205 protein-coding genes, 2 tRNA genes and 3 riboswitches (1 of these 210 running past the window's edge) are annotated in these 205,131 nt (G+C 70.4%); of the genes, 110 read left to right on the top strand and 97 right to left on the bottom strand.

Going from position 1 to position 205,131, the window contains the following annotated elements:
* Positions 1-542 precede the first annotated feature (542 nt).
* Positions 543-2,186, top strand: a complete 1,644-nt coding sequence (locus VGN45_RS03250; protein WP_327459250.1) for a M28 family peptidase — start codon at positions 543-545, stop codon at positions 2,184-2,186.
* Positions 2,187-2,193: 7 nt separating this feature from the next.
* On the top strand, positions 2,194-2,586 hold the full coding sequence (locus VGN45_RS03245; RefSeq protein ID WP_327459248.1) for a RidA family protein: 393 nt from the start codon (positions 2,194-2,196) through the stop codon (positions 2,584-2,586).
* Here VGN45_RS03245 and VGN45_RS03240 read toward each other — a convergent pair.
* From VGN45_RS03240 to VGN45_RS03220, 5 genes are all read right to left on the bottom strand, one after another.
* Positions 2,583-3,506 (bottom strand): hypothetical protein, encoded by a 924-nt coding sequence (locus VGN45_RS03240; protein ID WP_327459246.1) that lies wholly within the window; start codon positions 3,504-3,506, stop codon positions 2,583-2,585. The genes VGN45_RS03245 and VGN45_RS03240 overlap by 4 nt on opposite strands.
* Positions 3,506-4,681 carry a cystathionine gamma-synthase gene (gene metB, locus VGN45_RS03235; protein WP_327459244.1) on the bottom strand — a complete coding sequence of 392 codons (1,176 nt, stop codon included), beginning with the start codon at positions 4,679-4,681 and terminating at the stop codon, positions 3,506-3,508. The genes VGN45_RS03240 and metB overlap by 1 nt, the downstream gene beginning before the upstream one ends.
* On the bottom strand, positions 4,678-5,634 hold the full coding sequence (gene metX, locus VGN45_RS03230; RefSeq protein WP_327459242.1) for a homoserine O-succinyltransferase MetX: 957 nt from the start codon (positions 5,632-5,634) through the stop codon (positions 4,678-4,680). Before metX ends, metB begins: the two co-directional genes overlap by 4 nt.
* Before the next feature lie 86 nt (positions 5,635-5,720).
* Positions 5,721-5,855: riboswitch (SAM riboswitch) on the bottom strand.
* A 52-nt stretch (positions 5,856-5,907) separates the two neighbouring features.
* Complete coding sequence (locus VGN45_RS03225; protein ID WP_327459238.1) at positions 5,908-6,879, bottom strand: DUF6607 family protein; 972 nt, start codon at positions 6,877-6,879, stop codon at positions 5,908-5,910.
* A 65-nt stretch (positions 6,880-6,944) separates the two neighbouring features.
* A complete protein-coding gene (locus VGN45_RS03220; protein WP_327459236.1) occupies positions 6,945-9,140 on the bottom strand; it encodes a TonB-dependent hemoglobin/transferrin/lactoferrin family receptor in 2,196 nt (731 codons plus the stop codon).
* A 119-nt stretch (positions 9,141-9,259) separates the two neighbouring features.
* Here VGN45_RS03220 and VGN45_RS03215 point away from each other — a divergent pair, with 119 nt between their 5' ends.
* On the top strand, positions 9,260-9,730 hold the full coding sequence (locus tag VGN45_RS03215; RefSeq protein WP_327459234.1) for a hypothetical protein: 471 nt from the start codon (positions 9,260-9,262) through the stop codon (positions 9,728-9,730).
* Between the two features lie 75 nt (positions 9,731-9,805).
* Here the strand turns inward: VGN45_RS03215 and ychF are convergent, their stop codons facing one another.
* The 8 genes from ychF to VGN45_RS03175 all read right to left on the bottom strand — a co-directional run bounded on the left by ychF (position 9,806) and on the right by VGN45_RS03175 (position 15,414).
* Positions 9,806-10,903, bottom strand: coding sequence for a redox-regulated ATPase YchF (ychF, locus tag VGN45_RS03210; RefSeq protein WP_327459232.1), 1,098 nt, complete (start codon positions 10,901-10,903; stop codon positions 9,806-9,808).
* A gap of 55 nt (positions 10,904-10,958) precedes the next feature.
* A complete protein-coding gene (locus VGN45_RS03205; RefSeq protein WP_327459229.1) occupies positions 10,959-11,342 on the bottom strand; it encodes a hypothetical protein in 384 nt (127 codons plus the stop codon).
* A 65-nt stretch (positions 11,343-11,407) separates the two neighbouring features.
* The gene (locus tag VGN45_RS03200; RefSeq protein ID WP_327459227.1) at positions 11,408-11,881 is read right to left on the bottom strand and encodes a copper chaperone PCu(A)C; all 474 of its coding nucleotides are present in this window, start codon (positions 11,879-11,881) and stop codon (positions 11,408-11,410) included.
* An 11-nt stretch (positions 11,882-11,892) separates the two neighbouring features.
* Positions 11,893-13,194 (bottom strand): PepSY domain-containing protein, encoded by a 1,302-nt coding sequence (locus VGN45_RS03195; RefSeq protein WP_327459224.1) that lies wholly within the window; start codon positions 13,192-13,194, stop codon positions 11,893-11,895.
* 98 nt (positions 13,195-13,292) lie between these two features.
* On the bottom strand, positions 13,293-13,679 hold the full coding sequence (locus tag VGN45_RS03190; protein ID WP_327459222.1) for a DUF2946 family protein: 387 nt from the start codon (positions 13,677-13,679) through the stop codon (positions 13,293-13,295).
* Positions 13,680-13,725: 46 nt separating this feature from the next.
* Positions 13,726-14,160, bottom strand: a complete 435-nt coding sequence (locus VGN45_RS03185) for a hypothetical protein (RefSeq protein ID WP_327459220.1) — start codon at positions 14,158-14,160, stop codon at positions 13,726-13,728.
* Positions 14,161-14,203: 43 nt separating this feature from the next.
* A complete protein-coding gene (locus VGN45_RS03180; protein ID WP_327459218.1) occupies positions 14,204-14,986 on the bottom strand; it encodes a hypothetical protein in 783 nt (260 codons plus the stop codon).
* The gene (locus VGN45_RS03175; protein WP_327459216.1) at positions 14,983-15,414 is read right to left on the bottom strand and encodes a hypothetical protein; all 432 of its coding nucleotides are present in this window, start codon (positions 15,412-15,414) and stop codon (positions 14,983-14,985) included. Before VGN45_RS03175 ends, VGN45_RS03180 begins: the two co-directional genes overlap by 4 nt.
* A 233-nt stretch (positions 15,415-15,647) precedes the next feature.
* Here VGN45_RS03175 and VGN45_RS03170 point away from each other — a divergent pair, with 233 nt between their 5' ends.
* Positions 15,648-17,036 carry a DUF4139 domain-containing protein gene (locus tag VGN45_RS03170; RefSeq protein WP_327459214.1) on the top strand — a complete coding sequence of 463 codons (1,389 nt, stop codon included), beginning with the start codon at positions 15,648-15,650 and terminating at the stop codon, positions 17,034-17,036.
* Between the two features lies 1 nt (position 17,037).
* Positions 17,038-18,669 (top strand): hypothetical protein, encoded by a 1,632-nt coding sequence (locus VGN45_RS03165; protein ID WP_327459212.1) that lies wholly within the window; start codon positions 17,038-17,040, stop codon positions 18,667-18,669.
* Between the two features lie 156 nt (positions 18,670-18,825).
* Here the strand turns inward: VGN45_RS03165 and pth are convergent, their stop codons facing one another.
* The 4 genes from pth to VGN45_RS03145 all read right to left on the bottom strand — a co-directional run bounded on the left by pth (position 18,826) and on the right by VGN45_RS03145 (position 22,446).
* Positions 18,826-19,428 carry an aminoacyl-tRNA hydrolase gene (gene pth, locus VGN45_RS03160; RefSeq protein WP_327459209.1) on the bottom strand — a complete coding sequence of 201 codons (603 nt, stop codon included), beginning with the start codon at positions 19,426-19,428 and terminating at the stop codon, positions 18,826-18,828.
* Positions 19,429-19,504: 76 nt separating this feature from the next.
* On the bottom strand, positions 19,505-20,194 hold the full coding sequence (locus tag VGN45_RS03155; RefSeq protein ID WP_414643382.1) for a 50S ribosomal protein L25/general stress protein Ctc: 690 nt from the start codon (positions 20,192-20,194) through the stop codon (positions 19,505-19,507).
* A gap of 139 nt (positions 20,195-20,333) precedes the next feature.
* Positions 20,334-21,419 (bottom strand): hypothetical protein, encoded by a 1,086-nt coding sequence (locus VGN45_RS03150; protein ID WP_327459207.1) that lies wholly within the window; start codon positions 21,417-21,419, stop codon positions 20,334-20,336.
* Between the two features lie 91 nt (positions 21,420-21,510).
* Positions 21,511-22,446, bottom strand: coding sequence for a ribose-phosphate pyrophosphokinase (locus VGN45_RS03145; protein ID WP_327459204.1), 936 nt, complete (start codon positions 22,444-22,446; stop codon positions 21,511-21,513).
* 192 nt (positions 22,447-22,638) lie between these two features.
* Between VGN45_RS03145 and VGN45_RS03140 the strand changes: the two genes are divergently transcribed.
* From VGN45_RS03140 to VGN45_RS03110, 7 genes are all read left to right on the top strand, one after another.
* Positions 22,639-23,481 (top strand): outer membrane protein assembly factor BamD, encoded by an 843-nt coding sequence (locus VGN45_RS03140; RefSeq protein WP_327459202.1) that lies wholly within the window; start codon positions 22,639-22,641, stop codon positions 23,479-23,481.
* A gap of 51 nt (positions 23,482-23,532) precedes the next feature.
* The gene (recN, locus tag VGN45_RS03135) at positions 23,533-25,233 is read left to right on the top strand and encodes a DNA repair protein RecN (RefSeq protein ID WP_327459200.1); all 1,701 of its coding nucleotides are present in this window, start codon (positions 23,533-23,535) and stop codon (positions 25,231-25,233) included.
* 141 nt (positions 25,234-25,374) lie between these two features.
* Positions 25,375-25,731 carry an AtpZ/AtpI family protein gene (locus VGN45_RS03130; RefSeq protein WP_327459198.1) on the top strand — a complete coding sequence of 119 codons (357 nt, stop codon included), beginning with the start codon at positions 25,375-25,377 and terminating at the stop codon, positions 25,729-25,731.
* A 7-nt stretch (positions 25,732-25,738) separates the two neighbouring features.
* Positions 25,739-26,512: a F0F1 ATP synthase subunit A gene (locus VGN45_RS03125; protein ID WP_327459196.1), complete on the top strand. Its 774-nt coding sequence runs from the start codon at positions 25,739-25,741 to the stop codon at positions 26,510-26,512.
* 51 nt (positions 26,513-26,563) lie between these two features.
* Positions 26,564-26,794: a F0F1 ATP synthase subunit C gene (locus tag VGN45_RS03120; RefSeq protein WP_125256645.1), complete on the top strand. Its 231-nt coding sequence runs from the start codon at positions 26,564-26,566 to the stop codon at positions 26,792-26,794.
* Positions 26,795-26,870: 76 nt separating this feature from the next.
* Entirely contained in the window at positions 26,871-27,464 is a 594-nt protein-coding gene (locus VGN45_RS03115) for a hypothetical protein (protein ID WP_327459193.1), read from the top strand.
* Positions 27,464-27,976 carry a F0F1 ATP synthase subunit B gene (locus VGN45_RS03110; RefSeq protein WP_327459191.1) on the top strand — a complete coding sequence of 171 codons (513 nt, stop codon included), beginning with the start codon at positions 27,464-27,466 and terminating at the stop codon, positions 27,974-27,976. The genes VGN45_RS03115 and VGN45_RS03110 overlap by 1 nt, the downstream gene beginning before the upstream one ends.
* 68 nt (positions 27,977-28,044) lie before the next feature.
* On the opposite strand, the gene VGN45_RS03105 is transcribed toward VGN45_RS03110, so the two are convergent.
* Complete coding sequence (locus VGN45_RS03105) at positions 28,045-28,518, bottom strand: DUF6789 family protein (RefSeq protein WP_327459189.1); 474 nt, start codon at positions 28,516-28,518, stop codon at positions 28,045-28,047.
* A 114-nt stretch (positions 28,519-28,632) separates the two neighbouring features.
* A complete protein-coding gene (locus tag VGN45_RS03100) occupies positions 28,633-29,559 on the bottom strand; it encodes an SDR family oxidoreductase (protein WP_327459187.1) in 927 nt (308 codons plus the stop codon).
* A gap of 80 nt (positions 29,560-29,639) precedes the next feature.
* Here VGN45_RS03100 and VGN45_RS03095 point away from each other — a divergent pair, with 80 nt between their 5' ends.
* Positions 29,640-30,233, top strand: coding sequence for a TetR family transcriptional regulator (locus tag VGN45_RS03095; protein ID WP_414643381.1), 594 nt, complete (start codon positions 29,640-29,642; stop codon positions 30,231-30,233).
* Between the two features lie 4 nt (positions 30,234-30,237).
* Here the strand turns inward: VGN45_RS03095 and gcvPB are convergent, their stop codons facing one another.
* The 5 genes from gcvPB to VGN45_RS03070 form a co-directional block, all read right to left on the bottom strand.
* Entirely contained in the window at positions 30,238-31,809 is a 1,572-nt protein-coding gene (gcvPB, locus tag VGN45_RS03090) for an aminomethyl-transferring glycine dehydrogenase subunit GcvPB (RefSeq protein WP_414643380.1), read from the bottom strand.
* On the bottom strand, positions 31,810-33,150 hold the full coding sequence (gene gcvPA, locus VGN45_RS03085) for an aminomethyl-transferring glycine dehydrogenase subunit GcvPA (protein ID WP_327459183.1): 1,341 nt from the start codon (positions 33,148-33,150) through the stop codon (positions 31,810-31,812).
* A 143-nt stretch (positions 33,151-33,293) separates the two neighbouring features.
* Entirely contained in the window at positions 33,294-33,659 is a 366-nt protein-coding gene (gene gcvH, locus VGN45_RS03080) for a glycine cleavage system protein GcvH (protein ID WP_327459181.1), read from the bottom strand.
* Between the two features lie 9 nt (positions 33,660-33,668).
* The gene (gene gcvT, locus VGN45_RS03075) at positions 33,669-34,784 is read right to left on the bottom strand and encodes a glycine cleavage system aminomethyltransferase GcvT (RefSeq protein ID WP_327459179.1); all 1,116 of its coding nucleotides are present in this window, start codon (positions 34,782-34,784) and stop codon (positions 33,669-33,671) included.
* A 44-nt stretch (positions 34,785-34,828) separates the two neighbouring features.
* Positions 34,829-34,912, bottom strand: a riboswitch (glycine riboswitch).
* Between the two features lie 3 nt (positions 34,913-34,915).
* Positions 34,916-35,012, bottom strand: a riboswitch (glycine riboswitch).
* Between the two features lie 39 nt (positions 35,013-35,051).
* A complete protein-coding gene (locus VGN45_RS03070; RefSeq protein ID WP_327459177.1) occupies positions 35,052-36,338 on the bottom strand; it encodes a type VI secretion protein ImpB in 1,287 nt (428 codons plus the stop codon).
* Positions 36,339-36,443: 105 nt separating this feature from the next.
* Between VGN45_RS03070 and acs the strand changes: the two genes are divergently transcribed.
* On the top strand, positions 36,444-38,390 hold the full coding sequence (gene acs / locus VGN45_RS03065) for an acetate--CoA ligase (protein WP_327459175.1): 1,947 nt from the start codon (positions 36,444-36,446) through the stop codon (positions 38,388-38,390).
* Here the strand turns inward: acs and VGN45_RS03060 are convergent.
* From VGN45_RS03060 to VGN45_RS03050, 3 genes are all read right to left on the bottom strand, one after another.
* Complete coding sequence (locus VGN45_RS03060; protein ID WP_327459173.1) at positions 38,387-38,977, bottom strand: mobile mystery protein B; 591 nt, start codon at positions 38,975-38,977, stop codon at positions 38,387-38,389. The genes acs and VGN45_RS03060 overlap by 4 nt on opposite strands.
* Entirely contained in the window at positions 38,974-39,447 is a 474-nt protein-coding gene (locus VGN45_RS03055) for a mobile mystery protein A (RefSeq protein WP_327459171.1), read from the bottom strand. The genes VGN45_RS03060 and VGN45_RS03055 overlap by 4 nt, the downstream gene beginning before the upstream one ends.
* A 124-nt stretch (positions 39,448-39,571) precedes the next feature.
* Positions 39,572-40,369, bottom strand: a complete 798-nt coding sequence (locus tag VGN45_RS03050) for a folate-binding protein (RefSeq protein WP_327459168.1) — start codon at positions 40,367-40,369, stop codon at positions 39,572-39,574.
* A 63-nt stretch (positions 40,370-40,432) separates the two neighbouring features.
* On the opposite strand from VGN45_RS03050, the gene VGN45_RS03045 reads away from it, so the two are divergent.
* Both VGN45_RS03045 and VGN45_RS03040 read left to right on the top strand, forming a co-directional pair.
* Positions 40,433-41,380, top strand: a complete 948-nt coding sequence (locus VGN45_RS03045) for a glycosyltransferase family 9 protein (RefSeq protein ID WP_327459166.1) — start codon at positions 40,433-40,435, stop codon at positions 41,378-41,380.
* The gene (locus tag VGN45_RS03040; protein ID WP_327459164.1) at positions 41,377-42,711 is read left to right on the top strand and encodes a dihydroorotase; all 1,335 of its coding nucleotides are present in this window, start codon (positions 41,377-41,379) and stop codon (positions 42,709-42,711) included. The genes VGN45_RS03045 and VGN45_RS03040 overlap by 4 nt, the downstream gene beginning before the upstream one ends.
* A 48-nt stretch (positions 42,712-42,759) precedes the next feature.
* Here the strand turns inward: VGN45_RS03040 and VGN45_RS03035 are convergent, their stop codons facing one another.
* Genes VGN45_RS03035 through erpA form a run of 3 tightly spaced genes read right to left on the bottom strand, consistent with a single transcriptional unit; the run spans position 42,760 to position 44,570 of the window.
* Positions 42,760-43,698, bottom strand: a complete 939-nt coding sequence (locus tag VGN45_RS03035; protein ID WP_327459162.1) for an alpha/beta hydrolase — start codon at positions 43,696-43,698, stop codon at positions 42,760-42,762.
* A gap of 16 nt (positions 43,699-43,714) precedes the next feature.
* Positions 43,715-44,188: a hypothetical protein gene (locus VGN45_RS03030; protein ID WP_327459160.1), complete on the bottom strand. Its 474-nt coding sequence runs from the start codon at positions 44,186-44,188 to the stop codon at positions 43,715-43,717.
* 4 nt (positions 44,189-44,192) lie between these two features.
* Positions 44,193-44,570: an iron-sulfur cluster insertion protein ErpA gene (erpA, locus tag VGN45_RS03025; protein ID WP_327459159.1), complete on the bottom strand. Its 378-nt coding sequence runs from the start codon at positions 44,568-44,570 to the stop codon at positions 44,193-44,195.
* 62 nt (positions 44,571-44,632) lie between these two features.
* Here erpA and VGN45_RS03020 point away from each other — a divergent pair, with 62 nt between their 5' ends.
* The 6 genes from VGN45_RS03020 (at position 44,633) to scpB (ending at position 49,639) form a co-directional block, all read left to right on the top strand.
* Positions 44,633-45,829, top strand: coding sequence for a deoxyguanosinetriphosphate triphosphohydrolase (locus VGN45_RS03020; protein ID WP_327459157.1), 1,197 nt, complete (start codon positions 44,633-44,635; stop codon positions 45,827-45,829).
* Positions 45,830-45,903: 74 nt separating this feature from the next.
* Positions 45,904-46,608, top strand: coding sequence for an SPOR domain-containing protein (locus VGN45_RS03015; RefSeq protein WP_327459155.1), 705 nt, complete (start codon positions 45,904-45,906; stop codon positions 46,606-46,608).
* 40 nt (positions 46,609-46,648) lie between these two features.
* Complete coding sequence (nagZ, locus tag VGN45_RS03010; protein ID WP_327459153.1) at positions 46,649-47,695, top strand: beta-N-acetylhexosaminidase; 1,047 nt, start codon at positions 46,649-46,651, stop codon at positions 47,693-47,695.
* An 11-nt stretch (positions 47,696-47,706) separates the two neighbouring features.
* Positions 47,707-48,159, top strand: coding sequence for a hypothetical protein (locus tag VGN45_RS03005; protein WP_327459151.1), 453 nt, complete (start codon positions 47,707-47,709; stop codon positions 48,157-48,159).
* On the top strand, positions 48,156-48,983 hold the full coding sequence (locus tag VGN45_RS03000; protein WP_327459149.1) for a ScpA family protein: 828 nt from the start codon (positions 48,156-48,158) through the stop codon (positions 48,981-48,983). The genes VGN45_RS03005 and VGN45_RS03000 overlap by 4 nt, the downstream gene beginning before the upstream one ends.
* Before the next feature lie 32 nt (positions 48,984-49,015).
* Positions 49,016-49,639 carry an SMC-Scp complex subunit ScpB gene (gene scpB / locus VGN45_RS02995; protein ID WP_327459272.1) on the top strand — a complete coding sequence of 208 codons (624 nt, stop codon included), beginning with the start codon at positions 49,016-49,018 and terminating at the stop codon, positions 49,637-49,639.
* Positions 49,640-49,813: 174 nt separating this feature from the next.
* Here the strand turns inward: scpB and VGN45_RS02990 are convergent, their stop codons facing one another.
* The 4 genes from VGN45_RS02990 to VGN45_RS02975 form a co-directional block, all read right to left on the bottom strand.
* Positions 49,814-50,719 carry a cobalamin biosynthesis protein CbiG gene (locus VGN45_RS02990; RefSeq protein ID WP_327459146.1) on the bottom strand — a complete coding sequence of 302 codons (906 nt, stop codon included), beginning with the start codon at positions 50,717-50,719 and terminating at the stop codon, positions 49,814-49,816.
* Positions 50,720-50,780: 61 nt separating this feature from the next.
* Positions 50,781-51,296: a hypothetical protein gene (locus VGN45_RS02985; RefSeq protein ID WP_327459144.1), complete on the bottom strand. Its 516-nt coding sequence runs from the start codon at positions 51,294-51,296 to the stop codon at positions 50,781-50,783.
* A 3-nt stretch (positions 51,297-51,299) separates the two neighbouring features.
* A complete protein-coding gene (gene xth / locus VGN45_RS02980; protein WP_327459142.1) occupies positions 51,300-52,097 on the bottom strand; it encodes an exodeoxyribonuclease III in 798 nt (265 codons plus the stop codon).
* A 57-nt stretch (positions 52,098-52,154) separates the two neighbouring features.
* Positions 52,155-53,171, bottom strand: coding sequence for a hypothetical protein (locus tag VGN45_RS02975; protein WP_327459140.1), 1,017 nt, complete (start codon positions 53,169-53,171; stop codon positions 52,155-52,157).
* Positions 53,172-53,428: 257 nt separating this feature from the next.
* On the opposite strand from VGN45_RS02975, the gene VGN45_RS02970 reads away from it, so the two are divergent.
* From VGN45_RS02970 to VGN45_RS02945, 6 genes are read left to right on the top strand one after another with little or no spacing between them, the layout of a single operon-like run.
* On the top strand, positions 53,429-54,388 hold the full coding sequence (locus VGN45_RS02970) for an MBL fold metallo-hydrolase (RefSeq protein ID WP_327459138.1): 960 nt from the start codon (positions 53,429-53,431) through the stop codon (positions 54,386-54,388).
* Positions 54,385-55,161, top strand: a complete 777-nt coding sequence (locus VGN45_RS02965) for an enoyl-CoA hydratase (protein WP_327459136.1) — start codon at positions 54,385-54,387, stop codon at positions 55,159-55,161. The genes VGN45_RS02970 and VGN45_RS02965 overlap by 4 nt, the downstream gene beginning before the upstream one ends.
* A gap of 34 nt (positions 55,162-55,195) precedes the next feature.
* Positions 55,196-55,693: an N-acetyltransferase gene (locus VGN45_RS02960; protein ID WP_327459134.1), complete on the top strand. Its 498-nt coding sequence runs from the start codon at positions 55,196-55,198 to the stop codon at positions 55,691-55,693.
* Between the two features lie 38 nt (positions 55,694-55,731).
* Positions 55,732-56,283 carry a DUF1285 domain-containing protein gene (locus tag VGN45_RS02955; RefSeq protein ID WP_327459132.1) on the top strand — a complete coding sequence of 184 codons (552 nt, stop codon included), beginning with the start codon at positions 55,732-55,734 and terminating at the stop codon, positions 56,281-56,283.
* Positions 56,280-56,903: a CoA pyrophosphatase gene (locus VGN45_RS02950; RefSeq protein ID WP_327459130.1), complete on the top strand. Its 624-nt coding sequence runs from the start codon at positions 56,280-56,282 to the stop codon at positions 56,901-56,903. Before VGN45_RS02955 ends, VGN45_RS02950 begins: the two co-directional genes overlap by 4 nt.
* A complete protein-coding gene (locus VGN45_RS02945; RefSeq protein WP_327459128.1) occupies positions 56,900-58,102 on the top strand; it encodes a CCA tRNA nucleotidyltransferase in 1,203 nt (400 codons plus the stop codon). Before VGN45_RS02950 ends, VGN45_RS02945 begins: the two co-directional genes overlap by 4 nt.
* Here the strand turns inward: VGN45_RS02945 and VGN45_RS02940 are convergent.
* Positions 58,074-59,036 carry an endonuclease/exonuclease/phosphatase family protein gene (locus VGN45_RS02940; RefSeq protein ID WP_327459126.1) on the bottom strand — a complete coding sequence of 321 codons (963 nt, stop codon included), beginning with the start codon at positions 59,034-59,036 and terminating at the stop codon, positions 58,074-58,076. The two genes, VGN45_RS02945 and VGN45_RS02940, sit on opposite strands and share 29 nt — an antisense overlap.
* A gap of 56 nt (positions 59,037-59,092) precedes the next feature.
* Between VGN45_RS02940 and VGN45_RS02935 the strand changes: the two genes are divergently transcribed.
* From VGN45_RS02935 to VGN45_RS02890, 10 genes are all read left to right on the top strand, one after another.
* Entirely contained in the window at positions 59,093-59,554 is a 462-nt protein-coding gene (locus VGN45_RS02935; RefSeq protein WP_327459124.1) for a DUF4112 domain-containing protein, read from the top strand.
* 62 nt (positions 59,555-59,616) lie between these two features.
* Positions 59,617-60,174, top strand: a complete 558-nt coding sequence (locus VGN45_RS02930; protein WP_327459122.1) for a sigma-70 family RNA polymerase sigma factor — start codon at positions 59,617-59,619, stop codon at positions 60,172-60,174.
* The gene (locus tag VGN45_RS02925; protein WP_327459120.1) at positions 60,171-60,893 is read left to right on the top strand and encodes an anti-sigma factor; all 723 of its coding nucleotides are present in this window, start codon (positions 60,171-60,173) and stop codon (positions 60,891-60,893) included. Before VGN45_RS02930 ends, VGN45_RS02925 begins: the two co-directional genes overlap by 4 nt.
* Before the next feature lie 175 nt (positions 60,894-61,068).
* Positions 61,069-62,538, top strand: a complete 1,470-nt coding sequence (locus VGN45_RS02920; protein ID WP_327459117.1) for a DUF2793 domain-containing protein — start codon at positions 61,069-61,071, stop codon at positions 62,536-62,538.
* A 2-nt stretch (positions 62,539-62,540) separates the two neighbouring features.
* Positions 62,541-62,687: a hypothetical protein gene (locus VGN45_RS02915; RefSeq protein ID WP_327459115.1), complete on the top strand. Its 147-nt coding sequence runs from the start codon at positions 62,541-62,543 to the stop codon at positions 62,685-62,687.
* Positions 62,684-62,935, top strand: coding sequence for a hypothetical protein (locus VGN45_RS02910; protein WP_327459113.1), 252 nt, complete (start codon positions 62,684-62,686; stop codon positions 62,933-62,935). Before VGN45_RS02915 ends, VGN45_RS02910 begins: the two co-directional genes overlap by 4 nt.
* Positions 62,932-63,315, top strand: coding sequence for a M15 family metallopeptidase (locus VGN45_RS02905; protein ID WP_327459111.1), 384 nt, complete (start codon positions 62,932-62,934; stop codon positions 63,313-63,315). Before VGN45_RS02910 ends, VGN45_RS02905 begins: the two co-directional genes overlap by 4 nt.
* A 335-nt stretch (positions 63,316-63,650) precedes the next feature.
* Entirely contained in the window at positions 63,651-64,484 is an 834-nt protein-coding gene (locus tag VGN45_RS02900; RefSeq protein WP_327459109.1) for a flagellin, read from the top strand.
* 112 nt (positions 64,485-64,596) lie between these two features.
* Positions 64,597-64,878 carry a hypothetical protein gene (locus tag VGN45_RS02895; RefSeq protein WP_327459107.1) on the top strand — a complete coding sequence of 94 codons (282 nt, stop codon included), beginning with the start codon at positions 64,597-64,599 and terminating at the stop codon, positions 64,876-64,878.
* A gap of 134 nt (positions 64,879-65,012) precedes the next feature.
* Positions 65,013-65,846, top strand: a complete 834-nt coding sequence (locus VGN45_RS02890; RefSeq protein ID WP_327459105.1) for a flagellin — start codon at positions 65,013-65,015, stop codon at positions 65,844-65,846.
* Positions 65,847-65,853: 7 nt separating this feature from the next.
* On the opposite strand, the gene VGN45_RS02885 is transcribed toward VGN45_RS02890, so the two are convergent.
* Positions 65,854-65,991 carry a hypothetical protein gene (locus VGN45_RS02885; RefSeq protein WP_327459103.1) on the bottom strand — a complete coding sequence of 46 codons (138 nt, stop codon included), beginning with the start codon at positions 65,989-65,991 and terminating at the stop codon, positions 65,854-65,856.
* 127 nt (positions 65,992-66,118) lie between these two features.
* Here VGN45_RS02885 and VGN45_RS02880 point away from each other — a divergent pair, with 127 nt between their 5' ends.
* The 8 genes from VGN45_RS02880 (at position 66,119) to VGN45_RS02845 (ending at position 73,749) form a co-directional block, all read left to right on the top strand.
* Complete coding sequence (locus tag VGN45_RS02880; protein ID WP_327459101.1) at positions 66,119-68,833, top strand: transcriptional regulator; 2,715 nt, start codon at positions 66,119-66,121, stop codon at positions 68,831-68,833.
* 79 nt (positions 68,834-68,912) lie between these two features.
* Positions 68,913-69,578 carry a hypothetical protein gene (locus VGN45_RS02875; RefSeq protein WP_327459099.1) on the top strand — a complete coding sequence of 222 codons (666 nt, stop codon included), beginning with the start codon at positions 68,913-68,915 and terminating at the stop codon, positions 69,576-69,578.
* A complete protein-coding gene (locus VGN45_RS02870; protein ID WP_327459097.1) occupies positions 69,578-70,021 on the top strand; it encodes a hypothetical protein in 444 nt (147 codons plus the stop codon). Before VGN45_RS02875 ends, VGN45_RS02870 begins: the two co-directional genes overlap by 1 nt.
* 72 nt (positions 70,022-70,093) lie before the next feature.
* Positions 70,094-70,564: a single-stranded DNA-binding protein gene (ssb, locus tag VGN45_RS02865; protein WP_327459095.1), complete on the top strand. Its 471-nt coding sequence runs from the start codon at positions 70,094-70,096 to the stop codon at positions 70,562-70,564.
* A 7-nt stretch (positions 70,565-70,571) separates the two neighbouring features.
* Positions 70,572-71,027 (top strand): thiol-disulfide oxidoreductase DCC family protein, encoded by a 456-nt coding sequence (locus VGN45_RS02860; protein WP_327459093.1) that lies wholly within the window; start codon positions 70,572-70,574, stop codon positions 71,025-71,027.
* On the top strand, positions 70,976-72,313 hold the full coding sequence (locus VGN45_RS02855) for an SDR family oxidoreductase (RefSeq protein ID WP_327459092.1): 1,338 nt from the start codon (positions 70,976-70,978) through the stop codon (positions 72,311-72,313). The genes VGN45_RS02860 and VGN45_RS02855 overlap by 52 nt, the downstream gene beginning before the upstream one ends.
* Entirely contained in the window at positions 72,313-72,780 is a 468-nt protein-coding gene (locus VGN45_RS02850; RefSeq protein WP_327459091.1) for a DUF2269 domain-containing protein, read from the top strand. Before VGN45_RS02855 ends, VGN45_RS02850 begins: the two co-directional genes overlap by 1 nt.
* A 63-nt stretch (positions 72,781-72,843) precedes the next feature.
* A complete protein-coding gene (locus VGN45_RS02845) occupies positions 72,844-73,749 on the top strand; it encodes a DMT family transporter (RefSeq protein WP_327459089.1) in 906 nt (301 codons plus the stop codon).
* Positions 73,750-73,805: 56 nt separating this feature from the next.
* Here the strand turns inward: VGN45_RS02845 and VGN45_RS02840 are convergent, their stop codons facing one another.
* On the bottom strand, positions 73,806-74,360 hold the full coding sequence (locus VGN45_RS02840; RefSeq protein ID WP_327459086.1) for a superoxide dismutase family protein: 555 nt from the start codon (positions 74,358-74,360) through the stop codon (positions 73,806-73,808).
* Between the two features lie 122 nt (positions 74,361-74,482).
* Here VGN45_RS02840 and gyrA point away from each other — a divergent pair, with 122 nt between their 5' ends.
* Positions 74,483-77,236 carry a DNA gyrase subunit A gene (gene gyrA, locus VGN45_RS02835; RefSeq protein ID WP_327459084.1) on the top strand — a complete coding sequence of 918 codons (2,754 nt, stop codon included), beginning with the start codon at positions 74,483-74,485 and terminating at the stop codon, positions 77,234-77,236.
* Between the two features lie 3 nt (positions 77,237-77,239).
* On the opposite strand, the gene VGN45_RS02830 is transcribed toward gyrA, so the two are convergent.
* Both VGN45_RS02830 and VGN45_RS02825 read right to left on the bottom strand, forming a co-directional pair.
* A complete protein-coding gene (locus VGN45_RS02830) occupies positions 77,240-77,656 on the bottom strand; it encodes a type II toxin-antitoxin system VapC family toxin (RefSeq protein ID WP_327459082.1) in 417 nt (138 codons plus the stop codon).
* Complete coding sequence (locus tag VGN45_RS02825) at positions 77,646-78,128, bottom strand: DUF7662 domain-containing protein (RefSeq protein WP_327459080.1); 483 nt, start codon at positions 78,126-78,128, stop codon at positions 77,646-77,648. Before VGN45_RS02825 ends, VGN45_RS02830 begins: the two co-directional genes overlap by 11 nt.
* A 51-nt stretch (positions 78,129-78,179) precedes the next feature.
* Here VGN45_RS02825 and VGN45_RS02820 point away from each other — a divergent pair, with 51 nt between their 5' ends.
* The 4 genes from VGN45_RS02820 to VGN45_RS02805 all read left to right on the top strand — a co-directional run bounded on the left by VGN45_RS02820 (position 78,180) and on the right by VGN45_RS02805 (position 81,393).
* Positions 78,180-78,968 carry an aminotransferase class IV gene (locus VGN45_RS02820; protein ID WP_327459078.1) on the top strand — a complete coding sequence of 263 codons (789 nt, stop codon included), beginning with the start codon at positions 78,180-78,182 and terminating at the stop codon, positions 78,966-78,968.
* A 192-nt stretch (positions 78,969-79,160) separates the two neighbouring features.
* On the top strand, positions 79,161-79,643 hold the full coding sequence (gene coaD, locus VGN45_RS02815; RefSeq protein ID WP_327459076.1) for a pantetheine-phosphate adenylyltransferase: 483 nt from the start codon (positions 79,161-79,163) through the stop codon (positions 79,641-79,643).
* Between the two features lie 2 nt (positions 79,644-79,645).
* Positions 79,646-80,485 (top strand): peptidylprolyl isomerase, encoded by an 840-nt coding sequence (locus VGN45_RS02810; protein ID WP_327459074.1) that lies wholly within the window; start codon positions 79,646-79,648, stop codon positions 80,483-80,485.
* A complete protein-coding gene (locus VGN45_RS02805) occupies positions 80,482-81,393 on the top strand; it encodes a peptidylprolyl isomerase (RefSeq protein ID WP_327459072.1) in 912 nt (303 codons plus the stop codon). Before VGN45_RS02810 ends, VGN45_RS02805 begins: the two co-directional genes overlap by 4 nt.
* Here the strand turns inward: VGN45_RS02805 and VGN45_RS02800 are convergent.
* Entirely contained in the window at positions 81,351-82,466 is a 1,116-nt protein-coding gene (locus VGN45_RS02800; RefSeq protein WP_327459070.1) for a Ppx/GppA phosphatase family protein, read from the bottom strand. The genes VGN45_RS02805 and VGN45_RS02800 overlap by 43 nt on opposite strands.
* A 145-nt stretch (positions 82,467-82,611) precedes the next feature.
* On the opposite strand from VGN45_RS02800, the gene hspQ reads away from it, so the two are divergent.
* The 3 genes from hspQ to VGN45_RS02785 all read left to right on the top strand — a co-directional run bounded on the left by hspQ (position 82,612) and on the right by VGN45_RS02785 (position 84,332).
* Positions 82,612-82,917: a heat shock protein HspQ gene (hspQ, locus tag VGN45_RS02795; RefSeq protein ID WP_327459068.1), complete on the top strand. Its 306-nt coding sequence runs from the start codon at positions 82,612-82,614 to the stop codon at positions 82,915-82,917.
* A 79-nt stretch (positions 82,918-82,996) separates the two neighbouring features.
* A complete protein-coding gene (gene phhA, locus VGN45_RS02790; RefSeq protein ID WP_327459066.1) occupies positions 82,997-83,872 on the top strand; it encodes a phenylalanine 4-monooxygenase in 876 nt (291 codons plus the stop codon).
* 10 nt (positions 83,873-83,882) lie between these two features.
* Complete coding sequence (locus tag VGN45_RS02785) at positions 83,883-84,332, top strand: GFA family protein (protein WP_327459064.1); 450 nt, start codon at positions 83,883-83,885, stop codon at positions 84,330-84,332.
* Between the two features lie 7 nt (positions 84,333-84,339).
* Here the strand turns inward: VGN45_RS02785 and astB are convergent, their stop codons facing one another.
* The 4 genes from astB to VGN45_RS02765 are packed head-to-tail and all read right to left on the bottom strand — an operon-like array spanning position 84,340 to position 89,363.
* Positions 84,340-85,680 carry an N-succinylarginine dihydrolase gene (gene astB, locus VGN45_RS02780; RefSeq protein WP_327459062.1) on the bottom strand — a complete coding sequence of 447 codons (1,341 nt, stop codon included), beginning with the start codon at positions 85,678-85,680 and terminating at the stop codon, positions 84,340-84,342.
* Positions 85,677-87,095, bottom strand: a complete 1,419-nt coding sequence (gene astD, locus VGN45_RS02775) for a succinylglutamate-semialdehyde dehydrogenase (protein WP_327459060.1) — start codon at positions 87,093-87,095, stop codon at positions 85,677-85,679. The genes astB and astD overlap by 4 nt, the downstream gene beginning before the upstream one ends.
* A 4-nt stretch (positions 87,096-87,099) precedes the next feature.
* Positions 87,100-88,107: an arginine N-succinyltransferase gene (locus VGN45_RS02770; RefSeq protein WP_327459058.1), complete on the bottom strand. Its 1,008-nt coding sequence runs from the start codon at positions 88,105-88,107 to the stop codon at positions 87,100-87,102.
* A 5-nt stretch (positions 88,108-88,112) separates the two neighbouring features.
* Positions 88,113-89,363: a hydrolase gene (locus tag VGN45_RS02765; RefSeq protein WP_327459056.1), complete on the bottom strand. Its 1,251-nt coding sequence runs from the start codon at positions 89,361-89,363 to the stop codon at positions 88,113-88,115.
* Positions 89,364-89,471: 108 nt separating this feature from the next.
* Between VGN45_RS02765 and VGN45_RS02760 the strand changes: the two genes are divergently transcribed.
* Positions 89,472-89,993, top strand: a complete 522-nt coding sequence (locus VGN45_RS02760; protein WP_327459054.1) for a hypothetical protein — start codon at positions 89,472-89,474, stop codon at positions 89,991-89,993.
* Here VGN45_RS02760 and VGN45_RS02755 read toward each other — a convergent pair whose 3' ends face one another.
* Genes VGN45_RS02755 through VGN45_RS02745 form a run of 3 tightly spaced genes read right to left on the bottom strand, consistent with a single transcriptional unit; the run spans position 89,994 to position 96,318 of the window.
* Entirely contained in the window at positions 89,994-94,235 is a 4,242-nt protein-coding gene (locus tag VGN45_RS02755) for a translocation/assembly module TamB domain-containing protein (RefSeq protein ID WP_327459052.1), read from the bottom strand.
* Positions 94,235-96,025, bottom strand: a complete 1,791-nt coding sequence (locus tag VGN45_RS02750; protein WP_327459050.1) for an autotransporter assembly complex family protein — start codon at positions 96,023-96,025, stop codon at positions 94,235-94,237. Before VGN45_RS02750 ends, VGN45_RS02755 begins: the two co-directional genes overlap by 1 nt.
* Before the next feature lie 41 nt (positions 96,026-96,066).
* Complete coding sequence (locus VGN45_RS02745; RefSeq protein WP_327459048.1) at positions 96,067-96,318, bottom strand: hypothetical protein; 252 nt, start codon at positions 96,316-96,318, stop codon at positions 96,067-96,069.
* Between the two features lie 116 nt (positions 96,319-96,434).
* Here VGN45_RS02745 and VGN45_RS02740 point away from each other — a divergent pair, with 116 nt between their 5' ends.
* Positions 96,435-98,189 (top strand): ATP-binding protein, encoded by a 1,755-nt coding sequence (locus tag VGN45_RS02740; protein ID WP_327459046.1) that lies wholly within the window; start codon positions 96,435-96,437, stop codon positions 98,187-98,189.
* A gap of 10 nt (positions 98,190-98,199) precedes the next feature.
* On the opposite strand, the gene VGN45_RS02735 is transcribed toward VGN45_RS02740, so the two are convergent.
* Genes VGN45_RS02735 through VGN45_RS02725 form a run of 3 tightly spaced genes read right to left on the bottom strand, consistent with a single transcriptional unit; the run spans position 98,200 to position 100,141 of the window.
* Positions 98,200-99,291, bottom strand: coding sequence for a CaiB/BaiF CoA-transferase family protein (locus VGN45_RS02735; RefSeq protein ID WP_327459044.1), 1,092 nt, complete (start codon positions 99,289-99,291; stop codon positions 98,200-98,202).
* A gap of 2 nt (positions 99,292-99,293) precedes the next feature.
* Positions 99,294-99,662 carry a PaaI family thioesterase gene (locus VGN45_RS02730; RefSeq protein WP_327459270.1) on the bottom strand — a complete coding sequence of 123 codons (369 nt, stop codon included), beginning with the start codon at positions 99,660-99,662 and terminating at the stop codon, positions 99,294-99,296.
* 14 nt (positions 99,663-99,676) lie between these two features.
* A complete protein-coding gene (locus VGN45_RS02725; protein ID WP_327459042.1) occupies positions 99,677-100,141 on the bottom strand; it encodes a PaaI family thioesterase in 465 nt (154 codons plus the stop codon).
* A 45-nt stretch (positions 100,142-100,186) separates the two neighbouring features.
* Here VGN45_RS02725 and VGN45_RS02720 point away from each other — a divergent pair, with 45 nt between their 5' ends.
* Complete coding sequence (locus VGN45_RS02720; RefSeq protein ID WP_327459040.1) at positions 100,187-101,215, top strand: ligase-associated DNA damage response exonuclease; 1,029 nt, start codon at positions 100,187-100,189, stop codon at positions 101,213-101,215.
* Here VGN45_RS02720 and VGN45_RS02715 read toward each other — a convergent pair.
* Positions 101,212-102,873: a response regulator gene (locus VGN45_RS02715; protein ID WP_327459038.1), complete on the bottom strand. Its 1,662-nt coding sequence runs from the start codon at positions 102,871-102,873 to the stop codon at positions 101,212-101,214. The two genes, VGN45_RS02720 and VGN45_RS02715, sit on opposite strands and share 4 nt — an antisense overlap.
* Before the next feature lie 147 nt (positions 102,874-103,020).
* On the opposite strand from VGN45_RS02715, the gene queC reads away from it, so the two are divergent.
* From queC to VGN45_RS02695, 4 genes are all read left to right on the top strand, one after another.
* Positions 103,021-103,746, top strand: coding sequence for a 7-cyano-7-deazaguanine synthase QueC (queC, locus tag VGN45_RS02710; RefSeq protein WP_327459268.1), 726 nt, complete (start codon positions 103,021-103,023; stop codon positions 103,744-103,746).
* Positions 103,743-104,375, top strand: coding sequence for a 7-carboxy-7-deazaguanine synthase (gene queE / locus VGN45_RS02705; protein ID WP_327459036.1), 633 nt, complete (start codon positions 103,743-103,745; stop codon positions 104,373-104,375). The genes queC and queE overlap by 4 nt, the downstream gene beginning before the upstream one ends.
* A complete protein-coding gene (locus VGN45_RS02700) occupies positions 104,372-104,752 on the top strand; it encodes a 6-carboxytetrahydropterin synthase (protein ID WP_327459032.1) in 381 nt (126 codons plus the stop codon). The genes queE and VGN45_RS02700 overlap by 4 nt, the downstream gene beginning before the upstream one ends.
* Positions 104,753-104,935: 183 nt before the next feature.
* Complete coding sequence (locus tag VGN45_RS02695; RefSeq protein ID WP_327459030.1) at positions 104,936-105,676, top strand: DNA/RNA non-specific endonuclease; 741 nt, start codon at positions 104,936-104,938, stop codon at positions 105,674-105,676.
* 6 nt (positions 105,677-105,682) lie between these two features.
* On the opposite strand, the gene VGN45_RS02690 is transcribed toward VGN45_RS02695, so the two are convergent.
* From VGN45_RS02690 to VGN45_RS02680, 3 genes are all read right to left on the bottom strand, one after another.
* A complete protein-coding gene (locus tag VGN45_RS02690; protein WP_327459028.1) occupies positions 105,683-105,952 on the bottom strand; it encodes a hypothetical protein in 270 nt (89 codons plus the stop codon).
* A 132-nt stretch (positions 105,953-106,084) separates the two neighbouring features.
* A complete protein-coding gene (locus VGN45_RS02685) occupies positions 106,085-107,347 on the bottom strand; it encodes a hypothetical protein (protein WP_327459026.1) in 1,263 nt (420 codons plus the stop codon).
* Positions 107,348-107,427: 80 nt separating this feature from the next.
* A complete protein-coding gene (locus VGN45_RS02680) occupies positions 107,428-108,123 on the bottom strand; it encodes a pirin family protein (RefSeq protein ID WP_327459024.1) in 696 nt (231 codons plus the stop codon).
* Between the two features lie 345 nt (positions 108,124-108,468).
* Here VGN45_RS02680 and VGN45_RS02675 point away from each other — a divergent pair, with 345 nt between their 5' ends.
* Both VGN45_RS02675 and VGN45_RS02670 read left to right on the top strand, forming a co-directional pair.
* Positions 108,469-109,185: a hypothetical protein gene (locus tag VGN45_RS02675; RefSeq protein WP_327459022.1), complete on the top strand. Its 717-nt coding sequence runs from the start codon at positions 108,469-108,471 to the stop codon at positions 109,183-109,185.
* An 89-nt stretch (positions 109,186-109,274) separates the two neighbouring features.
* The gene (locus tag VGN45_RS02670; protein WP_327459020.1) at positions 109,275-110,234 is read left to right on the top strand and encodes a ferritin-like domain-containing protein; all 960 of its coding nucleotides are present in this window, start codon (positions 109,275-109,277) and stop codon (positions 110,232-110,234) included.
* 145 nt (positions 110,235-110,379) lie between these two features.
* Here the strand turns inward: VGN45_RS02670 and VGN45_RS02665 are convergent, their stop codons facing one another.
* Positions 110,380-111,222, bottom strand: coding sequence for an outer membrane protein (locus tag VGN45_RS02665; protein ID WP_327459018.1), 843 nt, complete (start codon positions 111,220-111,222; stop codon positions 110,380-110,382).
* Between the two features lie 198 nt (positions 111,223-111,420).
* Here VGN45_RS02665 and VGN45_RS02660 point away from each other — a divergent pair, with 198 nt between their 5' ends.
* Positions 111,421-111,966, top strand: a complete 546-nt coding sequence (locus VGN45_RS02660) for a sigma-70 family RNA polymerase sigma factor (protein ID WP_327459017.1) — start codon at positions 111,421-111,423, stop codon at positions 111,964-111,966.
* A 24-nt stretch (positions 111,967-111,990) separates the two neighbouring features.
* Here VGN45_RS02660 and gspD read toward each other — a convergent pair whose 3' ends face one another.
* Genes gspD through gspG form a run of 5 tightly spaced genes read right to left on the bottom strand, consistent with a single transcriptional unit; the run spans position 111,991 to position 116,129 of the window.
* Entirely contained in the window at positions 111,991-113,976 is a 1,986-nt protein-coding gene (gene gspD / locus VGN45_RS02655; RefSeq protein WP_327459015.1) for a type II secretion system secretin GspD, read from the bottom strand.
* Positions 113,977-113,985: 9 nt separating this feature from the next.
* The gene (locus VGN45_RS02650; protein ID WP_327459013.1) at positions 113,986-114,864 is read right to left on the bottom strand and encodes a type II secretion system protein N; all 879 of its coding nucleotides are present in this window, start codon (positions 114,862-114,864) and stop codon (positions 113,986-113,988) included.
* Positions 114,861-115,214 carry a type II secretion system minor pseudopilin GspI gene (gspI, locus tag VGN45_RS02645; RefSeq protein ID WP_327459010.1) on the bottom strand — a complete coding sequence of 118 codons (354 nt, stop codon included), beginning with the start codon at positions 115,212-115,214 and terminating at the stop codon, positions 114,861-114,863. Before gspI ends, VGN45_RS02650 begins: the two co-directional genes overlap by 4 nt.
* Positions 115,214-115,678, bottom strand: a complete 465-nt coding sequence (locus VGN45_RS02640; protein ID WP_327459008.1) for a GspH/FimT family pseudopilin — start codon at positions 115,676-115,678, stop codon at positions 115,214-115,216. The genes gspI and VGN45_RS02640 overlap by 1 nt, the downstream gene beginning before the upstream one ends.
* A 4-nt stretch (positions 115,679-115,682) precedes the next feature.
* A complete protein-coding gene (gene gspG, locus VGN45_RS02635; RefSeq protein ID WP_327459006.1) occupies positions 115,683-116,129 on the bottom strand; it encodes a type II secretion system major pseudopilin GspG in 447 nt (148 codons plus the stop codon).
* A 118-nt stretch (positions 116,130-116,247) separates the two neighbouring features.
* On the opposite strand from gspG, the gene gspL reads away from it, so the two are divergent.
* Genes gspL through VGN45_RS02615 form a run of 4 tightly spaced genes read left to right on the top strand, consistent with a single transcriptional unit; the run spans position 116,248 to position 120,570 of the window.
* A complete protein-coding gene (gspL, locus tag VGN45_RS02630; RefSeq protein WP_327459004.1) occupies positions 116,248-117,381 on the top strand; it encodes a type II secretion system protein GspL in 1,134 nt (377 codons plus the stop codon).
* A complete protein-coding gene (gene gspM / locus VGN45_RS02625) occupies positions 117,378-117,866 on the top strand; it encodes a type II secretion system protein GspM (protein ID WP_327459001.1) in 489 nt (162 codons plus the stop codon). The genes gspL and gspM overlap by 4 nt, the downstream gene beginning before the upstream one ends.
* Positions 117,863-119,353, top strand: a complete 1,491-nt coding sequence (locus VGN45_RS02620) for a GspE/PulE family protein (RefSeq protein WP_327458999.1) — start codon at positions 117,863-117,865, stop codon at positions 119,351-119,353. The genes gspM and VGN45_RS02620 overlap by 4 nt, the downstream gene beginning before the upstream one ends.
* Entirely contained in the window at positions 119,353-120,570 is a 1,218-nt protein-coding gene (locus tag VGN45_RS02615) for a type II secretion system F family protein (RefSeq protein WP_327458997.1), read from the top strand. Before VGN45_RS02620 ends, VGN45_RS02615 begins: the two co-directional genes overlap by 1 nt.
* Before the next feature lie 10 nt (positions 120,571-120,580).
* Here VGN45_RS02615 and VGN45_RS02610 read toward each other — a convergent pair whose 3' ends face one another.
* Positions 120,581-121,312: a hypothetical protein gene (locus VGN45_RS02610; protein ID WP_327458995.1), complete on the bottom strand. Its 732-nt coding sequence runs from the start codon at positions 121,310-121,312 to the stop codon at positions 120,581-120,583.
* A 32-nt stretch (positions 121,313-121,344) separates the two neighbouring features.
* Between VGN45_RS02610 and VGN45_RS02605 the strand changes: the two genes are divergently transcribed.
* The 3 genes from VGN45_RS02605 to VGN45_RS02595 all read left to right on the top strand — a co-directional run bounded on the left by VGN45_RS02605 (position 121,345) and on the right by VGN45_RS02595 (position 122,910).
* Positions 121,345-121,923 (top strand): prepilin-type N-terminal cleavage/methylation domain-containing protein, encoded by a 579-nt coding sequence (locus tag VGN45_RS02605; RefSeq protein ID WP_327458993.1) that lies wholly within the window; start codon positions 121,345-121,347, stop codon positions 121,921-121,923.
* The gene (locus VGN45_RS02600) at positions 121,920-122,762 is read left to right on the top strand and encodes a hypothetical protein (protein ID WP_327458991.1); all 843 of its coding nucleotides are present in this window, start codon (positions 121,920-121,922) and stop codon (positions 122,760-122,762) included. Before VGN45_RS02605 ends, VGN45_RS02600 begins: the two co-directional genes overlap by 4 nt.
* Positions 122,763-122,833: 71 nt before the next feature.
* Positions 122,834-122,910 (top strand) — tRNA-Lys (locus VGN45_RS02595).
* A 57-nt stretch (positions 122,911-122,967) separates the two neighbouring features.
* On the opposite strand, the gene VGN45_RS02590 is transcribed toward VGN45_RS02595, so the two are convergent.
* The 3 genes from VGN45_RS02590 to VGN45_RS02580 all read right to left on the bottom strand — a co-directional run bounded on the left by VGN45_RS02590 (position 122,968) and on the right by VGN45_RS02580 (position 128,913).
* Positions 122,968-124,524, bottom strand: a complete 1,557-nt coding sequence (locus tag VGN45_RS02590) for a DUF1501 domain-containing protein (protein WP_327458989.1) — start codon at positions 124,522-124,524, stop codon at positions 122,968-122,970.
* A 10-nt stretch (positions 124,525-124,534) separates the two neighbouring features.
* Entirely contained in the window at positions 124,535-126,250 is a 1,716-nt protein-coding gene (locus VGN45_RS02585) for a DUF1800 domain-containing protein (protein WP_327458987.1), read from the bottom strand.
* A gap of 341 nt (positions 126,251-126,591) precedes the next feature.
* On the bottom strand, positions 126,592-128,913 hold the full coding sequence (locus tag VGN45_RS02580; protein WP_327458985.1) for a M1 family metallopeptidase: 2,322 nt from the start codon (positions 128,911-128,913) through the stop codon (positions 126,592-126,594).
* A gap of 154 nt (positions 128,914-129,067) precedes the next feature.
* On the opposite strand from VGN45_RS02580, the gene VGN45_RS02575 reads away from it, so the two are divergent.
* From VGN45_RS02575 to VGN45_RS02535, 9 genes are all read left to right on the top strand, one after another.
* On the top strand, positions 129,068-129,385 hold the full coding sequence (locus VGN45_RS02575; RefSeq protein WP_327458983.1) for a YerC/YecD family TrpR-related protein: 318 nt from the start codon (positions 129,068-129,070) through the stop codon (positions 129,383-129,385).
* Between the two features lie 10 nt (positions 129,386-129,395).
* Positions 129,396-130,277 carry an ATP phosphoribosyltransferase gene (gene hisG / locus VGN45_RS02570; protein ID WP_327458981.1) on the top strand — a complete coding sequence of 294 codons (882 nt, stop codon included), beginning with the start codon at positions 129,396-129,398 and terminating at the stop codon, positions 130,275-130,277.
* Positions 130,277-131,584, top strand: coding sequence for a histidinol dehydrogenase (gene hisD, locus VGN45_RS02565; protein WP_327458979.1), 1,308 nt, complete (start codon positions 130,277-130,279; stop codon positions 131,582-131,584). The genes hisG and hisD overlap by 1 nt, the downstream gene beginning before the upstream one ends.
* The gene (gene hisB, locus VGN45_RS02560; RefSeq protein WP_327458976.1) at positions 131,581-133,011 is read left to right on the top strand and encodes an imidazoleglycerol-phosphate dehydratase HisB; all 1,431 of its coding nucleotides are present in this window, start codon (positions 131,581-131,583) and stop codon (positions 133,009-133,011) included. Before hisD ends, hisB begins: the two co-directional genes overlap by 4 nt.
* Positions 133,008-133,607, top strand: coding sequence for an imidazole glycerol phosphate synthase subunit HisH (gene hisH / locus VGN45_RS02555; RefSeq protein WP_327458974.1), 600 nt, complete (start codon positions 133,008-133,010; stop codon positions 133,605-133,607). Before hisB ends, hisH begins: the two co-directional genes overlap by 4 nt.
* A complete protein-coding gene (gene hisA, locus VGN45_RS02550; RefSeq protein WP_327458972.1) occupies positions 133,604-134,335 on the top strand; it encodes a 1-(5-phosphoribosyl)-5-[(5-phosphoribosylamino)methylideneamino]imidazole-4-carboxamide isomerase in 732 nt (243 codons plus the stop codon). Before hisH ends, hisA begins: the two co-directional genes overlap by 4 nt.
* Positions 134,332-135,099, top strand: a complete 768-nt coding sequence (gene hisF, locus VGN45_RS02545; RefSeq protein WP_327458970.1) for an imidazole glycerol phosphate synthase subunit HisF — start codon at positions 134,332-134,334, stop codon at positions 135,097-135,099. The genes hisA and hisF overlap by 4 nt, the downstream gene beginning before the upstream one ends.
* A complete protein-coding gene (gene hisIE / locus VGN45_RS02540) occupies positions 135,096-135,707 on the top strand; it encodes a bifunctional phosphoribosyl-AMP cyclohydrolase/phosphoribosyl-ATP diphosphatase HisIE (RefSeq protein ID WP_327458968.1) in 612 nt (203 codons plus the stop codon). Before hisF ends, hisIE begins: the two co-directional genes overlap by 4 nt.
* 145 nt (positions 135,708-135,852) lie before the next feature.
* Entirely contained in the window at positions 135,853-138,069 is a 2,217-nt protein-coding gene (locus tag VGN45_RS02535; protein ID WP_327458966.1) for a TonB-dependent receptor domain-containing protein, read from the top strand.
* A gap of 6 nt (positions 138,070-138,075) precedes the next feature.
* Here the strand turns inward: VGN45_RS02535 and VGN45_RS02530 are convergent, their stop codons facing one another.
* Genes VGN45_RS02530 through VGN45_RS02515 form a run of 4 tightly spaced genes read right to left on the bottom strand, consistent with a single transcriptional unit; the run spans position 138,076 to position 142,253 of the window.
* Positions 138,076-139,428, bottom strand: coding sequence for a TolC family protein (locus VGN45_RS02530; RefSeq protein WP_327458964.1), 1,353 nt, complete (start codon positions 139,426-139,428; stop codon positions 138,076-138,078).
* Positions 139,425-140,390: an efflux RND transporter periplasmic adaptor subunit gene (locus tag VGN45_RS02525; protein WP_327458962.1), complete on the bottom strand. Its 966-nt coding sequence runs from the start codon at positions 140,388-140,390 to the stop codon at positions 139,425-139,427. Before VGN45_RS02525 ends, VGN45_RS02530 begins: the two co-directional genes overlap by 4 nt.
* Positions 140,371-141,102, bottom strand: coding sequence for an ABC transporter ATP-binding protein (locus VGN45_RS02520; RefSeq protein ID WP_327458960.1), 732 nt, complete (start codon positions 141,100-141,102; stop codon positions 140,371-140,373). The genes VGN45_RS02525 and VGN45_RS02520 overlap by 20 nt, the downstream gene beginning before the upstream one ends.
* A gap of 5 nt (positions 141,103-141,107) precedes the next feature.
* Positions 141,108-142,253, bottom strand: a complete 1,146-nt coding sequence (locus tag VGN45_RS02515) for an ABC transporter permease (RefSeq protein ID WP_327458957.1) — start codon at positions 142,251-142,253, stop codon at positions 141,108-141,110.
* A gap of 115 nt (positions 142,254-142,368) precedes the next feature.
* On the opposite strand from VGN45_RS02515, the gene VGN45_RS02510 reads away from it, so the two are divergent.
* Positions 142,369-143,007 carry a TetR/AcrR family transcriptional regulator gene (locus VGN45_RS02510; protein ID WP_327458955.1) on the top strand — a complete coding sequence of 213 codons (639 nt, stop codon included), beginning with the start codon at positions 142,369-142,371 and terminating at the stop codon, positions 143,005-143,007.
* A 21-nt stretch (positions 143,008-143,028) separates the two neighbouring features.
* Here VGN45_RS02510 and hemA read toward each other — a convergent pair whose 3' ends face one another.
* The 14 genes from hemA to bchF are packed head-to-tail and all read right to left on the bottom strand — an operon-like array spanning position 143,029 to position 158,660.
* Complete coding sequence (hemA, locus tag VGN45_RS02505) at positions 143,029-144,297, bottom strand: 5-aminolevulinate synthase (RefSeq protein ID WP_414643379.1); 1,269 nt, start codon at positions 144,295-144,297, stop codon at positions 143,029-143,031.
* Complete coding sequence (gene puhE, locus VGN45_RS02500) at positions 144,294-145,076, bottom strand: putative photosynthetic complex assembly protein PuhE (RefSeq protein ID WP_327458953.1); 783 nt, start codon at positions 145,074-145,076, stop codon at positions 144,294-144,296. The genes hemA and puhE overlap by 4 nt, the downstream gene beginning before the upstream one ends.
* Positions 145,073-146,185 carry a magnesium-protoporphyrin IX monomethyl ester (oxidative) cyclase gene (gene acsF, locus VGN45_RS02495; RefSeq protein ID WP_327458951.1) on the bottom strand — a complete coding sequence of 371 codons (1,113 nt, stop codon included), beginning with the start codon at positions 146,183-146,185 and terminating at the stop codon, positions 145,073-145,075. The genes puhE and acsF overlap by 4 nt, the downstream gene beginning before the upstream one ends.
* Complete coding sequence (locus tag VGN45_RS02490) at positions 146,182-146,469, bottom strand: hypothetical protein (RefSeq protein WP_327458948.1); 288 nt, start codon at positions 146,467-146,469, stop codon at positions 146,182-146,184. Before VGN45_RS02490 ends, acsF begins: the two co-directional genes overlap by 4 nt.
* The gene (puhC, locus tag VGN45_RS02485) at positions 146,469-146,921 is read right to left on the bottom strand and encodes a photosynthetic complex assembly protein PuhC (RefSeq protein ID WP_327458946.1); all 453 of its coding nucleotides are present in this window, start codon (positions 146,919-146,921) and stop codon (positions 146,469-146,471) included. The genes VGN45_RS02490 and puhC overlap by 1 nt, the downstream gene beginning before the upstream one ends.
* An 11-nt stretch (positions 146,922-146,932) precedes the next feature.
* A complete protein-coding gene (puhB, locus tag VGN45_RS02480; protein ID WP_327458944.1) occupies positions 146,933-147,607 on the bottom strand; it encodes a photosynthetic complex putative assembly protein PuhB in 675 nt (224 codons plus the stop codon).
* Positions 147,604-148,380, bottom strand: coding sequence for a photosynthetic reaction center subunit H (gene puhA, locus VGN45_RS02475; protein ID WP_327458942.1), 777 nt, complete (start codon positions 148,378-148,380; stop codon positions 147,604-147,606). Before puhA ends, puhB begins: the two co-directional genes overlap by 4 nt.
* Positions 148,381-148,401: 21 nt before the next feature.
* A complete protein-coding gene (locus VGN45_RS02470) occupies positions 148,402-149,859 on the bottom strand; it encodes a BCD family MFS transporter (protein ID WP_327458940.1) in 1,458 nt (485 codons plus the stop codon).
* On the bottom strand, positions 149,856-150,572 hold the full coding sequence (gene bchM / locus VGN45_RS02465; protein WP_327458938.1) for a magnesium protoporphyrin IX methyltransferase: 717 nt from the start codon (positions 150,570-150,572) through the stop codon (positions 149,856-149,858). Before bchM ends, VGN45_RS02470 begins: the two co-directional genes overlap by 4 nt.
* Positions 150,572-151,477, bottom strand: coding sequence for a ferredoxin:protochlorophyllide reductase (ATP-dependent) iron-sulfur ATP-binding protein (gene bchL / locus VGN45_RS02460; protein ID WP_327458936.1), 906 nt, complete (start codon positions 151,475-151,477; stop codon positions 150,572-150,574). Before bchL ends, bchM begins: the two co-directional genes overlap by 1 nt.
* Positions 151,474-155,142, bottom strand: coding sequence for a magnesium chelatase subunit H (locus tag VGN45_RS02455; RefSeq protein WP_327458934.1), 3,669 nt, complete (start codon positions 155,140-155,142; stop codon positions 151,474-151,476). Before VGN45_RS02455 ends, bchL begins: the two co-directional genes overlap by 4 nt.
* 22 nt (positions 155,143-155,164) lie before the next feature.
* Positions 155,165-156,703 (bottom strand): ferredoxin:protochlorophyllide reductase (ATP-dependent) subunit B, encoded by a 1,539-nt coding sequence (gene bchB, locus VGN45_RS02450; protein WP_327458932.1) that lies wholly within the window; start codon positions 156,701-156,703, stop codon positions 155,165-155,167.
* The gene (locus tag VGN45_RS02445) at positions 156,703-158,034 is read right to left on the bottom strand and encodes a ferredoxin:protochlorophyllide reductase (ATP-dependent) subunit N (protein ID WP_327458930.1); all 1,332 of its coding nucleotides are present in this window, start codon (positions 158,032-158,034) and stop codon (positions 156,703-156,705) included. Before VGN45_RS02445 ends, bchB begins: the two co-directional genes overlap by 1 nt.
* Positions 158,031-158,660, bottom strand: a complete 630-nt coding sequence (gene bchF, locus VGN45_RS02440; protein WP_327458928.1) for a 2-vinyl bacteriochlorophyllide hydratase — start codon at positions 158,658-158,660, stop codon at positions 158,031-158,033. The genes VGN45_RS02445 and bchF overlap by 4 nt, the downstream gene beginning before the upstream one ends.
* Positions 158,661-158,948: 288 nt before the next feature.
* Between bchF and VGN45_RS02435 the strand changes: the two genes are divergently transcribed.
* The 6 genes from VGN45_RS02435 (at position 158,949) to VGN45_RS02410 (ending at position 164,962) form a co-directional block, all read left to right on the top strand.
* Positions 158,949-159,806, top strand: coding sequence for a cobalamin B12-binding domain-containing protein (locus VGN45_RS02435; RefSeq protein ID WP_327458926.1), 858 nt, complete (start codon positions 158,949-158,951; stop codon positions 159,804-159,806).
* A gap of 31 nt (positions 159,807-159,837) precedes the next feature.
* A complete protein-coding gene (gene ppsR / locus VGN45_RS02430; RefSeq protein WP_327458923.1) occupies positions 159,838-161,268 on the top strand; it encodes a transcriptional regulator PpsR in 1,431 nt (476 codons plus the stop codon).
* A 68-nt stretch (positions 161,269-161,336) separates the two neighbouring features.
* On the top strand, positions 161,337-162,245 hold the full coding sequence (chlG, locus tag VGN45_RS02425) for a chlorophyll synthase ChlG (RefSeq protein ID WP_327458921.1): 909 nt from the start codon (positions 161,337-161,339) through the stop codon (positions 162,243-162,245).
* Complete coding sequence (locus VGN45_RS02420) at positions 162,242-163,555, top strand: BCD family MFS transporter (protein ID WP_327458919.1); 1,314 nt, start codon at positions 162,242-162,244, stop codon at positions 163,553-163,555. Before chlG ends, VGN45_RS02420 begins: the two co-directional genes overlap by 4 nt.
* Positions 163,542-164,735, top strand: coding sequence for a geranylgeranyl diphosphate reductase (locus VGN45_RS02415; protein WP_327458917.1), 1,194 nt, complete (start codon positions 163,542-163,544; stop codon positions 164,733-164,735). Before VGN45_RS02420 ends, VGN45_RS02415 begins: the two co-directional genes overlap by 14 nt.
* The gene (locus VGN45_RS02410) at positions 164,732-164,962 is read left to right on the top strand and encodes a hypothetical protein (RefSeq protein WP_327458915.1); all 231 of its coding nucleotides are present in this window, start codon (positions 164,732-164,734) and stop codon (positions 164,960-164,962) included. The genes VGN45_RS02415 and VGN45_RS02410 overlap by 4 nt, the downstream gene beginning before the upstream one ends.
* Before the next feature lie 54 nt (positions 164,963-165,016).
* Here VGN45_RS02410 and VGN45_RS02405 read toward each other — a convergent pair whose 3' ends face one another.
* A complete protein-coding gene (locus VGN45_RS02405) occupies positions 165,017-165,550 on the bottom strand; it encodes a cytochrome c family protein (RefSeq protein WP_327458913.1) in 534 nt (177 codons plus the stop codon).
* A gap of 80 nt (positions 165,551-165,630) precedes the next feature.
* The gene (locus VGN45_RS02400) at positions 165,631-166,923 is read right to left on the bottom strand and encodes a DUF3422 domain-containing protein (protein ID WP_327458911.1); all 1,293 of its coding nucleotides are present in this window, start codon (positions 166,921-166,923) and stop codon (positions 165,631-165,633) included.
* A 145-nt stretch (positions 166,924-167,068) separates the two neighbouring features.
* Between VGN45_RS02400 and bchI the strand changes: the two genes are divergently transcribed.
* Positions 167,069-168,094 carry a magnesium chelatase ATPase subunit I gene (gene bchI / locus VGN45_RS02395; RefSeq protein WP_327458908.1) on the top strand — a complete coding sequence of 342 codons (1,026 nt, stop codon included), beginning with the start codon at positions 167,069-167,071 and terminating at the stop codon, positions 168,092-168,094.
* Positions 168,091-169,815 carry a magnesium chelatase subunit D gene (locus VGN45_RS02390; protein WP_327458906.1) on the top strand — a complete coding sequence of 575 codons (1,725 nt, stop codon included), beginning with the start codon at positions 168,091-168,093 and terminating at the stop codon, positions 169,813-169,815. The genes bchI and VGN45_RS02390 overlap by 4 nt, the downstream gene beginning before the upstream one ends.
* A gap of 8 nt (positions 169,816-169,823) precedes the next feature.
* Here VGN45_RS02390 and VGN45_RS02385 read toward each other — a convergent pair whose 3' ends face one another.
* Positions 169,824-169,994 (bottom strand): hypothetical protein, encoded by a 171-nt coding sequence (locus VGN45_RS02385; RefSeq protein ID WP_327458903.1) that lies wholly within the window; start codon positions 169,992-169,994, stop codon positions 169,824-169,826.
* A 29-nt stretch (positions 169,995-170,023) separates the two neighbouring features.
* Here VGN45_RS02385 and bchO point away from each other — a divergent pair, with 29 nt between their 5' ends.
* Positions 170,024-170,956: an alpha/beta fold hydrolase BchO gene (bchO, locus tag VGN45_RS02380; protein ID WP_327458901.1), complete on the top strand. Its 933-nt coding sequence runs from the start codon at positions 170,024-170,026 to the stop codon at positions 170,954-170,956.
* Positions 170,957-171,045: 89 nt separating this feature from the next.
* Here the strand turns inward: bchO and VGN45_RS02375 are convergent, their stop codons facing one another.
* Both VGN45_RS02375 and crtD read right to left on the bottom strand, forming a co-directional pair.
* Positions 171,046-171,897, bottom strand: coding sequence for a hydratase (locus VGN45_RS02375; protein WP_327458899.1), 852 nt, complete (start codon positions 171,895-171,897; stop codon positions 171,046-171,048).
* A gap of 23 nt (positions 171,898-171,920) precedes the next feature.
* Complete coding sequence (gene crtD / locus VGN45_RS02370; protein ID WP_327458897.1) at positions 171,921-173,477, bottom strand: 1-hydroxycarotenoid 3,4-desaturase CrtD; 1,557 nt, start codon at positions 173,475-173,477, stop codon at positions 171,921-171,923.
* Between the two features lie 89 nt (positions 173,478-173,566).
* Here crtD and VGN45_RS02365 point away from each other — a divergent pair, with 89 nt between their 5' ends.
* From VGN45_RS02365 to pufM, 9 genes are all read left to right on the top strand, one after another.
* Positions 173,567-174,664: a methyltransferase gene (locus tag VGN45_RS02365; protein ID WP_327458895.1), complete on the top strand. Its 1,098-nt coding sequence runs from the start codon at positions 173,567-173,569 to the stop codon at positions 174,662-174,664.
* Between the two features lie 102 nt (positions 174,665-174,766).
* Positions 174,767-175,693 carry a chlorophyll synthesis pathway protein BchC gene (bchC, locus tag VGN45_RS02360; RefSeq protein ID WP_327458893.1) on the top strand — a complete coding sequence of 309 codons (927 nt, stop codon included), beginning with the start codon at positions 174,767-174,769 and terminating at the stop codon, positions 175,691-175,693.
* Positions 175,690-176,682, top strand: a complete 993-nt coding sequence (locus VGN45_RS02355; protein WP_327458891.1) for a chlorophyllide a reductase iron protein subunit X — start codon at positions 175,690-175,692, stop codon at positions 176,680-176,682. The genes bchC and VGN45_RS02355 overlap by 4 nt, the downstream gene beginning before the upstream one ends.
* 3 nt (positions 176,683-176,685) lie before the next feature.
* Positions 176,686-178,206 (top strand): chlorophyllide a reductase subunit Y, encoded by a 1,521-nt coding sequence (gene bchY, locus VGN45_RS02350; protein WP_327458889.1) that lies wholly within the window; start codon positions 176,686-176,688, stop codon positions 178,204-178,206.
* On the top strand, positions 178,203-179,672 hold the full coding sequence (bchZ, locus tag VGN45_RS02345) for a chlorophyllide a reductase subunit Z (RefSeq protein WP_327458887.1): 1,470 nt from the start codon (positions 178,203-178,205) through the stop codon (positions 179,670-179,672). Before bchY ends, bchZ begins: the two co-directional genes overlap by 4 nt.
* Positions 179,673-179,808: 136 nt before the next feature.
* Positions 179,809-179,970: a light-harvesting antenna LH1, beta subunit gene (gene pufB / locus VGN45_RS02340; RefSeq protein WP_327458885.1), complete on the top strand. Its 162-nt coding sequence runs from the start codon at positions 179,809-179,811 to the stop codon at positions 179,968-179,970.
* Between the two features lie 83 nt (positions 179,971-180,053).
* Positions 180,054-180,227 (top strand): light-harvesting antenna LH1, alpha subunit, encoded by a 174-nt coding sequence (gene pufA, locus VGN45_RS02335; protein WP_327458883.1) that lies wholly within the window; start codon positions 180,054-180,056, stop codon positions 180,225-180,227.
* A gap of 117 nt (positions 180,228-180,344) precedes the next feature.
* Positions 180,345-181,169, top strand: a complete 825-nt coding sequence (gene pufL / locus VGN45_RS02330; RefSeq protein WP_327458881.1) for a photosynthetic reaction center subunit L — start codon at positions 180,345-180,347, stop codon at positions 181,167-181,169.
* Positions 181,170-181,186: 17 nt separating this feature from the next.
* Positions 181,187-182,107 carry a photosynthetic reaction center subunit M gene (gene pufM / locus VGN45_RS02325; RefSeq protein WP_327458879.1) on the top strand — a complete coding sequence of 307 codons (921 nt, stop codon included), beginning with the start codon at positions 181,187-181,189 and terminating at the stop codon, positions 182,105-182,107.
* 55 nt (positions 182,108-182,162) lie between these two features.
* On the opposite strand, the gene VGN45_RS02320 is transcribed toward pufM, so the two are convergent.
* Positions 182,163-182,633: a TspO/MBR family protein gene (locus VGN45_RS02320; RefSeq protein WP_327458876.1), complete on the bottom strand. Its 471-nt coding sequence runs from the start codon at positions 182,631-182,633 to the stop codon at positions 182,163-182,165.
* 160 nt (positions 182,634-182,793) lie between these two features.
* Between VGN45_RS02320 and VGN45_RS02315 the strand changes: the two genes are divergently transcribed.
* On the top strand, positions 182,794-183,690 hold the full coding sequence (locus VGN45_RS02315) for an SDR family NAD(P)-dependent oxidoreductase (protein ID WP_327458874.1): 897 nt from the start codon (positions 182,794-182,796) through the stop codon (positions 183,688-183,690).
* Here the strand turns inward: VGN45_RS02315 and VGN45_RS02310 are convergent.
* Positions 183,681-183,756, bottom strand: a tRNA-Lys gene (locus VGN45_RS02310). The two genes, VGN45_RS02315 and VGN45_RS02310, sit on opposite strands and share 10 nt — an antisense overlap.
* A 153-nt stretch (positions 183,757-183,909) precedes the next feature.
* Between VGN45_RS02310 and VGN45_RS02305 the strand changes: the two genes are divergently transcribed.
* From VGN45_RS02305 to VGN45_RS02295, 3 genes are read left to right on the top strand one after another with little or no spacing between them, the layout of a single operon-like run.
* Positions 183,910-185,361: an amino acid permease gene (locus VGN45_RS02305; protein ID WP_327458872.1), complete on the top strand. Its 1,452-nt coding sequence runs from the start codon at positions 183,910-183,912 to the stop codon at positions 185,359-185,361.
* Entirely contained in the window at positions 185,361-185,714 is a 354-nt protein-coding gene (locus tag VGN45_RS02300) for an Hpt domain-containing protein (RefSeq protein WP_327458870.1), read from the top strand. Before VGN45_RS02305 ends, VGN45_RS02300 begins: the two co-directional genes overlap by 1 nt.
* Before the next feature lie 45 nt (positions 185,715-185,759).
* Complete coding sequence (locus VGN45_RS02295) at positions 185,760-185,933, top strand: hypothetical protein (protein WP_327458868.1); 174 nt, start codon at positions 185,760-185,762, stop codon at positions 185,931-185,933.
* On the opposite strand, the gene VGN45_RS02290 is transcribed toward VGN45_RS02295, so the two are convergent.
* From VGN45_RS02290 to VGN45_RS02280, 3 genes are read right to left on the bottom strand one after another with little or no spacing between them, the layout of a single operon-like run.
* Positions 185,934-186,206, bottom strand: coding sequence for a chorismate mutase (locus VGN45_RS02290; protein ID WP_327459263.1), 273 nt, complete (start codon positions 186,204-186,206; stop codon positions 185,934-185,936).
* 43 nt (positions 186,207-186,249) lie between these two features.
* Positions 186,250-187,056 (bottom strand): ferredoxin--NADP reductase, encoded by an 807-nt coding sequence (locus VGN45_RS02285; protein WP_327458866.1) that lies wholly within the window; start codon positions 187,054-187,056, stop codon positions 186,250-186,252.
* Positions 187,057-187,113: 57 nt separating this feature from the next.
* On the bottom strand, positions 187,114-187,767 hold the full coding sequence (locus tag VGN45_RS02280; protein ID WP_327458863.1) for a TorF family putative porin: 654 nt from the start codon (positions 187,765-187,767) through the stop codon (positions 187,114-187,116).
* An 87-nt stretch (positions 187,768-187,854) separates the two neighbouring features.
* On the opposite strand from VGN45_RS02280, the gene VGN45_RS02275 reads away from it, so the two are divergent.
* From VGN45_RS02275 to VGN45_RS02265, 3 genes are all read left to right on the top strand, one after another.
* Positions 187,855-189,495: a sensor histidine kinase gene (locus VGN45_RS02275; RefSeq protein ID WP_327458861.1), complete on the top strand. Its 1,641-nt coding sequence runs from the start codon at positions 187,855-187,857 to the stop codon at positions 189,493-189,495.
* A gap of 54 nt (positions 189,496-189,549) precedes the next feature.
* The gene (locus tag VGN45_RS02270) at positions 189,550-191,802 is read left to right on the top strand and encodes a S9 family peptidase (protein WP_327458859.1); all 2,253 of its coding nucleotides are present in this window, start codon (positions 189,550-189,552) and stop codon (positions 191,800-191,802) included.
* 353 nt (positions 191,803-192,155) lie between these two features.
* Complete coding sequence (locus VGN45_RS02265) at positions 192,156-193,469, top strand: amidase (RefSeq protein WP_327458857.1); 1,314 nt, start codon at positions 192,156-192,158, stop codon at positions 193,467-193,469.
* Between the two features lie 117 nt (positions 193,470-193,586).
* Here VGN45_RS02265 and VGN45_RS02260 read toward each other — a convergent pair whose 3' ends face one another.
* Positions 193,587-194,372, bottom strand: coding sequence for a DUF2189 domain-containing protein (locus tag VGN45_RS02260; protein WP_327458855.1), 786 nt, complete (start codon positions 194,370-194,372; stop codon positions 193,587-193,589).
* Between the two features lie 171 nt (positions 194,373-194,543).
* Here VGN45_RS02260 and VGN45_RS02255 point away from each other — a divergent pair, with 171 nt between their 5' ends.
* Complete coding sequence (locus tag VGN45_RS02255; RefSeq protein WP_327458853.1) at positions 194,544-194,855, top strand: EF-hand domain-containing protein; 312 nt, start codon at positions 194,544-194,546, stop codon at positions 194,853-194,855.
* A gap of 99 nt (positions 194,856-194,954) precedes the next feature.
* On the opposite strand, the gene lepB is transcribed toward VGN45_RS02255, so the two are convergent.
* The 3 genes from lepB to VGN45_RS02240 all read right to left on the bottom strand — a co-directional run bounded on the left by lepB (position 194,955) and on the right by VGN45_RS02240 (position 198,902).
* On the bottom strand, positions 194,955-195,698 hold the full coding sequence (gene lepB, locus VGN45_RS02250) for a signal peptidase I (RefSeq protein ID WP_327458851.1): 744 nt from the start codon (positions 195,696-195,698) through the stop codon (positions 194,955-194,957).
* Positions 195,699-195,777: 79 nt separating this feature from the next.
* Positions 195,778-197,109 (bottom strand): sigma-54 dependent transcriptional regulator, encoded by a 1,332-nt coding sequence (locus VGN45_RS02245; RefSeq protein WP_327458849.1) that lies wholly within the window; start codon positions 197,107-197,109, stop codon positions 195,778-195,780.
* Positions 197,106-198,902 (bottom strand): sensor histidine kinase, encoded by a 1,797-nt coding sequence (locus VGN45_RS02240; protein WP_327458847.1) that lies wholly within the window; start codon positions 198,900-198,902, stop codon positions 197,106-197,108. Before VGN45_RS02240 ends, VGN45_RS02245 begins: the two co-directional genes overlap by 4 nt.
* 246 nt (positions 198,903-199,148) lie before the next feature.
* Between VGN45_RS02240 and VGN45_RS02235 the strand changes: the two genes are divergently transcribed.
* The 3 genes from VGN45_RS02235 to VGN45_RS02225 are packed head-to-tail and all read left to right on the top strand — an operon-like array spanning position 199,149 to position 204,896.
* Positions 199,149-200,501, top strand: coding sequence for a dicarboxylate/amino acid:cation symporter (locus VGN45_RS02235; RefSeq protein ID WP_414643384.1), 1,353 nt, complete (start codon positions 199,149-199,151; stop codon positions 200,499-200,501).
* Positions 200,502-200,536: 35 nt separating this feature from the next.
* Complete coding sequence (locus tag VGN45_RS02230; protein ID WP_327458845.1) at positions 200,537-203,590, top strand: TonB-dependent receptor domain-containing protein; 3,054 nt, start codon at positions 200,537-200,539, stop codon at positions 203,588-203,590.
* A 7-nt stretch (positions 203,591-203,597) separates the two neighbouring features.
* Positions 203,598-204,896: a hypothetical protein gene (locus tag VGN45_RS02225; RefSeq protein WP_327458843.1), complete on the top strand. Its 1,299-nt coding sequence runs from the start codon at positions 203,598-203,600 to the stop codon at positions 204,894-204,896.
* A 7-nt stretch (positions 204,897-204,903) separates the two neighbouring features.
* Here the strand turns inward: VGN45_RS02225 and VGN45_RS02220 are convergent, their stop codons facing one another.
* On the bottom strand, positions 204,904-205,131 hold the 3' portion of the coding sequence (locus tag VGN45_RS02220) for a glucan 1,4-alpha-glucosidase (RefSeq protein ID WP_327458841.1). It continues 2,142 nt past the right edge of the window; only the last 228 of its 2,370 coding nucleotides appear in the window; its start codon lies off the right edge, out of view; the stop codon is at positions 204,904-204,906.

The following is a 205,131-nucleotide window of genomic DNA, read 5'->3' as shown; positions in this document are numbered from 1 at the left end:
GAAGGCGCGCGTCCGGGTCCGGGGTTCGCAAGTCTCCCGCCCGCCCGCCAGGGGCGCGTCCGTTAGTCGCCAAGCAGCGGCCCTATGCGGTGGTTCCGGCCACCTCGGACAGCTCCTGATCAGACGAACCGCGCGGAGCGTCGTCGCGAAGCCGAAACGGTAAACTCAATCCTCATCCGGGCTCCGCGCCCGGCGCTCCGCCCGCCCGCCCCAACTCCGCGCGAAAGCGACGGAGCGTTTCCGCGCGCCTGCCGCCCCCCGAAACCTGAAGGAGCCATCCCCTGTCCCGATCGAAGACATCTAGCCCTGCGCCTGACCTCCCGGCCGATCTGGAGGAGTATGAGAGGGACGGGGCCGAACTCCTCGCGCGGATCACGCGCCTCCGAGCGACCATCGAGCGCCAGCGCCGCCGGGGCTGGGACTTCAACCCTCGACTTCCGCTCACCGCTCCGGAGACCGCACATGACGAAAACGTAACCTGCGTCCTCGCGCGCCCTCGCTAAGGTCCGCGCCGACGAACGATCCGCCTTCGGAGCCCCTGCATGACCTCCCGCCTTCTCGCCGGCGTCGCCGCCCTCAGCCTGCTGCTCGGCGCGGCCTGCGCCACCGCCCCGACCCCGGCCCCTCAGCCCGAGATCTCGGCCCAGCGCCTGTCCGACAGCATCCGCACCATCTCGGCAGACGAATATCAGGGCCGCTATCCGGGCACGGAAGGCGAGCGGATGACCCTGGCCTGGCTTCAGGCCCAGTACGAAGCCATGGGCCTTCAGCCCGGCGGCCCGAACGGCCAGTGGCTGCAGCGGGTCGAGCTGAAGCGCTACACCCCGGACGGCGCCGCGACGGTCGGCTGGACCGGGCCGGACGGCCAGACCCGCGCCCTTGAGCCCGGCAAGGACATTCTGGTCCGGGCCGCCACCAACGACGGCCGCGCGGACGTTCAGGGCGCGCCGGTGGTCTTCGCCGGTTACGGCATCGTCGCGCCCGAACGCGGCTGGGACGACTACGGAAACATGGACCTGCGCGGCAAGGTCGTCATCGTCATGGCCGGAGAGCCGGACGGAGAGGTCTTCAACGGCGCCTACACCACCCACCACGCCTCCGGCGCGGCCAAGGCGGATCAGGCCTTCGCCCGCGGGGCCGTCGGCGTGATCACGATGAACCCCGTCGCCGCGACGGACGAGGCCTGGGCTCGCGCCGGCCAGCAGAACGGCCGCACCCGCGGCTTCACCCCCGGCGCCGCGAACGTCGAGTTCACCGGCTCCATCAACATGGACACCGCGCACGCGATGGTCACCGCCGCCGGCCTCGACCATTCCGCTTTCGCCGACTACGCCTCGGGCTCGTTCAAGGCCGTCGAGCTGCGCGGCGTGAAGCTGAACGTGCGGGCGTCCGAAACCGTCACCACCCTGGTCACGCACAACCTCCTGGCCAAGATCGAGGGGACCGAGCGCCCGGACGAGGTCATCGTCTATTCCGCCCACTGGGACCACGTCGGCGGCGAGGCCCAGCATCCGGACGCCGAGGGCGGGGACAAGATCTGGAACGGCGCCTGGGACAACGCCTCGGGCACCGTCGGCGTCGTCGAGGTGGCCCGCGCCTTCGCCGCCGGGCCGCGCCCGGAACGCACCGTCGTCTTCGCCCACATGGCGGCCGAGGAGATGGGCCTGCTCGGCGCCTACGCCTACGTCGCCGACCCGGTCTATCCGCTGGCGAAGACCGTCGCCGACCTCAACATCGACATGCTGCCCCTGTCGCCGCCGACCCGCGACGTCGCCATCTTCGGCAAGGGCCAGAACGAGCTTGAAGACCGTCTCGCCGTCCTGGCCGAGGCCGAGGGCCGCTACGTCACCGACGACCGGCAGCCGGAGCAGGGCTTCTACTACCGCTCCGACCACTTCCCCTTCGCCCGCGCCGGCGTGCCCGCCCTGATGCCGTGGCACGGCGTCGACTGGGACGAAGGCGGCGTCCCCGTCGGTCGCGCCGCTTGGGACGCCCGCTTCGAGGCCGACTATCACCAGCCGTCGGACGAATGGCGGCCCGACCTCGACTTCCGCTCGGCGGTCGAGAACCTGGAGTTGCTCCATCGCCTGGGCCTCGACCTCGCCAATTCGAACGACTGGCCGGGCTGGAAGCCGTCGTCGGAGTTCGGCGCCGTGCGCGCCCGCACCGACGCGGCCCGCCAATGAGTCGGGGATGGTGACGGCGACCCTGCGGCCCCTGACCGGCGACGGCTCGCCGCCGGTCCAGGGCTCGTATCCCCAGGCCGTGGAGGTCACCGGCGCGACCCGCTGGCTCTTCGTGTCCGGCCAGGTTCCGACGCGGCCCGACGGCGGTCTGGCCGACGACTTCCGCGGTCAGTGCGAACAGGTCTGGGACAATCTGGAGACCCAGCTGCGGGCCGCCGGCATGACGCTGGACGATCTGGTGAAGGTCACGACCTTCCTCGCCGACCGCGCCCACGCCGCGGAGAACCGCGCCGTCCGCCTCGACCGCCTTCAGGGCCGCCAGCCCGCCCTGACCGTCATCGTCACCGGCATCTTCGACGAAAGCTGGCGGGTCGAGATCGAGGCCGTGGCCGCCGCCTAGAGCAGGGTCAGCAGGTCTCCCAGCACGCTGTCCGTCGTCGGTTCCCGCCCGGCGCCCGGCCCGGTGCAGGTGAACGTCCGGCCGTCCGCGCAGGTGACGCGCAGCGCGTTGGTCTCGCCCGGCAGGTCCGCGAACAGCGGATCGTGCTCGACCTCCACCAGCCGCACCGACGCGGCGTCCGGCGCCGCCCGCGCCAGCTGCCGCACCGCGCTTCCCGGCGTGACCCCCGCCGTCAGCGGCTGCACCACCCCGGGCCTGGGCCCCTGCGGCCCGAACGCCTCGGCCGCCAGGATCGCCAGCTTCGCCGCCGCGTCCCGGCCCGACAGGTCCGCCGCCGGATCCGCCTCGGCCAGCCCCAGCGCCTGCGCCTCCACCACCGCCGCCGCGAACGGCACGCCTTGCGCCAGCCGGTTCAGCAGGAAGTTCACCGTCCCGTTCAGCACCGCCTCGATCGCCACGATCGGCGCATGAGCCCGCGCCGCCCGCACCGTCTCGATCATCGGCGCCCCGCCGCCGACGCAGGCCGCGATGCCCAGCCGCACGCCGCTGCGATGTGCCTGACGCGCCAGTGGAAACAAGTCCTCGACCACCGCCTGCTTGTTCGCGCTGGCCACGTGCACCCCGCGCGACAGCGCCGCCCGCGTCAGGGCCAGCCCGGTCGACGGGTCCGACAGCGCGTCCACCAGCACGTCCGGCTCCCGCGCCAGAAGCGCCGCGGGATCGGTCACCAGCAGGCGCGGATCGGGCGCCGGATCGCGCGGCTTGGCGGCGTCGCGCACCAGCACGCCGACGACCTCGAAGCGTGGGTCTCCCGTCAGCCGCTTCAGCACCCCGCCGCCGACCACGCCGCATCCCGCCAGCGCCACCCGCAGCGTCCGCGTCGCCGCCTCGACCGAGCGCTCGAGCTCCAGCACGCCCATCACGCCGCCTCCGCCGGCTGCAGCGCGGCCACCGCCCGCAGCCCACGCTCCAGATCGGCCCACAGATCGTCCGGATGCTCCAGCCCGACCGACAGCCGGATCAGCCCGTCGCCGATCCCCGCGGTTTTGCGCGCCTCCGGCGTCATGGCGGCATGGGTCATCAGGGCCGGATGGGCGATCAGGCTCTCCACTCCGCCCAGCGACTCCGCCAGGGTGAACACCCCCAGCGGCTCCACGAACGCCCGCACCGCCTCGATGCCGCTCTCCAGCTCCACGCTCAACATGGAGCCGAACCCCTTCTGCTGCCGCGCCGCCAGCGCATGCCCTGGATGGCTCTCCAGCCCCGGGTGGTGCACCGCCTTCACCCCCGGCGCCCGCTCCAGCCGCCGGGCGATCTCCAAAGCGCTCGCCTGCTGCCGCTCGACTCGGACGAACAGGGTTCTCAGGCCTCGCAGCGTCAGCCAGGCGTCGAACGGCGCGCCCGTCACCCCCGTCGCATTGGCCCACCAGGCGGTCTCGGCGTGCACCTCGGCCTCGGCGCTGATCACCGCGCCTCCCACGACGTCGGAGTGGCCGTTCACGAACTTGGTGGTCGAATGCACCACCACGTCGGCGCCCAGGGCGATCGGGGTTTGCAGCGCGGGCGACAGGAAGGTGTTGTCCACCACCGACCGCGCGCCGACCGCCCGGGCGCGTCTACAGATGTCCGCGACGTCCACCACCCTCATCAGCGGGTTCGACGGCGTCTCGATCAGCACCAGCTTGGGCCGAAGGGCCAGGGCGCGGTCCAGCGCCTCGGCGTCGCCCTGATCGACGAACGCCACGTCGAAATGCCCCTTCTTGGCGCGAGCGCACAGCAGCCGGTGCGTCCCGCCGTAAAGGTCGTGCGGCGCGATCAGCAGGTCGCCGGGGTTCAGCGGGCTCAGCGCCAGATCCAGCGCCGCCATGCCGCTGGACGTCACCACGCAGCCGGCTCCGCCCTCCAGCTCCGCCAGAGCCCCGGCCAGCAGGTCGCGCGTCGGATTGCCCGAGCGGGTGTAGTCGTGCGCCCGCTTCCCCTCCAGACCGTCGAAGCTGAAGTTGGCCGACAGGCAGATCGGCGGGATCACCGCGCCGTGGGCCGCGTCGCGATCGACGCCGGCGCGCACGCAGGCGGTTTCGGGGGACTGGGTCATGCGGCGATCTCCGAACAGATGGCCAGGGGGAGGAGGGCGGTCCGAAGCGCGCGGCCGACCACCTCGCGCTCCTTCAGAAAGGCGTCGTGGCCGAACACCGACGGGGCCTCGACGAACCGGCACAGGTTTGCCGCGCGACCGGCCAGCTCGCGCAGGTCCTCGATCGGAACCAGCCGGTCGTCGGTGAAGCCGACCACGGTCAGGGGGCAGGTCACGCGCTCCGGCTCGACCGCATGCCGGTCCAGCGAGTCGGTCAGCACGATCTGCCGCCGCGCATCGGCGCCCGCCGCATGCGCCTCGCCCCGCGCGATCAGCCAGTCGCAGACGGGATGCGGTGCGTTCAGCGCGGCCGGGGCGGGCGCCCCGCCGAAGCGCAGGCCCAGCTCCTCGGTCGTGCGATAGGTCGTCATGGCCAGCTGGCGGGCGAGGCTCAGCGCCTCGGCCTCACGGCCGGCGTCGACGCCCAGCTCCAGAATGCGCCGCTGCACGCCGCGCCAGGCCGTCGCCGTGGGGTGCGCCCGATGCGGCGCAGAGATCGCCACCAGCCGCCCGATCCGCTCCAGGAACAGCTCCGCAAAGGCCAGGCCGACGCAGCCGCCGTAGGACGCGCCGACGAAGGCGTCCGCGACCGGCCGGTTCAGCGCGTCCAGCGCTGCGGCGACGGCCCGCGCTTGATCCTGGGTGGTCGTCGGCCGATCCGCGGCTTCTCCGGCGACCGGCAGCCAATCGATCGCCAGTACCGCGAACCGGTCCACGTCCACCGACGCGCCGGGCCCCACCGCCCAGTCCCACCAGCCTCGCCGTGCGGCGTCGCCCGCCGGCGCCCGGTCGGCCGAAATGCCGCCGGCCACCACGACCAGCGGGCCGTCGGCGCGGCCCGTCAGACGGGCGCGCACGCTCCCGCCGCCGGGCAGGGCGACGTCGAAGTCTCGAAATTCAGGATGTCTCGCCAAGGTCTCGCACGGTCCCGCTCATCGAGCACCCGTGCGGATGGAGAAGACCCGTGAAGTCGCCGGGCCGCGCAAGGCGGCCGTCGCTTCACTCATCTCTCGCGGACTGCCCCTTCGAAAAGGAGGCGGGTCCCCGCAGGAGTTGGCACCGTGTCGGACCTGGGTGGGTCCGGTCGGTTGCCCCGGCGTCAAAGGGCCTATCCCTCAGCCGGTCTTGATGAGTGCCCTTACGCTGGCGGACGATGCCGGGGGCCGTCAAGCCCCCAGCCGAAAGATTCAACGCGAAGTCGCTTCCCGGATCAGCGCCTCGGCCCGCGCGACGGCGTCAACCTCGCTGACGTCGCCGGCCTGAACGCTCTCGGCCAGGCTCATCAGTTCCGGCCCGGTGACGGCGCCGGCCTGCGGCTCTTCCTGCAGGTGAATGCCGTTCCCACGGGCGATGGCGTCGTCCCAGGCGTCGCGCACGGCCGCCCAGTACCCCTGCGTCGCCGACCAATAGTCGTCGCCCGGCTTCGGATCGAACCCGTCGAACCGGCGGTAGCTGTTGACCACGTCCTCGTGCACCACGACGGTCGGATCGCCCTCGGCGCCCTGCGCAGCCTGCATCTTCTGATTGTCCTGCAGGTGCACCCAGCCCCACGGCGTCACGGCATGGCGGTTGGTGCCGAGGTAGCGGTCGTAGACGGGGCTGCGGATGGCGTCGCGTCGCGCCAGCGGCCGCCAGGACGGCGCAGAGGTCCATTCGGCCATGCCGTTGGCGTGGCTCCATTTACCCACGCCGCCGTATCGCGGGGAGTCGTCCGTCTGCCACACGGTCTGCGACCATGCCCCGGCGCGCTCCGCCGCCGACACCGGCGTCAGCGCCCAGGTGTTCGGCCCGGCATAGGTCAGCACGGTCGCCGGCTGATAGGTCCAGTCCTGGCGCCAGTGCTTGATGACTATGGTCTGGCCCTCGTGCTCCATGACCAGGATGTGCTGAAGGCTGATCTCGTCGCCGGTGTCGTGGATCACCCGCACGATCTCGTGCCCGCCCGAGGTCTTGGGCGCCAGAGGCTCATACCCCTCGATGAAGTTCACCGTCTCGCGCATGTCGAAACGGACGTCGTAGTCGCCCACCTGGCTCAGGATCGCCTCTCGGTCCTGCTCATAGGCGGCGTGCTCGGCCGTGTTGGCGGCGGGCGCCTGGGCGACGGCGAGGGCGGGGATGGCTGTGGTGGCCAGGCAGGCGGCGATCAGCAGGGCGCGCATGGGGCGTCTCCAAGAATGCGAGTCAGTCGCGTTATCAGGCGATGTTCGGGAAAGCGCAAGCGGGATCACAGACGGAAGGTCAGCGAGACCCCGACGTTGCGCCCCGGCTGGGTGTAGGCGTCCTTGACGGCCGAGGTGGACGACACTCCTCGCACGTCGCTCCACCAGCCGTACTTTTCATCCGTCACATTGAACACGCCGGCCCGCAGCGTGGCGTGGTCGGTGACGTGCAGCCAGGCCGTCAGGTCCAGCAAGGTGAAGCTTTTGCCCGCGTAACAGTTCGGCGCGCAGGCCAATCCCGCCAGATCTTCCGCCTCCTTGGCGTCCGACCAGGTCACGATCGCCTGGCCGCCCCAGGCGCCCGACGGATCGTCCCAGCCCAGACCGCCGACCACCTTGACCGGATCGACGGTGGTCAGCGGCACGGTCACGCCCCCCGACGTCTGGTCGCCGTCGGCATAGGCGGCCGAGAATCGGGCGCTCAGGCCGTTGTCCCAGCGCATGTCGACCCGCGCCTCGACGCCCGACACCTCCACCTCGGTGAAGTTCACGAACTGAAACACCGCCGGGTCCGCCGGGGTGAACGACCCCGACACCACCTGCTGGCTGATGAAGTCCTCATAGTCCGATTTGAACGCCACGATCTGGCCGGCCAGGCGCCCGCCGAACAGGTCCACGTCGCGCACGCGCGCGCCCAGCTCCAGGCTGGTGCTGGTCTCCGGCCCCAGGTCGGGGTTCGGCACGGAGACGTAGCCGAAGGCGGCGTTCGAGAAGCCGTTGTTCACCTGCGACGGCGTCGGCGCCTTGAACCCTGCGCCATAGCTGCCGAACAGGCCGAAGGTGTCGCTGGCCCACCAGACCACGCCCAGCTTGGGCGAAAGCCGCTCGTCCGACTGATCGGCCCGGGCGCCGACATAGAGGGGATCGTCCTTGGTGGTCAGCTCGTAGGAATCGAACCGCAGCGCCGGGATGATCCGCAGGTCGCCGCCCAGCAGCAGGATCTCGTCCTGAACGAAGACCCCCGACAGGCGGTAGTCGGTCTCCGGGAAGGGGCTTGACGGGAAGGTTTCGCCGGCGGGCGGCACGGTCCCGTCGCGGATGCCGATCTGGGTCGTCTCCGACCAGTCGCCGCCGAAGGTCAGACGGTGCGTCGTGCCGCCCAAGTCGACCGTCTTCACGCCTTCCGCGCCGACCCCGACCACCTCGTTGTCGAAGCGGTTGTCGCGCGTGCGGTCCGCCGCGGGGTTGCGGTTCTCGAAGGTGAACTGCCGCGTCTCGGACGTCTGGCGATAGGCGGTGACCTGACCGCGATCGAGACCCAGGACGCCGTCGAAGCGCCAGTCGGCGGCGATCCGCTCGCGGCGGGTCTCGTCGTCCGCACGCAGGTCCAGCACGGTCGTGCTGCGCCCGCTCAGCACGTTCGCCGACACGTCGGACTCATGGGCGTCGTACGTCAGCCGCAGGCGATGCCCGGGCGCCACGTCCCAGACCGCCTTGGCCAGCAAGGATTCGGAAGACAGGCTCTGCGGATTGGCCGTGGTGCGCAGCGCGCCCGAAACGTCGTTGGTTCCGGCGGTCTCCGTCTCCGAGGCGTCGCGCGTCGTATAGGCGATCAGTCCGGAGACCGCGCCGAAGCGGCCGGCCGTCGACAGGCCGTACGTCCGACCGTCGTCGGCGGAATTGTAGCCGAGCCGCCCCCGCACCGCGAAGTCACGCCCGCCCATCAGCAGGTCGGACGGGTCCTTCGTCGTGAACACCACCGCGCCGGCCACGCCGTCCGAGCCGTACAGCGCCGAGGCCGGTCCGCGCAGGATCTCCACCGACTTCATCAGCTCCAGATCGGCATAGCCACCGCGCCCCACGCTTTGCGCCCCGAAGACGAAGCCGTCGGCCATCCGCACGCCGTCGACGACCATCAGCACCCGGTCGCCGCCCAGGCCGCGGACGACGAAGCCTTCGTTCCCCGCTCGGCCCGTGGTCCCCAGCGCCGCGCCGAACCGCGCCGGCTGGCTGGGCACGCTGACGCCCGGTTCGAACCGGACCAGGTCCTTGATGTCGGTGTACAGATTGGCCTCGATCTCGCGGTCGGTGATGACGCTGACCGTCGCCGGCGCCTCGTCCACGCGGGTGGCGGTGCGGGTGGCGCTGACGGTGATGGGGGCCACTTCGGTGACCGGCGGCTCCTGTGCCTGGGCAAGCGCCAAGCCCGGCAGATAAGCGGAAGCCAGCACGGCGGTTGTGGTGAGAAGACGGATGTTCATGTGCGACGCCCCTGTGCGAGTGGATCCAAGGCGGCGGCAATTACTGCGAACGATTATCAGGATCAATCGCAATTTGAATCCATGTCGAACCGATCCCCACAGCGACGCGTTGTCGCGCCATGACCCGTCTACTGATCCTGTCCGCCTGGTTCGCCGTCGCCGCCTGCTCGCCGGGCGAAGAAGCCACCGCACCGTCCGCGCCCCCGCCTGTGCCGCCGGTGGACGGCGAAACGGCCATGCCCGGCCCCGACGCCGGCAATTTCGTCGGCTCTTGGGCGGCTCAGGCGGCATGGTGCGCGAACACCACGGGCCCGGAGCGCCCGATCCGCATCACCACCACGACGTTCGAAGGCTATGAGAACAGCTGCCGCATCTCCCAGGTGCGTCAGGTCAACACCGCCTATGAGGCGGTGCTGGACTGCACGGCCGAGGGCACGACGACCCAGGAGCGCGTGCGCATGCGAGTCGTCGAGGACCGCCTGACCCTCAGCTGGCTGGACCGCGCGGGATCGAGCTCGACGGATTTCGTGCGCTGTCCCGCCGCCCAGCCGGCGCCGGTCCCCATTCCAGCGCCTGAGCCGACGGGTTGAAGGAGAGCGGACTTCCAGGTCCGCAAACTTCGACGACCGCAAGAGCGGATCTGGAGGTTCGCGCTCCAAACATCTTCAGCTGAACAGGAAGTTCATCACGTCGCCGTCCTTGACGACGTAGCTCTTGCCCTCGGCCCTCAGCTTGCCCGCCTCGCGCGCCTTCGCCTCACCCTTCAGAGCGACGTAGTCGTCATAGGCGACGGTTTCGGCGCGGATGAAGCCCTTCTCGAAGTCGGTGTGGATCACGCCTGCGGCTTGCGGGGCGGTGTCGCCGACGTGGATGGTCCAGGCGCGCGCCTCCTTCGGCCCCACCGTGAAATAGGACTGCAGCCCCAGCAGGGCATAGGCCTCGCGGATCAGCCGGTTCAGACCGGGCTCGGCCAGGCCCAGTTCCTGCAGAAACTCCATCTGCTCGGCCTCGTCGAGCACGGCCAGCTCGCTGTCGATCTTGGCGGAGATCACGACGGTGTTCGCGCCGTCCGCCTTGGCGCGCTCGGCGACCTTGTCGGACAGCTCATTGCCCTTGTCGGCTGATCCCTCGTCCACGTTGGCGACGTACAGTGCCGGCAGAGCGGTCAGCAGCTGCAGCATGTCCCACGCCTTCTTGTCCTCCCTGGACACCTCGGCCGTGCGCGCAGGCTTGCCGGCGTTCAGCTGGGCCAGCGCCAGGTCGACCAGCTTCAGCGTCAGCGCGGCCTCCTTGTCGCCAGAGGACTTGGCGCGCTTCTCCAGCTGCGGCCGGCGCCGCTCCAGGCTCTCCAGGTCGGCCAGCATGAGTTCGGTCTCGATGATCTCCAGATCGGCGACCGGATCGATGCGGTTCTCCACGTGGGTGATGTCGTCGTCGATGAAGCAGCGGGCGACGAAGGCCACGGCGTCGCAGTCGCGGATGTTGGCCAGGAACTGGTTGCCCAACCCCTCGCCCTTCGACGCCCCGCGCACCAGACCGGCCACGTCCACGAAGGTGATGCGCGCCGGGATGATCTCCTTCGAGCCCGCGATCTCGGCCAGCACCTTCAGGCGCGGCTCGGGCACGGCCACGTCGCCGGTGTTCGGCTCGATGGTGCAGAACGGATAGTTGGCGGCCTGGGCCGCCGCCGTCTTGGTCAGGGCGTTGAACAGGGTGGACTTGCCGACGTTCGGCAGGCCGACGATCGCGACTTTCAGGGCCATGGCGCTCTTGGGGGAGAAGGGAAGCGCGAGGCTTTAGACCGTTAGAACCGGAATGTCAGTCCACCACGGCCGTGAACGGCCGAACCTCGCAGTGCGCGCTGCCGTAATCCATGCCGGGCTCGCCCACTTTGCGGATGTTCTGCACCAGCCACCTCGTCGAGGGATCGTACAGCCGGAACATCTGATAGTCGTGATGCCCGTCGCTGAAGGCGTAGCTGAGTTCCAGGAACCGGCCCTGGCGCACGATGTCCCAGCACCGGTTGTTGCGCTCGCGGCAGACCGTCATCGTCTCCAGATCGATCGAGAAGTGGTGATCCATGACGGTGCTCAAACTGCCGCCGTCCTCGACCTCCTGGCAGTAGAGGTTGAACCGGGTCGCCTCCTGCCCCACCGCGGGGGTCGCGGCGAGAAGGGTGAGAGCGGCGATCGTCTGGCGCATGGGAACCACCTCCACCCGCATCGGATCACGCCCACGGGTCGCCGGTAAAGCCACGGTTCCTGACGTCAGCCCTCCGCCGCCGTCCGCACCGGAACCTCCATCGTGACGTCGGTCGCCTGGTCGAAGTCGAGCGTCAGCGTCACCCGCTCGCCGGCGACCAGCGGACCCGCCAGACCCATCAGCATCACGTGCGTCCCGCCGGGCGCCAGGGTGACTTCCGCGTTCTCCGGCAGGGGAAGGCCGCCCGCCATCTCGCCCATCCGCATCATGCCGCCCTCGGTGCGCATCTCGTGCACCTGCACGGTCTCGGCCGCCGTCGTGGCGACGCCGACCAGCCGGTCGTCGCGGCCGGTCGCGCGCAGGGTGGCGTAGCAGGCCCCGGCCCGCGCCCCGTTCGGCGTGGCCCGGCACCAGGCGTCGGTCACCTGGACGCCGACGCTGTCGCCGTCGATGGTCTTGGTGACCCTGGCCGAGGACGACGGCTCGCCGCACGCCGCCAGCGCGGCGAGGGCAAGGGCGATCAGCAGGGGTCGGATCATCTGTGCGTCCTTCACGTCGCGGCCCTCCGCCGGGTCAGGCGCCACAGCCGGTCTGCCGCCAGCGCCGCCAGCAGGCTGAGCCCCGTCAGCGGATAGACGATGCAGAAGGGAATCACGATCCCCAGCACCGCGGCACGAACGCGCGGCCCCGGCGGGGCGGTCGGCGCGCCCAGCCGTCCTTTCGGCCGCCGCTTCCACCACATCGTCAGCGCCGAGATCCCCAGCACCCAGACCGCAACGCAGGCCGCCAGCATGATCCAGCGGTTCGCCTGTCCGTACTGCCGTCCCTCGTGCACGGCGATGCCCCATTCGAAGGCGCGGGCGCCGGCGCCGAACTGATCGGCCTTGACGTCGGCCAGCACGTCGCCGTCCGGCCGCAGATAGATCAGCCGCGCGTCCTCGGCCCGGCGGTTCTGCACCGCCGCCGTGATCGCCCGATCCGGCGAGGCGGGCAGGCCGATCAGATAGGGCCGGGCCAGCCCGGCGCCCTCCACCGTCGCCACGACGGCGTTCAGGTCGGCCGCGGCGGGCGGCGCGTGCAGCGTGGCGTGCTCCATCGCCCAGCCGGCGCCCGGAGGCGCGTCGCCGTGCTCGGCGTGCAGCCAGTCGGCCGTCGGCGCGGCCGGGCGTCCCAACCCCGCCTCGCGCACCGCGCCCATGAAGCCGTCTCCCCACACCGCCGACCACGGCATCCCGGTGAAGGCCAGGAAGAAGATCACCCCGCCGGCGTACAGCCCCGTCACCGCGTGCACGTCGCGCCACAGGGGGCGGCCCGCCTTGCCCTTGATCGTGACCACGCCCGCCTCGCGCTTGCGCGGCCACCACAGGAAGATGCCCGTCGCCACCAGGATCATCGTCCAGCCGGCCACGATCTCGACGATCAGGTTCATCTGCGGCCCGGCTATGACGAGGGAGTGCAGACGCTTCACCGTCTCCGAAATCCCGCCCTCGGGCCGGTCGCCGGTCACGCGCGCGTCCTTCGGATCGACGAAGACGACGCGGCGCGCGCCGTCGGCCGTCTCCACCGTCACCTGCACGGCGCGGTCGGTCCGCTCCGGAACCAGCACCGTCGCCGCCCGGCCCGGCACGGCGGCGATGGCCGCCGCGACCCAGTCGGCGGGGGCCGAGGCGACCGGCCCAAGCTGGACCCGTGCCACCGACCGCGTTTGCCAGTCGTCGATCTCGGCCTTGAACAGATAGATGCCCCCCGTCAGCGCCATCAGCATGAGGAAGGGCAGCACCAGCAGCCCGGCGTAGAAATGCCAGCACCAGACGGCGCGATAGGCGCCGGAAAGTGGGGGGAGCGGAGGCACGGCTCCGCCGAAATACGATGTGGTCATGGGAATCCCGAAGACGGAGTCACGGACGCGCGCGGCCGTTCAGGCCGGGCGCGGGGCTTGCGTGAGGGTCTTCAGGCGTGGGGTGGAGCGGTGGACGGCGGTCGCGGAGGCGCACGGGCCGGCGGCAGGCGCAGGGACGCGCGGGCCGGCGCCGGCATGACGGTGGGGGCCACGACCGGGGCGGCGGGCGCTTCCGGCGCGGGCGGCAGGACGGCGACCGGCGGGATGACGCAGGCGGCGCAGGATGGGGCATCAGAAGTCTGCTCGACCTGGCCGGTCTCCGGATCGACGACGACGGTCTTGGGCCCTTCGACCGAGCACAGCACCAGCGGCTGGCCTGGCCGGGCCGCCGCCTGGGCCGCATAGGGGAACAGGGCGCCCCACACGACCGCGAAGGTCGCCGCCAGAATGGCGACGGCCTGCAGGCCGGTCAGGTTCCGAAAGGCGCGGGTTCCCACGGGGCGGCCATAACCCGCTCACGCCTGACCGGCAACACGCCGCGCGTCAGCGGGCGTGGAAGAACATCTCGATTCGATAGGTGTCCGCCGAGATCAGCTCGCCCTCCCATCGGATCCATTCCGCATAGCGGAGACGGAAGGTGTCCGCGACGTAGCCCGGCGTCCCGTTCAGCAATTCGCAGGTCAGGACCACGTCGCTTCCGTCGTCGCGTCCGTCACAGGATTGCAGCGACCACGAGCGGCGTTGCGTCGAGCCGTCGTCGATCCTCTCCATCGTAGAGAGCGACACATGATAGCGGCCATCCCCGTTCGGCCGAACCTCCATCACGCCGGAGATCTGCCCCAGGGCGCCGCTGTTCATGCGCGTCATGGGGGACCCGAAAAGATAGGTCCCGTTCAGCTCGGACGCGGGCTGAGCGAGCGCGGACCCGCACGCGAGGGCGGCTGCGGCGAATACGCCGGCGGGCATCAGGGTCTTCATACGTCGGCTCCGGGGCGGATTTGTACAAGGCAAGGCAGGGTGGTCACCATGGCGGAATCGCCGCCATGCGCCAGATCAGGTCCACGGCCACTTCCCGGCGGGCGGCGTCGGGATCGACGCGCTGATCGTCCGGCGCGATCCAGTCGACGTAGTAGGGCCCCTCCACGAGGGCGTTCACCAGGGTTTCGGCCGCAAGGTCTTCGCCGGGGCTCCAGGGATCGGCGTAGATGTCGATGTTGGTCGTCTCGCCACCGAACGGCGGGATGGTGGCGATCAGCGGAAGCGCGACGTCCGGCCTCAGCTCGGGCTCAAGCAGGAGCAGGGCGTCGTAGGCGCCGGGTCGTCGAAGCGCGCCGCGCAGGGCGTCCACGCCCTCCGCACCCCAGGCGATCAGCAGGGTGTCGTCAGGTTCGATCTCGGCGAACAACCACTTGGGCAGGTCGTCTGCCAGGAACTCTGCGGTCGCGGCGGCGGGGTCCGGGCGTCGTGCGGCCAGCCCGGTCACTTCGGCAGGGTCGATGGAAACTACGGTGATGCGATGGGCCGGCGTGGCGAATCCGCAAGCTTCCTGGTCCGCCCCGCAGCGATTGAGGCCGTCGGTCAGCGCCTGCGCCTCGGCGGGGTCCAGGAACATTACGACGGTGGGGCGCTCTTCGGCGGCCGTCACGTCGCCGGCTTGGGCGACGCGCAGCGTGACCTCACCGTCCAGGGACACGGCCCGGAAGGTGCGGACCTGACTTGAATCGGCGGCCTCCTGCTGGGCGTGCGCTGCGCCGCACACGGCCGTCGACAGGCTCAGCACAAGAGCGAATGCCGCGCCTCTCACGACGCGGGTCTCCGGAAGAACGGGCTGAAGGCCTCGCACTTGAGGCGGTCGTCCCTCTCGGCGAGGTCGCAATCCTCGGTGAGGCCCTTGCAGAGCCAATGGTCGGACCGGTCGACCAGATTGCAGTTCGACTGCGTCATGCCGCTGCAGAACCAGTAATCGCTCTGGTTCACCAGATTGCAATTCCGCTCCGTCAGGCCCCGACACAGCCAGTAGTCCGACCGTTCCGCCAGATTGCAATTGGACGCCTCCAGGGCCTTGCAGAGCCAGTATTGTGCGTCCTTCACGAAGTTGCAGTCGGCGGTCGCGGCGGCGAAGGTCGCAGCCTTGAGCGATGCGGCCTGCGCGATGGTGGCCGGCGCGCTGACGCCCCACAGGCCGATCAGACATCCTGCCGCCGCCGCCAAGGCCGCTTTTCGCTCGCGCATCGAACCCGACTCCGTTCTCGAGGCGACGCTTGCGCGGACCGGTTGGCGCGTCAATCCGTGGGCCCCATCCCATCAGCTTCGGTAAGGCGAGGTCAGTTTTGGAAAGGCGGCGACCCTCCTGCTTCTCTCTACGGTCCCTTGGGTCGGACAGCAGGTCCGGCGGTCGCGGACGGCTCGACTTCGCGGAAGACGCGTGGGACGGTGCCGCTTCGCAGTCAGTGGGAGTGACGGGGATGATGATGCGACGGACCTTGTTGGCGGGCGCGGCCTTCGCGCTGATCGCGGGCGCCGCGGCGGCCCAGGAAGCCCAGATCGACACCCGGCCCGGCGGGCCCGAGCGGGTCGACCTGACCATCTATCAGGGCAACGTCACCCTGGTGGAGGACATACGCGGCCTGACCATCCCCGCCGGCCGGTCGCGCCAGGAGTTCCCCGGCGTCTCCGCCTCCATCCGCCCCGAGACCGTCAGCCTGGCGGGCCGCGGGCTGGAGGTGGTGGAACAGAATTTCGACTACGACCTGCTGACCCCCGACAAGCTGATGCAGAGCGCCGTGGGCCAGGAGATCGGCCTGGTCCGGATCAACCCCGGCACGGGCCGCGAGGAGACCCAGCGCGCGACGGTGCTGGCGGCCAATGAGGGCGTGGTCCTGCGCATCGGCGGCAATGTGGAGGTGCTGCGCGACGACGGCGTGCCGACCCGCGTCATCTTCGACGAGGTGCCGGCCAACCTGCGGCCCCGCCCGACGCTCAGCGTGACGATGGATGCCGAAGGCGCCGGCCGCCGCGACGTGACCCTGACCTATCTGACCTCGGGCCTCAGCTGGACCGCCGACTACGTCATGCGCGTGGACGAGCAGGCCTCGACGCTGGACCTTCTGGGGTGGGTGACCATCTCCAACCGCTCGGGCGCCACCTTCACCGACGCGGAAACGCGCGTCGTCGCGGGCGACGTCTCGGCGGGCGGCAGCTATCGCGGCAACGGGATCGCGGCCTCGGACGACCAGTCGCTGGGCGACTATTACGTCTATCCGCTGCCCGAACGCGTGACCGTCGCCAACAACCAGAACAAGCAGGTCGGCCTGCTGGACGTGTCGGGCGTCGCCACCACCAAGCGCTATCGCTGGGAGACCTACGGCTTCTCCACCCAGCCCCAGCCGCAGGCGGTCGAGGTCGCCTACCTGTTCGCCAACGGGCCCATCAACGGCCAGAACCGGTCCCTGCCGGCCGGCACGATCCGCGTCTACATCAACGACGCGAACGGAGAGCCGCGCTTCATCGGCGAGGACTCGATCAGCCACACCCCGGCCGGTTCCGACCTGGCCATCACCACCGGCGAGGCCTTCGACGTGACGGTGCAGCCGCGCCTGGTCACGGAGGAGCGGGTGTCGACCCGCATCGTCGACTATTTCCGCACCCGCCGCTCGGTCGAATACACCCTGCGCAACGCCCGGCCCGAGCCGGTCACCATCGAGGTCCGTCAGGGTGGTCTCGGACGCGACACCGAGATCCAGGCGCAGAGCCACCCCGGCGTGCTGGAGGATTCGCGCACCGTCGTCTGGAAGGTGCAGGTGCCGGCCAACGGCGAGGTCAAGCTGACCGCCACCATCGAGACGGGCGGCTGAGATGCGCGCCGCCCTGACGGCGGCGACGGCGCTGATCAGCCTGCTGGCCGCGCCGGCGCTCGCCCAGACCGTGACGACCTCGGCCAAGGCCGACACGGCCACGGTGGTCATCTACCGCGACCAGCCGGTCGACACCGTCGAGCTGATGGAGCGCTCGCGCCAGTCGTGGAATCGGCTGGACCGCGAGGGCCTGGCCCTGATCGTCGAGACGCGCACCGTCGACGTGCCCGCCGGCGACGCCGTGATCCGCTTCGAGGGCGTCTCCACCGGCATCGTGCCCCAGAGCGTGACCATCGAGGGCCTGCCCTCGGCCGTGCTGGAGCAGAACGCCGACTTCGACCTGCTGACGCCCGGCTCGCTGCTGGACAAGTCGATCGGCGACACAGTCCAGGTGGTCCGCACCAATCCGGCGAACGGCCGGCAGGAGGTCCGCACCGCCGTGGTCCGCTCCGGCGGCGCCGGCGCTGTGCTGGAGATCGAGGGCAAGTACGAGGCCCTGTCCTGCTCGGGCATGATCGAGCGGGTCATCTTCGAGGACGTGCCGGAGGGCCTGTCCGACCAGCCGACCCTGTCGATCCGCACTCGCGCCCCGGCGGCGGGCCGCTACACGGTGACGCTCGCCTATCTGTCGACCGGCCTGCAGTGGTCGACCGACTACGTCGCCCGCCTGTCGCCCGACGGCCGGACCCTGGACCTGACCGGCTGGCTGACCCTCGCCAACTTCGGCGGCACCAGCTTCCCCGACGCGCCCGTGCAGGTCGTCGCCGGCGACCTTCAGACCACGGGCCGCAGCGTCCCCGTCGACCCCGTCGTCCGGCGCCGCAGCCCCGGCTGCTGGCCTCAGGACACGACCACCAACGGCGTGAACCCGGACACGCGGGACGACTGGTATCCGCCCGTCGCGCCGCCGCCCCCCATGGCCCCGCCGCCGCCTGCGGCCATGCGGCCGGAGTACGAGGACATCGTCGTGACCGGCAGCCGCGTTCAGAGGCTGGCCAGTCAGGCGGAGCTTGGCGACTACAAGATCTACACCCTGCCGTCCCCGACCACCGTCGCCGCGCGCCAGACCAAACAGGTGCGGTTCCTCGAGCGCACGGCCGTCCCCTATGACCGGGTGAACCGCCAGTGGGTCGGCGCCGGCTGGATGGACGCCGACGACGAGGCTGAGGAATCGACGCCCCAGGTCGTCTTCCGCCTGCGCAACACCGAGGCCGGCGGACTCGGCATCGCTTTGCCCGGCGGCAATTGGAGCCTGCGTCAGATCACGCCGGAGGGCCGCTCGGTCCTGGCAGGCGAGGCCGAGACGCAGGACCGCCCCGTCGGTCTGCCGCTGGAGCTGGAGCGCGGCGAGGCGTCCGACGTCCGGGTCCGCACCCGCGTCACCGCGGACGGCGCCCGCACGCGCGGCGCCCTGACCACGGCCTGGCGCGAGGTCGAGGTCATCGTCTCCAACCTGGGCGGCGACGCAGAGACGGTCGAACTGATCCCACAGGAGTTCAATCAGACCGGCTTTCGCCTCACGCGCCAGAGCGTCCGCAGCGCCGTCACCGAAAGCGGCTGGCCCGCCTGGACCTTGACCGTTCCCCCCGGCGAGAGCGTGACGCTGACCTATCGGTACGAGGTGACGGAGTAGTTTCCTTCCCCGCTCGCCGGGGAAGGTGGCTCGCGGAGCGAGACGGATGGGGTCGCTCGTGCTGCCTCGCTCATCTGCGGACGGTCAGCGGGCTGCGACAGCCACCCCATCCGACCGCCTTCGGCGCCCACCTTCCCCGGCGAGCGGGGAAGGCTGTCACTCCTGCGCCGCCTGCCGGGGGCTGAACTTCGGCGCGGGCGCCAGGCGCAGCACCTCGGCCTGATACCGTTCGTCGTTGCCGGCCACGAGGAAGGGCAACGCGTCGGCGCAGGCGGTCAGCAGCGCCTCCAGCCACGGCTTGTCCGCCTTGTGGAAGTCGCTCAGCACGTGGCCGTGCACCAGCTCCGGCCGTCCCGGATGCCCCACGCCCATGCGCGCCCGCCGGAAGTCGGGACCCAGCTGGCTGATCAGGCTGCGGACCCCGTTCTGGCCCGCCGCCCCGCCGCCGGTCTTCATGCGGAACCGGCCCGGCGCCAGGTCGATCTCGTCGTGGAAGACGACCACGTTCGACGGCGGGACCTTGTAGAACCGCGCCGCCTCGCCGACCGCGCGGCCGCTCTCGTTCATGTAGGTCTGGGGCTTCATCAGAAGCACCTTCACCCCTTCGACCTCGCCCTCGGCGATCACCGACTGGAACTTCGCCCGCTCGGCCCCGAACCGCCAGCGGCGCGCGATCTCGTCGGCGGCCATGAAGCCGATGTTGTGGCGGTTGCCTTCGTACTTGGCGCCTGGATTGCCCAGGCCGGCGAGGATCAGCATGTCGCGTCGTCCGCAAAAGGAAACGGCCCCGCCGTCGCCGGTGGGGCCGTCCTGATTACCAGATCGGGGCCGAAGATCAGCCTTCCGAGGCGTCCTCGTCCGACTTCTGCTCGGTGGCCGGAACCTCGTCGGCGGCGACCTCGTCGGCGGCGGCGGCCTGTTCCTCGGCGATGGCCTCTTCGATCTCGTCGGCGGCCTTGGCGGCCGACGAGGTCTTTATCGAGGCGATCACGAAGTCGCGGTCGGTGATGGTGGCTTCGACGTCAGACGGCTTCTTCACGTCCGACCAGCGGATGGTGTCGCCCAGCTTGTGGCCGGCCAGATCGACGATCAGGTCTTCCGGAATGTGGTCGGCGCGGACCAGGATCTCGACCGCGTGACGCACGATCTCCAGCGAGCCGCCCTGACGGAAGGCCTTGCACTGGTCCTCGTTGATGAAGTGCACCGGCACCTCGATCTTGATGGTCTGCTTCTCGTCGACGCGCATCAGGTCGAAGTGCAGCGGGCGATCCGACACCGGGTCGAACTGCACGTCCTTGGCGATGACCGGCTGGGTCTCCTTGCCGTACTTCAGCGTCACCAGGTGGCCCAGCAGCTTGCCGGTGTACAGGTTCTTGCGGAAGTCCTTCTCGTTCACCGAGATGGCCACGGGGGCCTTGCCGCCGCCGTACAGGATGCCCGGCACCTGGTTGGCGCGACGGGCCGCGCGGGCGCCGCCGGTGCCCGTGCCTTCGCGCACGTCGACGTTCAGAATGATCTCAGCCATCTGGCTAGCCTCAATGACGAACGCCGCGCCGACTGTCCGGCCCGCGCGGCGGGGAACTGATCCCTCGAATTCAAGAGCGCGGGCTAATACACGCACCCGTGGCCCGGCGCAACCGGCCAAGCAGCGTGGACCGAAAGCCTTACTGACGCCCGGCGTTCTGCGCCTGATCGGCTGCCGCCACGGCCCCCGCGGCGGTCGTCGGGGGCGGCGGAGCCTCTACCAGAGTGGGCGCCGGCACGATCTGCGGGCTCATCGGACCGGTGTTGGCCGAGGTGCACTGGGCGATGTCCGACACGATGTGCTGGCCCACGCAGAACATGTCCTCATAGTTCGGGCGCGCTGCGGCCAGACACTGGAACAGGTTCAGCTTCGACATGTTGAAACAGAACTCGCTGTTCGATTCGACGATCAGCGCCTCGGTGTAGGCTCGACGGTCCTCGCCGCCCGCCCCCAGCGCCGCCAGTGCGGCGATCGCCAGGCTGTGGACAACGGCGGGGGTGTAGGGCGGGCCTTGGCGCGCCGCCGACAGGTTCAGACCCGTGCCGGCATGCGCCGCGCCGAACAGCCTCTGGCTCTCGGCCGGAGAGGGCAGCATGCGCGTGGCCGACAGCGTCTTGACGCTGTCGATGCGCGCCGGGCGTCCGACGGCCGGCGTGGTGGCCCACCGACGACGCGGGTCGTTGCGGCCCTGGATCGTGTAGGCGTCTTCCTTGATGGCGTCGCCGATCGAGGCGAGGGCCACGATGTCGGCGCCCAGCGTCGTCACGATAAGGCCGGCGGCATGCTCTGCCCCCGGCAGGGTGGCGGCATAGGCCGGATCGGCGATGATGCGGTTGACGATCTCTTCGCGCTGGGCCGGATCGACCGCGTACTGTCGCACGCCTTCCACGAATTCCGGCGACTGCAGGGCCAGAACGGCGCCGTAGGCGATCATGCCGCGCGACAGCTGAGTCGGCTCATAGGCGGCGCCCTTCAGGATCGCGGCCTGGATGCCCTCGGGGCTGGAGAAGCTGCGCTCGATCGTCCCGACCTCGCGGATGAAGGTCACATAGATCGAGGCTGCGTCGGTGATGCCGCTGTTCAAGGCCAGGGCCGGGGGGGGCGGCGGCGGCGGGGGAGGCGGCGGCGGCGGGGCTTCCGGTTCCGGTTGTGCGCAGGCGGCCAGAACGGCCGAGGCGGCGACGGCCGCGAGCGACAGGTGACGACGCGAGAAGGCCCAGGCCATCGACGACTACTCCCCAGGGTCTGGAACGACGCCGCGGTTCGGTCGCGACGTCGAAGGCGCTTATAGCGCGCCGCAACCCGTTTTCCGACAGTTAATCGAACAGTTTGGAGACGGACTCCTCATTGGCGATTCGCCGGATGGCCTCGCCTATGAGGGGAGCGACCGAGACGCTGCGGATCTTGGCGCAGGCGGCCACCTCGTGCGGCTGTTCGATCGAATCCGTGATCACCAGTTCCTTCAGCGGGCCGTCGGTGATCCGCTGCACCGCCGGACCCGACAGCACGCCATGACTGATGTAGGCGGAAACTTCGGTGGCCCCGTGTTCGATCAGCGCCTTGGCCGCGTTCACCAGGGTGCCGCCGGAGTCCACGATGTCGTCGAACAGGATGCAGCGCCGCCCCTCGACGTCGCCGATGATGTTCATGACCTCGCTCTCGCCCGCCTTGGGCCGGCGCTTGTCGACGATCGCCAGGTCGCCGTTCAGCCGGCTGGCCAGCGACCGCGCGCGCACAACGCCGCCGACGTCGGGCGAGACGATCATCAGGTCGTCGGCCCCGGCGTAGCGATCCTTGATGTCCTGGGCCAGCACCGGCGTGGCGACCAGATTGTCGGTCGGAATGTCGAAGAAGCCTTGGATCTGGCCGGCGTGCAGATCCATCGTCAGCACGCGGTTCGCGCCGGCGCGCGTGATGAGATTGGCCACAAGCTTCGCCGAGATGGGCGTGCGGCCGCCAGTCTTCCGATCCTGCCGGGCATAGCCGAAATAGGGCATCACCGCCGTGATCCGCCGCGCCGACGCCCGCACCAGGGCGTCGGTCATGATCAACAGCTCCATCAGGTTGTCGTTGGCCGGATAGCTGGTGGACTGCAGGATGAAGACGTCCTCGCCGCGCACGTTCTCCTCGATGACGGCGAACACCTCATTGTCCGCGAACCGCTTCACCGTCGCCTTGGTCAGCGGCGCGTCCAAATGGGCGGCGATGGCCTGGGACAGCGACCGATTGGCGTTGCCGGACAGCAGCTTCATGACGCGTCATCCTTTCGCCGTGATCGCCCCGGCAAGAAGAACGCGGGGCTCCGGCGCGCCTCTTTGACAGTGGGCGAGGGGCGCATCAAGCCGTCCCTGCCCGATCCGATTGGCGCGCCCGGAGGTGTGGTGTAGAACCGCCGCCTCGCTCGCCGTCGGCGCGCGGGTTGGGATTCGTCGAGAGGTCGCTTCGTGTCAGTTTCCAGGTCCCGTGCGGCGGTCGCCCTGACCGCGGTCCTGATTCTCGGGCTGGGCCTGTCGGCCTGCAGCAATCGGCCTCGCACACGCCTGGCGTATGAAGAGCGTCCCGTCGAACTGCTTTACAACACCGGTTATGACCGTCTTGAGCGCAAGCGCTGGCGCGACGCGGTCGACTACTTCCAGGAGGTGGAGCGCCAGCATCCGTATTCGGAGTGGGCGCGTCACGCCATCCTGATGCAGATCTACGCCCACTATCAGGACGGCCAGTACGCGGAGGCGATTTCGTCTTCCGAACGCTTCATACAGCTGTTCCCCGGCAATCCGTCGGCGGCCTACGCCTTCTACATGCGCGCCATCTGCTACTTCGAGCAGATCGTCGACGTGGGCCGGGATCAGGCCCTGGCCGAGCAGGCCCTGGCCGGCTTGCGCGAGGTCGTCCGCCGCTTCCCCGGCACCCCTTACGCCACCGACGCCCTGGTCAAGATCGACATGGTCAACGACCAACTGGCCGGCAAGGAAATGAGCATCGGCCGCTACTACCAGCGCGCCGACCAGCCGTTGGCGGCGATGAACCGCTATCGCGTGGTCGTCGACAATCCGGACTTCCAGCGCACCTCGCACGTGGCCGAGGCGCTGTATCGCATGGTCGAGGTCAACCTGATGCTGGGCCTGACCGACGAGGCCACGCGCAACGCCTCGGTGCTGGGCCACAACTATCCGGGCAGCGCCTGGTACGCCGAGGCCTACGCCCTGCTGACCGAACGCGGCGCCCAACCGGACCAGGCGCCGGAAGGCAAGCGCGAGAACTGGCTGCAGCGCCTGATCCCGGGCTGAGCCTCGCGCCTGGCCGTGCCATTATGCGGCCATGACGAATCGCTCCCGCCCATGCTGACCGGCCTGTCCATCCGCGACGTGGTGCTGGTCGAGGCGCTGGACCTGGACGTCGGCGCGGGCCTGACCGTGCTGACGGGCGAGACGGGGGCGGGGAAGTCGATCATCCTCGACGCCCTGGGCCTGGCCATGGGCGCGCGCGCCGAGGCGGGCCTCGTGCGCGCGGGCGCCGAGCGGGCCAGCGCCGTGGCCACCTTCACCGCGCCCTTCGCCGCCGATCTGACCGCCCTGCTGGACGAAAAGGGCGTCGACGTGCCGTCGGGCGACGACCTGATCCTGCGCCGCGTACTGGGAGCCGACGGCCGCAGCCGCGCCTTCGTCAACGATCAGGCGGTGGGCGTCACCGCCCTGCGCGAGATCGGCGCCGCCCTGGTCGAGGTGCACGGCCAGCACGAAACCGTCGGCCTGCTGGACTGGCGTACCCACCGCGGCCTGCTGGACGGCTTCGGCGGCCTGGCGCGAGAGGTCGAGGCCGTGCGCGCCGCCTCCGACGCTCTGCGTGCCGCCGAAGCGCGCCTGGCCGATCTCCAGGCCGCCGCCGCCGACGCCGAGGCCCGTCGCGAGGAACTGGCCCGCGACCTCGCCGAACTGGACCAGCTGGACCCCCGCGCCGACGAGGAGGAGGCCCTGTCCGGGGAGCGCGCCGTCCTCGGCGCCGCCGAAAAAGCGCTTGAAGACCTGTCCGACGCCCGCGCGGCTCTGGGCGGCGACAAGCTCAGCCAGAAGCTCGCCTCGGCCCTGCGCGCCGTCGACCACGCCGGCCGTCGCGCCCGGCAGGCGGGGGTCGGGGAGGGGCATCCGGTCCTGCTGCGCCTCACCGCCGCGGCGGAGGCCATCGACCGCACCCTGATCGAGGCGGCCGAGGCAGTGGCCCAGGTCGACGCCGCCGCCGACGCCTTCGACTTCGAGCCCGGCCGTCTGGACAAGGCGGAAGAACGCCTGTTCGCCCTGCGCGCCGCCGCCCGCCGTCTGCGCGCCACGGTGGATCAGCTGCCGGCGCTGCGCGTGGAGTTCCGCGAGAAGCTGGCCCTGCTGGAAGGCGATGCCGACGCCCTGACCCAGGGCCGCCGCGCCGCCTCCGCCGCGCGGGAGGCGTATGACGCCGCCGCCTCCGCCCTGTCCGCCGCCCGCGCCGCCGCCGCGCGCCGACTCGAGGCCGCGGTCGCGTCGGAGCTGGTGCCGCTGAAGCTGGAGCGCGCCCAGTTCCGCGTCGTTCTGGATCCCGTCGCCGACGACCGCCGCGGCCCGAACGGGCGCGAGACGGTGCGGTTCGAGGTCGCCACCAACGCCGGCCAGCCGTTCGGCCCGCTGGATTCGGTCGCGTCCGGCGGCGAACTGGCGCGCTTCGCCTTGGCCATGAAGGCGGCGCTGGCCGCTCGCGCCGACGGCGATCAGCCGGTCATGATCTTCGACGAGGTGGACCAGGGCGTGGGCGGCGCGGTGGCCGAGGCCGTGGGCCGCCGTCTGCGCCGCCTGGCCGAGGGGGCGCAGGTGATCGTGGTCACCCACAGCCCCCAGGTCGCCGCCATGGGCCAGGCGCACTGGAAGGTCGGCAAGGCTGAGGCCGGCGGCCAGGTCCGCACCTCCGTCGCCGTGCTGGACGCCGCCCGGCGCGACGAGGAGATCGCCCGCATGTTGTCCGGGGCCGTGGTCACCGACGAAGCCCGCGCCGCCGCCCGCGCCCTTCGCGCCTGAATGCCGCATGCCAGATTTATCCAGCGTTTTCAGATATCTGTCTGCGACCGTCCGCGCCTTGACCTTCCGGGGTCGCCCCTATAGGTTCCGCGCCGAATTCAGACCCCCTTCGGCGCTCGCGTCGAAGCGCTGAGGCCACCCATGTCCACGCCCCCGGAATCGCGCGAAGAGGCGATCGCTCGTCTCAACAAAAGCGCATCCGATCTGGAGGCGCGGACGGCGCCGCCGCTCTCCCACGAGCTGGCGGGGCAGAGGGCGGCCGGCCAGGCGTGGCGGATTCTCGCCGATCTTCTCGGCGGGGTGTTCGTCGGACTGGCGCTCGGTCTGCTTCTCGACCGGTTCGCCGGAACGGAACCGTGGGGAACGATCGGCGGCGTCCTGCTGGGCTTCGCCGTCTCGGTTTGGATGGCGTGGCGGACCTCGCAACGCATCATGGCCGAGGCCAAAGCATCCGGGGAAACGCCTCAGGCGATCCCCTTCGAAGACGAAGGAGTCTGATCGACCGATGGCCGATCCGCTGCATCAGTTTCAGATCCAGAAGTACGTCGATCTTCCCGACGCCACCCTTCCGGTCGTCGGCTACGTCGATTTCGCGATCACCAACTCGCACGTCGCGATGACCATCGCCTTCTTCGCCGTGGTGCTGTTCCTCCAAGCTGTGACGTCGGGCGCCAAGGTGGTGCCGGGTCGATTCCAGGCGGCGGGCGAGACGCTGTTCGGCATGATCGACGGCATGACCGAGTCCATCATAGGTCACGACGGGAAGAAGTACTTTCCGTTCGTGTTCGCCATCTTCACCTTCATTCTGGCGATGAACATGCTCGGCATGTTCCTCAGCTTCACCGTCACCTCCCAGCTGGCGATCACCGCGACGTTCGGCGTCATCGCTTTCGCGGTCGTGGTCGTGATCGGCTTCATGAAGAACGGATTGGGCTTCTTCAAACTGTTCTGGCCGACCGGCGCGCCGCTGGTCATGCGCCCGATCGTCGGGCTGATCGAGTTCTTCTCCTTCCTGCTTCGCCCGCTGACCCTGACGCTCCGTCTGTTCGGCAACATGCTGGGCGGGCACGTGGCGCTGAAGGTCTTCGCGGGCTTCGTCGCCACCGCCGCCGTGGGCGCCGCCGGCTGGCTGGGCCTGCTGATCGCGCCGCTGGCCATGGGCATGACCATCGGCCTGACGGCTCTGGAGTTCCTCGTGGCCTTCCTTCAGGCCTTCGTCTTCGCCGTTCTGACCTGCATCTACCTGAACGATGTGGTCAACCTGGACCACGCCCACTAAAGGGCCGGTCCAGCAATCCCTTCCAACCCACCCAACTAGGACTAGAGAAACATGGAAGTAGAAGCCGCCAAGGCCATCGGGGCCGGTCTCGCGATGACGGGCATGATCGGCGCCGGCATCGGCGTCGGCAACATCTTCGGCAACTTCCTGGCGGGCGCCCTGCGCAACCCGTCGGCCGCCGCCTCGCAAGTCGGCAACCTGTTCGTCGGCGCGGCCCTGGCCGAAGCCCTGGGCATCCTGGCGTTCGTGATCGGCTTCCTGCTGTACTCGGGCGCCAACTGATCCCGTCGTCGTTTCGCGGGGGCGGCTCTGGCCGGCCCCGCGACGCGTGACCCGAGAATTCTCCCAAGGCCGACGAATGTCCGAAGAAACCGCCCACGCCGTGCCCGTCGACGCGCCCCCCGGGACCGCGATCGCCGACACGCACGCCTCGACCGAACACGCCGCCGACGCCGAGCACGCCTCGGGCGGTCTGCCGCAGTTCGAGTTCCAGCACTGGTTCGGGCAGATCGTCTATCTGATCTTTCTGTTCGTCGTCCTGTACTTCCTGATTTCCAAGGTCTTCGCCCCGCGCATGCGCCGGGTGTTCGACGAGCGCGCGGGCACCATCTCCGGCGCCGTCGAGGCCGCCCGTCGGGTTCAGGCCGAGGCCGCCGGCCAGGCCGAGGCCGCCAAGCGTGAGGTCGAGGACGCCCGCGCCCAGGCCCGCGTCACGGCCCAGGCCGCCAAGGACCGCGTCACCACAGAGGCCAAGGCCCGCGCCGACGCCGAGGAAGCCGCCGTCGCCGCGCGCATCGCCGAGGCCGAGGGCGCCATCGCCAAGACGCGCGAAGCCGCCATGGCCAACGTCTCCACCGTCGCGGCCGACGCCGCCTCGGCCATGGTCCAGCGTCTGACCGGGAAGGCACCCACCGCCGCCGAGCTCACGTCCGTTTCGGGGGGCGCCGCCTGATGGAATTCTTCAATCCTCATCTCTACGACCTGTCGAACCCGGAACTGTGGGTCGCCGTCGGCCTGTTCCTGTTCTTCGCCATCGTCGTCTTCGCCGGCGTGCCCAAGCTGATCGCCGGCGTGCTGGACGCCAAGGCCGCCAAGATCCAGGCCGAGCTCGACGAGGCCGCGCGCCTGCGCGCCGAGGCCGAGGCCCTGCTGGCCCAGATCCGTCAGGAGAAGGCCGAGGCCGAAGCCCAGGCCGCCGAGATGCTGAAGGCGGCCGAGGCCGAGGCCCGCCGCATGGAGGCCGAGACCAAGGCGAAGCTGGAAGAGTCGCTGGCACGCCGTCAGCAGCTTGCCGAACGCCGCATCGCCCAGGCCGAGGCGCAGGCCACCGCCGACGTGAAGGCCGCCGCCGTCGAACAGGCCGCCCGCGCCGCCGAATCCATCCTGGCCGCTCGTCTGGCCGCCGGCGCCCCCGACCCGGTCCTGGACCAGGCTGTGGCCCAGATCGGCGACCGCCTGAACTGACCGTCCGCTTCCTGCGGACGTGAAGAAGGCCCCGGGCGTCGCTCGGGGCCTTCTTGGTTTCGGCCGCGTCAGTGCGCCAGGTGGATGTCGTCCCGTACGTGGTGAACCCGCCAGTCGCGGCCCACCAGCCGCCCGTAGACCGCGCCCATCACCGCGCCGAACACGGCGTGCGTCAGGATCAGCCAGGCCAGACTGGGGAAGCCGGCCCTCAGGCCGAACAGGCCGATCCCGCCCTCCGGCGCGATGGTCAGCCCCATCAGCACGAAGGCGCCGATGGCGAAGGCCATGCCCTTGGCTTCCGGCGTCTCGCCCGGCATGCGCGGACAGAGGATGCCGAACAAAGGACCCAGGACCAAGGTTCCGACGGCGAAGTGGGCGGCCCAGCCGGTCCAGACCACGCTCTCGGTTCCCATGATCACGGTCAGCAATCGTGGAAAGCTGACGACCCACGGCCCGGCCCACAACTGGACCGCCTCAAGTGCGCCGACGGCCACGGCTGCCGCGAAGCCGGCGATCATTCCCTTGGTTACGCGTGACATCATGACCCTGGCGCCTCCCAACGCTCGTTTTGGTTCTGATTACGCGTCGGGAAGCATACGCCGATCTTGACGACTGCGGTTCACATCTCCGTGCTTCGCAGGTGCGAACGTGGGGCGTCAGCCGAAACGCACGCCCGTCAGTCGCTCGGCCGACTCCCACAGCGCCGCGGCGGTGACCTCGTCGCGCGCATGCGGCTTCATCCCCACCGGCCCCGCCGGCCCCTTCAGCTCCTTGCCGGTCGTCGGTCCGTAGTATCCGCCAGGCGACACGTCAGGCGCCGTCGCGGCCATCAGGATGGGGAGGGCGCCGTCCGCCGCCGAATGGCTGATCAGCGGCTCGATGAAGGGCCGGTAGACCACCGAGAACATGAACCGCGACACCGGCCGGCTTCCCAGCGGACCCGCGCCGATCAGCCCGGTCCGGGCATAGCCGGGGTGGGCCGCCACGCTGGTCACGCCCCAGCCGTTCGCCCGGCTGCGGCGGTCCAGCTCCAGCGCGAACATCAGCATGGCCAACTTGGACTGGTCATAGGCCTTCCAGTCGCCATAGCCGCGCTCCAGGTTCAGATCGTCCAAGTGGATGCGCCCGCTGCGGTGCTTGATCGACGACAGCTGCACCGTCCGCCCGCCCTTCAGCAGCGGCAGCAGCCGGGCCGTCAGGGCGAAATGGCCCAAAAAGTTGGTCGCCAGCTGCAGCTCATGCCCGTCGGCCGAGGCCTGCCGCTTCGGCAGGGCCATGATCCCGGCGTTGTTGATCAGCACGTCGATGCGCCGCCCCTCGGCCCGCCGCGCCTCGGCGAAGCGCGCCACGTCGGCCTGGCTGGACAGGTCCAGCCGTTCGAACCGCACCTGGGCGCCGGGCGTCATGCGCCGGATCTCCTGCACCGCACGCTCGCCCTTTTTCGCGTCCCGCGCGGCGATCAGAACCTCGGCGCCCTTGGTGGCCAGCACCTTGGCCGTCTCGAACCCGGTCCCGCCGTTGCCGCCGGTGACGATCACGAACCTGCCGGTCTGGTCCGGCACGTCGGCGGGGGAATAGCGCATGGGGATTTCCTGATCGGGCGAAACGGGGCAGCTTCTTCAGCTGGGTGACAATATCTGCACCCAATGCAAAAATGCAAGCCGTGCAAATCGAAGACGACCTTTCTCACCGGGACCAGAAGCGCGCCCGCACCCATGCCCGCATCCAGCAGGAGGGACTGCGCCTGTTTCTGGAACGCGGCTTCGACGCGGTGACGCTGGACGACGTCGCCGCCGCCGCCGACGTCTCGCGCCGCACCCTGTTCCACTATTTCCCGTCGAAGGAGGCCATCGCCCTAGGTTTCAAGGCGGACCTCGGCCCCCGCATCGCCGCCGCCGTCGCCCGCCGCCCGGACGGCGAGGGTCTGCTGGAAATGTGCGAACACGCCCTGACCGACATGGCCGGCGACTATCAGTCGGCTCAGGCCAAGGCCCTGGCCAAACTGGTCCACGACACCCCAGCCCTGCGCGGCGGCGACCACGCCAAATACGAGGAGATGGAACGGATGCTGGCCGACGCCCTGGCGCGTCGTGGGGGCCTTTCCGTCGACCCCGAGCAGGCGCACGTCGTCGCCGTCGCCGCGATCGGCGTCCTGCGGCAGGCGACCGAAGCGTGGCTGGCCTCGGGCGAACCCGAGGGCCCGGAGGTTCACGGGAAACGGCTGTTCACCGCCCTCCGTCGCGCGGCGGGCGGCTGACGTCTCACTCCGCCGCCAGGTTCGACCCTTCCGGCGCGGTCCAGCGCAGCTTGGGCGCGCGGGCGGCGCGGGTTTCGTCCAGGCGCTTCATCGGCGCGTGGAAGGGGGCGCCCTTGAACCGGTCCACGTCGCCGGCCTTGGCCGCCGTCGCCAGCGCACGCATCGCCTCGATGAAGCGGTCCAGCTCGGCCTTCGACTCCGTCTCGGTGGGCTCGATCAGCATCGCCCCGTGCACGACCAGCGGGAAATACATGGTCATCGGGTGGAAGCCCTCGTCGATCATCGCCTTGGCGAAGTCGAGCGTGGTCACGTCCGTGCCCTTCAGCCATTCGTCGTCGAACAGCGCCTCGTGCATGCACGGCCCGTCGGGGAAGGCCGCGCTCATCAGGTCCGACAAGCGGGCCTTGATGTAGTTGGCGTTCAACACCGCGTCCTCGGCGACCTGACGCAGGCCGTCCGAGCCGTGGCTCATCATGTAGCTGAGCGCCCGCACATACATGCCCATCTGGCCCTGGAAGGCGCACAGGCGGCCGAAGGCCTGGGCCGCCTCGTCCTCCTCGCGCTCGATAAGCCTGAAGCCGCCCTCGTCGGCCACAACCCACGGGGCCGGGGCGAACGGCGCGAGCGCCTCCGACAGCACCACCGGACCCGCGCCCGGGCCGCCGCCGCCGTGCGGCGTGGAGAAGGTCTTGTGCAGGTTGATGTGCATGGCGTCGACGCCCAGATCGCCCGGGCGCACCCGGCCGACGATGGCGTTGAAGTTGGCGCCGTCGCAGTAGAAATAGGCCCCCGCCTCGTGCGTCAGGCGGCTGATCTCCAGGATGTCGCGCTCGAACAGGCCGCAGGTGTTCGGATTGGTCACCATGATGGCGGCCACGTCGTCGCCCAGCTTGGACGCCAGGTCCGCCACGTCCACGCGGCCGTCGTCCGTCTGCGCCACCTCGACCACCGTGTAGCCGACGAAGGCCGCCGTCGCCGGATTGGTCCCGTGGGCCGAGGTCGGCACCAGAACCTTGCGGCGCTTCTCATGCTGTCCGCTGGCCTCGTGCGCCGCGCGGATGGCCATCAGGCCGCACAGCTCGCCGTGGGCCCCGGCCTTGGGCGACAGGGCGACGGCCGGCATTCCCGTCAGCGTCTTCAGCCAGTGCGCCAGCTGATCCATCAGCTCCAGCGCGCCCTGTACCGTCGATTGCGGCTGCAGCGGGTGGATGTCCGAGAAGCCCGGCAGACGCGCCATCTTCTCGTTCAGGCGCGGGTTGTGCTTCATCGTGCACGAGCCCAGCGGATAGATGGCCAGGTCGATGGCGTGGTTCTTCTGGCTCAGCCGCACATAGTGGCGCATGGCCTCCGGCTCGCTCAGCCCTGGCAGGCCGATGGGATCCTTGCGGACCAGATCGCCCAGATCGGACGCGTCGCCCCTGGGCTCCGGCAGATCGACCCCGGTCTTGCCCCAGCCGTCGCCCTCGAAGATCAGGGCCTCGTTCTGCAGCAGGCCGCGCCCGCCGGTCAGGGTGGCGGGCTTGGTCAGGACGGCGTTCGGCGTGGTCGGGCGACCGACGGTGTTCATGGTGCTCATTTACAGAACCTCCGCCAGGGCGGCTTTCAGGGCCGCGACGTCCGCGTCCGTGGTGATCTCGGTGGCGGCGACCAGCAGGACGTCGGCCATGCCGGCCTCGGGGGCCAGGCGGCTGTAGGGCACGCCCGCCAGGATGCGCTTTTCCGCCAGCCGCTCCACCACCTCGGCGGCGGGCTTGGGCAGCCGCACCGCGAACTCGTTGAAGAAGCGCGGGGTCAGCACCTCCACGCCCGGGATCGCGGCCAAGGCGTCGCGCGTCTTCACCGCCGCCTCGTGGTTCAGCAGGGCCAGCTTCCGCAGTCCCGTCTCGCCCAGCAGGCTCATGTGGATGGTGAAGGCCAGGGTGCACAGGCCCGAGTTGGTGCAGATGTTCGAGGTCGCCTTGTCGCGGCGGATGTGCTGCTCGCGCGTCGACAGGGTGAGCACGAAGCCGCGCTCGCCGTCCGCGTCCACCGTCTCGCCGGTCAGGCGGCCCGGCATCTGCCGGATCAGCTTTTCGCGGCAGGCGAACAGGCCGACGTAGGGGCCGCCGAAGTTCAAGGCGTTGCCGATCGACTGGCCCTCGGCGGCGACGATGTCGGCGCCCATCTCGCCGGGCGACTTGAGCAGGCCCATCGACACGGCTTCGGTCACCACCACGATCAGCAGGGCGCCCGCCGCGTGCGCGGCCTCGGCGATCTTCGTCACGTCGGTCGTCGTGCCGAACACGTTCGGCGTCTGCACGACCACGCAGGCCGTGTCCGGCCCGATCTGGGCGATCACGTCGGCCTCTGCGTCAACGGCGGCGGGCAGGACCTGGGTCTCGACGCCCACGGCGTGCACCACGGTCTCGGTCGCGGCGACGTAGTGCGGATGCACCCCGCCCGAGATGACCGCCTTGTTCCGCCGCGTGACCCGCGTGGCCATCAGCACGCCCTCGGCCATGGCGGTCGAGCCGTCATAGAGGCTGGCGTTGGCCACCGGCATGCCGGTCAGGTTCGCGACCTGGGTCTGGAACTCGTACAGGTACTGCAGCGTGCCCTGCGCGATTTCCGGCTGATAGGGCGTGTAGCTGGTCAGGAACTCGGACCGCTGGATCACGTGGTCCACCGTCGCCGGCACGTGGTGCTTGTAGGCCCCGGCCCCGCAGAAGAAGGGCACGGTCCCGGCCGTGGCGTTCTTGCCCGCCAGCGCCCCCAGCGCCCGCTCAACCTCCAGCTCGCCCGCCACGCGCGGCAGATCCACCGGCCCATCCAGCCGCGCCTTTTCGGGAACGTGCACGAACAGGTCGTCGATCGATTTGGCCCCGATGGCGGCGAGCATCGCGGTACGGTCGTCGGGCGTCAGGGGGAGGTAGCGCATTCTTTTATCCGCTCATCCCCGCGAAGGCGGGGATCCAGTGCTTTGGGCGATGACTTTCGCCGGGGAGGACGAACCGCTCGTCCCAGTCACGCCATTTCATGACGGAACTGGATCCCCGCCTTCGCGGGGGTGAGCGGGAATGATCAGAGCGTGGTCAGGTACTGGTCGTACGCCGCACGATCCATCAGGGCGTCGAGCTGCGCGCCGTCCGAGACCTTGATCTTGGCGAACCAGCCGTCGCCTTCCGGGTCGGCGTTGACGGTTTCGGGATTGGTGCCCAGGGCCGCGTTGCCCTCGACCACTTCGCCGTCGACGGGGGCATAGACGTCGGACGCCGCCTTGACGCTCTCGACCACGGCGAAGCCGTCGCCCTTGGTCACGGCCTTGCCGGCGTCAGGGACTTCCACGAACACCACGTCGCCCAGCTGGTCGGCGGCGTGCTTGGTGATGCCGACGACGGCGACGTCGCCTTCGAGGCGCACCCACTCGTGATCCTTGGTGAACTTCATGGCCGATCCTCAGGCTTTGGGTTTGCGGTGATAGCGTTGGGCGACGAAGGGCAGGGCGACGACCTCGGCCGCGGCGGGCTTGCCCCGCACCACGACCTTCAGCTCGGTCCCCAGCTCCGCGAACTGCGGCGGCACATAGCCCATGGCGACGTTCTTGCCGAGGGTGGGCGACGGCCCGCCCGAGGTGACCTTGCCGATCAGGTTCCCGTCCGCGTCGGCGATCTCCGCCCCCTCGCGCGCCGGGGCGCCCTCCTTGACGATCAGGGCCACGCGCACCCGCTCCGTCCCGTCCGCCAGCTGGCGGTTGATCACGTCCGCGCCGGCGAAGTCCGCCCGCTCCTTGCGCGACTTCGACAGGGCGAAGGTCAGCCCCGCCTCCACCGGCGTCGTCTCCGCGTCGATGTCGTGCCCATGCAGCGGCAGACCGGCCTCCAGCCGAAGCGAATCCCGCGCGCCCAGGCCGATCGGCTTCACCCGCGCGTCTTCCAGCAGCAGGTCCCAGATCCGGTCCGCGTCCGCCGCCGGCACCGAGATCTCGTATCCGTCCTCGCCGGTGTAGCCCGAGCGCGAGACGTAGCAGTCGACGCTGAAGATCATCAGCCGCGCCGAGTCCATGAAGCCCATTTCGGCCAGCACCGGCTCATGCTTCGCCATCACTTCGGCGGCTTCCGGCCCCTGGATCGCCAGCAGCGCCCGGTCGTCCAGCACCGTCAGCTTCGCGTCGCCCGCCAGATTGGCCTTCAGATGCGCGAAGTCCGCGTCCTTGTTGCCGGCGTTCACGACCACATACAGGCCGTCGTGATCCGGCTTGCCCGCCATCAGGTCGTCCAGGATCCCGCCCCGGTCGTTCAGCAACAGCGAATACTTCTGCTTGCCCGCCTTCAGCGCCTGATAGTCGCCGGGAACGAACCGTTCGAACTGGGCGATGGCGTCGGCGCCCGTGATCTTGGCCTGGCCCATATGCGACACGTCGAACAGGCCGGCGTGCTCGCGCGTCCAGCGATGCTCGGCCAGCACCCCTTCATACTGCACCGGCATGTCATAGCCGCCGAAGCCGACCATGCGCGCGCCGCGCCGGCGGTGGTTGGCGTTCAGCGGCGTGGTCTTCAGGGTCTCGTCGGTCATCGGCGTCGGGTCTCCGGCCCGGGCGATCCGCCCGCTGGAGCCCCCGCTGTCCTGAAGCCTGAGAGATTCCGGCGCCGATAGGATGGCGCCTTGCTCCGTCGGCGAACCCGGCCGGGTTCTTTCCAGCGTCCGTGCGCTTCGCGGTCCTTTTGCCTGAGCGTTTCCGGGGCGGTTGCGCCTTCGGCGTCGGGACTGAAACGGCGCCCCGATCTCTCCCGCGAGAGCGCCGCCCAAAGGCCCGGACTCGGGTGCGAAGTCAAGCGTGGCCTATTCCCAGAATTCCTCCAGGTCGGGGATGCGGTTGAAGGCGATCTTGGCCCCGACATAGTCCCCGATCCTGGCGCGCGGGCCGATGCTGACGGTGTCCTTGCCGTATTTCCGGTTCAGGGCGTCCAGCGCCTGCGACAGCTTCAGGGACGGCGCCTGGCCGCCCTGGTCGGGCCCGGGTTCGAACAAATCGATCTCGAAGGCGTCGCGTGGCCTCAGCCCCTGGATTCCCACCCCGACGTAGCGGATGTGGCCGGCGCGCAGTTCGGGCTCGATCCGACGCCACAGGGCATCGACGGCCTTCAGCAGCACGAAGGTGTCCGACGTCGCCGAAACCGATCGATGCAGGCCGGAGCTTTCCCAGCCCGAAGGCCCCTCGGCGCCGTTCATGTCGACGAACAGGCTGACGCCGGATCCCGTCAGCCCCAGACGCCGCAGCCGCGCCCCGCACTTGACCACCAGACGCCGCGCCACCGCCCGCGCGCCTTCCGGGGTGCGCATCTCCTTGGCCAGGACATGGCTGTGGCTGATGGTCGCGCGGGGCTTCTCGGGGGGCTCGGCGCTGTCCAGCCCATGCAGACCGCGCTGGATGCGCTCGCCCTCGATGCCGTTCCAGATGGCCCGCGCCCGTTTGGCGTCCAGGGCCCAGAACCCCGCCACGTCCACGATCCCCGCCGCGGCCAGCCGCTTGACCATGCGTGGGCCCACCCCCGGAAATTTCGACAGCGGCAGGTTCAACAGCGGCCCCGGCAGCGCGTCGGCGCGCAGCACGGTCAACCCCTCGGGCTTCTTCATCCCGCAGGCGGTCTTGGCCAGGAATCGGCTGGGGGCCAGGCCGATCGACGACCGCAGGCACTCCCCGACTTCCTCCTTGATTCCGGCCTGGATGCGTCGCGCCAGGGCCACCGCTTCGCTTTCCACGCGTTGACGGCCGGTCAGGCGACAGGACGCCTCGTCGATCGAGCCCACCTTCCAGACGGGAACATGGCGGTCGATCTCCGTCATGATGAGATGGTGAATCTTGACGTAAAGGTCGGGTCGCGCCTCGGCGACGATCAAGCCAGGGCACAGTCGGCGCGCGTCGGCGACCCGGGTTCCTGTCTTGATGCCGAAATTCTTGGCTTCATAGCTGGCGGCGATGGCGCAGGTGTGCTCGCTGGACGCCGGACGTACGATCACGGGCCGTCCGCGCCATTTGGGGTTCATTTGCTGCTCGACGCTGGCGAAATAGCTGTTCAGGTCGATGAACAGCCATCTCAGGCCGGCGGGGTCGGCGTCTGTGTCCATGAATGGAACATAACAAGAACATCAACCGATGAGAACCCGCCTCTCCAGGGTCCGCACTGTCGCCGCGCCCGCAGGTGGTCTAGCCAAGCGAGAAGGAGAAGCGCCATGTCCGAAGCCAAGGAAGTCTACCCGGTCGACCCCGCCTTCGCGGCCGATGCCCGTATGGACCGCGCGGCCTACGACGCCGCCTGCGCCGCCGTCGCCGCCGACCCGCAGGCCTTTTGGGCCGAGAAGGCGATGCGCCTGGACTGGATCAAGGCTCCAACCCGGATCAAGGACGTTTCCTTCGCCAAGGAAGACTTTCGCATCCGCTGGTTCGAGGACGGCGTGCTGAACGCCTGCTTCAACTGCGTCGACCGCCACCTGCCGGCCCGCGCCGACCAGCGCGCCATCATCTGGGAGGGCGACGACCCCGCCCAATCCGGCTGGCTGACCTATGCCGAGCTGCACCGCGAGGTGTGCCGCATGGCCAATGTTCTGAAGTCGCTGCGCGTGACCAAGGGCGACCGCGTCACGATCTACCTGCCGATGATCCCCGCCGCCGCCGTGGCCATGCTGGCCTGCGCCCGCATCGGCGCGGTCCACTCCGTCGTCTTCGGCGGCTTCTCGCCCGACAGCCTGGCCGGCCGCATCGAGGATTGCGGCTCGAAGGTCGTCATCACCGCCGACGAGGGGCTGCGCGGGGGCAAGAGGGTGCCGCTGAAGGCCAACGTCGACGCGGCGCTGGAAAAGGTCGCGGTCGAGAAGGTTCTGCTCATCTCCCACACCAACGCCGACGTGCCGATCGTGGACGGTCGCGACGTCCGCTACGGCGAGGCCAAGCACGGCGTCTCCGACGACTGCCCGTGCGAGCCCATGTCGGCCGAGGATCCGCTGTTCATCCTCTACACCTCGGGCTCGACCGGAAAGCCCAAGGGCGTGCTGCATACCACCGGCGGCTACCTGTTCTGGGCCTCCTGGACGCACGAGATCGTCTTCGATCACCGGCCGGGCGAGGTCTACTGGTGCACCGCCGACGTCGGCTGGGTCACCGGCCACAGCTACGGCGTCTACGGCCCGCTGGCCAACGGCGCGACCACGCTCATGTTCGAGGGCGTGCCCAACTGGCCCGACCACGGCCGCTTCTGGCAGGTGGTGGACAAGCATCAGGTCGCGACCTTCTACACCGCCCCCACCGCGCTGCGGGCCCTGATGCGCGAGGGCGACGGTCCCGTGAACGCCACCAGCCGCGCTTCCCTGCGCCTGCTCGGCACGGTCGGCGAACCCATCAACCCCGAGGCGTGGCGCTGGTACCATCAGGTGGTGGGGCAGGGGCACCTGCCCATCGTCGACACCTGGTGGCAGACCGAGACCGGCGGCATCCTGATCTCGCCCCTGCCGGGCGCGACCGATCTGAAACCCGGCTCCGCCACCCTGCCGCTGCCCGGCGTCCAGCCCATTCTGGTGGACGCCGAGGGCACGGAGCTGCACGGCGCCGTCAGCGGAAACCTGTGCCTCGCCGACAGCTGGCCGGGCCAGATGCGCACCGTCTATGGCGACCCCCAGCGCTTCTTCGACACCTATTTCTCGACCTATCCCGGCCGCTACTTCACCGGCGACGGCGCGCGGCGCGACGAGGACGGCTACTTCTGGATAACCGGCCGCGTGGACGACGTCATCAATGTGTCGGGCCACCGCATGGGCACCGCCGAGGTCGAGAGCGCGCTCGTGCTCCACGACGACGTGGCCGAGGCTGCGGTCGTCGGCTTCCCCCACGACGTGAAGGGCCAGGGCATCTGGGCCTACGTCACGCTGAACGCCGGCGTCGAACCGACCGACGCGCTGAAGGCCGAACTGGTCGCCCACGTCCGCAAGATCATAGGCCCCATTGCCGCCCCCGACGCCCTGCAATGGGCTCCCGGGCTGCCCAAGACCCGCTCGGGCAAGATCATGCGCCGCATCCTGCGCAAGATCGCCGAGGGCGAAACCGGCGCCCTGGGCGACACCTCCACCCTGGCCGACCCGGCGGTGGTCGACGACCTGATCGAGGGGGCGAGGACGGCGCGGCGCTAGGCTCGCACGAAGGCCAGCAGGGGGCGGAGGTCGTGGGCATCCGCCGCCCGCAGCGCCGCCACATAGTCGTCGCGCATCGCCGAGGTCGTGGTCAGGGCCGTGCCGCCCCAAGTGAACGGCACCCCTTCAAGGGCAACCAACAGAAGATCGCTGGCGAGACGTGCGTGTCGACCGTTGCCGTTCGGAAACGGATGAATGCGGGTCAAGGCATGATGAAATCGGGCCGCGATCTCGTCCGTCGGATAGGACTGATGCTGAATCCAATACCGGACATCGTCGACCAGAGCGTAGAGGGCGGGCTCGATCAGGTGCCGATCCAGGCCGATGCGGCGATCGACCTCCTGGCTGAAGGTGCCGGCCCAGGCCCAGACTTTTCCGAACATCCGCTTGTGCAGTCGGCGCAGGAAGATGACGTCCAGCACGTCTCGCTCGCGCTGAAACGCCCAACGATCGGCGTCGCTGATGTTGGCCTGCTCGGCGTCGTTGAGTTCGGTGCGAGTGGTAATGTAGGTCGGCAGCAGGCCGGCGCGCTCTTCGGCGGACAAGGGCGTGTTCGCTTCGCCGTGGGCGTCGAACAGGTCCGTCACCGGTCGTCCCAGAGCCTGCGCGGGTCGCCGCGCATGAACTCGTCGATGAGGCGACGACGTTCGACGGCGAGATCCCCGGGCGGCAGAGCCTGATTTTCAAGGCCCATGGTCTTGTTCACCCTGGCAAGGTGGGCGTCGACCGCATGCTCCGCACGTTCCCGCACAGCTTCTTCCAGGGACGATTTCGGCACTAGCAGGTACACCAGAGTGCAATCCAGCGCTTCGGCCGCCTGCCGAAGCGATTTCAACGACAGCGTGGCTTGGACTTCGCCCTTCTCGAGAGCGCTCACGGCTTGTCGGGACACCCCCAGTCGGTTGGCGAGCTGTTGAGCCGTCATGCCCAATCCGTCTCGTATGGCGCGAATCCAGCCGTATCGAGGCATGCCTATCTCGCGCAGCCTATCTGTCCCGGCCAACTTCTTGTCGAGTTGACTGCGCGCGCGCGGGTCGAGTGCGGATCGATGAACCATTCGGTTTGGTAATCTATGGATTGCCTAAAGTCAAGATTTAAGCAAATCACAACTTGCCAAAGCGGCAAGATTTGGCAATTCATAGCTTGTCAAGCTGCGCCAGTTTGACAGTCTACGACCTGCTTTATCGTGCCCTCGTCGTCATCCACTCCGGCCGTTTCACCCGCACCGAGCGGCCATGCACTGTCAGGGGGGCGTCGATGCGGTCCAGCCGCAGCAGGGCCATGGCCCTGCCGTCGTGCCCGGTCAGCACCTGCCCGGCTCGAAGGTCCGCCTCGGTCAGCACCTCGGCGCCCTCGCCGGGCGGCGGGCCGTCGAAAGCGATCGGCATCATCCGGGTCTTGATCGCGCTGCGGCGCTTCATGCGCGAGGTCGTCTCCTGTCCGACGAAACAGCCCTTCTGGAAGTCGATGCCGTTCAGCAGGTCGAAGTTGGCCTCGATCGGATAGGTCCGATCCATGCCGCAGTCTCGGTCTGGGTCCGGCACGCCCAGCGCGAGCCGGTGCGCCTGCCAGTCGTCCGCCGAGGCGTTCGTCTCCGCATCGCCCAATCGCCGGCCACCCAGCCCCTCCAGCCGGGGATCCGGCAGGAATCCGTCGGCCAGGCCGTCCCAGCAGACGAAGACCGGCATCGCCTCGGCTGCGATCGCGACCTGCGCCCTCAGGCGGTGCATCGTCAGCTTCGTCACCAGCGCGTCGCGCCGGTCCGCCGCTGCGTCCAGCCGCACGCCGTCCTCGGCGCCCCACAGGAACAGGTCCCACATCAGCCGGCCGGGCGGCGAGAGGAAGGCCCCGAAGCGGACCTCGCCCGGCGCCAAAGTCAGCACGTCCTGCGTCAGCAGTCCGTGAAGGAACGACCGCGCGTCCGGACCCGTCACGGCGACGACGGCGCGGTCCTCAAGGCGGGCGATCCGGGGGCTCATGCGTCCCCAGATAGTCGCTCCCCCGCTCCCGTGAAACCGCGAGAATCCGTATACGGTCGGCAAATGGCGAGCTTTCCGATCCTCTACGTCGCCGAGGCCGACCCGACCGAAGCCGTGATGTCCTCCGGCGCCCTGGCGCACGTCGTCGAGGCCATGCCGGGCGCCCGCGTCACCGTGGTCGGCTCGCCGCAGTCCGCGCCCCTGTTCGCCGACCTGCCCGGGCTGGAGCGGCTGATCGTGCTGGAGCGGGAAGGGCGCCTGGACTGGCTGAAGCTGTGGACCCAGGTGCGCGACCGCCGTTGGGGCCTGGTGGTCGACATGCGCGGCACCGAGCTCTCGGCCAGGCTGAAGCGCCAGAAGCGCGCCGTCCGCGTGAAGCCCGAGCCGGGCGAGCACGCCGCCGCGACCGCCGCCCGCACGCTCCAGCTGGACGAGACCCCCCGGCCGCGGCTTTTCCTCAGCGACGAAACCCGCGCCGCCGTCGACGCCCTGCTGGCCAAGGGGGAGGGACCCATCCTCGCCGTCGCGCCGACCGCCGACTGGATCGGCAAGGTCTGGCCCACCGACCGCTATGTGAAGGTCGCCACCCGCCTCTTGGCCGACGACGGGCCTCTCCCGGGCGGCCGCCTGCTGATCGTCGGCGACGATGTGGACGGCGAGACGCGCACGGCGCTGCGCATGGCCGCGCCGCTGAAGCGCACCATGGAGACCCGCCACCTGACCCGGCTCCAGACCTGCGCGGCCCTGTCCCGCGCCGCGCTGGTGCTCGGCGGCGACAGTCTCTGGACTCAGCTGGCCGTCGCCGCCGGGGCGCCGGTCGTCGCGGTCTTCGGCCCGTCCGACGACGCCGTTCGCGGCCCCTTCGGAGAGGTCGTCTGCCGCGGCCCGCGCACCATGGACGAATATCGCGCCATCGACCCCCGCCTCGACCAGGCGATCCAGCATCTGCTGGACCTGCCCGCCGACAGGGTGTTCAAGGCCGCCGTGAAGCGGCTGGAGCGGACCCCATGACCCAGACCTACGACCTGATCGTCCGCGGCGGAGAGGTCGCGAACCACGCCGGGCGCGGCCCCGCCGACGTCGGCGTTCGCGACGGACGGATCGCCTTCATCGGCGACCTGTCCCAGGCCTCGGCGGGCGAGGTGGTGGACGCCACCGGCCTGACCGTCCTGCCCGGCGTCATCGACACCCAGGTCCACTTCCGCGAGCCGGGGCTGGAGTGGAAGGAAGACCTCGAGACCGGATCCCGCGCCGCGGCGCTGGGCGGCGTCGTGGCCGTGTTCGAGATGCCGAACACAAACCCGAACACGACCGACCCGGACACCCTGGCCGACAAGCTGGCCCGGGCGCGGGACCGGATGTGGACCGACCACGCCTTCTACGTCGGCGGCACCCACGCCAACGCCGACCATCTGAACGAGCTGGAGCGCCTGCCCGGCTGCTGCGGGGTCAAGGTCTTCATGGGCGCCTCGACCGGCGACCTCCTGATCGCGGACGACGAGGGCGTGCGGAAGGTCCTGTCCAACGTGAACCGTCGCGCCACCTTCCATTCCGAAGACGAATACCGTCTTGCCGAACGCCGCGAACTGGCCCGCACCGGCGACTGGACCAGCCACCCGGAGGTGCGCGACGCCCAGTCCGCCATCCAGTCGACCGAGCGCCTCGTCCGCCTGGCGCGGGAGACCGGCGCCCGCATCCACGTTCTGCACGTCTCGACCGCGCAGGAGATCGAGTTCCTCGCCCACCACCGCGACGTCGCCACCGTCGAGGTCACGCCCCAGCACCTGACGATCGACGGCGACGAGGCTTACGCGCGGCTGAAGGCCCTGGCCCAGATGAACCCGCCGATCCGCAACCGCCCGCACATCGACGGCCTGTGGCGCGGCGTCCAGCAGGGCGTCGTCGACGTCCTCGGCTCCGACCACGCGCCGCACACGCTGGAAGAAAAGGCCCGGCCCTATCCCGCCTCGCCGTCGGGCATGCCGGGGGTGCAGACGCTGGTGCCGGTCATGCTGACCCACGTCGCCGAGGGGCGGATGACGCTGGAGCGGTTCATCGATTTGACCAGCGCCGGCGCCCAGCGCGTCTTCGGCACGGCCCGCAAGGGCCGCATGGCCGAGGGCTACGACGCCGACCTGACCCTGGTCGATCTGAACGCCCGCCGCACCATAACCCACGACCAGCAGGCCAGCCGCTGCGGCTGGACTCCCTTCGACGGCTTCGAAGCCAAGGGCTGGCCCATGGCCACGATCGTCCGCGGCCGTCAGGTCATGCGCGACGGCGAACTGCTGGGCACGGCCCACGGCCGCCCCGTGCGCTTCATGGAGACGCTTTCCGCCTAGGCTGCGACCTTGTCATCCCGGCCGGAGCGCAGCGCAGAGCCGGGACTCTCAGCGCGGGCTGAGGATGAAGCCCGCCACGTCCTCGACCACCTCATCCGCCAAGGGCAGGTCGGGGTTCGAATAGGTGGCGATGTTGGCCGCCCGCTCGGCCGGCGCGACCTTCAGCAGGTGGTTGACGCCGGGCCAGAGGATCAGCGTCGCCGCCGGCTGCGCGGCCGCCAGGGTCCGGGCGTCGTCCACGGTCGTCTGGAAATCGGTCTCGCCCTGGCCGATCAGCACCGGGCCTCCATAACCCGCGATCAGCGACGCCGGGTCCAGCGACAGCATGCCGATCAGATACGGCTGAACCGACGGCCGCAGCAGCGCCGCCAGCGCCGGCGGCGGGTTCGCCACCAGATCTCCGGCCTCCAGCCGAGCCAGGGCGTCGAAGGCCTGGGTCCGCAGCGGCTCCTGCAACTGGGCGCCCAACTGCTCTTCCAGAATGACCCGCGGGCGCCGCCCCATGCCGGACAGCAGCACCAGGCCGCAGATGCCGTCCGGGCTCCGCGCCGCCGCCATCTGCGCGATGCCCGCGCCCTCGCTGTGCCCGATCAGCCAGACGCACGGCTGCCCCGTCCGCGCCCGCGCCTCCGCCGCGAAGGCCAGGGCATCGTCGACCATGTCCTCGAACCGCAGGTCGGCCTCGTCGCCCAGCGCGAACAGACTCTGGCCCACGCCCCGCTTGTCGTACCGCACGGTCGCCACGCCTTGCTCCGCCAGCCCCTCGGCCAGCAATCGGTACGTGCCGGCCGACACGCCCAGCGGGCTGTTGCCGTCGCGGTCGGTGGGCCCGGACCCGGCGATGATCACCGCCGCGGCGCGGGTCCCGCCTTCGGGCGTCAGCAGCGTGCCCAGCACCGGAGCCTTGGGCGTGGCGATCTGGACGGGCGTGGCCGTCGGATCTCCGAAGGTCAGAAGGGCGGCGGCTGCGGCGGCGAGAAACGTCATGGCGAGCTCCCGAGGGTCAGTCGCGCGAGGGACCGCTCCCTCTGTGCCACGCCCGCAGGCCTCGCGCCAAACGGACCAGCAGGGCGGCGACCAGCAGGCCCGCCGTCGCCAGTATCGCCAGCGGCAGCGGCCGGGCCAGATCGACGACGCCATTCAACCCGGCAAGGGCCCACAGGCCGACGACGAGAGCACAGACCACCACCAGGCCGATCTGCCCGACCCGCAAACCCCGCCCGGCCGCCGGATCCGCCGCCGTGCGCGCCGCCATTCCCAGACCGACCCCGATCAGACCGATCAGAACCGCCGCGCCGATCAGCATCAGCCCGACCGTCTCGCGGGGCGCAAAGCCGGTCGCCCCACCGTCCAGGCCCCAGCCGACGGGCAGGGACCGGGTCGGTCCGATCGTCGCCGCCAGGGCCCCGGCGACGAGCATGCCGAAGACGACCCACGCCGTCGCCAGATCGGCGGAATGGACGCGGCGCCCGGCCACGGGCTCAAATCGAGAAGCTGACGCCGCAGCCGCAGCTGCTGGCCGCGTTCGGATTGCGCACCACGAACTGCGCCCCGCCGATGTCGTCGACGAAATCGACCACCGATCCCACCAGGAAGGGCAGGGACACCGGATCGATCAGAGCGGCCCGTCCGTCCGTCTCGATCCGCAGGTCGTCGGCCTCGGCCGTCTCGACCAGTTCGAACCGGTACTGAAAGCCCGAGCAGCCGCCGCCGTCCACGGCGACGCGCAGCATCAGATCGCGTCCCTGATCCGCCGACAGCTTCGCCAGCCGCGCGGCGGCAGCGGCGGTCAGGCTGACCTCCGGCCCGGCGGCCCGGCCCGCGTCGACGCGGAATTCCGTGGATTGGACGCTGCTCACGGCTGTCTATATGAGGCGCGGGCGGGCGTTCGGAAAGGCCCGCCGTCATCGGCGCAGACCCCTTGAGCATCTCAGACCGTCGCCTGGCCCCCTATGCCGAGACCGTGGCCGCCTCGCGAGGCCGATTGGTCCCGGAGCCCATCAGTCGCACCCGCACCGCCTTCGCCCGCGACCGCGACCGCATCATCCACTGCACGGCCTTCCGCCGCCTGAAGGAAAAGACCCAGGTCTTCGTCGCGCATGAGGGCGACCACTACCGGACCCGCCTGACCCACTCGCTGGAGGTCGCCCAGATCGCGCGGTCGCTGGCCCATGCGCTGAAGCTGGACGTGGACCTGGCCGAGACCGTCGCCCTGGCCCACGACCTGGGCCACCCGCCCTTCGGCCATGCCGGAGAGGACGAGCTGCAGGCCTGCATGGCCGGGTTCGGCGGCTTCGATCACAACGTCCAGACCTTCCGCGTCGTGACCAAGCTGGAAGAGCGCTATCCCGCCTTCAAGGGCCTGAACCTGTCGTGGGAGACCGTCGAGGGCGTCATCAAGCACAACGGCCCCATCGCCCATAGGCTGGACGAGCCGGCCTGGGCGCCGATCCGCGACTATCATCAGGCGTGGGACGTGCAGCCCGGCGGCTTCGCCTCGCTGGAGGCCCAGGCCGCCGCCATCGCCGACGACATCGCCTACAACAACCACGACGTGGACGACGGCGTGCAGGCCGGCCTGCTCAGCCTGGCCGAGCTGGAGACCGTGCCGCTGATCGGGCCGCAGCTGCTGGCCACGCGCCGCGACTGGCCCGATCTGGACGACCGCATGGTCCGGCTGGAGGCCGTGCGCCGCATGATCGGCGTCATGGTCGAGGACGTTCTGGCCGAGACCGAGGCCCGGCTGACGGCCGACGGCATAGAGACGGTGGGCGACATCCGCGCGGCCAGACGCATGCTGGTCGCCTTTTCCGCCGACATGCAGGCCGATCTCGCGGTGCTGCGGAAACACCTTTTCGAGCGGATGTACCGCCACTATCGCGTCAACCGCACGCGCAGTCAGGCTCGGCGCATCCTGTCGGAGATGTTCGCCCTGTTCATGGCCGAGCCCGACGTCATGCCGCCCGAGTGGTCGGGAAAGGCCCAAGGTTCGGGATTGGGCGGGGACGAGGCGAAGAAGGCGCGCGCCGTTTGCGACTACATCGCCGGCATGACCGACCGCTATGCGATCGAGGAACACAAACGGCTGTTCAGCCTCGATCTGGCCCTCGATCTGTGATGCGAAAGACGACCGCGCGGCGCTAGGATAGGAGCCCGCGGATTCGATTCGCCCGGACCGCCAGCGAGGCCGCCATGTCGCACGAAGATCCGCACCGCCAGGACCGGGGGGCCTACACCCCGCCCACCGACGACGACCTGGCCTTCCGCCGCGGCGGCTACGATCCGCGCGGTCGTGCCGGTGGAGGAGGGGGCAAGGCCCCGCCCGTGACCCTGCTGGTCAGCGCCGGCGTCCTGCTGGTCCTGATCGTGGCGGTGATCCTGTACTATCGCGCCGGCCCGCGCGGGTCCGAGGACGCGCCGCCGACCGTCGGCACGCCCGTCGGCGACCTGAAGGTCGAGGCCCCGGCGGACGCCCAGCCGATCGACCCGGCCGAGGGCATCGACGTCTATGACGAGGCGATCCCGCCCGAGACCGCGCCGACCTATGCCCCGCCGCCGGAGACGGTCCGCCCCCGCCCGGAGCCCAAGACCGAGACGCCGCCTCCGGCCAAGGAGGTCCCGCCCGCCAAGACCGAGACCCCGTCGCCGGCGGCCGGCGGCTCGGCCAGCGTCCAGATCGGCGCCTTCTCCACGCCCGGTCAGGCCGACCAGCAGTGGGCCGCGACCGTCGCCCGCTATCCCCAGCTGACCGGCGGCGCCGGCAAGCGGGTGCAGGAGGTGACGTCGTCCGGCGGCTCGACCCTGTACCGGACCTCGATCACCGGACTGACGACCGAGAACGCCCGCGCCCTGTGCGGCGGCATCCGCGCCGCCGGCGGCGACTGCATCGTGCGCTGAGGTTCCAGCTGAGCGCGCGCGCCATTCCGGGGAGACGGGCATGAGCACCGCCATGGTCCTCGGCTGCGCCGGGACGGAGCTGGGGCGCGACGAGGCGGCCTTCTTCTCGGACGCCGATCCGTGGGGCTTCATCCTGTTCCGGCGCAACGTCGAGTCGCCGGAACAGGTGCGCCGCCTGACCGACGCCCTGCGCGAGGCCGTGGGTTGGGAGGCGCCGATCCTGATCGATCAGGAGGGCGGCCGGGTCCAGCGCATGGGGCCGCCGCACTGGCAGAAGTATCCGCCGGGCGAGGCCTATCTGAAGGCGACCAACGACCCGCTGGCGGCCCGCGAACTGGCCCGCCTGGGCGCGCGGCTGATGGCGCACGATCTGAAGGCCGTGGGCGTCAACGTCGACTGCGTGCCGGTGCTGGACGTGCCCGTGCCCGGCGCTCACGACATCATCGGCGACCGCGCCTATGCCCGCGATCCCGCGACCGTGACCCAGCTGGGCCGCGCGGCGGCCGAGGGCCTGCTGGCCGGCGGCGTCCTGCCGGTCATCAAGCACATGCCCGGCCACGGCCGCGCCTTCGCCGACAGCCACAAGGAACTTCCGACCGTCCACGCCGACTTCGACACCCTGGACGCCTGGGACTTCGCCCCGTTCAAGGCTCTTTCGGACATGCCGATCGCCATGTCGGCCCACGTCGTCTTCACCGCCATCGACAAAAAACGCCCGGCCACCACGTCGAAGAAGGCCGTGAAGCTGATGCGCCAACATCTGGGTTTCCAGGGCCTGCTGCTGTCCGACGACCTGGTCATGAACGCCCTGTCCGGCACGCTCACTGAGCGAGCCGGGGCGGCGCTGAAGGCCGGCTGCGACGCCGTGGTCCACTGGAACGGCGACATGGCCGAGATGAAGCAGGTCGCCGCCGGCGTCGGCAAGCTGGGGGGCAAGGCGGCCAAACGCGCCGCCGCCGCCCTGGCCCGCATCGTCCACACGCCCGAACCTCTGGACGAGCGCGAGGCCCGAACGCGATTCGCCGCCCTTCTGGAAGGCAGGCTGGACGCGGCCAAGGGCCCGGACGTGGGGGAGGCGCAGGCGTGAAAGCGGCGTGGTTGCTCTTCGCGATCGCGGTCTTCGGCTCGCTAGGCGCCTGCGTGTCTTGCGAGGTGACGGGGAGCTGTCCGCCGGCTTCGAGTGCCTATGCGTCCATCAAGTCGCTGCCCCCTGAAGACCAGGAACGTGCCCTTCTGAGCCTGCCCATCACGGATCGTCTGGACGCCTATCATGACGTGTACATCCGGTCGGGGCATCCGCGCACGATCCTGACCGAGGCGTTCGTGGGTACGGGCGCGGAAGGCTTCGATCTCACGCTTGAGCGGATGACCGACCCGCGCTCGTTCATCGAGCATTTCTGGATCATCCAGGCGATGGGCCTGCGGCGGGAGATCGATGTCTGCGCCCCTCGATTCATGGGCCCGCTAGCCGCCAAGCTGGCGGAACATCACAAAGTCGATCCCGACCATCCGGTCGTTGTCGAGTTTGACGGCTGCGAGCTCGTGATTTGACCGAAGCCTTCCAGCCCAATCTGGACTTCTCCGCCGTCGAACAGGCTGACGCGGCCGACTCTTTCGTGGTCGACCTCGAAGGCTATGAAGGCCCCCTGCACGTCCTGCTGGCGCTGGCGCGGGCGCAGAAGGTCGATCTACTCAAGCTGTCGATCACCACCCTGGCCGAGCAGTACCTGGCCTTCGTGCACGAGGCGCGTCGGCGCAACTTTGCCCTCGCCGCCGACTACCTCGTCATGGCCAGCTGGTTGGCCTTCCTGAAATCCAAGCTGCTGATCCCGCGAGCTGAGAAGGAGAAGGACGGGGAGGTTCCGGCCGAGGATCTGGCTGCGGCCCTGGCCTTTCGGCTCCGCAAGCTGGAGGCCATGCGCAAGGCAGGCGAGACCCTGACCCAACGGCCTGTGCTCGGCCGCGAGGTCTTCGTGCGCGGCGATCCCGAGGCCACCGTGGTGATCCCGTCCGATCGCATCGAGACGGACCTGTACGGCCTGATGGCGGCCTACGTCTCCCAGCGTCGCCGCGAGGCGCGACGGCAGTACGCGCCGGGCCAGCGCATTGAGGCTTTTCCGCTGGAGGCCGCACGCGATTGGCTCCGCGCACGGTTGCCGATGGTCCAGACCTGGACCCCTCTGTCCGCCGTAGCCCCCGACGCCGATCCGGACGATCCCGAGGGCCCCAGCCGCGCCAGCTACCTCGCCTCGACCCTGTCGGCCGGGCTGGAGCTGGTGAAGGAGGGGGCCATGGACGTGCGGCAGGAGGCCATCTTCGCCGACCTCTACGTGAAGCGCCGCGGCCGCGGCCTTCCGCTGGAACTCATCCCGTGACCGATCTGAAGTTTCAGCCCGACGAGACGGAGATGGAACGGCGGGTGGAGGCCCTGCTGTTCGCGGCCGCTGCGCCCCTGTCGGCCGCCGATCTGGCCCGCCGCCTGCCGGAAGGGGCCGACGTCGGCGCTGCGCTGATGGCGCTGAAGGACCGCTACGTCGACCGCGGCGTCCGACTGGAATGCGTCGCCGACCGCTGGCGTTTCGCCACGGCGCCCGACCTCGGCTTCCTGATGACGGAAGAGCGCAACGAGCCGCGCAAGCTGTCCCGCGCCGCGCTGGAGACGCTGGCGATCATTGCCTACCACCAGCCCTGCACGCGCGCCGAGATCGAAAGCGTGCGTGGCGTCTCCCTGTCGAAGGGGACGCTGGACCTGCTGCTGGAGATGGGCTTCGTCCGCCTGCGCGGCCGTCGCCGCACGCCCGGCCGCCCGGTCACCTACGGCACCGCCGACCGCTTCCTGGAGCATTTCGGTCTGGCCAGCCTGGCCGACCTGCCGGGCCTTCAGGACATGAAGGCGGCCGGCCTGCTCGACTTCGCCATCCCCGCCGGCTTCGAGGTGCCGCAGCCCGGAGCGAGCGAGGACGGCGAGGACCTGCTTGATCTCGACGACGTGGCCCCGGAGTTCGCGCAGGATTTCGTGCGGGAGGATTGACCCGGCTTCCCTCTCCCGGCGGGAGAGGGCTTGAGGCTCGGCGAGCGTTGCGAGCCGTAAGCCGAAAGGGCGAGGGGTTACGGTTCAGAACCGTTGACTGCCGAACCCCTCACCCTTTCGCGTTTCCAATCGCTTCGCTCTTGGACGCACAAGCCCTCTCCCGCCGGGAGAGGGTCACTGAACTCCCAATATCCAGCCCTCTTCCCCTTCGACCTTGGCGATCATCTCATCCGTCGCGGCCTTCGGCGGGGCGAAGGCGGACGACAGCGTGCCGGCCTCGTCCATACGTGCCAGCGCCTCGGCGGTGACCCGCACCTGGGCCTGATCCCTGAACTCGCCGGGCTCGGGCTTCGCGTCCCACATCGACGGCCAGACCTCGACGATCAGGGTCGACAGAGGCTCCACGTCCGCGACGTCGAGCTTCCGCCAGCCCGTGCCGAACGGCCAGACGGCAGCGCTTTCGCCCAGCTTCTCCATCAGCCGGCGCACCGCCGCGATGCCCACCAGGGTCTGGCCGCCCACCGCGCCCGCGCCGTGCATCTGCCAGACGCTCTTGGGCTGCAGCCGGCCCTTACGGACCGCCAGCTCCGTCGCCCGGAACTCCGGCATGTCGCCTGATCCCTCCGGCGGCTTGGTGGCGGTCAGCCAGCGCTGCGTCTGCTTGGCCGGCGCGCCCCAGAACGGCCAGGCGGCGTCGGTCATCAGCCGGTTCATCTTGGCCGCGACCTGATAGCGGTTGTTGGTGTTGTCGGCCTTGTCCACGACGTTCGACGCCACGAACTTCCACATCGCCGACCAAGGCGTCCCGTCCAGGCCCAGCCGCCTCGCCGTGCCCGCGGGATAGCCCAGGTTGAAGTCGAACCCCAGCAGCACGCGGTCGCCGCGCTTGCGGTGGTCCGCCAGCAGGTCGGCGATCAGCTTCTCGCCCTCGGCGCGCGTCGCGACGTTGTGCGTTTCGGAATACAGGCGGAAGCGCACGTCGCGCTTGGCGACCCCGATCCAGACGGAGTTGTCGCCCAGCTTCTTGCCCTCGGCGGCGGTCCAGTCGGCGATGATGTAGGCGTCGAACAGACGGGCCACGGGAAATCTCGGCAGGGGAGGCGGAAGAGAAGCGCGCTTCTAACGCCCGCCGTTCCCCCGCTCAACCGCGCAGCAGCGCCTCCAGGTGCGACAGCCAGCGTCGGCCCAGCCGCAGCGCCTCGGCCGGCGACCCCGTCTGCGTCGGCGAAGTCACGTTCCACAGGTCCAGCTCGAACTCCGGATGGCGGGCGTCGGCGAACATGAGGCGCAGCACGACCTGTTCAGCGTCGGGGGCCAGCACGTCCAGCGACTTGCGCGCCTCGCCGCGGCGCACGCGGGCCAGCACGTGCCCGTCCACGATCACCTCGCCGCCCTCGATCTCCTCGAAGGCATAGACCAGTCCCGATCCGCCCCGGTCCCACAGCACCGCGATCTGCCCGCCCTCGAAGTCCAGCCCGGCGGCGCGGCCCTCGGCGGCGGAATAGGCCTCGGTCTCGGCCGGCGCGCCCAGCGACTTCAGCATGGCGCGCCGCATGCGACGCTCGGGTTCCATCCACCAGGCGAAACCCAGCACGATCGTGGTCCCCGCAGCCGCGACCACCGCGACGAGCAGAAAGACCCGGATCGCCTCGGCCACCCGTCAGTCCTCCAACTCGACGACCACCGGCACGTGGTCCGACGGCTTGTCCATGTCGCGCGCGTCGCGGTGCGTCTCCACGCCCCGGAACCGGTCCGCCGCCTGGGGCGACAGCAGGTGGAAGTCGATGCGGATGCCATGGTCGCGCTGCCAGGCGCCGGCCTGATAGTCCCAGAAGGTGTAGGTCCCGGGCGGCTGGCGGCCCAGTTCGCCGGCGTCGTAGAGGCCCAGCCCCTTCAGCGCCCGGAACGCCGCCCGGCTCTCGGGCTGGAACAGGGCGTCGGTCAGCCATGCCGTCGGGTTCTTCGCGTCGTCAGGCGTGGGAATGACGTTGTAGTCGCCCATCAGGGTGAAGGCCTCTTCCTGCTTCAGCAGGTCGGCGGCATGGGCGTGCAGGCGTCCGAACCAGTCCAGCTTGTAGGCGAACTTCGGCGTGTCGACCGGATTGCCGTTGGGCAGATAGAGGCAGCCGACGCGCACCGGGCGCGGGGCCTCGATCAGCGCCTCGACATAGCGCGACTGCGGCCCGTCGACCTCCACCCCAGACCCGTCCTCGCCCGGCAGGCCGCGCCGCACGTCCGACATCGGGAATTTCGAGAGCAGGGCGACGCCGTTGTACGTTTTCTGCCCATGGGTCTCGACGTTGTAGCCCAGGCTCTCGAAGGCCTCGCGCGGGAACTTCTCGTCCAGGCATTTGATCTCCTGGAAGCCGACGACGTCGGGCTGCGCGGCCTCCAGCCACGCCAGCACGGTGGGCAGGCGGGCGTTGACCGAGTTCACGTTCCAGGTGGCGATGCGCATGGGGCCCGACGCTAATGCGCGTCGGGCCCCACCGGAAGCGTCAATCGTGGCCTGGGATCAGGCGCGACCGCCGGTCGGCGCCGGAGCCGCAGCCGGGGCTGCGACCGTGGTCAGGGAGCACGGCTTGCGGAAGATCTGCGGCGCGTCGATGCAGGAGTAGGTCTGCTGGCCGGCTCCATCCTTGAAGCGCACCACGATGCCCTCTCCCGACGCGCAGCGCACCTCATAGAAGGAGCCGCGATCGGCGTTGTCGCCCATCCAGGCCACGTCTTCGACGCGACAGGCCGCGGCGTCCGTTCCGGCCACCAGCTTCGGCCATTCCGCCTCCGCCTCTTCATCGGTGGAGTACCGGCAGGAAATGTCGGTCCTCAGTCCCAGCTCCCAGCAGGAAGTCACCCGCCACGCATCCGCCCGCCGCTCCAGACGCCAGCCGTCCCGGTCCGAACAGCCGATCTCGTAGGCGTCGATGGCGGTCGCCACGGCCTGATCGACCTGACACTGGACGCCGGCTTCAGAGCCATAAGCGGTGATCACCGCGACGGGGTTCTGGTTTCCGGCCAGCGCGCACTGAAGGCCGACGTCGGCGGCGGGATCGGCTTCGCGGGCGAGCTGACCATAGCTCCACTGCTGGACGCAGTCGCTGACCTTCGGCGGGGTTTCCGCGTCGTCGCGGTTCTCCATGATGTAGCCGGGGCCCGAGGCGCAGGCGACTTCGAAGATCTTGGATCCGTCCTCGCGCATGCCGATGAAGCCCGTTTCCGTGACCGAGCAGGACGGCACGCCGACGGCGGCCATGGCGGTCGCCTGGCGGGCCACGTCCGCCGTTGTCGGGGCCGTTTGTGGTTGGCGACGCCGACGCTCGCGGTCGTCATCGTCGCTGCGCAGGCGGCTGGCTGCCACGGTCTCCATGGGCGCCGAGGGCGCCGCAGTGTTGCCGTTCGGGTTCTGAAAGGCCCCGCCGGGACGAAAGCCTGGACCCGCCACGGGATTTTCAGTCGTGGCCTGGGCAGAAACGGCACCGGCGGCGGCCAGGGCGACGCAGCCTGACAGGCCGGCCAGAAGGAAGCGGTTCATGGGCAACTCCTGCGCGTGGTTCGGCGGACCCTGACCTTCCACTGCGGCGGGGTCAAGGCGGGCGGCGACGGTCGTCCCGTCGCATGGGGTGGACGAAACCCCGACGGAACGCTTATCTGTCTCGGTTGTTTTAGGAGACGGACTTGGCCGACGGCGTGGGCGATCCTCCGACGAGTGCCGCGCGCGGACTCAAGCATCCCTGCGGGCCACCGCCCGGTGCCGGACAGGCCGTGGAAGTGGCGCCGGGCGTTCTGTGGATGCGTCTCCCGCTGCCGATGGCCCTGGATCACGTCAACGTCTGGGCACTTGCCGACGGGGACGGCTGGACGATCGTGGACACGGGGCTGCGCACGCCCGCATCGATCGACGGATGGAAAGCGGCCTTCGTCGGTCCCTTGGGCGGACGGCCGGCGGTGCGGGTCATCTGCACGCACATGCACCCCGATCACATCGGGTTGGCCGGCTGGCTCTGCGAGCGGTTCGACGCGCCGTTGATGATGTCGCGCCTGGAATATGTGACCGGCCGCATGCTGATCGCCGACGTGGGGCCGGCCCCGGACGCCGGCGCCCGGTTTTATCGCCGTGCCGGATGGTCCGATGGGCAGATCGAGAGCTGGATCAAGGGATACGGCCGGTTCGGGTCTGCGGTCGCTCCTCTGCCCCCCACCTATGCGCGTCTGAGCGCAGGCGACGTCGTGCATATCGGAGGGAAGGAATGGGAGGTCGTGATCGGCGACGGCCACAGTCCGGAGCATGTCTGTCTGTGGCGGCGGGAAGACGGAATTTTCCTGGCCGGCGATCAAATCCTTCCGAAGATTTCGTCCAATGTGTCCGTCTGGCCGACGGAGCCGGCCGCCGATCCCCTCGGCGACTGGATGGAGTCTCTCGACCGGCTCAGGGCGACCCTGCCGGACGACCTGCTGGTGCTGCCCTCGCACGGAGAGCCGTTCCGCGGCGTGCACGCGCGACTGGAAGCCTTGCGACGTGGCCATGAGACGTCCCTGCGGCGGCTCGAACGCCGGCTTTCTGAGCCGGCGCGGTCGGTGGACGTGTTTTCGACCCTCTTCGGGCGCCCCATCGGCGAAGGGCTTCTGGGAATGGCCACCGGCGAAGCCCTGGCTCACCTCAATTATCTGGAGCGTCGCGGTCGCGCACAGCGGTCGCTGGGACCGGACGGCGCCGACCTCTGGACCTCATCGAACGGAGCCCACGCATGACCGATCACATCCGCACGGACCTCTCGGAAGGCGTCCTGACGGTCATCCTGGCGCGGCCAGACAAGAAGAACGCCATCACCCAAGCCATGTACGCCGCCTTGGCCGAGGCGACGCGGCGCGCGAAGGAGGATGCCACCGTGCGCGTCCTGATGTTCCGGGGCGAGGGCGACGCTTTCTCGGCGGGCAACGACATCGCCGATTTCATCGCCATCGGAACCCAGGGCGGGGGTCAGATGACGGACGCGCCGGTCTTCCACTTCCTCAGGTCTTTGGCCGAGCTGGACAAGCCGGCGGTGGCCGCCGTGCGCGGCCGCGCCGTCGGCATCGGCCTGACCCTGTTGCTGCACTGCGACATGGTGGTGGTCGCCGAAGACGCCCTGCTGTCCGCGCCCTTCGTCAACCTGGCCTTGGCGCCTGAGGCGGCGTCGTCGCTGCTTCTGCCTCAGGTGCTGGGCCACCAGCGCGCCTTCGAGGTCTTCGCCCTGGGCGAGCCGATCGACGGTCGGACCGCGCAGGCCTGGGGCTTGGCCAATCGCGCCGTCCCCGCCGATCAGGTGGAAGCCGTCGCTGCCGACCTGGCCGCGAAGCTCGCGGCGCGTGCTCCCAACTCCCTGCGCAAGACCAAGGCCCTGATGCGGGACGCGGAACGTCTTTGGGCGCTGATGCTGCGCGAGGGCGAGGCCTTCGGCAGCCAGATGTCCAGTCCCGAAGCGATGGAGGCCTTCATGGCCTTCAGCCAGAAGCGTGCGCCGGATTTCTCGAAAGTCGGTTGAAGCGGCGCGGGCGGGGGCGTAAAGCGCCGCGCCCATGTCCGCCCAGCCCCTCTCCGCAGCCCCGATTTCGGTCCAGCCGGAAATCGACGTCGACGCCGACCAGGTGATGGCCCTCATCGACGCCGCCTTCGGTCCCGGCCGATTGGCCAAGACGGCGGAGCGGGTGCGTGAGGCCTCATCCCCCGTTTGCGGTCTGGTCGTGCGCGAGGGCGGTCGGGTGGTCGGGTCGGTCAGGTTGTGGCGCATCGCCGTGGGCGACGCCCCGGCGCTGTTTCTAGGGCCCATCGCCGTGGACGCCGACGCGCGCCGATCGGGCGTCGGGGCGGCGCTCGTCGAGGCGGCGCTGAGCTGCGCCCTGGGCCAGGCCGTGGTCGGCGTCTTGCTGGTCGGCGATCTGCCCTACTTCGGGCGCTTCGGCTTCACGGCTCTGGAGAGCGTGCGGATGCCCGGGCCGGTCGATCCGCGGCGTCTGCTCTGGCGCGCGTCTGGTGTGACCCTCCCTGCCGGCGACGTCGTCGGCGTCCGAGACTGACGGTTTGCATGGGCGGCGACAGCGCCTAGCTTTCCCCCATGACGGACGGTCGATCTTCCGACGCTCTCAGCCGCATCGCCGAAGCGGCCGCGCCGCGCGGCCTGCCGCCCGTGCACCTCTGGAACCCGCCCCACTGCGGGCGCATCGACATCGTGGTCGGCGCCGACGGAACCTGGCGCCACGAGGGTTCGCCGATCCGGCGTCCTGAGCTGGTCCGCCTGTTTTCCACGGTCCTCCGCAAGGATCCGGACGGGTACTGCCTGGTCACCCCGGTGGAGAAGCTGACCATCGAGGTCGAGGATCTGCCCTTTCGCGCCGTGGCGGTGGACGGCGTCGCCGAGGGAGCCCCCGTCTTCACCACCGACATGGGCGATGCAGTCCCTCTCGACGCTGAGCATCCCCTGATCGTGGGCGTGGACGAAGACGGGGCGCCGGCCCCGCGCGTTCATGTGCGGGCCGACCTCTGGGCTCGGGTCGTTCGGCCCGTATTCTATGAGTTGGTCGAGGCCGCGCGTCTGCGCGAGGGGCGCCTGGTCCTCGACACGGCGTACGGGTCCGTCGATCTGGGCGCGGCTGAGGAGAAGGCATGACGCCCGACCTCATGGCCACGGCGCTGGCGCCGATCGTGTCCTGGCGCGCCGCCGAGCCGGCGGTCCGGTCGGACTTCGACTTGAACCCCGACATGACGCCGCCCGGCGGAGATGTGGTGGAGGCCGCGGTGCTGGTGGTCCTGGCCCAGGCTGCGGCGGGACCGGAGGTGATCCTGACCCGCCGCGCCGACACCCTGGCGCGCCACACCGGCCAGATCGCCTTTCCCGGCGGACGGCTCGATCCCGGAGAGACCGCCGTCGAGGCGGCCCTGCGCGAGGCGTGGGAGGAGGTCGGGCTCTCGCCCGACGACGTCAGCCTTCTGGGCCTGGGCGACCGCTATCGGACCGGGACCGGCTATCTGGTGACCCCCGTGGTGGCCTGGGCCGACGCGCCGCCCCGACTGACGCCCTCGCCGGCCGAGGTGGCCGAAATCTTCGCGGTTCCGTGGGCGCATCTGGTCGATCCCGCCAACCGACGCCGGGATCACTATGAGCTGGAGGGCGTCCGGCGGCATTTCTGGTCGATCGACTGGCGGAATCGCGTCATCTGGGGCGCCACGGCGGGCATGATCGTGGCGCTGGCGGACCGCCTGGCCGGTCGGGCGGAGCGCGCGGCGTGACGCGGATTGCCCCCGCTTGGCTGAGCGACCCGGGGACTCGCGCCGTCATGGACGCGCTGGCGACCCGGGGCGGCGACGACTGCGCCAGGTTCGTCGGCGGTTGCGTGCGTGACGCCCTGCTGGGGCGCGAGGCGCTGGACGTCGACGTCGCCACGCGCCTGCATCCCGCCCAGGTCGTCGAGGCGCTGTCGGCGGCAGGGCTGAAGGCCGTGCCGACCGGGATCGATCACGGCACTGTGACGGCCGTCAGCCGGGGTCGGCCGGTCGAGATCACGACCCTGCGCCGCGACGTGGCGACCGACGGCCGCCGCGCCGTCGTGGCCTTCACCGACGACTGGGCCGAGGATGCGGCCCGGCGCGACTTCCACCTGAATGCCCTGTACGCCGAAGCCTCGGGAAAGGTGTTCGACCCGACCGGTCGCGGAATCGACGACGTCCTGGCCGGACGCGTCGTCTTCGTCGGCGACCCGGACCGCCGCATCGCCGAGGATCACCTGCGCATCCTGCGCTTCTTCCGCTTTTTCGCCTGGTTCGGGCGCGGAGAGCCGCACGCCGCCGGTCTGGCCGCCTGCGCGGCGTCGGCTGAAGGCGTGGACCGGCTGTCTGCCGAGCGCCTGTCGGCGGAAATGATCAAGCTGCTCTCCGCCCCCGACCCGGCCGCCGCGCTGCGGGCAATGGCCGGGGCAGGCGTTCTGGAGCGGGTGCTGGGGCGCCCCGGCGATGTGGATCGGCTGGCCTTGGTCGCGCCCCGCAGCGACGATCCTCTCGTGCGGCTGTCGGCGCTGTGGCCCGACGATCCCGACTTCGTCGCGGCGGCCGCGCGCCGCCTGCGTCTGCCGCGCGCCGCTTGGGCCAGACTGGAGGCCGCGGCCGTTCTTCTTGCGCTGGAAGGCGAGGTGGATCGCGCCGCGCGACGGCTGATCTATGAAGTCGGCGCAGAGACGGCTCGTGATCAGGCGCTGAAATCCCCCGACCGCGCGGCGTCGGAGGCGGTGCTCGCCATGGCCGCCCGTTGGACGCCGCCACGCCTGCCCGTGGGGGGGCGCGACGTCGCGCGGCTGGGCATCCCCACGGGCCCGCAAACCGGCGCGGTGTTGAAGGCCTTCGAGTCCGAATGGGTCGCGGACGACTTTCCTACTGAAGGCGTCGCCGAAAGGCTGTCCGCAGCCGTCAGTCGCGTGCGCGGGTCAGAACCGTGACCACCGGCCGGTGATCCGAACCGTTGCGCGCGCCGATGCGCCGTTCGATCACGGTCAGATCACGACTGACCCAGACGTTGTCGATCCCCAGGCCCAGCGCGGCGGGCAGTCTTGCGGGCCAGGTTCCGGGAAACGCCGGCGCCGGCGTCAGCCCACTGCGTTCCGCGAACAGGCGGCCGATGCGGGCGTCCGTCACGCTGTTGAAGTCGCCGGCGACGACGCGTGACGTTTCCGGATCGACCGTCACGGCGCGCGCCAGGGCTTCGGTCTGCCGGATCTGCTCCCACTGGATCTGATAGGGCCAAGGCCGCGTCAGGTGCGCCCCCGTCAGCCGCAGCGGACCCAGTGGGGAGCGCACGACCGTGGTCTGGGCGTGAAGGCCCGCCTCTTCGCGCAGTGGCGTCAGCGGCCATCGGGACGCGATCACGGTTCGCGCTCCCCGGCCCAGCCAGTCGATTCTTGGCGAAGCGGTGCGATGCGGAAACGCGTCGAGCAGATCGTCGAGCGCGGCATAGGCGGCGTCGCTGGTCTCGATCAGGATCACGACGTCCGCCCGCGCCTCGTCGATGCTGCGGCCGATCGCGACGACGTCGTCGTTCCGGACATGAAGATTGGCCGAGTACAGCCGGACGGTGGGAGAGTCCGCAGCCGCCGGCCGGGTCTCCGGAAACGCTTGGGGCGCGGCCGCGACCGCACAGAGCGCCGCAACCAAAGTTCCGGCCAGGATCGCCGCCCGACGACGCAGGGCCACGAACACCAGGGTCACGGCCAAGGCCGCCACCGTGGCTGGGGCCGAAAACTGGGCCGCCAGGTCGAACCATCGGTGGCCGACCCCGCTCAGGTCGGCCAAGACGATCGCCAAGGGGAAGGCCAGCACGAGGCCGACGGCGAAGACCTCCCACACCGTCTGCGCGCGCGGTCGAAATCGTGGCATGGTGAACGGCGCTCGAACTTGGGCGTTGGGAACGGCGGGCAGGGGAGGGGCAACGCATGGCGCGCCGCAGCATCGCCGATATCGAGAAGATCTGGCTGAATGTCGATGGTCTGAAACGCCTTTCGGACCGAGTGATCGGCATCGGACCGTTCGGTCTGGGTCTCGACGCCGTTCTGACCTGGGTGCCGGTGGTCGGCACGGTCTACAGCGTCGGCGTCGGCGGCTGGCTGATCGGGCAGGCGGTGAGGGTCCGGGCCGACGCCGGAACGATCCTGAGGATGGTCGGCTATCTGGCGGTCGACGTGACGACCGGCGAGGTTCCGGTCGTCGGCGACGCCGTCGACGCCCTTTTCCCCGGGCACCTCATGGCCGCCAAGGCCCTGCAGAAGCACATCGAGACCACGCACTGGGTCGAAGGCGCCTATGCCGCCGCCCGCGCGAACGGGGACCACGATCGTCACGTCGAGAAGGTCCGAGCCGACCCGAAGTTGAAGCGCATCGTCTATCTGCACGACTGACTTGCCTTGACGCGGCCGGGACCACGCGGCCAAGTCGCGCCATAACTTTTGCGTGGGGCCGCATGAACGTGGTTTTGACCCGGGACGAGTTGAGCGAGGCCTTGGCTTGCGCGGGGCGCGGCGACCGTGCCGCGTTTCGTCGCGTCTATGAGGCCACCTCGGCGAAGCTGATGGGCGTCTGCCTGCGTATCTTGGCTGATCGGCAACTGGCCGAGGACGTGCTGCAGGAAACCTACGTCACCGTGTGGAGAAAGGCCGAGACCTTCGATGCGACCCGCGCCAGCCCCATCACCTGGCTGGTGACGATCGCGCGCAACCGGTCCATCGACCGGCTCCGCTCGGGCGCAGTCTCGCGCCGGTCGACGCCGATCGAGGCGGCCTTCGACCTCGCGGACGACGCCTCACCTGCCGACGACCTTGTCGTGGTCAAGGATGAGGCCCGTAGACTGAACGGCTGCTTGGAGGAATTGGACGACCGCACCTCGCGCGCGATCCGCACGGCCTTCTTCGACGGCGCCACCTATGAGCAGTTGGCCGATGCCGAGGGCGCGCCATTGGGCACGATGAAGAGCTGGATCCGCAGGGGGCTGCTGAAACTGAGAAGCTGTCTGGAACGATGACCGACCCCCGCCCCGCCCCCGAAGAGACCGACGATGCCCTGGCGGCCGAATTGTCGTTGCGCGTCCTGCCTCCGGCGGAAGAGGCTCGTGCCCGTGCTCGGGTCGAAGCCGATCCCGACTTCGCACGTCGGGTCGAGGCGTGGGACGAGCGTCTGGCCCGCCTTGCGGACGAGATAGCCCCGGCGCCGCCGCCGTCGCTGGGTTGGTCGCGCATCGACGCCGCCACGTCCGCGGCCAACGACGATGGCGAGCGCGTGCGTTTCTGGCGCAGTTGGGCTCTGGGCGCCACCGGGCTTCTGGCCGCCAGCGTCGTCGCCGTCGTGGTCCTGGCCGTCCGTCCGGGGCCGGAGGCGCCCTCCGTCGAAGCCATGCAGACCCCGCTCACCCGCGTCGCCACCCTGACCTTGGAAGACGGGGCGGTGGCCATGACCCTGGTCTACGACCCCGCCACGGGCGAACTGTACCTCGCGCCGACCGACAAGATGGAGGGCGATGCCCGTGTGCCGCACCTCTGGCTGCTCATGCCGGAGGGCGGGGTGCGCCTGGTCGGCGCCATCGACGGCTCCGCGACGTCGCGGCAGACGCTGTCGGGCGCCCTGTCGGCGATGGCGGGTCAGGCCGCCCAGGTGGCGGTGTCCATGGAAGAGCCGGGCCATACTCCGTCCGCCGACGCTCCCGACGGCCCCGTCGTCGCGACCGGCAGCCTGCAGCGCCTCTGAATCCTCGTGACTGTTCCGCCGGTTCGGCGATGCGTCGACTTGGGCGCCGAAGTCGCGACGATTTCTCTCAGTTTTTTCAGTATTTTCTGAATACTGCTTGATTTCAGAAGCCTGATTCCGACGGCGGTTTCCCGCCGCGCCAGCCTCTCCATTCCAACGGAATGGAGAGGCGAGAATGACTGACGAGACTTCCCCGCGGCTGGCGCTGCCCCTGCTGACAGGGGGCCAGATGCAGAAACATGTGACGGTGAACGAGGCGCTGTGCCGTCTGGACGCGCTGGTCCAGATCGCGGTCGTCAGCCGGACCCGTGCCGATCAGCCCACCGATGCATATGACGGCCAAGCCTGGATCGTTCCCGCCGTCGCGACCGGGGCGGACTGGAGCACGATGACCCCCGGCACGCTGGCCGTTCGCCAGGATGGGGCTTGGCTCGGGGTCCACGTTCCGCAAGGCACGACCGCCTTGGTGACGGACGAAGGCCAACTGGTGGTGCGCACCGGCGACGGCTGGACGCCGCTCGGCGCGCTTCTGAAGCGGATCGAGTCTCTGGAAGGTCTGGGCGTCGGAACCACACCCGATCCGACCAATCCCATCTCCGCCCGGCTGAACGCGGCGCTTCTGGCGGCTCGGCCGGCGAGTGAAGGCGGCACGGGCGACGTACGTCTGTCCTTGAGTAAGGAAACGTCCGCCGACGTCGCCTCCGTCATGTTCCAGACGGCCTTCGGTGGACGGGCCGAGGTCGGCCTCGTCGGCGACGACGCTCTGACGATCAAGGTCAGCCCGGATGGCGCGGCGTGGCGCGAGGCTGTGAAGATCGATCCCGAAACCGGTCGGGCCTTGTTCTTGGCTGGCGCACTCCGCCGCGAGACGACCGTCGTCACGAACTCCGGCGCCTATTCGCCGCCGTCCTGGGCGCGGACCCTGCGAGTCTCCCTGCTCGGAGGCGGCGGGGGCGGCGCCGGGGGGCAAGGCGGGCCCTCCGGAACCCTGCGCCTCGGCGGCGGCGGCGGCGGCGCCGGCGGCCGGACGGAACGCGTCTGGTCGACGTCCGACCTCGATCCGGAACTGATCGTGACCGTAGGGATGGGCGGCGGCGGCGGCACTGCGGACTCGGTCGGCGGAGACGGGGGCACGACCTCTCTGAGTCAAGGCGGCGACGTCCTCGCTCTGGCATGGGGCGGAGAGGGCGGCCATCCCTCCGGAGCCGGAGGAAGCGGCGGCGTCGCGCTTTTCGCCGGCAACGAAGGCGGTCACGGCGCGGGCGACTCGCCAGGCGGTGACGGAGGTCAGACGATCGATCCCTGCGGCCCCGGTGGCGGTGGCGCGGGCGGAAGCGTCACGGCGTCGGACGTGGCCCAGTCGGCGGGCTCCGGCGGCAGCGGCGGCTCGTGCGGTTTGCTCGCGCCCGGAGGGTTGGGGGGATCGGAAACCGGCTCCGCCGGCGAAGACTCGGGCGCGCCCGGTCTTTCCACCGGCGGCGGCGGCGGATCGGGCGGCGGCGGGTCCACATCCGGTCCCGGTCATGACGGCGGGAATGGGGGCGACTGGGGCGCGGGCGGCGGCGGGGGCGGGGCGGGCCTGACCACCGGTGGCGCGGGCGGGGCGGGCGCGCCCGGCGTCGTGGTCGTCGTGGCGGAGGGCTGACCATGCCTCATGACGCGCCCGAAGACCGCATCCCGGACGTCGAGTCCTGGGATCTGCCCGACCGCCTGACCTGGAAGGAATGCCTGGACGAGACGGCCTTTCCCGGCCGGCCCGGGTCCGCCCGTCACAACCCGGAGGACGAAGAATGACCGACCTTCACTCTCCCCTCGCCGAAGGCCGCTGGCTGTGGCGACGCCTGTTCGTCTTCCTGTCGGCGGCGGGTCTGCAGGTCCTGCTGGCGCGCTCGATCGATCGCGCGGCCCCCGAGCAGGCCGCGCGCGCGACAGACGGCCTGCTGACCCTCCTGGGCCTGACGCTGGTCATCTATCTGGTCGCGCCCACCGCCCAGCAGCTTGCCGCCCTTTTCGCCCACCTCAAGCTGGGAGGCCGCGCATGACCTTCCGCCTGTCCGAACGTTCGCGGCGCAACCTGAAGGGCGTGCATCCCCACCTCGTCGGCGTCGTCGAGGAGGCGCTGGCGCTCAGCCCCATCGACTTCATGGTCACAGAAGGGCTGCGCACGCCGCGCCGGCAACAGGCGCTGGTCCACGCGGGGGCCAGCCGCACGATGAACTCGCGCCATCTGACCGGCCACGCCGTCGATCTGGCCGCGTTCGTGGACGGCAAGGTCCGCTGGGATTGGCCGCTGTATCCGCGCATCGCCGAGGCTATGAAGGCCGCCGCCCGGCGGAGAGGTGTCGCCCTGATCTGGGGCGGCGACTGGCCGCGTCTGCGCGACGGGCCGCACTTCGAACTGGACCGCAAGGTCCATCCATGAGCGCGACGTCCAGCGCCGAGGGGTTCTGCCGTTCACCGCCGTGACGGCGCCCGACGCCTGCCGTCGATGCGCGGCGGGGTGAGCGGCCGGCGTCCGGCCGTTCACCCGGCACATCGTGCCGCCCTACCCGGCAAGAACTGCCCGCCGTGACGCCGCACCCGGTAAAAAATGCCGTGAAGGCACGTGGTAAATCAGAAGTACCGTAATAATATCAAAGATGTGACCAACAGACGGCGTCGCTGCCTCTGGCCCCATCCTTGCTGCCGCATCTGCCGAGCAAAACGCTCCCGGCAGCCAAAATGGCGTCGGACACCTTGAAAGAAGGACTACGTGCCATGGCGCTGAACAGCGTTAACACGAACGTGGGCGCGATGATCGCCCTGCAGAACCTGCAGACCACCAACGCCGAACTGGGCGTGGTCCAGGGCCGCATCAACACCGGCAAGAAGATCGCGACCGCCAAGGACAACGGCGCCATCTGGGCCATCGCCCAGGGCCAGCGTTCGGAAATCGGCGCCCTGAACGCCGTCAAGGACAGCCTGCAGCGCGGCCAGTCGGCCGCGGACGTGGCCATCGCCGCCGGCGAATCGGTCTCGGACCTGCTGGTCCAGCTCAAGGAAAAGGCCCTGTCGGCCAGCGACACGTCGCTGACCACCTCGGCCCGTCGCGCGCTGAACGAAGACTTCAAGGCCATCCGCGACCAGATCGCGACCGTGGTTTCGAACGCCTCGTTCAACGGCGTCAACCTGCTGAACGGCTCGACCGGCACGAACGGCTACAAGGCTCTGTCGAACGCCTCGGGCTCGACCATCAAGGTCGCGCCGGAAAACCTGTCGCTGGGCGGCGCGAACGTGACCCTGGCCGCCACGGCGACCATCGGCACCTCGACCCTGGCCTCCACGGCCCTGACGACGATCAACACCTCGATCAACAACGTCTCGGCCGCCCTGGCTCGCCTGGGCACCGGCTCGAACTCCCTGGGCACTCACCTCAAGTTCGTGAGCAAGCTGCAGGACACGATCGAAGCCGGCGTGGGCAACCTGGTCGACGCCGACCTGGCCAAGGAAAGCGCTCGACTCCAGGCGCTGCAGACGAAGCAGCAGCTGGGCGTGCAGGCGCTCTCGATCGCCAACTCCTCGACGTCGATCCTGCTCGGACTCTTCCGCTAAGGGCCGATGGACGGAAACGGCGGGCGTCTCTCCTTCGGGAAGGGCGCCCGCCCGCTCGTCCGGCAAGCCCTCCACTCAGGAGGCGCCGGCCCAGAAAGGCCGGTAAGGAGACATGGAACCCAATGCCAAGATAGCCCGCATCGCCCCGGTCGCCGCCCCTTCGGGCTCCGCGACGTCGGGGTCGTTCGACCGCTCGCCCGGCTCACGTGAAGCCGAGGAGGCGGCCCGCTACCGTCTCGTGATCGAAGAGGGGCCCAGCGCGGGCTCCTACGTCTACAAGACGCTGGATAGGGTCACCGGCGAGGTCGTGCGGCAGTTGCCGCGCGAACAGGTCGTCCAACTGATGCAGGGCGGTGACTATGCCTCGGGATCGGTCATCGACACCAGCGCCTGACCGGCTCTCCGGATCGTCTTCCTCCGCCGCGCCGTCCTCGGACAGCGCGGGTTTCGTCGTGGTGAATCGGCGTTAACCATACGCACACGACTCGCCCCATAGCCTCGACGTGACTTCAAAGAGGCACGAGCCGGATGACGAACAGCGTCCACACCAACAGCGCCGCCCAGGTCGCGCTTCAGAACCTCACCCGGACGAACGACCGCCTGTTCGACGTTCAGGGTCGGGTCTCCACCGGCCTGAAGGTCCAAGGCGCCAAGGACAACGCCGCCATCTGGGCGATCGCTCAGGGCCAGCGGGCGGACATTTCGTCCCTGGGCGCAGTAAAGCAAAGCCTCGACCGCGCGACCTCCATCGCCGATGTCGCGCTCGCCGCCGGCGAATCCATCTCGGACCTTCTGAATCAGCTTCGGGAGAAGGTGGTCGCCGCCAAGGACCAGTCGCTCGGGACGCAGTCGCGCCAGCTCCTGAACAACGACTTCCAAGCCCTGCTGCGGGCCATCGGCTCGGCCATCCAGAACGCCACGTTCGACGGGGCCAACATCTTCAACGGGTCGGTCACGCCGGGCATCCGTTTTCTCGCCAACTCCGACGCCACCCAGACGGTGACGCTGTCCGCCAAGAACTTGACCCTCGGCGGCGCGATCATCGAGGTGTCGTTGGCCAACTCGCTGCTGACGGTGACCGGCGCGACGTCGGCCCTGAACCGGCTGGACGATTCCATCACTCAGCTGAACTCGGCCCTCGGCGACATCGGCGCCCAGGCCAAGCAGATCTCGGCGCACTCCAAGTTCGTCAGCAAGCTGGCGGACACGCTGGAGTCCGGCGTGGGCAACCTCGTCGACGCCGACCTCGCCAAGGAAAGTGCGCGACTTCAGGCGCTCCAGGTCCAGCAGCAGCTGGGCGCCCAGGCGCTGTCGATCGCCAATCAGGCGCCTCAGGTCATCCTGTCGCTCTTCCGCGGTTAAGCGAGGCCTAGCCGCGTCGGGCCAGCCTCAGGCCGACCGGCCGGACGCCGATCTGCACCGGGGCGGGCTTCATGCGCGGGCCCGGTTTGGCGGCCAGCCCATAGAGGGACAGGAAGGCGGCGAAAAGAGAACGCGTACGGATCATCGCATCAAACCTTTCGGCGGTGGCGGCGGATCGACGGCGCATTAACGAATCGGTGCGAACACCGTTCCGAGGTCGGACGTTAACCCGGCGTAAGCGCCGATCGAAGACCCTGTTTTCAGGCGTCCACATGATCGACAACAGCTATCTTCTCGGCCTGTTCGGCGGGACGTCCCTGTCCTCCGGCTTCAGCGCGTCCTCAGCGCTGGCCGCTACGAAACGTCAGCCGACGCCGCCCTGGTCCTCCTCCGCCGTCGTGGCCCCTGCCGACGATCGCGTCCGCGCCGCGCTCGGCGGCCGCCGCATCATCGACGAAGACGCCGCCCGTCCTGACGCCGCCGACGCCTCCGGCGACTACCGCCGTCTCTTCGCCCTCTATCAAGGGCTGGAGACCCTGAACTCCCTCTCCAACCGCGCCGCCACCAAGGGCGTGTCCTCGACGGAACTGTCGCTGCTGCAGCGCCGCTTCGACCAGGGGCTGGCCGAGGTCGGGACCTGGCTGGGCGCCACCGAGTTCCAGGACGTCCGCATGGTCCAGGGCACGACGTCGGCCCTGTCCAAGACGACCGCGGCCGTGCGGCGCGATTCCGCCGTCTCCATCACCGCGCCGATCCATGAAGGCGCCCCCGAAGCCGTCGTCGCCGCCTTCCAGGGCGACGTGGCCTTCTCGATCGGCGTCCGCACTTCGCTCGGCACGACCCAGGTCGCCGTCGACTTCGCCGACATGGGCGCGACCCCGCGCACGCTCGACGCCGTGGTCAAACACGTCAACGACCAGCTTCAGGCCGCGGGCGTCCAGACCCGGCTGGGCCGCGAGCAGATCAAGGCCGAGCCCAAGACGGTGACTGTCTCCGGCAAAACCGTCACCCTGCCGCCGGGGCCCGACCGCTGGGCTTTGGCCGTCCGCGGCGCCTCGACCGAGACAGTGTCGTTCTCCGAGGCGGCGCCGCGCGACGCCGTCTACGTCGTCCAGGCCGCCGGAAAGGCCGGTGCGCACGAGGTGCTGAAGTTCCAGTCGGACCAGGACGGCCCGGCCCCCGCCACCGCCGCCCGCGTCGGCGAGACCCAGTGGGTCGACGGCCGCGTGTCGCAGACCGCCCTGCCGCAGGGCTATTCCGCCGTCCGCGCCTCCGCCGCCACCGCCGACGGCGGCCTGTGGCTGGTCGCCGACGTCGACGGTCCGGTCGCCGATCAGGCGATCAAGGGCGCGTCCGACGTGGCCCTGGTTCGCCTCGATTCCGCCGGACGCGTCGTCTCGACCCGCACGCTGGGCGCGGCGAACCAGGCCGGCGGCTATGCCTTGTCGATCGCCGCCGACGGCCGCGTGGCCGTGGCCGGCTCCGTCGTCGGCGCGCTGGAGCCCGGCAAGTCCGGCGACGTGGCGACCGAGGTCGATTCCTTCGTCGCCGTCTTCGACGCGGCGGGTCAGGAGCAGTGGCTCCAGCGGCGCGGCGCCCGCGCGGCGGACGAGGCCACCTCCGTCTCCTTCGCGGCCGACGGCACGGTGGTGGTTGCAGGCCGCGCCCGCTCGGCCATGACCGGCGCCTCCTCCCAGGGCGGCTGGGACGGCTACGTCCAGACCTTCCGCGCCTCCCAGATCTATCCCGGCGCGCCGTGGACGGTCACGGCCCCGGGCGTGGCCCAGTTCGGGTCCGGCGGCGACGACGGCGTCTCGGCCGTCGCCGCCGTGGGACAGGAGGTCTGGACCACGGGCGTCGAGAACGGCCGGCTGATGGTCCGCCGCTGGGGCCTGGACCCCGACGGCCGCCCGACACTGACCGGCCAGCGCGACCTGGGACTTGCGGGCGGCGAGCCCGCCGGCATCGCGGTCCAGAACGGCCGCGTCGTCCTCTCAGGGACCAGCCATAACGCGGCTCTCGAGGCCGGCACCACGACCCGCGCCCACTCCGGCGGCACGGACGCCTATATCATCGCCCTGAACGCCGACCTCTCCGCCTCTCCGGACGACCGCCTGACCTGGCTGGGCGGGGCCGGCAACGACGACGTGGCGGACGTGAAGCTGCACGACGGCAAGGTCTGGATCACCGGCGTGTCCAACCGCCCGGTGGACGCCAAGGAGGGCGATCCCACCCGCGGCTACCTGACCCGGCTCGACCCCCTGACCGGCGCCGTCGAATGGACCCGCGACTGGGCCGGCGACGGCGATCAGGCGCGGCCCGCGACCCTGGCCGTGGCCTCGAACGCCGCCGGCGTGCTGGATCGTCTCGGGCTGCCGAGCGGCGAGATCGCCCAGACCGACTCTCGCCGCCTGGTGGACGCCACTTCGCTGCGCCCCGGCGACCGGTTCTTCATCACTCCGCCGGGCGGCGGCCGCCCCGTCGCTGTGACGATCGACGCCCGCGACACGCTCCAGAGCCTCGCCCGCAAGATCGAGGGCGCCTCTCTCGGCCGTCTGCGCGTCACCGTCGCCGCCGAAGGGGCCAAGGCCGACGCGGATTCGGCGCTGGACTCGACCTTCGCGGGGCTCCAGCGCCTGTCGATCGCGGCCCGCGACGGGCGCGAGGGCGCGGTCCTGACCTCCGGCGAGCCCGGCCGCGACGCCCTGGCCGGCCTGGGCCTGTCCGCCGGCTTCATCGGACCCACGGCGGGGGAGGGGGAGGCGAAGACCTTCGGCCTCGGCCTGCCGCGCAATCTGACCCTCGCGAACGCCGACGCCGTCAAGGCCTCCGGCGAGCGCCTGCAGGCCGCCATGAAGTCGATCCGCGACGCCTATCGCGCGCTCAACCCGGTCGATCCCGCCGCCTCGGCCACGGGCGCGGCGCCCGCCTATCTGACCGCCCAGATCGCCAACTATCAGGCCGCCCTGGCGCGCCTCGGCGGCTGACCGCCGGTTTCCGGCTTCGCGGTTGACGCCCGGCGCGTCGGCAGGTCATTGAGGGGAAAGCCTCTGTGAGCGATCCCCCATGGCCACGCCGTCCGACAACAAAGTCTTCCTGATCGCCGGCGGCGCCGCCGCGATCGTCGTGGCCGTGGCCCTGGCCCTGTGGTTCGGACGGGGCGCAGCCCCCACCGAGCCCCCGCCCGCGTCCAAGGGCGGGCTGACGGTCGACGTGGCCGAGGCTCCGTCGCTGGAAAGCACGCGGGAACTGCGCTGCTTCGTCGCCGGCCGGTTCGTCGGCATGGCCACCTTGACCCAATGCGCCGAGCGCAACGGCCTGGCCACCGACGCCCTGGACGTCGGCATCGACGAGACGGGCGCCCTGGCCGCCGCGCCGACCGCGTCGCTGGCGCCCCCGCCCACCGAGCCGATCGAGATGGTCGAGGCCGAACCCCTGCCGGACATGCCGCCGGCGACGGACGCGGGTCAGCCCGTGGCCGCGCCGGGCGAGACCTGCCTGCGCCACGTCGGCGGCGACTGGCGCCAGGTTTCCGGCTCCATGTCCCTGTCGGCCTGCATCCAGGCCCTCTATTCCGGCACCTGCGTGCGGCCCGGCGACGCTCTGTACGGCCGCTGGGGCAACACGACCCTGCGTCTCGTCCCTGGCCGCGTCGAGCGTTCGGAGAACAACGCCGACTTCCGCACGTTGGTGGAGCAGGACCGCCGCTGCAACCTGGGCCCCGTCAACTGATGCGCTTCCTCGCTCTCGCCGGCGTCCTCGCCGCCGCCGGTTTCGTTTCCGCCTGTTCCCAAGGTGTCGAGGCCCCGTTCGACCGCGGCGTCTGCTACTATGTCGTGCCCGACGAGACGGCCGAGGACGGCATCAAGCTGAACGTCGTGGCCCGCGACCAGCCCCAGATCGAGTTCTGCGCGGCGCGTCTGGAGGAAATGCGCCTGCGCTTCCTCGGCATGGGCGGCTCGAACCGCGAGATCGTCGGCGCCTACCAGGGCAAGTTCATCTTCATCGACGCGACGGGCGTGCTGGTCGGCGACACCCTGACCGGTGGCCGCTACTTCTTCCTGGCGCGCACCGGCGACGGCCGCCTGGCGATCCCGGGCGCCATCCAGCGCGAGATCGACGGCCGCCCGGTGGGGGTCATCGCCGCGCCCGAAGCTCCCGCTCCCGCGGGCTGAGTAAGAACAAATCTGGAACATCCGATCGAGATCGGTTAAGGGTTCCGCACATCTGAGAACAAGGAGCCTGCAATGGCCGGAAGCGTGAACAAGGTGATCCTGGTCGGAAACCTCGGGAAAGACCCGGAAATCCGCTCGCTGAACAACGGCGACCGGGTCGCCAACCTGTCGCTCGCCACGTCCGAGACCTGGCGCGACAAGTCCTCGGGCGAGCGCAAGGAGAAGACCGAGTGGCACCGGGTGGTGATCTTCAACGACAACATCGTGAAGGTCTGCGAGAACTACCTGAAGAAGGGTTCGACCGTTTATGTCGAGGGCTCGCTCCAGACCCGCAAGTACGAACAGAACGGCGTCGAGAAGTACACGACCGAGGTCGTGATCCAGCGTTTCAACGGCAATCTGACCATGCTGGGCGGCCGCGGCGACGGCGCCTCGTCCGGCGGCGGCCGCTCCGACGACGACTACGGCTTCTCCGGCGGCCCGGCCCCCAAGTCCTCGGGGCCGAAGGAAAGCTACGACCTGAACGACGACATTCCGTTCTGATCTGAAAGTGGGGCAGGGGGCCTACAGCTGGCGCGACGACCCGTCCGTGCCGCCGTTCCCCGACGACCGCCCGTTGGTCTTGTTCGACGGCGACTGCGCGCTTTGTTCGGGCTGGGCGCGGACGGTTCTGACGCGGGACCGGGCGCGGCTGTTTCGTCTTGCGCCGGTCCAGTCGCCGCTCGGGCGCGCCCTGATGGTCCACCATGGCCTGGACCCGGAAGACCCGTCGACCATGTTGCTGCTCGAGAACGGCAGGGCCTTCGGCAAGACCGAGGGCTCCATCCGCGTGGCGTCGCGCCTCGGCTGGCCGCATCGCGCCACGATCCTGCTGCGTCTGATACCGAGCGGACTGCGGGACGCAGTCTACGACCAGATCGCTCGCCGACGTCGCCTGATCCCCGGCCGACGCTGGTGCGCCATGCCCGGGCCCGATCTCGACCTCGCCGATCGGGTGCTGGGCTGACCCGCCGCGTCCTGATCCTCGGCGCGGGCGGCTTCATCGGCGCCCAGGTCGCCGCCGCCTTCGACCGAGCCGGCTGGGCGGTGCGCGCCGCCGCCCGCCGTCCGGCCGCCTCGGCCCGCCGGGCGCCCGGCTTCGACTGGGTCGCCCTCGACTTCGCGGACGCCCAGGCCGACTGGGCCGGGGCGCTGGCGGGCGTGGACGCCGTCGTCAACTGCGTCGGCGCCCTTCAGGACGGGGCGGAGGACAGTCTGACCGCGGCCCACGTCGACGGTCCGCGCCGGATGATCGCCGCCCTGCAGGCCGCCGGCGTGCGCCGGCTGGTGCACCTGTCAGCCGTCGGCGCCGACGACGCGGCCGGCACCGACTATGCGCGCAGCAAGGCGGAGACCGAGCGGATGATCGCCGCCTCCGGCCTTGACTGGGTCATCCTGCGGCCTTCGCTGGTCATCGGCCGCGGCGCCTTCGGCGGCACGGGCCTGATCCGCGCGCTGGCGTCCTTCCCTTTCGTCATTCCCATGGTCGGCGGCGACCAGGTTTTCCGCCCGATCTTCGCCGAGGATCTGGCGGGGGCCGTCGTCGCCGCCGTCGACGCCCCGCCGGGGGTGACCGCCGACCTCGGCGGGCCCCAAGCCGTGACCCAGTCCGACCTCCTGCAGAAGTACCGCGCCTGGTTGGGCCTGCCGCCGGCGCCCGTTCTGCGCCTGCCGCTCGCCGTCGCGCGGCCGGCCCTGGCCGTCGGCGACGTTCTGGGCCACCTCGGCTGGCCCTCGCCGCTGCGCACCACCTCGCTGCAGCAGATGAACCATGACGTCGCGGGCCGCGACGAACCGTGGCCCGCCGCGCTGGGCGCACCGCCGCGCGGGTTCGACGCCGTCCTGCGTCAGGTCCCGGCCTCGGTTCAGGACGTGCACCATGCCCGGCTGTGGTTCGTCCGGCCGCTGGCGATCGCGACGCTCAGCCTGTTCTGGATCGCGACCGGGATCATCACCCTGCGGTGGGGCTGGAACGCATCGGTGGCCACGCTTCAGGCCGGCGGCTTCGGCGCACTGTCGCCCTGGATCGCGGGGGGAGGGGCCGTGGTCGACCTCCTCCTCGGCATGGCGATCCTGAAGCGGTCGTGGACCGCCCGCGCCGCCGTCGGCATGGCCCTGGTCTCCGTCGGCTACCTGATCGCGGGGACCTTCAGCCTGCCGCAGCTTTGGTTCGACCCGCTGGGCCCATGGCTCAAGGTCCTGCCGGGCGTCGTGCTCGCCCTCTACGTCGCCGCCACCGAGGCGCGCCGCTGATGGACCTCTACGTCGCGGTCAAGATGATCCACATCCTGTCCGGAGCGGTCCTGTTCGGCACGGGCATGGGCATCGCCTTCTTCATGGTCTGGGCCAATCGCGGCCGGGACCCCGCCGCCGTCGCCCACGTCGCCGGCACGGTGGTGGTCGCGGACGCGCTGTTCACCGCCGTCGCCGTGATCGTCCAGCCGCTCAGCGGCCTGGCCCTGATCCACCTCCAGGGATACGCCCTGACTGAGCCCTGGCTGCTGTGGGCCTATGACCTCTACGTCCTGACCGGCGCCTGCTGGCTGCCGGTCGTCGCCATCCAGATCCGCCTGCGCGATCTCGCCCGCGCCGCCGCTGCGACCGGCGCGCCGCTGCCGGATCGGTACGACCGCCTCTACCGCGTCTGGCTGGCCCTCGGCTTTCCCGCGTTCGCGGCCGTCCTGGCCATTTACTGGTTGATGATCGCCAAACCGGCGTGAGGCGTAACCCTTCGTCACCCGGTGTGACGCGCGCCGCCGCCCGGCGCGTGCCATAGCCGGGCGGTGACCCAGCCCGCCGCGCCGCCGCATCGCCTGACCGCCCTCGAGATCGCCGCCCTGATCGCCGTGGTCGTGATCTGGGGCGTCAACAACGCCGCGGCCAAGGTGGCGACCGAAGAGCTTCCGCCCATGCTGACGGCGGCTCTGCGCTTCGCCCTGGCCGGCGTCTGCCTGATCCCCTTCGTGCGGCCCCCGTTCCCGGACCGGCGCAGCCTGCTGATCATCGTCCTGATGGGCGGGCCCATCCACTACGGCCTGATCTATCTCGGCTTCTGGCTGGCGAACGACGTCAGCCCGGCATCCGTCGCCGCTCAACTGTGGATTCCGTTCACAGCCCTGTTCGCTTTTCTGATCCTGGGCGAGCGCCTGTCGCGAATGGCGCTGCTGGGCCTGGTCGTCGCCTTCGTCGGCGTCGCCTGGATGGCGGCGGATCCGCATGCGCTGGAGGACTGGAAGGCCATCGTCGTCGTCGGCATGGCCAGCGCCGCCTGGGCCCTGACGACCGTCATCGCCCGCCGCACGACGTCCATCCCTCCGCTGAAGATGCAGGGCCTGCTGGCGCTGACCGCCTTGCCCACGCTCGCCGCCGCCTCGGCCTTCTGGGAGCGGGGCCAGCTGCCCGCCATGGCCGCCGCGTCGCCGCTGACCTGGGCGGCGGTGCTGTGGTCGGGTCTGGCGTCGTCGATCGTCGCCACCAGCCTGATGTTCTGGTTGGTCCAGCGGCGCGAGGCGGGCCGCGTCACGCCCTATCTGCTGGCCACGCCGGTGGTGTCGATCCTGATCGGCGCGGTCTTCCTGGACGACGTCCTGACCGCCCAGATCCTGACCGGCGCGGCCCTGACCATGGGCGGCGTCGCCGTGGTCGCCCTGGCCGAGCGCGGCCTCAGAGCCGGCGCGGCGAAAGCGTGACGCGGGCCTCAAGCAGCGAGCGACCGCGTCGCGAGCGTTAGGCCAGCTTAAAGACCCTATCCCGCCGCCACGATCCCGCACGCCACGCGGTCGCCCGCGCCGCCGATCGGCTGGGTCGTGTGGTCGTCGGCCCCGGCGTGGACCACGATGGCCGAGCCGTCCGCGTCCAGCAACCAGGAGCCCGGCCCGGTCGCGGCGATGCGCGCGCGCGGGGTGAACACTTCGGCCATCACCCGGCCGCCCGCGTCGGCGTGCACGTTGGGCAGGTCGCCGTCGTCGGGCCCGTCGGCGTTCAGCAGGCCGTGCGGCTTGCCGCCCTCGCCGCCGTGGATGTGTCCGCCCGCGCTGGTGAAGGCTCCCTCGCACGTGCCGGTCTGGTGCAGGTGGACGCCGTGCCAGCCGGGCGTCAGGCCTGTCGCCTCGACCCGGATCAGCAGGCCCGTCGGTCCCTGCGTCAACACCGCGCGGCCCACCCGCGCACCCTCGGCGTTCACCAGCGTCGCCTCGCCGAAATCGCCCAGCGGGGCCCGATCCCCCACGCCCATGGAGGCGCAGGCGCCCAGCGGCAGCGTCATCGAAACGGCGACGGCGGCGAGGGTTCGGCGGCGCATGATCTTCTCCGTGGACGGCGGGTTCCGGACGGCCCCCGCGGCTTGGCCCCAAAGGCCGATGAATGCTAGAAACCGGGGGCGCGGAACACGTTCCGATTCCGCCGGACGAAAGCCCGAAATCCTTGACCGATCTGACCCCCGAAAACGGCGCTCCCCGGGGCGGCGACGTGGCCTCCATCACCATCGAAGACGAACTGCGCAAGTCGTACCTCGACTATGCGATGAGCGTCATCGTCAGCCGAGCCTTGCCGGACGCGCGCGACGGCCTCAAGCCGGTGCATCGCCGCATCCTGTATTCGATGCATGACCTGGGAATGGAGCCGTCGAAGTCCTATTCCAAGTGCGCGCGCGTGGTCGGCGACGTGCTGGGCCGCTTCCACCCGCACGGCGACGCCTCTGTCTACATGGCGCTGGTGCGCATGGCCCAGCCGTTCTCGATGGGGCTGATGCTGGTCGACGGCCAGGGCAACTTCGGCTCGGTGGACGGGGACATGCCCGCCTCCATGCGATATACCGAGTGCCGCATGGCCACGGCCGCCACGGCCCTGATGGCCGACATCGACAAGGACACCGTCGACTTCCAGCCGAACTATGACGAGAAGGAGCTGGAGCCGGTCGTCCTGCCGACCCGCATCCCCAATCTTCTGGTCAACGGCGCCGGCGGCATCGCGGTCGGCATGGCCACCAACATCCCGCCGCACAATCTGGGCGAGGTGATCGACGCCTGCCTGGCCCTGTTGGACGATCCGGAAATCGGCGACGACGCCTTGCTGGACGTCGTGCCGGGCCCCGACTTCCCCACCGGCGGCGAGATCATGGGCCGCACCGCACCCCGCGTCGCCCTGCGCGACGGCCGCGGTTCCGTGGTGGTGCGCGGCAAGGCCTCGATCGAGACCATCCGCAAGGACCGCGAAGCGATCGTGGTCACCGAGCTGCCCTATCAGGTCAACAAGCAGACCCTGATCGAGCGCATCGCCGAACTGGTGCGCGAGAAGAAGATCGAGGGCATCTCCGACGTCCGCGACGAATCCGACCGCCACGGCATGCGCATGGTGGTGGAGCTGAAGCGCGACGCGTCCGGCGACGTCGTCCTCAACCAGCTGTGGCGCTTCACCGCCATGCAGAGCTCGTTCGGGGTCAACATGCTGGCCCTGAACCACGGCCGTCCCGAGCAGATGGGACTGCGCGCCCTGCTCGAGGCCTTCCTCGAGTTCCGAGAGGAAGTGGTCGTCCGCCGCATCAAGTTCGAGCTGGCCAAGGCCCGCGACCGCGGCCACGTGTTGGTCGGACTGGCCGTCGCCGTCGCCAACATCGACGAGGTCATCCACATCATCCGCTCCTCGGCCGATCCGTCCGAGGCGCGCGAGCGGCTGCAGGCAAAGTCCTGGCCGGTCGGCGACATGATGGCCCTGATCGAACTGATCGCCGATCCGCGCTCGGCTTTGGTCGACGGCGACAAGCTGAACCTGACCGACGAACAGGCCCGCGCCATTCTGGCCCTGACCCTGTCGCGCCTGACCGGCCTCGGCCGCGACGACATCTTCGGCGAGGCGCACGAGCTGGCCGGCACGATCCAGGGCCACCTGACCCTGCTCAGCGACCGCGCCAACATCCTGGGCGTCATCCGCGAGGAGTTGCAGGAGGTGAGGGACCGCTTCGCCGTCCCGCGCCGCACCCTGATCGGAGAAGGCGACGGCGAGATGGAGGACGAGGACCTGATCCCGCGCGAGGACATGGTCGTCACCGTCACCCACGGCGGCTACGTCAAGCGCGTGGCGCTGAACGCCTATCGGACCCAGCACCGCGGCGGCAAGGGCCGCAGCGGCGTGGCGATGAAGGAGGACGACGCCGTCGTCGGCGTCTTCTCCGCCTCGACCCATACCCCGGTCCTGTTCTTCGCCACCAACGGCAAGGCCTACAAGCTGAAGACCTGGCGCCTGCCGCTGGGCAATCCCCAGTCGCGCGGCAAGGCCTTCGTGAACCTGCTGCCGATCGAGCCCGGCGACACCATCATGAACGTCCTGCCCCTGCCGGAGGACGAGGCGACCTGGGGCGACCTCGACGTCATGTTCGCCACGGCGTCAGGCGACGTGCGCCGCAACAAGCTGTCGGACTTCGCCACGGTCAATCGCGCCGGCAAGATCGCCATGAAGCTGGAGGAGGGCGACCACATGGTCGGCGTCGCCCTGTGCACCGGCGAGGACGACGTGCTGCTGACCACGGCCCTGGGCCAGGCCATCCGCTTCAAGGCCGACGACGTGCGCGTGTTCAAGGGCCGGGACTCCACCGGCGTGCGCGGCGTGCGCCTGGCCGAGGGCGACGAGGTCATCTCCATGGCCATCCTCGGCCGCGTCGACGCCACCCCGGAAGAGCGCGCGGCCTACGTCAAGCACGCCAACGCCATGCGCAAGGCGGCGAACGGCGACGGCGAGGACGAGACGCCGGTCGAGGCCGATGAAGATGCCGTCGCCGACGCCGTCCTGTCGGTCGAACGCATCGCCGAACTGGGCGCCGCGGAACAGTTCATCTTGACCGTCACCGAAACGGGCTTCGGCAAGCGCTCCTCGGCCTATGAGTACCGACGCACCGGCCGCGGCGGCAAAGGCCTGACCGCCCATGGCCTGGGCGGTCGCGCGGGCGACCGCCTCGCCGCCGCCTTCCCGGTCGAGGAGACCGACGACCTTCTGCTGGTCACCTCCGGCGGCCAGATGATCCGCACCCGCATGGACCAGGTCCGCATCGTCGGCCGCGCCAGCCAGGGGGTGACGATCTTCAAGACCGCCGAGGGCGAGAAGGTGGTGTCCGTGGAACGGTTGCCGGATTCGGGTGGGGATGACGGGGACGCGATCAACGCGGCGGACTCCACCGAGTCCTGAGGCCTATCGGACCTCTTCCACAAGATGTCCCAGACCGACGTCCGCCGCACGGCGCACCAGCTTCTCGTCCAGCGTCACGACCACACAAGCGCGACGCTCGGCGAGGGCCAGGTAGCTCGCGTCATAGGCCGAAAACCGATGACGTGCCGCCAGTTCGAAGGCCCGCGCCGCCAAGGGTTCGATGTCGATCGTCTCCGGCACGAGGGTCAGGGCTTCATCCACCGCTCTGGCCCCAATTTCCACGTCGGCTTCGCCTCTCCAGACCTTTTTCGCGGCGAGGCTCGCGATCTCCAGCGTCAGGAGGCTGGGGGCCAGGAGTTCGTGATCGCCCGCCAGGAATCGCCGCGCGACGTCGGACTTCGTTTCCTCGAACAGCGCGGCGCCGAGCAGCGAGGCATCGACGATCCGCTCACCGGGCATCGCGATCCTCCCGGATCAGATCCGCGCTGGACACCGAGGAGAGTTTGGAGCGACCGACGAAGCCGTCGAGGATGGATTTCCTACGTTCGCGCGCCGCTTCGTTGAGAAGCTGTGCCGCCGCTTCGGGCACGTCGATGCCGTACTCGCGGGCGGTGGAGGTCAGCAGTTGGCGTGCGGCTCCAGTCAACGCCGAGTCGGCTATCGTCAGTTGCTGACTGTGAGGTCGCTCTTCTCGGACGAACATGACCGCGTTCGCGGCGGCATCCAGCTTCGCTTTGCGCCCAGCCGACAGCCACGCGCGCGCCTGACTGTGAGTGTCGGTGTTGGCCCACCACTGGCGCTTGATCTTTTCGTCGTACGCCGAAGGCGGCAGGCGTCGGCCGAGCAGGCGCTCGATGTCCGCAAACGACAGGCGGACGACCGATTGGTTCGTGGAGGCTAGCTGCCTTTGCAAGGGTGCGTATACTGACATTGAGGTCTCCAAGATATTTTCTAGGTATATACCTCAATACGAAGGTATCCAATGTCTCTCTTCATCGACGGAGCTCCGGCCACCGCCGACGATCTGGCCCATCCGGCGCTGGTCAACCATGGCGCCTACACCTCGTTCCGCGTCGAGCACGGCGCCGCTCGAGGGCTGGACTTGCATCTGGTCCGGCTGGAGACCGCCTCCGTCGAACTGTTCGGACAGACCGTGGGCGAAGACCGCCTGCGCGAGCTCATGCGCGCCGCGCTCGGCGATCGTCGCGACGCCTGGCTGCGGGTCAGCCTGTTCTCGCCCGAGATTTCCCATCGGCAGGTCGCTTGGGTCGGTCGTCCCCGCGTCATGATCGGCGTCTTCGACCCGCCCTTGCCCCTCGGACCGCGTCGAGTCATGCCCGTCGCCTACCTGCGCGAAGCCCCGCATCTGAAGCACGTGGCCACCATGGGGCTGATCCGCGCCCGCCGCGCGGCGTCCCAGGCCGGCTTCGACGACGCCCTGTTCACCGACGCCGACGGCCGCATTCTGGAAGGCACGCTGTGGAACGTCGGCTTCGTCAAGGGCGACGAGGTCGTCTGGCCGGAAGGGCCCAAGCTCGAAGGCGTCGCCCAGGCCCTGATCCGGCGAAATCTCGCCGCCGTCGGCCTGATCCAGAACCATGCCGTCGTCCGTCTGTCCGACCTGCCGACGTTCCACCACGCCTTCCTGTGCAACAGCGCCACTCCCGCCGCCGCCCTGACCGCCGTCGGCGACCACGTCTTCGATCCGGCGCCGGAGGTCGTCGCCCGACTCGCCGCAGCCTGGTCGGCGGCCCCGCCGGAAAAAATCTGAGACCTTTTCCCGACGGCGTCCGCGAACCGGGTTATGATGTCGAACGCGGGTTCGCACGCCCGCCGGAATGTGCACCTTGTGCACTCGTCTTTTCTCGGGGACGCGTCTTTCGTTGGGGTCGATGGACTCTGTGGACTCAACGGACTCTGTTTTTTCGGTCGACCCGGCCCCCGGGCGGCACAGGGGAACCCCATGCGAATCGGGCTCTATCCCGGCACCTTCGATCCGATCACCAACGGTCACATGGACATCATCGGTCGGGCGGTGAAGCTGGTGGACCGTCTGGTCATCGGCGTGGCCCGCAACGACGACAAGGGTCCGCTGTTCAGCACCGACGAGCGCGTCGCCATGGTTGGCGCCGAGGTCGCCCATCTGGGAGCCGCGGTCGAGGTCCGGCCGTTCGACACCCTGCTGATGCATTTTGCCGAATCGCTGAACGCCGCGGTGATCGTGCGGGGCCTGCGCGCCGTGGCCGACTTCGAGTACGAGTTTCAGATGACGGCGATGAATCAGCGCCTGAATGCGGACATAGAGACGGTCTTTCTGATGGCGGACCCGCGTCACCAGGCCGTCGCCAGCCGTCTGGTCAAGGAGATCGCGCGTCTGGACGGCGCGATCGACAGTTTCGTCAGCCCCGGCGTCGCCGCCGCCGTCCGGGCCCGCGTGAAGAGGTGAGGATGAAGGTTTCGGCGTGGTTCATGGGGGCGGTCGCCGCCCTGACTCTGGGCGGGCCGGCCTCGGCGCAGGACGTCTGGCGCACCGTCGAGCCGGCGAACCTGCTGGTCATCGACACCGTGCATGGACGCATCCTGGTGGAGCTTGAGCCCCGCATGGCGCCGAATCATGTGGAGCGGGTGCGTACGCTCGCGGATCGCGGCTTCTATGACGGCGTGCCTTTCCACCGCGTCATACCGGGCTTCATGGCCCAGACGGGCGACCCGACCGGCACCGGCGCGGGCGGCAGCGACCTGCTCGACGTCAAGGCCGAGTTCGCCTTCCGCCGGGGCGCTCAGGACGGCTTCGTCCCCGTGCCGAACGCGGGCCCCGGCCTCGTCGGCCTCATGGGCGTCATGCCGGTTTCCAGCCAGCCGGACGCCCAGATGATGTTCACCGTGGATAAGAAGACTCCGGCCCAGGGTCTGTTCTGCCCCGCGACCGTCGGAATGGCCCGGTCCGGCCCGGTCGACAGCGCCAACAGCCAGTTCTACCTCATGACGGGCCGCAACGACCGGCTGAATGGAACCTACACGCCTTTCGGCCGGGTGGTTCAGGGCATGGAGGCCGTGCGCGCCATCAAGGCGGGCGAAGACGCCATGGACGGCGCCGTGCAGGGCGAGCCGGACCGCATGGTCCGCGTCCGCACCGCCGCAGCGATGCCGGCCGGTGAACGACCGACCGTGCGCGTGATGGATCCCTCAAGCCCGACCTATCAGGCCTCGATCGAGACGACGCGCGCCGCGCGCGGCGCCGCCTTCAACGTCTGCGACCTCATGCCCCTCGTGGAGGTGACGCCGTGAAGCGCCTGACCGCATCGCTGATCGCCCTCGGCGCGGCTTTGGCCGCCGGCCACGCCGCCGCTCAGGACCCCCGCCTCGGCGTCGTGCCTGGCGCGCCGGCCGTCGCAGTGGACGAGGCCGGGTGGCGCCGCGTGGCCCCCGAGAACCTGCTGCTGATCGACACGACCAAGGGCCGGATCATCCTGGAGCTGCTGCCCGAGGCCGCGCCCCTGCACGTGGAGCGCATCCGCCTGCTGTCGCGCCTCGGCGTCTACGACGGTCTCGTCTGGCACCGGGTCATCGACTGGTTCATGGCCCAGACGGGCGACCCGCTCGGCACCGGCGAGGGACAGAGCGCCTATCCGGACCTGGTCGGGGAGTTCACCTTCCGTCGTGGCCCCGATCTGGCCTTCACGCCCGTGGCGTCGCCGGCCGGCGCGGTCGTCGGCTTCCTGAACAGCCTGCCGGTTCAGACCCAGCCCGACGCCCTGATGCCCCTGACCTCGGACGGCAAGGTGCATGCCTGGGGGCTCTACTGCCCCGGCGTCGCGGGCATGGCGCGGGACGAGGATCCCGACACCGCCAACAGCCAGTTCTTCATCATGCGCCAGCCCTATCCGGCGCTCGACAAGCGCTACACCATCTGGGGCATGACGCTGGAGGGGCTGGACGTCGTCCGTGCGCTCAAGCCCGGGACCGACCCTTCCGGACAGGTCACCGAGCCGGACAGGATGGTCCGCGTTCGCGTCGCCGCCGATCTGCCTGAGGCCGAGCGTCCGGTGGTCCACGTCATGCGGGCCCAGGCCCCGGCGTTCATTGAAACGGTGGCCCAAACCCGCGCGGCGCGGGGAGCGGATTTCTCCGTCTGCGACCTCAGCCTGCCGGTTCAGGTCTCGCCCCCGCCCCCACCTCCGCCGCCGGGGGGCTGACCGCCGCGTCGCCGCCTCCGGCGTCGCCGAGACGGGGACGCCTGCCTTTCCTCGCGCATCTTCTGCAAAAGCAGCCCCTCGCGCAGGCCGCGGTCGGCCACGCGCACGCGCTCGCTGGGCCAGCCGCGCTGAACCGCTTCCAGGATCGCCGCGCCGGCCATCACCAGATCGGCCCGCTCCTGCCCGATGCAGCTGTCGGCGGCCCGCCCTTTGGGCCCCAGGTGCAGCAGCCGCGACGCCGCCGCCTCGCATTCCGTGCGCGTCATCCACAGCCCGTCCACCTGGTCGCGCCGGTATCGCTTCAGGCCCAGATGAACCCCGGCCAGGCTGGTGATGGCTCCCGACGTCCCGACCAGATGCCCCCGCCCGGCATGGAACAGGGCGGTCAGGTCCGGTGGACATTCCGCCGTCTCCAGCGCCCGCGTCATCGTCCCGACCATGGCCTCGAACCACGCCTCCAGCCCGTCGTCCGGCTCCGGATGGGCCTCGGCCAGGGTCACCACCCCGACCGGCGCGCTCATCCAGGCCACGGTCCGGAATCCCCGCCCGTCGCCGCGCATCCACGACAGCTCGGTCGAGCCGCCGCCCACGTCGATCACCAGCGCCGCCTCGGTGCGCGCGTCCAGCAGGTTGCGGCACCCCTCGACCGACAAGGCGGCTTCCTCCTCCGGCCCGATGATCCGCAGCTTCAGCCCCGTGCCGGCCCGAACCCGCTCGACGAACGCCGCGCCGTTCTCCGCCTGCCGGCACGCCTGGGTCGCCACGGCGCTGATCCGGGCGCCCTCGATGCCGCGCCGCGCCAAACGCTCGGCGCACAGATCCAGCGCCTCATAGGCCCGGTCCATGGCGGCGTCGTCCAGCCGGCCGCTGCGCGACACCCCCTCGCCCAGCCGCACGATCCGGCTGAAGCTGTCGATCACGCGAAAGCCTTCCCGCGCCGGGCGCGCGATCAGCAGGCGGCAATTGTTGGTCCCCAGATCGAGCGCGCCGTACAGGGGCGCCTCTCGACCGTCGCCGTCGCGGCGGGGGGACCGGGCGTCGCGCCGCGCGGGCGCGCCGTCGATCTCCGGCATGGCCGAACTTTCTTTGGGCGGTCCGAAGGCGACCCCCGTCGCCGACGACGATAGCGCGACGCACCGTCCGCGCAATGCCGACCCTGTCAGGAAGATGAACGACGCGCTCGGACGCGGCTCAGGCTTGGCCGTTCAGGATGCGACCATGACCGATGTTCCCACCGCCCGCTTCCGCCTCGGCCAGGCCGTCCGGCACCGGGATCACGCCTTTGCCGGCGTGATCGTCGACGTGGACGCCGCCTATGCCGGCCGTCCCGCCGACGTCGGGGACGTCGATGCGGCCCAGCCCTTCTACCGCGTGCTCGCCACCGGCGACGACGGCGGCTTCGTCGCCTATGCGGCCGAGGACGTTCTGACGGCCGCCGGCTCCCAGCTCATCGAACTGCCGGCCGGCTGGCTGCGCAAGGACGTGTCCGGCCGCCTGACGCCGGCCGCGCATCGCCTCCAGTGACGCTGGCGTCCGCCCGTCCGGACGCCTAGGTTCGCGGTCAGCGCGCCGCAGAGCGCGGAACGGCAGGAAAGAGCGTCCCATGTCCGACTTCGAACACGTTTTCGAGACGCCGCCCGAAGGCGCCGCCGAGGACTGGACGATCCCCCAGAACTGGGGCGCCTACAGCCCGGTCGAGCACGAGACCTGGAACACCCTCTACGCCCGGCAGATGAAGATCCTGCCCGGCCGCGCCGCCGACGTCTTCCTGAAGGGGCTGGACGCGCTGGACCTGAACACGGGCGGCATCCCGGACTTCGAGGTCATGAACCCCAAGCTGCAGGCGCTCACCGGCTGGACCGTGGTCTGCGTCCCGGGCCTGGTGCCCGACGAGGTCTTCTTCGACCACCTGGCCAACCGCCGCTTCCCCTCGGGCCAGTTCATCCGCAAGCCGGACCAGCTGGACTATCTGCAGGAGCCGGACATCTTCCACGATGTCTTCGGCCACGTGCCGATGCTGACGGATCCGGACTTCGCCGACTACATGGAGGCCTACGGCAAGGGCGGCCAACGCGCGGCCTCGCTGGGAATGCTCCCCAATCTGGCGCGTCTGTACTGGTACACGGTCGAGTTCGGTCTGATGCAGGACCCGGGCGGTCTGCGCATCTACGGCGCCGGCATCGTGTCTTCAGCGACCGAGAGCGTCTTCGCCGTCGAGGACCCGTCGCCCAACCGGATCGGCTTCGATCTGGAGCGCGTGATGCGCACCCTCTACCGCATCGACGATTTCCAGCAGGTCTACTTCGTCATCGATTCCATTGAGCGCCTGAAGCGCGAGACCCTGCAGGACTTCGGCCCGATCTACGCCCGGCTGAAGGACGCCGACACGATCCCGATCGACGCCGTTCTCCCAACCGATCAGGTCTTCACCCACGGCACCCAGGCCTATGCCGCGAGAGGCGGACGCTTCGCGGCGTAAGGAAACCCACATGTATCAGACCCGAACCGGTGCCTGCCATTGCGGCGCCGTGCGATTTGAGTGCGAAATCGATCTCGCCCCGGAAGGACGGCGTTCGGCTCAGATGCGGCCGGGGTCCTGGTACGCCTCGACCCTCAGGTGCAACTGCTCGTTCTGCGCCAAGACCCGGATTTGGAAGAGCCATGTGCCCGCCGAAGCGTTCCGACTCCTCCAGGGCGATGACCAGCTGACCCACTACCGCTTTGGCGAAGGCGGCATAGATCACACCTTTTGCAGGACGTGCGGAGTCTACGCCTTCGTATCGGCCTCGGAGGAGGTGATGGGCGGCGACTTCTACTGCGTGAACGTCGCCTGCCTGGAGGGCGTCACGCCCGAGGAGCTGGCGGAAGCACCGGTGCGCCACGAAAACGGCGCAGAGGACGATTGGGGCTCGGCGCCGGCGATCACGTCCTACATGTGACCTCCGCTCAGGTCCGCTGGTACGGATAGAAGTTCGACCCCAGCTCCAGGATTCCGGTAAGCTCGTCCAGCGCTGCGCGGCTCTCGGTCAGCAGGTCGGGATCGGCCAGGTCGCGCGCGACCAGTTCGTCGCGATAGTGCCGCTCGGCCCAGGCGATCAAGCGGTCGTGCAGGTCGGGCGTCAGCCGCATCGCCGGATTGGTCGCCGCCAACTCCGCCTCCGTCAGCACGACGCGCAGGCGCAGGCAGGCGGGGCCGCCGCCGTTGCGCATGGACTGGCGCACGTCGACGAACCGGACCTCTCCGATCGGACCGTTGGAGGCGATCAGCCGCTCCGTGACCGCACGGCTGGCCGGGTTCTCCTGCGTCTCGGTCGGGCAGACCAGCGTCAGCCGGTCCTGGCCCGGAACCTGGATCAGCATGGAGTTGAACAGATAGCTGGCGATGGCGTCGCCCAGCGGCAGGTCGGCGTTGGAGACCTCCACGAACACCGGCTCGAACCGGCCGTCTGCGGCGCGCCGGATGGCTTCATGCGTCGCGGCCGTGTCCTCGAACGCCAGCTCGTGATGGAACAGCACGTTCAGCGCGCCGACGCAGACCACGTCGTTGTGGAAGGTGCCGCCCGCGATGGCGTCGCGCGACTGGCGCGCCAGCACCGCGCCGCCGGCCCCGTGCCGGCGCATGACGGCGTCGGAGGCCTCGCGGGTCTGCCGGGCCGGGAACAGGCCGGTCCAGCCCTCCCACGCCTCGCGTCCCCAAACCATCAGGTTGACGCCCGGCGCTCCGTGCTCTGCGCACAGGCGCACGTGGTTGGCCGCGCCCTCGTCGGCCAGATGGGCGACGGGGGGCAGGGCGTCGTGAACGGCGAAACGGTCCGGATCGGGGAACAGGGCGTCCAGCGCCCGCGTCGTCTGCCGATGCTCCAGCGAGCGGTGGAGGTTGGTCACCAGATTGGCCGGGGTGAAGTGCACCCGTCCGTCGGCGCTGTCCGCGCTGGGCGTCACCGTCGCCGCGTTGGCGGCCCACATGGCCGAGGCGGAGCAGGCGGCGGCGGCGAAGGCGGGGGCGTCGCGCCACGCGTCCTCCAGCACCCGCGCATCCGACCCGACGAAGCCCAGCGATCTGAGAAACGGGATGTCCGGCCGCTCCTGCGGCGGCAGCACGAACTGCGGCAGGCCCAGATCGGCCAGCAGCCGCATCTTCTGCAGCCCCTGCAACACCGCCGCCTTCGGATTGGACGCCAGCCCCCGGTTCCGATCCGACGCCAGGTTCCCCGGCGACAGCCCCGCATAGGAATGCGTCGGCCCGATCAGTCCGTCGGCGTTGGCCTCGACGGCGTGTGTGGTCACGCCCGCAGACCCTTCATCTCGCCCTCGATGTTGCGGACCTCGCCGGCCTCGAAGCTGGCCACAGGATAGGCGCAGTAGTCGGCCGCGTAGTAGGCGCTGGGCCGGTGGTTGCCGCTCTGGCCCAGGCCGCCGAAGGGCATGTCGCCCGCCGCGCCGGTGGTCGGGCGGTTGAAGTTCACCACGCCGGCGCGGATGCGGTTGACGAACCGGTCCCACTTCGCCGGATCGTCGCTGACCAGACCGGCGGACAGGCCGTACTTCGTCCGGTTCGCCGCCGCGATCGCCTCGTCGAAGATCGGCACGCGCTGGACCGACAGGAAGGGGGCGAAGATCTCCTCATCCGGAACCTGCACGTCGGTGACGTCGATCAGGGCCGGTCTGACGAAGGCGTCGGACAGGCCCTCGACGGGCCCGGTGTCGCGGATCACCCGCGCCCCTAGGTCGATGCGCGCCTGCAAGGCCTCGCGCGCCTGCGACGCCGCGCGGGCCGAGATCAGGGGCCCGCCGAACGGCTCGGGTGAGCTGTTCCAAGGCGCATAGGTCAGCCGGTCCATGATGGCGGCCACGGCCTCGATCACGGCGTCGCCCTTCGATCCCGCCTCGACGATCAGCCGCCGCGCGCAGGAGCAGCGCTGGCCGGTGGTGACGAAGGCGCTCATCGCCACGATGCCGGCCACCGCCTCGGCGTCCTTGGCGTCCCAGACCACCAGCGGATTGTTGCCGCCCAGTTCCAGCGCCAGGATGACGTGCGGGTTCTCGGCGAACTGGCGCTTGAAGTGCGCGCCCGCGGCGCCCGAGCCGGTGAACATCAGGGCGTCGATGTCCTGGCTCAGCAGGGCCTGCCCCAGCTCGCGCCCGCCCTGCACGACGTTGACCACGCCCTCGGGCAGGTCGGCTTCGCGCAGGCACTCCAGCATCAGCTGCCCGGTCAGGGGCGCTTCCTCGGACGGCTTGAACACAACGGTGTCGCCGGCCAGCAGCGCCGGCACGATGTGGCCGTTGGGCAGGTGACCCGGAAAGTTGAACGGCCCCAACACCGCCGCCACGCCGTGCGGCCGGTGCCGCAGCACGGCGCGGCCGAAGCCGGTCGCGGTCTCGCGCTCGCCGGTCCGCTCGTCATAGGCGCGGATGGAGATGTCCACCTTGCCCTGCATGGCCGCCAGCTCGGCGGTGCTCTCCCACAGGGCCTTGCCGGTCTCGCGGCTGATGGCCTCGGCGATCTCCGGCGCGCGCGCCTTCAGCGCCGCCTGGTATCGCTTCAGGGCGTCGATGCGGAACTGCCGCGGCCGGTCGGCCCAGTCACGGAAGGCACGTCGCGCCATCACCGCCGCGCGCTCGACCTCGCCGAGAGAAGTGGCGTCGCCTTCCCAGACGACGTCGCCGGTCGCGGGGTCGGTGGAGATCAGTCGGGTCATCGGGTCAGCTCTTCACGCGGATCATGTCGCCGTCGCGCACCTTCAGCGCGGCGGCGGTTTCGGCGTCGATATGGGCATGGTCGCCCTCGATCGCCGCCTTCTGCCGCACGGCGCGGAAGCCGGCGACGCTGGCGGTGGAGATCAGGGCTGGCAGTTCGGCGTCGACCTGATCCACGATCCGCGCCGTCAGGGCCCGCGCGTCGCGCACCGTGCGGATGTCGTCGCGGCGGCAGGTGACGGTGGGACCGGCGTCGAAGATGTCGACCAGGCCGTTGGGCCGGAACCCTTCGGATTCCAGCAGGGCCATCGCCGGCACGCCCTGCGGATGCACCTTGCCGATCACGGCTCGCGCCGGCTCGGGCAGCAGTTCGACGTAGATCGGCTCGCGCGGGGCCAGATCGAGGATGAACTGCTTGTCGGTCGAGCCGGTCATCCGGTCGGCCTCGTCGAACTCCATGGGGAAGAACTTGTGCGCCACATGGTCCCAGAAGGGGCAGGCGCCGTCGGGCGTGAACACGCCGCGCAGCTCGGCCAGAACGGTCTCTGCGAACAGATCGGGCTGGGCCCCGATCAGCATGTAGCGCGACTGGCTGAGCAGCCGTCCCGCGCCGCCTTTCCTCCGGTCCGCCTTCAGGAACAGGGACCCGACCTCGGTCCAGCCGGTGCATTCGTTGACCAGCTTCAGCGTCTGATGCTCCAGCCGCACGCCCAGGCTGGGCGACGACTGCGTCGTGTTCTGGACCCGAAAGCTGAAGAAGGGCCGCTTCAACCCCACCGTCGCCTTGACCGAGCCCACGCCGTCGACGTCGCCGGTGTCGGTCTCCTCCAGCATCAGCGTGTACCAGGCCTGCTCGCGCGGCACGGCGCCCGCGAAGCTGTCGCGGCACAGGTCCAGCCGCTCCGACAACTGGTCCGGATCCTCCGGCAGGCTGGTGAAGCCGGGCCCGGACAGGATGGCCAGCTCCAGCAGGAAGTCGAGGTCGGCGGGGCCGGCGGGACGGACGACGAGCATGCGGGTTACGCGGTCTCCAGACGAAGGCGTTTCAGGCGGGCGGCGTCGATCTCTCCGGACGCGACGCGGCACAGGATCAGGGCGCTTAGCCGGGCCCGTTCGGCGAAGCTGTCCGGCCAGGCGAACTCCTGGTCCGAATGGATGTCGCCGCCGACGACGCCAAGTGTGTCGACGTTGGGCAGGCCGGCGGCGTGCAGGTTGTTGCCCTCGCACACCCCGCCCGACGGCTTCCAGGCGATCTTCTGGCCCAGCAGGGCGCCGGTCGCGCGGACGGCTTCGAACAGCTCGGTCTGGGCCGCGTCCATGGGCTTCGGCGCGCGCGTCATGCCGCCATGCAGGTGCAGCGACAGGCCGGGCAGGGGAGGGGCGCCCGCGATCTCGCCGATCGCGTCCGTCACCCAGGCCGCGGACTGGCTGTCGGGAACGCGCACGTTGAACCGCACCACGGCCCGATCGGCAATGACGTTCAGCGCGCCGCCTCCGGAAATCTTCGCCACATTGACGGTCACGCCCTCGCGCCGACCGTTCAGCTCGTGCAGGCGCGCCGCGACGAGCGCCGCGCCGGCCACGGCGTTGGCTCCCTCATGGAAGGCCCGCCCCGCATGCGCCGCCTTGCCGTGGACCACCAGATGGAAGTTGCCGCTGCCCTTGCGCGCGCCCGCCAACGTGCCGTCCGGCAGGGACGGTTCGTAGGTCAGGCCCAGATGCCCCCGCGCCCCCAGTTCGGCCAGCAGCGGCGCCGAGCCGGGCGAACCGATCTCCTCGTCCGGCGACAGCAGCACGGTCCAGCCGACTCTCTCTCGCCCCGGATGGGTCTCGAACGCCTCCAGCGCCCCCAGCATGACGGAGATTCCGCCCTTCATGTCGGCGATCCCCGGCCCGTTCAGGGCGCCGTCCGCACGGCGCGCCACGGACTGGAACGGGGACTCGGCGGGGAAGACGGTGTCGTAATGGCCGGTCAGCACGATCTGGATGGGCGCAGCCGGCCGACAGGCCAGCTTCAGCGCCGGCGCGTGCGGCCGCGCCACCACCTCGCCCTGTTCACCGACCGTGACGGAATCGGCCGTCGCCACTCGTTCGACGGCGCAGGGCAGCCGCGCCGCCTCGGCCTCCAGCAGGTCCAGCATCCGCGCCAGCCCCGCCGCATGGCCGCTGCCGGAGTTCACCTCGGCCCAGCTCACCGCGCGCGCCACCAGCCGCTCGGCGTCGGCCGTCGCCCGGTCGAGCACGGCCTGTTCGAATGGGGAAAACGACATGCCAGGGGCTTAGCCGTCCCGGCGGCAAAGGTGAAGCGAAGCCGCTTCGCGCGAGACGCCGCAGGGCGTAGCATCCTCGGGGAATCGCGGGTGGGGGAGAGCGCGGCGATGACTCAGTGGATCCACATGATCAATCCATTTGCGCCCTTGCGCGGGGAGGGCGAGGCGCGCGCGGCGGCGGGCGCCTCCAGCTTCGCCCTGGTGATCTCCGGCGCCATGTCCGCTTTCGGCGCCGTGCTCATGAGCCAGAACATGGGCGCCATGCGCATGGCGGCGGCGGAAGAGGCCCGACGGTTCGCCGAACAGTCCCCGCAGACGGCCGCCATCCTCCAGGGGATGGTCGAGAACGGCATGATCGAGATGGGCGTCGCTCTGGCTGCCGGCTGGGCGGCGTTCCAGATCATCCTGGCGGCCTGGCACTGGCGGCGGCGCGGCACCGTGATCCCGATCATCTTCCTGGTTCTGCTGGTCTATCGTCTTGGCGACCGGGCGATCGACCTGGCCTTGCGGCCGGCCGAGGCGACCGGCTGGACCTTGCTCAGCGTCGTTCTTCTGGCTCTGTGCGTCCTGCTGCACGCCGTCGCGTTGAGGGGCGCCTCCCGCGTGGCGGAGCTGCGGCGGGCCGCCTGATCAGTTGCGGTTGGGCCGTCGGTCCTCGCGTCCGTCCGTCCGTCCGCTTTCACGCCGCCAGCGGATCGACAGGCTGGCCTCGCCCTGGCCGCCGAACTTCGACTGGATCGCCAGGTTGCGTCGCGGCTGCCATTCGACGCTGACCGCCGCGCCGCCTTCGCCGCCGCCGATGATCTCCAGATAGACGTCGTCGGAGATGTAGCGCCCGCCCGCGACCGTCAGGCCGGACGCTTCCGCGCCGAAGGAAAGCCTGTCCAGACCGGCCAGTTCCCTCAGGCTGCCGAACACGTCGAACCCGCCGCCGCCCGCCAGAGACGCGACGCCCGAGGCCAGTTGCGCCGCTTCCACCGGGGACAGCTGCGAGGCGGATCGGCCGAACAGAACCTGCGACAGGATCTCGTCCTGGGGCAGGGCGGGGGTCGAGGTCAGGGCGATGACCGGCCGCGCGGCCGTGCCGGTCACGCGGATCGTGGCCGTCAGCGCCGGGTCGTCGCGCGTCGCCTCCAGGTTCAGCCGGATCTGCGCCGGATCGGTCGACAGGATGACCCGGCCGTCCTCGTCGAACACAAAGCGCTTGCCCGCGAACTCGTAATCGCCGCGCACCACCCGAGCCACTCCGCTGAGGGTCGGCCGCGTCAGGGTGCCGCCGACGTCGGCGGTGACGTTCATCTCGACGTTCAGGCCCCGGCCGACGACGCGGATGTCCCCGCCGGGGGAACGGATCTGGATCGCCAGGCGGATCAGGGGGCCCTGCGGCCCGCGCGTTTCCTGCTCCTCGTCGTCCGGCACGTCGCCGGGCCGGTTCACCTCGACCACGTCCATGCGCACGATGCCGTTCGAGCCTGGAAGATTCGGCTCGATCCTCGCCTCGTCGACGTCCAGTCGACCGGCCAGGGTAATGGCGCCGTCGGTTCGGCGCTCGACGGTGATCGGACCGGACGCGCGCGCCACCGCCAGGTCGTTGTCGATGACGCGGAAGCGGTTCAGATCCAGTCTGAAACTGGAAGCCCCGCCCTGGCGCAGGCCCAGGCGACCGTCGCCGCCCACCGTGCCGCCTTCGCCGTCGGTGGCGGAGAAGGTCTCGATCAGCGCGGTCTCGTCGTCGAACCGCACCGCGAGCCGCAGAGCCTCCAGCCTCAGACCCGACGTCGAGTCGCGGAACGTCCCCTGCGCCAGATCCAGCCGGCCGGTCAGACGCGGCTCGTTCCAGCTGCCGCCCAAGGTGGCGTCGGCCTGGACCTGTCCGGACAGGCTGCGGTCGCCGCCGACGAACAGATCCCAGATCGGCTGGATCTGGCCTTGCGCCGACACCTGCCCCGACATCGTGCGCGTCCGGTCGATCGCCAGCCGCAGCGGGCTGGCCGAGGCCACGACGGGCAGGGTGACGTCGGCCGAGGCCTCCACCGCGCCTTCGTCGCGCGCTTGGGCGACCAGCCGCAGGCGGTCGTCGATCAGGGTGGCGTTCAGCGTGCCGTCCACCGCCATGCCGCGCGGCGCGTCGATGCTGCGGACGTTCTCCAGCGTCAGCTGGGCGGATCCGGTCAGGTCGCTCCCGGTCCCGCGCATCGACACCGTGCCCGTCGCCCGACCGCGCAGGTCGCCGGCCAGAGAGCCCAGTTCCACGCTGGTCAGGTCCGCCTGGATGAAGGTCGCCCGGCTGTCGGACCGATAGTCGGCGATCAGCACGCCCCCGCCGACGGCCAAGTCCGCCCGCGCGACGCGTCCGTCGTCGGCCATGGCGAAGACCAGGGGGCGGCGCGTGGTGAAGGCGATCTCGCGCACCCGCCCGTCGCCGTTCAGGGTCACCGTCTGGGCTTCGGACGTCCGGGAATACACGCCGTCGCCCTGGAACTGCACCGGCGTGCCGCCGCCCATGTCGACCGAGGCCGTGAAGGGCAGGTTCGACAGCGATCCCGACCCCCTCAGTTCCAGCGTCCGGATCGACAGCGTCGAGCCGGCGAAGGTCACGTTCCGCCCTGAGACGTTCAGCACCGCGCTCTCGTTCGCTGCGCCGTCGGTCAGCCGTACCCGTCCGTCCAGCGTGCCGGAGCGCAGAAACGCCCCCGGTCGCGCGGTGAAGGTCAGGTCCGCGCTGGACGGGAAGCCGCGCGACAGGGTCACGTCCCCCTGCGCCACCACTCCGCCGGCGTTGAGATCCACGCCCGTCAGCCGGGTTCGGTTCGGCCCCAGGGCGAAGGCGGCGACCGCTCGGGCGGGACCGTAGGGCGATCCGGCCGTCACCGCGATCCGGCCGTCGGTCTCGTTCGGTCCCCGCGCGAAGGTCAGGGTCATCCGAGCCTCGGTCAGCGCCAGGGCGCCGACCTCGATGCGGTCGAAAGCGGCGCGCAGGTCGGCCTGCGGCCGGGCGAAGGTGCCGGTCAGGCCGCCGTCGCCGCGCATGGCGCCGGCGATCTCCACCGGTCCCACGCCGAACGGCCCCTCGGCCGTCCAGGCCAGCGCCAGCCGCATCGAGCCGTCGAAGCCCAGGATGCCCTTGGCCGTCGCCGAGGCGCCCTGGCCCGCCAGCGCCGCCTGATCGATCAGGATGCGCGATCCGTCCAGCATGCCCGTCGCCTGCAGCCGCGGCTGCGGCCCCAGCAGGCGGTCCGCCTCGCCGACCCCGGTCTTCAGTCCGCGTCCCCGCCCGTCGAAGGCGATTCTCCACTGGCTGCCCACGTCGGGCGCAGTCGCCGTCAGGGGCCCTCCGAAGGCGCCCGACCCTCCCGGCCGGATGCGCGAGACGTCGGTGATCTCGGCGCGGCCGCGGAACGCCAGGGCGCCGGTCAGCCCGCGCGATCCCTGGCCCTCGACCTTCAGCCCCCGACCCGTCAGGTCCAGCCGGCGCAAAAGGACGGCCCCGCCGACCTCGCGCACCGCATCCACTTCGACATAGGCGTCCCGACCCAGAAGCCCGCCGACCACGCCCTCGCTGGATCCGCCGGTCGCGGTCAGCCGGCTCTCGAGCGTGGCCCGGCCGCCCGCCATGTTCAGCGTCACCGGTCCCGCCAGCCGCGCGGCGCGCCAGCTGGCCACCTCGGCGTTCAGCACGCTCACCTGGCCGTCGAATGTCCAATCGTCCGGCGTGCCGGAGTAACGGCCCAGCAGCGCCGCCCCGCCGCCCAGCGACGTTCCCGTCAGCCGCGCCAGGTTCGGCGTGGTCACGCGGACGTCCAGACCGTCGGGCACGGCTTGGTCCCTCAACCTCACATAGCCCCGCGCCTGACTGGAGACGTTCTCGGCGCGGAAGTCCCAGGCGACCGCATGCACCCCGTTCCGATCCCGGTCGGGCACGCTGGCGACGCCGAACCGCGCGGTCCGCCCCAGCCTCTGCGCGAACGGGGCCAGCAGGTCCGACTGGCCGAAGTTCACATATCCGGCGGCCCGGGATCCCTCTTCGGCGAAGCGGCCCCGGATGCGCAGCGGTTCGAACGCGCCGGTCCGCACACGGGCGTCCACGACCGACCCGGTCACCACCGCCACGGCGCTGAACGGTCGGTCGGTGGAGTAGCCCAGGGCCCCCGCCAGCGGCCCGCCCTGCGCCTCCTCGGCCCTCAGGTTGAGCCGCAGGTCCGACAGGGCGTCGCCCAGGGTGAAGCGCGCGTTCAGGAAGTCGCCGGGCCTCGACAGGCTGACCGCCGCCAGCGTGCCCTCTTTGCTCCCCACGCGCGGGACCGCCGCATTGCCCGACAGTCGCCAGCGGCCGTATTCCTTACCGAAGCCCTCCAGCAGTTCGACCTCGGCCGAAAAGGCGTCGACGTCGACGTCCAGCGGCAGGGGGCGGGGCGGATCGGTGGACGGCTCGACCTGCGGCCGGCGCAGCAGGCGCACCCGCCGGGCCCGGATCTCGTCGGCGTGGAAGCGGCGCGTGATCAGCGGCAGATAGCTCCAGTCGACGCGCACCTCCGTCGCCTCCAGCCAGACGCCTTGCGCATCCGTCACGGTGACCCGGCCGATGGTGAAGTCGTCGAACAGGTCGCCGCGCACGTCGTAGACGTTGATGCGCCCGTACCGGCCGATCTTCTTGCCGGCGACGAAGCTGGTCACCAGTTCGCGCCCGGGGCCCGAGAGAAGGTACAGCCGGCCGCCGACCAGGGCGACGATCATCAGGGCCGCCAGCGCCGCCAACGCCATGCCGCCGAAGAAGGCGAAGGCCTGCAGCCGCGTGCGTTTCCTCTTCGCCTCGGCGACGGCGGGCGGCTCATCGGCCTTGGGGGCCTCGGGCGTCTCGGGCGCATCGACCATCAGAAGGCCTGGCCGATGCTGACGTAGATCTGGAAGCTGGCGTCGCCGTCGCGGCGGTCCAGCGGAAACGCGACGTCCGCCCGGATCGGGCCGAACGGCAGATCGTAGCGGACGCCGATGCCCGCGCCGAAGCGCACGTCTCCGAAGTCCGGATATTCCTCGAAGCCCACGGCGCCCGCGTCGACGAAAGCCGCGATCCCCAGCGCACCGCGCAGGCGATGCCGGACTTCCACGGACGTCTCGAACAGGGATATGCCTCCGCGCGGCGTGTTGTCGGGCAGGCGCGGCCCGACGCCCTGAAAGGCGTAACCCCGCACCGACCCGCCGCCGCCGGAATAGAACAGGCGGTCCGACGGCACCGTCAGTTCGTCGCCGCCCAGGATGCTGCCGATCCTCACACGCCCCGCCAGCACCGTCTTGGCCTCGTCCTGCAGCGGCAGATAGGCGCTGACCTGGGCCTCCGCCCGCACGAACACCACCGTGTCCTCGCCCGCCACGGCGGTGGGCTGGGCCGAGACGAACAGCCGCCACCCGCGCGTCGGGTCCAGCGGGTCGTTCGAAGCGTCGGTGTACGCACTTCCACGGCCCGTCAGGATGATCAGGTCGCGGTCGAAGTCGATCGGCAGCTGAGTCACCGGGTCGAACCGGCTCTCCTGATACTGGCCCGCGTCCAGCCCGATCCCATAGGTGAAATAGGACGTCCGCCCGATCCGCTGGCGAAGGTCGGCCGAGGCCGTCAGCGCGGTGCGGACGTAGGCGTCGGTGTCCTCGTTCACGACGGCGCCCGACAGGGTCAACGTCCGGCCTGGACGTCGCCAGTGCGGCAGGCTCAGGTCCACGCCGATCCGGCTGTCGATGTTGGCGATGCGTGCCTGATAGCGCAGCGTGTCCGCCCGGCCGAAGCGGTTGTAGTGGGTCCAGACCGCGTCCACGCCCGCGCCTTCGCCCGTCGACACCGTGGCGCCGATCTCCAGGATGCGGCGAGGCCGGTCGGTCAGGGTCACGATCACCGGCCGGTCGCCGCCGGGCGTGGCCTGCTCCGCCGGCGCCAAGGCCACGCCCACGCCGTCATAGACGCCCGTCTCCAGCAGCCGCCGCTCCAGTTCGGCCACCTGCTCGGGATCATAGACGTCGCCCTCGACCCAGGGACGCAGATAGTCGACCCAGCCCTCCCGGGTGCGTCCACGCGTTTCCAGCACGACGCCGTTCAAGGTGACCAGGGGGCCCGCGTCGATCCGGTATTCCGGCGCCACCGTCTGGGTGGCGTGATCCACCACCACCCGGCGCGGCGCGGCGCGGGCGTCGGCATGCCCCCTCCGGCTCAGTGCGGCCACCAGCCGTCCCTCCGCGGCGATGACGTCTATGGCGCGACCGGGCTCGCCCCGGTTCAGTCTCAGCTCGCCGCGCGCCGCGGCGTCGATCTCGGGCGACGGCACCTCGTCGGTCCAGGTCACCGTGGGCGTGGCCAGGCCGAAGCGCGGTCCCGGAACGACGACGACGATCGCGACGGGGGTCTCGTCGCCTTCGACCTCATCCTCGACGATCGCCTGGTAATAGCCCTCGGACCGCAGCAGGGCGGTCGCGTCCTCTGCGGCCGACCGGGCACGCCGTCGGGCCTCGAACCGGTTGCCCGCCGGACCGTCGCTGTCGCCCACCGCCTGAACCAGCTGGGCGCGCAGCTCGTCGGGCATGTCCCCGCGGATCAGCGCCGTCGGATCGGCCTGGGCCGCGAAGGCGCAGACGGCCCAGGCCGCCAGACCCAGGCCGAGCCTCTGCAGGACAGGTTTCAAACGGTCGCCTCGGGCGACGCCGACCTCGCGGCGCCGGACATTCAGTAGAACAGGGTTTCGCTTTCCGGCTGTACCGTCTCTTCGGACGAGCGCTTGTCGTCGGGCAGGGCGGTGGTGTCGGTAGGCGGCGTCGGCGCGGGCGTTTCGGTCGGAACGGGCGCAGGCTCGACCGGGGGCGGCGCGGCCTCGATCGGCGGCGTCGGCTCCAGGCCCTCGTCGTCACGCTCCGGCTCGCCGCATGCGCCCAGCGCCAGACCGGCCCCGATGGCCGCAAGGGTCAGAAATCGTTTCATGGTTCGGTTCCCCCGCTGTCAATCTCCCGGCCGAACGTCCGGCCGGCCATGCCGTTCCATACCTGCGTTCAGGCGAGGCGTCACGGGCAACGCTTCGTTCGCTTTTTCGCGTCAGGATGACGCGGGAAGAGGGCTCCGTCATGACGGCATCGGGTTTCGTGCAGGTCGCGCGCGTGCGACGCAAGGAGCTGCCGACGCGCCTCGCTATGGCGGCGTTCATCGGTCTGACGGCCTGGGCGATCACGGGCACGCTCTGGCCCCTGGCATGGTTCGGCGCCGTGCTGGTCAGCCAGACGCTCGACTGGGCCGTGTTCCGCCGTCTGACCCGCGACGACGCGACCGATCCCCAGGGCGCCTACCGCCTGCTGTGCCTTGCGTCGGCGACCCAGACGACCGCGATCTACTCTTCGATCGCCGCCTTCCTGTGGTTCCAGGGCGGGACGCTGGGCCAGCTGTTCGCCATGGTCCAGGTCGCCGGCGCGCTGCTGCACGTCAGCCTGCACATGCACCATCAGCGGTCGCTGCTGATCGCGGCGGTGGCGCCGCATGGCCTCTATTTCCTGGGTCTTCCGGTATTTGGGGCTGTGCAGAGCGGAGATTGGACGGAACTGCTGGTCGCCGTCGCCTGCCTTCTCTACGTCGCCCACCTCGTCGCGGCGGTCAGGCAGACGTCCTCATCGACGAAGGCCTTGCAGGACGCCGGTCGGGTGGCCGAGCGGGAGCGCGCCCGCGCCGAGGTGGCCAGCGCGGCCAAGTCCGACTTCCTGGCCGTGATCAGTCACGAAATCCGCACGCCCATGAACGCCGTCCTGTCGGCGGCCAACCTGCTGCGCCGGACGCGTCTGGACCGCGACCAACGCGAGCACGTCGACATGCTTCTGGACGCCGGCGACGTGCTGATGGGCCTGCTGAACGACGTGCTGGACTTCTCCAAGATCGAGGCCGGCAAGATGGAGCTGGAGCGCGCCGACATGTCCGTGCGCGACCGCGTCGCCGCCTTGTCGCGCCTGTGGGGGCCCAAGGCCATGGCTCAGGGCCTGCGGCTGCGCGTCGACGTCGCCGACGATGTGCCCGAAATGATCCGAACCGATCCTCTGCGGTTCCAGCAAATCCTGTTCAACCTGCTGTCCAACGCGGTGAAGTTCACCCGTCAGGGCGAGATCCGCGTCGGGGTCCGCCATGAAGGCTCCGTGCTCACGGTGGCGGTTCAGGACACGGGGGTGGGCATCCCCGCCGACCGTCTGGCCGGGGTCTTCAACAGTTTCGAACAGGTCGAGGCCGGAACCACGCGTCGCTTCGGCGGCACGGGCCTGGGCCTCGCCATCTCCCGTCGCCTTGCGGAACTCATGGGCGGAACCCTGAGCGTGGAAAGCCGTGAAGGCGAGGGCTCCACCTTCACCCTGACCCTGCCCGTCGAGGCGGCTCAGGGCGGACAGGTCCAACCCGCGGAGGCGTCGGCGGACCCCACGCCCGCCCTGCATGGCCGGACGATCCTCGCCGCCGACGACCACGAGGTGAACCGACGCATTCTGACCTTGCTGCTGGAACCCCACGGCTGCCGCCTGGTCACGGTCGAAAACGGAGCCGAGGCGGTGGACGCGGCGGCGCTGCATCCCTTCGATCTGATCCTGATGGACATGCAGATGCCCGTCATGGACGGGCTTCAGGCCACGCGCCTCATCCGCTCGGGCGGCGTCAACGCCGAGACGCCGGTGGTCGCCCTGACCGCCAACGCCCTGGACGTCCACCGCGCCGCCTGGGCCGAGGCCGGCGTCGCCCGCTTCCTGACCAAACCCATCGATCCGGATCTGCTGGTCCGCACCCTGGCCGAGGCGACCCTTGAGCGCGTCGCGCGCGGCGTCGCGGCGTGATCTCGGACTCTCAACGACGCCCTTGATCCCCGCTCCAGTCGGCGACGGCCTCGTCCAGCGTCGCGATCCCCACCGGGGCCGGCGACGCCCGGGCGCCGTCGAAGGTCGGGGCGGGGCGAGGGCGGCCGTCGGCGTCGAAAGCGTCGCGGGCCAGATTGTGGGGGTGCTGCTTGGCCTCCGACCGCGTCAGCACGGGGGTGACGCAGGCCTCGGTTCCGGCGAAGCGCGCGACCCAGTCGTCGCGGTCGGCCTGGACGAACCGGGCCTCGAACCGGGCGTGCAGCGCCGGCCAGGCGTCGGGCGGGAACTGCGGGGCCTCGTCCGCTGGGACGCCCAGCCCGGCCAACAGGGCGGCATAGAAGCGCGGCTCCAGCGCTCCGACGGCCACGAACCGCGCGTCCCGGCAGGCGTAGCAGCGATAGAAGGGCGCGCCGCCGTCCAGCAGGTTGGCGCCGCGCGCCTCCCGCCATAGGCCGCGCTCGCCCAGGCCGTCGAACACGCTCATCAGCAGGCTGGCCCCGTCGGTCATGGCCGCGTCGACGACCCGGCCTCGGCCGGTGCGCCGCGCCTCCAGCACCGCGGCCAGCACGCCGATCACCAGACCCTGGGCGCCGGCGGCATAGTCGGCGACCAGGTTCAGCGGCGGCGGCGGCGGCCGGTCCGGCTGGCCCATGGCCCACAGGGCGCCGGTCAGGCCCAGATAGTTCAGGTCGTGACCCACGTCGGCCGCCAAGGGCCCCGTCTGGCCCCATCCGGTGACCCGACCATAGACCAGCGCCGGCGCGCGCTCCGACACGACGTCGGGCCCCAGCCCCAGACGCTCCATGACGCCGGGCCGGAACCCCTCGATCAGGGCGTCGGCGCCGGCCAGCAGGGCCAGCACCCGCTCGCGGTCCTCCGGCGCCTTCAGATCGACCGCTACGGCACTGCGCCCCCGGTGCAGGACCGCTCCGCCGACCTCCTCGAACGCCGCCGTCCCGGCCGACGCCGCGCGGGTCAGGCGGATCACATCGGCGCCCATGTCGGCCAGCAGCATGCCGGCGAAGGTGACGGGCCCAAGGCCGTCGAACTCCACCACCCGGACCCCCGACAGCGGTCCCATGGTCACGACGCCAGCAGGAAGTGGGCGGTCAGGCTGGCGATCGGCTGGCTCTCGTCGTCCTGCCAGGCCTCTGCCAGGACGTAGGCGACCCGCCGCCCCGCCTTGCCGATGCGCGCCCGGGCGTGGACGTCCTGCGGTCGGCCGGACCTCAGATAGGCCACCGACACGTTGATCGGCTTGGGCAGCCGCTCCTGCGGCCAGGTGGCGGCGACCTGAGCGATGGCCGTCACCTCCAGCAGCGCCGCCGTCGCTCCGCCGTGCAGGGCCGGCAGCATCGGATTGCCGATCAGCCGGTCCGCGAAGGGCAGGGTGACGATCATCTCTCCGTCCGTCTCCGCCGCGGTCAGTCCTAGGAAGCGGGCATAGGGCATGCGCTCCAGCACGCTCACGACGCCGCCCTCGCATTGTGCCCGGCGCGACGGTCGCCGTTCGAGTCCAGGATGTAGGCCGCTTGGGCCGCGGCCACCGGATCGGACGGGTCGTCCTCGAACGCCCAGGCCCGGACGAAGCCGATCGAGTGCGTCAGGCGATAGCACTCCGCCTCGGCCAGCAGGTCGCGCCCGCGTTCGGCGGCGCGCATGTAGTCCACCCGCAGATCCAGCGTGGCCAGCGGCCGAAAGCCGTCCAGCGCCGTCCACACGGCCAGGCCGCCGACATGGTCCAGCAGCGTCGTCACCAGCCCGCCCGCCAGCACGCCCGTGTCCGGATCGCCCACCAGATCCTCGCGCCACGGCACCCGGATCCGCACCGTCTTGCCTTCCAGGCCGGCGAACTCGAACCCCAAGGCGTGGGTGTGCGCGGCGCCGGAGGCGAGCTGGGGCAGCAGGGCGGCGAAGGCCGGATCGGTCATGCTTCCTCCCTATCGCGCGTCGCCGGTCGCCACCATATCTCCACGATGCGTCCCGAAGCCCTCCTGCATCCGACGCCTCAGGGCCTGTGGTGTCCGCCGGGGGACTTCCACATCGATCCGGTCGTGCCCGTCGATCGCGCCGTCATCACCCACGGCCACGCCGACCATGCGCGTCCGGGGCACGGCGTGGTCGTGGCGACGCCCCAGACCCTGGCCATCATGGCCGAACGCTACGGCCCCGACTTCTGCGGCCGCGCCGAACCGGTCGCCTATGGCGAGATGCAGTCGCGCGGCGGGGTGGACGTGACCCTGGTCCCGGCCGGGCACGTGCTGGGCTCGGCCCAGGCGGTGGTGACCCATCGCGGCCTGACCATCGCCGTGTCCGGCGACTACAAGCGCCGCCGCGATCCCACCTGCGCGCCCTTCGAGCCGGTTCGGTGCCACGTCTTCGTGACCGAGGCGACCTTTGGCCTGCCGGTCTTCATCCACCCGCCGGATCACGAAGAGGTCGGGCGCCTCATCGCCTCGACGCGCCAGTTCCCGCACCGGGCGCATTTGGTCGGGGCCTATGCGCTCGGAAAGGCCCAGCGGGTGATCCGCCTGCTGCGGGAGGGCGGCTGGGAGCGGCCGATCCACGTCCACGGCGCCCTGGCGCGGCTGAACGCCCTGTATCAGCGCGAGGGCGTGGACTTGGGCCCGCTGGAGAGCGCCTCGGGTCTGCCGAAGGACGCCCTGGCCGGCGAGATCGCGATCGCGCCGCCGTCGGCCATTCAGGATCGGTGGTCGCGCCGCTTCGCCGAGCCGATCGCCGCTTTCGCTTCGGGCTGGATGGGCGTGCGGGCCCGGGCACGGCAGCGGGGCGTGGAGCTGCCGCTGGTCATTTCCGACCATGCCGACTGGCCGGAACTGACGGCCACCCTGACCGAGATCCGGCCCGAAGAAGTCTGGATCACCCATGGGCGCGAGGAGGGGCTGCTGCGCTGGGCCGAGATCAACGGCATGGCCGCCCGCGCCCTGCGGCTGGTCGGCTATGACGAGGAAGACGACGATCCGGCCTCGTCGGCGGTCAGCTAAGCCGCGCTGCGGGCCTTGGCCTCGACGACGTCGGCGGCTTCCGACGCCTCGGTCTCGGACAGGGCGGCGTGCATGGCCAGACGCAGGCGCTCGGGCTTGATCGGCTTCTCGACCACGGCGGCCATGCCCTCGGCCAGATAGGTGCGGGCGTCGTCCGGGTCCGCGTTCGCCGTCAGGGCCACGATCGGCACGCGGCCGGCGGGCCCGTCCAGGGCGCGGATGGCGCGCGTGGCCTGGACCCCGTCCATGCGCGGCATCTTGATGTCCATCAGGACCATGTCGAAGCGCCGCTCCCGCACCGCCTCGACCGCCTGGACGCCGTCCTCGGCCGTCTCGGAGGTGCAGCCGAACATCTCGCACAGGGCCTGGGCGACGATGCGGTTGGTGGCGTTGTCGTCGACGATCAGCACGTGCGGGTTCTGGACCGCGTTCAGCTCGACCAGATCCGAAACCTCGGCCGAGGCGGCGACCTCCACATGGGCGCGGGGCAGGTCGAGGTCGAAGGCGAAGGTCGCGCCGCGGCCCGGATTGTTTTCGGCCCAGATGCGGCCGTTCATGCGGTCCACGATCTGGCGGCAGATGGCCAGGCCCAGGCCGGCGCCGTCGGGGCCCGCTCCGTGCACGAAGGGTTCGAAGATGGCGTCCACGCGTTCGGGATCCACACCGGGACCGTCGTCGCGCACGCGCGCCTCGATGCGGACGCGATCGCCTTCGGCCCAGGCCTTCAGCCCCGCCTCGACCATGCCGTTCCGGGCGAACTTCAGCGCGTTGCCGATCAGGTTGTTGAACACCTGCTTCAACCGCACGCCGTCGACGTGGGCGGCCAGCTCGGTGTCGCCCTCATAGCCGATCATCAGGCTGACGTCGTCCTGGGACGCGCGGGGCGCCCACAGCGTCTGGACGTCGTCCATCAGGGCGCGCAGCGGCGTCGGCTCCTGGCTCAGCTCCAGCTCGCCCGCCTCGGCGCGCGACAGATCCAGCGCGTCCTGCAGGATGCGCAACAGGGTCTCGGAAGATTCCACGATGGTCGAGACGTGCGCCTGGGCCTGGGCGTTCAGCGGCTGGCGGCGCAGCAGCTCGGCCACGGCCAGGACGCCGTTCATGGGGGTGCGCAGCTCATGGCTCATGATGCCCAGGAACTGGCTCTTGGCCCGCGCGGCGGCCAGGGCCTGGGACTGGGTGTCGCTGAGCAGGCGGGTCTGCTCGGCCAGTTCGTCGGTCGCCCGTCGCTGGACCTCGGCCGAGGCCTGCAGCAGGGACGCGGCCGTGCCGACGCCGCGATACCGGCCCTCGTGCACCACCACGAACCCGCGCATCAGTTGAGCGCGTTCGGCCTTGAGCATGACGTCGCAGACGCTGCGGAAGCTCATGCCCGCGTCGACCATGGTCGGATCGGGATCCATGACGTGGGTGGCGTCGCGGCTCAGATACAACGCATGGCCCAGCGGGGCCGCCAGCTTCATCAGGAAGTCATTGCGCTCGATCAGGCCCACAGGCCGTTCGTCGACCACCACGGGGATGCAAGGCAGGTCCGCATCGGCCTGGAACCGTGCGAAGATATGCGCGCCCGTCGTCTCCGGCGGGACGGGATCGACCCGCTGCGTCAGGAACTCGATCGTCGGCATACTGGCCGAAAACTCCGTGTTACCGAGGGACATTACGCAGCACCCTTTGCGGAACGGTTAAGCGGAGAAACGGCGCGTTTTGATTCCGTCGGCGTGCGGGTGTATGACGCGCGCCTTCCGCACATCGCCGGAACCCACCATTCGCATGCGCGCGGCCCCCGGGCCGACCGCAGGGTCGTCATGTCCGCAGTCCAGCCCGTCCCGTCCGTCGCGTCTTCGGCCCTGGTCCTGTTCTCGGGCGGGCAGGACAGCGCGACCTGCCTGGCCTGGGCGCTGAACCGGTACGCGCGCGTCGAGACGGTCGGCTTCGACTACGGCCAGCGGCACGCGGTGGAGATGCGGGCGCGGCTGACGGTGCGCGAACGGATGGCGGAGATGAACGCGGACTGGGCCGCGCGTCTGGGGCCCGACCATGTGGTCGACCTGACCGGCTATGGCCGCATCGCCGAGAGCGCCCTGACCGCCGAGCGCGAGATCGAGATGGGCGAGCGCGGCCTGCCGACCACCTTCGTGCCGGGGCGCAATCTGGTGTTCCTGACCTGCGCCGCGGCGCTGGCGGACCGGCGCGGGCTGGACGTGCTGGTCGGCGGCATGTGCGAGACGGACTTCTCGGGTTATCCCGACTGCCGTCGCGACACGATCGACGCCATGGAGCGGGCGCTGTCGCTGGGGCTGGACAAGCCGGTGGTCATCGAGACGCCGCTGATGCGCCTGACCAAGGCCGACACCTGGGCGCTGGCGCACCAGCTGGGCGGCGAGGTCCTGGTGCGGCTGATCGTGGAGGACAGTCACACCTGCTACCACGGCGAGCGCGGCGAGCTGCACGCCTGGGGCCACGGCTGCGGCGAGTGCCCGGCATGCGAACTGCGGGCCAGGGGCTGGGCCGAATGGGAGGCGCGGCCATGACCTATGCGGTCAAGGAGTGCTTCCTGACGATGCAGGGCGAGGGCGGTCAGGCTGGCCGCGCGGCCGTATTCCTGCGGTTCGCGGGCTGCAATCTGTGGAACGGGCTTGAGCGGGATCGGGCGGGCGCGATCTGCGACTTTTGCGACACGGACTTCGTCGGCACGGACGGCGACGGGGGGGGCAAGTTCGCGGACGCCCCGGCGCTGGCCGATCACGTCGCGGCGCGCTGGATCGGCGGGGAGGGGGATCGGCTGGTCGTCTGCACGGGCGGCGAGCCGCTGCTGCAGCTGGACGCCGCGCTGATCGACGCCCTGCATGCGCGGAGGTTCGCCGTCGCGGTGGAGACCAACGGGACGGTGGCGACGCCCGAAGGGATCGACTGGATCTGCGTCAGCCCCAAGGCGGACGCGCCCGTGGTCCAGACCTCCGGCCAGGAGCTGAAGCTGGTCTTCCCCCAACCCAAGGCCATGCCCGACCGGTTCGAGAGCCTCGAGTTCGAGCGGTTCTGGCTGCAGCCCATGGACGGGCCGGATCAGGCCGCGAACACGGCGGCGGCCGTGGAGTATTGTCTGCGACACCCGCGCTGGCGCCTGAGCGTCCAGACGCACAAGTACATCGGCGTGAGATGACCCGCGTTTACGAAGTCACCAAGGCCGCGCATTTCGACGCGGCGCACCACTTCCCGCATGGACCCGAGGGCAGCCCGCACCGGCGCGTGCACGGCCATTCGTTCCGGGTGGAGGCCAGCGTGCGCGGCGTGCCGGGCGGCGAAATGGGCTTCGTGGTCGACCTGACCAGGCTGGAGGCGTCGCTGAAGGCGGCGGCGGCCGAGCTGGATCACGGCCTGCTGAACGAGCATCCGGGGCTGGAGACGCCCAGCCTGGAGGCCCTCTGCGCCTGGTTCGCCGACCGCCTGGCGCCGGAGTTCCCAGGCCTGGCGAAGGTCACCGTCCTGCGGCCCACCATCGGCGAGCGGTGCGAGCTGACGGTTCAGATCGGTCGATAATCCGGCCGTCACATTCCGGCGATATCCGGTTTCGCCGACAGGTGGTATGGCGATTCTCGCTCCGTGCGAAGGACGCCGATGACCGACCATTCCACCATTCTGCCGGTGTGTGCGCCGATCGCGCACTTCTTGGAGTTCTTCTGCAGCCATGGCGCGCCAGCGAACCGGGACGCGGATCGCCCCGTGAGCGTGATCGTCAATCATGGCTATGCGCTCGGCTTTTCACCCGCCCGCCTGCAGCCGGTGTGGGCGGCCTATCAGGTCAGCGCGGCCAAGCGCGACGTGGACTATGAGAGACCGGAGTTCTTCCTGGACGACCCGCGCATTCCGACGGAGTGCCGGATCGGCACGGGCGGGTTCGGCAAGCTGAACGGCACGCCATACGACCGCGGACACATGGTGCCGAACTTCGCCATCAACACCCAGTTCGGCCGGGTCGCGCAGTTCGAAACCTTCTTCATGTCCAACATCTTCCCCCAACAGGCGTCGACGAACCGCGGGGCGTGGCAGAGGCTGGAGAAGGCCGTGGTCGGCGCCTATGCGCCGCTGCGCAAGCAGGTCTGGGCCATGGTCGGACCGATCTTCGGGGACGATCCGCCGGTCGTGACCCGGAGAAACGGGCTGAAGGCGCCGGTGCCCGAGGCCTTCTTCCTGATCCTGGCCGATCCCGAGCGCTATCCGTTCGACGATCCGGACAATCTGTCGATCCTGGCGTTGCGCATGCCGCAGACTTGGGGGAGCGCGCCGTTCAGCGACGCTCTGATCACGACCTTGCCGGAGCTCGAAGCGGCGACCGGCCTGACCTTCTTTCCGAGGCTGAGCGCCCGGGACAAGCAGAAGTTAGTGACCCAGACCAGTCCGATCATGTGGCCGCTGGAGGCCATCGCGCGTGAGCCGCGCGACCCTACGCCGCCGCCGGGCTGAGGTCGATCAGCAGTCGCGCCCGGACGCCCGCCGCTGTTCGCAGCGCCGCTGTTCGCGCTCGTGCTCGCGTTGCTCGCGCTCGCGCTTGGCCTTCGTCTCCTCATCGGAGGTGGTGACGGCGTCGACGCTCGCGCCGACGACCGCGCCGGTCACCTTGGCCGCACCCCCGACGACGGCCGCGCCGGTCCCGATCACGGCGCCGACGAGGCAGCCCTGGAGCATCAGCGAACCGCCCAGCATGGCGGCTAGGGCGGCGGCCCGCGCGGCGGTCTTCATGCTCATTCTCCCTACAGCGGCCTATCTAGCCGCGACATGGTGAACGGACGATGACCTGTGAAGCGGGCCACCTCAAGGCGACCAGGCGCCGTCGACTTTCGCCCCCCGGGACGTCGCCGGCGGGCGCGGCCATCAGGGGGTGTTAGGCTCCGCAGGCACGTCGTCGCCTGTCGTGGACGAAACGTCTTCGACGTCGTCTTCGGACCGGACGGCCATCCGGGACTGAAATTCCGTTTCGACCGGCGGTTCCACGGCTTGAGAGGGCTCAAGCGGCGGAGCTCCAGGGATTTCCAAGGCGTACAGGTAGGTGAGGTTGCACCGGGAAACCGACCCGTTTCGCCACTCGGCCGGCCGCACGGCGGCCAGCCGTTCCGGGTTCACCACAAGCATTTCCTGCGCCGGCGCCAACGCCATGTCGGGCCCCAGCACCTCGCCGGCGATGTCGAAGGTGCCCATGAACACCGTTTCGCCGGGGCCGATGCGGACGGATGGCGATCCTAGACAGAAGTCCAGCGTGTTCATGCGTGACTCGATGCGGTAGTCGCCAGGGCGCACGGCCACCGCGATCAAGGCCTCCCTGCGCTCTCGCGAGGATCCCTTGAACATGGTCCACCTCACTCCGGCATAGAAACCGGAGACGCCGGACATGCTTGTGTCGCCGGGCCAGGACCGGTGGCGATTTATCTGAAAGCCTTCACCGTTGGTTCTTCCGGTGCCCACGACCTTGACGACCAGGACCGCGGCGTCGGGGGGCAGCGCGGCCAACTGCTCCGGTGTCAGCGAATCCGAAGTGAGCCGAACACCGGAGATCGCGCTCGGGACCGGCGCCCAGCCTCCGCGCGGCGTGCGGCCAAGATCGACCGATCGCACGCTGAACTGTCTTTGCTGGCGCCCACCGGGCAAGGCTCCCCAGACTGTGTCGCCCCGGGCGCCCTCGTTTTCGAACGTCCTGACGATCCAGCCGTGCGGGGTTTCCATGCCGATCCACGGCGCGATGCGTTCCGCCACGGCCTCCCGGTTGAGACGGTTCATCTGGCCGCTCTCCTGACGACTCACGGCCACCACGCGCCAACCGGTCGCGACCATGCAGTTTTCCATGTTCGCCTGAAAGCGCGCCCGGTCTTCCGCCCCTGCGATGGCGGCGCTGAAGGCTCCCTCAACCAGACCGGCCGGAACGAAGGGCGACCCCGAAGCCTGAGGCATGCCGCGAGCATGCGCCGCGCACATCAGCACAGCGTCGTCGTGCTCCTCGACCGTCGCCCCCGGTCGGTTGAAATAGGTTCCGGCCTCAGTCGGCCTCGTGAGGTCGTCCTTGCGCTGCGCCGCGCTAGGCGTCGCTAGAATCGTCCAGAAAAGGCAGGCCAGTCCGGCCGCAGCCAGCGTCGTCTTCGGCATCTAATCCCCCAACCGTTTCCCGCATACTCATGGGAAACGGGCGGTTGGGGAAGCGCAACTTGCGGCCGGCCGAGGCCCGGTCAGAGGCTGTCGACCATCACCAGTTCGGCGTCGGCCCTTGCGCGGATGGTGACGGTCGGCTCGTCCTTGATGCCGGCGCCGTCGCGGGCGTTCAGGGCGATTCCGTTCAAATCCACCTCGCCGACGGCCGGGACCAGATAGGCGCGGCGACCGTCCGACAGGTCGTAGGTGAGGCTTTCGCCGGCCTTCAGCGTGGCGGCGAGCACCTTGGCGTCTGCATTGATGTGCAAGGCGCCGTCGGCCGGGTCGCCCGAAGCCACCACGGTGAACCGGCCCGAGCGGTCGGCCTTGGGGAACTCCCGCTGGCCCCAGCCCGGCGCGGCGCCCGGTCGATCGGTCTCGATCCAGATCTGGAACAGCGTCGTCAGCTCGTCCTCCAGATTGAACTCCGCGTGGCGCACGCCCGTGCCTGCGCTCATGACCTGGACGTCGCCCGCGCCGGTGCGCCCCTGGTTGCCCAGAGAGTCCTGGTGGGTGATCGCGCCGGTCCGGACGTAGGTGATGATCTCCATGTCGCGGTGGGGATGGGGCGGAAAGCCCGACTTGGCCGCGATCTCGTCGTCGTTCCAGACGCGCAGGCGACCCCAGCTCATGCGCGCCGGGTCGTGGTAATCGGCGAAGGAGAAGTGGTGCCGGGCCTTGAGCCAGCCGTGATCGGCCCCGCCCAGGGTCTCGAAGCGTCGAACGTCGATCATGTCGTCCTCCAGAAGGTGTGGCGCGATGCGCGCCGTTTGAGGCCGATATAGGAAACAGTGTCAGTTACGAAAAGGGGGCGCCTGTCGTGCACTATGTGGACTCCGTGCACTTTCCGAAAAAAACGAGTGCACGGAGTGCACGGAGTGCACTTCGGCGTCATCCGCACGTGGCGCCGCACAATCCCGAGCAGTTTGGCACGGGATCGAGCGGCCGTCGGAAAGTGTCGATCCGTTTGCATCAAGTTACTGAATTCCACGGCTCTCTCATTCGAAGTCGTGACGACTCCGCGTCGGGTGACCCGCCCGGCCGCGCATGGTAGAGAGCGCCCGGTTTCCGAGGTTCCGATGACTCGTCCGTCTCCGGCCCTGATCGCGGCCGCCCTGTTGACGTCGGCTGTGGCGGCGTCGTCGGCCCGGGCGCAGGTTCTGGCCGACGCCGCCACGCATGCCCCGCCCCAGCATTACCTGATCACTCTTCCGCCGACGCCCGTCGCGGAAGTGGCGGAGGTGGTTCTGGGGCAGACGCTGGGCATCCCATACAAGATCGACGCCGACGTGAAGGGGGAGATGACCTTCAAGGTCGACGGGCCGCACACGCCTCAGGAACTGGCGCGGGAGTTCGGCTATCGCCTGTGGAACGCCGACGTCGCCTTGATCGAACGGCCTTCGGACGGGCTGTGGCTGATCCCCGAAAGCGAGCTGCCGGCGGCGCTGGCGGCGGGGGCGACGGTGGTCAGCCCGCTGGCGAACATGCCCGCGCGACCCATGCCGGCCGCGACAGGCTCGACGGTCGCCGCAGTCTCCAAGGACGAGGCGCCGATGGGCTTCGACGGGTCGTGGCTGGCGTGGCTGGCCGCAGGCTGGGCGGCGGGGGCGGCCAGCGCCTTCGCATGGCTGAAGCGCCGGACCGCGCGTGAGGAGCGACCCGTCGCCTTGCTGACCTGGCGGTCGCCGCGAGACCCTGAAGTGGATCTGGCCGTGACGCCGAGCGCGGAGTCCCCGCCGGACGACGACCTGGTCATCCCGACGTTCGACAAGCCTGCGGGATCCGGTCCGCTCTGAGATTTCCGAACGCCGCGCATCATTTCTTGCGCGGGGCTCGTTGCTTCTCCGACCCACAGGGAGGAGTGCACGTGTCCAATCTTGATTCCATGCTCGAAGCTTTCGACAAACGCCAGCAGAAGCGGGAGGAACGCCGCCGACTGTTCAAGATGGGCGGCGGCTTCTGCGTCGGCGCCGCGGCCGGGGCCGTGCTCAGCGCCTGCGGCAGCTCCGCCGGCGACGCCGTGGCCCAGAACCCGCCGCCCACGGGCGATTCCGACGCGAACGTTCTGAACTTCGCCCTGAATCTCGAGTATCTCGAGGCCCAGTTCTACTATTTCGCCTCGTACGGCATGGGGCTTCCCAACGCCGACCTGACCGGCACAGGCACCCAGGGCGCCTTGAGCGCGGGCGGCGCGGGCGCCGTGCCGTTCGTCGATCCCGTGATCCGCAACTATGCGCGCGAGATCGCCAACGACGAGGCCGCCCACGTGCGCTTCCTGCGCAGCGCCCTGGGCAGCGCGGCGGTGGCCCAGCCGGCCATCGACATCGGCGTGGGACCCAACAGCGCCTTCTCCAACGCCGCGCGAGCGGCCGGGCTGATCGGGCCGGGCGCCACGTTCAATCCCTATGCCGACGAGAACAGCTTCCTGCTGGGGGCCTACATCTTCGAGGACGTGGGCGTCACGGCCTACAAGGGAGCGGCGCCGCTGATCAACAACCGCACCTTCCTGGAGGCGGCGGCCGGCATCCTGGCGGCCGAGGCGTATCACGCCGGCCTGGTGCGCACCGTGCTGTATGCGCGTGGCGTGGCCATCCCCAGCCTGCGCACGTCGGCCGACGCCATCTCCAACGCGCGCGACAGCCTGGACGGTCCCAGCGACATCGACCAGGGCATCAGCGGCACGGCGACCGAGTCCAACATCGTCCCGCTGGACTCCAACGGCATCGCCTACAGCCGCACCACCGGGCAGGTGCTGAACATCGTCTATCTGACGGCGGCGGTGGCCACCGGCGGCGGCTTCTTCCCCAGCGGCGTCAACGGCGTGATCCGCAGCAGCGCGGGCTGACCGACGCGAAGCCCGGTCGAGCGAGGGCCCCGGAGCTTCGGCTCCGGGGCCTTTTCGATGAGTCTCCGGCCAGCTTGGTCCACCGGCCATGAGCAAGGCCCCGGGAGCAGTCTCCCGGGGCCCATCGGCTTCGCCGTCGTGACCTTCAGTAGCGGACAACCATGCCGATGCGCAGGGCGTTGACGGTGAACTCGTCGCTGCTGCGGATGATGTCGGTGCCGGTGGAGTTCGGCGCGAGGATGAAGGGGTTGGTGGCCGGCGCGGCGCCGCGGCCGACGCGGATCACGAAGGGGTCGTCGGCGTCCAGCTCAGTGCGGACATACTCGCCCACGAGACTGAGGTTCGGCGCCAGGCGCCACTCCAGCCCACCGCCGTACTGAACGCCGTCCAGATCCTGCTCGTCCGGATTCAGGGCCGTGAAGGAGTTGACCGAGTTGGTGGTGAAGAAGCGATTGTCGATCGATCCCCTGGCCACGCCGCCGGTTCCATAGACCAGAACCGGACCGACGACGTAGCCGAGGCGCAGGCGCGCCGCAGTCAAGTCGTGGAGGCTGCGTTTGAAGCTGTAGCCGGCCGGCGTCGAGCTGAACCCGGTGACGCTGTCCTCGGCGCTCGTGCCGCCGACCTCGACGACGGCGCCGACGACCCAGCCGCCCCATTGGACGTCGTAGCCGACGCGGACGGCGCCCTCGTAACCCTCCTTGTCGTCGTCGCAGCCGCCGGCGGCCGAGTTGGTGAGGCCCTGACCGCCGCAGAATCCGGGAGAGAAGGCGTCGGCGCCGCCTGACGTGGTCACCGTCTCTCCGAACGTACCGTCCAGATTGCGGTCGAACAGCAGGACTTCGCCCTCCTCATCGTCGGCGTCGAGGGCGCCGCCGAGCAGGCCGACGGAAAAGCCGGTCCAGTCGTCCATCGACTGGGCGCGGGCTACCCCTGCACATGTGCAGGTCAAAGCAGCTGCGACCGCGACCGCCAGAACGTGTTTCATGACTACCCTCCTGCCGAACGGATCGCGGCACTGGGTGCAACGCGGCGGGACCGCCGAATGATGCAGGCGTTCGGCGGTATGCGTGAACGGCGGCGCACCGCGGCCGTCGTACGGCGAACGGAAAACGTCCAAGCTTGGCCGCAACCGCTGGGCGCATCGTCGCGTATCTCCGTCAAATCGCGGCGAAGGCGGGTTCAGGTGACGGCATTTCAAACCGAGTTTCTGGCCCTGGCGCCCATGGTTCGCGCCTATGCGATGATCGTGACGCACGGCCGAGCCAGCGCCGCCGACGATCTGGCGCAGGACACCCTGGAGCTCGCGTGGCGCGCCAGGGACCAGTTTCAGCCGGGAACGAGCATGAAGGCCTGGATGTTCACGATCCTGCGCAACGCCCGCCACAGCCAGTGGCGGCGCACCCGCCGCGAGCTCGAAGACCCGGAAGGCACGCACGCCGCCGGTCGGAGCTGTGAGGCGATCCAGGAATGGCATGCCCAGTTTTCAGACCTGCTGGACGCGGTCAACCGTCTGGACGCCGACTCACGCCTGGCGCTTCTGCTCGTCACCATGGGCCTGACCTACGAGGAGACCGCTCAAGCCTGCGGCAGTCCCCTGCGCACGGTGCAGAGCCGCGTCCGGCGCGCGCGGCTGCGCCTGGCGGAAACGACGATGCACGCAGAGCCGCAGACGACGGCGGCGTGTGCACGGCGCGAGCAGGCTCCGGCCGTCACGGAAGCCGTGGCCTGACGCCGGACGCCTGGATCAATCCGATCAGAAAATGTGCGGCACCTGCGGCGGGAGGCGGGGCTGGACGGTTTCACCGGGGGCCAGGCGGCGGTCGCGGTCGACGTCGTCTTCGCCGCGCAGGCGGTCGTAGTTCTCCTGCGAGTTCTGCCGCACGTCCTCGGGTTCGCGCAGGATGGTCACGCGCAGGAAGACGAACAGAGTGCGGCGGGTCGAGGTTTCGCTGCGTGAGCGGAACAGACCGCCGATGCCGGGGATGTCGGCGAGCAGGGGCACGCGGCTCTCACGGTATCGGCGGTCGTCGCTGATCAGGCCGCCCAGGGTGATGACTTCGCGGTTGTCGGCCAGGACGGTGGTCGTGACGCTGCGCCGGTCGGTGATCAGGTCGGCGGCCCCGGCGATGTTGGTCGGCGCCAGGGACGACACCTCCTGCGTCACTTCCAGTCGGACGACGTCGCCGTCCAGGATACGCGGCGTGACCTTCAGGGTGACGCCCACGTCCTCTCGCTGGATCGTGGTGAAGGGGTTGGTGCTGTTTCCATCGGTGGCGAAGGAGCCGGTGCGGAAGGGCACGTTCTGGCCGGCGACGATCTCCGCGTCCTCGTTGTCCAGCACGGTGACGCTGGGCGTCGACAGCAGGTTGGCGTAGGTCGAGCGCGACAACGCCTGAAGCAGGATGCCGAAGTCGCCGTCGCTGCCGGCCGCCAGGGTCAGGCCTTCCGACAGGGCGCCGGCCCCCGGAACGCCAAGCACCTGAAGCACCGTCGAAAGAGGCACGCCCGCCTGGGTGAAGGAGGTGCCGCCGATCACGCCGGTTTCGGGCACGGCGCCGCCCGTGGCCAGCTGGATGCCCAGCTGCTCGCCCAGTTCGCCGGTGATCTCCACGATGGCGGCTTCGATGACGACCTGGGGCCGGCGCACGTCAAGCTGCAGGATCAGGTCCTCGACCACCGCGACCGACTGGGGCGTACCGCGCAGGACGATGGCGTTCAGTTCGCTGACCGACTGGACGGCCAGGCCGGGGAAGGCGAAGCCGACCCCAGGCGAACGCGCCGGGCGGGCGGACGACGCTTCGCCTCCGGCCGCCGCCGCCGCGGAGGCGGGATCGACCCCCGCGTCGGCGCGGAGGCTCTGGGTCACGGGATTGGTGGCGTCGGGCCCGCCTTCGCCCATCAGGCCCCGCACGACCTCGACGACGCTTTCCGCGTCGCCGAAGCGCAGGCGGACGACGCGCGTGACGGGCGCGGCGCCGCCCGGGCGATCAAGGGCCGCGGCGACGGTGCGGGCCTGGGCCACGTCTTGGGCCGTGCCGGTGACCAGGACGGTGTTGCTGCGGCCGTCGGCGGCGATGCGAAGGCCGCCCGCTTCCTGGCCGTACAGGTCGCGCAGAACCTGGGCCACGTCCTCGGCCGAGGCATGCTCCAGCGACAGGCTTTCGAAGGCCGAACCGCCGCCGCCGTCCAGGGCTTGGGCCACCTGGGCGATGCGGGCGACGTTGTCTGCATAGTCGGTGACGACGATGGCGTTGGGCTCGGTGATCGCCTCCAGCGAGCCGAACTGGGCCACCAGAGGACGCAGGGCGCGCGCCGCCTGGTCTGACGGCAGGTTGCGCAGGCGGATCAGGCGGGTGACGACCTGCTGCTCGGAGCCGGCGGACTGGCCGGCGCTGTTCTGGATGACGGTCGACTGCGGCACCACGCGCCAGACCCGGCCGCTGCGGACGACGCCGAAGCCGTTGGTGCGCAGAACGCTCTGGAACAGATCCCAGACGCCGTCGGCGTTCAGCGGCTGGGCCGAGACGACGGTGACCACGCCCGTGACGCTGGGATCCAGAACGATGGTGCGGCCGGTGATGCGCGCCACCTGTTCGGCCACGTCGCGGATGTCGACGCCGCGCATGTTGACGACGACCTCGCCCTGCACCGGTTGGGTCTGAGCCTGAGCCGCGCCGGGGGCGACGCAGGCGACGCCGATCAGGAGGACGGCGAGGCAGGCCTGGAGAAATCTTCGCACGGTCGACGCCTATCTGAGGGGGACGGTGAGGGAGAGGGTGCGGCCGTCGCGGACGACCTCGATGCGCAGGCGGCCCGAGGCGGCGGCGGAGGCGAACAGGTCGCGGTCGGCGTCGGGGTCGCCCAGCGCCTGGCCGTTGACGCTGCGGATCACGTCGCCGGGACGCAGGCCGGCGCGGAGGAGCTGGGGCGAGCTGTCGGCGCCGACCACGTAGCCTTGGCCCGTCGAGGTCATGCCCATGGATTCCAGGGCCTGCTGTCCGCCGGCGACGGCCCCGGCCGCAGCCTGGGCTTGGGGGGGGCGCTGGCGAGCGGCGGCGGCGGTGGCGACGGGGGACGCGGCGGCCAGCGCCGCCAGGCCCTCGGGCGACGGCGCGGGCGCCGAACTGACGGGGGCGGTCTGGGGGAGTGCCGCGGCTGGAGCGCCGGCCGCGGCCTCCGTCGGCTTCGGAAGATGAAGCGCCTCGCGTCGTCCGCCGACGTTCAGGATGACGCGCTCGGGCTCGATGGCCTCGATGACGGCCGAGCCGACCGGGTTTTCGCCGACGCCGAAAGGCTGCACCGGGCCCCCGCCGCTGGAGATCAGCGCCGTCGATCCGCCTGAGGCGGCGTAGATGACGCCGCGCAGGACCAGACCGAGGTTGGAGGCCGGCAGGCCGTCGCCCGTCGTGCCGGCGGTGAAGGGGTTCCAGGCCAGGACGGCGGCCAGTCCGCCGCCTTGTGCGCCGGAGACCGGGGTCAGGGCCGCGGGCGTCCAGACCTCGGAGCGACCGTCGTCCCAGCCGATCAGCCGCCAGGTCAGACGCGCCGCCGACAGGCCCAGGCTGACGACCACGATCAGGCCGACGACCCGCATCCAGAACACCGGCGAGCGCAGGAGGGCGGTCACGACGCGGCTCCCGCGTCGACGAAGCCCATCAGGCGCGTGGAGGGAGAGGGCGCGCCGGCGCGCGTCACCGTCACCTCGACCGCCTGGAGTTCGGGATCGGCTGTGGCGGAGCGGTCGGCGCGGACGATCCAGTCGTCGCCCATCATGCGGACGCGCTCGACCTCCGGCTCCCCGACGGCCATCTCGGCCAGGCGGTTCTCGGCGATCCACTGGGCCGTGATCCGGTCCTCCAGCCCGCGCACGCCGTCAACATGAGCCTGAAGCGCGACCAGAAGGCCTGTCGAAGCGACGGCCAGGACGAACAGGGCGACGATCGCCTCCATCAGGGAATAGCCGGAGCGCGCGCGCATCAGCCCCCCTCCGCGCCGAGGGGGACGACCTCTGCCGACAGGCCGTCGAAGGTGATGCGCCAGCCCTGGCGGCGGTCGCGCATTGTCATGACTACGGGCGCCTCCACGCCGTCCGGATCGACCGCAAGCCGCGCCTGCGGGGCCCAGAAGCGGACGTCGCGGGGCAGGTCGTGGCGGGCGCCCCAATCGCTTTCGGCCGCGCGGCCGTCGCTTTCGAAGCCGTAGCCCTTGGGATCCATGGCCAGGGTCACCGGCCGGCCGGCGATCAGGGCCTCGTCCGCGGCGAGGCGCAGGCGGTCGGCGAAACGGTTGGCCTCGACGCGAGCGGGGTCGCCGTCGGTGCGGACGCCCAGCACCAGCATGGCGGCGACGACGCCGATCACGGCCAGCACGACCAGAACCTCGACCAGGGTCAGGCCCGCCCGCGTCCGCAGCTTGCGCATCTGGGGGGCGACGCCACGCATCCGCCTAACGCGACTTGTCGGTCAGGTCGGCGTCCAGGCCCTCTCCGCCCTCCTCGCCGTCCTTGCCGTAGGAGATCAGGTCGAACGCCCCGGCCTGGCCGGGGCTGCGGTAGACGTAGTCGCGGCCCCAGGGGTCTCGCGGCATTTCGGTCAGATAGCCCTCAGCGCTCCAGTTGGCCGGGACGGGCGCGGCCGTCGGACGCTCGACGAGGGCGCCCAGGCCCTGTTCCGTCGTCGGATAGTCGCCGTTGTCGAGCCGGTACATGCGCAGGGCGGCGGCCACGGCCTTCAGATCCGACTTGGCCACGGTGACCCGAGCCTCGTCCGGGCGGCCGATGACGTTGGGCACGATCATGACGGCCACGACGGCGATGATGACCAGCACCACGATCATTTCCACGAGCGTCAGGCCCTGCCGGGCGCGACGCGGGCGGCGTCCGCGAAAAAACATGGAAGCTCACTGCTGGCGATGAAGCGACGGACGCTGCTATAGACTATTTGATCGCTCAGAACCAAGACCGTCGGGCGGCTATACTTATGTCAGATGTGTGACAGCAAATAACAGTTTCATGACGACAGGTGTCAGTTCCATGACGGCGGTGTCTTCGGGCCTGTGGCGTCTGTCGGGCGGGTCGGTTCAGCCCGTGGACCGGTCGTGGGCGGGGCCCGTGACCCTTCTCGTGCCGAGCGAGCGGGTGCTGATCCGGGTCGTGGATCTGCCTTTTCCGTCGCGGGCGAAGCGGGCGGCGGCCGCGCCCTTCGCCCTGGAGGACGCGATCGCCGAGCCGCTGGGCGAGGTGCATGTGGCGCTGGGCACGGAGGTCGCGCCGGGGCGGCACCTGTGCGCGGTCGTGCGGCATGCCCTGATGCGCGAGTGGGTCGCCTCGGCCGAGGCGGTCGGGATGGCGGACGCCGTGCTGATGCCCGACGCCATGGCCGTGCCGTTGCCGCCGGCCGGAGCGTGGCGGCTGGTGGTGGCGGACGGACGGGCGCTGGTGCGAACCGACGACGGCGCCGGCTTCGCGGTCGAGATCGGTCTGCTTCCGGCCCTGTGGGAGGCCGCCGACCGGCCCACGCTGCTGGCGAGCGGCGACGCCGTGCCGGACGCCATGCGGGACGGCGTCGCGGAGGCGTCGCTGGAACTTGCGGACGGTCGCCCCGTGGTCGTGGCTCCGCCGGTGGATCTGCGGCAAGGGCTTTATGCGGCGGCGCGCGGCCCGGCCTGGGGCCCGTGGAAAGTCGCCGCGGCCCTGGCCGTCGGCGGCGCGGCGGCGCATCTGGCGTTGGCCGTGATCGACGTGACGGCCCTGCATTTCATGGCGGAACGGCGGGAGGCGGAGACGCGCGCCCTGATCACCGCCCGCGACGCCTCCCTGGCCCAGACGCCGGATCTGGTCGCGGCGGTGGATCGCCTGGCGCCCGAGGCCGCGGGCGGAGACGGGCCGTTCGTCCGGACCCTGTCTCGCGCCGCGGGGGCGCTGGCGGGGCGGCCGCTGAGCTATCGAGCCGTGACCTATGGGGGCGCGGGTCAAGCGACCGCCCTGGCGGTGACGGCGCCGGACATGGCGGAGGCGGAAGCGGCGGCGCAGGCGTTGACCGCCCGGGCCCTGCCGGCCACCGTGACACTGGACCCCGTTTCGGAAACCGCCGCCGCGACCGGCGTCAACGCGGTCATAACCCTGAACGCGGGAGGCGCGGGATGAGCCGCTTCGGATCGCCCGTCGTCGTCCAGGCGGCTGAGTGGTTCGCCGCTCGCTCGGCGCGTGAGCGGCTGCTGCTGAAGGTTCTGGCCGCGCTCGGCCTGGTCGCCCTGCTCTGGTACGGCGTGATCCAGCCTCTGGCGTCCGCGCGGGCGGCGGCGATGGAGCGGATCGCGCTGCATGAAACCCTGCAGGCGCGCCTGAAGCAGGGTCCGCCGGGCGTCGCCGCGGCCGTTCCAACGGCGGCGCTGGCGGAGGGGTCGCTGGTCGAGGCGGCGCGCGCCGCGGCGGCGGCGCAGGGCGTCGCGGCCCAGATCGACGGCGACGCCGAAAGGATAACTGTGGCGGCTCAGGGCGTCCGGTTCGAGGCGGCGATGCCCTTCGTCCGGGCGCTGGAGGCCGGCGGCTCCGAGCTGTCGGACGTGCGGATGCAGGCGTCGGTGCAGCCGGGTCTGATCGACCTGACCCTGACGGCGACGCGGCCATGAGCGCACAGCCTCTGTCCGACGACGTCGTGGTTCCGCGCCTGAGCTACGCCCACTCGCGGCGGCACGGCGTGATGATCGAGCATCGGCCGGAAGGGCCGGTCTGCCTGCACCGGCGCTCCGCCGCCGTGTCCGCCCTGCTGGAGGTGCGGCGGCTGTTCGACGCGCCCCCGGCCTTCGAGCCGCTGAAGGACGAGGCGTTCGACGCCCTGCTGCGCGAGCGGACGGGCGACGCCGCCGACGCGGCGGCGGACATCGTGATGGACGAGACCGATTTGGACGCCTTGGCCCAGGACGCCGCCGCCATCGACGACCTGCTGGACAGCCGCGACGACGCGCCGGTGGTGCGCCTGATCAACGCCATCCTGCTGCAGGCGGTGCGCGAGGGTGTGTCCGACGTGCACATCGAGACCGAGGAGCGGCGATTGGTCGTGCGCTTCCGCGTCGACGGCGTGCTGCGCGAGGTGCTGTCGCCCGCGCGGTCCCTTGCGCCGCTGCTGGTCAGCCGGATCAAGGTCATGGCGCGCCTGGACATCGCCGAGAAGCGGACGCCGCACGACGGGCGCGTCACGCTGAGGATCGGCGGCATGGACGTGGACGTCCGGGTCTCGACCATCCCGACGCAATATGGCGAGCGGGTGGTGCTGCGCCTGCTGGACCGCAACACCTCGGGCCTGGACCTGGGACAGCTGGGCCTGCTGCCAGACGATCTGTCCAAGCTGCGCCGCATGATCCACCGGCCGCACGGGATCGTGCTGGTCACCGGCCCCACGGGCTCGGGCAAGACGACGACGCTGTACGCCGCCCTGACCGAGCTGAACGACCGGCGGCGCAACATCATGACGGTCGAGGATCCGGTCGAATACGCGCTGGAGGGCGTGGGCCAGATGCAGGTCAATCCGCGCATCGACCTGACCTTCGCGAGAGGGCTGCGGGCCATCCTGCGTCAGGACCCAGACGTCATCATGGTGGGCGAGATCCGCGATCACGAGACGGCCGAGGTGGCGGTGCGGTCGTCGATGACCGGCCATCTGGTGCTGTCGACCCTGCACACCAACTCCGCCATCGGCAGCGTCACCCGCCTGGTTGACATGGGGGTGGAGCGGTACCTGCTGGCGCCCATGCTGACGGGGCTGATCGCCCAGCGGCTGGTGCGGCGGCTGTGCCCGAACTGTCGGGTCGAAGATCGGGCGACGGCGGCGGACGTGGAGCTGACGTCCGGCGCGGTGGCTCTGGGGTCGCGCGTGTTCCGGGCCGTCGGCTGTTCGGCATGCCGGGGCGACGGGCATCGGGGACGGACCGCGCTTTATGAGGTGGTCGAGGTCGATCCGGCGATGCAGGCGCTGGTCCACGACGGCGCGTCGGAGGCCGATCTGACGGCCCACGCGCGGCTGACGTCCCGGTCGCTGCTTCAGGACGGCGCCGAGAAGATCGCGTCAGGCGAGACCACGGTTCAGGAGGTCGCGCGCGTGGTGCGCGAGGACGCCTGATGCCGGTCTGGCGCTATGAGGCGGTCGATTCGACCGGCCGCAACGTCCGCGGAACGGTGGAGGCGTCGGGCGACGTCGCGGCGCGCGGGCTGGTGCGCGACCTGGGCCTGTTGCCCACGGCGGTGCGGGAGGAGGGCCAGAGGACGGGCGGCGCGGCGTTCGCCGGACTGTTCGCGCGCCGCGTGACGTCGCGCAGTCTGGCGGTCGCGACGCGACAGCTGTCGACCATGATCGGCAGCGACATCCGCATCGAGGAGGCCGTGCGAGTGGTCGGCCAGGAGACGGTGGGCCAGCCGATCGGGCCGGTGCTGCTGGACGTCGCGGCCGCCATCACCGAAGGGCGCAGCTTCGCCGCGGCGCTGGACCGCCATCCGAAGGTGTTTCCGGAGTTCTATCGCGCTTCGATCGCGGCCGGGGAGCAGTCCGGCAAGCTGTCGGAGGTGCTGGCGCACCTGACCGACTTCGTCGCCTCGCGAGAGCGGGCGGAGCGGAAGGTCAAGCTGGCCCTGCTTTATCCCGCGCTGCTGGCGACGGTGTCGACCCTGATGATCGTGCTGCTGCTGGTCTACGTCGTGCCGGACATCGTGAAGGTGTTCGTGTCGCGCGGGGCGGCCCTGCCGTTCCTGACGCGAGCTCTGATCGGCCTCAGCGAGGGGGCGCAGAGGTTCGGCCTGCCGTTGTTGATCGTACTGGCGGTCGCGGGCCTGGTCTGGAATCGCTGGCTGGCGGTTCCGGCCAATGCGCTGAAGTTCGCGCGCTTCCGGCTGACGACCCCGCCGTTCGCGGACGTGATCCGCCAGCTGAACGCCGCGCGGTTCGCCGGCAGCTTGGCCACCCTGATCCGCAGCGACGTGCCGCTGGTCGACGCCATGCGGGCGGCGGCGGCGGTGACGCCCAATCTGTATGTGCGCGAGCGGGCGCTGGCGGCGACGCGGCGGGTGCGGGAAGGGGCGTCCCTGCGCCACGCGTTGCAGGAGGCGGACGTCTTTCCCCGCCTGCTGCTGGCGGTGGTGGCGTCGGGCGAGCAGAGCGGGCGTCTGGGCCCCGGACTGGCGCGGGCGGCGGCGGATCTGGAGCAGGAGCTGGAGCAGCTGGTCACCGCCCTGGTGGCGCTGGTGGAGCCTGCGGTGCTGCTGATCATGGGCGGGGTCGTGCTGCTGATGGTGCTGGCGATCCTGATGCCGATCGTCAATCTGAACACCCTGGCCGGGCTGTGACGACCGCCGGTCAGCGGACCTCGATCGTCGAGGCAGGGAGGCCCGGCAGGGCCGCCGCGCCCGCCGGCGTGACCGTGAGGCTCAGTGCGCCGTCGCGGGTGCGGCGCGCGGCCAGCAGTTCGCCGCCCGCCGGATCGCGGGCCGACAGGGAGAAGCCCTCGGCGTCCGACCGGGCCTGCGCGACCAGCGGGGGCAGGGCGGTCGTCGCGCCGCCCGAGGCGCATTGGGCGGGGCCCGTCCGGATCAGTCCCTCGCCCGCCATGCCCCCGGCCAAGGCCAGATTCCGCGCCCGCACGGTCGCCTCGCCGTCGCAGGTCAAAGGCAATAGGGGCGCCACGGCCGACGCCAGCCGCAGAGACGCGGGCCCCTGCACGTCGCGCAGCAGCATGCCGCCGTCCTTCCATGCCGCGACGCCGTCCAGGGCGGTGTCCGGCCCGCGCACGGCGACCTGGGCCGTCGGGGCGAAGCCGCTCAGCGACGCCAACGGCGCGGCGCGCCAGCCCAGGGCGAAGCCGGGCTCCAGCCCCGTCTCTCCGGCCCAGACGGTGCCGACGGCCTCCCGCTCGCCACGGATAACCGCCTCGGCGGGCAGGCTGACCACCAGGCCGACCAGATACGCCGCGGCGCCGGCGCCGATCAGGATCGCGCGCCAGCGGGTGACGCGCACGAACAGGCGCTCGAACTGAAATGCGCCGGACGCATGCACCCGATCGCCGTCCCGGGCCTTCCAGGTTCCGAACATGGGCATCCTCCGTCGCGGGCGCGCGCGTCTCGTTGGCCCAGGAAACGCGCCGTCGCAAGACGCGATCCGCGCGGCAGGGCTTCACCCTGATCGAAGTGATCGTGGCGCTGGGGCTGTTCTCGCTGATCGCCCTGGCAGGGTTCGCCTTGCTGAGGGCGGTGCTGGACGCCCAGACCCGGACCGAGGCGCGGCTGGAGCGGCTGTCGGAAATCCAGCGGTCCCTGTTCGTCGTCACCGCCGATCTGGATCAGGTCAGCGGCCGGATCGAAGGCATGCCGGACGCGATCACCTTCCAGAAGACCGACCCCACGGGCCGGCCGCATCTGATCGGCTATGGCGTCCAGGACGGCGCCTTGATCCGCACGGTCGCCGGCCCGGCGGGGCAGAGGACGCAGACGGTTCTGCGCGGCGTCACTTCGGCCCGGTGGTCCTATCGCCTGTCGGGGCTGGGGTGGGGACCGATCTCCACCTTACCGGTCGCGGCGGACGCCGGGCTTGAGGTTCCGCAGCCCACCGTGCGCGCGGTGGCCTTGGACCTCGCCCTGACCGGCCCGGACGGCCGTCCGACCGAGGTCCGGCGCGTGGTGGCGGTGCCGGAGATCGCGCCATGACCCTGCCAGGCGGCGGCGCCCGTAAGGGCATGGTCCTGCTGAACGTGCTGATCGTCGTGGCCATCAGCGCGGCGGCGGTCACCGTCATGATCGTGGCCCAGGACATCCAGGTGCGGCGGACCATCCGCTTGCACGACGCGGCCCAGGCCCAGTCCTATGCCCGCGCCGGGGAGCTGTCGGCGATCACCGCCCTGCGCCGCGACGCGCTGACGGCGCCGGACGTCGACCTGGCGACCGAACCCTGGGCGCAGATCGGCCAGACGGCGGTCGCCATCCCCAACGGCGGCTTCGCCCTGTCGATCGCCGACGAGCAGTCGCGGTTCAACGTCAACGCCTTGGTCAAGGGCGAGCCGATCCCGGCCGGCGCCCTGCTGGAGATCGCCCGTCTGGCCGGGGTGTCGCGCGAGACGGTGTCGGCCATCGAGTTGGCGCTGTCGGTGCTGGGGCCGCTGCGCGACGACGCGCCCTTGCGGGCCGCGGGGGTGGATCCGGCCGAGCTGGACCGCCTGGCCCCCTATGTCGTCTATCTGCCGCCGGAGGCGAAGCTGAACGTCAACACCGCCGATCCGGCGCTGCTGGAAATGGTGCTGCGCGATCCCGCAGCCGTGCACCGGGTGCTGGTCCGGCGGACGCAGGGCGGACTGACGTCGCAGGAGGCGACGGGCTTGGGCGCCGGCGGGCTGTTCGGAGCGTCGTCCTCGCACTTCCGCGTGACGACCGACGTGCGGGTGGGAGACGTGCGGCGCCTGACCGTCAGCCGCGTCAGCCGCAGCGAGGATGCGTCGGGCAGGCCGCGCGTGACGGTCACCGCACGCCGCCGATTGACGCCGCCTTCCTGACGCCGCGGTCTTGACCTGAGGTGCCCGAGGCGACACAAGGCGCGTCCGACGGGCCCGCCCGTGCGCGATGTGCGTCCTTAGCTCAGTTGGTTAGAGCATCTGACTTTTAATCAGAGGGTCCTCGGTTCGAGCCCGAGAGGACGTACCATCCCCGCCTTCCGCCGTTCCCGACCGCCGCCGATGCGCCGTGGCGTCCACGGCGTCGTCAGGCCCAGAGGAACCCCAGATCTCGGGAGCTGAAGTTCCGCAGGTTCGGGAAAATCGTGTCGAGGTTTGAGTCCGAGACGCCCAGCCAGCGGCCCATCGTCGCCCCGTACTGATCGACCGAGGTCGTGGGAACCAGCGAAGCGCCGGCCATGTCCGGGTTTCGGAACGCGCCCAGATCCACGCCCAGGGTCGGATACTGCCCGTAGACGTCGCCGCCGCGGACGGATCCGCCCATGACGAAATGGTGGCCGCCCCAGGCATGGTCGGTCCCGTCGCCGTTGGTCGTGAACGTGCGCGAAAAGTCCGAAGCGGTGAAGGTGGTGACGGCGTTGCGCATGTTCACGCCGCCCAGCGAGCCCAGGACGCCGTCGAAATACGACAGGGCATGCGCCACCTTGGCGAGATTGTTCGGCTGGGCGGTGTTCTGGACGTCGTGATTGTCCCATCCGCCAAGGCTGACGAAGAAGACTTGTCTGCGCAGGCCCAGAGAGCTGTTGGCCGCGATCATCCTGGCCACGGTCTGAAGCTGCACCGCCAGACTGTTGGTCTCAATCGCGCCCGAGATCGGGTTGACGTAAACCGACGGCGCAGGAATGGCGGTGACGGCGGACTGGGTGAAGGCGGAGTTGACGGTCGTCGCGGCCCCGACGGATCGTCCGGTCACCGTCGCGTAGTCCGCGGCGAACAGGCTGGCGGCGCTTGTGTCCTGAATGAGGGTGCGCACGCGCGACGGCGCCAAGGTCGATCCGAAAAGACTGGCGCTCGATGCGCCGTTCACCACCAGAGCGGGCTGGGCCGCGATGGTCATCTGATACTGCACGACGCTCTGGCCGGACAGGAAGACGGCGTTGCCCGCCGTGGAGATCGCGGTGAACAGGCTGTTCGACCCGTTCGACCCCAGGAACGCGTCGCCGAACCGCCCGCCCCAGCCGACCCGTGCGCCCTCCGAAGCGCCGGCCTGCCAGGTCGACTGCTGGTCGTTGTGCGAAAACAGATTGGACGGAAAGGCGACCGTCCGGGCCTGGTACTGAGCCTTGGTGATCGGCCGTATCAGGGTCCCGACGTTGGCCACGACGGCCAGGCGATCCGCATCGAACAGGGTCTTGAGCGGCCCCAGCATGGGATGCAGCGCGAAGGTGCGGACCGAGGCGTTGGTTCCGGCCGGGATCGGGTTGGGCGTTCGAGGCACGATCGGCAGGACGCCGCCCCACGCCTCAGGCGAGCGCGCCGTGACGGTGCGGCCGGTCACGGGCGAGACCAGCCCGACGGGCGTCGGCGGCGTTCCGGGCGGCATCAGGGCGATGGGATCGTCGCCGGTGTTGCGCGCCGCGAAATAGCGTCCGAACGAGTCGCCGTCTGTCGCGAGCACGGTGTTGTTGGAGTCGTTGCCTCCGAACAGGAACACGCAGACGAGCGCCCTGTAGTCCGGCGCGGCCTGGCTGGCCGCCGATCCCGCGGCCGCGAGCTGGGCCGCGAAGGGCGCCGCGGCCCCGAGAATGGACAGTCCGCCCCCGATGCGGAGCAGGTGACGGCGATCCAGCGGTGAGAGGGTCATCCTGTCGTCCTCATCGCTGAACCAGGTATTCCGGCGAGATCATCGTCAGATAGACGGCCAGCTTCGCCCGGTTCAGGCGTGCCGTGTCGATCTGCGTCTGGCTGGCGCCCGCGCCGGGAATGGCGACGCTGTTCACGCACTCGACGATGTGTGCCCTGAGCGTGGTCGACATCTGACCGTAAAGCAGCAGGCGGTTCATCCTGTCGGCCAGCTGCGTCGCATCGTCGGCCACGGCGACTTCGGCCTGGTAGGCGGAACGCACGTCGGCGCCGGATCCGATGCCCGTGCCGATCGCTCCCTGGATGGTGTTGGCATATCCGGCGACGGTCACTTCGTCGACGATCTGGAATTCTGGGGCATTCAGGCCGGCTGAGCCCAATCGGGTGTTCGGCGGCACATATCCGGGCCTGAAGAAGTTGAACACGGACGGAGCCGCCAGCGCCGACTGAGCCAAGGACAGGCTGCTGCTGGTGGACGTGATCAGCCAGTTGCCGGAGACCGAGGTCGCGCCGAACGCCCGCATCCAGTTGACGAGGCGGACCATCGGTTCGCGCACCTTGCCGAAGGCGCCGCTGCCGACGGCCGACATGTCGCGCGCTTCCGCATCGAACAGGACCGCCCGCACCACCGCGGCCAGATCGCCGCGCACGCCGGCGCCGTTGTCGTCGAAAACGGCGGCGACCCTGCGGACATAGGCGGAGCTGGGGTTGCTGGTCACCAGCCGCTGGATCAGCTGACGGCCGATGAAGGGACCGACGTTGGGGTGGTTGAAGATCACGTCCAACGCCTGGCCCAATTCCGTGGCGGCGTCGGCCGACGCGACGGTGGTTCCCAGGAAGGTCTTGGTCGAGGTGGAGTGGAAGGCGGGATAGAAGATCATCGGCCGGACGCTGGCGTCCGGATCGCGGTTTCGGCCGAAGAAGGTGTTGTTCGTCGGCGTCGGCGAGTACCAGCTCATGCCGGTGAACACGCGCGCCAGTCCGGAGATGTCCGCCGGCGTGTAGGCGGGAACGGGCACGCCGGAGCCGTCGGTGACGACTGTGCCGTCCGGGTTCAGCCGGTTCACCCCGATCGTCATCAGCTGCATGACTTCTCGGGCGAAATTCTCGTCGGGGTTCCGACCGGTCGTAGGGTCTTCCTTCTGGTTGGCCAGATGGGTCAGGTAGACGCCCATCATCGGATGCAGGCTGACCTGTTGCAGGAGTGTGCGGAAATTGCCGAAGACGTTCGCGCCCAACATGTCGTAGTAGGCGCCGGCTCCGCGCGCGTCGACGCCCGGATCGAGCAACGAGATCACGAAGATTTCGGAAAGCGCCAACTTCATCCGCTGGCGAAGTTGGTCCTGGGCGGTGGCTGCTTGAAGCCAGAAGCTTTCGTAGAAGTGATTGGCGTTCAAGGTCGCGGACGGTTGGGTGATGCGCAGTTGCACCAGCCGGTTGTCCATATAGGCTTGATGCGAGGACGACGGCAGGGTGACCTGCATGTCCACCCACCGCGCATATCCCAACGACTTCAGTGCGTTGATGTCGGCGTCGGTGGCGCCGAACGTCGCCTGGGTCAGGAACCGGGCCGCCTCGGCGTCGCTGAGCGGCGCTCCGCCGCCGGGAGGAGCGGGGCCGGCGCCGCTGCCCTGCTCTCCACCGCCGCCGCAACCGGCGAGGCCCGCGGCGAGCACGGTTGAAACGGCGACCAGCCGAGCACATCCGGCCATGGCGACGATCGTCACGAGCACTCCCCCCAGAGCTGCTTCGCCTCGACCATCCTACAAATGCAGAACTTGCGCGACAGGAATCGGCCGCGGCCGGCAAACGGATGCGTGATCACCCGCTCCGGGGGAGCCGGCAACGCGGCTCCCCCGGGGCTGGCGGCTGGAAGGGTCTCTTGATCGCCTGACGTCACGACCGCTCTTGCGTCATCTGCGACTCGCTCTCAATGTGCGAACGATTCGCAAGTGGAGGCGCGTCATGATCCTGCTGTTGCCGGCGTCGGCGCTGATCGAGCGGATGCGCGCGGACAGGGAACGACGGGCGGCGCGACCCGAGGTTGCGCCGCCCGCCCGTCATCCGGTCACTCCGCCGCGGGCGTAGCGGCGGTGAGGGGCCAGCCGTTGTTGGCCAGGTCGGCGTCGGCGGTCTGCTGCATCGGATCGACCATGACGGAGGTCACGGTCTTGTCCGTCACGTGCTGCCAGGTGATCGTGCGGTTGTTCTGGCGCCAGATCTCGGCCGGGATCTTCACCGTCTCGGTCGTGCCGTCGTCGTAGGTGAACTGAACGATGATCGGCATCACCACGCCGCCGACGTTCGAGAAGGTCAGGCGGTACAGTTTGCCGTCGAAGGACCGGGCGCGGGCGATCAGGCCGTCGTACTGGCCGTTCTTGGCGGCCGCCCAGGTGCGGCGCTGTTCGTCGGTGATCGGGAACTCGGCGGAGCCCTCGTCGGACGGATCGTCCAGCGCGGGCATGCGCTCCACCAGCGGCACGCGGCCCTCGGCCCGGTCGGCCAGGACGGTGACCGAGGGCGGCTCCGGCGCCGGCGGGGTCGCCGGGGCCTGCGCCTGCTGCCCGCCGCCGCCCGCGTTCGGCTGTTCCGGCGTGGCGACGACGACGCTGTCCAGCGAGATGTCGACGTGGTCGGTGGAGTAGAACCAGCCGCGCCAGAACCAGTCCAGGTCCATGCCCGAGACCTCTTCCATGGTGCGGAAGAAGTCGTACGGCGTGGCGCGCTTGAACTTCCAGCGGCGGCCGTATTCGGCGAAGGCGCGGTCGAACAGCTCGCGGCCCATGACCGTCTCGCGCAGCACGGTCAGCGCCACGCCGGGCTTCACATACCCCTCATAGCCGTAGTTGGTCAGGCTCTGGGCATTGGTCATCAGCGGCTGCTGGTTCTCCGACAGCATGTGCCGGATGATGCCGCCCCGCGGCTCGCCCGAGGCGTCGAACTCGGCGTCCCACAGCTTCTCGGCCTGGAACTCCACGAAGGTGTTGATGCCTTCGTCCATCCAGATCCACTGGCGCTCGTCGGAGTTGACTATCATCGGGAACCAGATGTGGCCGATCTCGTGGATGATCACGCCGGCCAGGGCGTATTTCACGTCGTCCACGCGCTGCGGCGTGCCGTCGGGCGCGCGCTGGGGGCGGGCGCCGTTGAAGGTGATCATCGGATATTCCATCCCGCCGACCGGGCCGTTCACCGACTGGGCCGTGGGATAGGGATAGGGGAAGGTGGCCTCCCCATAGACGTCCAGCGCATGGGCCACGGCGCGGGTCGAAATTTGATCCCACAGCGGGCGCGCCTCGCCCGGGTAGAAGGACATGGCCATGACCACGGGCATCTCCGGGTCGCCGTTCGGCACGCCCATGGCGTCCCAGACGAACTTGCGCGAGCTGGCCCAGGCGAAGTCGCGCACGTTTTCGGCGCGGAAGGTCCAGGTGCGGGTTCCATCGACCGCGCCAAGCTCAGCGGCCGCGGCCTCGGCCGGATTGACGATGTAGACCGGGTCGGTGGCGGTGCGGGCGGCGGCGTAGCGGCGGCGCTGCTCGGCCGTCAGGACGTCGCGGTCGTTGACCAGCAAGCCGGAGGCGGCGACCACGTGGTCGGCCGGAACGGTGATGGAGACCTGATAGTCGCCGAACTCCAGCGGAAACTCAGACCCCAGATAGGGCAGCTGGTGCCAGCCCTCGTAGTCGGAGAAGGCCGCGAGGCGCGGGAACCACTGGGCCAGCTGGAAGATGCAGTCCGACTGGCCGTCGGAGGCGCGGAAGCATTCATAGCCCGAGCGCCCGCCGGTCAGGTCGCCGTCGCCGATGGCCAGGGTGTAGCCCATGTCGAAGGTCACCCGCTCGCCCGGCTTCAGCGGCATCGGCAGGTCGATGCGCATCAGGGCGTCGTTGACCAGGAAGGGGATCGGCCGACCGCGGGTGTCGGCGACGGTCAGGTTGCTGAAGCCGCCCTCCCAGTCCTCGTAGATCAGCACCTGGGCTACGTCGAAGATGCCGAAGGTGCCTTCGTCGCCCGTCGTGGAGGTGACGCGGTCCATCGAGTTCCGCTTGAAGCCGTTCTGGTCCAGCAGGACCCAGAGGTAGTCCAGCTCGTGCGGGGAGTTGTTCTGATAGGTGACGCGCTGGCTGCCGGTCAGGCTGCGGCCCGCCTCGTCGAGGCGCACGTCGACGACGTAGTCGACCTTCTGCTGCCAATAGGCCGGTCCCGGCTCGCCGGTGGCGGCGCGATACACGTTGGGGGTCGGCCAGTCCTCGCCCTCGAACTGGCGGAAGGCGTCCTCGTATTCGCCCTTGGACTGGTCCACGGCGCCGACGCTGACCTGGGCGTGGGCGGCCGAAGCGAGCAGGGCGAGGCCGGACGCGGCCACCATCAGAAGTTTCAGCCGCATGGTCGTGCTCCGGTCGGGAAAAGCGTCGAAATCGCGGCGGACCTTACTGCCCGCCAGAACCGGCGCAAGGCGCGGATCATTACGAAGCGGACAGGATGTCGCGCGGTCGATGAGGGCTTGACCGTTCCAGCGTTACATCATAGTGGAACGCGCCATGACCGACGTCCTGCCCCGGAACGCCGCCGCCGCGGCCCGCAGCCGCGTGGAACTGTACGACGCCCTGCTGGCGCTGACGACGCGCGAGGAGGTCGACGCCTTCCTGTCTGACCTGTGCACCCCGGCCGAGGTGCGCGCCTTCGCCGAGCGGTGGCAGGTGGCGCGCCTGCTGGACGGCGGCGGCAAGACCTATCGCGAAATCGCCGCCGAAGCCCAGGCCAGCCCGACCACGGTCGTGCGGGTCGCCCGCTTCCTGAAGGAGATGCCGCATCAGGGATACCGCCTGGTGCTGGACCGTCTCGCCGCCAAACACTGAGTCAAAACCTATGAGTACCGTGAAGGGGCGGCTGCGCATCGCCGTCCAGAAGTCCGGCCGCCTGTCCGAACGCAGCCTGGACCTCGTCCGCGACGCGGGCCTGAGGGTCGTCAAGGGCACGAACGACCTGCTGTACCGCATCGAGAATGCGCCGATCGACCTGTTGCGCGTGCGCGACGACGACATCCCCACCTTCGTCGCGGACGGGGTCTGCGATCTGGGCATCGTCGGCGAGAACGTGCTGGAGGAGGGGCGCAACGGCGGGCCGAACGCCGAGGTGGTCATGCCGCTGGGCTTCGGCCGGTGCACGCTGAAGATCGCCGTACCGCCGACGCTGGACTATGCCGGGCCTGCCTCGCTGGAGGGCCGGCGCGTGGCGACCAGCTATCCGCGCGTGCTGAAGCGCTGGCTGGCTGACCAGGGCGTGACCGCCGACGTGGTGACCATGCGCGGGGCGGTCGAGGTCGCGCCGCGGCTGAAGCTGGCGCACGCCATCTGCGACCTGGTCTCGACCGGGGCGACGCTGGAGGCCAACGGCCTGCAGGCGCGCGAGACCGTGCTGGACAGCCAGGCGGTGCTGATCCGCTCGCCCGTCGCGCCCGAGCCGGAACTGGCCGACCTGCTGGACAGCATCGTCGAGCGGATGGCGGGCGTGGTGGCCAGTCAGGGCGCCAAGTACGTGATGCTGAACGCGCCGCGGGCCAATCTGGATCGGATCACGGCCCTTCTGCCCGGCGCGGGCGCGCCGACGGTGATGCCGCTGTCGGGGCGCGAGGACGCGGTCGCGGTTCACGCCGTCTGCCAGGAAGCGGTGTTCTGGGAGACGCTGGAGAAGCTGAAGGCCGAGGGGGCGTCCGCCATCCTGGTCCTGCCGATCGAGAAGATGATGTGATGAAGCGGTTCGACTGGGCTTCACTGGACGAAGCGGGTCGGCGCGAGGCGCTGGCGCGTCCCACGCGCCGGGCTGAGGCCCGCGTGACCGACGGCGTGCGCGCCATCCTGGACGACGTCCGGGCGCGCGGAGGGGCTGCGGTTGCCGAGTGGGCGTTGAAGCTGGACGGGCACGCCCCGCGCCGGGTCGTGCTTGACGCGGCGACGGTGGCCGAGGCGCGATCGGCCCTGCCGCCGGCCGACGTGCGGGCCCTGCGCGTCGCGGCGGACAACGTGCGGGTCTTCCATCAGGCGACGCGGCCGGAGGACGGCGCCTGGGTCGAGACGACGCCGGGCGTGCGCTCCCGCATCGCCTGGCGGCCGATCCGGTCGGCGGGGATCTATGTGCCCGGCGGCACGGCGCCCTTGTTCTCGTCGCTGCTGATGCAGGCGATCCCGGCCCAGGTGGCGGGCGTGCCCGTGCGGGTGGCCGTGACGCCCCCGGCGAAGGACGGCGGTATCCACCCGGCCATGATCCTGGCGGGCGCCGAGGCGGGCCTGGAGGAGATCTGGCTGATCGGCGGGGCGCAGGCGATCGCGGCGCTGACCTTCGGCGCGACGTTCGACGACGGGGCGATCCCGGCGTGCGACAAGCTGTTCGGGCCCGGCAACGCCTGGGTGGCGGAGGCGAAGAAGCAGGCGGCTGCCCTGTCGGGCGGGCCGGCGGTGGACATGCCGGCGGGCCCGTCGGAACTGATGGTCGTCATCGACCGCGACGCGGCGCCGGAGATCGCAGCTGCCGACCTGCTGAGCCAGGCCGAGCACGACGCGGACGCCCAGGTGGTGCTGGTTTCCACCAGCCGGGCGACCATCGACTACGTGCTGACCGAGGTCGAGGCGCAACTGGCCGACCTGCCGCGCGCGGACGTCGCGCGGGCTTCTCTGGCCGAGGCGCGGGCGATCCTGGTGCGCGACCTGGACTCCGCGCTGGAGGTGATCAACGCCTATGGCCCCGAGCACCTGGCGTTGCAGGTCGACGACGCCGACGCGCTGATCGACGGCATCACGGCCGCAGGGGCCATCTTCGTGGGCCGGCACGCGGCCGAGACGCTGGGCGACTATGCCGCCGGGCCCAGCCACGTCCTGCCGACCGACGGCGGGGCGCGGACGCTGGGCGGGATCACGACCGCCAGCTTCATGACGTCGATGTCGGTGCAGACCGTGACCGGGCGAGGTGCGGCGGAACTCGGACCGGTGGCGGCGCGGCTGGCGCGGCTGGAGGGGCTGGAGGCGCACGCGCGGGCGGCCGATATGAGGAGCGCGGGATGACGTTGCCCGCGCCGTTTCCCCCGCTGGTTTCCGGCGCCGAGGGCCTGGATCGCGCGCCGTCGTCGACGGCGGCCGTCGCCGCCCGCATGGCCGAGGTCTATGGCGTGCCCGTCGACCACATCCTGCCGGTGCGCGGGGCGTCGCATGGGCTGGAGCTGATCTTCCGGCTGGCGGCGCGCGACGGCCTGAGGGTCGAGGCGCCGGGCGTGCCGCCGTTCGACGCCTTGGCGAAACTGTATCGCGCGTCCCCGGAAGGCGCGGAAACCTTGGCCATCATCGTGCGCGGACTCGGATCGGGCGAGGCGGTGGCCGAAATGGCGGCGCGGGTCGCCCCTACCCTGCTGGTCGTGGACGAGGCACGCGCGGAGTATTCCGACCAGCCCCCGGTGGCCGCCCTGACGCGCGAGCGCGAAAGCCTCGTCGTCGTGCGCAGCCTGTCGCTGTCGCACGGTCTGACCGGGGCGCGGGTCGGCGCCCTGATCGCGCGACCGGAAACGCTGGCGCGGATCGCCGAAGTGCTTGAGCCGCATCCCGTGCCGGAACCCAGCCTGCGGCTGGCGCTGCAGGCGCTCGACCCGTCGCGCGTGGTCGAAACCGAGGCCCGGATCGCGCGCGTCCGCGACGAGCGCGCCCGCATGGTCAAGGCCTTGTCGCGCGAGATGTCGGTGGAAACCGGCGTCGGGCCGGTCATCGCCGCGCGGCCGAGCGACCTGGCCGGCGCCCGCGCGGCGCTGGCGCGGCTGGGCGTCGCCGCCGAGGTCGAGGGCGAGCGCCTGCGCCTGCCCGTCTTCGCCAGGACGGAGCTGAACGACCGGACGCTGGCGGCGTTCGGACTGGCGGCCGCGGGGCGGCCGCATCGCATTGGGCAGGCCGTGCGCGACACGAAGGAGACGCGCATCGTCTGCGCCGTCGATCTGGACGCGACCGGTCCGGTGGTGATCCGCACCGGCGTCGGCTTCTTCGACCACATGCTGGAGCAGGTGGCGGCGCACGGCGGCTTCTCGCTGAGCCTGTCTTGCGAGGGCGACCTGCACACCGATCCGCACCACACGATCGAGGACAGCGCCATCGCGCTCGGCCAGGCGCTGAAGCAGGCGCTGGGCGAGCGGCGCGGCATCGCCCGCTACGGCTTCGTCCTGCCGATGGACGAGGCCGAGGCGAAGGTGTCGATCGACCTGTCGGGCCGGCCCTATCCCGTGTTCGAGGGCCAGTTCTCCACGGCGTTCCTCGGCGAGTATCGCACCGACCTGACGGCCCACGTGATCCGCAGTCTGGCGGAGCACCTGGGCGCGGCGATCCACGTCTCGGTGACGGGGCAGGACGACCACCACAAGACCGAGGCGGTCTACAAGGCGCTGGGTCGCGCCTTGCGTCAGGCGATCCGCGTCGAGGGCGAGGCCGTGCCGTCGACCAAGGGGGTGCTGTGAGCACGGTCGCGGTCGTCGCCTACGGCGCCGGCAACGTCGCCTCGGTCCGGTTCGCGCTTGAGCGGCTGGGCGCGGAGGTGCGGCTGGTCTCGACGGCGGCGGAGATCGAGGCGGCCGAGCGCCTGATCCTGCCGGGCGTGGGCGCGGCGGGCTATGCGATGGCGCGGCTGACGGAGCTGGGGCTGAGCGAGGCGATCCGGGCGTTTCCGCGCCCGCTGCTGGGCGTTTGCCTTGGGCAGCAGCTGCTGTTCGAGCGCAGCGACGAGGGCGAGGCGGAGATGCTGGGGCTGATCCCCGGTCGCGTCCGCCGGATGGAGCCCGGCCCGTCGCGGCCGGTGCCGCACATGGGGTGGTCGCGGTTGGAGTTCGTGGGCGACGATCCCTTGCTGGACGGGCTGGGCGACGAGGCCTGGGCCTATTTCGTGCATGGCTACGTCTGCCCGGACGGCCCGGCGACGCTGGCGAAAGCTGAGTACGGCGGGGCGGTGCCGGCGGTGGTGCGGGCGGGGAACCGCTGGGGCTGCCAGTTTCACCCGGAGCGGTCGAGTGCCGCCGGGGCCCGCATTCTGAAGAACTTTCTGGAGCTGCGCGCGTGATCGTCTATCCGGCCATCGACCTGAGGGACGGCGCCTGCGTGCGGCTGATGCATGGGCGGTTCGACGAGGTCACGCGCTATGACGACGCCCCGGTCGCGCGGCTGGCCGCCTTCGTCGCGGCGGGCGCCGCGTGGGTGCACGTCGTCGATCTGGACGGAGCCCAAGCCGGGCGCGCGGTGCAGCACGCCCTGATCGGCCGGCTGGCGCGGTCGGCCGAGGTCCGGATCCAGTCCGGCGGCGGCGTGCGGTCGCGTGAGGACGTGGCGGCCCTGCTGGACGCGGGCGTGGCGCGGGTCGTGGTCGGCTCGCAGGCAGTTACGGCGCCCGGGGCGGTGGCGGACTGGCTGGCGGAGTTCGGGGCGGAGCGGATCGCCCTGGCGCTGGACGTCAATGTGAAGGACGGCGTGCCGGTGCCGGCGCTGAAGGGCTGGACCGAGGCGGCGGCGGTCACCCTGTGGCAGGCGCTGGACCGGTTTCCGGAGGGGACCGCGCGGCACTTGCTGGTCACCGACGTCGGCCGTGACGGCGCCCTGACTGGGCCCAATCTGGAGCTTCTGGCCGAGATCGTTCAGCGGCGGCCGGACCTGGACGTGCAGGCGTCGGGCGGCGTGGCGGAGACGTCGGACCTGACCGCCGCGCGCGAGGCGGGCTGCGCCGGGGCGATCGTGGGGCGTGCCATCTATGAGAGGCGCTTCACCGTCGAACAGGCGCTGGAGGCCGTGCGATGACGGCGCGGCGCATCATCCCCTGTCTGGACGTCAAGGACGGGCGGGTCGTGAAGGGCGTGCGCTTCGAGGGGCACCGCGACATGGGCGACGCCGCCGAACTGGCCGCCCGCTATCGCGACGAGGGGGCCGACGAGCTGGTCTTCTACGACATCACGGCCAGCCCCGAGGGCCGGACGCTGGACTATGGCTGGGTCGAAAGCGTCGCGCGGCTGCTGGACATCCCCTTCTGCGTCGCCGGCGGCATCCGCACGGTGGAGCAGGCGGCGCGATGCCTGGAGCACGGCGCGGACAAGGTGTCGATCAACTCCCCGGCGCTGGAGAGGCCGGATCTGATCGCCGAGATGGCGGAACGGCTGGGCCAGCAATGCGTGGTCGTGGGCGTGGACAGCCGCAAGGTGGGCGACGACTGGATGGTGCACCAGTACACCGGCGACCCCACGGCAAGCCGCGGCGCCGGGCGCCGGACGCTGGACTGGATCGTGGAGGCGCAACGGCTGGGCGCCGGCGAGATCGTGCTGAACTGCATGGATGAGGACGGCGTGCGGCGCGGCTATGACCTGGAGCAGCTGTCGGCGGCGCGGGCGCGGGTGACGATCCCCCTGGTGGCGTCCGGCGGGGCCGGGTCGGCGGCGCATTTCGTCGAGGTGTTCGAGCAGGCCGACGTGTCGGGGGCGCTGGCCGCCAGCGTGTTCCACACCGGGGTTGTGCACATTCCGGACTTGAAGCGCGAGCTGGCCGCGGCCGGCGTGGAGGTGAGGCCGTGATCGATCCGGAGACGCTTGATTTCGACAAGGGCGGCGGTCTGATTCCGGCGGTGGTGCAGGACGTCGACACCCTGCAGGTGCTGACGCTCGCCTACATGGACAGGGCGGCGCTCGACGAGACGATCGAGAGCGGCGAGGCGACCTTCTTCTCGCGCTCGCGCGGCGGCCGATGGCGCAAGGGCGAGACGTCCGGCGACCGGCTGTTCGTGCGGCAGATGATCGCCGACTGCGACGGCGACGCCCTGGTCGTAAAGGTGCGGCCGGTGGGCAGCGCCTGTCATCTGAACCGCGTCAGCTGTTTCGGCGACGAGGACGCGCCGGGGCTCGGGCGTCTGGCGCGGCTGGAACGGACGATCGCCGAGCGGGCCGAGGCCGATCCCGCCGAAAGCTGGACCGCGCGCCTACTGGCTGAAGGGCCGAAGCGGGCGGCGCAGAAGGTGGGCGAGGAGGGCGTTGAGACGGCCCTCGCCGGGGCGGCTGGCGACGCGGCGGAGCTGGCTTCGGAGGCGGCGGACTTGATCTATCACCTGCTGGTGCTGCTGAAGGCGCGTGGCCTGTCGTCGCAGGACGTGCTGGACGTGCTGGCCCAGAGGGCGGTGAAACGCTAGGTCGCCGCCGGATTTCACCGATCCCTCATCTCGCGCTCACGACGCGGGGCCCGCATTGCTGAAAATTAACAGGAGCGACGGAAACGCCGCGACTACACGTTCAACGACGTCCGATCGACATCAACCCTCCTCCCAGGCTCCGAACATGATCCTCCGTACGCTGCTCGCGACCACGGCCCTGTCTCTGTTCGCCGCGACGGCCGCCGCCGCCCAGGATCGGCCGCCCGCCCGGCCCCAGACCCCCCCGACTCAACAGCCCGCGGACGACGACGAAGAGGGCACCGAGGTCGAGGAGGTCGTAGTCCGTGGCGTGCGCCCGGACATTCTGAGCCAGGCCGACCGGATGAGCTACAACGTCGCCAACGATTTGCAGGCCCAGTCGGGCTCGGTCGCCGACGTGCTGCGCAACGTGCCGGGCGTCGAAGTGGATCTGCAGGGCAACGTCAGCCTGCGCGGCGACGGCAACGTGACGATCCTGATCGACGGCCGCCCGTCGGCGATGTTCAGCGGCGGCAGCCGCGCGGATGCGCTCCAGGCCATGCCGGGCGGCACGCTGGAGCGGGTGGAGGTGATCACCAATCCGTCCGCCGCCTTCAGCCCTGAAGGATCGGGCGGGATCATCAACCTGGTGACTAAAAAGACGCCGCAGTCGGCTCAGGCCACGCAGAGCGGAACCCTACGTCTCGGGTATGGCGGGGAGGGCCGCTACAACGCCTCGCTGAGCGGCAGCCGCCGCGACGGCGCCCTGACGATTGCGGGCGACCTGGGCTTTCGCAACCAGGAAGGCGAGAACGTGAGCGAGCGCGACCGTTTCCGCCCCGGTCCGACGCCCGCCGACCAGCGCATCGAGCGGAACCGGAACGTGAACGACGGCCGCTTCCGGTCCACCAACGCCCGCCTGAGCGCCGACTATGACTTGAACGCTCGCGACCGGATCAGCGGCGAGTTGGGCTGGCGCGAGTTCAGCGTCGGCGGCGACGGCGTCGAGACCTTCAGTCGGGAGGACGGAAACGGCCTCGTGCTGGACTCTTATGCGCGCGACGGATCGACGTCGTTCGGCAACGACGGCTTCAACGGCCGCACCACGTGGCGGCGCAAGTTCGAGGGCGATCTGCACGAACTGGTCGTCGATCTGGAGTTCAGCCGGTTCGAAAACGAACGGCTGACCGAGGCCTTCACCGACTACACCGCCGGGCCCGGCACGGACTTCGCCGAGCGGATCGGGGGCGGCTCGACCTCGGACGAATGGGGAATCAAGGCCGACTACACGCGTCCCCTGGGCGAGCGCAGCAATCTGAAGATCGGCTACGAGCTCGATGTCGAGGACGACGTCTTCGACAACTTCGGCTTCCGTGGCCCCACCTTCGCCAGCCTGGCGCCGGTCGCGAACCTGAACAGCGAGTTCCGCTACGACGAGACGATCCACGCCGCCTACGTGACCCATGACCGCCCCTTCGGCGATCTGGACGTCCAATTCGGCCTGCGTCTTGAGCAGGTCGAATTCACCATCGACCAGGTGACCCAGAACGTGCAGGCGTCGCGCGACTATTTCCGCGCCTATCCGACCCTCAATTTCGGCTATCAGCTGACCGACAGCCAGCGTCTGCGCGGGGGGTACAGCCGCCGCATCTCGCGCCCGCAGCCGCAGGATCTGAACCCGTTCACGACCTATGTCGACGTGCAGAATCTGCGTCGCGGCAACCCTGACCTGGACCCGGAGATCACCGACAGCTTCGAGCTGGGCTGGCAGATGCGGCAGGGCCGCACCTTCTACTCGGCGACGCTGTTCTACCGCGACAGTTCCGGCGGGGTGACCGACGTCGTGCAGGATCTCGGCAACGGCGTGGTCCTGACGACGCGTGAGAACCTCGGCGAGGCGCAGCGCACGGGCGTCGAGTTCATCGCCAACGGCCAGCTGCCGGCGGGCATCAGCTACAACGTCTCGGGGACCGTTTTGAAGAACGACATCTTCGTGCCGGGCGTGGCGGGATCGGATCGCAGCGGCACGACCGCCAGCGTGCGCGCCTCGCTGAACTGGCAGCCTACCGAGGTCGACTTCTTCCAGGCCAACGGCTTCTACAACGGCGAACAGCTGCAGGCGCAGGGGTATCGCGAGCCGTTCGGCATCCTGAACCTGGGCTATCGTCGCAAGCTGACCGACGACCTCAGCCTGACCCTGACCGGGGTCAACGTCCTGGACACGGCCGAGCAGAAGGTGGTGATCGACACTCCGGACTTCAGCGACCGTACGACCAACCGCTTCCAGGAGCCGGCCTTCTTCGTCGGCCTGACCTGGAATTTCGGCGGCGGTCCGCGGCGGCCCGAGCAGTTCGACTTCAACACCGGGCAGGGACCGGGCTGACGGCGGTCAGACCGCGCCCAGCCCCTGGGCCAGACCCAGGGCGATCCAGGCGCGGGCGACGTCGGCGCGGGCTCCGGCCAGGTCGGCGGCGACCTGGCTTAATGCCAGGTCCGCCGCGAGCACGTCGAGGATGGACGTGACCCCGGCATGGTGGCGGCGGTCGGCCAGGGCGCGCCGGTCATCTGCGGCGGTCAGCGCCTCTTCCAGAACCCGGGCGCGGGCCTGGGCCCACGACAGGGCCGCCAGGGCGGTCTCGACTTCTGCGAGCGCCCGGGTCGCGGCGCGGCGATAGGCGATCGCGGCCTGGTCCCGGCGGGCGTCCGCCCCGTCTCGCGCGGCCTCCAGACGGCCGAAGCTGAACAGCGGCGCGCTGAGCGAGCCCGCGACCGAGCCGAGCGGCCCGCTCACCGAGAAGGGCGTCTCCGGATCGATCCACCGACCGCCGAGGGCGGCGGACAGGCTGACGCTCGGCCAGAAGTCCCTGCGCGCCGCCTCGGCGTCGAACCCGGCGGCGCGCAGATCGGCCTCGGCCGCCCGCAGGTCCGGTCTCCGGGCCAGAATCTCCACCGGCGGCGCCGCGCCGACGGCCAGGGGGCCGCCGGGCAGGCCCGGCCGTTCGCCCCGCAGGGCGCCGGGCGCCAGACCCAGCAGGGCTTCCAGCGCCAGACGGGCCTCGTCGGCGGCTTGACGCGCCGTCAGCGGCCGGGCCCGGGCGGCGGCCAGTTCGGCGCGGGCGGCGGCCGGATCCAGCCCCGACGTCAGGCCGGCGCGCGCGCGCGTCTCGGCCACCTCCAACGTCTCTTCCAGGGCGGCGACGCCCGCCTCGCCGGCGGCGACCCGGGCTTCGGCCTCGGCCCACAGGACCACCAGGCGGACGGTCTGGCCCCGCGTGGCCTGGCGCACGGCGGCCAGGCGCGCGGCCTCCGCCTCCGTCGCGGCTTGGGCGGATCGCGCACGGGCGCCGGCCGCGCCGTTCAAATCGGGCGACCAGATAAGCGACGCCAATCCCTCGGCCTGCGACTGCTCCAGGTCGTCGACGCGCGCGCTTTCGGCCGATCCGCCGGCGCCGACTTCGGGGCGCAGCAGGGCGCGTGCCCGCCCGCCGCGCGCCTCCGCCTCACGCAGGCGCGCGGCCGCCAGGGCCACGTCGTCCGCCCCGTCCGCCAAGGCGATCAGCCGCTCGATCAGCGGGTCGTCGAACGTGCGCCACCACTGATCGTCGACGCCCTCGGCCGGCAATGCCGAAGCCTGCGTCCACGTCTGCGGGACGTCGCGCGTCGCCTCCAGCGGCGGCAGGGCGGGCGCGGCGCAGGCGGCGATCGACGCCCCGACGCCCATCAGAAGCAGCGCGCATCTCATCGGGCCGCTCCGGTCGGGCGCGGCGCGGCTTCGACGAAGACGTCCATGCGCTGACCCAAGAAGGCGGGATGGGCGACGGGGTCGAAGGCGTAGAGCACTTCCACCACGCGGGTGTCGACGCGCTCCGACCCGCCGGACAGGGCGCGCTTCTCGACGGCCTGCGGCTCCACCCGGACGAAGGTGAGCGGCGCCCTGACGTCCGACCGCCCCCGCAGCACGCCGTAGGCCCGGCCATTGGTGCGCAGGCGGCCCAGGTCGGCCTCGTCGAACTCTGCCCGGACGTGCAGGCGGCCGTCGGCGCCGAGCGCGATCAGGGGCTGGGCGGCCGGACCGGCGGCGGCGAACTCTCCGGGGCGCACGTCCACGCGATAGACGCGCCCGGCGATGGGGGCGGAGACGGTCAAGCGCGCCAAGTCGGTGCGCCTGACCCGCACCGCCGCCTCGGCCGAGCGGACCTGGGCCCGCGCCGCGCCGACCGCGGCCTCGGCCCTGCGCACAGCGAACCGACGGCGGTCCAGCTCATCGACGGCCAGGGCACGGGGATCGTCCACGGCCTCGAACAGGCTCAGCCGCTGGCGTTCGTCGGCCAGGGCGACCTCCGCTTGTCGCAGCGTGGCGCGGGCCACCTCGACGTCGGCCTCGGCGGCGGCCAGGGCGGCGGTGGCGGCGCGGGCGTCCAGAACGAACAGCGGCTGCCCGGCCTGGACCGCCTCGCCCGGTCGGACCAGGACGCGCGTCACCACGCCGGACAGCTCCGTGGCGACGGAGATCAGCTCACTCTCCGGTTCCACCGTTCCGACGCCCGACAGCGAGCGGTCAAGCGGCGAGGTGGCCGGGGCCGCAGGCGGCTGGGCGCGGGTGCGCGCGGGCTGGATCACGGTCGAGACCGCGAAGATCAGAAGCCCGCCCGCCGCGATCGGCAGGGCGAGGTTGGACAGGCGCTTACGCAGGCTGGTGGACATGGAGACCCTCCGGGAGCGTGCCGTGGCGGCTGTCGCCGACGATGCGGCCGTCCTCCATGGCGATGATGCGGTCGGCGTAGCCGTAGATGCGGTTGTCGTGGGTCACGACCAGGACGGCCCGGCCGGGACCGGCGGCGGCCTCCTTCAGCAGGCCCATGACCTGACGGCCGGTTTCGGCGTCCAGCGCGGCCGTCGGCTCGTCGCACACGACCAGATCGGGCTCGTGCACGATGGCCCGGGCGATGGCGACGCGCTGCTGCTGGCCGCCCGACAGCTGGCGCGGCAGCTTGTCGGCGTGCGGGCCCATGCCCAGCGTCTCCAGCACCCCGCGGGCGCGGTGGGCGGCGACCTTCAGCGGCACGCCGTCGGTGACCAGGGCCATGGCGGCGTTCTCGGCCGCGGTCAGGGCCGGCAGCAGGTTGTATTGCTGGAAGATGAAACCGATCCGCTTGCGCCGCAGCCGCACCTTGTCGGCGTCGCGCAGGGACGTGATCGTCTGGCCCATCACCGTCACCTCGCCGCCGGTGGGGCGCAGGGTGCCGGACAGGATCGACAGCAGGGTGGTCTTGCCGCAGCCGGACGGTCCCACCAGCATGGTCAGTTCGCCGGCGGCGATGTCCAGATCCACGCCGAACAGAACCTGGGTCTTCACCCCGTCGGAGCCGAAGGCCATGTCCACGCCGCGCGCGATGACCGGTGCGTCGAAAGCCATGGCCGTCATCCCCGGAACACGATGGCGGGATCGACGCGGTAGACCTTCAGAAGGCTGCCCAGCGACGAGATCAGGATGATCAGGAAGACGACCACGCCGGTGCCGACCAGCACCTGCCACGGCAGGTAGAAGTCCTCCAGCGCCGCGCCGCCGCTCACGAAGGTGAAGAACAGGGCCGCCCCGCCCATGCCCAAACCATAGCCGATGGCCCCGACCACGGCGGCCTGGAGCAGGACCATGGCGGTGATCTGGCCGTTCGTCGCGCCGATGGCCTTCAGCGCCCCGAACTGGCGCAGGTTCTCGATCACGAACAGATAGAAGGTCTGGGCCGTCACCGCCGCGCCGACGACGAAGCCCAGCATCACCGTGATGCCGAAATTCACCGGGATGCCCGTCCGCGTCAGATAGTATTGCACGCTGCGCCAGGCGAACTGGTCCCAGCTCAGCGCCTGGTAGCCGGTCTGTTCGGTGATGCGGGCGGCCAGAGCCCTGGGGTCCTCGCCGTCGCGGGCGCGGACCAGGACGAACGACATCGTGTTGCGCTGGGGCGGCGTCAGCTTCAGCGCCTCGGAATAGCGCATATAGGCGATGGGAAAGGTGATGAAGGGCGGGCTGGCGTCGGCGATGCCGGTCACCACCACGCGCCGGTCGTTGATTTCGGCCTCCACCCCCACCTTGGTCAGCGGATCGTCGCCCGGCCAGATCAGGCCCGCGCCCTCCTTGTCGAACACGATGCCGCCGGGTTGGCGCAGGGCGTTCAGATCGCCCGCCAGCCACTCGCGCGGGGCGCCGACCAGGCTCTCGTCGTCGACGCCGACCAGGCTGACCTGATTGATCAGTCCGTCGCGGGTCCGCAGGATGGCCAGACCCTTGTAGAGCGGCGTCGCCCATTCCACGCCGTCCACCGAGCGCACCCGCCCCAAAGCCGCGTCGGGCAGAGGCTCCACCTCGTCGACGTAGCGCACGCGCGGGTCCATGACCCAGACGTCGGCCTCGCGAACGTCCAGCACCTGGTTGGCCGTTCGCGTCATCAGACCGACGAAGATCGAGACCTGCTGGCTCATCAGCAGGGTGGCGAAGGCCACGCCGAACACCAGCGCCAGATATTTGGCGCCGTCGCCCAGCAGCATTTTCAGCGCGACAGATCGCATCCTCGGAATCCCATGATCCGTGGTCGGGGTTGCGCCGGGACTGGCGCCTGGGGGTAAGCTGGGGTACTGTTCGAATAACAATACTGATCGGTTCAGTATGTCAAGTGACGGTGCGATGACGTTCGCCGAACCCACGATCCGTCGGGGTCGCCCCCGCGACGCCGCCAAGGATGAAGCGATCCTGCAGGCGGCGGGCGACCTGTTCATGGAGCATGGCTATGAGGCGGTCAGCGTCGACGCCGTCGCCCAGAAGGCAGGGGTGTCCAAGGCCACGATCTATGCCCGATACGCCGACAAGGACGCCCTGTTCGCGGCGGTGCTCCGACAGGAATGCGAGCGCGCCGTCTCGCCTGACAGCTTTCTGCCCGCGCCGGACCAGCCGGTTCGCGACACCCTGATCCTGCTGGCCACCCGCTTCCTGGATCTGGTGACGGGCGAGAAGGCGATGCAGATGAATCGCGTCCTGGTCGCCGAAACGGCGCGGGCCCCCCGCATGGCCGAGCTGTTCTACGAGACGGCGGTGCTGAACCTGAAGAACCGCGTCGCCGACTGGCTGCGCGCGGAAACGGTCAAGGGCCGGCTGAACGTCCGCGATCCGGACGGCGCCGCCTGGCGCTATCTGGGCGGCGTCAAAGGCGAGGCGCATCTGCGCGCCTCCTTCGGCCTGCCGCCGATCGAGCCGGAGCGGCTGAAGGCCCACCTTGAGGCGGCCGCCGACGAGTTCATCCGCGCCCACGCGCCGGAGCGGCCATAGCCGCGCCAGATCGACAAGGCGTCAGGCCGCGACCGCGGACCTCGCAAGTGCACATTGGCTCCAGATTTCGGACAGCGCGGCGACCAGACGATCGACGTCCTCGTCCGAATGGACGGGGGAGGGTGTGATGCGCAGCCGCTCGGTGCCCTTGGGCACGGTCGGATAGTTGATGGGCTGCACATAGATGCCGTGGTGCTCCATCAGCCAGTCGGAGACCAGTTTGCACTTGTGCGGGTCGCCGACCATCACCGGGATGATGTGGCTGGGGTTGTCCATCATCGGAATGCCCGCCGCGTGCAGGCGCGCGCGCACGGTGGCCACGCGCTCCTTGTGCCGGGCGCGCTCGATCTCGGACGTCTTGAGGTGCCGGATAGAGGCCGCCGCGCCGGCGGCGACGGCCGGGGGCAAGGCGGTGGTGAAGATGAAGCCCGAGGCGAAGCTGCGGACGAAATCGATCAGATCGGTCGAGCCGGTGATGTAGCCGCCCATCACGCCGAACGCCTTGCCCAAAGTGCCCTCGATCACCGACACCCGGTCCATCAGGCCTTCGCGCTCGGCGATGCCGCCGCCGCGCGGGCCGTACAGGCCGACGGCGTGGACCTCGTCCAGATAGGTCAGGGCGCCGTGCTTCTCGGCGACGTCCAGGATTTCGGCCATGGGGCAGATGTCGCCGTCCATCGAATAAACGCTCTCGAAGGCGACCAGCTTGCTGCGGCCCGGCTCCAGCGCCGACAGGCGGCGGTCCAGGTCTTCCGGATCGTTGTGGCGGAACACCTGGCATTCCGCGCGGGAGTGGCGGATGCCCTCGATCATCGAAGCGTGGTTGCCGGCGTCCGACAGGACCACGCAGTCCGGCAGTCGCGCCGCCAGCGTCGACAGCGCCGCCCAGTTCGACACATAGCCGGAGGTGAACAAGAGGGCGGCTTGCTTGCCGTGCAGGTCGGCCAGCTCGCGCTCCAGCAGGACGTGGTGGTGGTTGGTGCCGGAGATGTTGCGGGTGCCGCCGGCGCCGGCGCCGCACTCGTCCAGCGCCGTGTGCATGGCGCGCAGGACGGGTCTGGACTGGCCCATGCCCAGATAGTCGTTGGAGCACCAGACGGTGACGTCCTGAACCGGGCGCTCGCCGCCCTCATAGCGGCGGGCGTTGGGGAAGGCCCCGGCCTTGCGCTCCAGCTCGGCGAAGACGCGGTAGCGCCCCTCGGCCCGAAGCATGTCCAGCTGCTTGGCGAAGAAGTCGTCGTAGGTCGACATGGCGGCCCCTCCCAAGGTCGTGTCTCGTCTCGTGGTCATGCGCGGGGTCTCCGCGCATCGCGTTCCAGCGCCCAGCCCCACAGGGCCCGATCCGGCGAGGGCGCCATCAGGAACAGGTGTTCGATCAGTCCGAGCCCGGCCAAGCCGGCGGTGAGGGCGAAGCCGAGCGCGGCGCCGGAGCCCAGCTCCGGGTCCACGGCGCGGGACGCCAGGGCCCAGGTCAGGCCGGTCGAGGCCAGCAGGGACAGCGGCATCAGGGCGTTCAGCGGGCGGCGCACGAACCAGACGCGCAGGTGCTCCAGCGCGGCCGGCAGGAAGGCCAGCGGCGGATTGGCGACGCCCAGATAGATGTTCAGCTTGGTCGACAGTCGCAGGACGAACAGGACGGCGAAGGTGATCAGCCCCGTCGGATTGGCCCCGTTCCAGGCCAGGGCGACGACGACGGCGAGGGTCGCCGCCAGCGCCAGTTCGTGATGCATGACGGCCGCGGCGGCCGCGCGGAAGCGGGCGAACCCGGCCGCGGGCGGCGCGAGTCGGCTGTGATCCCCTGAGACGCGGCCGGAGAGGAAGGCCAGCTCGTGCCAGCCCCAGACGGTCAGGGCGGCGACGAAGCCGACGACCGAGCCGACCACGCCGGGCTCCCGCGCGGCCCACGCGAGCGCCGCGAGAGCCGCCACGGCCAGAACGCCGCCGACGCCCAGGATCGCCCCGGTCGCGCCGACGGGCCGGCGCACCAGCCACAGCACCAGCCCGGTCGACGCCCACCACAGGACGAGCGCGACCCCAAGTCCGGTCAGAAGGGGAGACAGGCCGGTCACCAGGTCGGCGCCAGGCGCACGTTCGCCGGCGGCGTGTTGCGCTTCACCGGCAGAAAGTACATGCCGATAAGGGCGCCGGCGGCGGCCATGCCGTGCCGCACCTTGCCCATCAGACCCGACAGACCCCCGCGCGCGGACGCCGCGCCGATGCCGTCGGCGGCGCGACGCAGATCCTCGAACCCCTTGCGGAACTTCGGCGCGTCGGTGTCCAGAACGACCGGGAAGACCTGCTTGCTGATCTCGTTGGTGATCCGGAAGACCTCGAGGTCATATTCGGACGGATCGACGCCGAGGGCCGCGTGGAAGGCTGGCCGCGCATGGTCGCGCACATACATCGTCGCGTAGACCGACAGCAGAAAGAAGCGGATCCACCAGACGTTCGGCCCCTTCAGCAGTTTGGGGTTGGTCCGCATCAGCAGGGCGAAGGCCTCGCCATGGCGGAACTCGTCGTTGCACCACTCCTTGAACCAGTTGAAGATCGGGTGGAACCGCAGTTCCGGATGACGCTCCAGCTGGCGATAGATGGCGATATAGCGGGCGTAGCCGATCTTCTCCGACAGATAGACGGCGTAGTAGATGAACTTGGGCTTGAAGTAGGTGTAGGACTTGGCCTTGGTCAGGAAGCCCAGGTCCACGCCGATGCCGGCGTCCTTCAGCGTCTCGTTGATGAAGCCCGCGTGGCGGCTCTCGTCGCGGCTCAGCAGTTTGAACAACGCCTTGACGTCCGGGTTCGTCACCCGCTTGGCGATCTCGGCGTAGAGGACGCAGCCCGAGAATTCGGACGTCACCGAGCTGACCAGGAAGTCGATGAACTCCTTGCGCAGTTCTTCGGGCAGGCCCTCGATCACGCCCTCGAACGCCTCTTCGCGGCGGAAGTGGTAGCGGTTGGGATCGGCCGACATCTCCGCCAGCAGCTGGTCCCATTCGGCGCGCACGGGCGTGACGTCGATCCGGTCCATGGCGGCGAAGTCGGTGGTGTAGAACCGCGGCGTCAGAACCGTGTCGGTGCGCGCCATGGCGGTGGTGTCGACGCCGGGCACGGCGGTCGCGCGCGCCGGGCGACGCGGCCGGCGGGTGATGGGGCCCTCGTCCAGAGCGATGGCGGTCACAGGCGCCTCCCGGAGGTGAAGCTGACTTCATAGAGTTCGGACAGTTCCAGCCGCGCCGACAGGCGGGTCCAGAACCGTTCCAGTGGGCCCGCGCGGCGCAGGCTGGCGGTGCGGCGGAAGGTGCGACGCTCGCCGAACGGCACGGCGATCGGGTCGCCATGGACTTGCACCTGATCGCCCGGCCGTATCTCGGGGTCGCCGTCCAGCACGACGTGGGCGTACAGATTGTCGGAGGTGTGCTCGACCTCGACCGTGCAGGGCAGGCGCTCCAGGCGGGCGGGCATCAGGCGGCTCCTTGGTGCAGCAGGTCGCGGAAGGCCGCGCGGTTGTCAGGCCCAAAGGCGTCCAGCTTCAGCGTGCGCCCGGTGGCGGGGTCGCTGAGGCTGAGGGCGCCGTCGCGGCTTTCCGACATGACGAAGGGCGTCTCGGGGCCCAGGCCGCGCATCTTGCGATCGCGGGTCAGGGTGCGAGCCACGCCGCGCAGGAAGCCGCCGGAGTCGGGCGGGATGACCACGTCGCGACCGCCGCCGACCGCCTGGACGACCACGGAGCCGTCGGCGCGGTCCTCGAAGCGGACCTGGCGGGTGACCGCCGGCGCTTCCGGTGACGCCGCGGGCGCCTCGGGCATCGGAACCCAGCCCGCCTGCACCGCGCCGACCGCGCCGATGCATGTCAGCATCAGGACGGCCGAGGCGATCAGGGGCGTCTTGCCGATGACGGGGTCGTGGTCGGACATGGTCGGGATCCTCAGGCCGCGGCCGGTTCGCCGGCGGGATCGCGACGACGTCGCCGCGCCGGAGTCGCGGCCATGGGCGGCATGCGGGCGCGCTCGCGCACCTCGCCGCGCCAGGCCTCGGTCAGAAGCTCGGCCACGGCCTGGGCGTCGGGAACCGCGCGCATCATCGGCTCCGGGTGCACGATCCGCCACGGCCGCGCGTGCGGCCACAGGTGCGGATAGGCGATCTTGCTCTCCGGCGTCAGACGCAGGGGGATGTCGCCCACGCCCGTCGCATCGACCTTGATCCCGGCCGACTCGATGCGGCGATACGGAACCTGGAAGATCTTCGACAGGGCCACGCCGTGGCGCAGGACGAAGCGGCGGTTGGTCAGGGTGTAGACCGTGGTCCGCGCCGCCAGCCAGGCATAGCCGGCCAGCAGGGCGACCGCCGCGGCGCCGATCACGGCGACCACCAGCGCGTCCATGGCCAGGGCTCCGACGTCGCGCCCCTGCGTCCATCCCGCGCCGACCCGCCAGACGGCGATCACGGCGAAGTAGGCGGCGATGACCCGCACGTGCAGGGCCGTCCGGGCCAGGACGCGCCAGTCTGGCGCGCCCTGCCACAGGATGTGCTCGCCCTCGGGCAGCTGGGCGGGAAGGCCGCGGATCGGCTCCCCGCCGTGCTCGTTCGGATGCTCGCTCACAGCCAGGGCTCCTGACGGTCCGGCGTGGCGTACAGGTAGCCGCCGCCGTAGTAGGCCATGATCCGCTCTTCCTCGTTGAGCGTGATCGTCTCCGGCTGGGCCAGGCCGGGGATGCCGGCGAACTGGGCCGCCGTCAGGGCGCCGACCTCGACGACGCGCTTGCCGCCCCTGACCACGCACTGGTTGACCGGGATCAGCGCGGTGCGGCCCGTCGCGGCGACCGTCATCTCGTGATAGCGCGCGATGAACTCCGACCGGTCGGCCCAGACGTCGGTGACCGTGCCGGCCACCTGGCCGTCGCAGCCCACGACCGCGAAGCCGCGGGGATCGGGATCCTCGGACGCCAGATGATAGGTCGGGTCGGCCCTAAGCGGCACGAGGCGCGGCAGGCCGTGCAGGGTCATGTCCGGATAGTTGGGTCGGTCGGCCCAGGCGGCCGGGCCCACGCCGTCGGCCAGCGGATTGCCGGTCGGCTCGATAGGAGACCCGTCGGTCGCCGCGCTGCGGACGGCGGCCAGAGGGCGCGAGTCGCGCGTGCCGTTGGGCACGGTGCGCGTGCCGTGGCCGTGCGGCAGGCGGAAGGTCTTGGGCTTGGGATTGAGGAAGGTTCCCAGCGGCTCCAGCCGTCCGGTGACGTCGTTCTCCAGCGGGAAGCCCTCGCGCCGGTTCTCACGGCGCAGATAGACGATCAGTCCGGCGAAGAAGAGCCAGAAGACCCAGAGCACGAGCTCCGCGGCGTCGAACGCCCGGAAGAGGAAGAAATCGTTGTCCATGCCACTGTCCTTTCGATGGGATCAGGCGGGTAGATCGGCGAGGCCGAACCGGTTGGCGGAGGCGCCGGCGGACGGATCCGGCCGGGCGGGGCTGTAGCGGGCGAGGGGGCCGATGGCGGCGAGCGCCGCGAACAGAAGCCCGATCTCGAGGTGGTAGACGACGCTGTAGGCGACGGACGGGTCCGACAATGCCGGGCCCAAGGCTCCATTGGCGGCCAGATGCGAGGCGACGTCGCGCAGGGCGCCGCCGGCCAGGATGGCCAGCCCCACGGCCGAGGCCTGGACCGCGCCCCAGGCGCCGACGGCGATGCCCGAGCGGCCTTCACGGGCGAGCGCCATGGACGCCGTCAGGGTGCCGACGGAAAACTGGCCCGACCCCAGGCCGATGCCGAAGGCGCCGAGGCAGAACAGGGCAGTTGATCCCATCGGCGCGGCGGCGATCACCAGCACGAAGGCGACGACGCCCCACAGCAGGCCGCCCGCCGCCATCCGGTGCGCGTCCACGCCCCGGTTCAAACGATGCGCCGACAGCGCCAGTCCGATCAGCGTGCCCCCGGCCCACAGGGCGGTCAGGGCGGTGGTCGCGCCCACGCCCATGCCCAGGATCTCGCCCCCATAGGGTTCCAGCAGGACGTCCTGCATGGCGAAGGCGGCGGCGCCCAGGCCGACGGCGGCCAGCAGACGTCCGGGCCGGCCGCCGGCGACGAAATCGCGCCAGGCGTCGGCAAAGGGCGGGCGCGGCCTGGACGGCGAGGTCAGGGCCAGGTTCTGCGCCTCCTGCTTCCACAGGGCGGTCAGGTTCAGAACGACGGCGACCATGGCCGCGCCTTGGATGACGCCCACCAGCTTCACCGGCGTGAAGTCGCGCAGCACCGCGCCGATCAGGAGGGCGCTGATCAGCATGCCGACCAGCAGCATGACGTACAGCAGGGCCACTACGCGCGGCCGTGCCGCCTCCGGAGCCAGGTCGTTGGCCAGGGCGAGGCCCGCCGTCTGGGTCATGTGCACGCCGGCGCCGGTCAGCAGGAAGGCGATCATGGCCGCGCCATGGCCGACCCAGACCGCGCCCGCCCAGTCCGACCCGGTGTCGCCGGAGCCGATCAGCAGGGCGAAGGGCATGATGGCCAGGCCGCCGAACTGGAACAGGGTGCCGAACCAGATGTAGGGCCCGCGCCGCCAGCCCAGGTGCGAGCGATGGGTGTCCGACCGGTGCCCGATCAGGGCCCGCAGCGGCGCGAACAGGAAGGGCAGGGCGACCATCGAGGCGACCAGGATCGCGGGCGCCTGAAGCTCGACGATCAGCACGCGGTTCAGCGTGCCGGTCAGCAGCACGCCGATCATGCCGACCGAGACCTGGAACAGCGACAGGCGCAGCAGCCGACCCAGCGGCAGCTCCGTCGTGGCGGCGTCGGCGAACGGCAGGCAGGCTGTGAACAGCCTGCGCCACGCCTCCCTGTTTTCTGCCGCCTTCGGGGTCATCGCCGCACCAGCTCCACCGCGACCGAGGTGTAGAAGCCGCCGGACACCCGCTCGCAGCGGTCGGCGCGCATCGGGCCGGCGACGTCCAGCCGGCGGCGCAGGGCCTCGACCGACACCGGCGCGATGGCCGGCGCGCGGTCGGCGCGCGGGAACAGCTTGCCCGCCGTCAGCATCAGCATCAGCGGCGCGGTCCGGGGGGTGACGGTGAACAGCAGCGAGCCCGAGGTGCGCTTCGCCAGAGCGATCGCCGACGCCTCGATGTCGGCGGTGGCGTAGTGGATCAGGGAGTCCATCGCCACGACGTGGTCGAACACGCCCAGCGACGGGTCCAGCATGTCGCCGGCCATGAAGGTCACGTCGCCGGCGGTGGCCTCATGCATCAACTCTTCGGCCGCGCGTTCGCGGGCGATGTCGATCAGGCTGGAGGAGACGTCGACGGCCACCACGTCGGCGCCGCGGCGCGCCGCCTCGACGGCCAGGGCGCCCGTGCCGCAGCCGGCGTCCAGGATGCGGCGGCCCGACAGGTCGGCCGGCAGCCAGGACAGCAGCAGGCCACGCATCCGGTCGCGCCCAGCCCGCACCGTGGCCCGCACCTTGGACACCGGCGCATCGCTGGTCAGCTGGGCCCAGGCATCCAGCGCGGTGCGGTCGAAATACTGCTCCAGCCGGGTGCGTGAGGCGGCGTAGGAGGTTCCGAGGTCGAGTGCGGTCATCAGTCGAACCCCAGGAAGTCGAAGATGTCGCGATCCTTCATCGGCTCGGCCTCGATCGGATCCATGCCGTCCCAAAGCGACTGGGCGAGGCGCAGGTACTCGGCCTTGGCCGCCTCCAGCGCAGGCGAGCCGTCCATCTCGAACACCACCGACTTCTTCAGGCGGCTGCGGCGGATCTCGTCCAGGTCGGCGAAGTGGGCGATGCGCTTCAGGCCGATCGCGTCGTTGAAGCGGTCGATCTCGTCGGTGCCCGCGCTACGGTTGGCGATGATGCCCCCCAGGCGCACGTCGTAGTTCTTGGACTTGGCCTTGATGGCCGCGACGATGCGGTTCATCGCGAAGATGCTGTCGAAGTCGTTGGCCGTGACGACGAGCGCGCGCTCGGCGTGCTGGAGCGGGGCGGCGAACCCGCCACAGACCACGTCGCCCAGCACGTCGAAGATCACCACGTCGGTGTCTTCCAGCAGGTGGTGTTCCTTCAGGAGCTTGACCGTCTGGCCGACGACATAGCCGCCGCAGCCGGTGCCGGCCGGGGGTCCGCCCGCCTCCACGCAACGCACGCCGTTGAAGCCTTCGTAGACGTAGTCCTCGGGGCGCAGTTCCTCGGAATGGAAGTTCACCGTCTCCAGCACGTCGATGACGGTGGGCACCAGGCGCTTGGTCAGGGTGAAGGTGCTGTCGTGCTTGGGATCGCAGCCGATCTGCAGCACCCGCTTGCCCAGAAGGCTGAACGCCGCCGACAGGTTGGAGCTGGTCGTCGACTTGCCGATGCCGCCCTTGCCGTAGACGGCGAAGACCTTGGCCGAGCCGATCTTGAGGTTGGGGTCCAGCTGGACCTGCACGCTGCCGGCGCCGTCCGGCGGACGGCTGCGGCGCGTTTGCGGGAGATCGAGAGTCAGGCTCATGCGGCCTCCCTGGGAGTGATGCCTTCGAGGCGGTCCTCGAGTTCGTCGGAAGCGTCGCGCAGCGCCGCCAGAGTCGCCTCGTCCGGCGCCCAGTAGGCGCGGTCCGAAGCTTCCAGCAGGCGATTGGCCATGCGGACCGAGGCCTTGGGGTTCAGCTTGGCCAGCCGCTCGCGCATCTCGGGGTCGAGAACGTAGGTCTCGCTGATCTGCTGATAGACCCAGGGCTGGACCTCGCCCGTGGTGGCGGACCAGCCCAGGGTGTTGGTGACCTGGGCCTCGATCTGACGGACGCCTTCGGCGCCGTGCTTAAGCTGACCCTCGAACCAGCGGGGGTTCAGCACGCGGGTGCGGGTTTCCAGCGCGACCTGTTCGGCCAGGGTGCGGACCTTGCCGGACCCTTGCGTCTGGTCGCCGATGTAGACGGGCGAAGCCTTGCCCCGCGCGCGCTCGACCGATTTGGCCACGCCGCCCAGGGTGTCGATGTAGTGGTCGATGGTGGTGACGCCCAGCTCGACCGAGTCGAGGTTCTGGTAGGCCAGATCGACGCCTGCCATGGCGCTGTTCAGCAAGGCGGCATGCTTCATCGGCTTGCCGGCCCGGCCGTAGGCGAAGCCTTTGCGCTTTTCGAAGGCGTCGGCCAGCTCGCCCTCGTCGGACCACAGGCCGGCGTCGATCAGCTGGTTGACGTTGGCCCCGTAGGCGCCCTCGGCGTTGGAAAAGACGCGCAAGGCGGCCGTCTCAAGATCGCAGCCCAGCCGCGCCTGATGCGCCAGCGCGCGCTTGCGGACGAAGTTCATCTCTTCCGGCTCGTCGGCGCCCGCGGCCTGGAAGGCGGCGTCGGCCAGCAGCTTCATCTGCAGCGGCAGCAGATCGCGGAAGATGCCCGACACGGTGCAGATCACGTCGATGCGGGGACGGCCAAGGGCCTCCAGCGGAATCAGCTCGGCGCCGCTCAGCCGGCCATAGGCGTCGAAGCGCGGCCGGGCGCCCATCAGGGCCAGCGCCTGCGCGATCGGCCCGCCCTCGCTTTTCAGATTGTCGGTGCCCCACAGGACGATGGCGAGGGATTCCGGCAGGGCGCCGGTCTCCTGGACGTGGCGGTCCAGCAGGCGATCGGCCTGACGCGCGCCGTCAGCCACGGCATAGGCGGACGGGATGCGGAAGGGGTCGAAGCCGTGCAGGTTGCGCCCGGTCGGCAGCACCTCCGGCGTGCGCAGCAGATCGCCGCCGGTGGAGGCGGGCACGTAGCCGCCGTCCAGCGCGTGCATCAGGCCGTCCAGTTCTCCGCTGGCGGACAGGGCGCGGTTCAGGTCGGCGAGCTCGTTCAGCAGGGCGAGGACGGCGGGGTGGGGCGAGGACGGCGCGGCGCCGGCGATCAGGGCCTCGACCTCGGCGCGGGTCACGGCCGCGCCCTGCCGGGCTTGGGCGGAGGCCAGCAGCAGGTCGGCGCGCTCGGTGGCGGAGAAGGGCTCGCCCAGCACATGCAGGCCGCTGGGGATCAGGGTCGCCTCCAGCTCCGCCAGCGCCGCGCCGACGGCGGCGACTTGGGCTTCGGCCTCTCCGGCCGGCACGGGCAGATCCAGCCCGGCCGCCGCGTCCAGGATCATGGCGTGCAGGTCGCGCTCGGCGTGGTCCGGCCCGCGGGCTCTCCAGCGGTCGATCAGGGCCTTCAGGTCCGCCAGCCCCTTATAGAGGCCGGCGTCGGTGACCGGCGGCGTGATGTAGCTGACCAGCGTCGCGTTCGAGCGCCGCTTGGCGATCATGCCCTCGGAGGGATTGTTGGCGGCGTAGAGATAGAGGTTCGGCAGGTCGCCGATCAGGCGGTCCGGCCAGCAGGCGCCGGACAGGCCGGACTGCTTGCCCGGCATGAACTCCAGCGCGCCATGGGTGCCGAAGTGCAGCACGGCGTCGGCGTCGAAATCCTCGCGGATCCAGCGATAGAAGGCCGAGAAGGCATGGGTCGGGGCGAAGCCGCCGTCGAACATCAGCCGCATCGGATCGCCCTCGATCCCGAACGGCGGCTGCAGGCCGACGAAGACGTTGCCGAACGTCGCGCCCAGCACGAAGATGCCGCCGCCGTTGGCCAGCGACTTGCCCGGCGCCGAGCCCCAGACGGCCTCGATCTCGGCCAGATGGACCTCGCGACGGACGTGATCGTCGGTCGGGATGCGGGCCATGACCGCGCCGTCGACGCCCCAGCGCGCGGCGTCGCCTTCCAGGAGGCGGGCGCGCAGATCCTCGACCGTCGCCGGAACCTCGACGGTCCAGCCCTCGGCCTTCAGCCGGATCAGGGTGCGGTGCAGGCTTTCCCAGACCGACAGCTGGGCCGCCGTGCCGACCGCGCCGGCGTTCGGCGGGAAGTTGAACAGGACGGTCGCCAGTTTCCGTTCGGCACGTGGAGTCTTCCGCAGCCGCACCATCTTCAGCACGCGACCGGCCAGGGCCTCGGCGCGCTCGGGGCAGGGCAGCATGTGGCGGGCGCCGTCGTCGCCGTCGAAGGTGCAGCGGCGCGCGCAGCCGGTGCAGGCCTGGCCCGATCCGTCTGTGCGGCCGCCGAAGACGGTCGGGGCTACGGCGCCGTCCAGCTCCGGGATGGAGACCATCATCGTGGCCTCCAGCGGCATCAGGCCCCGGTCCGACCCGCTCCACTGCTGGAAGGTCTGGAACTCCAGCGGATGGGCGGCGACGTATGGCACGTCCAGCGTCTCGAGCATGGCCTGGGCGGCGGCGGAGTCGTTGTAGGCCGGGCCGCCGACCAGGGAGAAGCCGGTCAGGGACACGACCGCGTCCACCGTGGGTCGGCCGTCCGCCATGAAGAACCGCTCGATCGCCGGGCGGGCGTCCAGACCGTTGGCGAAGGCCGGCACGACCTTGAGCCCCCGCGCCTCCAGCGCCGAGATGACGCCGTCATAGTGGGCCGCGTCGCCGGCCAGGGCGTAGGAGCGCAGGATCAGCACGCCGACCGTGCCCTGGTCCCCCGTGGAGGGCAGGGCCTCCATCCGCTCGCCCATCGGCGGGGTCATGCGTGTGTGGTACAGGCCGATCTCCGGATATTCGATCGGCAGGTCGGCCTTCAGCGTCCCGCGCAACGCGCGGCGCGGGCCGTCGGCGTAGCGGTCGATCAGCATGCGGACCATGGAGACCAGGTTCGCCTCCGATCCCGCCAGCCAGTACTGCAGCGTCAGGAACCAGGCCCGCACGTCCTGTGCCGTGCCGGGCACGAAGGCCAGCAGCTTGGGCAGGCGGCGCAGCATGGCCATCTGCTGGGCGCCCGGCGCGCCGCCGGTGGCCTTGGTGTTGCCGCGCAGCTTCTTCAGCAGCGCCAGAGGCCCCTTGTCGGAGCCGTCCATGCGATAGGCGCCCATGCGCGTCAGACGGATGACTTCGGCCGCCGACATGGCGCAGACCATGGCGTCGCAATGATCGCGCCGCGCCTTCAGGTCGGGCAGCACCGCCTGGATGTGCTCGTCCATGAACAGCATGGTCGCCACGACGACGTCGGCGGTGGCGATGTCGGCGCGGCAGCGGGCCAGGGCGTCGGCGTCGTCGGCCCAGTCGGCGGCGGCGTGCAGGGTCAGGATCAGGCCGGGCACGTCCCGGCGCAGCAGGCGCTCGGCCGCGCGCGCGGCGCCGGCCAAGTGGTTGTCCAGGGTGACGATCGTCACCCGGATCTCCGGGCGCCCGGAGTCAGCGGCTGTAATGCGATTTCGCATCATACAGCGTCTCCAGGGCGATGGACGTCAGGCCGTGTTCGGCCGCGAATTTCTCGGTGTTCCGGCGGGCCTTGCCCCGCACGAAGAAGGGGATCTTGCGCAGTTCGGCCTCGGCCTCGGCCAGCCAGACGACATTGGTCGGGTCGAGCGGCGCCCGTTCGCCCGGCAGGGGCTCGACGCCCGCGCCGTGTCCGCCGAGGTGCGAGGCCCCGGCGCCGTCGTGGAACTCGAAATCGTCGCGGAACATGTGAAGCAGGTGCTCCTCCAGCCCCATGACCAGCGGATGCACCAGGGTGTCGAACAGGACGTTGGCGCCCTCGAACCCCATCTGGGGCGAGTGGCGCGCCGGGTGATCCTGCACATGGAAGGGGGCCGAGACGACCGCGCAGGGGATGCGCAGACGCTTGGCGATGTGGCGCTCCATCTGGCTGCCCAGCACCAGCTCGGGCTGGACGGCCTCGATGGCGGCCTCGACCTCCAGATAGTCGTCGGTGATCAGGGCTTCGAGGCCTAGGGCCGTCGCGGCGGACCGGACCTCGCGCGCGAACTCGCGATTGTAGGCGCCCAGGCCGACGACGGTGAAGCCCAACTCCTCGGTCGCCACGCGGGCCGCGGCCAGGGCGTGGGTCGCGTCGCCGAAGATGAAGACCCGCTTGCCGGTCAGATAGGTCGAGTCCACCGACCGCGACCACCACGGGCTGCGCGCCGCCGGATCGTTCAGCACGGGCGTCGGATCGACGCCCGTCAACGCGGCGACCTCGGCGATGAAGTCCAGCGTCGCGCCATAGCCGATGGGAACCTTGCGGACCGCGGGCTGGCCGAAGGCCTTCTCCAGGTGCCGCGCGGCCTCCTCGGCGATCTCGGGATAGAGCACGACGTTGAAGTCGGCCTCGCCCAGGCGGGCCAAGTCGGCCGGCGCGGCGCCCATGGGCGCGACGACGTTGATCTCCACGCCCATCCGCTGGAGCAGGCGAGTGACCTCGACCACGTCGTCCCGATGGCGGAAGCCCAGAGCCGTGGGCCCCAGGATGTTGCAGCGGGGCGCACGGCCCTGCATCGGCGCGCGCTCGACGGGCTGGGCCAGATGGCGGACCAGCTGGCGGAAGGTCTCGGCCGCGCCCCAGTTTTCCTTTTTCTGGTAAGACGGCAGCTCCAGCGGAACGACCGGGACGGGCAGGTCCAGCGCCTTGGCCAGGCCGGCGGGATCGTCCTGGATCAGTTCGGCGGTGCACGAGGCGCCGACGATCATGGCCTGGGGCTGGAAGCGGTCGAAGGCGTCCTTGCAGGCCGTCTTGAACAGCTCGGCCGTGTCGCTGCCCAGATCGCGGGCCTGGAAGGTGGTGTAGGTCACGGGCGGGCGGGCGCCGCGCCGCTCGATCATCGTGAACAGCAGGTCGGCGTAGGTGTCGCCCTGGGGGGCGTGCAGGACGTAGTGCAGCCCCGTCATGCCGGTCGCCACGCGCATCGCCCCGACGTGCGGCGGTCCTTCGTAGGTCCAGACGGTCAGCTGCATCAGGCGGCGCCTCTCTGGTTTGAAAGGGCCGGGGAGAGCCGGCGACGGCGGTCCAGCGGGCGGGCGAACAGGGCGGCCAGATCGGCGGCCTGGTCAAAGCCGTGGACGGGGCTGAAGACCAGCTCGATCGACCACTTGGTCGACAGCCCCTCCATTTCCAAGGGATTGGCCAGGCCCAGGCCGCAGACGGTCAGGTCGGGGCGATCCGCGCGCACGCGGTCCAGCTGACGATCGACGTCCTGACCCTCGGACAGGCGCGTGCCCTCGGGCAGCAGGGCCAGCTCCTGCGACAGATGCTGGCGGTGCAGGAAGGGCGTGCCGACCTCGATCGGAACCATGCCCAGCTCACGGGACAGGAACCGCGCCAGCGGAATCTCCAGCTGGCTGTCGGGCAGGAAGCTCAGGGTCTTGCCCTCCAGCTCCAGCCGGATCGCGGCCAGGGCGCGCGACGCTCGTTCGCGGCCTGGGGCCACGGCGGCGCGGAAGGACATTTCGTCGACGCCGAAGGCGCGCGCGGCGGCGTGCAGCCAGTCGGTGGTGCCCTCGACGCCGAAGGGGAAAAGGGCGGGCAGGCGCTTCGCTCCCCGGTCCTCCAGCGCGCGCGCCGTGTCGCCCAGGAACGGCTGCGCCAGCAGGAAGCGGGTGTTCGGGCCGACAGCGGGCAGGTCGTCGTGGCGGCGCTCGGGCAGGGCGGCGACGCGCGTGATGCCCAGCTGGGCGAAGATGCGGCGGAACTGGTCCTCGACCACGTCGGGCAGGGCGCCGACGATCAGCAGGGACGGCTCGGCTCCGGGCGCCTCGACCGGCATGCGTGGAACGAGGGCGGCCAGGCAGGCGTCCTCGCCCTGGGTGAAGGTCGTCTCGATGCCGCTGCCGGAATAGTTCAGCACGCGGGTGCGGCCGCCCCCCATGGGACCGTGGCGCGCGTCCAGCCGAGCGGCCGCGCGGCTGAGGTCCAGCTTGATGACCTCCGACGGGCAGGAGCCGACCAGGAACAGCACCCGGATGTCGGGCCGCCGCGCCAGCAGGCGGTCGACCACGCGGTCCAGCTCCTCATTGGCGTCCGTCAGACCGGCGAGGTCCTTCTCCTCCATGATGGCCGTGCCGAAGCGCGGTTCTGCGAAGATCATGACGCCGGCGGCGGACTGGATCAGGTGGGCGCAGGTGCGCGAGCCGACTACCAGGAAGAAGGCGTCCTGCATCTTGCGGTGCAGCCAGACGATCCCGGTCAGTCCACAGAAAACTTCGCGCTGGCCGCGCTCGCGCAGCACCGGCGCCGTCGAGCAGCCCTCGCCGCCGATCAGGGGGGTGGGGAGGGCCGATCCGCTCATGCGTGCGCGCCCTCCGGCGGGCCGGTCATGCGGGCGGGCGCCTCAAGGCGCGCCATGCGGAACTTCCACAGGAACTGCGCGGCGTTGACGACGTAGGCGGCGTAGGCTGCCAGGGCGAGCGCCATCTGCTCGGCCGGCGAGCCCCACCCCATGGCCAGGGCGGCCAGATAGGCCGTATGCAGGGCCAGGACGGCCATCGACACCACGTCCTCCCAGAAGAAAGCCGGGGCGAACAGCCACTTGCCGAACACGACCCGTTCCCAGATCGAGCCGGTGATCATGATGGCGTAGAGGAACAGGGTCTTGACGATGATCGACAGCGTCGCCGCCGCCTGACCCTCGCCGCTCCAGAGATAGCGGAACACCAGAAACAGGCTGACGACGAAGGCCAGGAACTGCAGCGGGGCGAGGGCGCCCTGGATCACGGTCCACACCGTTCCGTCGCGTCGGGCTCGCTCTTCCGGGGAATACAGCGGCTGCGGGGTCGCCTGCCGGCCGAGAGGCAAGGGGCGATATCCCGCGTGCGCCGACCAAGGGTTCGACGTCAGGGAATCGAGGCGGCCGTCCAGCCAGCGACCCCATGCGGAGCCCTGCAGCTTGGTGGTCTGGGCCGCTTGCGACGCCATGGCCGGATCTCCTCCCCGAGACCGCTTGAGCGACGAAGGTAGGCCCATCGTCAAAACAGTGTCAAATCTTTTGGACGTTCGCAGAATTGGACATGCGTTCGGGTTCCGACCTTGACTCCCTGAGCGATCGGTGGGTTCCTGCGTGGGCGGATAACGCTGGCGTGCGATCCCGAATGGGGGGCGCGACCGGCCGGGCAACCGGTCAAAAGACGATGGGGAGCGTGGCGCCAAGCCGGGGCGATGACCCTGACCTGACGTGTTCGAGACAAATCTCGGGAGGGTCGTCGGGTGCTGAACATCAATCCCTTTTCCAGAGGCCGCAAGGAGCCTGAGCGCCGCGTCGTCGTGCCTTTCGCCCCTCGGCCCCGACGCGACCGGTCGGCGGCGGATCTGGCCCGCATCATCGAGGGAGAGATCATCCCCCGGCTGCTTCTGACGCAGGAGGCTCGCGCCGCGGTGGCGCCCAGCCTCAGGGAGCTGGAAAGCCGGGGCGCCATGGTGGACGGCTTGGCCCGCCGCACGATCGAGGAGGATCTGCCGCCTCTGCTGGCCGACGCGCTCGGGCGGATCGAGTCCGGAGACACCTTCGAAGGACTGTGTTTCGAGCTTTTCGCTCCGGCGGCCCGGCGGCTGGGCGATTGGTGGCTAGAGGACAGGATCACCTTCACCGACGTGACGGTCGGTCTGTGCCGGCTGCAACAACTGGTTCATGAACTCAGCGACCGCTTCGCGCCGCACGACCCCGGTCCGGACGCGCCGTCGATCCTGTTGGCGGCCGCTCCGGGCGAGCAGCACGTCTTCGGACTGACCCTCATGGGCGAGGTCTTCCGCCGCGGCGGTTGGCGCGTCAGTCTGGTTCAGGAGGCGACGGCCGGCGAGTTGATCGACATGGTCCGGACGGAGGTTTTCGCCGTGATCGCCCTGTCTTTGACGGATGAGCGCTTCTATCCGGAAACGCTGAAGCTGGCGCCGAAGCTGCGCCGCGGTTCAGCCAATCCCGGCGCCGTCCTGATGGTCGGCGGGCCGGCCTTTTCGGAGGCGCCCGCCAGGATATCCGAAATCGGCGCGGACCTGTCCGCCGCCACGGCGCAAGAGGCTTTGCACGCGGCCGACCGCAGGATCGGACGCCGCGCGGCCCTTGCTTGATGCGTCCCGGACGGGAGGTTAAGGCACGTCGATGACCGTGACCCCCCAGGCGGCCGCGATTCCCTTCAAGCGACCGGATTGGGCGCTGGGTGGACTGACTCTCGACGTCGTGGCCCAGCTGGTCGCCGCGTCGACCGACATCGCCCTGATCATCGATCGCGACGGGGTCATCCGCGACCTTTCGGTCGGGGACATCGATCTGGTGTCGCGCGGTCTCGGCGACTGGGTTCATCAGCCGTGGGCCGAGACGGTCACCGAGGAGAGCCGCGCCAAGGTCGAGGCCCTGTTGAAGGATGCCCGCGCCGGCGCGGCCCCTCGCTGGCGCGAGATGAACCATCCGGGGCGGGGAGCCGGCGAGACCCTGCCGGTCCGCTATTACGCCGTCGCGGTGGGCGAGGACGGCCGGGTCATCGTCATCGGCCGCGACCTGCAGTCCACGGCAGCTCTTCAGCAACGGCTGCTGCGCGTTCAGCAATCGCTGGAGCGGGACTATCTGCGGCTGCGGCAGGCGGAATCGCGGTATCGCCTGCTGTTTCATTCGGCGCGGGAGCCGGTGCTGATCGTCGATGCCGCGACGCGGCGTGTGCGCGAAGTCAATCCGGCCGCGGCCCGCCTGCTGGGCCAGGCCGAGGGAGACGTCGAGGGCCAGGCCTTCGCGGGACTGCTGTCGAAGGACAGCGCCGCCGCGGCCCAGTCCGCCTTCGCCGCGGCGACGGCGTCGTCGACCCCGCCCCCTGTCCGCGTGCGCCTGGCCGGAGGCGCGGACGTCGAGCTGAGCGCCAGCCTGTTCCGTCAGGATCGGGCGGCGTGCCTGCTGGTGCGCCTGGCCCCCGACGGCGGCGCCGTCGATCCGGCCGATCCCGCCGGCGCCTTGATGGGCGTGCTGCAGAACATCTCGGACGCCTTCGTCGTCACCGACGCCGATCTGAACATTCTGACGGCCAACCCGGCCTTTGTGGATTTGATCCAACTCGTGTCGCGCGAAGAGGCGGTGGGCCAGTCGCTGGACCGCTATCTGGGTCGGCCGCAGATCGACCTGCGCATCCTGGTGGCCCAGCTGAAGGAGCACGGCTCGGCGAGGAACTTCGCCACCATCGTACGGAACCGTTTCGACGAGCCGGAGGAGGTGGAGGTGTCGGCCGTGGCCGTGCCGGGCGAGGCGCCGCTGTTCGGCTTCAGCATCCGGGGCGTCGCGCGTCGGGTGATCGCCGCGCCCGCTGCGGACGGGGAGTCGCTGCCGGGAGCCCGTTCTGTGGAGCAGCTGACCCAGCTGATCGGCCGCGCGCCGATGAAGGACATCGTGCGCGAGTCGACCGACCTGATCGAACGGCTGTGCATCGAGGCCGCGTTGAAGCTGACGTCCAACAACCGCGCCGCCGCGGCCGACATGCTGGGGCTGTCGCGCCAGAGCCTGTATTCCAAGCTGAACCGCTTCGGTCTGGGGTCGGGCGAGGACGAGTGACGCCGCCCCCACATGAGCGAAGTGTCAATCCAAGTTGACGTCCAATCGGCGAGGCGCATAGTGGCGCCATGTCCAGGACGCTCGCCGCCGCGACGCCGACCCTGCCGTCTCCGGCCGCAGTGCTGGAGCTGTTCAAACCGATAACCTGGTTTCCGCCGATGTGGGCCTTCGCCTGCGGGGTGGTGTCGTCGGGTCAGCCGATCGAGGGGCGCTGGCTGTTCCTGATCGCGGGGATCGCCCTGACGGGGCCATTGGTCTGCGCCACCAGCCAGGCGGTGAACGACTGGTTCGACCGGCACGTCGACGCCATCAACGAGCCGCATCGACCGATCCCGTCCGGACGCATCCCGGGCCGGTGGGGCCTGTGGATCGCCATCATCTGGACGGGGGTGTCGCTGGGCGTCGCCGCCCTGACCGGGCCGTGGGTTCTGGGGGCCACGTCTCTGGGGCTGGCGCTGGCCTGGGCCTACAGCGCGCCGCCGCTGCGGCTGAAGCGCAGCGGCTGGTGGGGCCCCGCCGCCGTCGCCCTGTCCTATGAGGGGCTGACCTGGTTCACCGGCGCGGCGGTGATGGCGGGCGCCCTGCCGTCGGCGCCGATCCTGTGGCTGGCCGGGCTCTACAGCCTGGGCGCCCACGGCATCATGACCCTGAATGATTTCAAGGCGATCGAGGGGGATCGCCGCACGGGGCTGAAGTCGCTGCCGGTCACGCTGGGCCCGCGTCGGGCCGCGCTGCTGGCCTGCGCCGTCATGGCCGTGCCGCAGGCGGTCGTGGTGGCGCTGCTGCTGGGCTGGGAGCGGCCGATCCAGGCCGGGATCGTCGGCCTGTCGCTGGCGCTGCAGGGGCTGGCGATGGCGCGGCTGCTGCGCGATCCGGCGCGCCTGGCGCCCTGGTACAACGGCACGGGGGTCACACTCTACGTGCTGGGCATGATGGTCGCGGCCACCGCCGTGGCGACCCTGGGAGGGGCGGCATGAGGGACGGAACCCTGAGCTGGCTCGGCGTCGCGCGCCTGGGCCTGGTGCAGAGCGCCCTGGGCGCGATCGTGGTGCTGACCACCTCCACGCTGAATCGGGTGATGGTGGTGGAACTGGCTCTTCCGGCCATGCTGCCGGCGGCGCTGGTGGCTTGGCACTATGCGGTCCAGCTGTCGCGTCCGCGCTGGGGGCACGGGTCGGACGCCGGGGGCCGGCGCACGCCGTGGATCATCGGCGGCATGGGCGTGCTGGTTCTGGGCGGCATCCTGTCGGCCAATGCGGTCGCCCTGATGGCGAGTTCTCCGCTGTGGGGGACGGTTCTGGGCGTGGTCGCCTTCAGCCTGATCGGGGCGGGCGTCGGGTCGTCGGGCACGTCGCTGCTCGCTCTGCTGGCCAGTCGCACGGCGCCCGAGCGACGTCCCGCGGCGGCGGCCATGACCTGGATCATGATGGTGCTGGGCATCGCGGCGACGGCGGGGGTCGCCGGAGGCCTGCTGGATCCGTTCTCGTTCCAGCGCCTGGCGCTGGTCGCCAGCGGCGTGGCCATGGCGGCGTTCCTGGTCACCCTGCTGGCCGTCTGGGGCGTCGAGGCGCGCGCGACCGCCGCCGCCGAACCGCGAGAGGCGCATGTGCCCTTCGCGCAGGCGCTGCGCGAGACGCTGGCCGACCCGCGGGCCCGCATGTTCGCCGTCTTCGTCTTCGTCTCCATGCTGGCCTACAGCGCCCAGGACCTGATCCTGGAACCGTTCGCCGGTCTGGTCTTCGGCATGACGCCGGGGCAGTCCACCCAGATGGCGGGCGTTCAGCACGGCGGCGTGCTGCTGGGCATGATCGTGACCGGCGTCCTGGGCGCCAGGATCGGCGGCGGATCCTCCGGCTGGATGCGAAGCTGGACTGTCGCCGGCTGCGTCGGGTCTGCGGTCGCCCTGATCGGGATGGCGATGGCCGGCATGGTCGGTCCGGGCTGGCCGCTGATCCCCAACGTCTTCCTGCTGGGCCTGTTCAACGGCGTCTTCGCCGTCGCCGCCATCGGTTCGATGATGGGACTGGCCGGTGAGGGCGAGCAGCGGCGCGAGGGCGTGCGGCTGGGCGTCTGGGGCGCCAGTCAGGCCGTGGCCTTCGGGCTCGGCGGCTTTCTGGGGGCCGCGGGCGTCGACATGGGGCGCGCCCTGATCGGCGCGGACGGACCGGCCTTTCTGATCGTCTTTTCGCTGGAGGCGGCGTTGTTCGCCGCGTCCGCCCTGATCGCGCTGGGCCTGACCGTGCGGTCTTCGCAATCGACCCTGGAGGTTCGGCATGTCGGCGCCTGAGACCTTCGACGTCGTCGTCGTCGGCGGCGGGCCCTCGGGCGCGACGGCGGCCGAGACCCTGGCCCGGGCGGGGCGGTCGGTCCTGCTGCTGGACAGAGCCGGGCGCATCAAGCCCTGCGGCGGCGCCATTCCGCCGCGGCTGATCCGCGACTTCGCCATCCCGGACACGCTGATCTGCGCGCGCGCGCGGTCGGCCCGGATGATCGCGCCGTCCGACAAGCGCGTGAACATGCCGATCGAAGGCGGCTATGTGGGCATGGTCGATCGCGACCGCTTCGACGAATGGCTGCGCGATCGGGCCGCCATGGCCGGGGCTCAGCGACGGACGGGCACGTTCGAGGCGCTGGACCGCGACGCCGACGGCACGGCGGTGATCCGATACCGCCCGGAGGGACGCAAGGGCGCCGAGACCACATCCGTGCGCGCGCGCACCGTGGTCGGGGCGGACGGCGCCAAGTCCGCCGTCGCGGCTCAGGCCGTGCCGGGCGCGAAGGAGAACCGCTGCGTCTTCGCCTATCATGAGATCATCCGCGCGCCGAAGGGCGGGGCGGACTTCGAACCCAGCCGATGCGACGTCTGGTACCAGGGCGGCCTGTCGCCGGACTTCTACGCCTGGATCTTCCCCCACGGCGACACCGCCTCGATCGGCGTCGGCTCGATGCAGAAGGGCTTCTCCCTGCGCTCGGCCGTGGCGCGGCTGCGCGCGCAGACGGGGCTGGACGCCTGCGAGACGGTGCGCACCGAGGGCGCGCCCATTCCGCTGAAGCCGCTGAAGCGGTGGGACGACGGACGCGACGTTCTCTTGGCCGGCGACGCCGCGGGCGTGGTGGCCCCGGCCTCGGGCGAAGGCATCTATTATGCCATGGAGGGCGGTCGTCTGGCCGCCGAGGCGGTGGACGAGCGCCTGCGCACCGGCGACGCACGGGCTCTGCGCACCGCGCGAAGCCGCTTCATGAAGAGCCACGGCAAGGTCTTCATGGTCTTGGGGGTCATGCAGCACTTCTGGTACCGCTCGGACAAGCGGCGCGAGCGGTTCGTCAGCATGTGCGCCGATCCGGACGTCCAGGCCCTGACCTGGCAGGCCTACATGAACAAGGAACTGGTGCGGGCCCGGCCGGGGGCGCATGCGCGGATATTCTTCAAGGATCTGGGCCACCTGTTCGGCCTGTCGCCGGCTTGACCTGGCTGGCCGACGTCGTCCTGGTCGCCCTTGTTCTGGAGGCGGCCTTCCTGACCCTGTTTCGCAAGCGCGCGATTTGGGACGTCATCCTGATCCTGGGACCCGGCGCCGTGCTGGTCTTGGCCCTCAGGCTGGCGCTGGCTGGCGCGGACTGGTGGTGGATCGGGGCGACCCTGTTCGCCTCGCTGCCCCTGCACCTGCTGGATCTCGCCCGGCGGCCCGCATAGCGAAAGGCCCCGGCGTCTCCACCGGGGCCCCCGCATTTCAGAAGGAAGAAGCGATCAGCTCTGGGTCTTCAGATAGGCGATCACGTCGGCGCGGTCCTGCGGCTTCTTCAGGCCGACGAAGGCCATCCGCGTGCCGGGCATGAACTCGCGCGGGTTCTCCAGGTATTCGAACAGGACTTCCTCGGTCCAAGTCACGCCGCTGGCCTTGTTGGCGGCGGAGTAGTTGAAGCCGGGCGCCGAGCCGGCGGTACGGCCGATGATGCCGTGCAGCGACGGGCCGACGCGGTTCACGCCGGGCTCCACCACGTGGCAGGTGCGGCACTGGCCGAAGATGCGCTGGCCGTTCGTGGCGTTGCCGGTCAGGCCGGCCAAGGTGACCGTCGCGCCGCCTGCTGCGGCGGGCACGGCGGCGGGGGTCTCGGTCGCGGCGGGCGCTTCGGCCTTCGGAGCCGGCGTCTCGGCCGGAGCCGCCGCGGGGGCCGGCGCTTCGGCGGCGGGCGCCTCGGCCTTCTCTCCCTCCCCGGAGGAACACGCGGCCACGGCGAGCATCACGCCGACGGACGCAAGGGCATACTTGAATACACGCATAGACCAGCCTCGCCTGTGTTGTCGTCTCCCTGCGAGGGACACTATGCCTCGCCCGTCGGGTGTCAATCGGCGTTCGGCGATCAGGCCTGCGACTCTCTGGTCAGTTTCAGGCGCATGGCCCGCAGCACCATCCAGGTCCCCACGACCACGGCCGGCGCGAGCACCGCGGCGGCCACCCCCGCGTCGAAGCCGGGCAGGGCGCGCTCGAGGCCTTTCAGCGGGAATCCGAGCAGCCCCACGGCGTAATAGGCGATGGCGACGGTCGACAGCCCCTCGACCGTCTGCTGCAGGCGCAGCTGCACGCCGGCGCGTCGATCCATCGACTGGAGCAGGGCCGCGCTGGTCGCCTCCGCGGCCACCTCCACACGCGTGTTGAGCAGCTGGGTCATGCGCCCCACCCGATCGACGGCCGCGCGCTGACGCGCGCCGACGGCCTGGCAGGTGCGCATGGCCGGCTCCAGCCGGCGCTGCATGAACTCGCCGAGCGTCAGCAGGCCCTCCAGCCGCTCTTCCCGCAGTCGCTCGATCCGTTCCTCGACCAGCCGGTGATAGGCTTGGGCCGCGCTGAAGCGGAAGGCGGTCTTGCCGATCAGGGCCTCGGTCCGCGCCGCGAGCGCCGACAGCTGATCCAGCAGCGCGCGGTCCTGTTCCGTGTCCGACGGCTCGGCCAGCCGCGCCGCCAGACCGTCGGCGTCGCCTTCGATCCGCGACAGTTCCGCCGCCGTGCGCCCGGCCAGCGGAAAGGCCAGCAGGGCCCACAGGCGGTAGGTCTCGATCTCCAGTATGTTCTGGACCAGTCGCCCGGTCACGACCGGATCCTTGGCCCCGTCCAGAAGCAGGAAGCGCGTCATGCCCACCGCGTCGGGACGGAAGTCCGTCATGGCGCTGCACGCGCCGTCGGCCAGCTTGGCGCCGACTGCCTCGACGCCGAACAGGGTCTTGGGCGAGGCCCTGGTCGTGGCCGGCCGTACCTCAAGCCGCGCCGCCACCAGCACCTTGCCGGGCCAAGTCGCCAGCCAGTCCTGCGGCGCCAGATCCATGGCCGTCTCGCCGAACAGGCCGGTGCCCGTCGGCTCACGGAAGAAGGTCCAGGTGGAGCCTTCGGTGTGCCGCTCCCAGCGCAGCCGCCAAGTGCCCGCGTCCAGAACCGACCAGCGCGATTCCGGCCCCGGCTGCGGCTGATGCAGCCTCTGGCACAGGGCGGCCATATGCTCGCGGTCCGCCGCCTCTCCGCCCAGCCCCGACAGGTTGGCGACGCGCGTCACCAGCATGGGGCCAGACAGGGGAGTGGACGGCCGGGCGTGGGCCTCGGCCAGCAGGGCGTCCCGATCGGGGTGCCAGGTCCAGTTGGGATTCAGGCTCGACGAGGCCACGGCGACCCCTCCCGCGCGTCTGCGGCGCCGTCCGAGGCGCGAGAACGACGTTAGGCGGTAAGGCGAAGATTACAAGCCGAGTGTCAAATAGATTTGACGCATCCGGCTTGACGTGGGACCGTCCGGGCGAACTGGGAGCGCCGTCATGCGCGTGGTCTTTCCCTTCTCGGCCCTTGTGGGTCAGGAGGAGATGAAGCTGGCGCTGCTGCTGGCGGCGGTGGACCGCACGCTGGGCGGGGTCATGGCCTTCGGGGATCGCGGCGCCGGCAAAACGACCGCCGTGCGCGGATTGGCGGCCCTGCTGCCGCCGCTGAGCGTGGTCGAGGGCTGTCGCTTCAACTGCGATCCGAAGGCGAGCAGCGGCATCTGCGACGCCTGCCGGGATCGGCGCGCGGCCGGCGAGGTGCGGATCACGACCGTGCCGGCGCCCGTCGTCGACCTGCCGCTGGGCGCCACGGAAGACCGGGTCGTCGGCGCGCTGGATCTGGAACGCGCCCTGACGGTGGGCGAGAAAGCCTTCGATCCCGGCCTGCTGGCCCGGGCGCATCGCGGCTTCCTCTACGTCGATGAGATCAACCTGCTCGAAGATCACATCGTCGACCTGCTGCTGGACGTGGCGGCGTCGGGCGAGAACCTGGTCGAACGCGAGGGACTGTCGATCCGGCATCCGGCGCGGTTCGTCCTGGTCGGTTCCGGCAATCCGGAGGAGGGCGAGTTGCGGCCGCAACTGCTGGACCGGTTCGGCCTGTCGGTCGAGGTGTCGACGCCGACGGATCTGGCCGAGCGGGTCGAGGTGGTGCGACGCCGCGACGCCTTCGACCGCGACCCCGCGGCCTTCGCCGCCGCCTGGGCCGACCGCGACGCCGAGGTGCGCGATCAGGTTGAGGCCGCGCAGGCGGCCCTGAACGACGTCGCTACGCCGGACGCGCTGCTGGAACACGGCTCGCGTCTGTGCCTGGCCATCGGCGCGGACGGGCTGAGGGGCGAACTGACGCTGCTGCGGGCCTCACGCGCCCTCGCGGCGCTGGAAGGCCGGACGGAGGTGACGATCCGCGACCTTCGGCGCGTGGCCCCCATGGCGCTGCGTCACCGCCTGCGGCGCGGCCCGCTGGAGGAACAGGCGTCCACCCTGCGGATCGAGCGGGCGCTGGACGACCTGCTGGCGGCATGAGCCGCGTCCCCCCGACGCCCGGCGCGCGCGCCTGGGCCGAGGCGGCGCGCGCCTGCGCCCTGCTGGCGGCGGATCCCGGACTGGGCGGGGCGGTGCTGACGGGATCGGCCGGACCGGCCCGCGACGCCTGGCTGGACCTGCTGAAAAGCCTCATGCCCCCTGCGGCCCCGTGGCGGCGCCTGCCGCCCGGCGTCGACGACGATCGGCTGATCGGCGGGGTCGATCTGGGCGCCGCGCTCATGGGCCGACGAGAGATCCAGCCCGGCCTGCTGGCCGAGGCGCACGGTGGCGTCCTGATCGCCCAGCAGGCGGAGCGTATGGCCCCTGGGACCGTCGCCCGTCTTTGCGCCGCCCTGGACCGCGGTGAGACGCGGATGGTGCGCGACGGGATCGAGGCGACCCTGCCGTCCGCCTTTCGCTTGGTCGCCTTGGACGAGCGTCTGCCGGGAGAGGCCGCCTGCGCCGATCCCATGGTCGACCGCCTCGCTCTGCGGCTGGATCTGTCCGGGATCGGCTGGCGGGACGTGACGGGCGCCTCGCCGCGACCGGGCCCCGTGATCCGCGCGCGCGGCCGCGTGGCGAAGGTTCGGTGCGACGGCGCGGCGATCGACGCCGTCTGCGCGGCGGCCGAGGCGCTGGGCGTCGGCTCGCTGCGGGCGCCCCTGTTCGCCCTGCGGCTGGCGCGGGCCCACGCCGCGCTCAAGCGTCGCGACGAGGTGACCGAGGACGACCTGGCGCTGGCGATCCGCCTGGTGCTGGTTCCCCGCGCCACCCGCCGTCCGGAGACCGAGGCCGAGGTCGAGCCCGACGCGCCTCCGCCCGATCCCACGCAGGACGCCGAGGGGGGCGAGGACGAGGATCGCGACGCGATGGGCGACCGTCTGGTGCAGGCCGCGGCCGCCGCCTTGCCGCCCGGCATGGAGGCGCTGTGGGCCGAGGCCGCGCGGCTGAAGGCGAAGACCGCGTCCGGCGGCGCGGGCCGACAGGCCGCACCGCGCCGGGGGCGCCGCATCGGCGTGAAGTCGGCCTCGCCGCGCGAAGGCGTGCTGGACGTGCCCGCGACGCTGAAGGCCGCCGCGCCCTGGCAACGGCTGCGCGGGCGCACGGATCGCCTGCTGCTGCGCCGCGACGACTTCCGCATCCGGCGGTTCCAGCAGAAGACCGAGACCACCGTCATCCTGGTCGTCGATGCCTCCGGCTCCACGGCGCTGCAACGGCTGGCAGAGACCAAGGGGGCGGTCGAGCTGCTGCTGGCCGAGGCCTATGTGCGCCGGACCCAGGTCGCCCTGATCGCTTTCCGGGGCGCGGCGGCGGAAGTGCTGGTTCCACCGACGCGGTCGCTGACCCGGGCGCGTCGTCTGCTGGCCGATCTCGCGGGGGGAGGGGCCACGCCGCTGGCATCGGCGCTGGAGACGGGCCTGACGCTGGCGCTGGCCGAGCGGGCGCGCCAGAGGAGGCCGCTGCTGGTCATCATGACCGACGGACGCGGCAACGTCGCGCTGGACGGCGAGGCCTTCCGCACGCGCGCGGAGACCGAGACGCGCACCGCCGCACAGAGGCTGAGGGCCGCGGGGGTGGCCAGCGCCCTGATCGACGTCTCGCCCCGGCCGCGCGGCGACGGTGAGCGTCTGGCCGAGACGATGGGCGCGACGTTCTCAGCCCTGCCCTATGTGCACGCGGGGGCCGTGCAGGCGGTGGTCCGGTCGCTGGAGCCGGCCTGATGCGCGGCTCAGTCGGGTTGGCGCTCGCGCACGGTGGCGATGGCGCCGTCCGGGCGCTGCTCCATCGGGTGGCGGTTGGCCCGCTTCCGCTTGAACAGCACGTAGCCGACGACGGCGAAGACGACGGCCAGGATCAGCGTCATCAGCGCCAGGGTGGGGATCATGTCGTTGGTGTCCATGGCGGGGGCCTCCGGACGGGTGGGGGGACTTGGGCAACGACCCCGCGCCCGCGCCGGTTCCCGCGCGCCTGATGTCGGACAAGCCGAGATGGGAGGTGGAGGGGCGGGGCTGGCCCCACGGCGGCCACAGTCGCTTCGTCGAGGCCGGGGGCGTGCGTTGGCACGTTCAGGGCTGGGGCCAAGGGCCCGTCGCCCTGCTGCTGCACGGCGCGGGTGCGGCGACGCACAGCTGGCGCGGCCTGGCGCCCGCCTTGGCCGAGCGATTCACGATCCTTGCCCCCGACCTGCCCGGCCATGGCTTCACCTCGACCCCGCGCGGTCCGCTGTCGCTTGACCGGATGGCGGCGCAGACGCGCGCCCTGGTGACGAGCCTGAACGTCGACGTCGACCTCATCGTCGGCCACTCCGCCGGCGCGGCGCTGGGGCTTCGGCTGGCGATTGACGGCCCGCCGCCCACCGCCGTCGTCGCGATCAACGGCGCGCTTCGGCCCTTCGCCGGACCCTTCGCCCCGGTGGCGCGGGGGCTGGCGCTGGGGCTGTTCGCCAATCCGCTGGCGGTCGCGGCCTTCGCCCACGGCGCGGGCGACATGCGGCGGGTGGAGCGCCTGATCGGCGGCACCGGATCACGCCTGGACGCCCAAGGCCTGGATCTCTACCGCCGCCTGTTTCGCACGCGCGGCCACGTCGCGGCCACGCTGGGCATGATGGGCGCCTGGGACGTCGAGCCCCTGCTGCGGGATCTGCCGGGCCTCAAGAGCCGGCTCGTCCTCGTGGCAGGCGCCCGCGATGCGGCGGTGCCGCCGGAGGTCTCGCGTGAGGTCGCCTCATCCGTGCCCGGCGCCGACCTCGTAGTTCTGGAAGGTCTCGGCCACCTGGCGCATGAAGAGGCGCCGGACAGGGTCGCGGACGTCATTCTGGAACAGGCGCGGGCCTTGAACCTGATCGGAGACGCGACGTCGTGAGCGGGCAGACGATCTTCCTGATCGAACTGGTGCTGGTCCACGGCGCCGTGCTGGCCTGGGCCTGCTGGGAGCTGTGGTCCGTCAGGCGCTCACAGCGGAAGGACCGGAGCGACCCGGCGCAGGGACCGGGGCATGCGGAAGGGCAGCATGGCCCGGACGACCGGTGACCTGAGCCGCCGCAACGACAGGCTCTCGTGCACCCCGTGCGCCGCCTCGCCCAGCAGTCGGGTCATCAGGGCGGCGCGGGCGTAGAAGGGGGTGTCTTCCCACGATCCGACCAGACCCGCGGCCCCGCCGCGCTCGGCTCGGGTGAAGCGCGACAGGCCCCAGTGCGTGCCGGGCAGGCGCACCACCGGCGGCGGCTCGAACGCCTCCGGCTCGGCGTTGCGGTCGAACCGCATGGCCAGGCTGACCGCCGACCCGTCGCGACGCTTCAGGTCATAGAGCACCGCGCTGCCCTCGCTCAGGTGCGCGCGCGACCAGTCCCAGACGTCGAAGGCCGCCTCCAGCGGCTCATCGCCCCAGTTCGAGTCGAGATAACCCTCGCCGGTCCAGCTCAGTTCGGGATCGGTCAGCCGCACCTGCACCGGAGCCCGCGGCGCCAGCGGCCGCCAGCGGTGCCGCCCTTCCTCGTCCAAGCTGAAGGTGCGGTCGTTGAGCGCCCGCGGCCGCACCCGGATCTCACCGCGCACCGGCCGGGGCAGGGAGGGGACGGGCGGCATGGGCGCCGTGATCTCGTCCAGACGCAGCACCAGTTCGTCGCCCTCCCACGACCAGCTGCTGGGGCCGATCGTCAGATGGTCGGCGCCGCGCGAAAGGACGTCCGCCCCCCGCTCCGTCATCGTCCAGCGGCCGACGCCGGGGCCGTAGAGGGCCACGTTGATCGCGCAATGCTCCTCCGGACGGCCGCGCCCGGACCAGGCGTACCAGGGCGAAAACACGCTGCCGACGAAGCCGATGATCGTCAGGCCGAAGCGGCGATCCGCGCTGAGGGCGTCGAGATACCACCAGGCATAGCCGCCGGGCGGGACCGGGCGATCGAAGCGCGGTCGTCCGCCCAGGCCCGGGCCGCCAGCCGTCCGGACAGGGCCGCCATCGGCACGCCCGCCCCCGGATGGGTCGCCCCGCCGCAGAGATAGAGGCCGGGCGTCCGCGTACGGGCTCCGGGGCGCCGGAAGGCCGAGTCCCAGCCGTGGCCCGCCCGGCCATAGAGCGCCCCACCCGTCGCCGGAAAGCGTCGCTCGAAGTCGGCGGGCGTCGTGGGTTTCAGCGTCTCCTCCCTGACCCTCAGCCGTACGCCGCAGCCACTCATCCAGTCGAAGGCCTGCTTGCGACATCGCGCGATCTCCTCGGCGGAATGAACATGGACGTCCCCGGTGGCGGGGGCGTTCAGAATGACCAGAAAGCGTTCGGGCGACCGACGCGCCGGGCCGTCGGCCCCGCCGCGATCCTGGGCGCACAGATAGACGGTCTGCCGCTCGGGCATGCGGCCCTCGGCCAAGGCCCTGAACTCGGCCGGATAGTCGTCCGAAAAGAAGACGTTGTGGCGCGTCAGAGGGGCTTCGGTCTCGGCCTCGAAGGTGAAGGTGACGGCCGACAGGGCACGGTCGCGCGGCGGCGTCGGCGCGACCGACCGGGCCACGTCGGCGCCGAACAGCCCCGTCGCCGTGGCGTTGGGGTCGGCGTTCAGCACGACCGCGTCGGCCTCCAGCCGCTCGCCGTTCTCCAGCCGCACGCCGCACGCTCGGCCGTCGCGGGTCAGCACCTCCGTCACGAGCGCGCCCAGCCGCAGGCGCGCTCCTCGGCGCTCGGCCAGGCCGCGCACGGCGTCCACCAGACGGCCCATGCCGCCCTGCACCATCCAGACGCCGGACTGCTCGACGTGGGCGATCAGCATCAGCGTGGCGGGCGCCTTGAAGGGCGAGGCGCCGGTGTAGGTGGCGTAGCGGGCGAACAGCTGGCGCAGGCGCGGGTCGCGGAAGTAGCCGCCGAGCTCGTCCCACATCGAGCGGTAGGGCATGATCGCCCACTGATCCGCCGGGCGATGCAGGCCGATGCCCAGCGTCAACTCGACCAGCCCCGGCTTCTGCTTGTCGATGAAGGGGCGATCGAGAACGCGCCATACGTGTTCGGCCCGACGGACGAAGCGGCGATAGCCGTCCGCCTCGCGCTGCCCCGCCAGGGCGCCTATCGCGTCGGCCGAGCGGTCCACGTCCGCATGCAGGTCCAGCTGCGAGCCGTCGCCCCACCAGTGCCGCGCCAGTATCGCGGCCGGCTCCAGCCGCACATGGTCGTCCAGGCGCTCGCCCGTCTGCTCGAAAAGGGCGTCGAAGACGCGGCGCAGGGTGAAGACGGTCGGCCCCGCGTCGATCCGGCTCGGGCCCTGTTCGCGCAGCTTGCCGCCCGGCACGGCGTCGCGCTCCAGCACCGTGACCTCGGCGCCGCGCGCGGCGAGGTCGGCGGCGGCGGTCAGGCCGCCAATGCCGGCGCCGACGATGATGACCCGGTCGCGCGTCGCCATGACGCCTCCGTCGTCCGATTGACACGACAGTAGATATGTCCAACCTGATTGACACAAGGGCCGTCCGCGCCGGCGACCGGAAAGGGGCCATGCCCAGTCTGCTCGACCGGATCAGGGATCTGCGGAACCGGCTGGTGTCCGACCCGGGCTTTCAGGGCTGGGCCACGCGCTTTCCGCTGACCCGCCCGGTGGCTCGGGCCAAGGCGGCGGCGCTATTCGATCTGTCCGCAGGCTTCATCTACGCCCAGACGGCGCTGGCCTTCGTGCAACTGGATTTGCCGCGCCGGCTGTCGGCCGGGCCGCTGTCGGCCGACGACGTCGCCCGCCTCGGCGACATGCCGCCGGAGTCCGCCGAGCGCCTGCTGAAGGCCGCTGCGGCACTGGGTCTGTCCGAACGTCGATCCGGCGGGCTGTGGGGGCTGGGCGAACAGGGCGCGGCGCTGCTGGGCGCGCCCGGCGTGGAGGCGATGATCCGGCATCATCCTCTTCTGTACGCCGACCTGCAGGATCCGCTGGCCCTTCTGAGGCGGGGCGGGGGAGGCGGCGCCCTGTCCGGCTACTGGCCCTATGCCGAAGGTCACGAGACCCAGGCGCCGGCGGTCGCCGCCTATTCCGAGCTGATGGCGGCGTCCCAGGCCATGGTGGCCGAGCAGATGCTGAACGCGTGGCCGGTCGGCCGCCATCGCCGTCTGCTGGACGTCGGCGGAGGCCATGGGGCTTTCCTCCGCGCAGCGCACGCGCGCGCGCCGCAGCTGAAGCTGGGTCTCTTCGACCTGCCCGCGGTGGCCGAGCAGGCGCGTGCCGGCCTCGTCGCCGACGGCCTCGACGTCGAGGTCACGGGCGGCAGCTTCCTCGACGACGCGCTGCCCGCCGGGGCGGACCTGATCACCCTGATCCGCATCCTCCACGACCACGACGACGCGCCGGTGATGCGGCTGCTGCGGCGGGTTCGGGAAGCCTTGCCGACGGGCGGGACCCTGCTGATCGGCGAGCCGATGGCCGGTCCGGGCGGGTCGCCGAAGGTCGGCGACGCCTATTTCGGCTTCTACCTGCTGGCGATGGGGTCGGGGCGGGCGCGCACGATCGGCGAACTGAGGGAAATGCTCGTCGAGTCGGGCTTCCGAAACGTGCGGCGACGGCCGACCGACCTCCCCCTCGTGGCCAGCGTGCTGACGGCACAAGCTTGACCGTGCCGAGTGTCATAATGATTTGACATTAGTTAGCGTCAATCTAATCTGACACCTTGGGAGGAGGCCCGGACTCGGTTCCGTGGCTCCATGAGGGGTCGAATGCATACGACCGCCATCGTTCTGGAAGAGCCGAAGCGCCTGTCGATCAGACGCGTCGACCTCGTGACTCCGGCCGATGACGACGTCGTGGTGCAGGTAGAAGTCAGCGGAATCTCCACCGGCACCGAGCGCCTGCTCTGGGACGGGCGTATGCCGGCCTTCCCAGGCATGGGGTATCCCCTGGTGCCCGGCTATGAGGCGGTCGGCCGCGTGGTGGACGCAGGGCGTCTGGCCACGGCCCGCGTCGGCGAGCGGGTCTTCGCCCCCGGATCCAGCAACTTCATCGACGCGCGTGGCCTTTTCGGCGGCGCGGCGAGAACCCTCGTCACCCGGGCCGACCGGGTGTCGAGGCTGCCTGAGGGGGCTTCGGTTCAGGAGGCGGCCCTACTCTCCCTGGCCGCGACCGCCCACCACGCCCTCTCAGGTGGCCGTTTCCCTGACCTGGTCGTGGGCGCCGGGGTGCTGGGCAGACTGATCTCGCGCACCGCCGTCGCCCTGGGTCATCCCGCGCCGACGCTGTGGGAGACGAACCCGGCCCGGATGGGCGAGGGCGCGATCCATCCCGACGCCGACCCGCGCCGCGACCACGCCGCCATCTATGACTGCAGCGGCGACGGCGACCTTCTCGACGTCCTGATCGGACGCTTGGCGCGCGGCGGCGAGATCGTTCTGGCCGGCTTCTATGAGCAGCGGCTCAGCTTCGCCTTCCCGCCCGCCTTCATGAAAGAGGCGCGCCTGCGCATCGCCGCGGAGTTCACGCCGGCGGACGTGGCGGCTGTGACCGCTCTGATCGAAGCGGGTCGCCTCTCTCTGGCCGGCCTGATCACCCATGCGCGCCCGGTGGCCGAGGCCGAAGCGGCCTACGCCCAGGCGTTCGAGGATCCGTCCTGCCTGAAGATGATCCTCGATTGGAGGGACTGTCCATGACCGTGACCCTGTTCGCGCAAGAGCGACTGCGCAAGGAAGCGGCGATCGAGCCCGACCCCGTCCACACCGGCGAGGCCAACAAGGACACCCAGATCATCGCCATCTACGGCAAGGGCGGCTCGGGCAAGTCCTTCGCCCTGTCGAACCTCAGCTACATGATGGCCCAGCAGGGCAAGCGGGTGCTGCTGATCGGCTGCGATCCCAAGTCCGACACGACGTCCCTGCTGTTCGGCGGCAAGTCCTGCCCGACCATCATCGCCACATCCTCGGCCAAGAAGCTGACGGGGGAAGAGGTCAAGATCGAGGACGTCTGCTTCCAGCGCGACGGCGTCTTCGCCATGGAGCTGGGCGGGCCCGAGGTCGGTCGCGGCTGCGGCGGACGGGGCATCATCCACGGGTTCGAACTGCTGGAGAAGCTGGGCTTCCACGACTGGGGCTTCGATTACGTCCTGCTGGATTTCCTGGGCGACGTGGTGTGCGGGGGCTTCGGCCTGCCGATCGCGCGCGACATGTGCCAGAAGGTCATCGTCGTCGGATCGAACGACCTGCAATCGCTCTACGTCGCCAACAACGTCTGCTCGGCGGTGGAATACTTCCGCAAGATGGGTGGCAACGTCGGCGTGGCGGGCATGATCATCAACAAGGACGACGGCACGGGAGAGGCCGCCGCCTTCGCCGAGGCCGTGAACATCCCGGTCCTGGCGTCGATCCCGGCCAATGAGGACATCCGCAGGAAGTCCGCGAACTACCAGATCATCGGCACGCCCGACGGAGAGTGGGGCAGCCTGTTCGCCGGGCTCGCCCAGGCGGTGACCGACAGCCTGCCGCAGCACCCCAAGCCCCTGACGCAGGACGGGCTGTTGGGTCTGTTCAGCCCGGATCAGGTGGGCGGCGAGGTCCAGCTGGTGCCCGCCAGCCAGAGCGACATGCGCGGCGTGAACTACGTGCCCAAGGCGTCCCTCGAAGTCATCTACGACGAGGCGGTGTAGTCGATGGCCGACGGACCCGCCCGCATGGACGCCGCGACGCCCGAGCCGGTCTCGGTTGACGGCGGCTGCCACGGCGGCAAGGCGGAGCTGCAGGCGGCGGCCGCGCGGGCGGGCAAGTCGGAGATCCTGGCGAAGTACGCGGCGGACTATCCGGTCGGGCCGCATGATCAGCCCCAGTCGATGTGCCCGGCCTTCGGGTCGCTGCGTGTCGGGCTGCGGATGCGGCGGACGGCGACGATCCTCAGTGGCTCGGCCTGTTGCGTCTATGGCCTGACCTTCACCAGCCACTTCTACGGGGCGCGCCGCTCGGTCGGCTATGTGCCGTTCAACTCCGAGAGCCTGGTCACCGGCAAGCTGTTCGAGGACATCCGCGACGCGGTCCACGAGATGGCCGATCCGGCGCTCTACGACTCCATCGTGGTGACGAACCTCTGCGTTCCGACGGCGTCGGGCGTGCCGCTTCAGCTGCTGCCCAAGGAGATCAACGGGGTCCGCATCGTCGGCATCGACGTGCCGGGCTTCGGCATCCCGACCCACGCCGAGGCCAAAGACGTGCTGGCCGGCGCCATGCTGAACTATGCGCGCAAGGAAGCCGAGGCCGGCCCCGTCGCTGCGCCGAAGGACAAGACCGACAAGCCGACCGTCACCTTGCTGGGCGAGATGTTCCCGGCCGATCCCATGATCATCGGCCGCATGCTGGACCCGATGGGCCTGGCTCCCGGACCCGTGGTGCCGACACGGGAGTGGCGCGAGCTGTACGCCGCGCTGGACTGCGCGGTCGTGGCCGCCATCCACCCCTTCTACACCGCCAGCGTGCGCGAGTTCGAAGCCGCCGGACGCAAGGTCGTGGGTTCGGCCCCGGTTGGACGCGACGGCACCGCCGCCTGGCTTCAGGCGATCGGCGAGGCCTGCGACGTGCCGCAAGGCCAGATCGACGGCGTGAAGAACGCCATGCTCGGCGCCATCAGCGCGGCCCTGGCGGCGACGCCGATCAAGGGGCGGATCACGGTCTCGGGCTATGAGGGCTCCGAGCTGCTGGTCGCGCGCCTGCTGATCGAGAGCGGGGCGGAGGTCGAGTACGTCGGCACGGCCTGCCCGCAGACGAAGTGGTCCGATCCGGATCGGGAGTGGCTGGAGGCCAGGGGGGTCAGGGTCAACTACCGCGCCTCGCTGGAGCAGGACCTGTCGGCGGTCGACGCCATCAAGCCGGACCTGGCCATCGGCACGACGCCGGTGGTGCAGCACGCCAAGGCGATGTCGATCCCGGCGTTGTATTTCACCAATCTGATCTCGGCGCGGCCCCTGATGGGACCGGTGGGGGCGGGCTCGCTGGCCCAGGTCATCAACGCGGCCATCGCCAACAAGGCGCGGTTCGACCGGATGAGCGCCTTCTTCGACGGCGTCGGCGAAGGCGACACCAGCGGCATCTGGTCCGAGACGCCGGTCGCCCGGCCCGAGTTCAAAGCGCGCTACGCCAAGCAGATGGCCGCCGCGGCCAAGGCCGAGGAGCACGTCGGGACATGACGCTGATCCTCGATCACGACAGGGCCGGTGGCTATTGGGGCGCGGTCTACGCCTTCACCGCCATCAAGGGCCTGCAGGTCATCATCGACGGGCCGGTGGGGTGCGAGAATCTGCCGGTGACCTCGGTGCTCCATTACACCGACGGCCTGCCGCCGCATGAGCTGCCGATCGTCGTCACCGGTCTGGGCGAGGAAGAGCTGGGTCGCCACGGCACCGAAGGGGCGATGAAGCGGGCGTGGAAGACGCTCGACAAGGATCTGCCCAGCGTCGTCGTGACCGGCTCCATCGCGGAGATGATCGGCGGGGGCGTGACGCCGGAAGGCACCAACATCCAGCGCTTCCTGCCGCGCACCATAGACGAGGATCAGTGGCAGTCGGCCGACCGCGCCCTGACCTGGCTGTGGACGCAGTTTGGGCCCAAGAAGATGCCCCGGCCCCGCGACCGGGAGGAGGGCGATGCGCCGCGCGTCAACCTGATCGGGCCGATGTACGGCGTGTTCAACATGCCGTCCGACCTCGCCGAAATCCGGCGCCTGGTCGAAGGCATCGGCTGCAAGGTCAACATGGTCTTCCCGCTGGGGAGCCATCTGGCCGACGTCAGGAACCTGGCCGACGCCGAGGTCAACATCTGCCTGTATCGCGAGTTCGGACGCGGGCTCTGCGAGGCGCTGGACAAGCCCTATCTGCAGGCGCCGATCGGGCTGGAATCGACGACGCTGTTCCTGCGCCGACTGGGCGAGCTGACGGGGCTGGACCCCGAGCCCTTCATCGAGCGCGAGAAGCACACGACGATCAAGCCGCTGTGGGACCTTTGGCGGTCGGTGACGCAGGACTTCTTCGGCACGGCCAGCTTCGCCATCGTCGCCAACGAGACCTATACGCGCGGCGTCAGGAAGTTCCTGGAGGACGACCTCGGCCTGCCGTGCCAGTTCGCCATCTCGCGCGTGGCCGGGACCAAGACCGACAACGCGGCCATCCGCGACCTGGTGCGGGACACCAAGCCGCTGGTGCTGTTCGGCAGCATCAATGAGCGGATCTATCTGGCCGAGGCCGGCGGAGGCGGGCACGGGCCCCAGGGCGTCTGGGTGTCGGCGAGCTTCCCGGGCGCGGCGATCCGCAGGCACACCGGCACGCCCTTCATGGGCTATGCGGGCTGCACCTTCCTGATCCAGGAGGTCTGCAACGCCCTGTTCGACGCCCTGTTCGCCATCCTGCCGCTGGCGTCGCAGCTCGACGCGGTCGAGGCCACGCCGGCGCGGCCGCACGCCGAGATCGTCTGGGAGGACGCGGCGTCCGACGAACTGGACAAGCTCGTCGCGGCCCAACCCGTCATCGTTCGCATTTCCGCGGCCAAGCGCCTGAGGGACGCCGCCGAACGCGCCGCCCGTCAGGCCGGAGAGGACCGGGTCACCCTCGACCGCCTCGCCGCCGCCAATGCCGTCGTCCTGAGCGGGAGGGCGGCATGACGCGCGCCGTTCCCGTCTCCCCGATCGCCGCGGGCGCATGCCCCGGCTCACCCTTCGTCGTCAGGCTCGTTCGGGCGGCGAAACCGGTCCCGGCAATTTTCCGGGACCGAACACCGCTCCAACGAAAGGAGGAGATATGTCTAACGTAACCGACTCGACGGGGTCCCTCACGGGTCTCACGCCGGAAGCCGCCAAGGAATTCCACGGCATCTTCATGTCCAGTTTCATCGGGTTCACGGTCATCGCGATCGCGGCCCATGTGCTGGTGTGGATGTGGAAGCCCTGGCTGGGGGCCTGAACTTCCCCACAAACCGACGGGTCCGGTCGTTCGCGGCCGGGACCGCCCACTGGAGCCGCCAAGCGGCAATGGAGGACTAAGTCATGTGGAGAATCTGGCTCCTATTCGATCCCCGAAGGGCGCTCGTCGCGCTGTTCGTCTTTCTGTTCACCCTGGCTCTGCTGATCCACTTCATCCTGCTCAGCTCGCCTCGGTACAACTGGATCGACGGCGCGGAACGGGCGCAGGCGGCGGCCACGGCCGCGGCCGCGCCTTAAGGGACCGCTCATGCGGCGCGCGGGCGGAGGCGGAGCGATCCGGTTCCGTCCGTCGCGACCCCTGCTGAAGATCATCGACCCGCGCGTGCGGGGTGCGGACAAGGGACGGAGACCGTCATGGCCTTGCTGAGTTTCGAGCGAAAGTATCGCGTCCGAGGGGGCACCCTGATCGGGGGCGACCTCTTCGACTACTGGGTCGGGCCGTTCTACGTCGGCTTCTTCGGCGTCACGACCGCCTTCTTCGCCAGTCTGGGCACGGCGCTGATCGTCTACGGCGCCTCGCTGGGCGACACCTGGAATCCCTGGCTGATCTCGATCAACCCGCCGGCGCTGGAGTATGGCCTGTCGTTCGCGCCGCTGGCCGAGGGCGGCATCTGGCAGCTGGTCACCATCTGCGCCATCGGGGCCTTCATCTCGTGGGCGCTGCGAGAGGTGGAGATCTGTCGAAAGCTGGGCATCGGCTACCACGTGCCCGTGGCCTTCGGCTTCGCCATCCTGGCCTACATGACGCTGGTGGTGTTCCGCCCTCTGCTGCTGGGCGCCTGGGGGCACGGCTTCCCGTACGGGATCTTCAGCCACCTCGATTGGGTGTCGAACACCGGCTACCAGTACATCAACTTCCACTACAATCCCGCCCACATGATCGCGATCAGCTTCTTCTTCGCGACGACGCTGGCGCTGGCGCTGCACGGCTCGCTGATCCTGGCGGCCACCAACCCCGGAAAGGGCAAGGAAGTGCGCCAGCCCGAGCATGAGGACGGTTTCTTCCGCGACTTCATCGGCTATTCGGTCGGCACCCTGGGCATCCACCGCGTCGGCCTGTTCCTGGCCCTCAGCGCCGGGTTCTGGAGCGCGGTCTGCATGATCATCAGCGGCCCCTACTGGGCCAACGGCTGGCCCGAATGGTGGGACGGCTGGCGCAACCTGCCGATCTGGCAATAGGCGGAGGGCGGAAAATCATGGCTCTTTATCAGAACCTCTTCACCCAGGTGCAGGTCCGCGGTGTCCCCGAACTTGGCCCCGACCTGGCCGACGGCCCCAACGACCGTGTCGGCAAGCCGGGCTTCCTCCACCTCATGGGCCGCATCGGCAATGCCCAGATCGGGCCGGTCTATCTGGGCTGGACCGGCGTCATCTCGCTGCTGACCGGCTTCCTGGCGTTCGAGATCATCGGGCTGAACATGTTCGCCTCGGTGGGCTGGAACCCGGCGGAGTTCGTCCGCCAACTGCCGTGGCTGGGCCTCTATCCGCCCGGGCCGGAGTACGGCCTGGCCATCCTGCCGCCGCTGGCCGAGGGAGGATGGTGGCTGATCGCAGGCTTCTTCATGACGGTGTCGGTGATCACCTGGTGCGTGCGCAGCTACCTGCGGGCCAAGGCGCTGGGTCTCGGCAGCCACACGACCTGGGCCTTCGCCTCGGCGATCTGGCTGATGCTGGTGCTGGGCTTCATCCGCCCGATCATGATGGGCAGCTGGTCCGAGGCGGTGCCGTTCGGCATCTTCCCGCACCTGGACTGGACCGGCGCGTTCTCGATCACCTACGGCAACCTGTTCTACAACCCGTTCCACGCGCTCTCGATCGCCTTCCTCTACGGGTCGACCCTGCTGTTCGCCATGCACGGCGCCACCGTGCTGGCCTGCGGCCGTTACTCGCTGGAGCGCGAGGTGGAGCAGATCACCGACCGCGGCACGGGGGCCGAGCGCGGCGCCCTGTTCTGGCGCTGGACCATGGGCTGGAACGCCACGATCGAGTCCGTGCACCGCTGGGCCTGGTGGTTCGCCGTCCTGACCACGCTGACCGGCGGCATCGGCATCCTCCTGACCGGCACGGTGGTGGACAACTGGTACGACTGGGCCATCGCGCACAACTACGCGCGCTGAGGCGGGTCGCGATCGAACCGGGGCCCCTCGCCATGTGCGGGGGGCCTTGGTCGTTTCAGCCCTCGGGGTTCAGCTGGATCATCCGCAGGTTCAGCACCGCCGCGATCGTCACCCAGCCGAGGTAGGGCAGCAGCAGCACAGCCGCCAGCGGTCTCAGCGGCCAGAACAGGGCGATCACCGCGGCGATCGACAGCCACAGCAGACCGACGTCCACCAGCGCCAGGTCCATCCGCCGCCGCCCGAAGAACAGCCACGACCAGGCCGCGTTCAGCACCAGCGAGCCGCCATAGACCGCCAGCGCTCCCGCCGTGTCGGGCCCATGCGCCCGCCACACCAGCCAGCCGGCCGCCGCGTTCAGGCTGAACATCACCAGCCAGACCAGCGGAAAGGCCCAGTTCGGCGGCGTCCAGGTCGGCCTGTTCAGCGACGCGTACCAGGCACCTGGCTTGAACACGCCGCCTGACGCAGCTGCGGCGACGTTTGCGCCGGCGAACGCCGCGAGCGAGGTCCAGGCTTCGGCGTCCATGTCGATCTCCGTCGTCGCCCGAAGGCCGTCGGCGGGCTTTAGCAGCCTTCCGCCCGTAACGCCCGCGGCGCCTTCCGGATCACGCGGCTCGGCCTCTTGCCAACCGCTCGTCCCCGCCGCAAAGCCGGGCGGCAAGAAGCCACCAAACGGGAGCAGTCGCATGAGCATGCAGGGGCGCGTCGCCGTCGTCACGGGCGCGGGCGGAGGTCTGGGGCGCGAGCACGCGCTGTTCCTGGCCCGGCGCGGCGCGGCCGTGGTGGTCAACGACATGAACGGCGAGGCGGCCGAGGCCGTGGCGGACGAGATCCGCGGCGAGGGCGGCGACGCCCTGGCCGTCGGCTGTTCGGTGACGGACGAGGCGGCCGTCGCCGACATGGTCGCCCGCACGGTGGAGCGCTGGGGCCGCGTCGACGCCCTGGTCAACAACGCCGGCATCCTGCGCGACAAGAGCTTCGCCAAGATGGACCTGGCCGATTTCCGCCTGATCGTCGACGTCCACCTGATGGGCGCTGTCGTTTGCTCCAAGGCGGTCTGGGAGACCATGCGGACCCAGAACCACGGCCGCATCGTGATGACGACCTCGTCGTCCGGCCTATACGGCAACTTCGGCCAGGCCAACTACGGCGCGGCCAAGATGGCGCTGGTCGGCCTGATGCAGACGCTGGCGATCGAGGGCGAGAAACACGGCATCCGCGTCAACTGCCTGGCGCCGACCGCCGCCACCGGCATGACCGAGGGCCTGCTGCCTCCCGAGGCGCTGGCCCGCCTGTCTCCGGCGCGGGTCAGTCCGGCCTTGGCCCTGTTGTGCGGCGACGACGCGCCGACGCGCGCCATCGTGAACGCCGGCGCCGGCCACTTCGCCCGCGCCTACGTGACCCTGACGGCTGGCCGATACATCGGCGAGGGGGACGAGGCGGCCGACCGTCTGATCGAGGCCTGGAACCCGGTCTCCTCGCGCGAGGGCGAGATCGTGCCGGACTACGGCTTCATCCAGGCCCAGAGAGAGGTTGCGAGCGCAACCGCGTCCAGCGGGTGCGTTGACCGCGATGGTGGGTGATGTAGGGTTCGAACCTACGACCCGCTGATTAAGAGTCAGCTGCTCTACCAACTGAGCTAATCACCCGAACCGTCGCGCGGCCGACGACGGGGCGGACCCGCCGAAGGGGGCGGGACATAGCCTTTGCCCCCCTTGCGCGCAAGCGGGCATTTCATCGCGCGGCCCTCTCGGTCTAAGGTCTGGCGCGAATCCGCCGTCAGGGCGGACGGGGGAGAGACCATGGCCTTCTGGAACCGCCGGCGATCGATCGACGTGCTGACCGCGCCGCGCGAAGGGCCGGCGCTGAAGAAGACGCTGAGCTGGCCGCATCTGGTCGCCATGGGCGTGGGCGCCATCGTGGGCACCGGCATCCTGACCCTGATCGGGGTCGGGGCCGGTCTGGCGGGGCCGGGAGTCATGATCAGCTTCGGCCTGGCCGGTCTGGTCTGCGCCTGCGCGGCCCTGGCCTATGCCGAGCTGTCGACGATGATGCCGGCGGCGGGCAGCGCCTACACCTATTCCTACGCCGTGCTGGGCGAGCTTCTGGCCTGGATCGTGGGGTGGAGCCTGATCCTGGAGTATTCGCTTGTGGTCTCGGCCGTGGCCGTGGGCTGGGCGGGGTATGCGGTCGGCTTTCTGGAGGGGCTGGGCGTGGCCCTGCCCGCCGCGCTGGCCGCCGGTCCGCATGTGGAGGGCGGCCTGATCAACCTGCCGGCGGTGTTCATCATCGCCGTGGTCACCGGCCTGCTGCTGCTGGGCACGCGAGAAAGCGCCACGCTGAACGCCGTGCTGGTGGTGGTGAAGGTGGCGGCCCTGGCGGTGTTCGTGGCGATCGCCCTGCCGGCGTTCGACGCGGCCAACTTCCAGCCCTTCCTGCCCAACGGCTGGGGCGCGCCGACCTTGCCGTTCCAGGAGGCGCTGTTCGGCATCCCGCCGGTCCAGACGGGCGTCATGGCGGCGGCGGCCATCATCTTCTTCGCCTTCTACGGCTTCGACGCCATCTCGACGGCGGCGGAGGAGACCAAGAACCCCGGCCGCGACCTGGCCATCGGCATCGTCGGCTCGATGGTGATCTGCACCATCCTGTACATGATCGTGGCGGCCGCCGCGATCGGGGCCCGCGCCCCCGCGATCTTCGCCCAGAGCGACGAGCCGCTGGCCTTCATCCTCCGCGACATGGGCCAGGGCACGGCGGCGCAGTGGATCGGCGCCTCGGCGGTGATCGCCCTGCCGACGGTGCTGCTGGCCTTCCTGTTCGGCCAGAGCCGGATCTTCCTGGGCATGGCGCGCGACGGCCTGCTGCCGCGCGGACTGGCCAAGGTGTCGAGCCGCGGCGTGCCGGCTGTGGTGACCATTTTCACGGCCATCGTGGTGGCCGCGCTGGCCGGCGTGATGCGGCTGGACGAGCTGGCCTCCTTGGCCAATGCGGGGACGCTGGCGGCTTTCTTCGCCGTGGGGCTGAGCCTGATCGTGCTGCGCCTGCGCGAGCCGAACCGCCCGCGGGTGTTCAAGGCGCCGCTGTTCTGGCTGGTCGGCCTGATCACCATGATCGGCTGCCTGATCTTCTTCTTCAGCCTGCGCACCCAGACCCAGCTGTACTTCCTCTACTGGAACGCGGGTGGGCTGGTGATCTACCTGGCCTGGTCGGCGTGGAACTCGCGTCTGGCCAAGGGCGAGGAGACCGCCGCCTGATGGCCGCGCGCGACCTGTCGGGCGCGGTGGACTTCGCGGTTCTCGAGCGCATGACGGGCGGCGACGCGGGCGTGGCGGAAGAGGTGCTGGGCCTGTTCGTGCAGCAGGCCCAGATGTGGGCGCCGCTGCTGGACGTGCGGGAGGACGGCTGGCGCGACGCGGCGCACACGGTGCGCGGTGCGGCGGCGGGGATTGGAGCGGCAGCACTGGCCGGGGCCTGCGCTGCCGCCGAGGCCGCGCAGAAAGTCGAGGCGCCGCCGCTGCTGGACCGGGTGCGGGACGCGCTGGACGCGGCGCTGGCCGACGTGGCGGCTTACCGGCATGAGCTGATGCTGCGCGGTTTGAGGGGCTGACATGAGCGTCGACGACTGGGCCGGCTGCTCGGGTTTCTCATCGCCGTGGCCGGCATTGGGTTCAGTCTGCGCAAGTCGCTGCGCAAAGGGTCTGTACCGCTCCTCAGATCACCAACCGATGACGAGGTTCAGGCCACCGGCGGCTACGCTTGGACGCTGTTCGCGGTGACTGCGCTCATCTGCGGCGGGCTCTGCGTCTGGATCATCGCCACCAACTGATCAGCCCCGCGTGCGGTCCCACTGCGCGAACTCGTGCGCGATGCAGCGGTCGATCAGGGTGCGCCAGACGGGCTCGGCGATGTCGGGCGACAGGCCGGCGGGAGCGGCGGCGGCCAGCACCTTCCGCACCACGTCCTCGATGCGGGCGTCGTCGTGGACGACGTCGCGGCTGGGCTTGATGCGGGCGGCGGCGTCCATGTAGCGCTGGCGCTCGGCCAGCAGGACGACGAGCGCCCGGTCCAGAGCGTCGACGCCGTTGCGGACCTCGGCCATGGTCTCGCAGGCCTCGGGCGCCGTGCGCGGGTTCACCTTCACCTCATCCGACAAAGGCGCGCTCCAGGACGTAGTCGCCGGGTTCGGCGTTCGAGCCTTCCTTGAGACCATAGGATTCCAGCAGCTCGCCGGTCTCCTTGATCATGGCCATGGAGCCGCACAACATGACGCGGTCGGCGTTGGGCGAGAAGCCGATGGGCAGTTGCAGGTCGGCGAACAGGTCGCCGGAGCGGATGCGGTCGGTGATCCGGCCCGGCGTCTCGAACTTTTCGCGCGTGACGGTGGGGTAGTAGGTAAGTTGGGCCTTCGCCTCGTCGCCGACGAGCGGATCGTCGTGGATGCCGCTGGTGAAGAAGTCTCGATAGGCCAGGTCGGCGACGTTGCGCACGGTGTGGCAGACGATCACCTGGCCGAAGCGGGCGTAGGTGTCGGGATCGCGCGCCACCGACAGCCAGGGCGCCAACCCCGTGCCCGTGCCGATCAGCCACAGGCGCTCGCCGCCGGTCAGGGCGTCCAGCACCAGGGTGCCTGTCGGCTTCTTGCCCATCAGGACCTGATCACCGGCCTCAATCTTGACCAGACGGGAGGTCAGCGGGCCGTCGGGCACGGCGATCGACAGGAACTCCAGCTCTTCGGCCCAGTGCGGGCTGGCGATGGAATAGGCCCGCAGGATGGGTTTCTCGCCGTTTTCGCCCGGAAGGCCGATCATCACGAACTCGCCGGAGCGGAAACGGAAGTCGTCCGGCCGTTCGCAGGCGAAGCTGAACAGCTGATCGGTCCAGTGCTTGACCCACAGAACCTTCAGCGAGTGGAAGGGGCTGATTTTATCAGGAACGGACGGCGCGGTCATCGCGGGCTGCATAGACGCGGAACCGCGCGGGCGGAAGGGCGGCGTGGTGTCGCCCGATCAACGCCGCCATCCCAGGCGCGCCACCAAAGCGCCGTCCTCGACGTCGGAGTCGACCCAATCCAGGCCGACGGCGAACCCACGACCGAGGGGAACCTCGGCGCCGATCAGCCAGTCGGTCTTGCCCTCCGGGGCGAAGCCGCCGTCCTCGTGACCGACGCGGGCGGTCAGGGAAAACGGCCAAGTCTCCGGCGCCCAGTCGAGACGCGTCCAGACCCAGAGGTTCTCGTCGTCTCCCGTGCCGGTCTGGGCGGGGGCCCAGACGGCCCCGACGGACAGGGTCGCGGGGCCGAAGGCGCGGCCGACTTGCCCCGGAAACTCGACGTAATCGACGTCGACGCCGTCGGGGTAGACGTTCTGCCAGACGCCGACGTCGACGTCCCAATCGCCCAACGCCCCGGCCCAGCCGATGAAGCCGGTCAACTCGACCTCCGCGCCGGCGTAGTCCGCGATGTCGGAAGCCCAGACGCCGCCATAGACGCCCGAGGCATGTGACAGGCTCATGTCTCCCTGTGCTGTGGGACGTCCCGCCGACAGGTCGTATCCGCGTTCCCGGTACTCGGAGACGACGGCGAGCGAAGCGTCCCAGGACCACGTTTGCGCAGCGGCCGGAATGGGCAGGGCGGTCATCAACAAGGCGAGCGTCAGGCGCATGGCGGTTCCTCCCGAAAACGAACTTGCACCTAGGCGGTTAAGGCAGGATTTCGTTCACCACGCCGGCTAACCCCGTTTTATCGGCGAGTGACGCAACCTGTTCTCATGGGCGTGCTGGCGCAGCATCGGGAAGACATCAGGCGGGCCGTCGGCATGGCGATCGCCTGTGCTTGCCTGCTTCTGCTCGGAGCCGGGGGGCTGGTGCTCTGGGCCGCGACTGCGGTCGATCGGATCGAGCAGGCCAAAGAGGTCGCCCTGGTCGAACGCCGTGTCGAGCGCTTGCAGGCCGCTCTGCTGACCGACGTGCAGTCGGCCACGATCTGGAACGACTCCGTCGAGCGGCTGGAGGCTCGGGATCTGACCTGGCTGCAGGAGAATTTCGGCGACTATTACGCGGACTACATGGGCCACGAGATCACGCTCGTTCACGCCGGGGACGGCTCTCTGGTTCTGGCGTCGCGCGGGAGCGAAGTGGCGGCGCCCGGCGAGGTTGCGGGTTTCATGGCGGCGACCGAGCCGCTGCGGGACGCCGCAAGGGCTCAGGCGGCGGACCCGGCGCGTCGGGCACGTTTCGGATTCGAGGCGGTGGGTGGACGCACGGGCGTCGTCGTGGCGGACGGACAAGCCTGGTTGGTCGCCGCGTCCAGCGTCGTGCGCGAGGACGATGCGGTCGAGCAGCCGAGCAAGGCCGGCGTCGTGGTGTCCGCAAGGCCTTTGTCCGGCCTTCTGGCCAGCATGGGCGACGATTTGAGGCTGGCCGGAGCCGGCTTCAGGGTCGAAAAACCGGCGGGGCCGGCCGTCGCGGTCTCTGATTCCACCGGCATGGTCCTGGGCTGGTTGACGTGGACGCCGGATCGTCCAGGAACGGCCGTGGTGCGGGAAGCAGCGCCTTGGCTGGCCATCGTTCTGGCGCTGCTGATAGGGGCTGCGCTGGGTCTGTGGGGCTGGATGCGACGGATCGGCGGGAGACTGGCGGCCTCCGAGCGGGCCCTGACGGAAGCCCGCGACCGGGCCGAGGCGGCCAGTCAGGCCAAGTCGCGGTTCCTGTCAAACATGAGCCATGAACTGCGCACGCCGCTGAACGGCGTCGTGGCCATGGGCGAGATCTTGGCCCTGGGTGAGCTGAGCCCGATTCAGCGAGAGCGCCTGGACGTGCTCAGGGCCTCGGGACAGGATCTGCTGAAGATGATCGAACACCTTCTGCAGGTGACGCGGCTGGAACGCGGGCAGATTCTGGTGGAGGCGGGCATCTACGATCCCATCGGCCTGGCTCGGAGCGTAGTCGATCGTCACGACGAGGCGGCGCGCGCCAAGGGTCTTGCGATGACGTTGGAGCTGGCGGAAGTCGGTGAGCGGCGGGGCGACGGGGCCCACGTCGCCCAGGTTCTGGACTATCTGCTGGAGAACGCTCTGACCTACACGGCCAAGGGCGGGGTGCGACTGAGTCTGGAAGGCGGCGCGGACCGCGTCAGGTTCGAGGTGGCGGACAGCGGCCCGGGCATTCCGGAGGATGTCTTGCCCCATGTCTTCGACGTCTTCACTCGGGGGGACGACGGCCTGACCAGTCGGCATCCCGGCGTGGGGCTGGGCCTGTCGATCTGCCGAGGCCTGGTCGAGGCGATGGGCGGCCGGATCGATGTGGTTTCGACCCCGCAGGACGGAACCCGATTCACCGTCGACCTGCCGGCCGCGCCGGCCGAGACGCGGCCTTTCGACCTGGCGGCCTGAGACGGCCGAGGCAGGGGGTGACGCGGGCGAAATCTGCCTCTAGCGTCCTGCGCCATGCGCAATCTGCTTCTGGCTTCGGCCCTGTCCCTGATCGTCGTCGTGCCCGCCGTGGCCCAGGAAGCGAACGATCCTTCGATCCTCACCGTCGAACGCGTCTTCGCCAATCCGTCGCTGGTCGGACCCGCCGCCAAGGGCGTCAGCCTGTCGCCGGACGGGGAGCTGGTGGCCTTCCTGCGGTCGCGCGAGGACGACGTGAACGTGCAGGATCTGTGGGCCATGACGACGGACGGGGGAGCCCCGTTCAAGCTGATCGACGCCCGGGCGTTGGTCCCGGACGCGGGCGAGCTGTCGGAGGCGGAGATCGCGCGGCGCGAGCGCATGCGCATCTCGGCGCGCGGCGTGGTGGAATATTCGTGGGACGAGCAGGGCCGCTACATCCTGGCGCCGCTGGAGGGCGACGTCTTCCTGGCCGAGCGCGAGGGCGGCGCCGTGCGCCGTCTGACCGAGACCGAGGCCGACGAGATCGACGCCAAGGTCTCGCCCAAGGGCAACTATGTGTCGTGGGTGCGGGATCAGGATCTGGTCGTTTACGATCTGGCGGCGGGCGCTGAACAGGCGATCACGACGGACGGCGACGGCCTGATCACCTGGGCGACGGCGGAGTTCATCGCCCAGGAGGAGATGGACCGCGACACCGGCTATTGGTGGAGCCCCGACGAGCGCTTCATCGCGATGCAGCGGACCGATGAGTCGACCGTGGACGTCATCCCGCGGCTGGACATCTCCGGCGGCGGGGCGACGGTGATCGAGCAGCGCTATCCGCGCGCCGGGCGGCCCAACGCCGTGGTCGATCTTTATGTTCATGACCGCACGACCGGACAGCGGATCAAGGTCGATCTGGGGGCGAACCCCGACGTCTATCTGGCGCGGGTGAACTGGTCGGCGGACGGCAAGACGCTGTACGTCCAGCGCCAGTCGCGGGACCAGAAGACGCTGGATCTGCTGGCCGTCGACCCGACCACGGGGCAGGGCCGGGTCATCGCGACGCAGACGTCGGAGGCCTGGGTGCCGCTGACGCACGACTTCAAGGCGCTGGCCGACGGGACATTCATCTGGTCCAGCGAAGAGAGCGGCTGGAAGCACCTGTATCTGCATCGCGCCGACGGGCGGCGAATCCGGGCCGTCACCAGCGGCGACTATGCCGTGACGGGACTGAACGGCGTGGACGAGCGGACCGGCACGGTCTTCTTCACCGCCTCGATGCGCGACGGGAAGGAATGGCCCATCGAGCAGCAGCTGTTCGGCGTCAGCTATCGCCGGCCGGGCCGCCCGGTCGAGATCACGCCGCGCGGCGGCTGGTGGAGCGCGTCGGTGAACAAGACCGGCACCGCATACGTCGGCAACTACAACGACCCGGACACGCCGCCGCAGTCGGCGCTGTATTCGATCGACGGCGAGCGTCTGGCCTGGATCGAGGAGAACCGGCTGGACGAGAACCACCCCTTCTGGCCCTACGTCGCCCGCCAGCGCGATCCGGAGTTCGGCACGCTTCAGAGCCATGGCGAGACCCTGCACTGGCAGATGTCGACGCCGCCGGGCTTCGATCCGTCGAAGACCTATCCGGTGGTGATGCAGGTCTATGGCGGCCCGTCGGGCGGCGGCGTGAAGCGGGCCTGGCAGCCCGCCAGCACCCAGTTGGTGACCGAGGCCGGCTACGTCGTCTTTCGGATGGACAACCGGGGTGAAGGCTATCGCTCGGCGCGGTTCAAGCAGGCCCTCTACCTGAAGATGGGCCAGCCGGAGATCGAGGATCAGGTGCTGGCGGCGGACTATCTGCGGACCCTGCCGTTCGTCGACGACGACCGCATCGCGGCGATGGGCTGGAGCTATGGCGGGTTCATGACCCTGCACATGCTGACCGAGCCGAAGATGGGACTGGCGGCCGCCATCTCGGGCGCGCCGGTGACGGACTGGAGCCTGTACGACACCCACTACACCGAGCGGTTCATGTCGACGCCGGAGGCCAATCCGGAGGGCTATGCCGCGTCCGACATCCTGGAGCAGCTGCCGCTGATGACCGGGCGGCTGCTGCTGATGCACGGCATGGCCGACGACAACGTGATCTTCGAGAACACCACCCGCGTGCTGAACGCCCTGCAGGAAAAGAGCCTCCCGTTCGAGACCATGCTCTATCCCGGCCAGCGCCACGGCATCCGGGGCAATGAGCGGGGGCTGCACCAATGGCGGACGTATCTGGACTTCCTCGACCGCACGATCGGCTCAAGGTCGCCGGCCGCGCAGGACTGATTGCGGGGGCAACTCGGTGCATCGCTGCGGCGACCACCGCAACGCTTCTGGCTGGGCTACTGATTTTTGGCGGTCCGCAAACGGCTCGAGCTCAGGAGGGCGAGCCTGTTCCCTCGTTCCTGCGCGACCGCCAATGCATCGCCGAGGCCGAGCTGCCGGCCGTGGCGAAGGAGACGTTTCGGTCGCAGTTGCAGGAACACTCTGATGGGACTGAATTCCCTTGCATTTGGTGGTCCTTAGAGGGCCCCTTCGCGGCTCCGGGTGGCGTCTGGTGCCTCCAGGCCGCGCAGAGCGATCTCGCGACCTGCGTCGATTATCTGGTCAACCCTGGCGGCGGCGATCCGTTCAACAGCGTGATCGTCTGGGATGGAGCCGCCCTTGTCCGCCAAGGCCCGGTCAGTCAGTCGCCGATGTATGGCGTGCCGATCTTGCTGAAGGACAACATCGAGGTCGCCGGCATGCCGACGACGGCCGGGTCGCTGGCGCTGGCGAGCAACGATCAGGGGCGTGACGCGCCGATCGTGACGCGGCTGCGCGAGGCTGGCGCGGTGATCCTGGGCAAGACCAATCTGTCGGAGTGGGCCAACATCCGGTCGTCGTCTTCGATCAGCGGCTGGAGCGCGGTCGGGGGGCAGACGCGCAATCCGTACGATCCGGAGCGGACGCCATGCGGGTCGTCCTCGGGCAGCGCGGTCGCGGTGGCGGCGGGGCTGGCCCCGGCGGCGATCGGCACGGAGACGGACGGGTCGATCACCTGTCCGGCCTCGGTGACGGGGATCGTCGGCTTCAAGCCGACCGTGGGACTGGTGTCGCGCACCCACATCGTGCCGATTTCGCATTCGCAAGACACGGCCGGGCCGATGACGCGGACGGTGGAGGACGCGGCCATCGTGCTGTCGGTCATCGCCGGGACCGACCCGCTGGACGCCGCGACGGCCGAGGCGGACGCGCGCAAGGTGGACTATCGCGCGGCGCTGGACGCGGGCTCGCTGAGGGGGGCGCGGATCGGGGTGATGCGGTTCCTGCTGCCGTCCTATTCGGAGGAGACGCAGGCGGAGTTCGAGCGGACGCTGGGCGTGCTGGAGGCCGCGGGCGCCGTGCTGGTCGACATTCCGGAAGGGCCGGACATGGCCACCATCGGGCGGCTGGAGTTCACCGTGCTGATGGTCGAGCTGAAGCATGACCTGAACCTGTACCTGGCCTCGACCGACCCGGCGCAGGTGAAGACGCGGACGCTGGCGGACGTGATCGCCTTCAACGCCGCTGAGCCGCGCGAGACGGTGCTGTTCGGACAGGATCTGTTCGAGCGGGCCGAGGCGACGAAGGGGCTGGAGGATCCGGAGTACGTGGCGGCGCGGGCGGACTCTTTGCGCATGGCGGGGCCGGAGGGGATCGACCGGATGATGGCCGAGCACCAGGTGGTCGCCCTGATCGCGCCGACGACCTCGCGCGCCTGGACCAACGATCCGGAAGACGAGGACCGCATGCAGGGCTCGGCCAGCCGGTTGGCGGCGGTGGCGGGCTATCCGCACCTGACGGTGCCTATGGGGCTGGACCAGGGGATGCCCGTCGGACTGAGCTTCATCGGCGGCAAGTGGGAGGACGCGCGCATCCTGGCGCTGGGCCACGCCTATGAGCGGGCGCGCGGACCGGCGCCCCGGCCCTAGAGCGCATTCGGCTGAGTTGAACGCAGTCCAACTCAGCCGAATGCGCTCCGGTATCTTGCAGGACCCTGATTCACGGCATCGGCGGGATTCCACCTCAGCCGATCAGGGTCTGACGCCTCAGCGCACGACCAGCCGGGTGTAGAGGTGCCAGGTGGCGTAGCCGAGCACAGGCAGGACCACGGGCAGGCCGAGGAAGAGCGGGAGCGACCCCAGCGCCAGCAGCAAAGCCACGCGCAGCCCCCAGCGCGACAGGACGCCCGGGTTGCGTCCGAAGGCCCTCAAAGAGGCGCCGACCGCCGCGTCGGGCGTGACGGGACGGTCCACCGTCATGGGGAAGGAGACCACCGTCAGCACCAGGGTCAGGGCGGCGAAACCCAGGCCCGCCAGATTGCCCAGGCCGATCATGGCCCACCCCTCCGGCGTCGTGACGGTCAGGCGCGCGAAGTCGATCAGGTCCGTCGGCGCTCTTTGTCCCAAAGTGACGGCGTAGATGGCCCAGGCCACGGCCAGCCAGGCGACGAAAACCCCCAGCAGCATCAGCGTCAGGGCCACCAGCGGCCCCCGGCCGCGCCCACCCAGGGGATCGAGGAAGTGCCGCCAGCTGGAATCCAGCCCCTCCTCGCGCCGCCGGGCGATCTCATAGAAGCCGGCGGCCACGGCCGGGCCCATGATCGACAGTCCGGCGACCAACGGAAAGAACAGCGGGACCAGGCGGTCGTTCATCGTCACCGCCGCGGCGACCAGGGCCATGAGCGGATAGAGGAAGGCCACGACCACCACGTCGCCGCGCTTGGCGTTGAAGTCGCGCCAGCCCTCGCTGAGGGCCCAGGTCAGGTCGGCGTCGGTGATCCGGCGCACCTCAGGAGCGGCGCGGCGGGCGGAGGAGGGCAGGGACACGGTCATGGGCGAACCCCTTTCTGTCGTTCTGCGAAGATCAAGGTGGCGCCGGACGTCGCGCGCGACTAGGCCCGGTCGCGGGAAGTTGAACCGATCGGTCATGGGGCATTGCCGCGATTTCACTGGCGCGGCGGTCATGCGCAGGGTGAGATGCGATCTCCATCAGGAGGTTCCGCCATGCGCGCGCCGAAGAAGTCCGAGACGCTGGAAGTCCGTCTGCCGTTCGAGACCAAGACGGCGTTCATGGCCCAGTGCCGGGCGCGCGGACGGTCGGCCAGCGACGCGGTGAGGGGCTTCATCGATGCGGAGATCGGCGCGCGCGGGCGGCTGAAGGGCTGGCCCGCGGCGGTCGCGGCGGCGGCCGGGCTGGCGTTGGGCGCGATGGCGGCGCCGACCCTGGCGCAGGCGGAGTCTCGGTCGGAGGCGGCGTTCGAACGGCTGGACGCGAACGGCGACGGCGCTTTGACCGTTGCTGAATTCCGGGGGTGATGCGGCTCCTTCAACAGGGACATCTTCAGGGACATCTTCAGGGACAAATTCAGGACAGCGGCCGCGCGTCGAGGTGGACAAGCCGCATAAGCGGGACACTCAGCGAATGGGCAGAAACCACCGCCTCCGAAGACTGAACCACGTCCACGGTTTCCACAGCGAGGCGCCGGGTTTCCACGAGGCGACGACGACCTCCGCACGGCCGATCAGATTGGCGGCGGGCAGGAAGCCGACGCCTGTGTCGGCGGGCCAGCGTCCGTCCAGCGAGTTGTCGCGGTTGTCGCCCAGAACCAGATAGCTCCCCTCCGGCACCACGATCTCCGGCGTGTCGTCGCCGGGCGCGCCTGGGCCGAAGTCATGGGTGATCCAGGTTCGGGTTCCGTCCGGGGCGGCTTCGCGGATTTGCGTCACGGGACGGTCGGGCTGCGAGGCGCTGCGGCCCGGACCGAGCGACGTCCGCGCGAAGGGCAGGCCGTTGACGAAGACCTGTCCGGCGCGAAGCCGGACCCGGTCGCCGGGCAGGCCGATCACGCGCTTGATCCACGGCTCGTCCGGACGCAGCGGATGGCGGAAGACCACGACGTCGCCGCGCGCGAGGTCGCGCCCGAAGAGGCGTCCCTCGCCGGGTCTCGGCGCCAGCGGCAGGGACGCGCCGGACCAGCCGTAAGCCCACTTCGACACCACCAGATAGTCGCCCTCGACAAGTCCCGGTTCCATCGAGGCCGAGGGGATGGTGAAGGGCTGGTAGGCGAGGGTCGTCCATGTCAGCGCGAGGACGAGGGCGGCGGCGACGACGCGGCTGGTTTCAATCAGTTCGTGGCGCAGTGAGGTGGGCTGGGTCATGGGCCCAGTCGAGCGGCGATGGCGGCGCAGGGCCAGCGAAGCCGTGTCCGGACGCGGCCGGAATCATGTCCGGACAGGTTCAGCGGCGGCCGGGGCGATGCTCGGCCGGCTGGATGCCGAGGCGGGCCATCTTGTCGTAAAGCGTCTTGCGCGGGATGCGCAGGGCTTCGGTCACGCGCTTCATGTCGCCGGCGTGGGCGGACAGGGCCTCGCGGATGAGTTCCGCCTCATAGCGGGCGACCCGATCGGCTAGGCCGAGGTCGTGGGCGGTCGGTGCGGCGGCGGGGCGCAGGCCCAGCGCCACCTCGTTGGCGTAGTTCGACAGCTCGCGCAGGTTGCCGGGCCAGTCGTGGTCCAGCAGGCGGCGGCGGACGGCGTCGCCGACGGCGGGCATCGGCCGTTCCAGCCGGGCGGCGGCGCGGGCGAGGAAGCGCGCGAACAGCAGGGGCACGTCCTCGCGCCGCTCACGCAGCGGCGGTACGCGCAGGCGCACGACGTTGAGGCGCCAGAACAGGTCTTCGCGCAGATGGCCGCGGGCGACGGCGTCGGCGGGGTCGCCCTTGGCCGCGGCGAGGACGCGAAGGTCCAGGGCGCGGGGCTCCGACGCGCCGAGCGGCAACACCTCGCGCTCCTCCAGAACCCGGAGCAGCATCAGCTGGACGGCGCGGGGGGCCAGGTCGATCTCGTCGAGGAACAGCGTGCCCTGATGCGACTGCTCGATCCGACCCTCGCGGCGACGCAGCAGACCGGAGCCGACGCTGGCCTCCTGACCCATCAGCCGGGCCTCGGCGTCCTCGTCGGGCAGGGCGGCGCAGGAGACGGCGACGAAGGGGCGGTGGCGGCGGCGGCCGGCGGCGTGGATGGCGCGGGCCACGGCCTCCTTGCCCGAGCCGGTCTCGCCCTCGATCAGGACGTCCACCTCGGCGGCGGCCAGTTCGCGGACGGCGGCACGCAGGCTGGCGGAGGCGGAGCTCTCGCCACTGAGGGGGATGGAGTCCTCGGTCTCGGCCGCCAGCGCGCCCAGGCGGCGGTTGTCGAGGACGAGGGCACGCTTCTCCAGCGCCCGACCAAGCGTCTCGATCAGGCGTTCGGAAGCGAACGGCTTGGTCAGGAAGTCGTAGGCGCCGCGCTTCATGGCCTCGACCGCGTCGGCGACGTCGCCGTGGCCGGTCATGAGCACCACGGGCAGGTCGGGATCGAGTGCGGACAGGCGTTCGGCGAGCTGGCGGCCGTCCATGCCCGGCATGCGAAGGTCGGTCACGACCACGCCGTCGAAGTCGGCGTTGAGGCCCTTCAGCGCCACTTCGGCCGAGGGGAAGGAGAGGACTTCGAATTCGGCGAGGGTCAGGCGCTCGGCCAGAGCGGCGCGAAAGGAGTCGTCGTCCTCGACCAGGGCGACGCAGCCGTTCACTTCGCCCTCGCCAGCACGATGCGGAAGGCGGCGCCGACCGGCGTCGGCTCGTGGGTGAGCTCGCCGCCGAAGCCGGCGACTATGTCCCGGCTGATGACCAGACCGAGGCCTACGCCGTCCGGCTTGTCGGTGGTGAAGGGCGTGAACAGCCGGTCCCGCACCCCGAGCGACAGGCCGGGGCCGTCGTCGGCGACGCGGATCACGACCTTGCGGCCTTCGGGGGTGGCCGTGACCTCGATCCGGCCGGGGCCGTCCAGAGCTTCCGCCGCGTTCTGAAGCAGGTTCAGGACCACCTGCTCAAGCCGGTTGCGCTCGGCTTTCACACGCAGATCCGCCGGCGCGTCGATGCGGACCTCAACCCCCTGCTCCCGCAGGCGGGGCGAGACCAGCAGAAGGGCGCCTTCGACCGCTCGGGCGACGTCCACGGCGACGACTTCGGACCGCGTCTTGCGGGAGAAGGCGCGCAGTTCCTCGGTGATGGCGCCGACCCGTTCGGTCAGGCGGCCTATGGCGTCCAGCGAGCGGGCGGCGGCGTCCGGGTCGGCGCGGGTGAGGTATTGGCCGGCGGTGTCGGCATGGGTGCGGATGGCGGCCATGGGCTGGTTGATCTCGTGCGCCACGCCGGCGACGACCTGGCCGAGCGTGGCCAGCTTGTTCGCCTGGACCAGCTTGTCCTCCAGATCCTGACGATCGCGTTCGAGACGACGGCGCTCGTCGATCTCGCGGCGCAGGCGGCCGTTGGCGGCGCTGAGCTCCGCAGTGCGTTCGCCGACCAGATGTTCCAGCCGGGCCCGGGCCTCGTCCTCCTCCACGGCGCGGACGGCGGCTCGCTGGCGGCGGCGCAGCAGGACGCCGGACAGGGCGGCCAGAAGGGCGGTGGCCAAGGCGGCGAGCGTCAGGGCGGCGCCGACCGCGCGCGACATCACCTGATCCGCGGGCTGGAGCAGGTGCAGGGTCCAGCTCAGCTCCGGAATGGAGTCCACGGCGTGGGCATACCGGCCGGGCGGGACATCGCGGTCCAGCCGGATCAGGCCGCGCTCGGGGGCCGTGAAGGGCAGGTCGGACAGGGCCGCGCCGGCCGTCTGCTCCTCGGCGAGAGTGCGGCGGCGCTCGGGGCTCAGCGGCCGGGTGGCGCGGAAACGCCAGCCGGGCACGGTGGTGATCAGGATCACGCCGGTGGAGTCCGTCACCCAGGTCGGCTCTTCCGATCGCCGCCACATCGCCTCCAGCGCGTCGAACTCGATCTTGGCGACGATGACGCCCGCCAGCCGTCCGGAGCCGTCGACGATGCGGCGCGACAGATAAAGGCCCGGACGGCCGCTGACGGTGCCGAGGGCGAAGAAGGCGGCGTCTCCGTCGCGAACGGCGTCCGAGAAATAGGGCCGGAAGCGGTAGTTGGAGCCGACGAAGCTGGTCGGCTCCCGCCAGTTCGAGGCGGCGAGGGCGGTCCCGTCGGCGTCGAGCACATACAGCGCGGCGGCACGGACCTCACGCGCGAGGGATTCCAGCTTGGCGTTGGCCAGCTCGCGCCGGGTGGGGGAGGGGGCGATGACCAGCGCCTCCAGGTCCGGGTCGGCGGCGAGGACGGAAGGGACGGCGCGCACCCGCTCCAGCTCGCTTCGCAGGACGGCTCCGTGCAGGGCCGCGGCGGTCGCGGCCTGACGATCGACGGAAGCCTGGGCGTCGCGTCGCGCCAGCCAGCCCGCGCCGAGCACGGCGACGGCGGCCACCATGATCCAGGCGGCGGCGAACCCACGCCATTGGGCGGTCGGGCTGAGCGGCGTGCGCGACATGCGCACAGTAGGGCGGATTTCCGCACGAAAGGCGAGCGCGATGTGTGGATTTCCGCACATACTGGCGTGCCGCCATGCCGGGTCGCCAATGGATTCCTTCTTAGAATCCGTGGGATGATCCGTACGCGGGAAGTTTTCGCCACGGCGCGAGTCATCGCCGAAACTGGCCCTTCGAGATCCCGCGTCAGACGGGGCCGAGCGTAGGGGCGGGCCGGTCGGTCCGCCGGGAGGAATGTGGTCGTGCTGATTTCAACAGGCGGCGGAGCCGCGCCCGGCGCGCGTCGCCCGATCTTCAAGACCCTGTATTTCTGGGTGCTGCTGGCCATTCTGGCGGGCGGCCTGGTCGGCCATTTCTTCCCGGAGACCGGCGAAAGCCTGAAGCCGCTGGGCGACGGTTTCATCAAGCTGGTGAAGATGATCATCGCCCCGGTGATCTTTCTGACGATCGTCATCGGCATCGCCGGCATGCGCGATCTGAAGCGCATCGGCCGCACGGCGGGCAAGGCCTTCGCCTATTTCCTCGTGTTCTCGACGCTGGCGCTGATCGTCGGGCTGGTGATCGCCAACCTGGTCCAGCCGGGCCGGGGACTGAACATCGATCCGGCGACCCTGGATGCGGGCGCCGTGGCCGGCTATGCCGCCTCGGCTCAGGAAAGCACGATCACCGGCTTCCTGCTGAACGTCATCCCGACGACGCTGCTCAGCGCCTTCGTCGAGGGCAACATCCTTCAGACCCTGTTCGTGTCGATCCTGTTCGGGGTGGCCCTGGCCATGATCGGCGACGCGGGCGCCCCGGTGCAGCGTGCGCTGGAATCGCTGAGCCAGGTGGTGTTCCGACTGGTGGCCATTCTGATGAAGGCCGCGCCGGTGGGGGCGTTCGGCGCCTTCGCCTTCACCATCGGAGCCTACGGCATCGCCTCGATCGCCAATCTGGCGGCGCTGATCGCCACCTTCTACCTGACGTCGCTGATCTTCGTTCTGGGCGTGCTGGGCCTGGTCGCCTGGGCCAACGGCTTCTCGATCTTCCGCCTGATCGCCTATCTGAAGGAGGAACTGCTTCTGGTGCTGGGCACCTCCTCGTCGGAGGCCGCGCTTCCCAGCCTGATGCAGAAGATGGAGGCGGCGGGCGCGTCCAAGTCGGTCGTCGGGCTGGTCGTGCCGACCGGCTATTCCTTCAATCTGGACGGCACCAACATCTACATGACCATGGCGGCTCTGTTTATCGCCCAGGCGATGAACATCGAGCTGACCCTGTGGCAGCAGATCACCCTGCTGCTGGTGGCCATGCTGAGCTCCAAGGGCGCGGCGGGCATCACCGGCGCGGGCTTCATCACCCTGGCGGCGACGCTGGCCGTGGTGCCGGACGTGCCGGTCGCCGGCATGGCGCTGATCCTCGGCATCGACCGCTTCATGAGCGAGTGCCGGGCGCTGACCAACTTCACCGGCAACGCCGTGGCCACCCTGGTGGTGGCGCGGTGGGAAAACGCGCTGGACGAGACGCGAATGCGCGAAGTGCTGGCCGGCAAGCCCAAGGGTCTGGCGGCGCGCCCCGACCCGGCGGCGGGCCCAGGCGACGACAAGGTTCTGACGGCCGACTGAGATCGGCGGGCAACGAGGCTTCGGGGAGGAAGACCATGAGACACGATCGACGCAATCGTTTGCTGGGCGGTGCGGCCATGGCGGCGGCAATGGCCTTTTCAGGGGCTGCGATGGCTCAGGAAGCCGTGCCTGCCGGCCAGGATCCTGAGGTCACCCAGGTCGACGACGTGGTCGTCGTCGGCTCCAACATCCGCGGGGCGCGAACAACGGCGGCCTTGCCGGTCGTCGTCGTCGACGAGGCCCAGATCGACGCCACCGGCGCCGTGTCGGGCGACGAGCTGCTGCGGACCATCCCTCAGATGGGCGACGTGCTGTTCGACAGCTCCAACAATCCGCAGACGTCGAACGCGGCGCGCGGCGACGTGAACTCGGTCAACCTGCGCTCCCTGGGCGTCGGCAACACCCTGGTGCTGCTGAACGGCCGTCGGGTCGTGCACCATCCGACCAGCCAGGGCACGTCGGACACCGGCACCGTGCCGGTGCTGAGCTACAACTCCAACGCCATTCCGGTGGCGGGGCTGCGCCGCACCGAGATCCTGCTGGACGGCGCGGCGGCCATCTACGGCGCCGACGCGGTGGCGGGGGTGGTCAACACCGTGCTGCGCGACAACTACGACGGCCTGACCGTCAGCGCTCGGTACGGCGGGGCTGAGGGCGCCAGCATGGAAGAGCTGGACCTCAACATGTTCGCCGGCCGCAATTTCGCCCGCGGCAACCTGTCGGTGTTCGTCAACTACACCGACCGCACGGCCCTGCTGGCGTCGGACCAGGATTTCACACGAAGCGACGACCTGCGCGGTCTGTTCGCGGAGTATCCGGACTTCGCGGGCGTGACGGCGCTGGACGGGCGCTCGTCGAACACGCCGTGGGCGCGTCTGAGCGTGGGCGCGCGGCCGACGATCCGGTCCAACGGCACGGCGGTGACCAACACTTCGGGCCAGTTCCGCTATCAGCCGACCAGTTTCGGCTGCGGCGTGAACGTGGGCGGAGGCGTCTGCATCTCCAGCGGCAATCACAACTTCAACACCACCAATCGCGAGATGCGCTACGACACGCGCTTCGGCACCACGGTGCGGCCGACGGTCGAGCGGCTGAACGTCTTCTTCACCGGCCGCTACGAGATGGACAACGGCGTCGAGGCGTTCGGCGAGGTCGGCTTCTATGCCGCCGAAAGCCGGGCGGTGCAGCCGCCGGTCGTCAACCTGAACCAGATCTGGATCCCGGCCAGCAACTACTGGAACCCGTTCGGTCCGGTCACTTTCGCCGGGGGTGCGGCCAATCCGAACCGCCTGCCGGGCCTGACCGGAGTGCCGGCCGGCGGTTTGCCCGTTCTGCTGACGAACTACCGCTACGTCGACGCGGGCTTCCAGGAGGTCAAGGTCGAGAACTACCAGTCCCGCTTCCTGGGCGGTCTGCGCGGGGAGTGGGGCAGCTATGACTGGGAGACGGCGCTGCTGTACTCCGAGGCCGAGGCCGAGGACACCTCGCCCAACATCAACATGACCCTGCTGCAGCAGCAGCTGGCCCTGTCGACGCCAGACGCCTACAATCCGTTCGGCGGCGGCTGCGTGGACACAACCAGCTACGGAGACTGCAACCCCAGCTCCCAGGCGGCGATCGACGCCGTCACCTTTGACCTGAAGCGCGTTTCGCGCACAACCCTGACGATGGCGGACTTCCGTCTGACGAGGGCGGACGTGTTCCAGCTTCCGGCGGGCCCGGTCGGCATGGCCTTCGGTCTGGAGGTCCGCCGCGAGACGCAGAGCGACGACCGCGACGAGAACCTGGACGGCACCTTCACCTTCACCGACATGGTGACGGGGGCGACCAATCTGTCGAACGTCGCGGCCGTCAGCCCCAACCCGGACACCGAGGGCAGCCGCACCGTCGGTTCGGCCTACATCGAGTTGGCCGTGCCGCTGGTGTCGCCCGAAATGGGCGTGCCGCTGGTCCACGCGCTGGACGTCCAGATCGCGGGCCGGTTCGAGCACTATTCGGACTTCGGCTCGGTGGGCAGTCCGAAGGTGGCCGTCGCGTGGGACGTGGTCGAAGGGCTGCGGATCCGGGGATCCTATTCGGAGGGTTTCCGGGCGCCGAACCTGGAACAGACCAACGCCACCCAGTATGCGCGTCTGGCCGGCGGTGTGGACTACGTCCGCTGCGAGGCGGACCTGCGCGCCGGCCGGATCGCCAACTTCGCGGCGTGCCCGCACAACACGTCGGGTCTGTCATTGCTGGTCGCCGGCAACCCGGACCTGGAGCCGGAGACCAGCGTGAACCAGTCCTATGGTCTGGTGTTCCAGCCGACCTTCATCCCCCCGCAGTACGGCGACTTCACCTTCACCGTGGACAAGTGGAAAATCGAGCAGGAGGACATCGTCGGCCTGCTGGGCGTTCAGACGGCGCTGGCACTCGACTATTATCTGCGGATCAGTGGTGGCTCGAACCCGCTGGTCAACCGCGCTCCGGTCGATGCGGACGACATCGCTCTGTTCCTGGGCACCGGCCTGACCCCGGCGGGGGAGGCGATCTCGGTCAACGACCGGTTCATCAACCTGCAGCCGCAATCGGTTTCGGGGCTTGACCTTGCCGCCTACTGGTCGATCGACGACACGCCCTGGGGCGGGTTCGACCTGAGCGTCAACGCGACCAAGCTGGAGGAATTCACCCGCGATCCGGGGCCCATCGTGAACCTGCTGTTCGAGGCGCGGGCGAACGGCGAGATCAACGCGGGCACGACCCTGCCGGAGACGTCCGATCTGATCGGACAGAACGGTCGGCCGGAGTGGAAGGTGTCGAGCAGTTTCACCTGGAACGCCGGCCCCTGGCGGGCGGGTCTGTCCAGCCAGTACGTCAGCGGCTTCGACCAGCCGTCTTTGCTGGGCACGTCGGGCGAACCGTGGCAGGTCGCCTCGCAGACGGTCTACAACCTTTACGGCCAGTATGAGTTCGCCGACACCACGCGGATCCGTCTGGGCGTGCGAGACCTGACGGACGAGGGCCCGCCGCTGGCCGACGGCGGCTATCGCGGTTCTGTTCACCAGCCGTGGGGACGGTACTGGTACGTCAATGTCCGGCGTTCGTTCTGATCCACTTGTGCCGAAAGACTTCCGGGCCGCGCTGTGCGGCCTGGGGGTCGCGCTGGCGGTCTTGGCCGCCTGCGCGCCCGTGGGAGCGTCGGCGTCCCTTCCGCAAGACGCCCCCACGCCGATCGACTGTCCTCGGTCGGTGGGGCCGGACGTCCGCTGCTACACGCTCAGGGACGAGGCCGGGGCCTGGCTGGTCATGGCCGTCCCGCAGGGCTGGACGGGGCGATTGATCGTTCATGCCCACGGCGGTCCCCGCATGGGCGCGCCGGAGGCGGACGACGGCCTCGCGGACCTGGACCGGTTCGCGGTCATGGTCCGGCGCGGCTATGCGTGGGTCGGATCGACCTATCGCCGCGGCGGCTACGGCGTGAGGTCCGCAGCCGAGGACGTCGAGCGCAGCCGATCGCTGTTCGCCGCCCATTTCGGCGCGCCCGCACTGACCCTGCTGCACGGCCAGTCGTGGGGCGGCAACGTCGCGGCCAAGGCGGCCGAGCTTCACGGGCGGAACCCGGACGGCACGACGGTCTATGACGGCGTCCTGCTGACCAACGGCGTCGTCAACGGCGGCAGTCGGGCCTATCAGTTCCGGGCCGACCTGAGAGCGGTCTACCAGTACTTCTGCCGCAACCATCCGGGGCCGTCGGACCCGCGATACCCGCTGTGGCAAGGCCTGCCGGCGGGCGCGACGATGACCCGCGCGGAGCTGCGCCGGCGCGTGGTGGCCTGCACCGGCATCGGCCTGTCGGCCCGCGACCGGACGGCGGCCCAGAGCCGGGCGAAGCGCCAGATCCTGGCGGTCACGGGGCTGCGCGAAGACGAACTGATCGACCACCTGAACTGGGCGACCTTCACCTTTCAGGATCTGGTCCATCTGCGCCTGGGCGGCCGCAATCCATTCGACAACACCGCGCGGGTCTACACAGGCTCCGACGACGACGCGGCCCTGAACGCCGGGATCGAGCGGTTCGCCGCCGATCCGGAGGCCGTGGCCCTGCTGGCCTTCGACGCCGACCTGACCGGCGATCTGCCGTCGCCGACGCTGACCGTGCATGCCCTGCATGACCCAACCGTGTTCCATTCGGCCGAGGCGGTCTATGCCGAGACGGTGCGCGCGGCGGGGCGATCCGACCTGCTGGTCCAGGTGACGACGGACGAGTCGGACCACAGCCGGCTGGAGGACTCGACCTATCTGACGGCTCTCGACGCGCTGGAAGGCTGGATCGAGACCGGTCGACGGCCCGACCCCACGGCGTTTCAGGCGCGCTGTCGCGCCCTGTCGCTGACGCCGTGCCGGTTCGTGGACTGAGGCGGCCTCAGCGCCCGTGGCGCTCGGCCACCGGGGCGTAACGGTCCCAGACGGCGCCGTCGGCCAGAGAGCGGAGCAGCTTCAAATACTCCGCGTGGGTCCAGGCCAGAGGCGTGGCCGAGTTGGTTCCCTGACCCGGCGCGTAGCCGTGCGGGGTCGGGTTTCCGACGCCGTCGAACACCTGTTCCGGCAGCAGCAGGCCGGCGTTGGCGAACCGCTCCATGCCGCGGACCCA

Source organism: Brevundimonas sp., from assembly GCF_035999125.1.
Lineage (GTDB): Bacteria > Pseudomonadota > Alphaproteobacteria > Caulobacterales > Caulobacteraceae > Brevundimonas.
This window is presented reverse-complemented; position numbering and strand designations above follow the sequence as displayed.

What these genes read in the sequence shown, in the direction of transcription:
- VGN45_RS02240 (WP_327458847.1), bottom strand. Translation starts at nt 198,902, where the DNA reads ATGTCGCGCACGCCGCTCAGCCCGACCGCCCAATGGCGTGGGTTCGCC.
- VGN45_RS02955 (WP_327459132.1), top strand. Translation starts at nt 55,732, where the DNA reads ATGACGGACGGTCGATCTTCCGACGCTCTCAGCCGCATCGCCGAAGCG.
- VGN45_RS02420 (WP_327458919.1), top strand. Translation starts at nt 162,242, where the DNA reads ATGAGGGACGGAACCCTGAGCTGGCTCGGCGTCGCGCGCCTGGGCCTG.
- gspG (WP_327459006.1), bottom strand. Translation starts at nt 116,129, where the DNA reads ATGTTTTTTCGCGGACGCCGCCCGCGTCGCGCCCGGCAGGGCCTGACG.
- bchL (WP_327458936.1), bottom strand. Translation starts at nt 151,477, where the DNA reads ATGAGCCTGACTCTCGATCTCCCGCAAACGCGCCGCAGCCGTCCGCCG.
- VGN45_RS02740 (WP_327459046.1), top strand. Translation starts at nt 96,435, where the DNA reads ATGACGCGGGAAGAGGGCTCCGTCATGACGGCATCGGGTTTCGTGCAG.
- hspQ (WP_327459068.1), top strand. Translation starts at nt 82,612, where the DNA reads ATGACCGATGTTCCCACCGCCCGCTTCCGCCTCGGCCAGGCCGTCCGG.
- VGN45_RS02575 (WP_327458983.1), top strand. Translation starts at nt 129,068, where the DNA reads ATGACCGACGTCCTGCCCCGGAACGCCGCCGCCGCGGCCCGCAGCCGC.
- VGN45_RS02470 (WP_327458940.1), bottom strand. Translation starts at nt 149,859, where the DNA reads ATGACCCCGAAGGCGGCAGAAAACAGGGAGGCGTGGCGCAGGCTGTTC.
- VGN45_RS03050 (WP_327459168.1), bottom strand. Translation starts at nt 40,369, where the DNA reads ATGAGCCCCCGGATCGCCCGCCTTGAGGACCGCGCCGTCGTCGCCGTG.
- recN (WP_327459200.1), top strand. Translation starts at nt 23,533, where the DNA reads ATGCTGACCGGCCTGTCCATCCGCGACGTGGTGCTGGTCGAGGCGCTG.
- gspL (WP_327459004.1), top strand. Translation starts at nt 116,248, where the DNA reads ATGACGACAGGTGTCAGTTCCATGACGGCGGTGTCTTCGGGCCTGTGG.
- metB (WP_327459244.1), bottom strand. Translation starts at nt 4,681, where the DNA reads ATGACCCAGTCCCCCGAAACCGCCTGCGTGCGCGCCGGCGTCGATCGC.
- VGN45_RS02520 (WP_327458960.1), bottom strand. Translation starts at nt 141,102, where the DNA reads ATGGCTTTCGACGCACCGGTCATCGCGCGCGGCGTGGACATGGCCTTC.
- hisF (WP_327458970.1), top strand. Translation starts at nt 134,332, where the DNA reads ATGACGGCGCGGCGCATCATCCCCTGTCTGGACGTCAAGGACGGGCGG.
- bchM (WP_327458938.1), bottom strand. Translation starts at nt 150,572, where the DNA reads ATGACCGCACTCGACCTCGGAACCTCCTACGCCGCCTCACGCACCCGG.
- VGN45_RS03035 (WP_327459162.1), bottom strand. Translation starts at nt 43,698, where the DNA reads ATGACGTTTCTCGCCGCCGCAGCCGCCGCCCTTCTGACCTTCGGAGAT.
- VGN45_RS02305 (WP_327458872.1), top strand. Translation starts at nt 183,910, where the DNA reads ATGGCCTTCTGGAACCGCCGGCGATCGATCGACGTGCTGACCGCGCCG.
- coaD (WP_327459076.1), top strand. Translation starts at nt 79,161, where the DNA reads ATGCGAATCGGGCTCTATCCCGGCACCTTCGATCCGATCACCAACGGT.
- VGN45_RS03240 (WP_327459246.1), bottom strand. Translation starts at nt 3,506, where the DNA reads ATGGGCGTGCTGGAGCTCGAGCGCTCGGTCGAGGCGGCGACGCGGACG.
- VGN45_RS02320 (WP_327458876.1), bottom strand. Translation starts at nt 182,633, where the DNA reads ATGGACGCCGAAGCCTGGACCTCGCTCGCGGCGTTCGCCGGCGCAAAC.
- VGN45_RS02670 (WP_327459020.1), top strand. Translation starts at nt 109,275, where the DNA reads ATGCTCGAAGCTTTCGACAAACGCCAGCAGAAGCGGGAGGAACGCCGC.
- VGN45_RS03250 (WP_327459250.1), top strand. Translation starts at nt 543, where the DNA reads ATGACCTCCCGCCTTCTCGCCGGCGTCGCCGCCCTCAGCCTGCTGCTC.
- VGN45_RS02905 (WP_327459111.1), top strand. Translation starts at nt 62,932, where the DNA reads ATGACCTTCCGCCTGTCCGAACGTTCGCGGCGCAACCTGAAGGGCGTG.
- VGN45_RS02405 (WP_327458913.1), bottom strand. Translation starts at nt 165,550, where the DNA reads ATGCGTGTATTCAAGTATGCCCTTGCGTCCGTCGGCGTGATGCTCGCC.
- VGN45_RS02445 (WP_327458930.1), bottom strand. Translation starts at nt 158,034, where the DNA reads ATGAGCGGATCGGCCCTCCCCACCCCCCTGATCGGCGGCGAGGGCTGC.
- VGN45_RS02490 (WP_327458948.1), bottom strand. Translation starts at nt 146,469, where the DNA reads ATGCCCGCCCGCCTGGAGCGCCTGCCCTGCACGGTCGAGGTCGAGCAC.
- VGN45_RS03205 (WP_327459229.1), bottom strand. Translation starts at nt 11,342, where the DNA reads ATGCGCCAGACGATCGCCGCTCTCACCCTTCTCGCCGCGACCCCCGCG.
- VGN45_RS02620 (WP_327458999.1), top strand. Translation starts at nt 117,863, where the DNA reads ATGAGCGCACAGCCTCTGTCCGACGACGTCGTGGTTCCGCGCCTGAGC.
- queE (WP_327459036.1), top strand. Translation starts at nt 103,743, where the DNA reads ATGACCTATGCGGTCAAGGAGTGCTTCCTGACGATGCAGGGCGAGGGC.
- pth (WP_327459209.1), bottom strand. Translation starts at nt 19,428, where the DNA reads ATGCTGATCCTCGCCGGCCTGGGCAATCCAGGCGCCAAGTACGAAGGC.
- gspI (WP_327459010.1), bottom strand. Translation starts at nt 115,214, where the DNA reads ATGCGCGCGCGCTCCGGCTATTCCCTGATGGAGGCGATCGTCGCCCTG.
- VGN45_RS03220 (WP_327459236.1), bottom strand. Translation starts at nt 9,140, where the DNA reads ATGAACATCCGTCTTCTCACCACAACCGCCGTGCTGGCTTCCGCTTAT.
- VGN45_RS03115 (WP_327459193.1), top strand. Translation starts at nt 26,871, where the DNA reads ATGTCCGAAGAAACCGCCCACGCCGTGCCCGTCGACGCGCCCCCCGGG.
- VGN45_RS02920 (WP_327459117.1), top strand. Translation starts at nt 61,069, where the DNA reads ATGACTGACGAGACTTCCCCGCGGCTGGCGCTGCCCCTGCTGACAGGG.
- VGN45_RS02415 (WP_327458917.1), top strand. Translation starts at nt 163,542, where the DNA reads ATGTCGGCGCCTGAGACCTTCGACGTCGTCGTCGTCGGCGGCGGGCCC.
- queC (WP_327459268.1), top strand. Translation starts at nt 103,021, where the DNA reads ATGTCCGCAGTCCAGCCCGTCCCGTCCGTCGCGTCTTCGGCCCTGGTC.
- VGN45_RS02755 (WP_327459052.1), bottom strand. Translation starts at nt 94,235, where the DNA reads ATGGTCGATGCGCCCGAGACGCCCGAGGCCCCCAAGGCCGATGAGCCG.
- VGN45_RS02610 (WP_327458995.1), bottom strand. Translation starts at nt 121,312, where the DNA reads ATGTTCGGAACCTGGAAGGCCCGGGACGGCGATCGGGTGCATGCGTCC.
- ppsR (WP_327458923.1), top strand. Translation starts at nt 159,838, where the DNA reads ATGACCGTGACCCCCCAGGCGGCCGCGATTCCCTTCAAGCGACCGGAT.
- VGN45_RS02530 (WP_327458964.1), bottom strand. Translation starts at nt 139,428, where the DNA reads ATGAGATGCGCGCTGCTTCTGATGGGCGTCGGGGCGTCGATCGCCGCC.
- bchB (WP_327458932.1), bottom strand. Translation starts at nt 156,703, where the DNA reads ATGCAGCTGACCGTCTGGACCTACGAAGGACCGCCGCACGTCGGGGCG.
- gcvPB (WP_414643380.1), bottom strand. Translation starts at nt 31,809, where the DNA reads ATGAGCACCATGAACACCGTCGGTCGCCCGACCACGCCGAACGCCGTC.
- VGN45_RS02675 (WP_327459022.1), top strand. Translation starts at nt 108,469, where the DNA reads ATGACTCGTCCGTCTCCGGCCCTGATCGCGGCCGCCCTGTTGACGTCG.
- VGN45_RS02365 (WP_327458895.1), top strand. Translation starts at nt 173,567, where the DNA reads ATGCCCAGTCTGCTCGACCGGATCAGGGATCTGCGGAACCGGCTGGTG.
- VGN45_RS02765 (WP_327459056.1), bottom strand. Translation starts at nt 89,363, where the DNA reads ATGTCGTTTTCCCCATTCGAACAGGCCGTGCTCGACCGGGCGACGGCC.
- VGN45_RS02230 (WP_327458845.1), top strand. Translation starts at nt 200,537, where the DNA reads ATGAGACACGATCGACGCAATCGTTTGCTGGGCGGTGCGGCCATGGCG.
- VGN45_RS02285 (WP_327458866.1), bottom strand. Translation starts at nt 187,056, where the DNA reads ATGACCGCGCCGTCCGTTCCTGATAAAATCAGCCCCTTCCACTCGCTG.
- VGN45_RS02355 (WP_327458891.1), top strand. Translation starts at nt 175,690, where the DNA reads ATGACCGTGACCCTGTTCGCGCAAGAGCGACTGCGCAAGGAAGCGGCG.
- VGN45_RS02525 (WP_327458962.1), bottom strand. Translation starts at nt 140,390, where the DNA reads ATGTCCACCAGCCTGCGTAAGCGCCTGTCCAACCTCGCCCTGCCGATC.
- VGN45_RS02590 (WP_327458989.1), bottom strand. Translation starts at nt 124,524, where the DNA reads ATGACCCTCTCACCGCTGGATCGCCGTCACCTGCTCCGCATCGGGGGC.
- hemA (WP_414643379.1), bottom strand. Translation starts at nt 144,297, where the DNA reads ATGACCACGAGACGAGACACGACCTTGGGAGGGGCCGCCATGTCGACC.
- VGN45_RS03100 (WP_327459187.1), bottom strand. Translation starts at nt 29,559, where the DNA reads ATGCGCTATTCCCCCGCCGACGTGCCGGACCAGACCGGCAGGTTCGTG.
- VGN45_RS02665 (WP_327459018.1), bottom strand. Translation starts at nt 111,222, where the DNA reads ATGAAACACGTTCTGGCGGTCGCGGTCGCAGCTGCTTTGACCTGCACA.
- VGN45_RS02880 (WP_327459101.1), top strand. Translation starts at nt 66,119, where the DNA reads ATGATCGACAACAGCTATCTTCTCGGCCTGTTCGGCGGGACGTCCCTG.
- VGN45_RS02870 (WP_327459097.1), top strand. Translation starts at nt 69,578, where the DNA reads ATGCGCTTCCTCGCTCTCGCCGGCGTCCTCGCCGCCGCCGGTTTCGTT.
- chlG (WP_327458921.1), top strand. Translation starts at nt 161,337, where the DNA reads ATGTCCAGGACGCTCGCCGCCGCGACGCCGACCCTGCCGTCTCCGGCC.
- VGN45_RS02875 (WP_327459099.1), top strand. Translation starts at nt 68,913, where the DNA reads ATGGCCACGCCGTCCGACAACAAAGTCTTCCTGATCGCCGGCGGCGCC.
- acs (WP_327459175.1), top strand. Translation starts at nt 36,444, where the DNA reads ATGTCCGAAGCCAAGGAAGTCTACCCGGTCGACCCCGCCTTCGCGGCC.
- VGN45_RS02925 (WP_327459120.1), top strand. Translation starts at nt 60,171, where the DNA reads ATGACCGACCCCCGCCCCGCCCCCGAAGAGACCGACGATGCCCTGGCG.
- VGN45_RS02290 (WP_327459263.1), bottom strand. Translation starts at nt 186,206, where the DNA reads ATGGCCGAGGTCCGCAACGGCGTCGACGCTCTGGACCGGGCGCTCGTC.
- VGN45_RS02930 (WP_327459122.1), top strand. Translation starts at nt 59,617, where the DNA reads ATGAACGTGGTTTTGACCCGGGACGAGTTGAGCGAGGCCTTGGCTTGC.
- VGN45_RS02840 (WP_327459086.1), bottom strand. Translation starts at nt 74,360, where the DNA reads ATGCGCCGCCGAACCCTCGCCGCCGTCGCCGTTTCGATGACGCTGCCG.
- puhC (WP_327458946.1), bottom strand. Translation starts at nt 146,921, where the DNA reads ATGTCCGACCACGACCCCGTCATCGGCAAGACGCCCCTGATCGCCTCG.
- VGN45_RS02720 (WP_327459040.1), top strand. Translation starts at nt 100,187, where the DNA reads ATGCGTCCCGAAGCCCTCCTGCATCCGACGCCTCAGGGCCTGTGGTGT.
- VGN45_RS03125 (WP_327459196.1), top strand. Translation starts at nt 25,739, where the DNA reads ATGGCCGATCCGCTGCATCAGTTTCAGATCCAGAAGTACGTCGATCTT.
- VGN45_RS03110 (WP_327459191.1), top strand. Translation starts at nt 27,464, where the DNA reads ATGGAATTCTTCAATCCTCATCTCTACGACCTGTCGAACCCGGAACTG.
- VGN45_RS02895 (WP_327459107.1), top strand. Translation starts at nt 64,597, where the DNA reads ATGGAACCCAATGCCAAGATAGCCCGCATCGCCCCGGTCGCCGCCCCT.
- VGN45_RS03130 (WP_327459198.1), top strand. Translation starts at nt 25,375, where the DNA reads ATGTCCACGCCCCCGGAATCGCGCGAAGAGGCGATCGCTCGTCTCAAC.
- crtD (WP_327458897.1), bottom strand. Translation starts at nt 173,477, where the DNA reads ATGGCGACGCGCGACCGGGTCATCATCGTCGGCGCCGGCATTGGCGGC.
- VGN45_RS03245 (WP_327459248.1), top strand. Translation starts at nt 2,194, where the DNA reads ATGGTGACGGCGACCCTGCGGCCCCTGACCGGCGACGGCTCGCCGCCG.
- pufL (WP_327458881.1), top strand. Translation starts at nt 180,345, where the DNA reads ATGGCCTTGCTGAGTTTCGAGCGAAAGTATCGCGTCCGAGGGGGCACC.
- VGN45_RS03120 (WP_125256645.1), top strand. Translation starts at nt 26,564, where the DNA reads ATGGAAGTAGAAGCCGCCAAGGCCATCGGGGCCGGTCTCGCGATGACG.
- bchZ (WP_327458887.1), top strand. Translation starts at nt 178,203, where the DNA reads ATGACGCTGATCCTCGATCACGACAGGGCCGGTGGCTATTGGGGCGCG.
- VGN45_RS02515 (WP_327458957.1), bottom strand. Translation starts at nt 142,253, where the DNA reads ATGCGATCTGTCGCGCTGAAAATGCTGCTGGGCGACGGCGCCAAATAT.
- VGN45_RS03200 (WP_327459227.1), bottom strand. Translation starts at nt 11,881, where the DNA reads ATGATCCGACCCCTGCTGATCGCCCTTGCCCTCGCCGCGCTGGCGGCG.
- VGN45_RS03105 (WP_327459189.1), bottom strand. Translation starts at nt 28,518, where the DNA reads ATGATGTCACGCGTAACCAAGGGAATGATCGCCGGCTTCGCGGCAGCC.
- VGN45_RS03165 (WP_327459212.1), top strand. Translation starts at nt 17,038, where the DNA reads ATGCGCGCCGCCCTGACGGCGGCGACGGCGCTGATCAGCCTGCTGGCC.
- phhA (WP_327459066.1), top strand. Translation starts at nt 82,997, where the DNA reads ATGTCCGACTTCGAACACGTTTTCGAGACGCCGCCCGAAGGCGCCGCC.
- VGN45_RS02690 (WP_327459028.1), bottom strand. Translation starts at nt 105,952, where the DNA reads ATGAAGACCGCCGCGCGGGCCGCCGCCCTAGCCGCCATGCTGGGCGGT.
- VGN45_RS03150 (WP_327459207.1), bottom strand. Translation starts at nt 21,419, where the DNA reads ATGGCCTGGGCCTTCTCGCGTCGTCACCTGTCGCTCGCGGCCGTCGCC.
- ychF (WP_327459232.1), bottom strand. Translation starts at nt 10,903, where the DNA reads ATGGCCCTGAAAGTCGCGATCGTCGGCCTGCCGAACGTCGGCAAGTCC.
- VGN45_RS02730 (WP_327459270.1), bottom strand. Translation starts at nt 99,662, where the DNA reads ATGCCCTATGCCCGCTTCCTAGGACTGACCGCGGCGGAGACGGACGGA.
- bchC (WP_327458893.1), top strand. Translation starts at nt 174,767, where the DNA reads ATGCATACGACCGCCATCGTTCTGGAAGAGCCGAAGCGCCTGTCGATC.
- VGN45_RS02950 (WP_327459130.1), top strand. Translation starts at nt 56,280, where the DNA reads ATGACGCCCGACCTCATGGCCACGGCGCTGGCGCCGATCGTGTCCTGG.
- VGN45_RS02260 (WP_327458855.1), bottom strand. Translation starts at nt 194,372, where the DNA reads ATGACCGTGTCCCTGCCCTCCTCCGCCCGCCGCGCCGCTCCTGAGGTG.
- gcvH (WP_327459181.1), bottom strand. Translation starts at nt 33,659, where the DNA reads ATGAAGTTCACCAAGGATCACGAGTGGGTGCGCCTCGAAGGCGACGTC.
- VGN45_RS03055 (WP_327459171.1), bottom strand. Translation starts at nt 39,447, where the DNA reads ATGGTTCATCGATCCGCACTCGACCCGCGCGCGCGCAGTCAACTCGAC.
- VGN45_RS02715 (WP_327459038.1), bottom strand. Translation starts at nt 102,873, where the DNA reads ATGTCCCTCGGTAACACGGAGTTTTCGGCCAGTATGCCGACGATCGAG.
- VGN45_RS02640 (WP_327459008.1), bottom strand. Translation starts at nt 115,678, where the DNA reads ATGCGTGGCGTCGCCCCCCAGATGCGCAAGCTGCGGACGCGGGCGGGC.
- xth (WP_327459142.1), bottom strand. Translation starts at nt 52,097, where the DNA reads ATGCGCATCGCCACCTGGAACGTGAACTCGGTCAACGCCCGCCTGCCC.
- VGN45_RS03070 (WP_327459177.1), bottom strand. Translation starts at nt 36,338, where the DNA reads ATGGACACAGACGCCGACCCCGCCGGCCTGAGATGGCTGTTCATCGAC.
- VGN45_RS02680 (WP_327459024.1), bottom strand. Translation starts at nt 108,123, where the DNA reads ATGATCGACGTTCGACGCTTCGAGACCCTGGGCGGGGCCGATCACGGC.
- scpB (WP_327459272.1), top strand. Translation starts at nt 49,016, where the DNA reads ATGGAACGGCGGGTGGAGGCCCTGCTGTTCGCGGCCGCTGCGCCCCTG.
- gcvT (WP_327459179.1), bottom strand. Translation starts at nt 34,784, where the DNA reads ATGACCGACGAGACCCTGAAGACCACGCCGCTGAACGCCAACCACCGC.
- VGN45_RS03040 (WP_327459164.1), top strand. Translation starts at nt 41,377, where the DNA reads ATGACCCAGACCTACGACCTGATCGTCCGCGGCGGAGAGGTCGCGAAC.
- bchY (WP_327458889.1), top strand. Translation starts at nt 176,686, where the DNA reads ATGGCCGACGGACCCGCCCGCATGGACGCCGCGACGCCCGAGCCGGTC.
- VGN45_RS02785 (WP_327459064.1), top strand. Translation starts at nt 83,883, where the DNA reads ATGTATCAGACCCGAACCGGTGCCTGCCATTGCGGCGCCGTGCGATTT.
- VGN45_RS03170 (WP_327459214.1), top strand. Translation starts at nt 15,648, where the DNA reads ATGATGATGCGACGGACCTTGTTGGCGGGCGCGGCCTTCGCGCTGATC.
- VGN45_RS02820 (WP_327459078.1), top strand. Translation starts at nt 78,180, where the DNA reads ATGTCTCTCTTCATCGACGGAGCTCCGGCCACCGCCGACGATCTGGCC.
- VGN45_RS02615 (WP_327458997.1), top strand. Translation starts at nt 119,353, where the DNA reads ATGCCGGTCTGGCGCTATGAGGCGGTCGATTCGACCGGCCGCAACGTC.
- VGN45_RS02580 (WP_327458985.1), bottom strand. Translation starts at nt 128,913, where the DNA reads ATGCGGCTGAAACTTCTGATGGTGGCCGCGTCCGGCCTCGCCCTGCTC.
- VGN45_RS02975 (WP_327459140.1), bottom strand. Translation starts at nt 53,171, where the DNA reads ATGAACCGCTTCCTTCTGGCCGGCCTGTCAGGCTGCGTCGCCCTGGCC.
- bchF (WP_327458928.1), bottom strand. Translation starts at nt 158,660, where the DNA reads ATGGCGTCGCAAGCGGCCCAGACCACCAAGCTGCAGGGCTCCGCATGG.
- hisD (WP_327458979.1), top strand. Translation starts at nt 130,277, where the DNA reads ATGAAGCGGTTCGACTGGGCTTCACTGGACGAAGCGGGTCGGCGCGAG.
- bchI (WP_327458908.1), top strand. Translation starts at nt 167,069, where the DNA reads ATGCGCGTGGTCTTTCCCTTCTCGGCCCTTGTGGGTCAGGAGGAGATG.
- pufA (WP_327458883.1), top strand. Translation starts at nt 180,054, where the DNA reads ATGTGGAGAATCTGGCTCCTATTCGATCCCCGAAGGGCGCTCGTCGCG.
- VGN45_RS02800 (WP_327459070.1), bottom strand. Translation starts at nt 82,466, where the DNA reads ATGCCGGAGATCGACGGCGCGCCCGCGCGGCGCGACGCCCGGTCCCCC.
- lepB (WP_327458851.1), bottom strand. Translation starts at nt 195,698, where the DNA reads ATGACCCAGCCCACCTCACTGCGCCACGAACTGATTGAAACCAGCCGC.
- VGN45_RS03215 (WP_327459234.1), top strand. Translation starts at nt 9,260, where the DNA reads ATGACCCGTCTACTGATCCTGTCCGCCTGGTTCGCCGTCGCCGCCTGC.
- VGN45_RS02830 (WP_327459082.1), bottom strand. Translation starts at nt 77,656, where the DNA reads ATGCCCGGTGAGCGGATCGTCGATGCCTCGCTGCTCGGCGCCGCGCTG.
- VGN45_RS02700 (WP_327459032.1), top strand. Translation starts at nt 104,372, where the DNA reads ATGACCCGCGTTTACGAAGTCACCAAGGCCGCGCATTTCGACGCGGCG.
- VGN45_RS02280 (WP_327458863.1), bottom strand. Translation starts at nt 187,767, where the DNA reads ATGCGCCTGACGCTCGCCTTGTTGATGACCGCCCTGCCCATTCCGGCC.
- VGN45_RS03145 (WP_327459204.1), bottom strand. Translation starts at nt 22,446, where the DNA reads ATGAAGCTGCTGTCCGGCAACGCCAATCGGTCGCTGTCCCAGGCCATC.
- VGN45_RS02890 (WP_327459105.1), top strand. Translation starts at nt 65,013, where the DNA reads ATGACGAACAGCGTCCACACCAACAGCGCCGCCCAGGTCGCGCTTCAG.
- pufM (WP_327458879.1), top strand. Translation starts at nt 181,187, where the DNA reads ATGGCTCTTTATCAGAACCTCTTCACCCAGGTGCAGGTCCGCGGTGTC.
- gspM (WP_327459001.1), top strand. Translation starts at nt 117,378, where the DNA reads ATGAGCCGCTTCGGATCGCCCGTCGTCGTCCAGGCGGCTGAGTGGTTC.
- astD (WP_327459060.1), bottom strand. Translation starts at nt 87,095, where the DNA reads ATGACCCGACTGATCTCCACCGACCCCGCGACCGGCGACGTCGTCTGG.
- pufB (WP_327458885.1), top strand. Translation starts at nt 179,809, where the DNA reads ATGTCTAACGTAACCGACTCGACGGGGTCCCTCACGGGTCTCACGCCG.
- VGN45_RS02960 (WP_327459134.1), top strand. Translation starts at nt 55,196, where the DNA reads ATGTCCGCCCAGCCCCTCTCCGCAGCCCCGATTTCGGTCCAGCCGGAA.
- VGN45_RS02270 (WP_327458859.1), top strand. Translation starts at nt 189,550, where the DNA reads ATGCGCAATCTGCTTCTGGCTTCGGCCCTGTCCCTGATCGTCGTCGTG.
- VGN45_RS02300 (WP_327458870.1), top strand. Translation starts at nt 185,361, where the DNA reads ATGGCCGCGCGCGACCTGTCGGGCGCGGTGGACTTCGCGGTTCTCGAG.
- VGN45_RS02965 (WP_327459136.1), top strand. Translation starts at nt 54,385, where the DNA reads ATGACCGATCACATCCGCACGGACCTCTCGGAAGGCGTCCTGACGGTC.
- VGN45_RS02385 (WP_327458903.1), bottom strand. Translation starts at nt 169,994, where the DNA reads ATGGACACCAACGACATGATCCCCACCCTGGCGCTGATGACGCTGATC.
- VGN45_RS02390 (WP_327458906.1), top strand. Translation starts at nt 168,091, where the DNA reads ATGAGCCGCGTCCCCCCGACGCCCGGCGCGCGCGCCTGGGCCGAGGCG.
- hisB (WP_327458976.1), top strand. Translation starts at nt 131,581, where the DNA reads ATGACGTTGCCCGCGCCGTTTCCCCCGCTGGTTTCCGGCGCCGAGGGC.
- VGN45_RS03175 (WP_327459216.1), bottom strand. Translation starts at nt 15,414, where the DNA reads ATGCGCGAGCGAAAAGCGGCCTTGGCGGCGGCGGCAGGATGTCTGATC.
- VGN45_RS02510 (WP_327458955.1), top strand. Translation starts at nt 142,369, where the DNA reads ATGACGTTCGCCGAACCCACGATCCGTCGGGGTCGCCCCCGCGACGCC.
- VGN45_RS02725 (WP_327459042.1), bottom strand. Translation starts at nt 100,141, where the DNA reads ATGACCGATCCGGCCTTCGCCGCCCTGCTGCCCCAGCTCGCCTCCGGC.
- VGN45_RS02255 (WP_327458853.1), top strand. Translation starts at nt 194,544, where the DNA reads ATGCGCGCGCCGAAGAAGTCCGAGACGCTGGAAGTCCGTCTGCCGTTC.
- VGN45_RS02600 (WP_327458991.1), top strand. Translation starts at nt 121,920, where the DNA reads ATGACCCTGCCAGGCGGCGGCGCCCGTAAGGGCATGGTCCTGCTGAAC.
- ssb (WP_327459095.1), top strand. Translation starts at nt 70,094, where the DNA reads ATGGCCGGAAGCGTGAACAAGGTGATCCTGGTCGGAAACCTCGGGAAA.
- VGN45_RS02735 (WP_327459044.1), bottom strand. Translation starts at nt 99,291, where the DNA reads ATGGGACCGCTGTCGGGGGTCCGGGTGGTGGAGTTCGACGGCCTTGGG.
- VGN45_RS02825 (WP_327459080.1), bottom strand. Translation starts at nt 78,128, where the DNA reads ATGTCAGTATACGCACCCTTGCAAAGGCAGCTAGCCTCCACGAACCAA.
- VGN45_RS03185 (WP_327459220.1), bottom strand. Translation starts at nt 14,160, where the DNA reads ATGAAGACCCTGATGCCCGCCGGCGTATTCGCCGCAGCCGCCCTCGCG.
- VGN45_RS03225 (WP_327459238.1), bottom strand. Translation starts at nt 6,879, where the DNA reads ATGCGCGCCCTGCTGATCGCCGCCTGCCTGGCCACCACAGCCATCCCC.
- VGN45_RS02770 (WP_327459058.1), bottom strand. Translation starts at nt 88,107, where the DNA reads ATGCTCGTCGTCCGTCCCGCCGGCCCCGCCGACCTCGACTTCCTGCTG.
- puhA (WP_327458942.1), bottom strand. Translation starts at nt 148,380, where the DNA reads ATGGACAACGATTTCTTCCTCTTCCGGGCGTTCGACGCCGCGGAGCTC.
- VGN45_RS02810 (WP_327459074.1), top strand. Translation starts at nt 79,646, where the DNA reads ATGAAGGTTTCGGCGTGGTTCATGGGGGCGGTCGCCGCCCTGACTCTG.
- VGN45_RS02885 (WP_327459103.1), bottom strand. Translation starts at nt 65,991, where the DNA reads ATGATCCGTACGCGTTCTCTTTTCGCCGCCTTCCTGTCCCTCTATGGG.
- VGN45_RS02915 (WP_327459115.1), top strand. Translation starts at nt 62,541, where the DNA reads ATGCCTCATGACGCGCCCGAAGACCGCATCCCGGACGTCGAGTCCTGG.
- VGN45_RS03045 (WP_327459166.1), top strand. Translation starts at nt 40,433, where the DNA reads ATGGCGAGCTTTCCGATCCTCTACGTCGCCGAGGCCGACCCGACCGAA.
- VGN45_RS03015 (WP_327459155.1), top strand. Translation starts at nt 45,904, where the DNA reads ATGTCGCACGAAGATCCGCACCGCCAGGACCGGGGGGCCTACACCCCG.
- VGN45_RS02970 (WP_327459138.1), top strand. Translation starts at nt 53,429, where the DNA reads ATGCGTCTCCCGCTGCCGATGGCCCTGGATCACGTCAACGTCTGGGCA.
- VGN45_RS02935 (WP_327459124.1), top strand. Translation starts at nt 59,093, where the DNA reads ATGGCGCGCCGCAGCATCGCCGATATCGAGAAGATCTGGCTGAATGTC.
- VGN45_RS02900 (WP_327459109.1), top strand. Translation starts at nt 63,651, where the DNA reads ATGGCGCTGAACAGCGTTAACACGAACGTGGGCGCGATGATCGCCCTG.
- VGN45_RS03155 (WP_414643382.1), bottom strand. Translation starts at nt 20,194, where the DNA reads ATGGCTGAGATCATTCTGAACGTCGACGTGCGCGAAGGCACGGGCACC.
- VGN45_RS02760 (WP_327459054.1), top strand. Translation starts at nt 89,472, where the DNA reads ATGACTCAGTGGATCCACATGATCAATCCATTTGCGCCCTTGCGCGGG.
- VGN45_RS02850 (WP_327459091.1), top strand. Translation starts at nt 72,313, where the DNA reads ATGGACCTCTACGTCGCGGTCAAGATGATCCACATCCTGTCCGGAGCG.
- hisG (WP_327458981.1), top strand. Translation starts at nt 129,396, where the DNA reads ATGAGTACCGTGAAGGGGCGGCTGCGCATCGCCGTCCAGAAGTCCGGC.
- VGN45_RS02910 (WP_327459113.1), top strand. Translation starts at nt 62,684, where the DNA reads ATGACCGACCTTCACTCTCCCCTCGCCGAAGGCCGCTGGCTGTGGCGA.
- VGN45_RS02745 (WP_327459048.1), bottom strand. Translation starts at nt 96,318, where the DNA reads ATGAAACGATTTCTGACCCTTGCGGCCATCGGGGCCGGTCTGGCGCTG.
- VGN45_RS02535 (WP_327458966.1), top strand. Translation starts at nt 135,853, where the DNA reads ATGATCCTCCGTACGCTGCTCGCGACCACGGCCCTGTCTCTGTTCGCC.
- VGN45_RS02685 (WP_327459026.1), bottom strand. Translation starts at nt 107,347, where the DNA reads ATGCCGAAGACGACGCTGGCTGCGGCCGGACTGGCCTGCCTTTTCTGG.
- nagZ (WP_327459153.1), top strand. Translation starts at nt 46,649, where the DNA reads ATGAGCACCGCCATGGTCCTCGGCTGCGCCGGGACGGAGCTGGGGCGC.
- gcvPA (WP_327459183.1), bottom strand. Translation starts at nt 33,150, where the DNA reads ATGCGCTACCTCCCCCTGACGCCCGACGACCGTACCGCGATGCTCGCC.
- VGN45_RS02315 (WP_327458874.1), top strand. Translation starts at nt 182,794, where the DNA reads ATGAGCATGCAGGGGCGCGTCGCCGTCGTCACGGGCGCGGGCGGAGGT.
- VGN45_RS02940 (WP_327459126.1), bottom strand. Translation starts at nt 59,036, where the DNA reads ATGCCACGATTTCGACCGCGCGCGCAGACGGTGTGGGAGGTCTTCGCC.